Source organism: Williamsia sp. CHRR-6, assembly GCF_018474015.1.
Classification (GTDB): Bacteria; Actinomycetota; Actinomycetes; order Mycobacteriales; family Mycobacteriaceae; genus Williamsia_A.
This window is the reverse complement of the sequence record NZ_JAHCSG010000003.1, coordinates 115,344-346,029: the sequence shown is the minus strand read 5'-3', so window position 1 is coordinate 346,029 and position 230,686 is coordinate 115,344. Positions and strand designations below refer to the sequence as shown.

Sequence of the window (230,686 nt, the reverse complement as noted above, 5' to 3'; positions counted from 1 at the left end):
TCCCCGCGTTGCGTCCCGACGTCGCGGTTCTCGACGTGCGCCTGCCCGACGGCAACGGCATCGAGTTGTGTCGGGAGCTGCTCGACCGGGTGGACGGGTTGCGCTGCATGATGCTCACCTCCTTCACCGAAGATCAGGCGATGCTCGACGCGATCTTGGCCGGGGCCAGCGGGTACGTGGTCAAAGACATCACCGGTATGGAGCTGACCAAGGCCATCAAGGACGTCGGCGCGGGCCGCTCGTTGCTGGACAATCGGGCCGCCGACGCGTTGATGCGGCGGCTGCGGGCCGACGCCACACCCGTCGACGACCCGCTGCATGAGCTGACCGATCAGGAACGCGTCCTCCTCGAACTCATCGGCGAAGGCCTGACCAACCGTCAGATCGCCGAGCGAATGTTTTTGGCGGAGAAGACCGTCAAGAACTACGTGTCGCGGCTGCTGTCGAAACTGGGCCTCGAGCGCCGCACGCAGGCGGCGGTGATGGTGTCCAGGCTGCACGACAGATCCGGTCCCGACGCGCATCCGAACTGATCATGGCGACTGCCGGGGGGGAATCCGACTGTGACGCAGGGGGTGTCAGCACCCCCGGCCTCGACGTGGCCGACACACTGCGCTCGATCGTGCGCACGGCCATGGACCTCGTCGACGCCCGCTACGGGGCGATCGGGGTCCGCGGCGAAGACGGTGGGATCAGTGCGTTCATCTACGAGGGCATCGACGATGCGCAGCGTGAGCGGATCGGGTCGCTGCCCACGGGCGACGGGGTGTTGGGGTTGTTGCTGTCGCACCCCGAGGTGGTGCGGATCGACGACATCGAACACCATCCGGCCTCGGTCGGGTTCCCCGATCATCATCCGCCGATGGTTTCGTTTCTGGGTGCGCCGATCCTGTTGCGCGGGGACAACTTCGGCAACCTGTACCTCACCGAGAAGATGACCGGCACCGGGTTCACCCACGACGACGAGTCGGTGATCCGCGCGTTGGCCGCCGCGGCCGGGATCGCGTTGGAGAACGCTCGGCTCTACGAGCAGTCGCAAACCCGGCTGGCCTGGATCAGCGCCACCCGAGACATCGTCACCGAGTTGCTGGCCGGCACCGATCCCGACGACGTGTTGGCCATGGTGGCCCAGCGGGCCCGCGGACTGACCCGCGCCGACCTGACCTACATCGCGGTGCCCACCGAGGCCGCGGGCAGTGCGACCACCGAGCTGTTGGTGTCGGTGGCCGATGGTGGTGCCGCTGCCCAGGTGATGGGTCGGCAGATCCCAGTGGCCGGATCCACCACGGGGCGTGCGTTTGTCGAACGTAGGGCCGCGCGAGCCGACGCTCTCGACGTCAACCCGACGGCCGCTCCGATCAGCCCGTTCGGTCCGGTGCTGGTTTCACCGATGTCGCTGGCCGACCGGGTGATCGGGGTGCTGGTGTGCGTTCGGGCCGCCGACGCGCCGTCCTTTGCCGATGAGATGGTCACGCTGGCAGCGAGTTTCGCCGAGCAGGCCGCATTGGCCATGTCGATGGCCGACTCGGCTGCGCGGCTACGTGAGCTCGATGTGCTCTCCGACCGTGACCGCATCGCCCGCGACCTGCACGACCACGTGATCCAGCGGATCTTCGCCGCGGGACTGTCGTTGCAGAGCACCGCGCAGCGCACCATCGAACCCGCCATCGAGGCCCGCCTCACCGCCACCATCAACGATCTGCAAGAGGTGATCCAAGACATCCGAGCGGCCATCTTCGACCTACACGGATCGGCGGCCGGGCCGGATGTGTTGCGGCAGAGGATCCGGCACGCCATCGAGGAGCTCACCCGTGGCGGTTCGATGCGATTCGCGCTGCGCATCGTGGGGCCACTGTCGGTGGTACACCCCGCCTTGGCCGAGCACATCGTGGCCGTGGTGCGGGAATCGGTCAGCAACGCCATCCGGCACTCCGGTGGTACCCAGGGCACCGCGGTGGTGTCGGTGTCAGATCAGGTGTCGGTCGTCGTCACCGACGACGGAAGCGGACTGCCCACCTCGGTCACCCGGCGTGGCCTGGCCAACCTGGCCTCACGGGCCGAGGAGTTCGGCGGCAGCGTTTCGGTCGACGCCGGCCCGGATGGCCGCGGCACCACCGTCACCTGGCAGGTGCCGCTGTAGGCGATGGCGCCGCGGGGACTTTCGTCCCTTGCCGCAGGTGCCTAGGTCCACCTACACCGGTGGCCTTGCACACTGGGGACGCGCGGTGGGCGATCCCTAGCGTTGGCGCCATGGTCACCACGATCGCTCGCGAAATGCACCTGTGGCGGTTACTACACGCCGGGCGCAACCCGCTGGTGCGTGGCATCGATCGACTCGAGTCGCTGGTGGTGCTCGCCATGGTGGCGCTGGCCCTGGTGGTCTCGCCGATGGTGTTCGTGGTGGGTGGTTGGGTCCACGAGAACGCCACGGTCGTGTCGGATCGCCAACACGCCCAGCGTCATCAGACAGAGGCGACCCTGCTCGACAACCCGGCCCGCAGCTCCGACACCGTCTCGGCCACGTGGCGATCGGCCGACGGCACCGTCCACACCGCGCCGATCGTCGCCGAGCTGGGCGACCGCCGCGGGGTGCACCGCACCATCTGGATCGACGCGGACGGTGGGGCCACCCAACCCCCGTTGTCGCATTCGGCGGCACTTGTCCAGGCGGGCCTGGCGGGCCTGAGCGTGGCGGTCGTACTCATCACCGCGACCGTCCTCGTGCTGCGGCTGATCCGAATCACGTTCGACCGCAGACGGTATCGCGACTGGGCCATCCAATGGGCCACCGCCGACCTCGATGCCGCCACCTGATCCCACCCACCCGAGGAGCTCGATGATGACCACGCAACTGCTGTCTGCCGCTGATTCCGGTCACGTCGACCGCGAGGTGGTGACCCGTAGTGTCGAGATGGCCTGCCACGCACCGTCGGTGCACAACTCGCAGCCGTGGAAGTGGCGGCTGCGCGATGACCGGCTGGACCTCTACCCCGATGCCACCCGGCTGTTGCGCACCGATCCCTACGGACGTCAGCTGATCATGAGTTGTGGTGCGGTCCTTCATCATCTGACGGTTGCGTTGGCGGTCGAGGGGATTGAGACCACCATCGGCCGGTTCCCGGCCGGGGCGCCGGGTTCATCGATCGCCACCGTGGGGATGACGTGGGGTGCGCGACCCGACGCGCGGACCACCGCGATGGCCCGCGCGATCACCGAACGCCACACCGACCGTCGGCCGTTTCGCCGAGCGCCGTTGGGGGATCTGTTGCCCTCGTCGTCGGCCGCGTCGGCCGCGCTCGGGGTGTCGGTCTACCGTCTCGGTGACGACGCACGGATGCTGGTGAGTGGGGCAGCCAGGGTCAGTGCGGCCATCCATCGCTACGACTCGGTGTATCAGAACGAGATCCACTGGTGGGCCGGCCATGACCGTCCCTACGAGGGCATCCCGCCGAGCCTGTTACCCGATGGTGTGACCGCGCGCGGGGTGATCGGCCGTGACTTCCCGCTGGGCACCCTGCAAGCCGGCGGTGCCACTCTCGACGAGAGCACCTGGCTGATGCTGTGCACCGCGGTCGATTCACCCGAGTTATGGCTTCGCACTGGTGAATTGATGTCGGAGGTGCTGTTGGCGGCCACGGCGGCCGGGCTGGCCAGCTGCACGGTGACCCATGTGATCCAGGATCCCGACAGCCGAAAGCTGTTACGCAAGGCCATACCTGCCGAACTCGGGCGGCGATTCCTGCACCCGCAGGTACTGATCCGGCTGGGTGCTCATCAGGTCCCTGGGTTGCCCGCCACCTCGTCGCGGCGCCCGGTCGACGAGGTTCTCGAGCTCGGGGACGACGATGACTGAGGCGAGCGAGATCGATGCCCTCGACCTCCCCACCCATGAAGTGATCATCGAGGCGGTGCGGGTGGCCGGTCTGGCGCCGTCACTGCACAACAGCCAACCCTGGCGGTGGGTGCGCTCGAATGCGGCGCTCCACTTGTTCGGGGTGCCTCAACGTCGACTGGCCTGCGCTGATCCGACCGGTCGGGAGTATCGCATCAGTCTCGGTGTCGCCCTGGACCATCTGCGCATGGCGCTCGATGCGGCCGGGTGGTCGGCGGCTATCACTGTGCTGCCCGATCCGTCGCAGCCCGATCACATCGCGAGGGTGCAGATGGCGAGGAGACAGGTGGTGAGTCCGTCGGCCGACCGGCGTGTACGCGCCATCACCGAGCGGTTCTCCCACCGGCTGCCGATGGACGCGCCGGTCGACTTCGACGAGTTCACCGCCGCGCTCTCGGAGCTGACCGACACAGGTCCGGTGGCGTTCTCGCAGGTTCAGGTGTCACACCTGGCGGCAGTGGCTGAGGCCTCGCGCCTCAACGATCTGGAGCGGTCCTCCGATTGGCGCTACCACAGCGAACTGAGTTGGTGGACAGGAACAACGGTGTCAAGTGTCGAGGGAGTACCGGCCACCTCCCTGCTCACCGACAACGAGTACGACGCGCTGCTGGTGGGCCGGAGCTTCCCCCGGGTCATCCGGGCCGGTGCGCCGGCCACCGAAGACGACGCGGCGCAGATACTCGTCCTGGACACCACCGGCGATGAGCCCGCCGACCACATCGCCTGTGGCGTAGCGCTGTCGGCGATCCTGGTGGAAGCACAGATGCGCGGACTGGCGACCTGTGTGGTCTCGGATGTGACGGAATTGCCTGCGTCTCGAGCCATGCTGTGCGCGGCGGGCGGAGACCCACACCGCGTGGGCCGCTTTCCGCAGGTCTTGGTGCGGGTGGGCACAGCGCGTGGTGAGGTCGTCCTGCCCCGCTCGAATCGGCGACCGGTCGACGACATCTACGACGAGGACCTCGACATGCAGCTCGGCCAACTCTTCGCCGCGCCGGTCCCGCTGTGGCCGTTGCTACGCGGGGTGTGAGCTGACGGATGAGCCCACCGGATCGCCGTGGCACCACTGCGTTGTCGTCACACCCGTACCGTCTGGATGCCGCGCCAGCAGCGTCCTACCAGGTGACCGGCATCTCGTGAACCCCGTAGATGGCTGCGTCGTTTTTGAACGGCAGTCGCTCGAGGTCGGTGGCCAGAGCCAGCGTGGGGATCCGCCGGTAGAGCGTGCTGTAGACGACGTCGAGTTCCAGGCGTGCCAGTGGCTGACCGAGGCACTGGTGGGGACCGAAGCCGAAGGCCACGTGGCGACGGGCGTCGCGACGTAGATCGAGATCGTCGGGGTTGTCGAAGATCTCGGGATCGCGGTTGGCGAGTTCGATCGGTGCCATCACTCCCTCACCGGCACGAACGGTGGTGTCGGCGAGCTCGAAGTCCTCGGTGGCGACCCGGCGCAAGCCATCGTGGACGATGGTCAAGTACCGAAGCAGTTCCTCGATCGCGGAGGGGATGATCGCGTGGTTGTCCTCGGCCTGCAGCAGGGCCAGCTGGTCGGGGTGCTGTAGGAGCACTGCGGTGCCCAAAGCCATCATGTTCGCGGTGGTCTCGTGACCGGCGAGCAGCAGCAACACACCCATCATGGCGGCGTCATTCGGGGTGAGTTCACCGCTGGTCACCCGCCCCCCGAGCATCGACAACACGTCGTCGTGAGCGTCGTTTTCCTTCGACTTCATCAGCGTGGTCAGGTAGTCGAAGATGGCCCCGCGGGCTGCGGCGCGCTCGTCCGGCGTGGCCGTACGACGCAGGATGGTACTGCTGTTCTTTTGAAAGTCCTCGTGATCCTCGTAAGGCACGCCGAGCAGTTCACTGATGACCAGAGACGGGACGGGAAGCGCGAATGCCTGCACGAAGTCGACAGGATTGGGCCCGGCAAGCATCTGGTCGATTTGGTGGTCGACGATGCGTTGCACCGCGGGCCGCATCGCCTGGACCCGCTTGACGGTGAAGGTCGAGGTGAGCATTCGCCGCAGGCGCGCGTGTTCGGGGTCGTCCTTGAACAGAAAACTCAACGGCGTGATCGACCCCCCGACATGGTTGGGGTGCAGCGGGTTGCTCACGTCAGCCGAGACCCGCGGATCACCGAGCAAAGCACGCTGGTCGTCGTAGCGGGTGAACATGTGCACCTTCTGACCGAGCGGCAGCGTCGCCTCGGCGACGCGCTGCTCGGCCTGAAGGTCACGCAGTTCCTGCGCTGGATGAAATGGGCACCTCGCGTCCTTGTCCAGCGGGTAGCGGACGCCGTTCAACTGGCCGGTGTTCGATGCTGCGGCCTGAGTTTCGGTGCTCATCACGAAGCCTTTCGTGTTGGAGGTACGGCTGGGTCATTCGCCTTCGGCGATGCGGATGGCCAGTGCCGGGCAGACGGAGGCGGCTTGCTCGACGTTGGGTCGTTCGCTCTCGTCGAAGTCGTCGCCGAGGAGTACGGCGATGCCGTCCTCGTCTCGCTGGTCGAACACCTCGGGGGCGGCCATGACGCACTGGCCAGAGGCGACGCACTTGTCTTGGTCGAGGATGACCTTCATTTCGTATCTACCTTTCGTGTCGTGACATCGTTCTCGGGGCTTCGAGTCGATGACGGATATGAGTGGTGCCGGTCACCAGGTGACGGGTAGCTCGTAGACGCCGTATACGGCGCCGTCGTGCTTGAACGGCAGTTTCTCGACATCGGTGGCGAGTTTCAGGGTGGGGATTCGCCGGTAGAGGGTGCCGTAGACGACCTCGAGTTCCAGACGTGCGAGGGGCTGTCCGAGGCATTGGTGGGGGCCGAATCCAAAGGCCACGTGACCACGGGCGTCGCGGCGCAGGTCGAGGGTGTCGGCGTTGTCGAACACCTCGGGATCACGGTTGGCAATGTCGGCGGGCATCAGTACGCCTTCACCCTCGCGGATGGTGGTGTCGGCGATGTCGATGTCCTCGGTCGCCACGCGGCGCCGGGCGTTGTGGGTGATGGTCAGGTAACGAAGGAGTTCTTCGACAGCACTGGGGACGACGTCGGCGTTGTCCTCGGCTTGGAGCAGGGCCAACTGGTCGGGGTGCTGCAGCAGCACAGCGGTGCCCAAAGCCATCATGTTCGCGGTGGTCTCGTGACCCGCGAGCAGCAGCAGGACGCCGACTTCGGCGGCATTCTTCGTGGTCAGCTCACCGGAGGTAACGCGTTTGCCGAGCTGCGAGATCACATCGTCAGCAGGTTCGGCAATCTTGGCCTCCACAAGCGACGTCAGGTACTCCAGGAGGGCGTGCTGTGCCTGCCGACGCTGCTCTGGCGTCGACGTGCGCTTGATGATGGTCTGGCTGTTGTGCTGGAACAGCTCGTGGTCGTTGTAGGGAACGCCCAGCAAATCGCTGATGACCAGTGATGGGACGGGCAGGGTGAACGCCTGCACGAGATCCACCGGCTTGGGTCCGGCGAGCAGAGAATCGATCTGCTCGTCGACGATACGTTGCACCGCCGGCCGCATCGCCCGGATGCGCTTGATCATGAAGGGTGCGGTGACCATGCGCCGCATGCGGGCGTGCTCGGGGTCGTCCATGAACAAGAAGCTCAGCGGCGCATTGCCGGTCGGCACGTGGTTCGGGTGACCGACCATGGTCACGTCGGACGACACGCGAGGGTCGTTGAGAATCGCGCGCTGATCGTCGTATCGGGTCAGCAACCGGGCCTGACGGCCGTCGGGAAGCTCCACCGCGGCTACTCGGGTTTCATCCTGCAGCGCTTGCAGCTCGGGCGGCGGATCGAACGGGCACTTGGTGGCGCGCTTCATCGGGAAGGGATGAACCGTCTCGGCATTGGTGGACGCGGTCATGTGAGGCTCCTTACTAGGGTCCGGGGTGGTACTGGGGTCCGGGGACAATCGCCGGCTATGTGCCTTCGGCGATGCGGATGGCCAGTGCCGGGCAGACGGAGGCGGCTTGCTCGACGTTGGGTCGTTCGCTCTCGTCGAAGTCGTCGCCGAGGAGTACGGCGATGCCGTCCTCGTCTCGCTGGTCGAACACCTCGGGGGCGGCCATGACGCACTGGCCAGAGGCGACGCACTTGTCTTGGTCGAGGATGACCTTCATCTCGTATCTACCTTTCGTGTCGTGACATCGTTCTCGGGGCTTCGAGTCGATGACGGATGTGGATGGCTCTGGTCAGCTGCGCTTCATCGGCAATGGCGAACCGCGTCGACGGTGACGCAAACACTGACCGCAGGGCTTGGGGGTGGCCAGAGCGTCAGGCCCTTCAGGCGCGGGCGTTGGTCGCGACGCTGAGGTTGGCGCGGCGCTGGCGGGCCTGCTTGGCCATGTTCCAGCCGATGACCGCGTGCAGGGCGCCGTCGTCGTGGTGCTCGGCGACAAAGCGCCCAGAGGCGGTATCTCCATCGACGATCTTCGTGTCACCGGTGGGCGTGACGGTTCCATGCACCTGGATGGTGGCGTCGAACTGCGTGGTCCAGAAGTAGGGGATGGGTGCGTACTCGACCTCGTCGCCGAGGATGTTCGCGGCCACCACCTGGGCCTGTTCGGTGGCGTTGGTCCGATTCTCCAAGCGCATCAGCGCGCCCCGGCCGGGATGGAACCAACGAGCGACGTCGCCTACTGCGTATACGCCATCGGCCGCCCGGCACTGCGAATCGCAGACCACGCCGTTGTCAACCTCTAGTCCACTTCCGGCGAGCCAGTCGGTGGCCGGGGTGGAGCCGACAGCGGACACCACGACGTCGGCGTTGAGGTCAGAGTCGTCGGCGAGGGTGACCGTGTGTCCGCCGTCGACGTTGACCACACCTACTCCACACCGCAGATCGACTCCGTGGGCGCGGTGCATCTCCGACAACTCGTTGCCGACGGTGGCGCCCAAGGGGCCGGCCATCAGCACGGGCTCTGGTCCCACGATGCTCACGTCGGCACCGAGCTTGTGCAGGGTGGCGCCGATCTCGGATCCGAGCACTCCACACCCGACGACGACAGCACGCGAACCCTGCGTCACCGCCGAACGCAACCGTCGGGAGTCGTCGACGGTGCGCACGCTGTACACGTCAGACCAACCCAAGTCGCGGGCGGTGACGCCGGTCGCGATGACGATGGCGTCTGCTGACAGCTGTGCACCTGAGCGGGTGGTGACGGTTCGGTTGGCGGCGTCGAGGGAGACGGCGGGATCACCTTCGCGAATGTCGAGATCGAGCTCGGCAAGACGATCAGGGCTGCGGAGAGCGATCTTGTCGAGATCCCATTCGCCGGCCAGGAACTGCTTGGACAGCGGCGGACGATCGTACGGTGCGTGCGTTTCGTCCCCGAGCAATGTGATCTGCCCGGTGAAGCCCTTGCGGCGCAGAGCTTCTGCAGTGGTGGTGCCAGACGCGGATGCTCCGATGATCAAAACTTGCTGTACGCCAATAGAATTCATCTTGGTCTCCAGTCCAGTTGGCCGATTCGTATCGGGAAAACTTGCGCTATACAACAAACACCCTACGTAGTTACCGGGGCTAATGAACTACAAAAAGGTCACAAGGCCGCCTCGACCCGGTATCGCCCGTTATGTCGTGATCACCCCGGCGCTGGCACTTTCGTGCCGAAAGTGCCATTACCCCAGTAAGTCTGGGCACGTGCTGTCGGCCAACGCGTCAGCGAACTGGTCGCGAGCGACGACGGGGGAGTGAGTCCCTCCGCTGGTAGGGCCAGCGGCGGTGCCGACCGTCGACTGAACGCTGCGTAAGCGGGCACCGGGCGAAACGAGGAGGCCCTGACCAGGTTTCCCTGGCCAGGGCCTCTGCTGTGTCTCAACCAACACATCCATGGTCGGATCAGGGCGTCGCCCATCTCCTCTGTGTCGGGGTGGCGGGATTCGAACCCACGACCTCTTCGTCCCGAACGAAGCACGCTACCAAGCTGCGCCACACCCCGTGGTTGTCCTCGCGAACAGCCGAACCCAGCCTACCGCTCAGGTCGGGATCGAACTAAATCGGCAGGTCACGACCCGATCAGCCGCGCTGCAGCCCGGCGGTCAGCGGCGGCAACGACTGCTCCTCCTCGACGTCGGCATCACCGTGGCTCACCGGGGTGAGCGTGAGCAGCGTGGCCTCAGGTCGGCAGCAGAACCGGGCCGGTGCATACGGCGAGGTACCCAGGCCCGCGCTCACGTGCAGCTTCATCGACGCGCCCCAGGTCGAGGGCCCCTTCACCCGCGACCGGTCGATGTCGCAGTTGGTCACCAACGCCCCGTAGAACGGCAGACACAGCTGCCCACCGTGAGTGTGTCCGGCCACCACCAGGTCGTAGCCGTCGGCGGCGAACTGGTCGAGCACCCGCGGCTCGGGTGAATGGGTGAGCCCCAACCGCAGGTGCGCCAACGGGTTCGGACGCCCGGCCACCGTCTCATACCGATCCCGTTTGAGGTGCGGGTCGTCCACACCCGCCGCGGCGATGCGCACCCCGGCCACCTCCAGCTCACGGATGGTGTGGGTGGCGTCCAACCAGCCACGCTCGGTGAACGCCGCGCGCAGGTCTTGCCACGGCAGCGGATCGCCGTGCACCCGCTTGTGGTTCTTGTCGAAGTACTTCAGCGGGTTCTTCTTGGTGGGCCCGAAATAGTCGTTGGAGCCGAACACGAACAGCCCCGGTCGCGACAACAACCCGTCCAACGCCTGGATGACCGACGGGACCGCCTGCGGATGGGCCAGGTTGTCCCCGGTGTTGACGACCAGGTCGGGTTCCAGTGAGGCCAGCTCGGCCACCCACGCCTGCTTCAACCGCTGCCCGGGCAGCATGTGCAGGTCGCTGATGTGCAGCACCCGCAGAGTCGCCGACCCCGGCTCCAGCACCGACATCGTGCGGTGGCGCAGGGTGAAGGCGTTGCGTTCGATCAGCGTCGCGTAGGCCAGCCCGGCCGCGGCCGTCGCCGCACCCGCCACCACCACCCGCGCAGATCCGGTGAGGCCGACCCCGGACGCGGCGGCACGAGCAGAGCGGAATTTGTCGACCTGAAGCATCTGCTCAGGATAGCGGCCCGCCCCAGGTGTGGGGCGGGCTCAGTTGACTGCGATCAGCCGCCGCTGCCGGGGATCACGATCGGACCCACCCCGGGCACCTGGATGGTGACCGGAGGCAGCCGTGGACCGCGCGGCTTGGCTTTGCCGTCGCTGAGGTACAGCGTGATGGTGCTCCCCGGGATGGCCGAGGTCGACGGGGCCGTCCCGGTGACCGTCCCGGCGGCTGCGCTGCTGGTGGTGTACTGCGGGTCCACCTTGAAGCCTGCGTCCTGGAGACGTTGGGTGGCCTCGGACTCGCTCAGTCCGATAACGCTGGGGACCCGACCGGCGTCGCTGCCGTTCTGGAAGCGATCGTCGATCGGCGGAAGCGCGGTGGGTCCGAACTTGTCGACCACCGGCAGGATGGCGCTGTACCAGGTGCGTGCCGGCTCGTACCCGCCGTAGAGGTCGCCGCCGTTGCACTGGCGCAACGGAGACGAGCAGATGTCGCCGGGGCTGGTCGAGTCGCCGTAGATGTAGGTGGCTCCGGCGTAGTTGTTGGTGAAGCCGAGGAACGCCGAGGACCGGTGGGCCTCAGTGGTTCCCGTCTTGGCCGCCACCGGCAGCGACCATCCGGTGGAGCGGGCGGCGCCCGCGGAGGTGCCCCCGCCACGGTCGTCGGCGGACATGGCGTTGGCCAGCGTGTCGGCCAGACCGGGCTCCACAACCTGCTCACACTTGGGTGGGGTGAAGGGCACCGGGGCCATCTCGGGCTTGCCATCGGCGCCGATGACGTTGTTGCCGTTGCGATCCCGCTTCTTGGCGGTGATCGACGCGATCGGGTTGGGTGGGCACCACATGCCGTGCGAGGCCAGGGTGGCCGCCACGTTGGACAACTCCAACGGGTTGACTGCGTTGGGCCCCAACGTGAATGACCCGAAGTTGCCCGCCTTGACGTAGTCGGCCAGGCTCTGATCACCCTGTCCCGAGGTGCCGGGCTGGGTGTAGGACCGCATGCCCAGCTTCACGGCCATGTCCACGGTCGCCGACACGCCCACTTCCTGGATCAGCTTGACGAACGCCGTGTTCGGTGACTGCGCAAGGGCATTGGTGATCGACATGGTGCGCGGGTACTTGCCGTCGTTCTTCACGCAGTAGGTGTTGGCCGGGCATCCGTTGACGCCGCCGCTGCTACCGAGGCCTTGAGCCTGGTACGTGGCGGGCACGTCCAAGGTGGCCGACGCTCCGAGGCCCTTCTCCATCGCTGCGGCCACGGTGAAGATCTTGAAGATCGAGCCCGCCCCATCACCGACCATCGAATACGGCTGCGGCTGAACGGTTTGCTGTCGACCCTGATCCAAGCCGTACTCCCGGTTGGACGTCATCGCCAGGATGTCGTGAGAGTTGGTGCCCGGCCGGATCACGTTCATCACGTTGGCGATCCCGGTCAGATCCGGCGGGGCCACCGCCTGCACCGCGGCCTTGGTCGACGCCTGGACCTGAGGGTCGAGCGTGGTGCGGATCGTGTACCCACCACGCAGCACGGCGTCACGGTTGATGCCGTTCTCGGCCAGGAACTGCAGTGCGTAGTCACAGAAGAATCCGTTGTCGCCGGCCGAGATGCACCCCTGCGGCAGCGACTGCGGTTGCGGCAACACACCCAGCGGCTTGGCCTTGTCTGCCTCGAACTCTGCCGCCCGCGTCGGGAAGTTCTCTTTCATGGTGTCCAGCACGATGTCTCGGCGTTCCCGGACCCCGGCCTCGTTGGTGTAGGGGTTCAGCGCCGAGGACGACTGCACCATGCCGGCCAGCATCGCCGACTCGGGCACGGTCAGCTCCTTGGCCGACTTGTTGAAGTACGTCCGGGCCGCAGCCTCGATACCGTAGGCGCCGTTGCCGAACGGGACGATGTTGAGGTAGCGGGTGACGATCTCCTTCTTGGCCTCCTGCTTGGCGGCTGAGCGGCTGATGTTCTTGTCCCGCATGATCTGATCGGTCAGCGTCTGCTCGAGGTTGAGCGCCATGCGCACCTCACGCAGCTTGCGCGCGGGCGTGGTGGCCACGGCGGCCTCGCGGTCGGACTCGGTGCGCGCCAGCACCAGCAGCTGGTAGTTCTTGATGTACTGCTGATCCAGCGTGGACGCACCCTGTTGCACCTCGCCCGATGACGAGTTCTTCAGGAACGCGCGGATTGTGCCCTTCCAGTCCACGCCGTCATGTTCGAGGAAACGCTTGTCCTCGATGGAGATGATCGCGCGGATCATGTCCGGGGAGATGTCGTCGTACCCGACCTGCACGCGCCGCTGGTCATAGAGGTAAGCGATCGGGGCGCCGGTCGAGTCGGTCATGGTGGAGACCTCGGGAACGGTGCCGTCGAGCAACTCGGTCGACGAGTTCTCCACGGTGGTCGCGGCACGATTGGTCACCAGACCCAGGCCACCGGCCACCGGGAACAGCAGTGCGGCCACCAGCACGCCCGCCAGCACGCAGCAGCCCGCCAGGATCGCGATGGACCGGGGGCGCGGGAAGCGTGGGGTTTGTTCTGACACGCCCACAGGATACGGGTCGCCGGGACCGCAACACATGTCCCAGTTTTTCCGTTCTGTCGACTTGACTCCCGATCCCGTGCATACCTAGATTGATGTACCGAATGTGACTCACATAACATTCCAGGGTGAAAGTGGCGGAGAGCGCTCCGCGGCTTGTTGCGATGAACTGAGCAGGACGGGGAATCCCATGGCAAACGCTGCAGTGACCACCGGAGAAACGGATATGCGACTGGCCTGGGTGTCCCAGGCCCGATGCCGGGGTACCGACCCCGACGAGTTGTTCGTCCGCGGAGCCGCTCAGCGCAAGGCCGCCACCATCTGTCGCCACTGCCCGGTTCAGCTCGAATGCGGTGCCGATGCCCTGGACAACCGCGTCGAGTTCGGAGTGTGGGGTGGACTGACCGAACGTCAGCGCCGCGCGTTGCTGCGCCAGCACCCCGAGGTCACCTCGTGGGGCGAGTTCTTCGAGAACCAGCGCCGCCGCCACGCCGACGCCGTCTGAGACGAACGCGACCGGGTCCGAAAGGGCCCGGTCGCGTCAATTCTGCCCACCGACGAGTTGCTCACCCACGGCTTTGAGCGCAGTCATGTCGGCCACCTCGAACGGCAGCGACGGCACACCGACGATCTTCACCGCCGGGTGCGAGGCGGTGAAACGCTTGAGCAGTTGCAGCTGGCGTTGACCGGTGGTGGTGCGTTCGGCGTGAATCTGTAGCGCCGCGGCAGCCAGCTCGTCGGTCACCTTCGGCAGCGCGGTACGGGCGGCATCAGCCGAGATCGACGTCAGGTTGGGGCGAGTGCGGTTGAGCACCAACCCGGCCAACGGCATCTTCTCCTCGGACAACCGGTCGACGAAGAACGCGGCTTCCCGCAGCGCATCGGGTTCGGCCGAGGCCACCACCACGAACTGCGTTCCCGGCCGTTTGAGCATGTCGTAGGTCTTCTCGGCGCGCTCCTGGAAGCCGCCGAACATCGCATCCAAGGACTGCACAAACGTCGACACGTCCCGCAGGGTGTCGCTGCCGACGATGGTCGACACCCCACGCATGGCCAACCCGACCACCCCGGTGACCACTCGACCCACGCCGCGGCCGCCGCCCATCAGCAGCTTCATCAGGCGGCCACCCATGAACGATCCCAGGCGAGACGGGGCATCGAGGAAGTCCAGCGCGTTCCGCGACGGCGGGGTGTCGACGATGATCAGATCCCAGGTGTCGAGCTCGAGCAGCTGGCCCAGCTTCTCCATCGCCATGTACTCCTGCGTGCCGGAGAACGATGTCGCCACGGTTTGGTAGAACGAGTTGGCCATCACCGCCTCGGCCGCTGCGGGCGTGGACGAGTACTGCATAACCATCTCGTCGAAGGTGCGGCGCATGTCCAGCATCATCGCGTGCAGCGACCCCGAACCCTCGATGGCCACCGGCTGCGGGGTGTTGGTCAGCTCGCTCATCCCCAACGACTGCGCGAGTCGACGCGCCGGGTCGATGGTCAACACCACCACCGTGCGACCCTGCTCGGCGGCGTACACCGCCATCGCCGCCGCCGTGGTCGTCTTGCCCACGCCGCCTGCGCCGCAGCAGATGACGACCTTCGTCTCCGCCGAGGCCAACACTTCGGCCATCTTCAGCACTGCAGCCATCAGGCACCCGCCCGTTCGAGCTGGTCGGCGATCTCATAGATGGCACCGAGGTCGATGCCGGAATCGAAGGCGGGGATCTCCAGACCGGCCACCTCCACCTCGTCGAGTTCGGATTTGGCCACCTGCTGGGCCTGCACGCGGGTGGCGTGCTCGATGACCTCGGTCAACAGTCCCTCCAGGTCGGGTTCGGACAGGGGGAGTCCGGCGGCGGCGATGCCTTCGGCGATGCGGGCCGCGTCCACCACGCCCTCGGCGATCGCGTCGACCGCATCGTCGGGCAGCCGAGTGGGGGCCACCCGGTTGACGATCAGCGCCCCGACCGGAAGCTTCTTCGCGCGCAGCTCGGCGATGGCCTCGATGGTCTCCTGGATGGGCATGGCCTCCAGGAGGGTCACCAGGTGCACCGCCGTCTGCGACGAGTGCAGCAGGTTGGCCACGCCGTCACTCTGGTTGCGGATGGGCCCGGTCTTGGTCAGATCACTCATCGCGGTGGTGACGTCGAGGAAGTTGCCGATGCGGCCCGTCGGTGGGGCATCGACGACCACTGCGTCGTAGACCGGGGTGCCCGAGGAATCGGTGCGCACCACGCATTCCTTGATCTTGCCGGTCACCAACACGTCCCGTAGGCCGGGCGCCACCGTCGTCACGAAGTCGATGGCACCGATGCGGCGCATCGCCCGCCCCGCGAAGCCCAGGTTGTAGAACATGTCGAGGTATTCCAGCAGCGCGTGCTCGATGTCGAGGGCCAGCGCGTTGACCGACCCGCCGCCCTCGGCGGTGGCCACCTTGGTCTCGGTGGGCGGCAGCGGCGGGATGTCGAACAGCTGGGCGATGCCCTGGCGCCCTTCGCATTCGACCAGGAGCACCTTGTTGCCCGACCCGGCCAGCGCCAGGGCCAGGGCTGCGGCCATCGTGGTCTTTCCGGTCCCGCCCTTGCCGGACACGAAATGCAGACGCGCTGACCGAGCCGAGTCGGGCCAGCCGACCGAGCTCGCCTCGGCAGGGGATTCAGGGGTGGACACCCACCAACCATATCCATCGCCGCGTTTGCGACCGGCCGATCGCGTCGAAGCTCACCTCCACCGGCGATAGGGTGAAGCCATGACTGAACTGACCGCGTGGGAGTACGCCACGGTGCCGCTGCTGACCCACGCCACCAAACAGATCCTCGACACCTGGGGTGTCGACGGATGGGAACTGGTCAGTGTGTTGCCCGGCCCTACCGGCGAGCAGCACGTCGCCTATCTCAAGCGGCCGAAGGGCTGATCGGTCGTGTCCTGGTCGCAGCGGTTGGCCGAGCTGGGCATCGAACTGCCGAAGGTGGTGGCCCCGCTCGGGGTGTATCTGCCTGCGGTGCAGTCGGGCAACCTGGTCTTCACCTCCGGGCAGCTACCGATGTCGAACGGTGAGCTGACCGTGCACGGCAAAGTGCACGAGGGTGCCGAGGGCATCGTCAAACCCGAACAGGCGCACGATGCGGCCCGGCTGTGCGCGCTCAACGCACTCGCCGCCGTGCATGCGCTGGTCGACATCGACTCGGTGACCCGCGTGGTCAAACTGGTCGGGTTCGTGGCCTCGGCACCAGGTTTCACCGGTCAGCCCGGGGTCATCAACGGTGCGTCCAACCTGATCGGAGAGATCTTCGGACCCGCCGGGCAGCATGCCCGCTCGGCGGCCGGCGTGGCCGAGCTGCCGATGGGTTCCCCGGTCGAGGTCGAGCTGATCGTCGAGATCGCCTGATCGGCACGCGTTCACAGCCGCGACTGGGGAGTTCACGCGTCGGCGAGGTACTCCAGCTGTGCCTTCACCGACATCCGCGCCGCCGGCCACAGTTTCTTGTCCACGTCGGCATAGACCCGACGGACGATCTTCATCGGTTTCGCTTGGGCCGCGGTGATGTCCAGTTCGTCGAGCACCGCGCGGATCTGGTCGATGCGGTCCTCGCGGTGCTTCTTGTAGTACCGGGCCACCGGTCCCAGGTCGGGGTGATCGGGTCCGTGTCCAGGCAGCACCACCGCGCCGTCAGCCTCCACGATCAGCCGGTTGATCGAGTTCAGGTAGTCGCGCAGGGTCCCGTCCTTGGGATCGAGAACCGTTGTGCCGCTACCTAATATCGTGTCGCCGGTGACCACGGCGCGGTGGGTGATGCCGTCGTCGGCGACGTGTTCGACCAAGAAACTCACCGAATCCAGCGTGTGGCCGGGAGTGTGCAGCACGGTGATGCGCAGACCAGCGGCCTCGATCACCTCACGATCGACCAGGCGTCCCCCGTCTCGGCAATGGGTGCGCTCGCGGGCGCGCACCGGTGCGCCGGAGCGCTTGTGGAACCGTCCGATGGCGTCGGTGTGGTCGCGGTGGCGGTGGGTGATCAACACCAGGGCCACCGGCCCGGCCACCTCCAGCACCGCGTCGAGGTGTTCGCGATGTTTACGCGGCCCGGGATCGACCACCACGCTGTGGTCGGCACCAGGCGCGCGCAGGATCCAGGTGTTGGTGCCTTCGAGTTCCATCACACCCGGGTTGCGGCACAACACCACCGTGGCGAACGGGGTGACCGCGCGCGGTGTCTCGTAGGCGGGATGTAGCGGGACGGCCATGGACACGAGGATACGTCTGGCTCAGCGGACGCGGTCGCGCACCGACTCGATGATCTGCTGGATGTGAAGTCCCCGTTGCACGTTCAGCTCGTGCTCGGTGCCGGTGGCCACGGCGGCGAGGAACTCGTCGATCAACACCGCAAAACACGCCGGTGACTCGGTCACGCGGCCGGTCAGCGACACCACGCCGTCCACCCCGTGGACGGAGAACTCGTTGACCGTCGGCCGGGCCGGGACCTTCAGAGCCATCTGCGCCACCGAGGTGGCACCGGTCTGGTGATCGAGGGTGACCTGCCACAGATCTCCGTCACCGACGTGGCAGGCGTCGACCACCGCGGTGATCGGACCCAGGGCAGCGTCGAGCAGATCGAACACGTGGGGTCCGATGTCGAGGATGGCGCCGTGATCGTGACGCCACTGCGACCCGGCGTACTTCTCGGCCAGCAGCGCCCCGGAGATCCAGCGGGCCATCCCGCCCCCGTACCGCCCGGCTCGGGCTGCAGCCACGAATTGCTTTGTCTCCGGGGCGAATCGACGCGTGAAAGTGACAACGGATCGCACGTCGGCCTCGGCGATGGCCGTTGCGAGTGCGCGGGCGGTGTCCAGGTCCCCGGCGATCGGCTTGTCGAGGATGACGTGTTTGCCGGCCCGGGCCGCCGCGATGGCCACCTGCGCCTGCACCTGCGGCGGCACCGCGAACGACACCGCGTCGCACGCCTCGAACAAGGCTTCCACCGAGTCGAATCGGGGCGTGGGGAGTTCAGCGGCGGCCGCTGGTCGGCGGGTCCACACCCCGGTCAGGGTGACGCCGGGATGCGCGGCGAGAGCCGGGATGTGGGTTTCGCGGGCCCACGGCCCGCCGCCGATCACCCCGATGCGCAGCGGGGGCGAGGATGTCGGCGGGGCGGGATCGGTCGGATCGGTCACCCCGGCCACGCTACTGCCGCGCCGCGACCGCGTGCGGTGGAACCCACCCGCCGAACGCCTTCTCCAGTTCCAGTGCGACGGCAATGGTGACGTGGTCGTTCCCGGGTTGTGAAGCGACCTGCACACCGACCGGAAGGTTGCGCGGGCTGAACCCGATCGGGACCTGCGTGACCGCCATCCCCAGCATGTTGAAGACCGCGGCACCGCCGAACAGCCATGGTCGGGCCAGGGTTCGGTTGTGCAGCGGTGCGGGTTGCGGTGGCGGCGGGTGCAGCATCACGCCACCCTCGCCGATGGCGGCGGCCACCTCCTCGGCGAGCTCGCGTGCGTACCGGTCGATCAGTGATCGCGCCGGGCCGGGCAACAGCTCGGGCAGTCGATCGCCGATCATCGCCAGCTGCAGTTGAACGCTGTTGGCGCGCAACAGCGCCGGGGTTCGATGCCGCGGGCGGTCGCCGAACGAGTCGAACAGGCTCATCACCGAGGTACCCGCGTGGCGGCGCAGCTCCATCAGATAGCTCGCGATCACCGTGCGCATCGCCGGCAGGGGCTGCCACACCACGTCGGCACCGCGGTCGGCGAGTGCTCGTCCGGCGGCGTCACGGGCGTCACGCACCGACCGGTCCATCGGACGTAGATAGCTCGACTTCGTGGGAATGACCACCCGCAGGCCCTCAAGTGCCACCGATTCGACCGTGCCACAACGACGTCCGTCGGGATCGGCGGCCAGCACCTGCAGCAGGGGCATCAGGTCGGAGCCTCGTCGCGCCATCGGCCCGAGCGTCTCGAGGAGGTCGACCTCGTCGCCTCTGGCCAGTGACGGGATCGACTCGTTGGCAGGCACCAGACCAGGAGAAGGCTTGTGCCCGAACACGCCGCAGTAGAACGACGGGATGCGGATGGAACCGCCGGTGTCGCCGCCGAGACCGAACGGGATGCCGCCGGCGCCGATGGCGCAACCCTCACCGCCGGACGAACCGCCCGAGACCCGGTTCTTGTCATAGGGATTGGAGGTTCGGCCGTACACGCGGTTGGTGCTCTCGATGCCCAGACACAGCTCGGCGGTGTTGGTGACACCCACGATGATGGCACCGGCGTCGCGAAGACGTTGCACGGCAAGCGCATCGGAGTCGGCGATGACCCCGATGCGGCTGGACAATCCGGCGGTGTGCGGCATTCCGGCAACCGGGATCGACTCTTTGATGGTGCAGGGCACCCCGAGCAGCGGCCGGTCGGCCGACTTCGGGCCCGCATCGACAGCGTCGGCCTCGGCAAGCGCGACGTCGAACCGGTCACGCGCCATCGCCCCGAAATCCGACCGCGCCCGCAGGATGTCGATGTGGAACTCGACGACGCGACGCGAGCTGACGCGTCCGTCGCCGATGGCCGAACCCAGCTCGAATGCCGATGCGTCACCGATCCACGAGTCATCGGCGGTGCCGGAGACAGACGTGGCCGGTCGGGCATGGGGTTGTGTCACATCACGACCATGGCACAGGTCGAGGTTGCAATGTCGTCTGCACCCGGCCGGACGGACGACCACCGTTTTCGCGGCAGCGAGCCGACCTGCTGACCTGACCAGGTGGGACCGGAAAAATCAGGGTCAGCGGGCGCGACGAGCCAGCCGCTCGGAGTCGGCGATCAGCACGCTCTTGCCCTCCAGGCGCAGCCAGCCACGCTGAGCGAAGTCGGCCAAAGCCTTGTTGACCGTCTCACGGGAGGCGCCGACCAGCTGGGCGATTTCCTCCTGGGTGAGGTCATGGGTGACGCGCAGCGCGCCGCCCTCCTGGGTGCCGAACCGTTGGGCCAGCTGCAGCAGCTGCTTGGCCACGCGACCGGGGACATCGGTGAAGATGAGGTCGGCGAGGGTGTTGTTGGTGCGGCGCAGGCGACGGGCCAACACTCGGAGCAGCTGATCGGCGATCTCGGGCCGATCAGCGATCCACGCCTTGAGGGCGTCGCGGTCCATCGACACCGCGCGCACCTCGGTCACCGTGGTGGCCGACGACGTGCGTGGGCCCGGATCGAAGATGGACAGCTCGCCGAACATGTCCGACGGGCCCATGATGGTCAGCAGGTTCTCGCGGCCATCCGGCGAGCGGCGGCCGAGCTTCACCTTGCCGTTGAGGATGATGTAGAGCCGGTCTCCGGGTTCGCCCTCGTTGAAGATGACGTGACCGCGCGGGAAATCCACAGGCTGGAGCTGCTTGGTCAGTGCGGCAACGGCACTCGGCTCGACTCCTTGAAAGATGCCGGCCCTGGCCAGTACTTCCTCCACGTACGCCCCTTTCCGAGGGTGCTGGCGGGCAACGCTCACCCGCTCCACGAGAACGTGACCGCGGCGCTGTCGATTTCCTCAGCCAGCGTGGATCACACCACACACGATCCTACGGCCAAGATCACCGTGGTCGAGGGTGAACCCGCAAGCGACGCGCGGGTTTTGTCAGCTGGCGCGGCTGGGCCGTTCGTCGGATTCATCGCTGGGGTGGTTCAGGGCGTCGCGGCGGTGGCGGAACTCTTCGAGAGCAGCGGGAAAACCGTCGACCGCCAGCGTGGTCATCTCATCGGGTTCGGCGCGGTCGAGGAACTCCTCGACCTGGTCGCGGTGGACGCTCACCTGATCGACCTCGTTTTCCATGCGCTCCATCACCAGTGCGAAGAGCATCAGCACTGCCGGGAAGAGCAATACTGCAAGTCCGTGCATGATCCTGGAGTCAACACCACCATTGTCTCGGCTTCGTCTCGAACGGCGGCGCCGTGACCAAGTGTTATCGGACCGAAGCTTTTCGGTGTGGTGCTCGACTTCTGCGGCGATGCTTCCCGGCGGTCCTCAGTAGTCTGAGGGGGTGAAAACGGACAAGACCCGCACCGGTCTGGTGCGTCGGGCCCGGCGGATGAACCGCACGCTGGCCACGGCGTTCCCCGAGGTGTACTGCGAGCTCGACTTCACCACCCCCCTCGAGCTGTCGGTGGCGACGATCCTGTCGGCGCAGTGCACCGACGTGCGGGTCAACATGGTCACCCCGGCGCTGTTCGCCCGCTACCCCGACGCGGCGGCCTACGCCGGCGCCGACCGCACCGAACTCGAGGAGCTGATCCGTTCGACCGGCTTCTACCGCAACAAGGCGACCTCGATCATCGGGCTGGGACAGGCGCTGCTGGAACGGTTCGACGGTGAGGTGCCAGGTCGTATCGAGGATCTGGTGACGCTGCCGGGGTTCGGCCGCAAGACAGCGAACGTGGTGCTGGGCAATGCTTTCGGGGTCCCGGGCATCACGGTCGACACCCATTTCGGCCGGCTGGTGCGCCGCTGGAACTGGACCACCGAGACCGACCCGGTGAAGGTCGAACATGCGGTCGGCGAGCTGATCGAACGCACACAGTGGACCGAGCTGTCGCATCGGGTGATCTTCCACGGCCGCCGGGTCTGCCACGCCAAGAAGCCCGCCTGCGGGGTGTGCGTGCTGGCCACCGACTGTCCCTCGTTCGGGGAGGGTCCCACCGACAAGGAGGCCGCGGCGAAGCTGGTGAAGGGTCCGGAGACGCCACACCTGCTGGCCCTGGCCGGGATGTGAGATGTGATCACTCGACTGTCGTCCATCCCGTCGTCGGTGCGCTGGTCGATCGCGGCCCTGGTGGTGGTGATCGCCTTGATCGTGGCCATCTGGCCCCGCGACGAGGGCACTGACAGCGGGCTGTCGGCCGGTCCGCCGTCCGCGGTGGACGGTGCCCCCACCCCGATCGACGCCGGTGCACTGGCCGCGGCACGGACCCGCGCCGCCCTGGCACCGTGCCCGAGCGCGACCGCGGCGCCACCGGCGACTGCAGCGCTGAGAGGGGTCAGTGCCCCGTGCCTGGGGTTCCCCGGGACGGTGGATCTCGGTGCGGCGCTGGCCGGTACCCCCACGCTGATCAATTTCTGGGCGCCGTGGTGTCTGCCGTGTCGACGTGAGCTGCCCACCATCGCCGCCTACGCCGCACGCGCGGGTACCGATGTGCGGGTGTTGGCGGTGCAGGCGCGTGAGGGATCGGAGAACCCGGTCCTTGCGCTGGACATGCTGTCCGACCTCGGGGTGCGGTTGCCGTCGGTGGTGGACACCGAGTCGCGTATCGCGGCTGCTCTGCAGGCTCCCCGGGCCTACCCGGTGAGCATCCTGCTGCGAGCGGATGGCAGTGTCGCCAAGGTGCTGCCCACGGTGTTCTCCGACGAACAAGCGGTGTCGAATGCCGTCTCGACCTACCTCGGCGTTGCGCGGTGACCGCCGACGACCTGGCCACCACCGCGCCGGGGCCGCTGGTGCCGGTCGAGGACATCCCGATCTGGTTGCGGCCGTTGGCGACTGGCGTGCACGGGGTGACCGAGTCGGTCGATGCTCGCCCTCACAACCGCGCTGCGGCCCTGCAGACCGCACTGATGCGTAACGGCCGACCGGCCGCGGTGCTGGTGCTGTTCGCCGGCTCGACCGACGTCGGTGACGCGGCGGGGCCGCCCGCCGACGCCGATCTGTTGTTGACCGCACGTGCCCGCACGCTGCGCAATCATGCCGGTCAGGTCGCGTTCCCCGGCGGCGCCCGCGATCCTGGCGATGTGTTCCCGGTGGGCACCGCGCTGCGGGAGGCGCAGGAGGAGACCGCTCTCGACCCCGCCGAGGTGCGTCCGGTGGCCCAGTTGCCCTCGTTTCCGGTGCCACCGTCGGGGTTCGACGTCATCCCGGTCGTGGCGCACTGGCCGGTGCCCGGGCCGGTGCGTGCGGTCGATCCGGGTGAGACGGCCACCGTCGCGCGCATCCCGGTGGCCGATCTGTTGAACCCGGACAACCGATTTCAGGTGCAGCGGTCGGTCATGGGGGGCCGACTTTATCGAGGCCCGGCGTTCTGGGTGAACGACATGCTGGTGTGGGGTTTCACCGGTGGGTTGCTCGACGCCATCTTCACCACCGCCGGCTGGACGCAACCCTGGGACACCGAGGACATTCGCGACCTCGGGGAGATGTTGGAACGGGCGGGTCAACGATGAGCGGATCCACCTGGCTCGACATCGGGGTGATCTTCGTGGCCCTGGTCGCCGCGTCGTCGGGCTACCGCCAGGGCGCGGTGGCCTCAGGTCTGGCGTTCTTCGGCGTCATCCTCGGCGCACTTGCGGGAATCCTGTTGGCGCCGCACGTGATCGACCACATCGGTGACCGGCGGTGGCGGCTGGTGGTGGGGGTGACGCTGCTGGTGTTGCTGGTGGTCATCGGTGAGGCCGCGGGCATGGTGCTCGGACGTGCGGCGCGCAGCGGCATCCGGTCGGTCGGGGCGCGTCGCACCGACAGCGCCATCGGGTCGCTGCTGCAGGCGGTGGCGGTGCTGGTGGCGGGCTGGCTGCTGGCCATCCCGGTGTCCAGCTCCGCCGAGCCGGCGGTGGCCGAGGCGGTCAGCGGGTCGACGGTGTTCAAGGGTGTCGACTCGGTGGCCCCAGAATGGCTGCGCAAGATCCCCGCCGACTTCGGGTCGCTGCTCGACGACTCCGGGTTGCCGCAGGTCATCGGCCCGTTCGGGCGCACCCCCATCACCAATGTCGACCCGCCCGACATGGCGTTGGCCGACAACCCGGTGGTCGCCTCGGTGCGCCGGAGCGTCGTCAAGATCGAGGGCGTCGCACCGAGTTGCAACCAGGCTCTGGAAGGCAGCGGATTCGTGGTCGCTGCCGAACGGGTGATGACCAACGCCCACGTGGTGGCCGGTACGCGGTCGCTGAAGGTGACCGCGGGCACTCGGGTGTTGCCCGCCCGCGTCATCTACTTCGACAGCGACGTCGATGTCGCCGTGCTGGCCGTTCCCGGGCTCGCGGTGCCGGCGCTGTCGTTCGTGGGTCGCGCCGCCCCCACCGGCACCGACGCCATCGCACTGGGCTACCCCGAGGCCGGTCCGTTCACGGCCAGCCCGCAACGGGTGCGTGAGGTGGTCAACCTGTCGGGTCCCAACATCTACCGTGATGCTCAGGTGCGTCGCGAGGTGTACACCGTGCGAGGTCTCATCCGGCAGGGCAATTCTGGTGGGCCACTCATCAATTCCGCGGGCGAGGTCCTCGGCGTGGTGTTCGGTGCGGCCGAGGACACCAGCAGTGAGACCGGGTTCGTGCTGACTGCCGCACAGGTGGCACCGGCGTTGCGGTCGGCGCAGACCAGCGACGCCGCGGTGGGGACCGACAACTGCATCCGGTCCTGACGCGGTCAGACCTGTTCAGCTGGAGAGCATCGTGTCCAGGTGGCGTTGCAGGTGCTGCTGCACCAGCCCCGGATTCTCCTGGTGCGCATAGTGTCCGGCGTCGTCGATCTGGGCATATCTGAAGTTGGCGGCGTACGGGCGGCTGTCGGTGACCGTCTCGGCGAGCATGTAGCGGTCCAGTGCTCCGCGCAGGGCCAGCGTCGGGATGGTCAACCGCTGGTCCATCAGCTTCATGAACTTGTAGCCGTCGGGTCGCAGCTGCGACCGGAACGCCCAGCGGCGGTACTCCAGGCTGCAGTAGGCCACACCGGGGATCTGTACCGCCGATCGGTTGTGTTCGACGGTGATCGCGTAGTCGTCGGTTCGTCGCCACGGCGGCGCGGTCTGGCGGGCGAACATGTCGGCGATGAACGCGCCGTCGTCGCGGGTGAGGGTCCGCTCGGCTGAGCGTGGCAGCTGGTTGCCCAGGAATCCGCCCATGAACGCCTTGCGTTGGGCGGTGTTGCGCGACACTCCTTTTCGCAGTGCGCGGGGGTGTGGGGAGCCGATCACCGTGATGGAGGCGACCGCCCGGGTGTGCAAGGTGGCGGTAGCCCAACACACCAGACCGCCGTCGGCGTGGCCCACCAGGTGGGCACGGGTGTGTCCCAGTGAGCGGATCAATGCGTTGGTGTCGCCGGCCAGGGTCCAGCCGTCGTACCCGCGTGGCGGCTTGTCGGAGTCGCCGTAGCCGCGTAGGTCCAGCGCCACCGCGCGGTATCCGGCCGCCTCCAGCAGCGGCATCTGATGCCGCCAACTCCACCAGAACTCGCCGAATCCGTGCAGCAGCAACACCAGCGGACGGTCGGCGATGCCGGTACCGCATTCGACGGCGTGAAATCGGATCCCGTTGGCGCGAACGTCGAGATGGGTCCAGTCACCCTCGAAGCGCACCGATGACGGATCGGGGGCGGTCATCGCAGGGTTGGGTGGCGTTCGGTCAGCGGCCGCGGTCGGCTTTGGTCAGCGTGACGTCGAGGGCACCGTCCTTGTCGCCCGGCAGCACCGAGGTCAGTGAGCTGACCGAGGCGATGGTCTTCTTGGGTCCGGTGAGCTTCTTGAAAAAGCGGTAGCCCAGCAGCCCGGCGACGATCACCACGACCAGCAGGATGAGGAAGACGATGCCGAAGGCAGCCCACCGGGGCAGCCACACGTCCAGCAGCTCACCGAGGAAGAAGAAGAAGAAAAAGCTGGCGTACAGGGCCAGGGTGAGCGCGACGACGATCAGCCCGGTACCGATCCCGGCCTTCTTGGCCTCGCCGACCAGCTCGGTCTTGGCCAGCTCCACCTCGGCGCGCAGCAGCGTCGACATCTGGGCGGTCGCATCTTTGACCAGGCCACCGATGGACTGCTCGGCCGGGTTGTGCGGGTCGCTCAGTGGGATCGAGGTGACGTCGCGGCTCACGCCGGCGGGTCCACGGTCGTCCAGGCTCACTGCGGTTCCTCCATCGAAGATCATTCCTCGCTTGTGTCGGCCTTCATGGTGCCACGTGCAGTGGTGGGCGACTGCCCGGGCGGTCGTGAAGTGTTCACGGCGTTGCGCGCGGCGACCTCAGCGTCTCGAGTTCGGTGGTGAGCCGGTCGATCGTGGCCTGCAGGTCGGCGGACTGTTCGGCGTGGGCGACATTGAGCGCTCGGACGTAGTCGGCGTCGTACAGCGGGATCATGCTGCGTGAGCAGTTCCAGTCGACGGCTTCGACGTCGATGACGATGGACCGCTCGGTGCGCGCGGCGATGCGGCCACCGTGGGGCAGGATGCCCAGCCGATCCAGGAGGGCGGGATCGGCGGCGGCGTCGATCACGGTGGCGCGACCGAACATCTTCACCCGGATGCGTCGGGGGTGATCGGCAAGGAACAGTGCCACTCGACCGCCGGTGATCTCGGGGTGGGCGGCGGCGTCGGATTCGATGTTGCCGATCGTGGCGAACTGATCGTTGCCGTGGTGATCGGCGAACCCGAATCGGTTGCCGCCCAGGTGGTGGACGAACCCGGCCGGTCCGGTGCGGTATTGGATGTAGGGCCACCCGGCCGGGCTGACGGTGGCCATGTGGAACGCGAAAGCTGCTGTGAACATCGCGATCTCACGGTCACCGACTGCATCGGGTCCGTCGTCGGGGCGTTCGGTCGCCGCGCCGTAGGCGGCGTAGCTTCCGGTGTCGCGTTGGCGGGCCAGTGCGTGGTCACCGAATATCAAGTGGTGATAGTGGTTGCCGCGCATGCACTCTCACTCCTCCAGAAGTCGTTTGTGAACCCGCCCTCGACGCACCAGCGCGGCCGAGCCGACCAGCGAGGCCGCCAGTGAGGCCACCAGCACCGCGGCCTTGGCCTGTTCGGCTTGGTCCACCGGCAGGGCCAGCTCTGCGATCAGCAGGCTGACGGTGAAGCCGATACCGCCGAGGATGGCCACCGCTGCCAGATCTCGGGTGAAAAAGCCCTCAGGTTTGTCCGCCAACCCCATCTTTAGCAGCGCGTAACTGGTCCCGAAAATGCCGAGTGGTTTGCCCACCACCAACCCGACCATCACACCCAGCGCGATGGGGTCGGAGAAGACGGCGCCCATCACCTCGCTGGTCACCGGCACGCCGGCGGCGAACAGCGCGAACAGTGGTACGCAGACCGCGGCCGAGATGGGCTGGATGCGGTGCTCCAGTCGAGCGCCCGGGCTGTCGTTCTCGCCCGGATCGGCACGTACCCGAGTCAGCAGGCCCAGTGCCACACCGGCGACGGTCGCGTGGATCCCCGCGTTGTAGGTGGCGACCCAGGCCACCACCGCGAGCGGCACGTAGATCAGTGACGAGCGGACCCGTGCTCGCTGCAGCCACCAGTAGAGAAGGAAGGAAGCGCCGGCTGCCAGCAATGCCCACAGGTTGAGGGTGTCGGTGAACACGACGGCGATGATGGCGATGGCGATGAGGTCGTCGACCACCGCCAGCGCCAACAGAAACACTCGCGCGCTGGATGGAATTCGAGACCCGACCAGCGCCAGCACGCCGAGGGCGAACGCGATGTCGGTGGCCGCCGGGATGGCCCACGCCTTCTCGATCCCGGGGGTGCCCCAACCGATTCCCAGACAGATCAGTACCGGTATCACCACCCCGCCGATCGCGGCCGCTGCGGGGAGCAGAGCCTGTTTGCGCTCGGACAACTCGCCCAACACGATCTCGCGCTTGAGTTCCAGGCCGGCAACGAAGAAGAACACCGCCAGCAGCGCCTCTTGCGCCCAGTGCCCGACAGTCAGGTCGAGTTTGAACACATCGACGCCGATGTGACTGTCCCGCAACGAGATGTAGGCATGCGACCACGGCGAGTTGGCCCACACCAGCGCTACTGCGGCGGCGGCGAGCAGCACGATCCCACCGAACGTCTCGGTGCGCAGGTAGCGCGCGAACTCACTCGGGTTGGGTGGGGTCAGTCGAGAGAACGTGATGGCGGCGGCCTCCTGGTCGGTGCCACGCACTTACGGCATGACAAAGGTGTTGCCGACCAGACTTCCCGGCGCACCGCCGATGATCTTAACGCGTTCTCAACGCCTCACGGTTTGTCGAGGACGAGCCCAGCCGCCGCTACTTCTGCTTGCGGATGTTCTCGAAGACCGTGGGATCGACCAGCGTGGAGGTGTCGCCCAGTTCGCGGCCCTCGGCGACGTCTTTGAGTAGGCGCCGCATGATTTTCCCGCTGCGGGTCTTGGGGAGCTCTGGGACGACGTAGATCTCGCGCGGCTTGGCGATCGGCGAGATGTCGACGGCCACCTGATCACGCAGCTCTTTGATCAGTGCGTCGCCGGTGTCGGTGGCGTTGCCGCGCAGGATGACGAATGCGACGATGCCTTGTCCGGTGGTCTCATCGGATGCGCCGATCACCGCGGCCTCGGCCACCGAGGGGTGGTTGACCAGCGCGGATTCCACCTCGGAGGTGGAGATGCGGTGCCCGGACACGTTCATCACGTCATCGATGCGGCCCAGCACCCACAACGCACCGTCGGCGTCGTAGCGTGCGCCGTCGCCGGCGAAGTACCAGCCCTGCTCGGCGAACCGCGACCAGTAGGTGTCCACGTAGCGGTCGTTGTCGCCCCAGATGCCGCGCAGCATCGACGGCCACGGCTTGTCGATCACCAGGAAGCCCTGCTCGCCCGTGGGGACCGGATTGCCCTGGTCGTCAACGATTTTCGCGCTGATCCCGGGCAACGGCCGCATGGCCGAGCCGGGTTTGGTGGCGGTCACCCCGGGGAGCGGGGACACCATCATGCCGCCGGTCTCGGTCTGCCACCACGTGTCGACGATGGGGCAGCGGTCGGCGCCGATCACGTTGCGATACCACCGCCACGCTTCGGGGTTGATCGGTTCGCCCACGCTGCCCAGCAGTCGCAGCGAGCTCAGATCGTGGGCGTCGGGGATCTCCCGGCCCCACTTCATGAAGGTGCGGATCAGCGTAGGCGCGATGTAATACGTTGTGACCTCGTATTTTTCGATGATCTCGAAGTGCCGGTGCTCGTTGGGCGAGTTGGGGGTGCCCTCGTAGACGATCTCGGTGGCCCCGTTCGACAGCGGCCCGTAGACCAGGTAGCTGTGCCCGGTCACCCAGCCGATGTCGGCGCCGCACCAGAACACGTCGGTCTCGGGGCGGTGGTCGAACACGTTGTGGAAGCTGTAGCTGACCTGGGTGAGGTATCCGCCGGAGGTGTGCAGGATGCCTTTGGGCTTGCCGGTGGTGCCCGAGGTGTAGAGCAGAAACAGTGGGTGCTCGGAGTCGAATGCGGTGTAGGCGTGGGTGTCTGCGGCCTTGTCGACCGTGTCGTGCCACCACAGGTCACGCCCGTCCACCCAGTTCAGGTCGGGGTCGTGGCCGGTGCGCTTGACCACCAGCACGTGCTCGACCGATGCGGCCGCGGTGTCACCGGTGCCCAGCGCCTCGTCGACGGCGGCCTTCAGTGGAGCCGGCTGACCCCGCCGGAACTGCCCGTCGGTGGTGACGACCAGCTTGGCCTGCGCATCGTCCACGCGCGAGCGCAAGGCACCTGCGGAGAACCCGGCGAAGACGACGGAGTGCGGCAGGCCCAGTCGCGCGCACGCCAGGATGGTGACGATGGCCTCGGGGACCATCGGCATGTAGACGGCCACCCGATCGCCGGCCTGCAAGCCGAGCTCGGTGAAGAGGTTGGCGGCTTTGCTCACCTCGCCCAGCAGCTGGGAGTAGGTGATGTCGCGGCTGTCGCCGGGCTCGCCGATCCAGTGGATGGCCACCCGGTCGCCGTTGCCTGCCTCGACGTGACGGTCCAGGCAGTTGGCGGCCACGTTCAGCTTGCCGCCGACGAACCATTTCGCGAACGGCGCACCCGACCAGTCGAGGGTGTCGGTGAAGTCGGTGTCCCACTGCAGCCGGTGCGCCTGCTTGGCCCAGAACGCCAGTCGGTCCGCGTCGGCCTCGTCGTAGAGATCGGCCGTGGCAATGGCCGCGGCCGCGAACTCCGCCGGCGGCGGGTAGGCCTGGGCCGGGCTCGGCTGGTCGGTCGCACTGGACATCGCGGGAACACCTTTCGACGAAGCGGCTCTGCTCTCCATGGTGAGGGTAGTCACGTTGGAAGACGGTTGCAGTCAGGTCGCCAGGCCGTGGGCCCGGCACATGTGAGTGTCGCGGGCGCTTCGGCACCAGTCGCAAGGGTGTGCGGCCGGGTTAGGATTTCTTCGACTTCCGGTGAGGTGGAACCACGGGTGGACTGGGGACGTCTGAGCAGGAGAAGACGAAGGAGTGTCGATGGCGTCGGGTGAACCGTTGGCAAGCGTTGCCGGTGGCGGGTCGGAGTCGGTGGATCGCACCCTGGCTGCCCTCATCGCGGGCCCGTCGGTGCAGGCTGGCGAAGGTGTGCGTCGTCTGGTCGTGAATTCTTCGGCTCTGGCCTCTCTGCGTGGTGTGCACTCCTTGCCGAGGGGCGCTGAATTTTCGGCTGAGATTTCACGTCGGGGGGGGGTCGCGCTATCTGCGCTGACCGAGCTGTCGACGGTGTTGGCGGCCACGGATGTGGTCGGGTGGAGTCAGTGGCCCAGCGGTGAGCAGTTCCCGAGCGAGGTTGTCGCTGCGCTTCCCAAATTCTTCCTGCCGTCGCAGACGTTCGAGGGGTTGCGGGAATGTTTCGCCGGGGTCGACGCCGGTGCGGTTCGGGTCTGTGCGGCCGCCTGGGTTGCCGCGTCGGTGGAACTGCTCGACATCGGTACCCGCTGGCGTATCGAGACGGTCGAATCGTGGGATGCTTTGGAGCCCAACGCATCTGCCGCAGTCGACATCGCCGAGGCGGTGCACCGACTCGATGCTGCGATCACAGCGTATGCGGGGGCGCTGCGTGAGGTGGGTGAACTCCTCGAGGCGCTGGCGCGTGGTGTTCGCGCCGCAGCGACGGGGCTCGATGACCTCGCGGTCGAACGCACGACCACCATTGCCCAGCTGCGCCGATCGGTTCCCGAGGCACTTGTCGGCTACATCGATGGCTGCGAACGCCGATCGCGCGAGATCGTCGACAACCTCTACCATTCCGCCCTTCCCGCCGCAGGTGTGCAGTGATGGCCGATGCGAACAGCTGGGTGCTGTCCACGCGGGAGTTTCGGCTGCTGTGGGAGCAGCGTGATGCCGCACCATACCCGGCATTCGCTTATGACGGTCCCGAGCACTTCGACAACGGTGATCTGGCGCGGTTGGCCGACAAGCGACTGTTGGCCCAGTTGGCGGCCGAGTCCACCGCGTTGAAGGAAGCGGCATTCACCGCATTCACCAAGCCGCGGTACAGCTTTGAGATTCTGGGTGCAGAATCGTCAGACACTGAACGTGAGCCGACGCTGTCGAGGATCTACTCGGCATGGGATGGGGTGTCGCAGTCGGCGTTCATCGCTCGCCAGGCTCCGGGATTGGTGGTTTCTGTCGGTGGCGATGTGACGGTGACCCGCGTGGATTTCGAGGCGTGGACGTCGCGGCTGGTGGCATCGCTCCCGTTGTCTGGTTTCGCTGGGCGCCTACCCCAGGACCTAGATGTTGCGATGGACGTCGAGAATTGGCTGAATACGACGGAGTTGTCCGTGTCGCCTCGTGCTCGGCGCGACACCGCGGGCGCGGCGTTTGTTCATCTGCCGCAGGCGTATGCCGCATATGTAACGGTGCAGGTCGGATCCATAGCTGATGGGCGTCGGCCCCATAAACAGGAAATCCAGATCGCCGATGTGGCTGGTGACGGGTGCTACGCACTTGTGGTGGACACCCCGGCCCTCGCGGTCGGCGTGGACGGGAAGAAGCTCGCAACCTTGTTGAACAAGGCGATCAACGCGACCAAGAAACGACACGATGCCGCAGTGGTGTCGGCATGAACAGAGGAGACATGATGGCCCGGTGCGGGCGCGGGTTCAGGGCGGCATATGCCGCTGTGTCGGTGACAGCCGTGCTGGTGGTGGCAGGCTGCTCAGATGGGTCACCCAGCGTTGAGAAACTCCCGACCTCGGCCGGTGTGGTGAAGGACTCCATCGAGGACGTCAACTCCAACAAGGATATGACCGGTGTTGTCACGACTATAGCCGGAGATCGAAATCCATACGTCAGGCTAATTCCTTACGTTTGTAAGTTCCTGCCCGACTCTGTTACCAAGGCCCTCGGAATGGTAAGGAAGCAAAATGCCTTCGGAGGGCAACACAAATTCCTGCAGGCATGCAGTATGCAGAGTGAGGAATTCCAGACCGGCGGGTCGATTGGTCTGACGATTAGTGTCCAGGCATCTACTCTTGCGGAGGTGACCGGCGGCGAGAGAAGAAAGATTCTGAAAAATAATATTGAACTGGGATCGAATGTCTTGGGAACAAGCTATAAACTCGACGGTGACGATGGTGAAAATTTCTCCACCTGCAATGTCGTCTGGGGAACCTTCTACGGAACGGCTGTTTCGACTGTAATTGCTTATCGGCAAGGAGACCTCGACTCGTGCTCGAAAGCTATCGGAGCAGCGCGCGCGGTGTTACCGTACTTGCCCAGAAAGCCCATTCAGATGCGCGCAAATTAAACAGAGGTAGATTTTGATGACCGAGCACAATATTTTTCAGCAGATAATCTCCGATTCGGCCATGAAGTTTGATCCCGAGACTGCACGGGCGATTTGTCGGCAATGCAACGAGGCGTCGGTCTTGCTCCTTGAAATCCTAAACAGCGCACAGAGGCTGAAGGACACCGGCTCTGCTGGAGACTTCGTTTCTGCAAGAAATATTCAGACAGCGCTAGCCGATCTAGCCGATGTGTTTATTTCTGCGCTTCAGCGACTGTCGGACGCAATGACCGAGATGCGCGATGCTGTCCGCCAGGCTGGTTTGCGAATTACTGATCAAGATGAGGAGAACGCTCGGCACCTCGCTTCTAATAGCGATACAGCGCGCGGATATCCGAAAGTCGGATCCGGGAGTACGTCGCCGTCAGTCAAGTCGAGTGATCCAAAGACTATGAGGGCGCCTGTCGCGGGAAGATTCCCCTGTGACGTCACCATCGAGGCAGCTGCGGGCGCGCTCACTGACTGGGGTTACGCTATGTCGCAGCCGGCAGAAACGGATAAAGTTCGGGCCCTTGGCGAGAACTGGCTGCAGGTGACGAGAGATCTCGACGCCGTGATGGGTAAGTTTCACACTGAGATCGACAAACTGTTTCAGGACGGATCCTGGACGGGAACAGCCAAGGATGCGATACGGTCCGGTATGCAAGGTTTTGTTGACACATCCGACAAAGTCGTGGAGCAGGCCTTCACAAACGGTCGAGTAATTGACGGCTGGTCCCGGACCGTGGAAAACAATAAGCTGCGTTTCGCCGAGCTGAAAAAGATGCTCGATGACGCGAAGGAGTCTTCGGTAAACGCGGGATCTACGATTGCTTTCGCGGCGTTCGCCAAGAAGAATGCCGACATCGAGCAGTGGGCACGATCCCAAATCACTGCCAGTTACAACCCTGGGGTCGCAGCAGCAGGGACAAGGTTGGGCAATATCCCTGATCCGCAGTCCCCGGTCGGCGCGCTGGTGCCGATGGGGTTGCCCGGACAACCGGTGGGCAACAAAGGTGCGGCATCTATCCCTAAGACGTTGCAGTCGACTTCGCCCGGGCCGTCTGGTCCGTCGGGCCCCGGTTCAACGGGCACTGGTGGCACGCCCACTTCTGCCGCTGGGAAGAACGCAGCGCAGTTGACGCGCGCTGCGAATGCCGATGCGGTGGCGAAGGAGGCTGCGGCGAAGACGGCGGCGGCTCAGCAGGCGGCGGCGAAGGCTGCGGCGGGGAACCCGGCGGGTGCTGCGCAGTCGGCGGCGTCTCAGGCAGGTAACGCGGCGAAGGGATTGAACGGCGCAGGCAAGGGGGCAGGGTCGGCCGCCACCCGGTCTGCGAGTGCGTTGGCCAATGCCGAGAAAGCTGCCGCCGAGCGCGCCGCGAAAGCAGCCGCCGCGATGGGCAAGGGAGGCGGCGGGGGCGGCGGTGCTGGTGGTGGCCTCGGTGGTGCCGCGGCGGCAGAGAAGGCGTTACAGGCGCGCGCCGGTGCGATGGGTGCGGCGGAGAAGATGGTGGCTGCTGAGCAGGCTGCATTGCAGAACGGTCGCCCTGGCGCGCCGGGGGCGATGGGTGGTGCGCCCATGGGCGGTGCCCGGCCGGGCGGAGAGGGCGGTGAAGGTAAGGGCCACAAGACCGCCCGCTACCTGAACTCCAAGGCCAACGGCGAGGAGATCGTGGGCGGAGAGCAGGAGGTGGCACCGACGGTGATCGGTGGCCTCAACCTCGACACCACCGACGACCGCCCCGTTCGGGGTGGCGGCACGGGTGCGCCCCTCCGCTGAACTTGTCGTGGTTTCGCACGGCGCATGCCGTTTCGCACGGCGCATGCGGCGTGCGAACGGAACCCGACTGTGCGAACGAACCCAGACCGTGCGAACCGGGGCGGCCCGTGCAAGTGAATCCGACTGCTTCGCAGACCGGTGGAACCACGGGCCGGGTGTTTGCGTCTGAGAAGTAGATTGGCGCGTAGCCGCCACGTCGATCTCGAGAGAGGAACAGCAACGTGAGCAACGAGTTCCCTGACATCGAACCCACCCAGGATGGCCTCGATGCGCTGGGCGGGCAGGTGACCGCGATGCTGCAACGGGTGACGGCGCTGCGGGCGCAGGCGTTGGCGCTGACGGCCAGCGCCCGGTCGTACGACCGCCTGGTGGAGGTGTGGGTGAATGCGAACGGTGTGGTCATCCAGGTCGACATCGACCGCGACGCCTACAGCGAGCTGAGCCCCGAAGCGTTGGGTTCACGCATCGCCGAAACCGCGCAGCAGGCGGCGCGCGAAGTGCAGGCCCAGGTGAACGAGAAGCTCGCCGCCATCGAAGAGGCCACCGGTATGGCGAATATTCGGCAGAAGCTGGCAGGAATTCCTGAACTCGCCGGTCTGGCCGGGCAGGCTGTGGCATCGATGGCGGGCCCGCAGTCAGAGGAACGGCGGTTTATGCCTGGCGACGGCGACTCCGAGAGGAACTATCGATGAGCGACGTGTTGCGGGTCGCGATCGAGGGACTGCACCGGTCGGGCAACAGGTTTGAAGACTCGGCAGCCACCGCGGGTGAGGCAATGAGCGGATTGCACGCCGATGTCGGCGGCAGGGGCAGCGAGGTGTGGGGCCACGACGAACCGGGCTCGGCGTTCGGTCCCGGCTATGAGGCACTGCGTGAGCAGACGATGGCGAACCTCACCGAGGTACATCAGGCGCTGGTCGACGCCGCCGCCATGGTGCACCGGTCGGCCGAGATGATCCAGTCGCAAGATCAGGACATCGCCGGATCATTCGGGGGCGGCGCCTGATGGGCATGCAGCTGCCGGCACCACTGCAATGGGTGATCGGGTTTCTGGGTCTCGATGCCTGGCCGGAGGCAGATGAGGATGCCCTGCGCGACATGGCGAAGGCGTATTCGAAGGCTGCCAAAGGTGTCTCGCAGAGTGCGCAGGAAACGTTGGATGCCGCTGGAGCGTTGGGGTCGGTCATCGAGGGCGATGTCCACGACGCGATGAAGGCCTACTTCGACGCGATTGCGGGCGAAGGCGGCCTGGCCGGAATCGTCAAGAACCTCGAAGCGTGCGGCGACGCGTGCGACCAAGCCGCCGATGCAACGCTGGAAGGCAAGATCGCCTACGCAGCCAACGTGGCGATGCTTGCCGCCACCGTGGCCTCGGCTCTGGGGGCCGGCCCGTTTACATTCGGCGGATCTACCGCGGCGATTCCGGCGGCCGCAGCAGCCACTCGAATGTCGTTGTGGGCAGTCCTCAAGAGGCTGGTGGCCAAAAATCTTGCCGCAGTCGCGAAGGATGTCGCGGAAAAAGCTGCCAAGAAGGTTGCTGAAAGTGGCGCGACAAAGGTTGCGAAAGACCTTGCAGTCAAAGCTGGTGGACAGCTCAACAAGACGTTTATCCAGCTTGCGGAGAAGCAGGGCGGCACGGGCATTCGCGCGAAGATTATGGACAGCGTGGTGATGCGCCAACCCATGGTAAAGGGTGCTCTGATCGGCGGATCGGTGGAAGCTGGCAAAGAGGGCGCGCTGACCGTGGCAACAGGCGAAAACCACTTCGATCCCTCAAAGATCGTCGCGCAGAGCGCGCTCGGCGCGGTCGCGTCTCCGATCGCGACCAGAAGAGTTCAAGAAAAAATTCTCAAGAAAGCAAAGCCCGACGAGGTGCCAAGAACACCCAAATTTTACGAGGCAATGCCGGGCAATGTTGTGATAAAGGGCGCGATTCAACACGGCGTCGACTTTGTCGCACCACAGGCCGGAGAGACCATGCGCGCGACATCGGTAGATGAACTCGCCAGTGCAGTTCCTGGACCCATCGGTGAAACCTACGCGGAGGTACGTGAAGACGTGGTTTCCAAGATCGATGGTGTCGTGCACGACGTGACGTCCAGCGTCGGCGGGCTCAATCTCGATACCAGCGGCGGGCCCGCCAAATGATACGTCTGTCACGATCGAACATCGACTACACCAAGCCCTTCGACGTGGATGCGGCTTTCTATCGGCCCGCCAAGTTCCCATGCCGATTGTTCGGGTCTACGGTTGTGTTCGATGTGGATTCCTCAGGCCAGCGAACACAACGCTATTCCGTGTCAACAAACCGTGAGACCCCCGAGGGGCGACAGGTGGGTGGTTGGGTATATCGCGTCGGAGACGCTACTGGCACCATCGCGTACTCCTACGATCTGCCCAGTAATCCCTTCGGGCGTAACTGGCTGGTGAAGTCTGCGGATGACCAACCCGTCGCAACTGCTCGCTGGAATCGCCCCCTGTTGCTGCTGAACACGCGCTTTCGAATGTACGACCCTGCTGGTGGGGTGGTCCTGTCTTTCCGAGAGCACGTCCTCTCGGGACTCTTCCGGCGGGGTCCCGGGCTTGTCGTGACGTTTCTGAACTTTGTGCTGTCGACACTGTATATCCCGGTGGAGATCAAACGCGGCTACGTGCGCTTCAGGATCCGTGACAAGAGTGGTCGGGTCTGTGGAGAAGCCCGCTACCTGCGCGCCAGCGTTTATGTGCGCACCGTCGTGTACCTCGATTCGACGGCGACGCGGCAGCTCAGTTTCGAGCAGGTGATGCTGGCCGCATACCTGCCCTGGTACCGCGCCGAGGCCCCGTTCATCCGTCGACAGCTGATGGAGTTGTTCGCTTAGCGACCACAACGCAATCAGGAGTTGGCGGCGAGCCATTCCTTGCGGCGTTCCTGTTGTGCGACCGGGTCGGGGACTGGGACAGCGGCCAGTAGGCGCTTGGTGTAGTCGGCGCGGGGTGCGTTCAACACCTGATCGGTGGTCCCGATCTCCATCAGCGTGCCGTTCTGAAGCACCGCGATCCGATCAGACACCTGCTCCACCACCGCAAGGTCGTGGCTGATGAACAAGCACGCGAATCCGTACTCGCGCTGCAACTGCGCAAACAGATCCAACACCGTCGCCTGCACCGACACGTCCAGCGCCGAGGTCGGCTCGTCGGCCACCAGCAGCTTGGGACCCAACGCCAACGCCCGGGCGATGCCGATGCGTTGGCGCTGCCCGCCGGAGAGCTCATGGGGGTAGCGGTTGCGCATCGACGACGACAGACTCACCTGGTCGAGCAACTCCTCCACCCGCTTGTCCAACGCGGCACCCTTCAGATTCCGCTTCAGCCGCAACGGTTCTCCGATGGACTCACCCACTGGGAACCGCGGGTTCAGCGAAGAACCCGGATCCTGGAACACGATCGCCACGTCGTCGCGCACACGGGCCACGGTGGCGCGATCAGCGTCGACCATGTTCTGTCCCACCACGTTCATCACGCCACCGGTGGGTGGTAGCAGACCCACCACCGCGCGCCCGATGGTCGATTTGCCCGAACCGGACTCGCCGACCAGACCCACCACCTCGGAACGTTCGATGTGGAACGACACCCCGTCGATGGCGCGGAACGCCGGCGCCGACCCGCGACCGGGATATTCGATGATGGTGTCGCGCAACTCCAACACCGGGTCCACCGGAGCAGCGACGTCGCTCGACTCGGCAACCGGGGCGTCGGAGTGATTACCTAGATGCGGAACCGATTCCAGCAGCGAGATGGTGTACGGCTGGGTCGGCGTCTGATAGACGTCCACCGCAGTGCCCGACTCCACCACCACACCGTCTTTCATCACGATCATCCGGTCGGCGATGTCGGCCACCACGCCCATGTCGTGGGTGATCAGCAGGATGCCCGCGTCGATGCGGTCCCGCAGATCACGCATCAGCTCCAGGATCTCGGCCTGCACGGTCACGTCCAGCGCGGTGGTCGGCTCGTCGGCGATCAACAGTCCGGGATCGTTGGCCAGGGCCATCGCGATCATCGCGCGCTGTCGCTGCCCGCCGGAGAGCTGATGCGGGTAAGAGTCCACGCGCCGCCCCGGCTCGGGGATCTCCACCATCTCCAACAGTTCGATGGCCCGGGCGCGGGCCGCCTTCGGCGTCATCTGCCGGTGGCTGCGGATCACCTCGGCGATCTGAAAACCGATGGTGTACACCGGGTTCATCGCGGTCATGGGTTCCTGAAAGATCACCGCGATGTCGTTGCCGCGGATGGCACGGATGGTGGATGCCTTGGCGCCCACCAGTTCCTCGCCACGCAGGTTGATGCTGCCGCCGATGCGGGCGTTGGGCGGCAGCAGGCCCAGCAGGGCCATCGCGGTGGTCGACTTACCTGAGCCCGATTCGCCGACGATCGCCAGCACCTCACGCCGATCGAGGGTGAAGTCGATACCGGCCACCGCGGGTAGCCAGTCCTTCTGGGTCCAGAAGTCGACGGTCAGCCCTCGCACATCGAGGATGCGGTCAGGTGCGGCACCCGACGGTGCGTCGGTGCCGACTGCGGTCAGTGACAAGTCGGCAGTCGGTGTGCCGCGCAGCAGCGTCTTCAGATCGAACATGTCGGTTCCCCAAAGGTGTCGTGCGGTCGCCGGTGGTGACAGCATGGCGTGGTGGACAGTGTGACGTTGCGCCCGCGTTCGGCGTTGATCGCTGCCGGGCTGGTGGGGTTGATGGCCGTTGTGGCCACGGTCCTCGGGTTCGCCTCCGGCGTGCGACTCGGCGTCTCGGTGCTCACCGCGATGCTGCTGGTCTGCGCCGTGGTGTGGATGCTGTTGGCCAATCCCTGTGTGCAGATCGATGATCGGCGGGTCACGGTGGTCAACCCGTTGCGCACCTTCGTCATCGACCTGCAGTCGATTGTCACGGTGGAGACCCGGTTTGCGTTGACCATCCGCACCGCCGACGAGACGGTGGTGGCGTGGTCGGCCTCAGCCCCCAGTGGGCGTGATCGGGTGCTCGGCGGATCCACGTCGACGCCGGATGCGAAATCGGTGCCACGGTCGGCGATTCGCGCTGACGGCACAGTGTCACCCGGCGACCTGCCCGGCTCGGCCTCGGGTGATGCCGCCACCGAGCTGCGCCGCCGATGGGAATCTGCCCGCGGCTCAGGCGCTCTCGACGGGCTGCCGATCACCCCGGTGGCCGCGCACTGGAACGTCGCGTCGCTGGCGGCGGTGGTGTTCGCTGCGATCATGATGACGGCGGTGGCGTGGGCGTGACATCGGTCGACCCGGACTGATCGGCCCCGCGTTCGTTGGCGGTGCGTCCCAACAGCTTCTGCCACCAGGTCACCTTCGGGATGGAGCGTTGGCGTGGATCGTAGGCGTCGCGCAGGCCGTCGCCGATGAAGTTGACGGTCAGGGCGATGATCACGATGAACAGGCCTGGCCACCAGAACAGCCACGGCCGGGTGGCGAACGCGGCCTGGTTCTCGGTGATCAACAGACCCAGCGAGGTGTCGGGATCGCGCACGCCCACACCGAGATACGACAGCGACGTTTCCAACAGGATGGCCACCGCGGTGGTCAGCGTGGCCGAGACCACGATCACGCCGATGGTGTTGGGCAGGATGTGGCGGAAGATGATCCGCGCCGACGACGCGCCACCCACCCGGGCAGCGTCGACGAACTCACGTTCGCGCAGCAGCAGGAACTCCCCGCGCACCACCCGCGCCAGCGACGTCCAGCCGACGAACCCGATGATCAGGCCGATTCCCACCACGCCGCCGGACTTGCCGAACTTGGTGCCCAGCGTGGCTGCGATGGCGATCAGCGGAATGGTGATGACAACGTCGGTCAGACGCATCAACACCGCTTCCACCCAGCCGCGGAAGTAGCCGGCCACCGCCCCGATGACCGTGCCCACCACCGTCGACACTGCACCGGCGACGAACGCCACGATGATCGACTGCTGGGCTCCGCGCATGGTGAGCGCGAAGTAGTCGATGCCAACGGTGTTCTGCCCGAACGGATGCGAACCCAGGTGGAACGGAAACCGGTAGGTGGGGTGGCCGCCATTGACGATGGGCGACTGCTCCTTGTAGTCCCAGCGCCACCAGCCGGGCAGTCCGCCCCAGCCGATGGATGTGTAGACCAGGATGATCGTGAGGATCAGGAATCCGACGCCTGCCATCGCACCGCGATGGCGGATGAAGCGCCGAAAAACCAACTGCCCCTGCGATTGTGCGGCGGTGGTGGGCTCGGTCTCGGCGACGGCCACCGTGCCGGTGGATGCGGGCACCGACGGATCGAACGGGATCTGAGAGTTCGTCATTGCAACCGGATCCTCGGGTCGAGTGCGGTGTAGAGCAGGTCGGCGATCAGGTTGAACAGGACGGCCGCGGTGGCGGTCACCAGGAAGAACGCCATCACCACGTTGGGGTTCACGTCCTTGAGGCCGGTGATGAACAAGGTGCCCATGCCTTTCCAGCCGAACACGTTCTCGGTGATCACCGCACCACCCAACACGGCGGCGAAGTCGTAGGCCACCACGGTGGTCAACGGGATCAGGGCGTTGCGGAAGGCGTGGCGCATCACCACGGTGCGTTCGGTGAGGCCCTTGGCGCGGGCGGTGCGGATGTAGTCCTGGTTCATCACCTCCAACATCGACGCCCGCGTGTAGCGGGTGTAGCTGGCGAAGCTGATGAGGATCAGGGCGATGGTGGGCAGCAGCAGCGACGTGGTGGTGTCGAGGAAGTGCTGCCAGATGTTGCCCCGGAAGTTGGGCGTGGAGTCGCCGACGGTGGGGATGGGGCGGCCGAACTTCTTGTCCGAGAAGCGCGCGAAGTTGCTCAAGATGCGGTCCAGCAGCACGAATCCGCCGGTGAAAAGCCCGGTGAGGATGGCCGCCCGGATGGACTGGGAGCGGTATTCCTCGCCGCCGACGAACCATCCGATGGCGAACGACACCGCGACGGTGATCAGGGCGAGGACGAACAGGAAACTGACCGCCGGGTTCTTGAGCACCGGGGCCAGCAGCACACCGATGACGGTGCCGACCACCGCTGTGATCAGCGACGACGAGAGCACCGGGCGGGCGGCGAGCCCCGAGATCAGGGTGGTGAACATCAGGCCCGACAGCACCGACAGCAGCAGGATGAGGCCCACGCCGAGCGCTGGTCTGGCAAACCAGTTGACGGCCGAGAAGTACTGCAGCACAGCGATGACCGCGAGCAGTGACACCCCGAAGACGATGGCCCGGCGTTTGAGGTTGCCGCCGATGACCGTCGAGAGGAACAGGGCCACCGCCAGCCCCACCACCACGCTGACCCAGATCGGGATGCTGGGGCTGGACAGCCAGTTGTTGAACTTGATGGCGCCGAACTCTTTGAGCAGCACGGCAACCCAGAAAATCGGCAGCGAGAAGAACAGGAACGACGCGAACGTCACGGTGTAGTCGAAGCCGCTGTACTGGCGCAGCGCCGAGAGGATTCCAACGATCACCCCGAGGATGACCGCCAGCGCCAGCGCCACCAGCACCAGGCGCAGCGTGGTGGTGATCGCGTTGCCCAGCAGCGCGGTCACGGCGGTGTTGTCCAACGACTTGCCCAGGTCGCATTTGAGGCCGGGGACCACACAGCCACTCACCCCGCCCAACCAGCGGAAGTAGCGCACCAACACGAAGTCGTCGAGATGCAGGATCTTGGTGACCGCGGCGATCTTCGACTCACGGACGTCGGGTGGGAAGCTCTCGAAGTTCTGGCGAGGATCGCCCGACCATGCGGTCAGCAGATACATCAGCAGGGTGGCACCCAGCAGCACGAAGAATCCGGTGACCACCCGCCGCAGGATGAAGAACACGGCGGGGTTTCGGGTCAGCGATGCCAGAGCGCGCCGCGGCGAGCCCTCACTCGTCGGCGTGGGTGTGGGCGTCGATGTCGACATGACGACTCTCCATGTTTGCAACGGATCTCACGACACGAGCCGGGCAGGACGACCACGTGGTGGCCCTCCTGCCCGGCTCGAGCGTACTGCTAGTTCTTCACCCAGGTCGCGGCGTTGAACACAGCCTGGGTCTGGGTGGTGTTGAGCACCACGCCGCTGACCCGCGGGCTGTAGGCGTTCAGCAGCGGCCACGCGAAGATCGGGATCGTCGCGAGGTCCTTCCACAGGATGGTCTCGATCTGCTTGGTCAGGTCGAGCTGGGTGGGACGATCGCTGGTCTCGGCCAGCTTGGCCAGCAACTGATCCACCTGCGGGTTGGAGTACTTGCCGTAGTTCTGGTCGCTGGTGGAGGTGAACAGCGGCGGGTTCTCCGACACCAATCCGCTTCCGCTCCAGGCGAACTGAGCCACGTCGTAGGCGCCCTTGGTGGTGGTCTCGCCCCACTCCTTGGGGGTCAGTGCCTTGACGTTGAACTTGAACCCGGCTTTGCCGCAGGACTCGGCGATGATCTGCTGGGTCTGCTGGCGACGCTGGTTGGGGTTGCCCAGGTAGATGGCGTTGACGGTCAGGTCGGTCACGCCCGACTTGGCGATGTCAGCCTTGGCGCCCTCGATGTCCACCTTGTCGTAGGTCTCGCCACCGGAAGCCTTGGCGATGTCGGCGTAGCCCTCCTGGAACGGGTAGAAGATGCGCGTCTGCAGCAATGCGGCCTTCGGCTCCACGGGCTTGATCAGCTTGTCCAAGATCTCCTGACGCGGCAGGCACTTGGCGATCGCCGAGCGCAGCAGCGGGTTGGAGAACTTGCTCTTGAAGTTGAAATCGAGGTGGTCGTAGCTGAACCCGGCCCCGGTGTTGCGCTTGGCGGCATCGCCGAGCTTGTTCAGCGACGAGATGAGGTCGATGTTCGGCTGCGGCTCGATGACGTCGGCATCACCGTTTTGCAGAGCCTGCACCTGCTGCTCTTGCGGGATGAACTTGATGACGATGCCGCCGTTTTTCGGCTTGGTGCCCCAGTACTTGTCGTTGGGCACGATGGTGATCGACTGACCGGCCTGCCAGCTGCCGATCTTGTACGGGCCCGAAGCCGGGATCTGATCGGCCGGGGGCAGCTGACCGGGGGAGAAACCGGTCCACTTGTTGTTCCAGAAGTCGGCGATCTTGTCGATGGACGCCTTGTCGCCGGTCTTGACCGCGTCGGCGATCTTGACGCCGGTGGCCTTCTCGATCACGTGCGCGGGCAGCAGCGGCTGGTTCTGGGTACCCAGCGCCACCTGCCAGTCACCGAAGGGCTTGGCGTAGGTGACGGTGAACGTCTTGCCGGCCGGATCATCGGTGGGGGTGTTGATGTCGGAGATGCCGGTAGTGCTGGCGGGCTGGAACTGGTCGTACTTGCCCTTGTGGGAGAGCCAGAACAGATACCAGTCGTTGGCGGTCACCGGCACGCCATCCGACCACACGGCCTTGGGGTCGATTGTGTACTTCACCGTCAGCGGGTTGTCCGAGGTCTTCTCGAAGGTGCCGAACTCGGTGTTGCGCTGGATGTTGCCCTTGGGGTCGACGTAGGAGAAGTAGCCGAAGACCTGGTTGAGCACGACGGTGTTGGCCACCGCGTTGGCGTTGGCGTTGTCGTTGTTGTAACCGGAAAACTCTTGCTCGTAGGCGTAAGTGATCTGGTTGGAGTTGCCGGCGCCGGAGCTGGCCGAGCCGCTCGACGTGTCCGACGAATCGTCGTCTGAGCTGGTGCAGGCGGACAGGACCATGCTGGCCACGGCCACGCCGACGGTGGCGGCCATGAGTCTTCTGGACTTCATCGATTCCCTCTGGTGTGTGGACGTAAGCGGCCCATGGGTCGTTACGTGTGGACGAACACGGGCCGAACGTTAGCGAACCACATCCGCATGCGTTGGCAATAGCGCAGGATTGAGAGTCAACGTGGTGGAAACAATTGTGTCCGAATTGCCCGACTTGGGTTGGGCGGTGAAACCTCCGGTTGTGTGCGGTGACACAGTGGGCGGATGAGTGCCATCTGTCCAGCGGGGGGTTGGTGATGAGTCGCGACCCCCTCGCGGGCCTGCTGCATCTGCCCGGGGTGGCGGCTGCCGCTGCGTCGGCGACCGATGCGATCGCCGCCGTGCATCGGCACCCGGTGAACCTGCGTGGTTGGTTGGAGTCGTCCACCGAGGCCTCGTGGCGGGCGGCGCATTCGTCGGCGGCCATCGACGGGGTGACCGGGGCGCTGCGCCGCGACGAGCAGGTCGACGATCCGGTGTTGGCCGGGGCGCTGCGGGTGTCGTTGGCGTTGACCGGCGACTCGTTGGACCAGTTGGTGGGGGTGTGGACTCGCGCGCCGCTGCAGGCACTGGCCAAGCTGCATCTGCTGGCCGCGACCGATCTGACCGATGACCCCGATGTGATCGGACGGCCCCGCGCCGACGACGAGGTGTCGGAACGGTTGGATCTGTTGGCGCAGTTGGTGACTGGGGGTACGCGGGTGCCGGCGGCGGTGGTGGCCGGGGTGGTGCACGGCGAGTTGCTGGCGTTGGCGCCGTTCGCGGTGGCCAACGGCGTGGTGGCTCGCGCAGCGGCGCGTCTGGTGTCGGCTGCCACCGGTTTGGATCCGCACACTCTTGCCGTCCCCGAGGTGACCTGGCTTCGGCGCATCGACGACTACCGTTTTGCGGCGGAAGGTTTCGCATCCGGTTCTCCCGATGCGGTCGCGGCATGGCTGATTCTGCACTGTGAGGGTTTGGTGGCCGGCGCAACCGAAGCCCGCTCGATTGCCGACGCCCGCCGCTGAGAAGTAATCGTGCTTTGCACCTTCTGGTGCTGTCAAACCATTGTCGGACACGAATATAGACAAATTGGACAATGGGTGGACGTGGGTATCGGTCGGATGTACGTTGCTCAACGCAATCAAATTCCATCCCCCAAGAAAGTTGGCAATGTCTCGTTCTCGTGGAATCATCCGCTGTGCAGTCGGGCTTGCGGTCACGACCGCAGCACTGTCTTCGGTGCCGTTCGCGCACGCTTCACCCCCCCTGGCGGTCGCTCCATAGTTGGCCCGTTTGAGTCGATAACCACTGGCGTACCTAAGGCCCCGGTTGGAAGCGCACCGTCGCTACTTCAGTCACTTTCCGTGACAGATACGTCATGTACCGCCGACCGGATCACCGTATGCGCGAACAGTTTTTTGCCGGTCAGGCTGCTCGACAAGGATGGAGCTGTGATAGCTCAGGCGACCTACCTGATCGGAGTCGATCAAACCTTGAATCCCAAGAGCTTGACCCGGACGGTTCGGGTCACCGCCACCCGCTTCTTGATCGATCCCAATTTTCCGGCCTCAGAGTTGATCTTCACCGCTAAGAGTGGTCAGACGACCACAGTCGCGATATCGCCAGGAACGTTTCAGGCGCAAGGATCGATGGAAGTGCCTGCGCCACTGGGAAACAGCACATTCAGCATGACGGCAACCCTCCTCGTCCCGGACGCCGAACCAATCACGACCCCCGCCTACAACGATCCAAACACCCTCCGGTGTGACAACAATCCAGGCCTGAAAAGGTACTATGAGCAAGGATGCATAAATCCTGCAGTTACGCCGGTGCTCACCACAATGTCTGGCCTACCTTACATTGCAAATAACATTCGCAACGCGTTCTGGAATCTTCGGCCATCAACTTTGACCCGTAACAAGGGTGCCACTGGTGCGAACCGCCAGGCCGCTTGCAGTGCTGCCCGAATGAAGGCTCTGCCACCAGCTGATCCAGCGATTGTCGACAAGTCTTGCGACGAGTACCCGTTTGCTGGGACCAGTGAGGGTGGAGCGAATGCAATCATCGCGTGGGTCCCGCTGGCGGAGCAAAATTCGCAAGGTGGTCTGCTGCAGTCCTTTTACAGCGACAACCGAGTGTTCGATGGCGATAAGTTCCAGGTGACGCTTCCTTGACTGTCTTCAAGGGCGAAATATTCGTCTACTACTTTCAATTCTATCTCTGGTCCAAGAATGGCGATAACAGCGAATTGACTCACGACCCGTTCGCTCAGTTCGCGAAGGAGGTGCTCAAAGTTTCTGTGTCGACAGATATCAACTACGTCAACCTGGCGATCCACATCGACGAGCCGCCCGCACCCGACGACACTGTCGTCTGGGACGAAATCGTGGAGCTTGCGGTCGCCTATACCGCCGATGCGACCCTCGGTTGTCCGAATGGTGGGGTTGCGGAAGTGATCGGCGGGTTGGAGAACGCGGTCGTCCCACCCGGTTCGTATGACTTGACTGCGCGTATCCGGGGCCGCGCCGATGTACGCGTCGGTGGCGAGGTATCCGTCCCGTCTCCGAGAGGTGCTGAGCATGTGGAGTTGATCTTCACCTCGGTGCGGCCGGGCTGACAATCTGGCACACAGCACTGCGGGCGGTCGGTGATCCACCGGGGATCATCGGCCGCCCGCCAAGCACGGATCCGAGTTACCAAGCGTGCTCGGTGGGTTGCGTGGGTGGCCTCGGCGATGAATCGGGGGCCCTGGTTCTCATCGCCTACCCAAAGGCTGATCAGGATCAGAACTACCTCGATGTCGCAGGCCCGCAACACTTGTGCCTTGCGCGGCGCGCTCCGCGTGGGTGCTTGGTATCCGTGCTGGGAAGCGCGGAACGGGGGTCCAATCCTTCTCTTCCGGAGTGGGCTTTGCCGTCCGTTCTTCCGTGATTCAGTTCTACACCGTGACGGCCGTCACATCAAGGGTTCTTGCGTGTGCTCATCGTCCGCGGCGTTGGATCAGCGCATAGGTGATGCCGCCGGCCACCGCTGCCCCCACACTTACCGCTGCACCGGCCAGCGCTCCGCGCGAAGGATTGCCCGGGATGCGCTCGCGCAGCGAGACCGCTCGACTGAACGATGCCACGGGCCAGTCGTGAGCAGTTGCCACCTTGCGCAGGGCGCGGTCGGGGTTGACCACGGTCGGGCGGCCAACGGCCTCGAGCATCGGCAGATCGGTGATCGAATCGGAGTACGCGAAGCAGCGATCGAGGTCGTAGCCGCGCGCGGCGGCCAGCTCGCGCATAGCGATCGCCTTGTTCTCGCCGTAGCAGTAGAAATCCAGCTCGCCGGTGTAGGTGCCGTCGACGATCTTCATCTGACTTGCCAGGGCGATGTCGACTCCCAACAGCTGCCCGATCGGGGTCACGATCTCGCTGCCCGACGCCGACACGATCACCACCTCGTGACCTCGGGCCCGGTGGCTGTCGATGAGGTCGGCGGCCTCTGAGAACACCAGCGGGTCGACCACGTCGTGGAGGGTCTCGGCCACGATGCCGCTGACCTGCTCCACGTTCCAGCCGGTACACATCTGCGTGACGTGCTTACGGAGGCGTTCCACCTGGTCCTCGTCGGCGGCGGTCAGCAGGAACAGGAAGTGGGCGTAACTGGACTTCAACACCGTGCGCCGGTTGATGAGACCTTCGTCATAGAAGGGCTTGGAGAACGCCAACATGCTGGACTTGGCGATGATCGTCTTGTCCAGGTCGAAGAACGCGGCGATTTGTCCGTTTACGCTGGCACCCTGCGGGGATGGCGTCACGGCGAGAAGCGTACGTGGGCGATCGCGGCCTCGGAGGTGCTTTGGCTGGTCATCTGACCAGTCAACATCCAGGTCAGCGCGCCAAAACTACTGGGCAGTAAGTAGTGCTCAAGACTTGCGGTCGTCCAGGGTTGCGTGTGTATAGTTCCAGTTACCCGGTTCATCCGGGGCTTTCAGCCCGACCCCCCGGGGCTGAAACGCGACGACCCTGGCCTCCTCCCCCCCTGGCCGGGGTCGTCCTCTATTCAAGGGTCTTCGTTCCTGGCACGCGCTGTTGTCCACAGTTGCCGGCCTGTCCACAGATTCCCCTGATCTGGCCTGTTCTCACCGGAGTTGCGTCGTCGGCTCGGGTCACCATTCCCCCATGAACGACTTGCTGCTGTCCGTGGTGGGCGACGACCTGACCGACGATGTGGCTCGATGTGCCGCCGCCGCGGGCTATCAGCTCATCGCAGCCACCGCCGAGAATGCGCGACGCGCCTGGACCGACGCGCGCGCCGTGGTGATCGATGCTGCGATCGCGGCCCAGGTGGTGGAGCTGGGGTGGCCTCGTCGCGACGCGGTGCTGGTCGTGGCGGGCGGAACGATGGACCCGGTGGTCTGGCGTTCGGCAGTCACGCTCGGCGCCGTCGACGGATACGTGTTGCCCGCCGACGAACACGATGTGGTGGCTGCGCTCACCCGGTTGCGGGCACCCCGCCGTCGGGCTGGAGCCGCCATCGCCTGTATCGGCGGTCACGGGGGAGCCGGCGCATCGCTGCTGTCGGCGGCGATCGGGCTCCGTGGGGCCGCTGAACTGGGCCGCACCGTGTTGCTACTCGACGCCGACCCCCTCGGCGGCGGGCTCGACCTGGTGCTGGGTGCCGAGGAGACACCCGGCCTGCGTTGGTCGGATCTGACGCTGGAACGCGGACGTGTCTTCGCCGACAGCCTGCATGCCGCCCTGCCGTACGCCGCACGTGACCTGGCCGTTCTTGCACCTCGACGCGGTGATCGCCGTCCGGTGGGCGTCGAGACCGTGCTCGGTGTCCTCGACGCCGGGCGGACGGCCGGCGATCTGGTGGTCATCGACCTCCCCCGCGGTGCCGACGACGTGGTGACTGCGGTGGCCGAGGCGGTGGATCTGTTGGTCGTGCTCTCCTGTGCGACGGTGACCGGCTGCGCGTCGTCACGGGAGCTGGTCACTGCTCTGCGCCGCAGCACCGACCGACTGGAGCTGGTGGTTCGCGGACCGTCGCCGGGCGGACTGCGCCCCTCGGCGATGGCCCGGACCATCGGCATCGACCTGTTGACCACGATGCGCCCACAGCGGGGGATACCCGAGCAGGTGGAGAACGGGCGTCTGCAGGTCACCGCACGCAGCCAGCTGGGCCGCGCGGCCGACCTCGTCATCGACCGCGCGGTGGCGGCCTCCGGGATGGCGGCATGAGCGGCGGCGACCGGGCTGCGTTGCTGTTCCGGGTTCGAGAACGGCTGGCTGCCGAGTCCGCCGACCCCACCCCACAGGTGATGGCCGATGCGATCCGCTCCGAATCCGGAGGTGTCCTCGGCGATGCAGATCTGTTGGAGGCGTTGCGGTTTCTGCAGACCGAACTGGTGGGGGCCGGCCTGCTGGAAGAACTGTTGGCCGATCCCGACGTCGCCGACATCCTGGTCGTGGGTCCGCAGCAGGTGTGGGTGGATCGGGGGGCGGGTCTGTCGCTCAGCGACATCGGATTCGACGACGATGCTGCGGTGCGCCGGTTGGCGGCGCGCTTGGCATTGGCCGCAGGCAAGCGACTCGACGACGCAGCTCCCTGGGTGGACGGGCAGCTGTCGGGCGTCGGCCGACGCGGCTACAGCGTGCGCCTGCATGCGGTCATCCCGCCGATCAGCGTGGACGGAACGTGCCTGTCGCTGAGGGTGTTACGTCCCGCCACGCAACATCTCGGTGCTCTCGTCGACCGCGGGGCCATCCCATCGGAGGTGGCCGGGCACATCACCGCCATCGTCGATGCGCGGCTGTCCTTCCTGGTGGTCGGGGGTACCGGGGCGGGCAAGACCACGTTGCTCTCGGCCATGTTGGGCCGGGTCGATCGCGGCGAACGCATCCTGTGCGTGGAGGACGCCGTCGAGTTGGCACCCGCCCACCCGCACGTGGTGCGTCTGGTGGCGCGCACCGCCAACGTGGAAGGTGCTGGGGCGGTGGCGGTTCGCGACCTGGTGCGCCAAGCGCTGCGGATGCGGCCTGACCGCATCGTGGTCGGTGAGGTGCGCGGCGCTGAGGTGGTGGACCTGTTGACGGCCCTCAACACCGGACACGAAGGATGCGCCGGCACGCTGCACGCCAACTCCACCGCCGAAGTTCCCGCGCGGATGGAGGCGCTGGCCGCCCTCGGCGGCATGGACCGCGCCGCACTGCACAGTCAGCTGGCGGCGGCGGTACACGTGGTGGTCGGAGTCAACCGGGATGCTCACGGCGCGCGGGGGATCAGCGAGATCGCGATGGTGCGCCGCGGTCTCGACGGCTGGGTGCAGATGGTGCCGATCTGGTTGCGTCACAGCGGCTTCACCCAGGACCGTGGCTTGCTTGACGACCTGATCGCGGCTCGAGGGGTGTCGCGATGAGCACGGTCGGAATGAGTCTGGTCGGGATTGCGGTGGCTGCGCTGCTCCTACTGTGGCCACGTGGGCGCGCGGAGAACCGGTGCCTGCACCTGGACGAGGGCGCTGTGCCCCGAGCCGGATCGTTCCCGGCGCTGCTGGTGGCTGCGCTGGTCGGCGCTGGTCTGCTGCTGTGGTCCGGGGTTGCCGCCCTCATCGCCGGAGGTGTTGTGGCCCTGTCGATTCGACATCGGCTCAACGTGCGGCGTCGGGAGCGTGATGACGCCGAAGCCATCGACCTGCTGCTCGATTCGCTGGGGGTGATGGTGGCCGAGCTCGCGGTGGGGGCGCATCCCGCCCACGCCTGTCGGCAGGCCGCCGACGATGTGGTCGCGGGCCGGGGCGAGTCGTCGGTCCACGGCGCAGTGGCGCAGATGCTGACCCGCATGGCTGGACGGGCCGAGCTCGGTGGCGATGTCGCCGAGGGCATCGAGTCTGCTCAGGCGCCTCAGCAGTCGTCGTGGAACCGGGTGGCCGTCGCGTGGCGCACCGCTGAGCAACATGGCCTGCCGATGGCGGACCTGCTGGATGCGGTGCGCGCAGACCTGTTGGCGCGGAGACGATTCAGTGATCGCACCCGGGCGGCGTTGGCCGGCGCGCGGGCCACGGCCGCAGTGTTGGCGGCGTTGCCGTTGCTAGGGGTTGGCCTGGGGCAGGCGATGGGAGCGGCGCCGGTGTCGGTGCTCGTCTCGCCGGGACTCGGCGGCATCCTGCTGGTCATCGGTACCGCGCTGGTGGCGACCGGGTTGTGGTGGACCGAGCGGATCACCGCGAAGGTAGCCACCCCGTGAACCCGTTGTGGTTGGCGGCCGGGGCCTCGGGTTCTGTCGCGCTGCTGCTGGTTCCGCCCCCCGGCTGGGTGCAGTGTCGGATCGATCCGCCACCGCCGCGAACACCGGGTGAAGCCCGGTGGCTCGGCGTCCGGCGCGGCGGAGACGACCCGTTCGCCACGGCCGCCAGCTACGACTTGCTCGCGGTGTGTCTACGAGCCGGGATGCCGGTGGCTGCCGCAGCCGAAGTCGTCTCACGTTCGGCCCCAGCGGGTTTGGCCGACACTCTGCATCGCGCCGCGGAGCTGCTGGAACTGGGGGCCGACCCGGCTCAGGCGTGGGAGGTCGACGATGACGCCTCCCCGGCGGCGGTGTCGCTGAGTGCGATGGCTCGCCGATCGGCGCGCGCCGGATCGTCGCCGGTGCGTGGTCTCACAGAGTTGTCCGAGGCCGAGCGGGCGGGCGCGGCCGATCGCGCTGCCGCCGCCGCCGAGCGTGCCGGTGTGGCTGTGGCGGGTCCTCTGGGCCTGTGTTTCCTGCCGGCGTTCGTGTGTCTGGGCATCGTGCCGGTGGTCATCGGGCTGGCCGGGCGGGTGCTGGGTGGGGGCGTGCTGTGAACGCCGTCGCGGTGGTGGCCGACCAAGAACTTACAGCGGACCGTCCGCTGGAGAGAGGGGAAGATGATGATGCGCAACTGGATTCACGGGATGCAAGCGCGGATGCTGATCGTCGTCGCAGACGACGAGGGCATGTCGACGGCAGAATATGCCATCGGCACTATTGCGGCTGCGGCCTTCGGGGCGATTCTGTACACGGTTGTCACCGGCGACAACATCGTGTCGGCGCTGACGGGGATCATCACGAAGGCGCTGAACACCACGGTGGGCTGAGTCCCAACGGATCAGCCGTGGGCTGGTGGCGGTGGTTGCTGGCCGATGAGCGCGGCATGGTCACGGTGGAGGCGGCGTTCGCGATCGCCGCCATCGTGGCGGTGCTGGTGTTGGGTGTCGGTTCGGTGCTGGCGGTGGGTACTCACATTCGCTGCATCGACGCTGCGCGGGAGGCGGCGCGGATTGCGGCACAGGGGGATTCGGCCGGAGCGTCCAATGCTGGTCGTTCGGTGGCACCGGCGGGGGCGGGGGTGGACATCAGTGTCCGGGGTGATCGGGCGGTGGTGTCGGTGCGGGCGTCGTCGCCGATGTTGCCGGGTGTCGACCTGGGGGCCACCGCCACTGCGGTCATCGAGCCGGTTGCGCAGCAGTCGCCGTGAATCGTTGGGTTCGAGGGGTTCTCGACGATGATCGTGGGGTGGCGACGCTGCTCGGTGCGGCTGTGGTCGCGGTGGTGGTGATCCTGGTCGGTGTGGTCACGTTCCTCGGTGCGGCCGCGTCCGCGCGCCACCGCGCCCAGTCCGCGGCCGATCTCGCTGCGCTGGCCGCAGCGCAGCGGGTGTTGTTCGGGGAGGCTGATCCGTGCGGGGCGGCACGGTCGTTGGCCGCCGAATCCGGGGCGGTGGTGGCGCGGTGTCGTCGTGATGTCGACGATGTGGTGGTGACCGTCAAGATCCGGGTTGCTCTGGGTCCGTTCGGTATCCGTGACGCGGTGGCGATCGCCCGAGCCGGCCCCACGGAGTGAGCCGATCGCGTCTCGTACGTATGTGCTAGACTCGATCACATGTTCGACAAGGGTTGGCCGGAGATCGATCCGGCAGGGATGGGGGTGTCGGCGCAGCCTGCTGCCCTCGACGCGGCCGGGATCCTTGGCGAACTCCGTCATGTCACCGCTGGCCTCTCGTTCCTGGAGTGGCAGCGCTACCGTTTGGCGGCCGAAATGTCTGCGCAAACCGTCGACCCGGTTGCCGAATCCGATGTTCGCGTGTTCGATGCGATGGCGCTGTGCGCCACCTCGATCGCCACGGTCCTCAACATCTCCCCGGGAGCGGGGGCCGGTCTGCTCGACCGGGCGGTCACGCTGCGCGACCGATTGCCGCGCGTTCTGGAGTGTCTGCGTGACGGAGCGGTCGCCCCTAAACACATATACGCCATCGTTTCTCGCACCGACCTCGTGTCGGGGACCGACTATGCCCATCAGGTGGACGCCGAGATCGCCGATCAGCTGCGGCGTCGCGGATCGTGGTCAGATCGGCGGCTGCGGGACATGGTCGATCGCATCATCTACCGCCACGACCCATACGCCGTGCGCGCTCGTCGTGACGAGGCGCGTAGCAACCGCAGCTTCTGGACCAGCCGCGACGAGGACGGGATGGGCGGCGTGCACGCCACCATGAGTGCCGAGAATGTGGCACTGCTGGCCAAGCGCGTCGAACAGCTCGGCGACTCGGTGTGCGCCGACGACGGGCGGTCGCGGACCGCACGGCGCTCCGATGCCCTGTTCTGCATCACCACCGGAACCGAGTGGGAATGCCAGTGCGGCAACGACTCCTGCGACGCGGCCACCAGCGATGCCGCGCCAGCCCCGATGTCTGATGGCGCCGTAGCCACCCCGGCCCGTCTGAACGTACACGTGGTGGCCCAGGCCGACACCGTCGCCGGAACGAGCCAAGCACCAGGCTTCATCGACGGCTACGGGGTGATCAGCGCCGATCAGGTGCGCGACCTCGTCGCCCGCCCAGACGTGAAGCTCACCCCGATGCACGCCGCCGTATCCGGTGCGCCCGTCCCCACGTTCCTGCCGTCGGACCCCTATCGCCCGTCGGCCGCACTCGATCGCTTCGTACGCATCCGCGACCTGTACTGCACCTGGCCTGGATGTGATCAGCCCGCATTCGGTTGCGACCTCGACCACGTGGACGAGTTCGATCACGACGACCCAGCAGCCGGCGGCGACACCACCCCGGACGGTCTCGGTGCGAAATGCCGATTCCACCACCTGATCAAGACCTTCACCGGCTTTGTCGACGACCAGTTCCGCGACCCGAACACCGGACACCTGACGTCCACGGTCACCACGCCCGAAGGTGTCACCGTGGATGGTCCCGTGCACACCGGGATCGACATCTTCCCGGGTCTCGACGACATCGAATTCGAGCCGCCGACGGCTACTTTCACCCGCATGAGCGACAGCGGAGACGAACCGACCCGCCGCAGAACCCGCCTCGCCGACAAACACGCCCGCCGCCGCGCCGAGCGCAACCGCAACCGGATGCGACGCGAACAAGCCGACGCCGACCACGATGACGGCTCAGCTCCACCGTTCTGAGGTGACCGTCAAGCGTTTAGCATCACAATCCGATCCGCCCGCTCACGCGTGGCGGCGATCACCGCTGCGTTGCGTTCGTCGACCTCTGCCACCCACGCCCGAGCGGCGTCCGGCGACCGACCGAACATTTCATGCCGCCGGATCAGCCGGTCACGCCGCACATCGTCGTCCAGATCGAGATACCAGACCTCGTCAAGTCGCGCACGGACCCGATACCAGCCGCCCGATTCGAGCAGCAGATAGTTGCCCTCGGTGATCACCAGCGGCATCGACGCGGACACGCGCACAGCCGATCCGATCGATTCCTCCAGAGATCGATCGAAAACCGGGGCATAGACGACGTCGTCTGTCTGCGAACGCAATCGGTCCAACAGTGCGACGTAGCCGCCGACGTCGAACGTCTCCGGTGCCCCCTTGCGATCAGCCAGACCGAGTCGCTGCAACTCAGCACCAGCCAGATGAAAACCGTCCATCCCCACCACCACGGCGTCATCACCGAGCGCGCCGCACAACCCAGCGCACAGGGTGGACTTGCCCACCCCCGGCGGACCCGTGACACCCAACAGGTTCCGAGCACCCACCCGCGCGAGTTCACGCGCGGCGGCCACGAGGTCTGCCGACACCATCACTCCTCCTCACCTGGTCGGTCCTCCCGGGGTCTACGTTGGACCACGACGGTCATCCGGTCGGGATGCTCGCGCGAACCGGGTCGCTCTCATGACCCGTGGAAGGCGAGGACCAACCGTGGCCCGCTTCTCGGAGTACCCGCGCCCCAGTCATCGCATCCTGCACCTGAGCGACCTTCACCTCACCGATCAGGGATCGCTTTACGGCGACATCGACAGCGAAGCACGTCTGCGTTCGGTCATCGACGACATCATCTCCTCCCGCGTGCGCGCCGACGCCATCGTGCTCAGCGGTGACCTCGCCGACCGCGGCGAGGCCGCCGCCTACCAGACCCTGCGCTCGATGATCGATCCGCTGGCGCGGGAGGTGGGCGGCCAGATCATCTGGGCGATGGGCAATCACGACGACCGCGCCCAGTTCCGTACGCACCTGCTCGACACCACCGGATCGACCGAGCCGGTCGACGCCGTGCACGATCTGCGCGGGTTGCGCGTGATCACCCTCGACACCACCGTTCCCGGATGTCATCACGGCGAGGTGACCGACGAGCAACTGGCCTGGCTGGCCGACGTGGTGGCTGTCCCGGCCGCACTCGGCAGCATCCTGGTGATGCACCACCCGCCCATGCCGTCGGTTCTCGACCTGTCGGTACTGGTGGAACTGCGTGAACAGCATCGGCTGGCCGAGGTGTTGCGCGGCAGTGACGTTCGGATGATCCTGGCCGGGCACCTGCACTACTCGACCTTCGCGACCTTCGCTGGGATCCCGGTATCTGTCAGTGCAGCAACCTGTTACACCCAAGACCTGACCGTTGTCCGCGGGACCACCCGTGGCCGTGACGCCGCGCAGGGCTACAACGTGGTGCACGTCCACGCCGACACCGTCGTCACCTCGGTTGTGCCTCCCGGCGGCGGTGCGCTGGTGGGCGAACTGGTGACGCCGGATCAGACCGCGGTGCGACTGGCCCACGGCGGCGTGGACATCGCTCCTGCCCCGGTCACGATCGCTCCCAGGGTGCGGGAATCGGGAAGTAGCGCTTGAGGAATGCGGTCACCGCGCGCGCCCGCTCGTCGAGGTCGACCTCAGGGAAGCTGCCGTCGTTGAGGCAGAAGAAGTCGACCGCGCGTTTGGGCAGCAGCTTGTCCATCGATCGCAGGCCCGCCACGGTGGTGGTGTCGATGTACCGGGCCTTCGCGTTGCGTTGCACCACGGCGGCGCCGGTGCCCAGCGCGTGGTAGTGGTAGAGCGAGTTGGTCACCGAGATGTTCGCGCGGCTGCGAAACGTGCTTGCCGCGGTGGCGCTGAACTCTGCGCCGAACTCCCGTTCCATCGCCGAGAGCACACTACGCCGCAGTGGGGTGGCGACATGTTCGAGGTGACGTGTGGTCTGCGTGTGCAACCGGGTCTGCAGCAGCTGCCGGTTCACCCGCGCCGCGTTCTCGAACCCGCTGCGTTCAGAGTTGCTGGCACCCAGACCGATTCGCTCATCGGCCTCGATGAACATGCTCACCCCGCCGGGGGAGAAGAACATCTGCGGGTCCACCGCTCGAGCGAAGAACATGTCGTCGTTGGAGTACAGGAAATGCTCACTCAGCCCCGGGATGTGGTGGATCTGGGCTTCCACGGCCTGCGAGTTGTGGGTGGGCAGATCGGCGGCGTCGGCGAAGAACTCGGAACTGCGCACCACCGTCACCCCGGCGTGTTCGTCGAGCCAGTCTGGGACCGGTGAATCGGTGGCGATGAAGATCCGCCGGATCCACGGCGCATACATGTGCACCGAACGCAGCGCGTACCTCAGCTCGTCGATCTGTCGGTATCGAGCCGCCGAATCATCGCCGTAGCCGACGACATAACTCTGCATCCTCGTGGCACGTTGCGCCTGGAAGGCCGCCGAGGTGCCGTCCACCCAGGAGAAGACGATGTCGATGTCGAAGTCGATGTCGTGTGACTGTGGGTCGAACATCGACTCGATCGTCGAGAAGTCCACCCCGTACCGTCGCACCGTGCCGAAAACCACCTCGTCGGCGGCCATTGTCCGCCGAGTCAACGAATTCTCCACCGGCGCAACGATCTCGGTGCTGCCACACGTCCACAGCTCGATCTGTACCGCCCCATCGGCGCCGTAGCGCAGCCCGCTGGCGACATCCACCCGCGGTCGGAACACGCGCAGGATCGTCGGTGCCTCGGCCTGCGACAGCACCCCGTCGGCGATCAGCACTGTCTTGGCCGCCTTGTCGTCGACGGTCTTGGCATAGAACGGTTCCTGCCGACACCCGGCGACCAGAGCCTGCTGCAACTCCGGATACAGACGACGATCGACGGCCAGCACCGGCCGTCGATCGTTGCCACGAACCAACATATGCGCCACCCCCGCCGCATCGAGCACGGCGTGCACCAGCAGGAGGTCAGCCACCGTCGCCGCATCTGGTGTCAGCAGACCGATCGGCAGCGCCAACCGTCCGGCGTCGGCGATCAGGTCGCCACGATCGCGTACATCGGTGACCGCCCCCGGCGTCGGGGGAACCAGATAGAGAGACCCAGGGGCGGGCGACGAGATTTTCTTCGACATCGGGCCGACCTTCCGCCGAGGTGACGCACAACCCGGATGTCAGCCAATGCGTATGAGCGCAGTCTACGCCGCTAGCTGGTCGCCACCAGCCGTCCCACCACGCCGCCGGCGCTGAGTCGCTTGAGGCCGGCGGGGATCTCGTCGAAACCGATCTCCTCGATGGTCATCTCGATCTTGCCCTGATCGATGAGGTCGTAGACCTGCGTGATCTCGTCCTTACCGGTGCCCAGGGAGGTGAGCAGCGACTTGTAGCCCAAGATCATCGCGTGGGCGTCGAGGGTGACCGTCAGGTTGGACAATCCGATCAGCACCACCTTGCCGCCCACGCCGACGGCCTTGATGGCATCGGCCGTGGTGTCACCCACCCCGGCGAAGTCGAAGATCACCTCGGGCTGATGCACGGCCAGCTCGGCTGCCGACGCGTAGGTGCCGTCGGCGCCGAGCTCTTCAGCACGGGCGCATGCCTTTTCGTTGATATCGGCCCCGTAGACCCGTGCTCCCAACAACTTTGCGATCTGCACAGCGCTCATGCCGAGTCCACCCAGGCCGACGATCCCGACCACGGACCCGGGACCGACCTGCCCTTCGACCTTCACGGCGTGGTAGGCGGTGGCCACCGAATCGGTTGCCGACGCTCCCTCAGCAAAGCTCACGCCGTCGGGGAGTTTGATGATCTCGGAGGCAGGAACGATCGCCTGCTGCTGATATCCGCCGTCCCGGGTGGTGCCCGGGGCGCCGGTCGTGTTGGCCCCGATCGGGTGAGCGATCAAGCCGTTGCCGATGCGATCACCCACCTCCACGCCGGTCACGTTGGCTCCGACTTCCCTTACGACACCTGCGATCTCGTGCCCCAAGACGATGGGGCTGTAGGCGGTGAACTGGCCCGGGGTCTCGATCACGCCTACGTCCGAGTGGCACAGTCCGACAGCCTTGACGTCGATGACCACCTCATCCGGACCGGCGGTGAGATCGGGACCTTCGACCAGTTCGAGGTCCTCGCCCGCACTGTGGAACAGCCACTTCTTGTTCATGGCGTCTCCGTTTCTGTTGATCGCCGTCGGCGTCGGATCCGTCGGCCTGTGACAGTGTCAGCGCTGGCGCGGGCGTCGACGATTCCGGGTGGTACGGTTTGTGACTCAACCGAGACAGCGAAGGATCAGATCCAGCACCGCGATCGCCCCCGCCTTGTCCAGGGGCTCATTTCCGTTGCCGCACTTGGGTGATTGCACACAGGACGGACAGCCGGATTCACATCGACAGGCGCGCAACGCATCTCGCGTTGCCGTAATCCAGGTGTCGAACGCATCGAACCCGCGCGCGGCGAAACCGGCGCCGCCGGGATAGCCGTCGTAGACGAACACCGTCGGCAGTCCGGTGTCGGGGTGCAGGTTGGTCGACAGCCCGCCGATGTCCCAGCGATCGCAGGTGGCGATCAACGGCAGCAGCCCGATCGCGCCGTGCTCGGCGGCATGCAGCGCACCGGGGAATCGTCCGGCGCTCACGCCCACGGCCTCCAGCGATTCTGGGGTCAGCGTGTACATCACCGCTCGTGTGTGCAACGTCGTCGGCGGCATGTCGAGCTCCACCACGTCGAGGACCTCGCCGGTGTGCAGGGTGCGCAGGTAGCCCACCACCTGATGGGTGACGTCGACATCGACCAGGGCCACGCCCAGCGGCCCGCTCTGCCACTGGGCCGCTACATCGGTGATGTCCATCGACGTGGTCTCGCGCGCCGACGTGGTCCAGTCGGGGTCCTCCGGATGAGTCAGGGCCAGACCGTCGTCGAGATCGAGCTCGTCCACCACGAACGATCGCCCCTGGTGCAGATGTACCGCACCAGGATGGACGGTGGAGAAGGCGCGGCCGGTGTCCACCGTGCCGAGCAGTTGCGAGGTGGTGGCGTCGACGATCATCACCTGTCCACCGATGCCGCCCCGGATGTCGATGTCACCGTGCGGCGCCAGGCCGGCCGCCGGATACCAGCCCGCGGGCCGACGTCGCAACAGACCTTGCGCGGTGAGCTCAGCCACCACCTCGGCCGCGCCGAAGGCCGCCACGTCGGCGTCGGTGAGCGGCAGTTCGGTTGCTGCACAGAGCATGTGCGGACCCAGGACATATGGGTTGGTGGGGTCGGTGACACTCTTCTCCACCGGGCGCTCCAGCAGGGCTTCGGGGTGGTGCACCAGATAGGTGTCCAGTGGGTCGTCGCGGGCCACCATCACCACCAGCGATCCCGCCCCGCGCCTCCCGGCTCGTCCGGCCTGCTGCCAGAACGACGCCACGGTGCCCGGATACCCGGCCACCACCACGGCGTCGAGGCCCGCGATGTCCACGCCCAACTCCAGCGCGTTGGTGGTCGCCACCCCGAGCAGGGTGCCGTCGCTCAACGCCGCCTCGAGTTCACGTCGATCGTCGGCCAGATAGCCCGCGCGGTAGGCCGCCACGCGCTGCACCAACTCGGGGTCGGCGGCGGCCAACAGTTGGCGTGCGGACAGCGCGGTGATCTCCGCGCCGCGGCGGCTGCGCACGAAGCACAGGGTCCGCGCCCCCTCGATCACCAGGTCGGCGAGAATGCGGGCGGCCTCCGCGCCGGCCGAACGACGCACGGGCGCGCCGTTCTCCCCGCCCGAGCCCACGCTGAACCCGGGCTCCCACAGGGCCACCGTCCGCTCTCCGTGTGGCGACCCGTCCTCGGTGACCGCCACGCACGGTGCGCCGATGAGCGTGGACAACGCCGCCGCGGGATCGCCTGCGGTGGCACTGGCTGCGATCACGGTCGGGGTGGCACCCGCCGCGCGCGCCACCCGCAGGATCCGTTGCACGACGAGAGCCGTGTGGGAGCCGAAAACGCCTCGGTAGTGGTGACATTCGTCGATCACGAGGTATCGCAGATGTCGCAGGAAGTGACGCCACCGCCCCGGTGATCCAAGGAAACCGATGTGGAGCATGTCGGGGTTGGTGAAGATCCACCGCGAGTGTTCCCGCGCCCATCGACGAACATCGGGTTCGGTGTCGCCGTCATAGGCACACGCGGCGATGTGTGCGAACTCGCGTCGTCCCCCGACAAGCGCTGTGAGTGAACGGATCTGGTCGGCACCCAGTGCCTTTGTCGGAGCCAGGTACAACGCGGTGGCGTGGTTGTCCGCACGCAGATCCGACAGGATGGGCACCTGGTAGGCCAGCGACTTGCCCGAGGCGGTACCGGTGGCCACCACCACGTGCTCGCCGGCGTGCGCATGCTGGGCCGCGACCACCTGGTGTGACCACGGTCGACGCACCCCCACGTCGGCGAATGCGGCGCGCACCGGATCGTCCACCCAGTCCGGCCAATCGGCGAACTGTGCTGCCTGCGAGGCGATCACACGTTCATATGTGACAGGGGAGCGTTCCGGATCCACCCCGGCCAGCGTGCGGTCGAGCAACCCGCGCCCGAACGACTGGTCTGGGCTCACGATCGACTTCCGGAGGCGTCCGAACAGTCACGGATCGGTATCGAAACGACGAATTCGGGCGGCATGCTGATCAATCTGATTACTCGACTGTCGTCGGTGGCGTCCGCATGATTGACTGTCCGCGGTCGCAGCTTTCGGGGAGCTCCCATTCGTTTGTCAGCCCCCCGAGATCGTTGTTGCGAGCGTGGTACTGAAGGTTAGTGCGCGGCCTGTCCGCAAACGTCGCCAGTCGGTATGGCGGTCGGAACGGGCCCGGCACGGTGACACTTCCGCGCCGCACCAGTTGAGTAAAGGAAAGCAAGAATGGCACAGGGAACTGTGAAGTGGTTCAACGCGGAGAAGGGCTTCGGCTTCATCGCTCCTGACGACGGTCCGGACGACGTGTTCGTCCACTACTCCGAGATCCAGGGATCCGGTTTCCGTACCCTCGAGGAAAACCAGCGCGTGGAGTTCGAGGTCGGACAGGGCACCAAGGGCCCGCAGGCCACCGGCGTCCGCGGCCTGTAGGTCTCCAGCCTGTAGATCTCCACTCCTCGCACGCGCCAACGCGCGTGACCCAGGCGACCACCGCCCCCGGCCCCGCATCAGCGGGATCACCGGGGGCGGTGTGTTTGAGGCGTTTCGATCACACGTTCTACAGTAGGGTTTTCAGCGTGGGTCAGCTGTCGTTCTTCTCGGCCGAGACCGACGATCCCGTACTCGAGGATCTGTCGGGACTCTTTGCCGCGCACGGACAGTCGATGACCTCGCCGGCCGGCAGCCGCGTATCCATCGTGGTCGACGAGCAGTGGCGCGCCGATGCGTTGGTGGTGGAGATCGTGCGGTGCGGGGTGCGCGCACACGTCGCGCGGTCCGACGAGGGGTCGCCGATGGCCCGCACCGAAACCAGCAAGCAGCTCGACGCGTTCGCCCGGTCGTGGATCAAGGGTGCGGTCAAGACGATGCCCGCCGACTGGGTGCCGTCGCCGCGGGCTCTGCGCATCTGGGCCATCGCGGCTGGACGTCGTGAAGAAGACCGTTACCTGCTGGGACTCGACCCCCACGCCCCCGACACCCACGCCCCGCTGGCCACTGCCCTGATGCGTGCGGGAATCGCCCCCACCCTGGTGGGCACCCGTGGACCCCATCCGGCGCTGCGAATCGCCGGTCGTCGGCGGATGAACCGACTGATGGAATCGATCGGCGCGCCGCCCGACGGCGAGCGCAGCCACCAATACTGGCCGGTCAACTGACCCGGCGCAACTGGCTGTGAGCTGCAGCTATGCCTCTTGTGCGCTGGTCGTCGGAGAGTGGGTGGCGACGTCTGTCACGATGAGTAACCCGTTCAATTGGCGATGAAGGCTGTTATATGGAGTACTACAGGCCGCGAATTCCTCGGCCGTGACGACCGAGGTACGACCCGTACAGCCCATCTCCGCTCTCCGGGCTGATCGAGAAAGGTGCAGGCACAGACAGTGGCTGATAGCGACACAGCGTCCGCGTCGGACGGTGATGTGCGCCGCCTGGTGATCGTCGAGTCCCCGACCAAAGCGCGCAAGATCGCCGGATACCTGGGATCCAACTACGTCGTGGAGTCCTCGCGGGGACACATTCGTGACCTCCCGCGCGGCGCCGCCGACGTACCCGCCAAGTACAAGGGACAGCCGTGGGCACGCCTGGGCGTCGACGTCGACCACGACTTCGAGCCGCTGTACGTGGTCTCCCCAGACAAGAAGTCGACGGTCACCGAGCTCAAGTCGCTGCTCAAGGATGTCGACGAGCTGTACCTGGCCACCGACGGTGACCGTGAGGGCGAGGCCATCGCCTGGCACCTGCTGGAAACTCTGCGCCCCACCGTCCCGGTGAAGCGGATGGTGTTCCACGAGATCACCCAGTCGGCCATCCAGGCCGCCGCGGCCAACCCGCGCGACCTCGACGAAGACCTCGTCGACGCGCAGGAGACCCGCCGCATCCTCGACCGCCTCTACGGCTACGAGGTGTCACCGGTGCTGTGGAAGAAGGTGATGCCCAAGCTGTCTGCCGGTCGCGTGCAGTCGGTGGCCACCCGCATCATCGTCGAGCGTGAACGTGAGCGGATGGCGTTCGTGTCCGCCTCCTACTGGGACATCGACGCCACCCTCGACGCCGGCGCCGAGGTCACCCCGCGGACTTTCGGGGCCAAGCTGGTCGCCGTCGACGATGCGCGGGTCGCCTCGGGCCGTGACTTCGACGCCACCGGCGCGTTGAAGAAGTCCGACAGCGTGACCGTGCTCGACGAGGCCCGCGCCGCAGCGTTGGCCAGCGGCCTGCAGGGTGCCGATCTCACCGTCACCTCGGTGGAGGAAAAGCCCTACACGCGCCGACCCTATGCGCCGTTCATGACCTCGACCCTGCAGCAGGAGGCCGGACGCAAGCTGCGCTTCACCTCTGATCGCACCATGCGAATCGCGCAGCGGCTCTACGAGAACGGCTACATCACCTACATGCGTACCGACTCCACGACCCTGTCGGAGTCAGCCATCACCGCCGCACGCAACCAGGCCCGTGACCTCTACGGCGCCGACTTCGTCCATCCCACGCCCCGGCAGTACACCCGCAAGGTGAAAAACGCGCAGGAGGCCCACGAGGCCATCCGTCCGGCGGGCGAGAGTTTCCGCACCCCGGGCCAGGTGGCCTCGGCGCTGCAGCCCGACGAGTTCCGGCTCTACGAACTGATCTGGCAGCGCACCGTCGCCTCGCAGATGGCCGATGCGCGCGGCACCACCATGAGCCTGCGCATCGCAGGTACCTCGGCGATGGCCGACAACACAACCGCCACATGCACTTTCGCCGCATCCGGGCGCACCATCACGTTCCCTGGGTTCCTGTCGGCCTACGTCGAGACCGTCGACGAGCAGGCCGGCGGACAAGCCGACAACGAGGAGGTGCGCCTGCCGACGCTGGTCGAGGGTCAGCACCTCACCGCCGCCGAGCTCGCCGCAGCCGGCCACTCCACCAACCCGCCGGCCCGCTACACCGAGGCGTCGTTGGTGAAGACGTTGGAGGAGTTGGGGATCGGGCGCCCGTCGACCTACGCCTCGATCATCGGAACCATCCAGGACCGCGGGTACGTGCACAAGAAGGGCAGCGCCCTGGTGCCGTCCTGGGTGGCGTTCGCGGTGGTCGGGTTGCTGGAGGCCTACTTCCGCAGGCTCGTCGACTACGACTTCACCGCCTCGCTGGAGGACGACCTCGATCAGATCGCATCGGGTCGCGAGAACCGGGTGGATTGGTTGACCCGCTTCTACTTCGGTGGCGACAGCGCCGGCGCGGCCGACACCGCCGACGCCGAGATCGTCAACGAGGGCGGGCTCAAGAAGCTGGTCGGGATGAATCTCGAGGAGATCGACGCTCGAGAAGTCAACTCCATCAAGCTGTTCGACGACTCGCAGGGTCGCCCCGTGTACGTGCGGGTGGGTCGCTTCGGCCCGTATCTGGAACGCAACGTGGCCCCGCCCGGTGCCGAACCCGAGTCGCAGCGCGCCAACCTGCCCGCCGAGAGCACCCCGGATGAGCTGACCCTCGAGCTGGTGGAGAAGCTGTTCAGCACACCGCAAGAGGGTCGCAGTCTGGGTGTCGACCCGGTGACCGGGCACGAGATCGTCGCCAAGGAAGGACGTTTCGGTCCGTACGTGACCGAGATCCTGCCCGAGCCCGACGATGAGACCGGCGCCGACGACGACAGTGAGGGCGGGAGTTCGGTTCCGGCCCTGACGGTTCCGCCGGGACCCACCCCGCTCGACGGCAACGGTGGCGCCGCCGCATCCGGTGGCGGTACCGCGGTGGCCACCAAGACCGAGACGGCCACCACGGCAGGCGCGACCACGAAAGCTGCGGCCAAGAAGGCGACCAAGAAGGCCGCCGCCAAGAAGGCCGGGCCCAAACCGCGCACCGGCTCGTTGTTCAAGTCGATGGACATTGCCACGGTCACCCTCGACGAGGCACTCAAGCTGCTGTCGTTACCGCGCGTGGTGGGTGCCGACCCCGGCAGCGGCGAGGAGATCACCGCCCAGAACGGGCGCTACGGCCCGTATCTGAAGAAGGGCACCGACTCTCGTTCCCTGGCCACCGAGGACCAGATCTTCAGCGTCACCCTCGAGGAGGCGTTGAAGATCTACGCCGAGCCCAAGCGGCGCGGTCGGCAGGCCGCAGCACCACCGTTGCGCGAGCTCGGTGTGGACTCGGTGTCGGGTAAACCGATGGTCATCAAGGACGGTCGCTTCGGCCCCTACGTCACCGACGGTGAGACCAACGCCAGCCTGCGCAAGGACGACGACGTCGCCTCGATCACCGACGAGCGGGCGATGGAGTTGCTGTCCGACCGCCGAGCCCGGGGACCGGTGAAGAAGGCCGCGAAGAAGACCGCCGCGAAGCAGGCGCCGGCCAAGAAGGCAGCCGCGAAGAAGACTGCCGCCAAGAAGGCACCGGCCAAGAAGACTGCCGCGAAGAAGACTGCGGCCAAAAAAGCACCGGCCAAAAAGGCTGCGGCCAAGAAAGCACCGGCCAAGAAGGCCGCTGCCAAGAAGGCGCCGCCGGCTACGGATTGATCGCGTCGATCGCCTGCGGGGTGTCGCGGGGTCGGGCCAGCGTGGTCTCGATGCCGCGTCCCCGCAGCTCGATGCCTTCGCCGATGTCCCAGAACTGGGCCTCGGTCTGCGACGCCAGATAAACCGCACGTGCCGAGGCCAACACTCGGGTCGGTTCGTCTTTGGCCATCTCGGTCAGGCGCGCCGCCTCGTTCACCGGGTCCCCGATGACGGTGTACTCCAGCCGACTCTGTGACCCGATGTGCCCGGCGATCGCCTTACCCGCCGACACCCCGATACCGATGTCGGTCTCACCGAGTCGGCGATCGAGTTCCAGCCGTAGCTCGCGGGCCGCCGCCAACGCCTGCCCGGCGAAATCAGGGGTGTCGATGGGCGCGCCGAAGATGGCCAGAGCCGCATCGCCCTGGAACTTGTTGATGAACCCGCCGTGCCGGCCCACGGTCTCGACCACCACCTCGAAGAACTCGTTGAGCAGGTCCACCACCTGCTGCGGGGGCAGCGTGACGGCCAACCGGGTGGAGCCGACGATGTCGACGAACAAGACCCCCACATAGCGCTCCTCGCCGCCGAGTTCGGTGCCGCTCTCGATGGCGCGCCGCGCGACGTCCTGGCCCACATACCGGCCGAAGAGATTGCGTAGTTGGCGGCGTTCGCGCAGGTCGTTGACCATCTCGTTGAAGCCGGCCTGCAACAGGCCCAGGTCGCTGCCGTCGTAGATGCGCACCAGGGTGTCGTAGTCGCCTGCGCTCACCCGGCGTTGGGCGCGCCGCAGCTCGGTGATGGGGTCGGCGATGGCGTTGACGATGCGGATCAGTCCCAGCAGTCCGAACGCCAGCGCCGCCACCGACAGCCACAACAGTGGTCGACGCAGCCCCTCTGCACTGGTCATCACCAGGCCGGCCTGCTGCCCGATCACCAGCGCGAGGATGGCCAGCAACGGCACCGCGGTGCTGACGATCCAGAACAGGATGATGCGCTGGGTGACGCTGGGAGCCACCGCGCTGCTGGGATCGTTGGCCATCGCCGAGACGGTGATGGGGCGCAGCACCTTCTCGGCCTGCAGATAGCCCAGGACGCAGGACACGAAGCCACCGATGATCGAGGCCACCCACACGATGAGCGCCGTGGTCCCCGACGCGGACAGGTTGACCAGCGCGAACACCGTTCCACCCACCGCCCACAGCCCGAGGTTGACCGCCGTCAGCAGCGCGGGCAGCCGCAGGGCGCGTTCCCTGGCGGCTATGTCGTCGCCGGTCAGATCGCGTGCGGAGAGGTCGTCGGCGCGGATGCGCGTGCGGCGGCGATGCCACACCAGCACCGGCAGGGTGAGGCGAATGCTGATGTATCCGCCGGTGAAGAACGCGAACGCCAGGTAGGCGCCGAACACGGCCTGCTGGGTGAGCCCGATCGAGTCGAGTCTGACCGTGTACTCGATGGGCATGCCGAACCGCAGGAACGCGAACGTGAACAGCGCGCCGATGATGTTCGACCGCAGCAGATCCAGCGCCAGGATGGGCCAAGGGGTGTGCACCAGCCAACGCAGAGTGCGCGCTGTCTGGTGGATCAACCTCCGGCTTGCGACCACCGGAACACGGTAGCGGTCGGGGCCGACCGATAACATCGGCCCGGTGAGCGTCCCCCTGCCTCCGGTGTTCGACCGGCTGGTCGGTCAGCACGCGGTGATCGACGAACTCGTCGACGCCGCGACGTCGGCGCGCTCGGTGGACGGCGATCGCAGTTCGATGACGCACGCCTGGTTGTTCACCGGACCGCCCGGAAGTGGTCGATCGGTGGCGGCGGCCTGCTTCGCGGCGGCGCTGCAATGTGCCGATGACGATGTCATCGGGTGCGGTCGCTGTCATTCGTGCACCACGGTCATGGCCGGCACCCACGCCGACGTGCGGCGCATCGTGCCCGAAGGTCTCAGCATCGGGGTCAAGACCATCCGGGACACCGTGCAGATCGCTTCGCGGCGCCCGAGTGTGGGTCGGTGGCAGATCGTGCTGATCGAGGACGCCGACCGGTTGACCGAGCAGGCCGCCAACGCGCTGCTGAAGGTGGTCGAGGAACCACCCGCGCAGACGGTCATCCTGCTGTGTGCGCCCTCGATCGATCCCGAGGACATCTCGGTGACGTTGAAGTCGCGGTGTCGCCACATCCCGTTGGTGATGCCGTCGGTCGATGCGATCGCCGGCGTTCTGCGCGACAGCGGGGTGGCCGCGGACACCGCGACGTGGGCGGCGTCAGTGTGTGGCGGGCACGTGGGCCGGGCACGACGGTTGGCCACCGATCCCTCGGCCCGCGACCAACGCGCTCAGGCGTTGGGTCTGGCGCGCGCGGCCACCCGCGATGCCACCGCATACGCCTCGGCCGAGGATCTGGTGAAGACCGCCGAGGCGGTGGCCAAGGCGATGAGCGCCGAACTGGACGCGGCCGAGACCGAGACGCTGCGCACCGCGTTGGGCGCCGGTGGCACCGGCAAGGGGTCGGCGGGCGCGTTGCGCGGGTCGGCTGGTGTGCTCAAAGATCTTGAACGGCAGCAGAAGTCGCGCTTCACCCGGATGCAGCGTGACGTGTTGGACCGGGCCCTGGTGGATCTGGCCGCGCTGTTCCGCGATGCGCTGGTGGCCGCATACGGTGCGCCGGTGGTCGCGATGCATCCCGACATGACCGACCAGACCGTGAGGATGGCGCAGTTCGCACGGCCCGATCAGCTGTTGCGCTGCACCGAGGCCGTCCTGGCGTGCCGGCAGGTGCTGGACTTCAACGTCAAACCCCGCTTCGCCCTCGATGCGATGGTCGCCGAGATCGCCACCGCGCTGCGTCCGCCGAGCCGCTGAGACGCGGTTTGTCGTGGCCTGCGCACGGTCGATAGACTGGTCGGCGCTGCCCACGGGCGGCACGCCGCCTTAGCTCAGTCGGTAGAGCGCTTCACTCGTAATGAAAAGGTCAGGGGTTCGATTCCCCTAGGCGGCTCCACGCAGCAGATCTCGACCATCTCGCTAGGCTCATCCGATGAGCGTTCTCGTGTGTTTCCACGCCCACCCCGACGACGAGGTGTTCGGTACCGGTGGGGTGATCCGGCTGGCTGCCGACGCCGGGCATCGGGTGGTGTTGGTGACCGCCACCGACGGGGCTCTGGGCGAAGACCCCGATGGTGTGGTGCCACCGGGGGAGAGCCTGGTGGCGCACCGGCGGGCGGAGCTGGAGGCCTCCGCACAGGCACTGGGCGTGCACCGGCTGGTGATGCTGGACTATCCCGACTCCGGGATGGCCGGAACGCCCGAGAACGCCAATCCGGCCGCATTCGCGAACCTCCCGGTGGCGCAGCCGGCGCGCCGGCTGGCCGACATCCTCATCGAGGAGTCCGCCGACGTCGTCACCTTCTACGACAGCAACGGTGGCTACGGTCACCCCGACCACGTCGCTGTGCACCACGTGGGCCGCGCCGCGGCCGAATTGGCCTCCACCCCACACCGATTCGAGAGTGTGGCCAATCGTGACCGGGTGCGGGCGATGATGGCCGCCAACCCGGCGTGGGACGAGGAGCAGACCGGTCTGGACATGGACTCGTTCGGGGTACCCGACTCCGAGATCACCGTTGAGGTGGACGTGAGCGCGGTGATGGAGGCCAAGCGGGCGGCCATGGTCGCCCATGCCACCCAGATCGGCGACTTCGGTCCGTTCCTACAGATGCCGATCGACATGCTGCGCACCGTGTTCGGGGTCGAGTCGTTCCGCCATGCCGACGGGGCGCCACGGCCGCGGATGACATCGCTACCGCTGTGAGTTGGTCCGGGCCAGTCGAACACCGCCGAGGGTGGCGGCCACCAGGGTGATCAACGCTCCCAGGATGATCGCAGGTGCCTCGCCCGGGGAGAACAGGTCCAGCTGGGTGCCCAGGGTGGACGCCGAGATGGGCACCCCCAACTGGGCGGCAGCCAGCGCTCCGACCGCGACGGGTTGACCGAACGCGCGCATGGCCACATGCGCCAGCACGCCACCAAGCCCCAATGCCACCCCCACGGCGATCATGTTCGGGTGTCGGACGAGGTCGCGCAGGTCCAGCGATGCACCCAACCACACGAAATACAGCGGTCCCAAGAAGCCGTCGGCGACGGCGAAGATCTGTTTGGCCAATCGGCGGGGTTCGCCGATGGCGGCCACGGCCAACCCGAAACCGAAGCCGGCCAACAGGACCGACACGTGACTCCACGTGGCCAGTGCGGCCAGGGCGAACAGGATGGCCAGGTTGACCCGCAACTCGACGGCGAACTTTCGCTGCTGCGACACGTCGTGCAGACGTTGCCGTATCCCGTTGGCGTCGAAGTAGCGCAGCACCACGAACACCGCGATGGTCGCCGCGATCACGACCACCGACCCCAGCGCCGCGCGCGGTGCGTGCGCGCGGTCGATGACCAGCGGGACGGCCACGATGCAGATGGCGTCGGCGATCGCGATCTGCGGCAACAGTTGCAGGACCGCCGGTCCGGCCACCTTCTCCGATTCGATGATCGGCAGGGCGACCGCAGCCGAGGACGACGCCATCACCACTGCGTACAGCCCGATGTGGTCGCTGTTCACCGTCGCCGCCAGCGCCCAGCCCAGACCGGTGGCCACCACCCCCACCGCCACCGCCCGCAACGCCCCGATCCTGATGCCCGACAACAGATTCGGGTCCCGTACGGGGACGTGACTACCGGCGACGAACATGACCAACGCGAATCCCACGGTCGCCAGGAACTCCAGGGTGGGCTCGGTGGGGTCGATGAGGTCGAAAGCGCTGCGGCCGAACACCGCGCCCGCTGCCAGCTGGCCGATGATGACCGGGACACGTAGCCGCGACGGCGCGGCCAGCAGCGGACCGGCCAGCCCGATCAGCCCGATCAGAGCCAGCGTGGCAAAGCTCATCGCGGCGGACCGAGACCTGCGTGCATCTCCCAGACGATGACCTCGGCGCCGACGTCGGTACTCAGCCGCGGTCCGCCGACGTCGGTCAGGCGAACCGCGTCGCCGGTGTGCAACCGACCCACCCCCTCCATGTCCACCTCGCCGTCGGCGACGAACAGATGGGCAAAGGGGCTGTCGGGCAGGATGATCGGGGCCTGCCCTGCGCGCATCCGTGCCACATGCATGGCCGCGTGGCGATTGGCGATCCGGATGGCCGAATGGTCGGCGTGGGTGGGCATACCCGAGGCGATGGTGACCAGCCCACCGCCGTCGAGCTCGTCGTGCACCTCGAGTTGTTCATAGCTCGGGGCGATACCGGATTCGTCTGGCACCAGCCACATCTGGATGAACCGCACCGGCTCGACGGGCAGATCCCGCGTCGCCCCGGCTGGTTCGCGCACGCGCCACGAGTCGTTCCTCTCCGAGTGCAGGATCCCGGTGCCTGCGCTCATCCGTTGGGCCAGGCCCGGATAGATGACGCCGGAATGGCCCATCGAATCCTGGTGCACCAGCGCGCCCTGCAGCACCCAGGTGATGATCTCGGAGTCGCGGTGGGGGTGGGTGTCGAACCCGGCGCCGGGGGTGACCACGTCGTCGTTGTTGACCAACAGCAGCCCGTGGTGGGTGTTGCCGGGGTCGTAGTGGTCGGCGAAGGAGAACGAATGCTTCGAGTCCAGCCAGTCGATGCGGGTGGTGAAGCGTTCGTCGGCGCGCCGTACGTCGATGCCGGGCAGCTCAGCGGTGGTCATCCACGAGAGTCTACGAGCGGTCGACCCACCCGCCGGCGGGTTGCGCGCACCAGCAGCTACCGGTGTCGAGCCGGTGGGGCAGGCCCGCCATCAACTCGATTCCGGGACGTGGGGTGGCTGTGGTGGCACTGGCCATCGTCATGGTGCTCGGGTTCGTGTTCGTACCCACCTCCGGCAACCCCGACAACCTGCGCAACGTGGCGTTGGCGACGTCGATCATCGGCATCATCGCCGCCGGCAGGCGAGTTTGTGTCGGTCGGCCCAGCGGCTCAGCGCCTGGCGGTGGACTGTCGCAGCACCAGGTGGGCGGGCACCAGCACGCTGTCTTGCCCCGTGTCGTCGCCGTCGGCCTGACGGCGCAGCAGCTCCAATGCCGCGCGACCGGTCGCATCGAAGTCCTGGTGCACGGTGGTCAGCGGCGGGAAGTAGTAGCCGGACTCGGGAACGTCGTCGAAGCCCACGAGGCTCACGTCCTCGGGGATGCGGCGGCCTGCCTCGAACAGCGCTCGCGCGATGCCCAGAGCCATGTGGTCGTTGGCGGCGAACACGGCGGTGCAGTCGGTCACGCGGGCGAGCATCCGGCCGGCCTCATAGCCCGATGCGGGTGACCAATCCCCGCGCAGCAGTGGGGGTTCCTCCACGCCTGCACGCGTCAACGTGTCGCGCCAGCCCTTTTCCCGAGCACGCGAATCGTTCCAGTCGAGCGGCCCGGCGATGTGCCACACCGTCCGGTGACCCAGGGCCAGCAGGTGTTCGGTCGCCTGCACGGCTCCGCTGTACTGATCGATCGACACGTGTGAGGACGTCGGGCCCACGTCGCTGTCCCCGGTCACCATCGGGGTGCCCGCGGGAACGAAGGACGACACGGTCTCCACCGCAGCATCGACGGGCAGGATGAGAACCAGCCCCATGACGCCCTGGCCGAGGAGCCGATCGGCTGCAGCGCGTACCTGGGTTGGCCCGAGATCGAGGACCTGATCGGCGGTGACCGTGAGCCCAGATGCCAAGGCCGCCTGCCCGATTGCTGTCACCGTCGCCGAGGGCCCATACAGCGTGGAGCTGGGTGAGATGACGCCGACCACGTTGGACCGGCCGGTGACCAACACGCGCGCGCTGAGGTTGCGGCGGTACCCCAGCTCGGAGATCGCGACCTCCACCTTGCGGCGGGTGTCGGGTGAGACGTGGGGATGATCGTTGAGAACGCGGGACACGGTCTGGTGGCTGACCCCGGCCAGCGCGGCGACATCGTGCAGCGCTGGTCGACGGGTCATGGGGGTCACAGTAGTGGGGTGGGTGCGTCCACGGGCGGACGGTCCACCCACGGTCAAGACCTGCCTCGACATGGCCGAACAGACCGGCGCCAAGCCTCTTCTGGTCCGCTACGCCGGGTACTCGCTGAATCAGCAGACCGTGCCGACGCGCTCGACGAGATGTATGGCCAACCCGATACCCACCACGACGACACCACGGGTGAACACAGGTTCGGCAGGCTCACGTGGTGTCGTCGGCGAGAATGGCGAGTAGCGCTGACAACTGGGCGATCTGGGTGTCGTCCAACGCGTCGAAGTTCGGTGGGGCCGGGTCGTCGGTGCGCATCGCCTCGTCGACCAACTCGTGCCCGGCGTCGGTGAGCGACACCACCTTGCGCCGACGGTTGGTCGGGTCCACGCTGCGCTGCACCAGGCCGTCGCGCTGCAGGGCGGTGACGGCCACGGTGGCTGCGGGTGGGTCGATGGCTGCGGCCTCGGCGAGGTCGCTGATCGAGAGGGGACCGCCGCGTAGGCGGCGTAACAGCCGAACGTGGGTGAACGGCAGCCCGGTTCGCGCCATCAGCGCTCGACGCCACGGTCCGCGGTGGTCGATCACGAAGTGCGCCATGGTCTGCCAGGCGCGGTCGGCGTCGGGTCGCCGACTCATCGCTGGGTTGTTCATCGCTGGGCGGCCGGCACCGCGGTGGTGGTGAACAGTGCTGCGGTGTCCTGCGCGGTGCGTCGCGCCCGCGCGCTGGTGCTGAGGTAGCCCAGCACGGTGATGAGCGCCGAGGTGGCCACCACCACCCACCACAGCGGGACCATCGCGTCGGTGAAGGCCGACCCGCCCGCGGCCACGGTGGTGCCCACCACCGAGCCGCTGATGGCGACGCCGAGGCTGATCCCCAGCTGGCGGCTGGTCGAGGCGACCGCGGAGGCGGCGCCCGCCCGGTCGCGGGGCATGCCGCTGACCGCAGAGGTGGTGACCGGCGCATTGACCAGCGCGAAACCGATCCCGAAGATCGCGAACATCACGATGAGCTGCCAGACGGGGGTGCGCGGCCCCAGCGTCGTCATGAATCCCGCCGCCAACGCCAGCAACACGCCGGAGCTGACCAGCGAGGGCCGCGATCCGTAGCGGGCCACCAGACGCCCAGAGATCGGCGAGAACACCAGCGTCGCAACGGCGATCGGCAGGTAGATCACGCCGGTGTGCAGGGCACTGTAGCCGCGCACCTGCTGAAGGTAGATCGACATCAGGAACAGGAAGGCGCCGTAGGCGGCGAAGGCCAGCACCGCGATCACCGTCGCGGTGGAGAACGGCACCGACCGGAAGAACCGGATGTCGATGAACGGGGAAGCGTGGCGGCCCTCGAACCGCACAAACGCCACCAACGCCAGCGCGGTGATGGTGAAGATGCCCAGCGTGCGCGGATCGGTCCAACCCATCGATGGTCCCTCGATCAGCCCGAACACCAGCGACGCCATGAACGTCACCCCCAGCAGCTGGCCGATCGGATCGAATCGTCGCGCCGTGCCGCGTGATTCGGGGACGTATCGGGCGGTCAACGCGATGGCGGCCAGGCACACCGGGATGTTGATCCAGAACACCGACTGCCAGGAGACCGAATCGATCAGCACCCCACCCACCATCGGTCCCACAGCCATCGAGACACCGACCACGGCACCCCAGACGCCCACGGCGCGTGCCCGTTCGGTGCGCTCGGTGAACACCTGGGTGATGATCGACATCGCGACCGGGTTGAGCATCGATCCGCCGATGGCCTGGACGAAGCGCGCCGCGACCAGCATCCCGACACTGTCGGACAGGCTGCACAGCAGCGACCCGACGGCGAAGGCGGCCAGACCGACCTGGAACACCCGGCGGCGTCCGAGACGGTCGGCCGCAGCCCCCGACAACAGCAGCAGGCTGGCCAACACCAGGGTGTAGACGTCGATCACCCACTGCAGACCCGACACCGAGGCGCCCAGGTCGGACCGGATGGCCGGGATGGCCACGTTCACGATGGTCGCGTCCATGGACACGATGAACAGGCTGAGGCAGCAGGTGGCCAGGATGATCACCTTGCGACGGGGGCTCAGCGTGGACGCGTCGACCGTAGTTTCGTTGCTCACTCAAACAATTGTGTTCCTACAACTGTTGCTGATGCAAGTCAGCCCGGTCGGTCGGTGCGCAGAACGGCGTGTCGCACCAGGTCATGGCGCACGCCACCGTTGCCCAGTCGGGCGCCCCGCATGACGCCCTCCTCGGTCAGGCCGCAGGCTTTGGCCACCGCGCGCGAACCGACGTTGTCGGCGAAGGCGTCGAGTTCAAACCGGAACGCGCCGATGGCAAAGGCGTAGTCGATGAGCAGCCGGGTGGCTGCGGTGGCCACCCCTCGCCGACGTGCCCACGGAGCCACCAGATAGCCGATGCCCACCACTGCGGCCTCGTCGTCCAGCTCACGCAGGCTGCAGTTGCCCAGCACGGCGTCGGTGTCATCGCTGATGACGAGATGAACCTCGGGCCAACAGTTCTCGCGTGAGCGCGAGATGTAGTCGACGGCGTTGGCCGTGGTGTAGCCCGGCGGCACGGCGGTGAAGCGCACCGATTCGAGGTCGGTGCACATCGCCACGATGCCTTCGGCATCATCGGCTTGGGCGGGGCGCAACGTGATGGTCCCGTCGGTGAGTGTGGGGGTGTGGCGTGGCCAATCCATGCGGGTCATGCAATCACCTCAGGTGGGCTGGTGGCCAAGCGATTTCATGAGTTCGGCGATGACGGCCGCGCGCTCAGGCGTTGCGTCGCTCGACGCCCTGGTCAACGCCGACACCGGAACCGACAACCGACCCCGGTCCTCGCGAATCTGTGCCAACGCCACCACCGGGGTTTCGTCGTAGAGGACCGACCACGAATCGGGACGGTTGAGCAGATCCAGCGGTGCGGTGTGGTCCGGGGCGATCGGTGGTCCGAATCGGATGGTCAGTCCGGCCGCGGTGAAGGCGGTGTTGATCACCTCGTGCAGCAGGATCTGTCGTTTACGCGGCGGCAGGATGAGCGGGAACTCGGCCAACTCCTCCAGCGACACCGTCGTGCGGCCGGCCAGCGGATGCTTGTCTGACATCGCGACCATCAGCTCCTCCACCCACAGCCGGTGCACGCGCAGCCGCTTGTCGGTGACCGAACCGCGGATCAGCGCGATGTCGACATCGCCGGTGATCACGGCCTCCACCCGCTGGTCGAAGTTCTTGATGACGAACTCGATCTCGACGTCGGGGTGGTCGTCGCGCACCGCCGACACCGCAGTCAGCGACCGACGTGCGAAAGACATGTTGGCCGCCAGGCGGATTCGCGAGCCGGGGTCGGCCACCGCGGCGAAAGCCCGGGTGCGCAGATCCAGCATCTGTCGGGCGATCGGCAGCAGTCGTTCGCCTGCGGCGGTCACCGACACCGCGCGGGTGGACCGCTCCAGCAGAGTCACCCCCAGCTCGCGCTCCAATCGCGCGATCTGATGACTGATGGCGGACTGAGATATGTAGTTGCGCTCGGCGGCGCGGCTGAAACTGAGCTCATCGGCTACTGCCACCAGGTAGGCCAGTTGACGGAGTTCCATGTCAGATTCGCCTCTCGATGCACGGGAGAACCGGCAGGCACCGGCATTGATTAGCTTTCACGATAAGTGACATCTGATCTACACGCTTGTTCCCAGGACGTGATCACCGCACCATTGACGTTGTCACTCATGAAACCGCTGTCGTGGGACACAACGACGTCTCGCAGGGCAGCTCACACCGGCTACCGACCACACAACGGTCATCGCCTCCAGCGCAAGGGGTACGACATGCCTGATCACGCCATTGACCTGGCCACCACCACCGATGTCGTCATCGTCGGATCGGGGTTCGGAGGGCTGGCCGCCGCCAAGCGATTAGGCCGATCGGGTCTGTCGGTGACGCTCATCACGGCCAATGCGCAGTACCTCTTCCAGCCGCTGCTCTACCAGGTGGCCACCGGCATCCTCGACAGCGCGACCGTGGCCCCCAAGGCCGCCGACCTGCTGGCGCGCCACCAGAACATCACCGTCGTGGAGGGCACGGTGGTCGATGTGGACGCAGAGGCCTCCACGGTCACCTACGTAGGCGCGGACGGCGAGCACACACTGGCCTTCTCCTCGCTGATTGCTGCCACCGGCGCGTCACAGTCGTACTTCGGTCGAGATGACTACGCCGATCGCACCTTCGCGCTCAAGTCGCTCGAGGACGCGACGGCATTGCGCGCACAGATCCTCGACCGGCTCGAGCTGGCCCGCACCACCACCGATCCCGAGGTGCGAGCGGCCGCGTCGAGCTTCGTGATCGTCGGTGCGGGAGCCACCGGTGTGGAGGTGGCGGGTCAGATCGCCGAGGTGGCTCGGCGGCACTTCAAGCAGGAGGTGTCGATCACGCTGGTCGACGGACTGCCAAAAGTGCTGCCCGCCTTCGGTGGTTCGCTCAGCGACTACGCGGCGCGCACCCTGCGTAAGCACGGCGTCGAGGTGGTGCTCAACTCGTTGGTCACCGACATCTCCGACGGAGTGGTCACCGTCGCCGTCGACAAGGGCGCACAGACCCGCTCGTTCCGGGCCGACACCATCGTGTGGTCGGCGGGGGTACGGGCCGCCGACTTCGCCGAGATCTTGGCCAAGGCCACCGGCTGCGAGACCGATCGCGCCGGGCGCCTGCTGATCAACCCCGACCTCACGGTCGGTGGAGTGGCCACCATCTACGCCATCGGCGACATGACCTCGCTCAAGGGATACCCGGGTCAGAGCCCGGTCGCCATGCAGCAGGGTCGCCACGCGGCCGACATCGTCGCCCGCAAGAAGTTGCCCGGCACGGAGTTCAAGTACTTCGACAAGGGCTCGATGGCCATCATCAACACCGGCAGCGCCGTGGTGAACGTACGCGACCTGATCAAGATGAACGGGCTGCCCGCGTTCGGGGCGTGGCTCGCGGTGCACGTCTACTACCTGGCCGGGTTCTCCAACCAGCTGACCGCGATCGCCCGGTGGCTCGGGTCGTTCATCGGCCGCGACCGGCGCGGATTCGACGAGGCGCAGGCCCCGAAGGTCGAAGCCACCCGCTGACCCGTCGAGCGTGCCGAAATGACCCGTCGAGCGTGCCGAAATGATCCGTCGAGCGTGCCGAAATGACCCGTCGAGCGTGCGGTCACAGGCGTGTCACCGTCACCCGATGACGGTTTCGGTACGCGCGTAGGTGCTCTCCACGGCGTCTTTGAACGGACGCCACCAGGCCTCGTGCTCGCGATACCAGTCGACCGTGGCTGACAGGCCGCTGCGGAAGTCCACATACCGTGGCTGCCAACCCAACTCGGTGCGTAAACGAGTGGAGTCGATCGCGTAGCGAAGGTCGTGGCCGGGTCGATCTGTCACCCGATCGAACGCATCGGTGGGTTGACCGAGCAGCTCCAGGATGGTCTGCACCACGGTGGTGTTGTCGCACTCGCCGTCGGCGCCGATGAGATAGGTCTCGCCTGCGGTGCCCCTGTCGATGATGGTCCACACCGCGTCGTTGTGGTCGTCGACGTGGATCCAGTCGCGCACGTTGGTGCCCTCGCCGTAGAGCTTGGGCCGAACCCCGCTGAGCACGTTGGTGATCTGGCGTGGGATGAACTTCTCGACGTGCTGATACGGCCCGTAGTTGTTGGAGCAGTTCGACAGTGTGGCGTGAATCCCGAACGAGCGCACCCATGCTCGCACCAACAGGTCGCTGCCGGCTTTCGTGGAGCTGTAGGGACTCGACGGGTTGTACGGAGTCGCCTCGGTGAACCGCTCGTCGGTGTGCAGCGGCAGATCGCCGAACACCTCGTCGGTCGAGATGTGGTGCAGACGCACGCCATGGCGGCGCACCGCCTCGAGCAGGGTGTAGGTGCCGACGATGTTGGTCTGCACGAACGCCGACGGGTCGACCAACGAGTTGTCGTTGTGGGATTCGGCGGCGAAATGCACCACCAGATCGGTGCGGCTCACCAGATCGTCCATCAGTGCCGGATCGGCGATGTCACCCTTGATGAACTCGATGGCGTCACCGAACTCGGCCAACGTCTCGGGGTTGGCGGCATAGGTCATCGCGTCGACCACGGTGACGGCCACCTCGGGCCGTTCACGCAACGTCAACCGCACGAAGTTCGCGCCGATGAAACCGACACCCCCGGTCACCAGAACTCGCATGGACACCGCTTCCTCTCCCTGTGCCCAGCGACCTTACCGTCGAACGGTTGCTCGCCGCGCGGCGATGTTTGTGCTTAGGGTGAGGCCCATGCGGGGAATCATTCTGGCCGGGGGGACCGGATCGAGGCTGCATCCGATCACCCTGGGTGTGAGCAAACAGTTGGTGCCGGTCTACGACAAGCCGATGATCTACTACCCGTTGTCCACCTTGATGCTGGCAGGTATCCGGGATGTGCTGGTCATCACCACTCGCGCTGACGCCGAACACTTTTCGCACCTGCTGGGTACTGGTGAGCAATTCGGCATCTCGATCACCTACGCGGTGCAACCCGAGCCGAACGGACTGGCGCAGGCGTTTGTCATCGGGGCGCAGCACATCGGTGACGACTCGGTGGCGTTGGTGTTGGGCGACAACATCTTCTACGGCCCCGGTTTGGGCAGCCAGCTGATGCGATTCTCCGACGTCGACGGTGGTGCCATCTTCGCCTACTGGGTGGCGCAGCCCAGCGCCTACGGTGTGGTCGACTTCGACGCTGACGGCAAAGCGGTTGCCCTGCAGGAGAAGCCGGAGAACCCGCGGTCCAACTACGCGGTGCCCGGGCTCTATTTCTACGACAACGACGTGATCGAGATCGCCAAGGGACTGTCCCCCAGCGCCCGGGGTGAATACGAGATCACCGACGTCAACAACGCCTATCTGCAGCAGGGTCGCCTGGCGGTGCACGTGCTGCCGCGGGGCACCGCGTGGCTGGACACCGGCACGTTCGACTCGATGTTGGATGCGGGAAATTTCGTCCGAACGGTGGAACAACGACAGGGCCTCAAGATCGCCGTGCCCGAGGAGATCGCCTGGCGGCGCGGTTTCATCGACGACGACCAGTTGGCCGCCCGTGCGCAGACCCTGTTGAAGTCGGGCTACGGCGCCTATCTGCTCACCATCATCGAACAGGGGCGTTGACGTGCAGGTGCGGCCGCTGACCATTGCCGGGGCGTGGGAGCTGACCCCGGTGCAGCACGGCGACCCGCGGGGGGTGTTCCTCGAGGCGTTCAAGGCGCCGGTGCTGGCCGAGACCATCGGCCACGACTTCACGGTGGCCCAGGTGAACATGTCGGTGTCGGCGGCAGGAGTGCTGCGTGGGGTGCATTTCGCTGATGTGCCCCCCGGTCAGGCCAAGTATGTGATGTGCCCGGTGGGTGCGGTGCTCGATGTCATCGTCGACATCCGCATCGGCTCGCCCACGTTTGGGCAGTGGGATTCGGTGCTGCTCGACGACACCGATCGGCGCGCGGTGTACATCTGCGAGGGACTGGGGCACGCGTTCTGCTCATTGCAGGACGGCTCCACCCTGACCTACCTGTGTTCCACCGGCTACAACCCCGGCGGCGAACATGGCATCCATCCGCTGGACCCCGGAGTGGGCATCGAGTGGCCCACCGTCGGGCGCAACGGGCAACCGCTGACCTACTCGCTGTCCGACAAAGACTCTGCGGCACCAACTCTGGCGCAAGCCCAGACTCAGGGACTGTTGCCGAGCATCGGTGACGTCGAAGCGTTCCTCACCCCCTGACCCGTCGACCGTGCCGAAAACGGGCGTCGACCGTGCCGAAAACCAGCGTCGACCGTGCCGAAACACCGCATTGGCTGGGCGGAAGCCGAGATCCCGTGGGCGCGAATCCAGCGTGGAGTGTCAGTCGCCGGGGAACTCGGGGACCGCTTTCTGGCGCAGCCAACGCTGCCACAGTGCCGACAACGAGGTGTCGCTGTAGCGGGCGGCGAGGTCGGTGAAGTCGGCGGTGCTCACCGAGCTGTACCGGTAGTCACGCGTCCACTGCCTGAGCATGGCGAAAAATGCCTCATCGCCCACCGACAGCCGTAGCGCGTGCAGGGTGAGTGCTCCACGCTTGTAGACGCGGTCGTCGAACATCGAGGCCGGACCCGGATCGCCGATGATGATGTCCTTGCGCCCGGCCGCCAACGCCCGGTGGTGGCGGCGGGCCAGTGCGTCGGCGGTCTCCTCACCGGCGCGCTCGGACCACAACCATTCGCTGTAGCAGGCGAAACCCTCGTGCAACCAGATGTCGGTCCACCGGCTCAACGTCAGTGAGTTGCCGAACCACTGGTGTGCCAGTTCGTGGGCCACCAGCCGTTCGCTGCCGCGGGTGCCATCGCAGTGGTTGGCGCCGAAGGTCGACAAACCCTGTGCCTCGATGGGTATCTCGAGATTGTCGTCGGTGACCACCACCGTGTAGGCAGGAAACGGGTAGGGCCCGAACATGTCGCAGAACTCGTCCATGATCTGCTTCTGACGACCGAAGTCGTGAGCGAAGTTCGACGAGAGGCGTTCAGGCAGAACGGCACTGATGCGTACCGGCCGAGAGGACAGCGTCTTCTGCACGTACGGGCCGATCTGCAGGGTGGCCAGGTAGGTGGCCATCGGTTCGACCTGCTCGTACACCCAGGTGGTCTGGGCGGCCTTGGTTCGTTTGCGCGCTAGCGTGCCGTTGGCTATGGCCACGTACGGCGAGTCGGTGGTGATCGAGATCAGGTACGGCGCTTTGGAACTCGGATGGTCGTCACAGGGAAACCAGGAGGCGGCCCCGTTGGGCTGATTGGCGCACAGCGCCCCCTCGGTCAACTCCTCGAAGCCCACCTCACCCCACGGACCACGGATCGGACGCGGTGAACCGCCGTACTTGACGGTGATCGTCATCGCTGCGCCCGGCGGCAACGCATCGGTCATGGTGATGGCAATTTTGTTGTCCCGGTGGGAGTACCGCGCCGGGCGACGACCGTTGACCGACACCCGCGACACCGTCAGCGACGTCGCCAGATCCAGGGTGAACCTGGTCAACCGGGTCAGGGAGGTGGCGGTGATGATCGCGACCCCGGCCAGTCGGTTGCTGGCCACCTTGTACTCCAGGTCCAGCTCGTACCGGCTCACCCGGTAACCCAGGTTTCCGTTCTTGGGCAGGTAGGGATCGATGCCGTCGGTCGGATCGCCGAGCAGCGGGCCACCATTGGTCGGTGTCACGCGCTTGTCGGTCTTGCTCGGCACTGGAACCCTCCGGTCGAAAAGTCGTCGTGGCCTGAGGCTACCCGGCCCGCGACCTTCCTGTCAGATGGACCCAGTGATGCTGGGACACATGCACTTTCAGTCATCGGTCCGGCCCCACGGTGCGATGGGGTTGCCCTGCCAGCGGGTGAAGTCGGGCACCACGTCGCCGCGCATCACCAACGATGCGGGTCCCACGGTGGCCGCCACCCCCAATCCCGACGCCGGTAGTGCCACACAATGCGGACCCAGCGTGGCTCCGGCGGCCAGGGTCACCCGGTCCATCGCCATCACGCGGTCGTGGAACAGGTGGGTCTGCACCACACACCCGCGCTGGACGGTGGCGCCGTCGCCCAGGCTCACCAGGTCGGCCTCGGGCAGCCAGTACGTCTCGCACCACACCCCGCGCCCGATCTGCGCGCCCAGCAACCGCAGCCACACGTTGAGGATCGGGGTGCCGGTGGCGGCGTTGGCGAACCATGGCGCGGCAACGGTTTCGACGAACGCATCCGACAACTCGTTGCGCCACACGAACGAACTCCACAGCGGGTGTTCGCCCACCTCGATGCGCCCGACCACCAACCACTTGGCAGCGGCGGCGATACAGCAGGCCGCTGCCCCAGCCACCAGCAGCACCAGGCCGCTGACCAGTGCCGCGACCAGATAGTTCGAGTGCACGGCGATGTACTGCAGCCCGATCAACACGAACAGACCCAACCCGAACGTGATCATCATCGGGATCAGTCGCAGGGTTTCGATGAATGCCCGCGCCACCTTCAGCTTCGTGGGCGGGTCGAATGTGCGGGAGGTGTCGGTCTCGGCGACCGATCGCCGCAACCGCACCGGCGGGCTACCCAACCAACTCGACCCGGACTTGGCCTTGTTCGGTGTGGCCGACAGGACTGCCACCAGCGAGTTCTTGGGAACCTTGCGACCCGGGCCGGTCATCCCTGAGTTGCCGAGAAAGGCTCGCTTGCCCACTTTCGCCTCGTCGATGTGCATCCATCCGCCGCCCAGTTCGTAGCTGGCGACCATGGTGTCGTCGGCCAGGAACGCCCCGTCGCCCACCGAGGTGAACTTCGGGATGACCAACGCGGTGCTGATCTCGGTGCCCTTGCCGATGTCGGCGCCGAGCAGTCGGAACCACACCGGCGTCAGCAGGCTGGCGTACAGCGGGAACAGGAAGGTGCGGGCCGAATCCATCAACCGTTCGGTGGTCCACACCTGCCAGCCGACGCGCGAGCGCACCGGGTGATAGCCCTTCCTCATCCCGATCGAGAGCAGCCGCACGCCCACGAGGGTGATGATGGCGAACACCAGCAAGCTGGTCAGGGTGGCCGGCGGCAGCAGGATGGCCGCGCGTATCGCCACCGAGCGCAGTCGGGGCGCATCGGCTGCCCACGATCCGATGACCGCCAGTCCCGCACCCAGCGACACCAGCGGGATGCCCGCCAACACGATGGAGGTGACGCCGTAGACCGGTACCCACCAGCGCCGCCGCGGCGGCCGTTCCGGGGGCCACGGTGTCTTCGCCTTGCCGGTCTTGGCAGCCGGTGAACCCGACCAGTGTTGGCGCGCTTTGACTTTCCCGATCACCGCCGAGCCCGGGTCGACCACCGCATCGTTGCCGATGCGGGTGCCGGGCAGCAGGGTGGACCGTGAGCCGACAGTGGCGCCCTCGCCCACCTCGATGTCGCCGATGAGCACCCGGTCACCGTCGATCCACCAACCCGCCAGGTCCACCTCGGGTTCGATGGAGCAGCGTTCACCCAGGGTGATCAGGCCGGTGACCGGGGGTAGCGAGTGCAGGTCGACGCCCTCGCCGATGCGCGCGCCCAGCGCACGGGCGAAGTAGATCATCCAGGGGGCCCCGGCGAGGTTGGCTGCACCGCTGGCCTCAGTGAGTCGTTCGGCGATCCACAGCCGCAGGTGCACCGACCCGCCGCGCGGATACCCGCCAGGTGTGATGCCACGCAACAATATTCGGCATCCCACCGCGGCGATCGTCATCCGACCCACTGGCGTGACGATGACGAGGAACGCGAGAAGCAGCGCCCACCAGTTCGTGTGGATCATCCACGACCGGCGCACGTCATCGGGCAACACGTCGATGGCGACGTTGTTGGCCACGGCCAACCACACCACCCACTGCAGGCCGGTCAGAGTGGTCAACGGCACCGACAGCGCGATCTGGGCCCACCCGGCGGCCCGTGGTGTGGGCGCCACCTCGCGAGGCTCGGCGACGATCCCCGGATTCCGTTCGTCCAGCAGTTGCGCCAGCGCACCCAGACGTGGGTGGTCGTAAAGGTCGGCGACGGTCACCTCGGGATACCGCTCCCGTAGCGCGGTGACCAATTGTGCTGCGGCCAGCGAACTTCCGCCCTCGGTGAAGAAGTCGGCGTTCGCATCGGAGATGGTCACCCCCAGCACCGCGGTCCACCGATCGGCCACCCAGGCCTGGGTGCCGTGGAGGTCGCCTGCGGCATCTCCCGACGTGCCGGGCAGGGGCCAGGGCAACGCATCACGGTCCACCTTGCCCGAGGTGCGGGTGGGCAGTTCGTCGACCAGCGCCAAACGGGGGACCAGCGCGGCCGGAAGTTGTTCGGACAACGCGGCATGAGCGGCGTCGATGTCGAAGTCTGGGTCGGTGGAGGCCAGGTATCCGACCAGCACCGAGTTCCCGGCCGCGGTCTTGCGGACGGCGGCTGCTGCCCCGCTGACACCCGGAAGGTGTTGCAGCGCATTGTCGATCTCGCCCAGCTCGATGCGCCGCCCGCCCACCTTCACCTGATCGTCGGCGCGGCCCATGAACACCAGGCCCTCGGGTTCCAGACGTACCAGGTCCCCACTGCGGTACGCGCGGTCCCAGCCGAGAGTGGGCATGGCCGAATACTTCTCGGCGTCTTTGGCCGGGTCGAGGTAGCGGGCCAGGCCCACCCCGCCGATCACCAGCTCACCCACCTCACCCTCGGTCACCGGCTGGCCCTGGGCGTTCACCACCGCCAGATCCCAACCCAGCAATGGCAATCCGATGCGGACGGGTGATTGGCCGGTCAATGGGGCCGCGCACGCCACCACGGTGGCCTCGGTGGGTCCATAGGTGTTCCACACCTCGCGTCCACCCACGGCCAGTCGCTCCCCGAGTTCTGGCGGGCACGCCTCGCCGCCGAAGATCAACAGCCGCACCGCTTCCAACGCCTCGGCCGGCCACAGGGCGGCCAGTGTGGGCACAGTGGAGACGATGGAGATGTCACGGGAGACCAGCCACGGACCCAGGTCCATGCCGCTACGCACCAGCGAGCGTGGCGCAGGCACCAGGCAGGCACCGTGGCGCCAGGCCAGCCACATCTCCTCGCAGGAGGCGTCGAAGGCCACCGACAGCCCGGCCAACACCCGGTCGCCAGGGCCGATCGGCTCGTGCCGACAGAACAGTTGAGCCTCGGCGTCGACGAACGCCGCGGCATTGCGGTGTGTCACCGCAACACCTTTGGGGGTTCCGGTCGACCCGGAGGTGAAGATGATCCAGGCGTCGTCGTCGACGGTGGGGTCGGTGTGGGGGGTTTGTGAGACGGTGGCGGTTCGGTCCCGCAGCGCGCCGGCGCGATGCAGACCCGATGCGTTGATCACCGCGGCCACATCGGCCTCGCCGAACACCAGGTCGGCGCGTTCGTCGGGGTCGTCGACGTCGACCGGCACGTAGGCGGCGCCGGCGGCCATGGTCGACAGGATGGCCAGGTACAGCTCGCGTGAACCCGACGGCATCCGAATGCCGACGCGATCGCCGCGACCGATGTTCTGGGCGACCAGCCACCGGCCGCCCTCGACGACGAGGTCCATCAGTTCGGCATAGGTGAGAGCCAACTCACCGTCGTCGATGGCGGGGGCCTGGGGGTGTCGCGCAGCGGTGTCGCGCAGGATGTCGATGAGCGTTCGCGGTGCGCTGGCCTGCGACGACAGCAGGTATTGCGGCGGTATTGCGGTGGTCACCGTGATCCTTTCGGCGGTGGTGACAGCGAGCGGCGGACGCCTGCAAGTGTCTCAGCTTGGTCACCAACCTTCACGCGCGGGACTCTTCGCGCGCAGGCGGTGTCACAGTGGAAGCAGTGTGGGCGTCGCATCGACGCGATCGACCAGAAGCAAGGAGGTGTGTGCGATGCCGGTGATCGATCACCGTCGTCCCAGCCGAGGATCCATCGTGCTCTGGGTGTTGGTGCGGATTCTGGTCAAGCCGGTGCTCTCCATCTGGCCGCTGTCGCCGCTGGGTTTGCGGGCGGCTCGCGTGCTCGAACCGATCGCGCGCCGCGTCCTGCACCCTGCAGGTGTGGTGACCGAGACAATCGATGTGGCGGGGCGTCGCACCGAGTACACGGTGGCGGCGCGGCCCAGCCGACGCGCTGGCGACACCGCGATTCTCTACCTGCACGGTGGCGGTTTCGTGGCGGGTGGTCCGTGCACACATCGGACCGTGACCGCAGGCCTGGCGCGAACCACCGAGCTGCCGGTGTTCGCGCCGGACTATCGCCTGATCCCCGATGGCGGGGTGGGCACCTCGGTGCACGATGCGGTGGCCGCGTACCGGGAGTTGGTCACCGAGCGCGGTTTCCGATATGTGGTGGTGGCAGGCGACTCGGCGGGCGGGTTTCTGTGCGGCAAGATCGTGGAGGCGGCGGCCGAGACGGGATTGCCGTCGCCGCCGGCGTTTGTCGGCTACTCGCCGATGCTGGATCTCGACCTGGCCGCCAATCCCGACAGCGGCAGCCGCAGCGACGCCTACCTCCCGAAACGTCGGATCGCCCAGCTCGCCCCCCGCTTCGACGACGGGCCCATCCCGCTGCGGGGGGTCAGGCGCATCACCGAACTGGCACCGCAGCTGATGCCCCCGACGTTGGTGGTGTCGGCGAAAGACGAGTTTTTCGAGATCGAGATGGTGCGGCTGGTCGAGGGCCTCGACGCCGCCGGTGGTACCGCAGTGTTGCACCGGTTCGCCTGGCAGGTGCACGCCTTCCCGACGATGAGCGGCGCGCATCGGGAAACTGTCGAAACAATCGCTCTCACAGCTGAGTTCGTCGCTGATGCGCTGTCGTTGGCGCGCGCCGACGAGCAGGCTCGTAAGACGGGGTAGACCCTGGTTCAGCTCTCGGACTTGCGGCGCAGGCTGCGGGCCGCGCGGCGGCAGGCCTGTGAGCAGTAGCGCACCTCGTCCCACTGGCCGCGGCCTTCCCACCGTTTGCGGTTGTCGAACGGGCGCCCGCACACGACGCAGGTCTTCGACTCGCGCCAGTCGGCGCTGTCACCTCGCTGTCGCCCCATGCCGTCCAGTGTTCCAGGCTCGCGTGGGGCCGGGTGGTCAGCGCGCGGCTGGGTGGTCAGCGCGCGGCTGCCTGCAACGCCAAGGCGATGAGGTCTTCCCCGGTCAGACCCGGATAGCCGTGACACATCTCCCGCCACCCGGTGGGGACGGCGGATGCGCCGTAGCGGGCCCCGAGTAGACCGCCGGCGATGGCGGCGACGGTGTCGGTGTCGTTGCCGATCGCGATGGCTCTGGTCAACGCCTGCGACAAATGCTGTGGGTCGCCGTCGAAATCGGCGCGGGTGTGGTGGATGGACGACCAGGCCGCCTGCAGCGCGGTGACCACCCACCCGTTGGGTCGGAAACTCGACGAGCCTCTGGTCTCGGCCTCGTCGATGCGGTCGGTCCAGTACTGGGCGTCGGCATCGTCAAGGTGGGCCAGCCCGCCGCGCAGATCCAGCTCGCCGGAGATCACGGCGTGCCGAATTGCCAACGACCACAACGCACATGCGTTCTGGGCTTGCGGGTCGTAGTGGGTGAGCGCACTGACCTGGCGGGCTGCCTGCACCAGGCCGTCGGGGTCGTTGAGATAGGCCAACGCCACCGGCGCAGTGCGCATCAACGAGCCGTTACCTGCGGTGTGCCCGGTGCGGGCGTGGGTGTCGGCCGAGACGGCAGTCATCGCGGTGCCGGTGGGGTCGGGTCCGGCGCTGCGCAGGACCATCGAGGTCTGCGCGCCGATGTCGGGTGGCCCCGAGCGGTACCAGGTGTAGAAGTGTCGGGCGATCGCTGTCAGCGCGTCCTCGGAGCGCAGGTCGGCCCCGGTGGCGGCCACGTCGAGTACAGCCCACGCCAGGGTGGTGTCGTCGGTCCATTCGCCGGGGGCGAAGTCACCCAGGCCGCCGCCGATCATCTGCGGACCGTCGGGCCCAGGTATCGCCACCTCGAATTCGTAGGGGGCGCCCAACGCATCGCCCACCGCGGTGCCCAACACCACCCCGGCGACACGATCGAGCTGCTCCTCAGTGAGGGAGTTCATGGATCCGCCTTTCGTCGATCAGGTGCACGATCGTACGACGACGGTCTGACATTCTCGGCCGATGAACAGCTCGGGGTGCCGGATCTGGTTATTGCAGGGTCCAGTCGGGTTCGCCGGTGCGGCCTGTGGTGTAGCCGCCCCAGTCGGTTTCTCCGCGAAGTGTTGCGGTCAGGGAGTCGAGGAGTTCGGGTAGGCCGTCCCAGTGGCGGGTTCCGTCGTCGGCGTCGACTTTGTCGAATTCGATGATCTGACCGGTCGCTGGTCCGGGGCGTGAGTCGTATACCAGCATGGTTCCGTCCAGGTCGGCGATGGGGATGAACGCGGGGATGAAGTGGTAGACGGGCTGGTTCCCGTCGTTGCCGGCGGTCTCCTGTATCCAGTCGTAGGCCTGCAGTGTGGTGGCTCGGGTGGCGATGGATTCGTCGAGGTTGAGCAGATCGAAGTCGGGAAAGAGGTTCTCGCAGTGGGTGTTGATGGTGGTGAACCATGCCGCTAGGTCGGCGGGCCACGGTGTGCCGGTGGTGATGGCGGCGGCGTCGTCGATCTGCGCTGTGGTTGCTCCGCCGGCGGTGAGTGTGGAGACGAGGGTGTCGGCGCCGCGTTCGGTCAATTCGGCGATCAGGTTGTGCCAGCGTGACGTGGTTGCAGTCGCGGCCGACGCGCGGTCTCGGGTAGCTGGTGGGGTGGTGAGGGTGGCGGGCGGTGCTCGGTGGAGTTCGACGAGGCCATGCTCGCCGTCGGCGGGCCAGATCTGGATGGTCACGTTGCCACGCTCGGATGCGGCATCGATTCTACGGACGCAGACGCGTATGGTGTGCCAGCCGTTCAGGTTCTGCGTCAGGGTTTCCATGCGTGTCAGCTCGGCAGTCACCTGATCGTCGAATTGGCAGAAGATTGAATGGAATCTGGTGCCGGAACGGAACTCGATTCCGCTTTGTTCTATCAACTCCCATCCGTCGGTGATCAGCGCGGGTTCGCTGTCGAGGAACTGCATAGAAAAGCTCACTTTTCCAGTCGTTTCGCGCAGCCTGAGTATCACATCACCTGGAGCCAGTGGCCCAGCAGCAGGGGCGATGATGTCTCCCCTCGCATAGCGCTCTCTGTCGGGCATCATTGCCGGCTCACCCTGAATACGCACCTCAAACGGGGCGTCAAGTTCAAACTGGAATTCGTAGTTCATTGCATCCGTTCCTATGGCACGAAGTAGAATCCGTCGTTCGCGATCAGGGGATCTTTGCCTATGAGACAGACGTCAGGCGGTTTCCGGTCCGCTGGGGCGGGCACGCGGGACCCACAGGACACTCGTTCCCACGCTGGCGCTCATGGCGTCGGTGTCGAGCATGAACACCTCATCGCGGCTGATGTAGGGGGCACCAGAATGTCTATCGCGTGTCCATCGCGGTGCTCGCTGACGATCTTGAGCGCATCCGTGGCCATCGGCCACGTCACCCGAACATCGAAAGCGATTGCGCGCGCGCGGAGTTGGTCGTGGTCATCCGCGAGGGTGAGCCTGCGCAGGATCGTCGCCTCATCGGTGGAACCGAGCGAGGGGTCCAGCACCCGCATCGTGCGTTCGCCACCGATGCCGATGGCCAACGAGAACGGATTCAACGATTCGCCGCGGCCCAGCTTGTGCGCAGCCGCCTCTATACTGTTGTCCAGTAGCGAATCCAGATCGCGCTGGGTGGTACTTCGACATCGCGAATGCGATGCGCACGCTGTCGGTAGGGCTGAGTGAGTTAGTGAGCAAGCTCAGGCGTGACCTTCGTGACGTGCCGAACTCGGCTGGGCATCACATGTCAGCGGGTCACTCGTGGGCAACCGCCTACGACCAGGCCGCATCCGACGTTTTCGAAGCGATCTCACTGACGGCGGTCGCCGCCGACAATCTCGGAACGCTGGTCCACAGCGCGGGTAGTGAGAGGATGCGGGTCCAGAACCTGAACACGCCTGGACGCCCGGATGCCGCAGCCCCGGCTCTGGCTCAAGGAAGCGGGATCACCACCGCGATCCATCCCGAATTCCGTTCCACCGGTGGCCGCAACGACCCGCCGGACACCTGGCACCTCATCGAAGACCGGGTGACCAAGAAGTGGGCTGACTGTGATGTCGACAAAATCAGAACGGCTGGGGAGGCGTGGACGGCAGGCGCGGCTGGGGTCAGTCGACTCGTCCAGGCGGTACCTGGTCCAAATGGCGCGCCGGATCCGCCACCGGAGGTGCCGAAAATCGATGCGGCTGTCGATCGCGTGTGCCGCGTACTCGATGAAGTTGTCGTGTGGGGCAACGCAATCGCTACCGCGTGTGCCGAAACTCAGAGCAAATCCGATCTCGAACGCAGACAGATCACCGCGGTGTTGCAGGCCGCCAACATCGTCATCGCAGTTCTCGACTCACTACCGGGCGGCCCCTTGCCGCAGTTCGTCTCGATGTTTGCCGTCGACCGGTACAAAGAGCAGGCGGCTCGCGACGTGGCCACCCTGCTGACCGAGCTCGACGGGTTCGTCGGCACCGCAGTGAGCAGCCTCGAGGGAATCACCGGAGCGGGAAACGTTACCAACCTCATTCAACTGAATCTGTCGCCGATGCTCGGGCGTTACGCCAGACCCGACAAGCCCATTTCCGGAAACACGAACTTCGCGCGGCGAGGTGCCGAGGGTGAACGCAGAGCGGGAATTCCGCCGGGATACAAGAAGACACGAGTGTATCCGAAGAATCCGAGACGTAAAGGCGGATACCGATATCCTGACTTTATTGATCGAGATCAGGGTCAAGTCACGGAAGTGAAGAATGTCAACGACACGCGCGCCAGCGATGATCAAATTGCTGATGAGGCACAGTGGGCGGAGGAGCAGGGATACACCATGACATTGATCGTTGACCACCGAACGGTGCTGTCGCCCGATGTCGTACGGCTGGAATCAGAGGGAGACATCACGGTCGTGCGGATGGAACTCGACGACAATCTGGCCGGGCAGGCACCTACCCCGTTTGTTCCACGAAAGGACTGGACCCCGCCGGTATCGACGGATCCAGCCAACACAACTCAGACGGGAGTGCCCGCGCCATGATGTTTGTGTATCCGGGGATGCCGGAGGGTGATGACTGGTTGGCCGAGGAGATGTCGTCGCGGCCCATGTTGCGTGATGGGGTGGATGCGTTTGAGGTGCGGTTGGTGCGGGATTTGGAGGCGGTGGGGGTGCGGGCTGTGAAGGTGAGTGATTTGAATCGTGCGGTGCGGTCGGTGCCGCCGGCGATTCCGGTGTTTGTGGATTGGTTGAAGAATTTGGATGTGAAGGTGCCGGGTCCGGAGACGCGGCATCGGGCGGCGTTGCGGCGTGTGTTGTTGGAGGCGTTGGATGATCCGGCGTGTCGGGGTAATCGTGAGGTGGTGGATGTGTTGTTTGAGCAGTTGGAGCGGCGGTCGCCGCCGTTGGCGGCGCCAGATCAGATTTGGACGGCGGAAAATCTGGCTCATATTGCCCAAGCGCGTGATTTTGATCGTTTTGTGCGGTTGATTGAGCGTTCGGATGTTGAGGATGGGACGTTGGTGGCGATTGCCCGGTATGTGGGCCGGTACAAGCGGCCGCAGTCCCGGGAGATCGCGTTGCAGATTTTGGGCAATGATATTGCTCGCCCGGATGCGATTCGGGCGTTGGCGAAGGTCGGTGAGCCTGGTGATGTGGAGGTGATCGCTCAGTATGTGGATGATCCTAATCCTGATACTCGGCGAGCTGTGGTGAAGGCAGTGAAGAAGTTGACGCCGTGATCGACGATCATCTCGAACGGATGGCTGCCGACCTGCGACGAGAGAGCGAACGGATGCGCGCGTTGCAAGCCCAGATCGAGTCATTGACAGGTCTGGCGACAGCGGCAGACGGAACTGTCACCGTTGTTGTGAGCGGAACGGGAAACGTCGAGAGCATCACCATTCATGACAAGGGCCGTGACGTGCACCCGGACTTTGGTCACGTCATCGCCGAGACGATCAACGAAGCGCTTGCCACGGTTCGGGCCCAGATCACAGAGGCAGCGATTACTGTAGCGCAGGCGCGCACGGCAGTGACCGACGAGCTGGTCCGGCAAAGGAACCCGCTTGGTGATGCGCTCTCGGACCTGGCGGCGGCCATATCGTCCGAGATACCCGCCGAGCATGACAACACGCCGGACCGCTACAGCGATGACGACTACGAGTTTCAACGACGCAACGGATGGTTGGAGCGCGGCTGAACCTCAACGTCGGGCGCCGCTTCTCGATTCTCGGCCGATGAGGACTCGGGTCAGGGTTCGCCGGTGCGGCCAGGGTCTGCCAGATATTGTCCATGTGACGGGGTACCCCTGTCTATCGGGCATCATTGCCGGCGTACCCTGAATATGCGCCGCCGCATCTCCTGGGGCTTGCGCGCACAGGTCGACAGTTCGGCACCCAACATCACCGCGAGGAACCCTCACCGGGGCAACGCGCGTGCGCCAGGCAAAGACATGAGCCCAGGAAGCTGAAGGAAATCATTTGCTGCACATAGAGCGTAAGCTGATCAAGGTGAATCAGGTGGCTACGCAGAATCAAATTGATCGGCTCGCCAAAGCCGACATATTAGGGTTCTGCTTCGGAGATAATTACTTCAGTATGGAGGATTTCAAAAAGCTCAAAATGGGTAAACAGAAGGTCTCCTTCGCTGTCACTCCCCACGGCTCTGCGACACTCCTTGATCTGGCGGCTTATGTTGCTGATGGCGAGGCTGACTACTTTGAATTCACGCCATCCGAGCCGGAGAAGATTGCTGAATTAAATGAAGAACTGAAGGTGTTATCTGAAGTGGACAGGCCAAAGATTGCAAATGGATTCTTCGTCCTTGCTGACGATGACTCGTTCCTGAGGATGGAAGATTACTTTGATATTCTGTCAGGACATGGAGTTGAGTTTTTCCAATTTGAGATCGTTTCAGTTCTTGACGAACACTCGATGCTGCCGAAAAACTTCATGTCTCGTGCTGAGAAACTGTTCAGCTCTCATCGGGTTTTGGTTTCGGATAGCTTTTCGTCCATGTCGGAGTATCCGATAAAGAATATTGACGGGTTCTATTTCAATTTGGAGCGGGACTCGCAGGAAAATTACGACCTCTCAGAGCAGAAGTTTTCGTTGTCGAAAGTTTTGAGAGTGATTGGCAGCGCTTAAGTGGACCTTCTTCGGCTCATCCCTGACGGTTTGCTTGCGCAGGGTGCGCTCAGTGCGGACTGGGGCAGGTGGCTTGATCGGTTACCGCGGCTGGTGGCCGACCTGGTCGATGAATGGCAGCTGACCCCGGCCGGCGAAAGCCGGCACGGCTACTGCTCTCTCGTCGTCCCGGTCACCGACGCCGATGGGGTAGCCGGTGCCCTCAAGGTGACCTTCGATGGTGACGTCGAGTCGATGCATGAGGGGCTCGCGCTGCAACGGTGGGGTGGCGAGGGCGCGGTTCGTCTGCGGCGCGCCGACCCGCGACGCCGGGCGCTTCTTCTCGACTGGCTGGCCGGGCCCGACCTCGGTGACACCTGGGACGTGCAGGCGTGCGAGATCGTCGGCGGCCTCTATGCCGGTCTACATGTGCCGGCTGTGCCGCAGCTTGCGAGTGTGGCGTCCTATGTCGAGCGATGGCTGGATGATCTCGGTGTGCTCGGGCGCGATCTGCCGATTCCGCGGAGGTATGTGGAGCAGGCAATAGCGTTGGGCCGCAACCTGATCGCTGATCCGGGCGGTCAGGTCACCGTGCACGGCGATCTGCACTATGCCAACGTGATGGCCGACGCGAACGGCACCTGGCTGGCCATCGACCCCAAGCCGATGGCAGGCGACCCGCACTATGAACCCGCGCCCATGCTGTGGAACCGGATGGACGAGCTGACCGGACCGCTGGCCGTGGGCTCGGTCCGAGACGGGTTGCGGCGCCGGTTCCACACCCTCGTCGACACCGGGGGCCTCGACCACGACCGCGCCCGCGATTGGGTGGTGGTGCGCACGATCATCAACGCCGGATGGACGGTGCAGGGCGCTCGTCGCGCGGGCCGCGGCCTGCACCCAGCAGAACAGGACCGGATCACCCGGTGCGTCGCGATCACCAAGGCGGTCCAGGATTAGGTTCTGGCCTGCACCAGCCCGGGTCGTCCACAAACTGCGCTGTGCTGGGGGATCGAGGGCACATTCCCCTCGAAGGGTTCCCACAGCGCAGTTTTCCGCAGGCAACGGGGCGGTTAGCGCGCGGGGCTAGCCTGGGAGGTATGACTGCTCAGTCCGTCACCGAACTGTTCGCCCTCGATGACCTGCTCGACGACGAGGAACGTGCCATCCGTGACACCGTTCGCGCGTTCGCAGAGGCGAAGCTGCGTCCCCGAGTTGCAGGATGGTTCGAGGACGGCACCCTGCCGGTTCGCGAGCTCGCCGGCGAACTCGGTTCGATGGGCCTGTTCGGCATGCATCTGCACGGCTACGGCTGCGCCGGCATGTCGGCCACCAGCTACGGCCTGGCCTGCCAAGAACTCGAAGCCGTCGACAGCGGATTGCGCAGCTTCGTCTCCGTGCAGGGATCGCTGGCGATGTACGCCATCCACGCGTTCGGCAGCGACGAGCACAAAGACCAGTGGTTGCCATCGATGGCCGCAGGCGACGCCATCGGCTGCTTCGGGCTCACTGAAGCCGACTACGGATCGAATCCTGGCGGTATGCGCACCAACGCCAAACGGGACGGCGACGACTGGGTGCTCAACGGCTCGAAGATGTGGATCACCAACGGTTCGGTGGCCGATGTGGCGGTGGTGTGGGCGCGCACCGACCTCGACGAGGGTGCCCGCGGTATCCGTGGTTTCGTCATCCCCACGGACACAGACGGTTTCAGCGCCAACGAGATCACCCGCAAGATGTCGCTGCGCGCGTCGGTCACCGCCGAATTGGTGTTCGACGACCTGCGGCTGCCCGCCTCGGCGATGTTGCCCGGCGTCACCGGGCTCAAGGGGCCGCTGAGCTGCCTCAACGAGGCCCGGTTCGGCATCGTCTTCGGTGCCATGGGTGCCGCGCGGGACTGCCTGGAAACCGCGCTGGCCTACACCGCCGACCGGGAAGTGTTCGGCAAGTCGTTGTCGGGCTATCAGATCACGCAGGCCAAGCTTGCCGACATGGCCGTCGAACTGGGCAAGGGGCAACTACTTGCGCTTCACCTCGGTCGCCGCAAAGACGCGGGCACGTTGCGTCCCGAGCAGATCAGCATCGGCAAACTCAACAACGTCCGCGAAGCCATCGCCATCGCGCGTGAGGCGCGAACACTGTTGGGTGCCAATGGGATCACCCTGGAGTATCCGGTGATCCGGCACGCCAACAACCTCGAATCGGTCCTGACGTACGAGGGCACCAGCGAGATGCATCAATTGACCATCGGCAAGGCGCTGACCGATCGGGACGCATTCCGCTGATCACCGGCGGCGTCGATACACTCGTCGCCATGGATGACGGCCTTTCCGCAGCAACCGGCGCGGCCCGCGGACTCTCGAAGATCATGATCCTGCTGGGATCGTTGGTGATGTTGGGCTGCGTGGGCTACCTGATGATCGGGTGGTGGGACGATCGGCGCTGGTTCTGGATCGCCGTCGGCGTGGTGGTCATCCTCGCCAACATCGGCGTGCTTATCGCCCAGTTCCGGCCCACCCCCAAGCCCCGCGATTGGACGTTGGACGAGGTGCGTGAACTGATCGAACCCATCCACGGGGAGACCGCGCAGATCCGTACGCTGCGTCGCGCCGACAAGGGTCTCGGCTTGGTGCAGGCCGTCGAACTGGTGCGCGCCGCCAACACGCCTGAGGAGCCCACCGACCAATAGCGGGGTGTCCGATTCAGACACCGCAATGTGTGCATCTGATGCACAATCTGGCGCATGGTCAATCTGTCTCGCCGCAGCGTCATCAAAGCCTCGGGAGTGCTGGGAGTCGCCGCTACCGCCGGTGCGCTGCCCCGATGGTCTCCCACCGCCTTCGCTGACCCCGCCGTCGAGTCGCGTGCCGTGTCGACGGCGGGCACCACGCTGGAAGCGGTCGGCGTACCCAAGGCCACTGGCCCCCAGCGGTATCGGCGCATCGTGGCCGGACCCGCCTGGCCGCTGGTGGTGCGCACCGAGCTGGCCCCGGCCAAACCCGGTCGCGACGATCGTCGGGTGGGCGTGGCCTCCATCGTGCAAACCACCGACATCCACATCGTCGACGCCGAGAGCCCGGTACGCGCCGAGTTCATCCACCTGGACAACGGGTCGGCGTTTCGCCCGCACGAGAAGATGACCACCCACGGTGCGATCACCCTGGTGCAACGTATCAATTCGCTGCCGGGAGGACCGTTCTCGGGACGAGCATTCGACTGTCTGGTGTCCACCGGCGACAATACCGACAACCACGAGTTCGCCGAGTTGGACTGGATGTTGACGCTGCTGTCGGGGGGAACCCTACGGCCCTCGACCGGCGACCCGAATCGGTATGAGGGCGTGCAGGTCTGGGGTTCGGCCCTGTATTGGCAGGCCGAGTCGCCGATGGCAGACATCTACAAGCGCCGTGGCTTCCCGCAGATCCCCGGACTGCTGGCCTCGACCATCACACCCATCACCAGTCCGGGCCTGAAGATGCGCTGGTACAGCGTGTTCGGCAACCACGACGACAGCGTGCAGGGCACCGCACCCAGTGGCATCGGGTTCATCGACGAGTTCTACGTGGGTGGCACCAAGATCGACGTGCCCAGCGGTCAAGCGCAGATCGATCGGATCTCGGCGGCGTTTCGCACCGACCCCGCCGCGGTGCCCCGCCTGTTCGGCGAGCTGATGACCAAGGGACCGGTGCGCGCGGTGACACCGGATGCCCGTCGGCGCCCATTCACCACGCGGCAGTACATGGCCGAACATCTCAAGCCGCGCTACACCGGGCCCGGCCCAGTGGGCCACGGGTTCGCCTCAGACGCACCGACATCGGGCATCACGTACTACTCGTTCCCCATTGCGCCTGGCGTGGTGGGTATCTCGATGGACACCACCAATCATGCAGGCTTCGTGGACGGTTCGATAGGGGACGTGCAACTGCGGTGGATCGAGCGGCTGCTCACCCGGGGGTCGCGCACCTACTACGATGCCACTGGCCGCAAGGTGACCCACGCCGCCGACGACACGCTGTTCGTCATGTTCAGCCACCACACCTCGACCACCATGGAACTGCCCATCCCCGACCCTGAGCATCCGCTGGAAGCGCGGTTCACCGGCAAGTATCTGGTCGAGTTCTTCAAGCGGTTCCCCAACGTGGTGGCCTGGGTGAACGGGCACACCCATCAGAACAAGATTACCCCACACCGGGGAAGGACTGCAGCGCAGAGCTTCTGGGAGATCAACACCGCGTCCCACATCGACTTCCCTCAGAACGCTCGCATCGTGGAGGTGTGTGACAACAAGGACGGGACGCTGTCGCTCTTCGCCACGCTGATCGAGTCGGCGGCCCCGTATTCGGTTGATTACAGCGATCATTCGGTCACTGGGCTGGCGTCGATGTACCGGGAGTTCTCCTACAACGACATCGGCCGTGAACCCAGCCGACTCGGTGGTCCGCTCGACCACAACGTGGAGCTGCTGCTCACCTCACCGCGCTGACCCGCCCGCACCCGACCCGTCGAGTGGGCGGTAATCCTCGTCGGTTGGGCGGTAGTCCCCGTCGACTGGGCGGAAGTTGCGCGAATCGACGGTTCAGGCTGCGGCGCGTTCAACGGTGAGCAGGCTGTTGGCATGATGCTCTCCCTGGTATGCCTTCGAACCCCCGTTGGCGCCGAAAAGCCTTTTGCTCCAGACCAACCAGGCCACGGCCGCGATGTTCACCGCCAGCAGCAGGATGCGCAGCACCGTCACCTTTTCGGTCAGTTCGTAGATTTCGAGGGGGAGGAAGATGCTGGTGGCGACGACGGCGAAGTACTCGCCCCACCGCTTCATCAGCCACAGCCCGGTGGCTTCGATCAGCTGCAGCGCGGCATAAACGATGATGCCGACGCCGATCCAGACCAGTGTGGTGGAGCTGAGAGTGAAACTCGACTCGATGAGCCGGACGATCTTGGAATCGTCGATGTTCCAACCGAGTTGATCGGCTAGCGGCCGCAGCAGCGGAAGTTCTTTGTCGACGACGTGGCGTGCCGACTCGCGCTTGTTTCGGAACTGGATGACCGCGAACGCAGCGAGAAGCAGAACCACGCCACGCAATCCTCGCTCGACCGCCAGCAGCCGCAACACCACGCGGTCACGCGCAGCGTTACCACCGGCGATGTCGGGTGCCTCGTCGGCGGGTCCGCGCCCGCGTGGCTCTCCGACCGCGAACACCCCGCAGCGCAGGCAACGCCACGCCTCGCCGGCGGCCGTGGTCACGTGCAGACGGTCGCGCAGTCCTGGATGGTCGGTAGGGTCGTAAGTCGCGTGACCCCGTCGGCTGCACGCGCGCAGAGACCAGTCCATGAACCCCTCGTCTTCTCGTCCGTACGAATGTCACAACCCTAGCGATCGCGCCAGTGGCACCGCTACGTTGCGTGTGCGGGGCTGGTCTCTTTGTCGGCGAACTGAGTTCGGTACAGCTCGGAGTAGCGTCCACCCGACGCCAAGAGCGTGGGGTGGGTACCGCGCTCGATGACCCGCCCGTCCTCGAGGACCAGTATCTCGGTGGCCGCCCGCACCGTGGACAGTCGGTGCGCGATGACGATCGATGTTCGACCCGCCAACGCCTCTGAAAGCGCTTCCTGCACAGCGGCTTCCGAGGTGGAATCCAGGTGGGCGGTGGCCTCGTCGAGGATCACCACCGACGGTGCCGCCAGCAGCAGCCGGGCGATGGTCAACCGTTGGCGTTCGCCACCGGACAGTCGGTAGCCGCGTTCACCGACAACGGTGTCGAGCTGATCGGGTAGCGATCGGACGAGGTCGTCGAGGCGGGCGCGGCGAAGCGCAGCCCAGATGTCGTCGTCGGTGGCCTGTGGAGCGGCGAGCATCAGGTTGGAGCGCACCGTGTCGTGGAACAGGTGCCCGTCCTGGGTGACCAGACCAACCGACCGATGCAGGGACGCCTGGGTGATGTCGCGGACGTCGAGTCCGTTGACCGTCACCGCCCCGGAGTCGACGTCGTAGAGCCGCGTGGCCAGTTGCGCCAGCGTCGACTTGCCTGCGCCCGAGCTGCCGACCAGTGCGATCATCGAACCGGTGGGCACCTCGAAGGACACGTCGTGGATCACCTCGACGCCGCCCCGGTTATCAAGTTGCGCAACCTCTTCCAGTGACGCCAGGGACACCTTGTCGGCCGACGGATAGCCGAACGACACGTTGCGGAAAGCCATCGTCACCGGTCCCGTAGGCAGGTCCACCGCATCGGGCTTGTCGACGATGAGGGGGATGAGGTCGGTCACCTCGAAGACGCGCTCGAAACTGACCATGGCGCTCATGATCTCGACCCGCGCATTGGCCAGCGCCGTCAGCGGCGCATACATCCGAGTCAACAGCAGCGCCAACGACACCACCTGTCCGGCATCGAGATGTCCACGTACAGCGAGGAATCCGCCCAGTCCGTAGACCAGGGCCAGCGCCAACGCCGACACCAGAGTCAGCGCGGTGACGAAAACCGCCTGCACCATCGCACGTTCCACGCCGATGGCCCGTACATTGCGTGCCCGTGCCGCGAATTCGCGCGACTCCTCATCGGGCCGTCCGAACAACTTCACCAGCGTGGCGCCGGGTGCAGAGAACCGTTCGGTCATCTGGGTGGACATCTCGGCGTTGTACTGCGCGGCTTGACGCGACAGGTCTGCCATCCGTGCACCCATCCGTCGTGCGGGAATCACGAAGATGGGCAACAAGATCAGGGCCAGTAGCGTGATCTGCCACGAGATGATCAGCATCACCGTCATGGTCAACGCCAGGGTGACCACGTTGGACACCACCCCTGACAGGGTGTCGCTGAACGCGCGTTGCGCGCCGATCACATCGTTGTTGAGCCGACTGACCAATGCCCCGGTGCGGGTGCGGGTGAAGAACGCGATGGGCATCTGCTGCACGTGATCGAACACGGTGCGTCGCAGATCCAGGATCAGGCCTTCGCCGATGGTGGCCGACAGCCACCGCACCACCAGACCCACGGCGGCGTCGACCACCGCCACCACCGCGATGAGCACGGCCAGCCAGATGACCGTCGATGACGAGCCGCGGCCGGTGATCTCGTTGACCACCCGTCCAGCCAGGATGGGAGTTGCCACCGTCAGCACCGCCACGAACACCGACAGCACCAAGAACACCGCGATCCGCCTTCGATGCGGCGCAGCGAACGCCAGGATGCGACGCAGAGTGGTGCGGTTGACGCCGCGGGGCGTCCGGTTGTTGCGTCCCGCCGAACTCATCGTGCGGTAGAGCGAGTTGTACGCAACAGATTCCATGGACATCAGGTGAGCGTATGCCCTGCACACAGGGTGCGGTCAATGCGAGAACGCCGCTGTTCGCCGACAGATGAATCCCGGCAAATCCGACCGTGTCAGAGGAATCCGACCGGCCGCCGACCCGACCCGACCACCGGTGTCGGATCAGCACCCAGCGCCGTGCCCAGCAATTCGGCGTACACGTCGCGAAAGTCGGTGGTCACCTTCAGGTCTCCGTTGTCCAGGTCGGTGAGGCTGGGCTCGTCGCCGTAGAACCCGCCCTTCACGCCTGCGCCGGCGACGAACAGTGGGCCTGAGGTGCCGTGATCGGTGCCCTGTGAGGCGTTGGCGTGGACGCGGCGCCCGAATTCCGAGTACGCCATCACCACCACGTCGCGTCCGTGCGGATCGTCGGCCATGGTGGTGACGAAACCGGCCAGCGCGTGATCGAGCTCGGCCAGCAGCGTCTCCTGGGTGCCACGTTCGTCGGCGTGGGTGTCGAAACCGCCGAGGCTCACCGAGTACATCCTGGTCGGAGCGCCGGCCTGGATGCAGCGGGCCACCAGGTCGAGTTGCTCACTCAGCGACGAGCCTTTCGCTGCTTTGACGCCCTTGGTCGGCGTGGTGGGGCGAGAGATGTCGGGATCGGTTGTGGCGCGACCTGATCCGGCAACCGGCCCGAATGTGGCGGCGGCGCGCTGTTGAGCCGCATACGATTCGCACACCAGACGCGCTGCGGATGAGTCGGTGGGGTCGCTTCGGCTCAATGCGGCCAGCGTGGTGACCGACGCGGCCGGTGGTGCACCCGCTCCGGGGAGAAGTGCTGCTGCAGTTGATCTCTCGCCGATCGCCAATGTCGGCAGCGTCGATCCGACGCTCACCGCGCGCAGTGGATCGGCGCCGGTGGAGTCGAGCCAGCGCCCCATCCAGCCCGTGTTCACCGGCTGATCCGGTGACGCGGTCTGCCAGATGTCCATCGACCGGAAGTGGCTGCGATCAGGCTTCGGGTAACCGACTCCCCGCACGATGGCCAGCTCACCTTTGCCCCACAGACCGTGCAGGCCACCCAGCGCCGGGTTGAGGCCGAGATCGGAATCCAGATGCAGCACATCGGATTCGGCGTACGCGAGCTCGGGGCGCGCGTCGTGGTAGGCGCTGTTGGCGTACGGGATGACGGTGTTGATGCCATCGTTGCCGCCGTAGAGCGTCACCACCACCACGATGCCCTCGCCCTGGATGTGGGGGCGTTCGCGGCCGTGGGCCATCAGTTGATCGACGGTGACAGCGGTGACTCCACCGAGGACCCCCAGCGCGCCGACCGCGGCGGAGCCGGTGAGGAACGTGCGACGATCGATGTCTCGCATGATGTCTGGCCTTTCGGGACGCAATGGTGTTCAGGCGGTGAGGTATTCAGGACTGACCAGCGCCGTTGCAATCAATGACGGCGGACGTGAGATCAAGGGCCGCAACACTGCAGCAGTGCGATCAGTGAAGCCGGCCAGCCCCAGGACCTCGGCGATCGCGTCGATCCGATCGCCAGGTGCGGCGTCGACGACGGTGGTGTTCTGTGGTGTACTCGCCAGTCGGGTGGCTGCGCGCAGCCGCGTTTGGGCTGCTGCGGTTGACAGCCAGCCCTGTCCGGCGGGCCATCCGCCGACGTTGGGCGGGTAGAACGGCAGCTGCCCAAGCTGACGCAGTGTGAAGGCCATGGCGGTCAGGTCAGCGGTCTGGACCTGTGGGGACAGCGCGCGGGTAGCGCCGACCAGCCATTCCACCGGGCTTCGAACCCGTGATGTGGCAATGAATTCAGGGTCGCCGACGATCGCATTGACCAGCGCGGAAATGTCGCGGCGTGACCCGTAGGCGTCGGTCAGTCGGCGCAGTGTTGCTGCTGACGGATCGGTGTCGGAGGCGATCTGACGCCACATCCGGGTGGCCACGTGGGCGGCCGAGCCCGGATGGTCGAGTACCGCGTCACAGAACCCGGCCGCGTCGAGGTCGCCGCGCACTCCAAGCACGGACTTGATCCCGTTGTCGTGCAGACGCGCCCGCACCTGGGCTGTTCCGGCGGGCGTGATGTGCCACCCGGTGAGCGCGCGCGCCCCGTCGCGAACATCACTCTCGGTGTACCCGGCACCGTGACCGAGTGCGAACAGCTCCATGAACTCGCGAGAGAGGTTCTCGTTGGGGGCGCGTCGCGTGTTCTTGCCGCCGTCCAGCCACTTCAACATCGCCGGGTCGGTCAGCATCGCATACGCCAGCGGGCGAAACTGCCCCCGCCCCAATGCCCGCAACGTCTGGTTCTGCGCCAGCATCGCGTGCGGGTCTCGAACCTTCTGAGCAGAAGTGGCAAAATGGTTGTGCCACAGCAGGGTCAGCTTCTCGATGGTCGGGTTCTGGGTAGTCACCATTCGATGCAGCCACCACCGTGTCAGCTCCACGGTGTGCTCGGCAGCCGTGCGCTTGGCTGCCGAACGGCTGGCCCTGTCCGGTGACTTGCCCAGTGGTGCCATCGGCGTGAAGGTGGGTGGCGGCGTGGCTTGTGCCCCGGGATCGGATGCTGTTGATGCGCGAAGGCGTTGGACAACCACGGTGTTCAGGCCCGCGCTGAGGGTGGCGTCCACTTCGGCGGCAGTGGTGCCGAAACCCAGCCGGGTGAGCGTACGTGCGGCGGCGATCCAGTCGGCAGAACGGTTCATACCGACCAGTGTGGACAGAGCGTGAGGTGGCGGGCCAGGGCTGCGATCCGACCTTCAGAAGGCCTTCAGGTTCAGCGCCTCGACGCGGATTAGCTTTGCTGTCATGACACATCCAGAACAACCCGACGACACCCGCCGCATCGATCGCCCGATCGAGGAGCCAGTGCGTGCCTACCCCGATGAACAGGGCGGATCCACCGCAGCGTTGCCCGAGACACCGGTCGCAGGCGATCCTGCGCCACCGGCCGATCCCCGCGCCGGCGCACCTCAGTCAGCCGGTGACAGATCGTCTCGACGGCCGCTCGTCCTGGTGGGCGTCATCGCCCTGTTGGTGGGTGGACTGATCGGCGGTGGCATCGCGTGGGCGGCCGCCCCCGACGACCACCACGACCGGGTGCGCCCCACTGCCATGGACTCGCATTTCGGCGGGCCGCCGATGGCCGAGGGCAAGCATGGCAAGGCCGGCAAACACGGAAAGAATCGTGCAGCCCGGGGTGCGGTCGGCCAGATCAGCGCGATCACAGGTGACACCTGGACCATCAAGGCCCGTTCTGGGGAGACCCTCACTGTCGACATCACCGATCAGACCGCATTCGGGACTGCGCGTAAACCGCAGCAGCGCAGCGAATTCGCGGTGGGCGATCGGATCGTGGTGCTCGGTAAGCGTGAGGGGACCACGGTGATGGCGATGCGAGTGGTCAAGCGGACCCCCAAGCCGACAGCCCCGGCCGGGCAGGCCCCGCCGTCGACTCCCACCCAACCGAGCTGATCGCCCTGGCAGAATCCGCGTCATGAGCACGTCGGTTTTGGTGGTGGAGGACGCCACCCCCATCCGGGTGGCCATCGCAGCCGCGTTGACCGACGCCGGACACCGCGTGCTTGCGCGCGAGGACGGGGCGCGGCTGGAGCGCGACATCGACGAGTTCCGGCCCGATGCAGTGCTGTTGGACGTGATGCTGCCCGGATCGGATGGTTTTGACCTGCTGAAGATCGTGCGGCGGCGCTGCGATGCGGGGATCGTGATGGTCACTGCACGCGACGCCGTCGCCGATCGTCTACGTGGCCTCGACGACGGTGCCGACGACTACGTGGTGAAACCGTTCGAGATGGCTGAACTGGTGGCTCGGGTGGCGGCGGTGCTGCGGCGGCGAGGTCGCTTGGCCACCGCGATCCACATCGACGACCTGACGATCGACCCCGAGTCGGCGACGGTGACGCGAGCCGGTGAACCGATCACGTTGACCGCCACCGAGTTCCGAATGCTGCATCATCTCGCACAGCGCCGCGACCGGGTGCTGAGCAAGACCCAGATCCTCACCGCGGTATGGGGTTACGAGCACTACGACCCGAATCTGGTGGAGGTGCACATCAGCGCGCTGCGCAAGAAATTGGAGGCGCACGGTGGGCGGCTGCTGCACACCGAGCGAGGGCTGGGATATCGGCTTGGCGTGACTCGCGATTCGGAATCATGATGATCGGCCGTGAAAAGATTGGGCTGCAGACACATTCGCTGCGCCTTCGGGTCACGGTGATCGGTAGTGTCATCATCACCGCTGTGATCGCCGTGGTGATCGTGACTGCGGGCACGCTGTTCACCGTCGCAGCCAAACGCGATGTGAACAGCTTGCTGAACGAGCGGGCCACATATTCCCGCCAGCTGGCTCGCACGGTGGCCCGCCCGGAGGCATTCATCGCGCGTATCGACGGGCAGTCGGTGCGGGCTCAGCTGGTGCTGTCGGATGGGTCGGTGGTGGGGAAGGCGTTGCCACCCAATGCCACCGAGTCACGACGCACCATCACCCTGCGAGGTGGCAGGGCCTGGGCACGCGGTGCCCAGCTCACCCTCGCCGTGGACAACCGCCTGTTGGACCGGGTGCGCGGTCGTCTGCTGTGGGGGCTGGTGATCGCCGGGGCGATAGCCGTGTTGGTCGCGGCCGGTCTGTTGTGGATCGCAGTGCGCTATGCGTTGGCGCCGCTGGATGCGATGACGGCGTTGGCCCGCTCGATTGCGACCGGTCGGCGTGGCGCACGGTTGACCCCGCAGCGCCGCGACACCGAATTGGGCCGTACCGCAGCAGCTTTCGACGCGATGTTGGATTCCCTGGAGGGAGCTGAACACAACGAGCGGGCAGCCCAACAGGCGGTGCGCCGGTTTGTCGCTGATGCCGGCCACGAGTTGCGGACGCCGATCAGTGGTGTGCAGGCCATCGCCGAGACTCTGCTGCAGGCGCCGCCGGACATGCCGGCGCAGGAGCGGGAACAGTTGTGTCTATTGCTGGTTCAGGAGACCCGCCGGGCGGGTCGGTTGGTGGACGACATGGTCGACATGGCCCGGATCGATTCGGGCATCGCCATCACCCCGGCGCCGACGGATGTGGGTGCATTGGCCGCCGAACAGGTGGCACGGGTGCGACTTCTGTACCCGCAGTTGACGATCGAGGTACACGGGGCTGCTGCACCGATTGCGGTGGACGCCAGCCGGATCAGTCAGATCGTGGCCAACCTGGTGGACAACGCGTGTCAGGCCACCCCGCCGGGCGGGTCGGTGCGGGTGTCGGTGGTCGACGAACCGCACGCGGTGAGCCTGCTGGTGTCCGACACCGGCCCGGGTGTCGCCCCGGCCGATCGTGAACGCATCTTCGAACGCCTGGTGCGCTTGGACGATGCCCGCGATCGTCGCACCGGCGGAAGCGGATTGGGGCTGGCGGTGGCTCGTGGACTGGCGCGAGCCCACGGCGGTGACCTCACCTGCCTGGACTCCACCGGCCCCAGCAGCGGTGCGGTGTTCTGTCTGTGGCTACCGCGCTGACGGGTCGATCGATCCTGGTGGCACTTGGGTCGTGAGGTGGGATCCCTATGCGGCCAGCTCGCGGTGCGGGAGGGGCGCATCGAATTCGTCTGGGATGGCCAAGTCCCGGACGCTGCCCGAACGCGCGCTTCTTCGGCACAGCCAGCGATGACCGCCACCGCCCGACCGTGCGAAGTGGCCCAGTGGTCACCTTGATCGGGTGAACGTATCGGGCCAACTCATCGAATTGTTGACCTGGGATTTTTCAGAAGCACGGTGACCCGACCGAAATTGATGGCTGCCCTTGGGCGCTCTCGTAAATGACCATTACCCAATCGTCGGGCGTACTCGCCACCACATCTCCATTTGTGCGACTGACCCGACGGGGAGGGCATCCGCGATGGCGAACCGTTCCCTGCTGAGACGGCCACCGGGCCGGTTCGGTTCCTCGGCATAGTATCCAGTCCGAACGCCTGTGCGGGAGTTCGGTCGCATGCGTCATACCGCCATCGCGTCCACGGGCTGGTCGTGGCTGCGAAGGTCTGTGATGGGATCTCGGATGTTGAGGCGGTCGGGGTTTCTGCGCACAGCCGAAAAGTGGCGCGATGTCGTCGAAACTTCGCCGCACGTGGCGCGCGGGAGGCTGCGTGCGAGTGGTCGCTCGACCAGCGACGATGATGGAGATCTCCCCGCGCGACTCGACATCGCGAATCAGTTCGGATGCGTTCTGGCGCAGCTTGCGGAGTCCGACGCCCTTCACGGCGATTCGCAAGCGCCGGTGCTGGCCCCGTACGGTTCACCCTGTGGACCGAGCGGGCGCTCGGTCGCTAGATTGGATGTCAACGTCCGGTCCACAGGGCGACGGCTCGCGGTTGAGGAGAGACGCAATGACGCAGGAACTCAGGCTGGGGTACAAGGCTTCGGCCGAGCAGTTCGATCCCCGTGAGCTGGTGGAGATCTCGGTGGCCGCCGAGGAAGCCGGCATGGACTCGGTGGCCGTCAGCGACCACTTTCAGCCGTGGCGCCACGAGGGCGGGCACGCTCCCTTCTCGCTGACCTGGATGGCGGCAGTGGGTGAGCGCACCCAACGCGTCCAGATCGGCACCTCGGTCATGACGCCCACGTTCCGCTACAACCCCGCCGTGCTGGCGCAGGCGTTCGGGTCGATGGCGTGCATGTACCCGGGGCGCATCATGCTGGGCGTGGGCACCGGTGAGGCACTCAACGAATACGCCACCGGTTTCACCGGCGAATGGCCCGAGTTCAAGGAGCGTTTCGCGCGTCTGCGCGAAGCGATCGCCCTGATGCGCGAGCTGTGGACCGGCGATCACATCGACTTCGCGGGCGACTACTACACGACCAAAGATGCCTTCCTCTATGACATCCCCGAACAACCCGTTCCCGTGTACGTGGCCGCGGGTGGTCCGGTGGTGGCGCGATACGCCGGGCGTGCAGGCGACGGCTTCATCTGTACCTCAGGCAAAGGCATGGACCTCTACACCGAGAAGCTGATCCCCGCGGTCAAGGAGGGCGCGGCGAAGGCTGAACGCAGCTTCGAGGCGATTGACCGGATGATCGAGATCAAGATCTCGTACGACCCGGATCCGCAACTGGCCCTGGAGAACACACGGTTCTGGGCGCCGTTGTCACTGACTGCCGAGCAGAAACACACTGTGTCCAGCCCCACCGAGATGGAACGCCTGGCCGACGAGCTTCCCATCGAGCAGGTAGCCAAACGCTGGATTGTCACCTCCGACCCCGATGAGGCAGTCGAACAGGTCAAGCAGTACACCGACGCCGGACTCAATCACCTGGTGTTTCACGCCCCCGGGCACGATCAGCGTCGTTTCCTCACCCACTTCGAGAAGGACCTCGCTCCGCGGTTACGCGGCCTCAGCGTCGCCGTGTGAGGGTGGGATTGTCGCCGCGCAGGCATCAAGGCGGGCAACGGATCTCCGGGGTCGCGCAGCGGCTCAGCTGCCGAAGAACCGCTTCTCCAGCCAGACCGCCAGGCGCGGGTAGGACGAGGGGAACAGCCTGACCATCGGATCAACCCAGCGCGTCTGGGCAAAACAGATGCGCCCCTTTCCGCGGGCCACATCGGTCAGGATCCGCTCGGCTGCCTGTGCAGGTGTCCACGTGTAGAGCTGCTCTTCGTAGATCTTGGCGCGGCGAGCCTCTTCGGCGCTGACACCTTCGACGTGAGATTCGCGGGAGATGTTGGTCTTGACCCCGCCAGGATGAACGATGCTGACCTTCACCGGCAGCTTGTCTTTGAGCATCTCCACGCGCAGTGTCTCGGTGAAGCCTCGGACCGCGAACTTGGTTGTGGCGTATGGACCAATTCCGCTCTCGGCCATGATGCCGTTGAGGCTGGAGATGTTCACGACGTGGCCGTCGCCGGACTCGATGAGGTGTGGCAGGAACTCCTTGGTGCCGTGGATGGTGCCCCACAGGTTGACCGCGAATGTGCGTTCGTAATCGCGGTAATCCTGTTCCAGCACAGTCTGATAGATCGGCGCGATACCCGCGTTGTTGTACACCTGGTGGACCACACCGAACCGTTGCTTCACCTCGCGTGCGAAGTCTGCCACCGAATGCCGATCGGAGACGTCGACTTTCGCGGTCATCACCTCGGTGTGCGGGAGTGCCTTGACGGTCTCGGTCAGGCCCGCCTCGTCGACGTCGGCCAGGGCCAGTCGGGCGCCACGCTGGGCCAGGCCCACCGCGAGTGCGCGCCCGATGCCTGAGCCGGCCCCGGTGACGACGGCGACTTTCCCGGTGAACTTGTTCATGAGGAGTTCCTCTCTGATGACGCGCGGATTCAATGAGAGTGATCCCCTGACCCCCGCGGCGACGATGTCGCTTCGCACCACGTTCAGGTCACTTGCGTGGCACAGTGCACCAGCGCCCCGGCCAATCGCCGTATATCGGTCATCCGATCGCTGCGCGGTTGCTGTGCTTTCGTCGAGGTTGCCCACGTGATGGGGCGCAGTGCACCACTCTCAGCCTCGAAACGAGGCAAAGTGACGTGGCGAGAGTGACCTGAGTCATTGAGAGTGGAGGGCACGCATCCCGATCCCCCCACGTCGTCAACACTGAGGAGCACCGATGTCTGCAACCACCACCTCGTCGGAGACACCCGCCGCCGCACACGCTGTCGAGCACCACGATGTGGTTGTGGTCGGTGCTGGATTCGGCGGCATCGGGGCCGGCTACTACCTCAAGAAGGACCTTCCTGGTAAGTCCTTCGTCATCCTCGAGGGGCGTGCCGCCTCGGGTGGAACCTGGGACCTGTTCAAGTATCCGGGTATTCGGTCGGATTCCGATCACCACTGCTTCGGCTACGAGTTCGAACCCTGGCTCGAGGACACCGTCCTCGTCGACGGCCAGCAGATCCTCACCTACATGCGCGGGGTGTCACACAAGTACGGCATCGAGCCGCACATCCGGTATCAGCGCAAGGTCGTCGCGGTCAACTGGTCCAGCGCGAATGCGCTGTGGGTCGTCGACGTGGAAGAGGTCGACACCGGCCGACGCGTGCAGATGACGGCGACGTTCGTGCTCAACGCGACCGGGTACTACAACTACGACCAGGGCTACACCCCCGACTTCCCCGGCCGGGATCGGTTCCGCGGCCAGGTGATCCATCCACAGCACTGGCCCGAAGACCTCGACTACCGAGGCAAGCGAATCGTGGTGATCGGTAGCGGCGCCACTGCGGTCACCCTCATCCCGAACCTGCAGGGCGCCGCCCACGTGGTCCAGTTGCAACGCACCCCCACCTACGTGATGCCCGTCCCCAAGCGGGACCGTATCTCCGACACCCTGCGCGCGGTGCTGCCCAGGGACAAGGCTTACGCCGCCATCCGAGCGTTCCAGGTGTGGTTCGAGTCGGCCAATGTTCAACTCGGGCAGAAGTTTCCCAAGACCATGCGTCGCTACATCCGGCGGGTCAACCGGCGCGCGCTGCCGGACCAGTACCCGGTGGACACCCACTTCAACCCGCCGTATGACCCATGGGATCAGCGGCTGTGTGCCAGCCCCGGTGGCGACTACTTTGAGGCCATCACCAGTGGTCTCGCCTCGGTGGTCACCGACACCATCGAGACCTTCGACGAGACCGGCATCCAGCTGTCTTCAGGCCAGCACCTCGACGCCGACATCATCATCACCGCAACCGGTCTCAACGTGCGACTGTTCGGCGGCATGCAGATCAGCGTCGACGACAAGCCCATCACGCTGTCGGAGACCGTTGCCTTCAAAGGCAACATGCTCTCGGGGATTCCCAACCTGGCGTTCCTGATCGGCTACACGCACGGATCGTGGACCCTGAAAGTGGGTCTGCTGTCGCAATACTTCGTGCGTCTGCTGTCCTACATGGACGACTTGGGTTACACCACAGTTGTTCCCGAGCTACCGGAGGGGATGAAGACGCGTCCGCTCATGGATTTCAGCGCGGGCTACGTGCAGCGAGTACTCGACCAGCAGCCGCGGCAGGGCGACGCATATCCGTGGGTGATGTCGATGAGTTATCCCGGCGACGCCGACATCTACAAGCGTGGCGACGTGACCGACCCCGACCTCACCTTCGGTACCGGCCCTGCACGGTCCGGCTCTGACACCGATGCGGCTGACTCGTTTGCCGACGTCGGTCGCGGGATCACGCTGTGCTATCGCACCGACGGCGATCCGTCGGGCGAGCCGGTGCTGCTGGTGCCGGGCCTCGGGCTCGACCTCACGTCGTGGCCGGAGAGCTTTGTCGGCGACCTCGTCGACCGCGGCTATCACGTTGTGCGGTTCGACAATCGGGACAGCGGGCGCTCCACGCACCTGAACGACAGCCCGATGCCCAACCCGTTGCACATGTTGCGCGGCACCGCTCCTGACGGTGCGTACAGCCTTGAGGACATGTCCGACGACGCAGCTGGCCTGCTGCGCGCAATCGGTGTCGACCGCGCGCATGTCATCGGGATATCTATGGGAGGCATGATCGCTCAGACCCTGGCTGTGCGGCACCCGGATCTGGTGAGCTCGCTGACCTCCATCGCGTCGACCACCGGCGCTCGGGACGTGGGGCAGCCCGCGAAGTCGACGTTGCCGCGCCTGTTGGCGCCGGTTCCAAGCAACATCTCCGAGTTCGCCAAGGCGCAGGTGTCGTTGCTCAAGCACATCGGGTCGCGCAGCGCCTACCCCATCGTCGAGGAGACCGAGACCGCCTGGGCGAGAAGGGCGTGGAATCGAGGTGCCGGTGAACTTCGAGGTCGCGGCGACGCCCGCCAGATCGGGGCGATCGGTGCGTCGGGCGATCGCACCAGGCAACTGGGTCGAATCACCGCGCCTACGTTGGTGATCAACGCCGACAAGGATCGAATGGTCGCGGCCAGCGGCGGCGCGGCCACCGCCCGGGCGATTCCCGGCGCCCGCCACGAGGTGATCGAGGACATGGGCCACCACCTCAACGCAGCGGTCGCCGCGCGGATCATCGGCTTGCTCGACGGCCATCTGCGCTCCGCGGCGACAACGACACCGACGAAAGAATCGGTGACGGCCTGAGTTCATCCGGCGACCGGGTTGGATCCAAGAGATGAGCGTGGACGAATCCGAGGTGCATACTGCACCGGTGAGCCTGTCGTGGCCGGAGGTGTCAGACGCGGCCCGCCGCGTGATCCGGCGCGTCGCTGAACGGTTGCTGACCCGCGAGCAGGAGTTCGTCGACGCGCTCTTCGAAGCGTCGCAGTCGGCCTCGCCCGATGGGCTGCGATCAGATCCGGCGCTGTCCACCGCAGACCGTTCGGTGAGCGAAGCCAATGCGCTGCAATGGTTGTCGTCGAACGTCAGCGCGCCCGGTGAACGGGTGGTGCCCTACCTCGGGGCCGAATCCCTTGATCTGGCCCGCGACCTGGTGCGACGCGGACTCGATGACGCCGATCGAGCCAGCTGGCGGGCCGGGCAGCAGATCGCCTGGCAGGAGTGGGTGCGTGAATGTGTCGATGTCGCACCAGATCCGGCGACCCTGGTCGAGGTGCTCTCGGTGACCAGCCTGTCGCTGAACTGCTTCATCGACGACACCGTGCACTCGGTGGAAGTGGCGATCGAGGCCGAACGGGAGGAGCTGACCCGCGGTTCGGCCAGCACGCGCTTGGAGACGGCGAGCCTGCTGGTCTCCGGTGCGCCCGTCCCGGCCGACCGCGCCGAGTACGCCCTGGGGTACGCGTTGACCGGACCTCATCTGGCTGCCGTGCTGTGGGTGCCGTCGAATGATCTGTCAGCCGAACTCGATGTGGCGGCTGAGGACCTGATGCGGTCGTTCGGGTGTCGGCGGCGGCTGACGGTGGTGGCGGGGGCGGCCATTGTGTGGACGTGGTTTCCCACCGCCTCGCACCCCGACGGTGATGCGGTGCGGGAAGCCGTTGCCGCCCATCCCGACGTCCGGGTGACCGTGGGCCGCGCGGGGCGCGGCGTGGAGGGGTTCCGTACCAGCCATCTCGAAGCGCTCACGGCGCAGCAGGTGCTGGCCGCGTTGGCCTCGCCTCGTCGGGTGGCCACCTACGACGAGGTACGGTTGGTTTCGCTGATGTCGGCCGATCCGGTGCGGATGTCTTCGTTTGTCCGAGATACGTTGGGCGCCTTCGAGACCGCCGATCCGATGTTGCGTTCCACCGTCGTCACGGTGGTGCAGGAACGTTTCAACACCACCCGCGCCGCCCAACGGCTCTACACCCACCGCAACACTGTGGAGCGTCGACTGCGTCGGGCCGACGAACTGCTGCCCCGACCGCTGTCGGAGCGACCCATCGACGTCGCTGCCGCGCTGCTGGTCGTGCAACTCAGGACGGTGCGTGACTGACCGTGTGAACCGGACATCGCCGCCGACGAACGGTAGTGTGCCGGTGGTGGCCTACCTCACCCGCGACGACTCTGTGTTCGTGCTGCATCTCGGCGCAGTGGAGGTGACCGACGACGAACACGTCTTCGGCCCCGATCAAGTCGCCGAGATCAACGCCTTGCTCGATGAGGTGGAGGCCGGGCAGGGTCCGGCCGCACTGGTGACCACATCGGCAGGCAAGTTCTACTCCACCGGTCTGGACACCGCATGGGTGCTGTCGCATGTCGACGAGGTGGATCCCTATGTGGAATCGGTGCAGCGCTTGCTCGCCCGCATCCTCACCTTCCCGATGCCCACGGTGGCGGCGGTGCCTGGACACGCCTTCGGTGCGGGTGCGCTGTTCGCGATAGCCCACGACCATGCGGTGATGCGAGCCGATCGCGGCTACCTTTGCATGCCGGGCGTCACCATCGGAGCCAGCTATGCCCCTGGCAGCGTGATGCTCGTCGCCGACCGGGTGCCCGTGCGCGTGGGCCACGAACTGCTGATGACCGGCCGACGCTACGGCGGCACCGAGGCGGCCGCGCGTGGAATCGTCGACGCAGCAACGCCTCTGGATCAGGTGCTACCGGCCGCACTGGATCATGCCCGGGCCCACCAGAACACGCGGGGACGCACGCTGGGCGAGATCAAGGCGTCTCGGTACGCCGCCACCGCGGCCGCCCTGCGATCGGCGGTCCGTGGGGTGGACGGTCAAGCCGCGATCGCCGGCTCGTAGCTCAGGTGCTCCGGTGTCGCGGTCGTGTCCGACGTTGACCACATTGGGCATCACCGTGCTCGACGAGTCAGCGCTGTTCGAGGTGACCTATAGCGGTGTCCCCAATGTCGCATCTTTCCAACGTGATTCGCTGGTGACCGCGGGTGGTCATCAATACACCGCCTGGTACGGCAGCGATCGTGGGGTTCGGTTGTCCAGGCGTGCGGTCGAGGGTTACGCGGTCGGCCCATGGCAGACCTTTGCGTTCGATCATGATCTCTCGGCGGTGGACTCACACAACACCATCTCCCTGGGGGTCTCCCGCGGTGACGGACGCCTGCACGTGGCGATGGACACCCATGACACGCCCGTCTACTACACGGTGTCGCATCCACATCTCGTCGACGGTGCTGCGCCGTGGGGTCGGGAATCCTTTGCGGTGGTGCAACGCACGCTCGGTGGCGTCGATCTCGGGGGCATCAGTTATCCGCAGTTCGTGGGCACGCCTGCCGGTGGACTGTTGCTGTCCTACCGCACCGGGCACTCCGGCGGCGGCGTGTGTGAGCTCGCCGAATACGATCCGACACAGTCGAAGTGGACTACTCGAGGCGCCTGGACCGGTTCCACCGGTCGCTACGTGGCTCCCAACGGGCGGACCAACCACACCCGTAACGCCTACCTGCACGGGTTGGATCTCGACCGAAACGGGCGACTACACGCCGCCTTCACCTGGCGCGAATCAGCACGTGGCGGAACGGTTCTGAGTGATCCAGGTGGCCTGGCCAATCACGACACCGGATACGTGTACTCCGATGATCTGGGGTCCACCTGGTACACCGACGGTGGTGAGCTCGCGGCGCGGACCGGAGGTGATCTTGTGGTGAGTTGGGGCACCCCAGGTCATGTCGTCGATGCGTTGGGCCCGGATCACGCGCTGATCAACCAGGAGTCTCAAGCCGTCGACTCCGCCGGTCGACCCCATGTCATGATCAGCTACGTGCCGCCGCAGACACGTCCGGTGGTGAGCGACTTCGTGACCCAGCGCCGTGACCACGCGCGTCCGGTGCACCTCGTGCGCGTCGCACACACCTGGCAACGAACCGAACTGGGTGTGCAGTCCGGACGGTTCGGGCGCACCCAGCTGGTGATCGCCGAGGACGACACCGCCTACGCGGTGCTCCCGGACGGACGTGTCGCGGCGGCGTCGGCCGCAGCGAACTGGCTGGACTGGTCGATCGTGTTCGACGGCGCCGGTGTCGACTCGTTCACCGAATGCACCGTCGACAGGTCCCGGCTGCGTTCGGGCGTGCTGTCGGTGATGTTCCAGGAGCCTGGACAAGAAGCCGGCCGTTCTCCGTTACGGGTGATCGATCTCGCGGTCGGGGCGTGATCGCCGATGCCGCAGCTCAGGCGAGCAGATGCGGGGCGACGAGTTCGACGTAGCGCCGGATGATGGTTTCCAGTGCGTCCGATCCCGCCGCCGCCCACAGATCCCCGTTGAAGATCTCCACCTCGACATCGCCGCGATAGCCCGCATCGACGACCATGCCGGTGATGGCGGCGAAATCGATGTGTCCGTCGCCGGGGACCCCACGCGACAGCAACGCATCCGGGGGCAGCGGGGTGATCCAGTCGGCCAGCTGAAATGATGCGATCCGCGGACCCGCGCGCCGGATCATCGCGGGTAGCACAGGATCCCACCACAGGTGGAAGGTGTCGACCACCACGCCGACCTCGTCGACCGCGAACCGCTCGGCCACGTCCAGGGACTGGGCCAGTGTGGAGAACACTCCACGATCGGCGGCGTACAGCGGATGCATCGGCTCCAGCGCCAGGCGCACTCCGCGTGCCCGCGCGTACGGGACCAACTCGGCGATCGCATCCTCCGCGCGCCGACGCGCCCCGACCAGATCTCGCGACCCGGCCGGCAACCCGCCGACCACCATCACCAGGGTGTCGGTGCCCAGGGTGACCGCCTCATCGATGGCGCGTCGATTGTCCGACAACGCATCCCGCTGTCGCTCGGGTTCTGCGGCGGTGAGGAATCCGCCGCGACACAACGAGGACACCCGTAGCCCGGCGTCAGCCACCATCCGCGCAGACACCGCCAGCCCGGCCGCGGCCACCGGTTCACGCCACAGTCCGACCGACGGGACCCCGGCGGCCACGCAGCCCGCCACCGTCTGCGCCACCGACCACGATGCGATGCTGCGCTGGTTCAACGACAGTCGCCCCAATCGCCGATCGCCTGGTCGCGGGGTCGCCACGCGCGCAGGGGTCCCCGAGGGGACATCGAGCACCGTCGTGCTCATCGCTCCACCCCGTTCAACTCCAGGAACAGCGACATGCGGTGCGCAGCAAGGTCGGGATCGATCAACAGACCTGCCTCGTCGGCCAGCCGGAACAGATCCACCAGGTGCGACACCGATCGGGCCGTGGCCATCCCACCCACCATGGAGAAGCGTGGTTGATGTCCGCACAGCCACGCCATGAACGCGATACCCGTCTTGTAGTACGGGGTGGGGGCGCTGAAGATGTGCCGTGACAGCGGCAGGGTGGACGCCATCTCACGGTCGTAGCCGGCCACGTCGCCCGCGGCCAAGGCGTCCAGCGCCGCCGACGCGGCGGGGGCCACCGCAGCGAATGCGCCCAGCAGCGCGTGGGAGACATGGGTGCCGTCGCCGCGGATCAATTCCGGATAGTGGAAATCGTCGCCGGTGTACAGACGCACCGAATCGGGTAAAGCTGCGCGCACACGGATCTCGTGGTCGGCGTCGAGTAACGACACCTTCACCCCGTCGATCCGGTCGGCGTGATCGTGACACAGGCCCAGGAAGGTCTGGGTTGCGACATCGACATCATCAGAGCCCCAGTAGCCGTGCAGCTGTGGATCGAACACCGTACCCAGCCAGTGCAGGATCACCGGGCGATCTGCCGTGGCCAGCACGTCACGGTAGACCTGAACGTAATCGGTTGCGCACGTGGCAGTTGCGGCCAGCTGGCGCGACGCCATCACCACCACGGCGGCGCCAGTGGCCTGCACGGTCTGCACCTGCTCGACGTAGGCTGCGGTCACATCACGCAGGGTGCGGGCCTCGGGGGCGTGGTCGGTTCCCGCCCCCGCGACCACCCGGGCCTCGTGCTCCTGTGCCAGTTGCGCTGTCTGCGAGATCAATTCGGCGGCGCAGGCCCAGTCGAGTCCCATGTTACGTTGCGCGGTGTCCATGGCCTCGGCCACGCCCATGCCGTGGGAGAACAGGTGTCGACGGAAGGCGAGCGTGGCGTCCCAGTCCAGCACTGCGGGAGCGCCGGGAGCTGTGTCGGACAACGGATCGGGTACCACATGGGCGGCGGCGAACACCGTGCGAACCGTGTGCGGGTTCCGATGGCGGGGAAACTCGCGCGGCGTCGTCATCTGATGTTCCACGAGATCGCCGTCTGGACCGGGCAGAACCAGCCGGGGCGGCGCGGCGGTGGTCATGCTCGGGCCGCCGCAGCGACCGGCGTGGTGCGTACGTCCACGCGCCGACCGGTGGTCGATGACTCGATCCCGGCCTCGGCCAGGCGCAGCCCGCGAGCCCCGGCGTGGAAGTCGTAGGCATGCGGTCGTCCGGCCAGAACGTCGCCGAGAAAGTCGCGCCACTGCTCGGCGAACCCGTTGCCGAACTCGGCGTTGTCGGGCACCGGTGCCCATTGGTCGCGGAACCGGATGTCGGTGGGCAGGTCGGGGTTCCACACCGGCTTGGGGGTGGACACCCGCGATTGAGCCTGACAGGCGAACAAGCCGGCCACCGCGCTGCCGTGGGTGCCGTCCACCTGGAACTCCACCAGTTCATCGCGGTGTACCCGGACTGCCCACGACGAGTTGATCTGGGCGATCACCCCGCCGTCGAGTTCGAAGATCGCGTAGGCGGCATCGTCGGCCGTCGCCTGATAAGGGTGGCCGTCCTCGTCAACCCGATGCGGGATGTGGGTGGCCAACCGCGCTGTCACTGCCTGCACCGGCGCGATGATGTTCTCCAACACGTAGTTCCAGTGGGGGAACATGTCGACGGCGATCCCGCCGCCGTCGGCGGCCCGGTAGTTCCAGCTCGGCCGCTGGGCTGGCTGCCAGTCGCCCTCGAACACCCAGTAGCCGAATTCGCCACGTACCGACAGGATTCGGCCGAAGAATCCGCTGTCGACCAGTCGCTTCAACTTGCGCAGGCCGGGCAGGTACAGCTTGTCGTGCACCACGCCATGAATCACCCCGGCCTGATCGGCGGCCGCGGCGAGTTCGAGGGCAGCCGCATATGACTCGGCGGTCGGCTTCTCGGTGTAGACGTGCTTGCCGGCGGCCAGTGCGGCCAGGATCGCCTCCCGGCGAACATTGGTGGTCTGCGCGTCGAAGTAGACGGTGGCACTCGGGTCGGCCAGTGTTGCTTCCAGATCGGTTGTCCACGAATCGATGTGGTGCCGCGCGGCGATCTCGGCCAGCTTGGTGGCGTTGCGGCCCACCAGGATCGGCTCGATCTGCACGCGTTGTCCGTCCGCGGTCACCAGGCCGCCCGCATCGCGGATGGCCAGCACCGACCGCACCAGGTGCTGGCGATAGCCCATTCGGCCGGTGACGCCGTTCATGATGATCCGCACGGTGGACATGTGACTCCTCGAGGCTCGGGTCGAGATCGCGATCGATCCGATGGGAAAGCGCTTTCCCATAGGGTGCCCGATGACCCCGGGATCGCGCAAGACCTGGGTAGGCTCAGCTCGGACATCACCGATGTCCGTCGGACGGCAGACAGGACCGATGTGACGACCTTGGCTGAGGTGGCGCGCCGCGCCGGGGTGTCTGCGGCCACCGCCTCGCGCGCGCTCAACGGCAGCGCCGGACGCACGGTGGCCCCCGAGCTGCGAGATCGGGTGCTGGCCGCGGCAGCCGAGTTGGACTACGCCCCCAACGCCCAGGCCCAGGCGATGGCCCGCGGTCGGACCGCGACCGTCGGGTTGGTGGTTCGCGACATCACCGATCCGTACTTCTCCACCATCGCCGCCGGTGTGATGGCGGCGGCCACCGCGCGCGAGCTGCTGGTCACCATCGCCAGCTCCGAGGGTGACCCGCGACGCGAACTCGACCTGGTCGCCATGCTGCGCCGTCAGCGGCTGCAGGCGGTGGTGATCGCCGGATCCCGGACCGCCGACGCTGAGATGACCGCGGCGATGCGCACCGAACTCGCGGCCATCCGGCGCGATGGGGGTGCTGTGGCCGCCATCGGGCAAGAGGTGTTGGATGTCCCGACAGTGGTGGTGGACAACCGATTCGGGGCGGGCGCGTTGGCGCGAGCCCTGTACTCGCAGGGTCATCGCGAGGTGGGTGTGCTGGCCGGCCCATCGGATCTGCTCACCGCGCGCGATCGCGCCGAGGGCTTCGTGTTGGCCCTCGCCGAACTCGGCGTGGCGCCCCGGCCCGCCGACATCGTCGGATGCGATTTCGACCGCGACGGTGGATACCGGGCCATGGCCACCCTTGTGGACCGCCCCCGCCGCCCGCGCTGCGTGTTCGCAGTCAACGACCTCGTCGCTCTCGGTGCGCTGTCGGCGGTCCTCGACGCAGGGTTGCGGGTGCCCGAGGACATCGCGGTGGCCGGCTTCGACGACATCCCGGTGCTACGCGACATCCGCCCGGCGCTGACCACCGTCGCCCTTCCACTCGCCGATCTCGGTCGCCGGGCCCTGGAGCTGGCGCTCGAATCGGCGTCATCGACCGATTCGCTCGCGACGCCGGAGTCGGGGCGGGGACGGGTCGTGGTGGGCGGTCGGGTGCAGCTGCGAGCAAGCACGAGGTTGTGACCGTGATACCCCGAACGCGGCGTCTGGGAATGCGCATTCCAGTAGGGTGACCCTGTGTCTGATCTGAGACCGGGATTGTGCTCGGTGACGCTGCGCGCCCAGCCGGTGGACGCGGTGATCGCGCAGGCGGCGGCCGCCGGCTTGGCGGCCATCGAGTGGGGCGGTGACGTTCACGTCCCCCCGCACGACCTGCCCCTGGCCCGGTCGGTGGCCGCACGCACGCTCGATGCTGGACTCGCGGTGGCCGCCTACGGCAGCTATCTACGGCTCGGTCACAGTAGCGATCCCACCCCGGTGATCGACACCGCGGTCGCGCTCGGGGCCCCGCGAATACGGGTGTGGGCGGGCTCGCTCGGATCAGCCGACACCGACGCGGACACGCGCGCTGAGGTGGTGCGCGACGCCCGGGTGCTGGCCGACCGCGCGGCCGCACACGGAGTGACCATTGGTCTGGAGTTTCACGGCGACACCCTCACCGACACAGTCGATTCCACCCTCGAACTGCTCGCCGAGATCGACCGGCCCGCCACCCTGGGCACCTACTGGCAGCCGCCCCGGTCGGTGTCCGACGCCCAGGCACTCGACGGGCTGCGTGCGGTGCTCGGACACACGGTGGCGATCCACGCCTTCTCCTGGTGGCCGGCCGACGTCCGGCATCCGTTGGCCCGACGCGTCGAGCTGTGGACTGCGGTGATCACCCTCGCGCGCGCTGCCGGGCGCCCCCTGGACGTGTTGTTGGAGTTCGTGATCGACGATCGCATCGATCAGCTGGCCACCGATGCGGACGTGTTGATCGGCTGGCTGGAATCGGGCTGATCCACCGTCGGCCACCGCACCGACACCACGTCGTCGGCCGTCCAGCGCACCTCGATGCCCTCGGGGTGCACGGCCGCGGTGGGCATTGCGTCGATCGGACTGCGTCGCAACGCGATCAACGCCGCCACCACTGTCCCCGGCTCGGCGTTCGAACCGGTCGCAAGCCACGGCGTGGCGGTGGCGGCCCCCAGCGGGGTCACATCGGTCTCGTGGTGTACCCCGCCCTCGTCGAGTCCGTGCAGTCCGACGATCGTCGAACACAGATCGCCCACCGACACCCGCTGGTCGCGGCTCAGTGCATCGGTGCTGACGACGAGCGCATCAGACGCTCCCGACACCGGCCAGCCGCCGACGCGTATCCGACCGGTGCATCCCCGGTCGGTGGATTCCACGCGGGCCACCCGGATCTCCACCCCGGGCCGCACCACCGACATCACCGTCACCACGGGTCCGTCGACCACCGATCCCGTTCGACCCGACCCGTGGTCGGGGGAGTCGTCAGCGGTGGCGTCCACCCAGTGCAGGCGTGCCCGCGACACCCCGATCGCTGTGTGTCCAAGGACTTCGCACCGCAGGGTCGCGAACCCGGTCCGGTGGGTGGATGACCCGCGAGTGTCGACGACGGTGACCGAATTGTCCAGGGGCGCAGCCACGGTGGCGCCCACCAACGGGGGGATGGTGGCGGTCGAGTAGCCCAGTCGCGCGTACAGCGGGGCATCGCCCGCGCGCGAGCCGACTGCAGCGTGATCGGTGCCGTGGTTGTGTACGCAGGTGAGGCCGTCATGGATGCTGATGAGCCAGCCCGGCGCGGTGGCGACGCGTAGCTGATCCCCGCGCTCGGACGGCACCAGCGACTCGCTGGTCTGCCAGATCGGGTGCTCAGGACCCAGAGCCAACCCGAGAAACCCCTGTGCGGCCCAATACGGTGACCCTGGACCCGAATACGCCTGTCGCATGGCCGGCCACTGATGATGCAGGCCCAGGGTCAGCGGGTGGGTGATCCGATCGTCGAAGTGCCGCACGATGAGACCGGCTGCCCGACGTGCGACCGCCGGATCCAGGGTGCCCGTCCACCCGCCCAACCAGAACTGAGCTGCGGCGGCAAACCGATAGATCAGTGAACGTCCCTGCAGCAGTGGCGATCCGTCCGCGCCCACCAGGTGCACGGCGTCGGTGAGGTAGTCGCGCAGGTCTGCGCGCCAGGTGTCGACCAGCGTTGCCGGGCACAGGGGCGCGGGGCCGTCGGTGACGTCGAACAGTTCCACCCACAGCTGTGGGAACAGGTGCAATGCCCAACCGACGTAGTGGTCGTAGCTGCGTTCGCCGTCGCGATCGGTGCGCCAGCCGTCGGGGCGTCGCAACGTGGCGTGTACGGCCAGGCCGGCGTCGATGTCAGCGCGCGACCACTCTCCGCCCACCTCACGCAGGAACGACTCGACCACCACCTGGAACCAGACCCAGTTGATCGGTGGATATGGCTGTCCCACAACAGAGCTCAGCCAGTCGATGGTGCGGGCGCGGACCCCGCCGTCGAGTCGGTCCCACAACCACGGTCGCGTCAACTGCAGACCCAACGCGATGGAGGCCGCTTCCACCTTCGCCTGATCGAGCTGATCGGGTCGCGGCCACGCCTCGGGATGACCAGGATCGGTGCCGGCGGCCAAGCCGCGGGCGTAACGCTCCAGCACTCCGCCTGGATCGGCCCCCTGCTCGCCGCGTGTTCTCAGTGCTGCGGCGAGGAAGGTGCGTGAGAAGCCCTCCAGTCCATCGGAATCCGGGCCGTAACAACTGGCCGGTCCAGGAAGGTCGATGCGGGCACCACCCGGTGACCGGTACGGTTCGACGGCGGCGAGCAGCCGGTCCACGCAGCCGATCCAGTCGGCGCGTGTCCAGGTGGTCATGCCTGTACGGCCAGACTCGGCGCGGTGACCGGTGCTCGCGGTGGATCCCCGCGGGCGAACCGCTCGAGTTCATCGAGTGCGGCCGCGCTCATGCGCCGGGCCTCGCCACCGAGTGATCCCGCCACATGCGGGGTGAGCATCACGTTCGGTAGGTCGTAGAGCGGACTGTCCGGAGGCAGCGGTTCGGGGTCGGTGACATCGAGCACTGCGTGCAGTCGTCCGGTGCCACAGGCGTGTTCGAGGGCGGCGGTGTCGATCAACGCCCCGCGCGCCGTGTTGATGACGGTGGCGAACCGGGGGAGCGCGGCCAGCTCGGCGGCTCCGATCATGTGTCGGGTCTCCGGCAGCGACGGCGCGTGCAGGCTCAGCACGTCGGCGCGCGGTAGGGCGTTCGCCAGCGTGGCGGGTTGCGCACCGGCGCGCCGGATCTCGTCGGGGTCGGTGATCGGATCAACCACCACGACCTCGGCGCTGTCGGTGATGCGCAGCAGCTCGGTCACCCGTCGACCCACTCGGGAGAACCCCACCACCACGACCACCCGATCGCGCCCGGACAGCTCGCCGCGAGCTTCTCGATAGCTCCAGTCGGCGCGGTGGACTCGGGCGTCGGCGGCGAGGAACGGGGCCTTCTTGAACGACCACAGCACCGCGGCCAGGGTGTACTGGGCCACCGGCTCTGCGTTGGCATCGGCGGCGGTGGTCACCACGATGCCCCGGTCGAACACGGCCGAGGAGACGTGCCCCCGAACTGAACCGGCCGCGTGGAACACCGCCTGCAACCGGGGTGCCGAGCCGAGGACCTCGGCGTCCAGAGGTGGACAGCCCCACGAGGTGAGCAGCACCTCGGTGTGGGCCAGACGTGCGCGTGCAGTCGGTGATCTCAACTCGCCCAACCGGATCGGGTCGGACACGGTGGCGACCGCCCGCAACCGCGCCAGCTCCGCCGGCCCGAACTGCAATCGGAAGGTGTCGTCGTCCATCACCAGCAGCGTGTTCGGAGCCTTCACTTGACCGCCCCGGCGGCCAACCCGGGCCGCCACTGCCGCTGCAACACGATGAAGGCCACGATGAGTGGGATGACCGCGAGCAGTGACCCGGTTACCACCAGCGAATTGTATTGCGGGAACTGGACTGTACGGTTGCTCCACTGGAACAGCCCCAGGCTCATCGGGAACAGGTGCTGGTCGGTCAGCATCACCAGCGGCAGGAAGAAGTTGTTCCAGATGGCCACGAATTGGAAGAGGAACACCGTCACGATCCCGGGCCGCATCATGGGCATAGCGATTCGGACGAAGGTGCGCAGTTCACTGGAGCCGTCGATGCGGGCGGCCTCGATGATCTCATCGGGAACCGAGGCCTCGGCATAGACCCGGGCCAGGTACACGCCGAACGGGTTGGTCAGCAGGGGGATGAACACGGCCCAGAAGGTGTTGACCATCCGTAGCTCCGAGGCCAGCAGGTACAGCGGCATGGCCAGAGCGGTGGTGGGGACCAGCACTCCGGTCAGGGTGAGACCGAACAGCAGCGAGCGCCCCGGAAACGGGATCTTGGCCAGCGCGTAGCCGCACGCGGCGCAGATCAGCGACCCCACTGCGGCACCGAGACCGGCGTAGAGCAGCGAGTTGCGAATCCACTCCCAGAAGATCCCGTCCTCCTCGGTGAACAAGGCCCCGATGTTGTGTCCGAGGTTCCATTCGCCGAACTCGAACGCCGAGGTGGTGGAGAAGTCCTGGGTCGATTTCGTTGCCGCAGTGGCCAACCAGACCAGCGGCAGCACGCTGTAGAGCGCACCGATGATCAAGATGGTGTGTACCGCAGTGCGCGAGGTCCAGCGTGAGCTGGTGACTGATCCCCGTGGGGTGTCGGGGATCGCGGTGGGTCGATCCTGCAGGGTGGTCATCACCGACTCCTTCGTGTCGACAGTTGCATCACCAGCGCCGAGAGCAGCGCCGACGCCAGCGCCAGGATGACCGAGGCCGCGGCAGCTCTCCCGTAATCGTTTGCCACAAAGGCGGATTCGTACACATACAGGCTGGGGGTCCAGGTGGAGGAGATGGCTCCGGTGAAGGTGCGCAGGATCAGCGGTTCGGTGAACAGCTGCATGGATCCGATGATGGTGAAGACCAGGGCCACGAATGCGGTGGGTCGGATGAGAGGGACCTTCACCTGCAGGGCCGTCCTGATCTCACCCGCTCCGTCGACGCGGGCGGCCTCCAACAGTTCCTTGGGTACCGTCTGCAATGCGGTGTAGAAGATGATCATGTTGTAGCCCATCCACTGCCACTGGGAGATGTTCACGATCGAGCCCAGGATCCCGTGACCCGAGAGCGGGTCGACCGGCGAGATGGCGTTGATCGGGCCGATACCAGGCGAATACAGGTAGGCCCAGATGAGTCCGGTGATCACGCCTGGCACCGCGTACGGCAGGAACATCGCCAACGACCACACCTGTCGAAATCGGGTGACCGCCGAGTCGAGCAGCAACGCCAGCAGCAGTGCTGATCCCATCATCAGCGGCACGTGGATCAGTGCGTAGAGGCAGACGTTGCCGACCGAGCGCAGGAAGTCGTGGTCGGTGAGCACGGTCGCGTAGTTGCCAAGGGCGACGAAGACCTGTCGAGGACCACCGAATCCCAATCCGGAGAGCCGATCGGTGAAGGCGCTCAGGTAGATCGCATAGCCCACCGGAACCAGGACGGTGCCGATCAACAGCAGGATGAAGGGTGCGGCCAACAACAGTCCCGCGAGGCTGCCGGTGCGCCGACGGCGCGTGCGCGCGGTGCGGTCCGGGGCAGGTCGAGGTCGCGCCGTGGGCGTGGTGTCCCGGGCCGGTGACACGGTGATCATGAGCGGGTCCCTTCGACGACGGCGAGACCGCGCTTGCGCATGTCTGCCACGGTGGCTGACTGGATCTGTTGCACCGCGCCCGGCAGATCGCCTGCGGTGGCGCCGATCTTGTCCACCACGGTGGAGAAGACGGCCAGTGCGTTGGGTCCCCACGTCCAGTCCGGCACCCGCTCGGCGGCGGTGTCGAGGACGTCGTACACCGGGTCGCCGATGAAGAATCCGCCCTTGTAGGCCGCGCGCGCGATGGTCCGGTTGGGGATGTAGGCCGAGAACGGGGAGGTGAAGGTGGCCCCGATCGCAGGCACTTTCGGATTGGTGGACAGCCATCGCAGGAACGTCAGTGCGGCTTGGTGATTGCGCGATTCGCGGGAAATCCCGAAGGCGGTTCCTCCCTGCACGCCGTTGGTGGGGGTGGCGCGGTCGAACACCGGCATCGGCGCCACCGCCCATCGGCCTTTGTCGTCGGGGACGGTCTTTTTGAACGTGCCCACACTCCACGCCGCCCCGAGCAGCCCCCACAACCGACCCTCGTGCATGGCCGCGCTCCACTCCTGCCCGCTGGTAGCGATGGTGCGCACCAGATCGTCGGAGATCATCTGCTGCCAGAAGCGGGCGGTGCGCATCGACCCGTCTGAGGCGATGTTCACCTGCCAGCGGGAGTCGGCCACGCGCCACCAGGGATCACCTGCGCCCCAGCACATCCCGGCGAAGAACGAGCCATCGTTGAGCGGGAACGAGGCGATGCGAGCGTCGGGTGCGGCGGTGCGCACCGCGCGGGCGGCGACACCGAACTGGTCCCAGGTGGTGGGTACCTCGATGCCGTGTTTGTCGAAGAGATCCTTGCGGTAGTAGAACGCCTGGGGTGCGAGGTCCATCGGGATGGCCCAGGTGCGACCGTCGGGCCGCACCCCGCGCCACGCGGCCGGGCTGTAACCCGACTCCAGGTCGGCCACCTCGGCGGTGATGTCGCGCAGCCCGCCACTGGTCAAGATCTGAGGCAGCCCTTGATATTCCACGTGCAGGATGTCGGGGGCGTTGTGGGCCCGGATGGCGTTGGTCTGTTGGGCGTATCCGCCCGACAGACCCGATGCGATCACCGACAGCTCCACGTGGACCTCGGTCTGCGAGGCGTTGAAGGCTGCGACGTACTTGTTCATCCCGGTCAGCCACGACCACAACGTGACCGTCCTCGCCCCGCCCGGAGCTGAGGTGGATGCACACCCCGACAGGGCGTTTCCGGCGATCAGTGCGCCGCCGATCATCGCGCCGCCCCGCAGAAAACTGCGCCGGTCCAGTCTGGGTGCGACGGGTGCCTGGTGAGTGGGATGAAGCGGCATTGCTTCTCCATTTCGTCGTTTGTTCCCGACAGCGTCGAGGGTGCGGGTAGCGTCGTCAATCGAATCGATCAGAAACGATCAGAATCGTTCAGGAGCAAAGATGTTGGCCGCCGAACGGGAAGACCTGATCCTGGCTGCGGTGCGTGAACACGGGACCGTCCGGCTGCAGGATCTGGTTGTGCGACTTGGTGTCACGGCAGTCACCGTCCGTCGAGACGTCACCCGGCTGGCCGATCGTGGACTGTTGACGCGGGTGCACGGTGGGGTGGCGTTGCCGCGCCGGCTCGATCGCCCACCCACCACCACGACGTCGCGGCCCGGGGCGCGGACCTCCCGGACGTTCATCGGGATGGTGGTGCCCTCGATGGAGTACTACTGGCCGGCTGTGGTCCGGGGCGCCCAGATGGCGGTGGCCGACAGTGGTGATCGGCTGGCACTGCGTGGCTCCAGTTACGACCCCGACGACAATCGACGACAACTCACCCGTCTGGTCGACCAGGGTGTGCAGGCGCTGCTGGCCGTTCCGACGCTGGGGTGTCGGACTTCAATCGATCTGCTGCGATGGTTGGGCACCCTGCCCATTCCGGTGGTGCTCCTCGAGCGCACTCCACCTGCCGAGTTGCCCACGCTGGCCGTGGATGCGGTGGTCACCGACCACGCGCTGGGTGCCGGGCTGGCCGTGCGGCATCTCGCCGCGTTGGGGCACCGTCGGATCGGGCTGCTCACCGCGCGGCCCAGCCCCACCACCAGCCGTGTGCGCGCGGGGTGGTCGCAGACCGTCGCTGAACTCGGTATCGACACCGGCGCAGCCGATCTCGACATTCCGCCGTACGGCGCCGCGGGCTGGCGGGAGGCCTATGACGAGGTGATCGAGACCCTGGTGCGGGGACATACGCGCGCGGTGGTGGTGCACTCGGACACCGAGGGGATCGGGATCATCGAACGCGCTCGCGATCTCGGACTGTCTGTCCCCACCGATCTCGCCGTGGTGTCCTACGACGACGAGGTGGCCTCGGCGGCCGATCCGCCGCTGACCGCGGTGCGCCCGGACAAGTTCCGGCTGGGCGCGGTGGCCGCGGAGCTGGCGTTGACCCGAGCCGCCGCGGCCACCGATCGTCCGGTGCACCGGATCACGCTGTGGCCGCAGGTGATGGTGCGTGGATCATGCGGGGCCGCAGGCGATCAGCTCTGCCCGTGATGAGGAGTCGGTGCCGGCGGCCGCGGGAGTTCGGGTGCCGCGATCAGCTGCCCAGCCGCTGACCGGTGTCGGCTGCGAAAAAGTGCAGGCGGTCTGCCTCAGGCAACACCGAGACCACGTCCCCCTTGCTGATCGCGCTGTTCTCGGGCACCCGCACCGCGATCTGGGCCTCCTCACCCGGGCCGCCGGAGGAGATGCGACCGTAGATGTAGCCGTCGGAGCCCAACTCCTCGACCACGTCGACGTTCACCTTCACCCCGTCTTCGGCCAGCCGCCAGTGCTCCGGGCGTGCTCCGACGGTGACTGCACTTCCGGTCAACCCCGCCAGCGCATCTCGCGGCACCGGCAGCGTCAAGGACCCGAACACGGCGTGATCGTCGGCGACGGTCGCCTCGAAGAAGTTCATGGCCGGGGAGCCGATGAATCCTGCGACGAAACGGTTGATCGGCCTGGCGTACAGGGCCTTCGGGGTGTCGCACTGTTGCAGCACGCCAGCCTTGAGGATCGCGACCCGATCGCCCATGGTCATCGCCTCCACCTGATCGTGGGTGACGTAGACCGTGGTGGTGCCCAGCCGCCGCTGCAGCTGGGAGATCTGGGTGCGGGTCTGTACCCGCAACTTGGCGTCGAGGTTGCTCAACGGCTCGTCCATGAGGAACACCCGGGGGTTGCGAACGATGGCTCGGCCCATGGCGACTCGCTGTCGCTGGCCACCGGAGAGCGCCTTGGGTTTGCGGTCCAGGTAGTCACCGAGGTCGAGGATCTTGGCGGCCTCGGCCACCCGCGTGGCGATCTCAGCCTTCGCCATACCGGCGATCTCCAGCGCGAAGCCCATGTTCTTGGCCACGGTCATGTGCGGGTAGAGCGCGTAGTTCTGGAACACCATCGCGATGTCACGCTCTTTCGGCGGCAGCGCGGTCACGTCGGTGCCGCCGATACGGATCCGCCCGTAATCGACGTCTTCGAGGCCGGCAAGCATGCGCAGCGACGTGGACTTGCCGCAGCCAGACGGTCCGACCAGCACCAGGAACTCGCCGTCGGCGATCTCCAGGTCCAGCGAGTCGACTGCGGGTACATCGGTGCCCGGGTACAGCTTGGTGGCCGAATCGAAACTCACTGCAGCCATTGTGTTCTCCTCAGGTTGTGAATGGGTCTGTTGTTGGGGTGTTCTACTGCAAACGGCGGGCCGGTGGGCCGGGACTGGCCACATAGACACTGGGCGTGGGGTGTTCGGCGGCAGCGAGCGTCTGAGCCACGGCAGCGGCGATGATCTCCTCGCGGTCAGCGGCACAGAGCACCAGTGCGCAGCCACCGAATCCGCCACCGATCATCCGGGCACCCCAGGCGCCCCCGTCGAGCGCGGCGGCGACGATGGCGTCGAGCGCCGAGGTGGAGACCTCGTAGTCGTCGCGCAGGGATGCGTGTGAAGCACTGAGCAATTCGCCTACCAACCGCAGGTTGTCGGTCTGCATCGCCTCGACGGCCAGCTCGACTCGGCGCATCTCCGACAGCACATGCCGCGCGCGCCGCGCCAGGCGTTCACCGCCGTCCGCGGCGAGTCGGGCGAGTGCGGCGTCGACGTCGCGCACCGAACGCAGCGACGCGACCCCCAGCCGTTCGGCGGCGGTGTCGATGTCGGCGCGGCGATCGGTGTAGGCGCTGCCGACCAGCTGATGCGGCGTGTTGGAGTCGATGAGCATCAGCGCAGCCCCCGATCTAGCCGGATCCAGCGGAATGTGCGAATGCGCAAACGTCCGGCAGTCCAGCAGCAACGCCGAGCCTGACCGGGCCAGCATCGACACCGACTGATCCATCCCGCCGGTGGACGCACCGGCGATCTCGTTCTCCGCGCGGATGGCGGCGGTCACCAACTGAAGCCGGTCTTCAGGTTCGGTGGTGGGCAACCCGGTCAACTCCGCCACCGCCAACGCCACCGAGCACTCCAGCGCCGCCGAACTCGACAGACCCGATCCGATGGGTACCGACGAGGCGATCGCGATGTCGAAACCCACTCCTGCGCTGAGCAATCCACGGGTGGCCAGCACCCAGAGCACTCCGGCCACATACGACGCCCACCCGGTGGGATGACCTGGGGCGACCTGGTCGACCGGCCCCTCCCAGCCCTGCTCTTCATGCGTCGACACACAGCGCACGACGCCGTCGGCCCGCACCGAGACCGCCGCTGCAGTCACATACGGCAGCGCGAACGGCAGCACCGTCCCGCCGGCGTAATCGATGTGTTCGCCGATCAGGTTGGCCCGTCCCGGTGCCGACCACACCCCGGTCGGGCGGTACCCGAACGCCTGCACGAACGCCTCGGTCGCAGAATTCCCCACGGCATCAGCGGCAATCGGATCGACGCGACGTGCACTGGTGACGGTCACCGTGCCACCTCCCGGAACCGATCGGCGATGCGCTCGGGTGTGGTGTCGTTGACCCACGCGCCCATCGCCGACTCCGACCCGGCCAAGAACTTCATCCGACCGGGCGAGCGCATCATCGAGAACAGTTGCAGATGCAGCCGTCCCAGGGGCCGGTCGGTACCGATGGGTGCCTGATGCCAGGCCGCGATGTAGGGCAGTGCGTCCACGCCCTCGAAGAAGCGGTCCATCCGTCCCAGGAGATCGAGATACACCACCGCCAGCTCATCGCGCTCGACATCATCGAGCTCACTGAGATCGGCCACGTCGCGGTGCGGCGCCAGATGGATCTCCACCGGCCACCGTGCCGCCGCAGGAACGTATGCACTCCAATGGATTCCGTCGATGACCAGGCGTCGCCTGGACCGGCGTTCGGCGGCCAACACGTCGGCCAGCAGCGACCTGCCGGTGCGCTCGTGATGAGCGCGGGCCTGACGGATCAGGGCCGCCCCGCGGGGCGGCAGGTAGGGGTAGGCGTAGATCTGACCGTGGGGATGGGTGAGTGTCACCCCGATCTCCTTGCCGCGGTTCTCGAACGGGAAGACCTGCGCCACCCCGGCCACGGTGGACAGTTCGGCGGTCCGGTCGGCCCACACGTCGATCACAGTGCGCACCCGCGACACCGGCAGCGAACCGAAGGCGGCCTCGGCGTCGGAGGTGAAGCACACCACCTCGCACCGTCCGGTCCCGGGAGCCAATGGCCACAACGACTCTGCATCGACCGAATCCGGTAGCTGCTGCTCGGCGGCGGTGGTGGCCAGTGCGGGGAACCGGTTCTCGAACACCACCACGTCGTAGTCGTCGGCGGGAATCTCGGTGGGTGCTTTGCCCGCTCGGGTGGGGGACAGTGGTGACTCGTCCGGCGGCGGCAGGAAAGTGCGATCCATGCGTTGGGCGGCGATCACGATCCATTCACCGGTCAACACGTCCAACCGCATCTGCGACTGCGACACCGACCGAGGCATGTCGCGGGTGTCCACGAGATCCCTGGTAGCCGAACCCGATCGGTACGGTTCAGAGTCGTCGTAGTAGATCAGCTCGCGACCGTCGGACAGGGTGGTGCGGGTCTTACGTACCCGTCCCGAGCCGATGAGCTCGACCTCGCCACGACCCGGCGTGATGGGCTGTGCGGTCATCCCGACACCACCGAGGACGTCGACGGGCGGGCCAGGATGACCTCGTCGATGTGTGCAGACAGCTCGTCGCGGGCGGCGGCACCGATGCCGACATCGGTGATCAGCACATCCACCTCACGCAGCGGGATGATGGAACTCAAGGCAGTGACTCCCCATTTGGTGTGATCGGCCAGCACCACCACACGTCGCGCCGCGCGGATCAACGCCAGGTTGGTCTGGGCCTCCATGAGATTCGGGCTGGTGAGCCCGGACTCCACGTCGAAGCCATGAGTGCCCAGGAACAGCATGTCGAGGTGCAACGAGGTGATGGTGTTGACCGCGATCGGGCCCACCAGGGCGAACGAGCGAGTGCGCTGCCCACCGGTGAGCAGCACGGTCTGATCGCTGCGGCCGTTCTCGTAGAGGGTGTCGGCGACCGGCACCGAGTTGGTGATGACGGTCAGATCGGCCACCGGCGCGAGTAGTCGGGCCAAAGCGTGGGTGGTGGTGCCCGCGGAGATGCCGATGGAGGTGCCAGGACGGACCAATTCCGCTGCGGCGACGGCGATGGCGCGTTTGGCCTCACTCTCCATCGTCGACTTGGCGGTGAAGCCTGGTTCGTGCACGCTGGCCGTGCCGGGCATGGTCACACCGCCGTGCACTCGTTCCACCAGTCCGCGCTGCGCGAGTTCGGTGATGTCACGCCGGATGGTCATGTCCGAGACACCCAGCTGGGCAACGAGATCGACGACTCGGACGGTGCCGGTGACCGACACCGCGTCGAGGATGGCCTGGTGGCGTTGGTGGGCGAGCATCAGTGGGCTTGTGTCTCGGCGATGACCGCGCAGCCACCGGCGGCCACGTGCACCTCGCCGCTCACCGCAGCGCCGGTGAGCAGGTCGGTTCCGGTGGCCGCGACCGTCGCCTTGTCCTGGGAGTGGTTGATCACGAACAGCCATGAGCCGGTGTCCGAGCGGCGCCGCACTACCTCGAGTCCCGGGGCCGCAGTGGTGGTCAGACCTGCTGCTCTGCAGACAGATTCGACGATGTCGCGCAGGGTGTCGACATCCGGGAGGGTGGCCAGGTACCAGCCTGCGCCCGACCCGACCGACCGGTGGGTGAGCACCGGGACGGATCGGGCGGCGCCGGGTGCGTCGACGACGGCCTCGGCCAGCACCTCGACATCGTCGGCGACGCTGAGCGTCTCGGTCCACAGTCGTCCAGTGCGCCGGGTGTCCTGATAGGTGAGTTCGACCTGCGTCTGCGCGTCCAGGGGGAAGAACTCCTCCACGCGCACGCCCAGCAGATCGCGGAAGGCGCCGGGATAGCCGTCGAGGTAGACGTGGTCGTCGCGATCGGCGATGCCCGAGAAGAAGGTGATCAGCACCTGGGCGCCGGCCGCAGCGGCCGCAGCGATCCGATCCGCCTGCTCGCGGTCACACAGGTACAGAGCGGGGACGATGATGACGCGGTGTCGCGACAGGTCGGCGGTGGGTCCCACGACGTCGGCGGTCAGCCCCAACGAGGTGACCGCACCGTGGAGGCGTTCGGCCATCTCCTGGTGTTGCACCAACGTCGAAGGGTGCCCGTCGATCTCACCGGTCCACTGCGATTCCCAGTCGAACAGTATGGCCACGTCGGCCTGCACCCGGCTGCCTCGAACGGCCGAGACCGCGTGCAGGATGCGGCCGAGTTCCACCACCTCGCGCCAGCGAGCCGAGTCGGGGCCCGCATGCGGGACCATCGCAGAGTGGAACTTCTCGGCGCCACTGGCGGAGGCGCGGAACTGGAAGAAACAGATCCCGTCCGCGCCACGAGCCAGGTGAGACAGGCTGTTGCGCAGCATCTCTCCGGGCGCCTTGGCCCGGTTCACCGGCTGCCAGTTGACCGCACTGGTGGAGTGCTCCATCAGCAACCACGGGTCGCCGGTACCGATCCCGCGGGTGAGGTCGGCGGAGAACGCCAACCGTTCGTGCCCGCTGCGGTCTGCGGTGTCGACGAGATAGTGGTCGGTGGACACGATGTCCTGGGTGGGTGCCCACGCCGCATAGTCCATGTCGCCCGCGGGTGAGAGCGGATTGCCCAGTCCCACCATGAAATTGGTGGTCACCGGAACGTCGGGGCACAGTCGGTGCAGGATGTCGCGCTCGGCGAGGTACTGCTCGAGTAGTCGGTCTGAGCAGAATCGTCGCCAGTCCAAGAAGTGGGTGGGGTTGGGGGCGGCGGTCGACCTCGACGGCACCACCACCTCGTCGAAGTCGCTGTAACGCTGACTCCAGAAGGCGGTGCCCCACGCGGTGTTCAGCGCATCGATGTCGGTGTACCGGGCGCGCAGCCACCTCCGGAAACCGTCCGCCGACTCCGCGGAGTAGCAGCGCGAGTTGTGGCACCCCAACTCGTTGGACACATGCCACATGGCCAACGCGGGGTGGTCGCGATAACGCAGCGCCATCGCCTCCACCAGTCGCAGTGAATACTGCCGGTACACAGCCGAACTCGGGCTCCAGGTCTGACGGCTTCCGATGGCGTATGTGGTGCCGTTGGCGTCGACGGGCCGGATCTCTGGGTGCGCAATGGCCAACCACGGCGGGGGCGAGGCGGTGGCGGTGGCCAGATCGACTCGGATGCCACCGGCGTGCAGCAGATCCATGATGCGGTCCAGCCAGCCGAAGTCCCACGCGTCGGGGCGTGGTTGCAGCAACGCCCACGAGAACACCCCGACGGTGACGAGGTTGATCCCGGCCTCGCGCATCAACTCGATGTCGGCGGGCCAGGTCTCCTCGGGCCACTGCTCGGGGTTGTAGTCCCCGCCGTAGGACAGCTGGTCGCCGGTGGGCCAGCCCGTGCGTAGGCGGTCGGTGGGTGTGGTCACCATCACAATCTGAACCACGAGCTCGCGAATGTCAACAAAAACGAACAGGAATACACGGGACTTCCCCTGGTCGCCCGCGCATTGACATCGAGTAACGCGTGTGCTTGTGTAACCCACATCACTTTCACGGCCGATCACGTCTGTTGTCGGTGGTTGAAATTGTTTGTTTAGACCAGATCGGTGGTTCCGCGACGACGCGGAGCCGGCGAACGGCGGAGGACCACGATGACACGACAATCCCCACTCGACCTGCCGATTGATCGGCGTCGTTTCCTGCGGGGGTCGCTGACCGCGGCGGGCCTGCTGGCCGCCGGCGGAGCTCTGGCCGGCTGCAGCGGCACCGACTACTCCACCACCGTCACGATCGGTTCGCGATTGTCGGACAAGAACGCCAAGGCCGGTCTCGTCGACGTGGTCAACCTGTTCACCCAGGCGTCGTCGAAGAAGGTCAGCGTCAACACCGTCGACTCGACCTCGTTCCAGGAGAACCTGAACAACTATCTGCAGGGCACGCCCGACGACGTGATCACCTGGATGTCGGGATACCGTCTGCGCTACTTCGCCGACAAGGACCTCATCGACGATGTGAGCTCGGTGTGGCGGGCCAACCCCAACAGCTTCAACGCCAGCTTCAAGGACGCCTCCACCGCTGACGACGGAAAGCAGTACCTGATCCCGTTCTTCTACTATCCGTGGGGCATCTTCTATCGCAAGAGTCTGTGGGCGGCAAAGGGTTACGAGGTTCCGACCACCTTCGACCAGTTGATCGCACTGAGCAAGAAGATGAAGGCCGACGGCATCACGCCCATCGGGTTCGGAGCACGCGACGGATGGCCGCCGTTCGGCACCTTCGACTACCTGAACCTGCGGCTCAACGGGGTGGACTTCCACCGCGACCTGTTGGCCGGGCAGTACGCGTGGACCGACAAGCGGGTCACCCCGGTGTTCGACGCGTGGCGTGAGCTGATCACCTACCAGCAGCCACAGCCGTTGGGTCGCAAGATCTCCGAGTCGCAGCAGGCCCTGTTGAACAAGGAGGTGGGCATGATGGTGGTCGGACTGTTCGTGGCGCAGAGCTTCCCCGAGGGTCCAGATCGAGAGGATCTGGACTTCTTCCCGTTCCCCGAGATGGACTCAGCCATCGGCATGGGCGCGGTGGAGGCCCCCATGGACGGGCTGATGATGCGCAAGGGTCCCCGCAACCGGGCCGGTGCCGAGGCCTTCCTGAACTTCCTCACCACCGCCGCCCCCGCCGTGGCCTACGCCCGCAAGGACCCCCAGGCGGTGCCCGCACACAAGGACGCCGATCTCACCGAATTCCCGGCGCTGGTGCAGAAGTCGGCGCAGCTGGTGGCCAAGGCCACCGCGGTCACCCAGTATCTCGACCGCGACACCCGACCCGACTTCGCTTCGATCGTGATGATCCCGGCGATGCAACAGTTCCTGGGCAACCCCCGAGACGTCAAGGGTGTCCTGCGTGACATCGAGCGGCAGAAGAAGTCGGTGTTCGGGACCTGATCCCTCAGGTCGTTCGTCTCGCCGCCGTCCCGTCCGCTGTTTCGCACCCAAGAGATCAGGTGTTCTTCCGATGACTCTCATCGCCCCACGACCCACACCGTCCCCGCAATCGCCCGCCGCAGCGCCTGAACGCCAACGGGCGCCGCGTATCCGGCGTAGCCGTCGCGAGAAGATCACCGCCGCTGTGATGCTGGGTGTCCCAGCCGCATTGGTTCTCGGGTTCATTTGGATCCCAACGGTGTTCACCGTCATCCTGTCGTTCACCCGGTGGGATGGGATCGGCGGGTTGAAGACCATCACCTGGATCGGTACCCGCAACTACACCGACGCCGTGGACGCCTACCCGCCGTTCCAGCAGGCCGTCCAGAACAACCTGCTGTGGCTGGCGTTCTTGTTCGTGTTCCCCACTGTGCTGGGCATGTTGTTGGCGGTGCTGCTCGACCGGGGGATCCGCGGCACCCGCATCTACCAGAGCATCTTCTATGTGCCGGTGGTGCTGTCCATGGCGCTCATCGGATTCATCTGGCAGCTCATCTACTCCAGCGACACCGGCGTGTTGAACACGTTGTTGGGCACCAACGTCGACTGGCTGGGCGATCCAGACGTCAACATCTGGTCGGTGATGGTGGCCGCGGCGTGGCGCCACACCGGCTACATCATGCTGCTGTACTTGGCCGGCCTCAAGAGCATCGACCCGTCGGTGCGCGAGGCCGCGGTGATGGACGGCGCCGGGCCCGTTCGCACGTTCTTCCGCGTGGTGTTCCCGTTGATGAAGCCGACCAACCTACTGGTCATGGTCATCACCGTCATCGAAGCATTGCGCGCTTTCGACCTGGTGTGGGTGATCAACCGAGGACGCAACGGGCTCGAACTCATCTCCGCGCTGGTCACCTCCAACGTGGTCGGTGAGGCCAGTCGTATCGGCTTCGGATCGGCGTTGGCCACGATGATGCTGATCATCTCGCTGGTCTTCATCGCCATCTACCTCACCATCGTGCTGCGCGGTCGAGATGACTGAGCAGCGCAGCCCCGCAACCGTTCTGGGAGAAAACCGATGACCACACTGACCGCACCCAGAAGCACGCCCCCACCCCGGGGACCACGCAATGCCTCGGCGGTGGCCAACACACGCCGATCGAGCCTGGCCGCCAAGCTCACCTACCTCGTGTTGAGCGTGCTGGCGATCCTCTGGCTGTTCCCGATGGCCTGGGCGGTGTACAACTCGTTCCGCGACAACGACTACACGCTCAAACACGGCTACCTGTCCTTCGGCGGCTACACCTTCGACAACTACGTGCAGTCGTGGACCACCGGCGACATCCCGCGGTACTTCTGGAACTCGGTGATCATCACCGTGCCTGCGGTGGTGCTCATCCTGTTCCTCGGGTCGATGGCGGCGTTCATCCTGGTGCGCTATTCGTGGAAGTTCAACATCATCATGTTGGCGGTCTTCATCGCAGGCAACCTGCTGCCGCAGCAGACTTTGCTGACCCCGTTGTTCCGGCTGTACAACGCGATCCCGTTGCCGCTGTGGATGAGTTCGTCGGGCTCGCTGTACGACAGCTACTGGGGCCTGATCCTGGTGCATGTCGCATTCCAGACCGGTTTCTGTGTGTTCGTGCTGAGCAACTACATGAAAACCGTTCCGCCCGAACTGCTCGAGGCCGCCACGGTGGACGGTGCCGGGCTGTTCCGTCAGTACTGGCAGGTGGTGCTGCCGCTGTGCCGTCCGGCGCTCGCGGCGCTGGCCACCCTGATGGTCACCTGGATCTACAACGACTTCTTCTGGGCGCTGTCGCTGATGGTGAGCGGCAAGAAATTGCCGGTGACCACGGCCCTGCAGAACCTGCAGGGCGCGTTCTTCACCAACACCAACCTGCTGGCGGCGGGATCGGTGCTGGTGGCGCTACCCACCGTGATGGTGTTCATCGGACTGCAGAAGCATTTCGTCTCCGGATTGACCATGGGCGCCAACAAGTGAGCGCCCTGCATGGGTGAGGCTGTCATGGTCACCGCCAGCCACGTGGTGCTGCGCGGCGACGACGTGTCGGTGGTGCTCGCCGTCCCCGAACAAGGTCTGCCGTACGTGCTGCACTGGGGCGCTGACCTCGGCGACCTCACCGCGGCAGACCTGACTACTCTGCAGGCCGTGTCGGTTCCCGGGGTACCGCACTCGAGCACCGATGTGCCCCGGGTGTTCTCGCTGGCGCCCGGTCCCGACGACGGCTGGCAGGGAACCCCGGCGATGGAACTGCACCGCGGGCCTCGGGTGATCTACCCGCGGTTCGCCGACGTGCAGGTGCTCGCCACCGACTGTGGTGTCGCGGTCACCGCCTCCGACGACACCGCCGGGATCGCGTTGTCGATCGAGTTGGAGATCACCGGTTCGGTTCTGCGCATGCGTATCTCGGTGACGAATTGTGTCGACGGGGATGTGTGGGTCGGTGGGGTGCGGGCGTTGATGCCGCTCCCGGACACCGCCACCGAGCTGCTGGACCTGACCGGACGGCACTGCCGAGAACGCACCCCGCAGCGACGAGAGTTTCTTCACGGCAGTGTGGTGCGGGCGTCGCGGCGCGGACGGACCGGCCACGACGCCACACTGATCATGGCCGCGGGCAGCGCCGGGTTCGGCTTTCAGACCGGCCAGGTGTGGCAGACGCATGTCGCGTTCAGTGGCGATCACCTGCACCTGGCCGAGCGATTCCCCGAGCGCGCCGGACAGGCCGCGGGGGTGATCGGTGGCGGTGAACTGTTGGCTCCCGGGGAGATCTCGTTGGCCTGCGGCGAGACGTACTCCACGCCGTGGGTGCATTTCGTCTACTCCGCGCACGGTCTCGACGGCACCGCGCAGGCCACCCACCGATGGCTGCGGGCGCGCCGCAATCACCCGCGTACACCCCGACCGGTGGTGCTGAACACCTGGGAGGGTGTGTATTTCGATCATGACCTGACCCGGCTGCGAGCGCTGGCCGACACCGCAGCACAGGTCGGTGTGGAGCGTTTCGTTCTCGATGACGGCTGGTTTCGGCATCGCCGCGACGACACCGCCGGGCTCGGCGACTGGTTCGTCGATCCCGACGTCTGGCCGCACGGGCTGGCGCCGCTGTTCGATCATGTTCGAGCACTGGGGATGTCGCCCGGGTTGTGGGTGGAACCCGAGATGGTCAACCCGGACTCCGATCTGGCGCGCGCACACCCGGAGTGGATCCTGGGCTCTCCGGGGCGAACCCCACTGCCGTGGCGGCATCAACAGGTCCTGGATCTGACTCGCCCTGAGGTGTTCGACCACCTGCTGCACCGGCTCGACGCGATCGTGAGCACCGAGCGCCCCGACTATCTCAAGTGGGACCACAACCGCGACCTGCTGGCTGCGGTGGCGCACGACGGTCGCGCCGGGGTGCATCAACACACGCTGGCGGTGTACCGACTGCTCGATGAGTTGACCGCGCGTCATCCGGGCCTGGAGATCGAGTCGTGCGCCTCCGGTGGTGGCCGCATCGATTTGGAGATGCTCGATCACACTGCGCGGGTGTGGGGTTCAGACACCAACGATCCGCTGGAGCGGCAACAGGTCAACCGGTGGACCATGCAGCTGATCCCGCCGGAGCTGCTGGGGTCGCATGTGGGTCCTGCGGTGTCGCACACGACGGGTCGGCGGGCGACGCTACGGTTCCGTTGTCTCACCGCCTTGTTCGCACACGCCGGACTGGAACTCGATGTGACCGAGCTGGATTCATCCGAGCGGGATCTGATCCGAGCGTTCACGGCCGCCTATCGGGAGCTGCGGGCCATGCTGCACACCGGGCAGGTGGTCCGGGCCGATCACCCCGACCCGAGTGTCTGGGTGCACGGGGTGGTGGCCCAGGACTCGTCGTCGGCGGTGTTCGCGGTGATCAAGATCGACACCTGTGCCGAGGACCGCAGCGATCGGGTGCGGCTGCCGGGGTTGGACGCGGATCGGCGCTACCGGGTGCGGGTCGACCCCGACCTCAGCGACCCGGGCCACGGGATTGCGGCGCCGCCCTGGGTGGGCGACGGAGTGGAACTGACCGGGTCGATGCTGGCCAATGCCGGCGTGGCCGTACCCGTGCTGTTCCCCGAGACCGGGATCCTGCTCCGCGTCGACTCCGTTTGAGCACCCACCGTTTTTCACCCCGGCAGCGGTGGCGCTCACAGCGTTCTCCCAGGTGATCACCACCAGTCGCGGCAGGCCGATGACCCAGGGTGAGGACAACGAGATCGGTGACCGACCGATCTGCTGACTCCTCCTGGAGGGACTGCCCGTGAGCATCGTCATCGATCGACCACCCACATCGCCGAGAGTGCAACCCACCCCAGCGCCTCGACCACTGGCCGACCCGGGGCGGTGGGCCGGTCGCGCCGCCCTGCCTGCGCTGCTGGTGGTGACCGCAGTGCTGTACCTGTGGAACCTCTCGATCAACGGCTACGCCAACAGTTTCTACGCTGCGGCTGCGCAAGCGGGTGGAAGCAGCTGGAAGGCATGGTTTTTCGGATCGTTGGATGCGCAGAACTTCATCACCGTCGACAAGCCGCCGGCGTCGCTGTGGGTGACCGGGCTCTCGGTGCGACTGTTCGGTATGAACAGCTGGGCGGTGCTGGCCCCGCAGGCCCTGATGGGGGTGGCCGCAGTCGGCCTGCTCTACGCCACCGTGCGTCGCAGTGTCGGTGATCCCCGACAAGGTGTGGTGGCCGGGCTGATTGCGGGCAGCGTGCTGGCCTTCACCCCGGCCGCGGCCCTGATGTTCCGGTTCAACAATCCCGACGCCCTGCTGGTGCTGCTGATGGTGGCCGCCGCCTACGCGCTGGTTCGTGCGGTGGCCGTCTCATCCTGGACGTGGCTGGCGCTGGTGGGAACGGCCTTGGGGCTGGCGTTCCTCACCAAGATGCTCCAAGGCCTGCTGGTGCTTCCGGGTTTCGGTCTCACCTACCTGCTGATGGCGAAGACCGGCTGGCTGCGCCGCTGCCTACACCTGGCGGTGGCGACGATGTCGCTGATCATCTCCGCCGGGTGGTGGGTACTGGTGGTTGCGTTGTGGCCGGCGGGATCTCGGCCCTACATCGGTGGCTCCACCGACAACACCGTGATGGACCTGGTGCTCGGTTACAACGGCCTCGGCCGCATCTTCGGCGCGTCCGCCGGCGGTGGCGGCGGGAACACGGGTGGGCAGGGTGCGGCCGGCTCGAGTTTCGGTGGTGTCACCGGACTCAACCGCCTGTTCGGCTCTGAGATGGGCTACGAGATCTCCTGGCTGCTTCCGGTGGCCCTCTTCGTCATCGCCTATGCGGTGTATCAAACAGGTGCACAACGCTTCTCGCGTCGTACCGACAGTCGGATCGGTCGGCCCGAACTCACCGGTGTGCTGATGTGGGGCGGCTGGTTGATCGTCACCGGCGTCATCTTCAGCTACATGAGCGGCACCATTCACCCGTACTACACGGTGGCCCTGGCGCCTGCGATCGGCGCTCTGGTCGGTCTGGGTGGCGTACTCGCGTGGCAGCGGCGTGATCGGCCAGACGGAGCAATCGCGTTGTCGACCATGATCATTCTGGCCGCAGGCTGGTCGTATGTGCTGCTGGATCGGGCCGAGTTCGGTCCGGCGTGGACGCACATCGCGCTGGTGGGCCTGTCGGCGGTGTCGGCGATCGCGATCGCGATCGGCAACCGGGTCGGAGCTCGGAAGCTGATCGCGGCGGCAGTGATCGTCGGCGCGATGAGCGGGTTCTCGGCCACCGCGGCGTTCGGTGTGGCCACCTCGGCCACCGCGCACAGCGGATCGATCCCGACCGCGGTGGAGACCGCCGACGGTGACAGCGGGATGGGCGGCGGCATGGGCGGACCGGGCGGTGATCGTTCCGGCGTCGCAGCACCGTCGGCAGCTGCCCCCGGTGCCGCGGCCTCGTCGGGTGCCCGGCCGACTGCGCCTGCCGGCATCGGTGGGCAGGGGACCGACTCCGCATTGGCCGCGCTGTTGAAGGCGACGACCGCGACGTGGGCGGCGGCCACCAACGGCTCACAGTCGGCCGCCGGCTACGAGATCGCCAGCGGCACATCGGTGATGGCCATCGGTGGCTGGAGTGGTGATCCCACCCCCACGCTGGCGCAGTTCATCGCGTACGTGGAGGCGGGCAAGATCGGCTACTACATCGGCGGGTCCCAGGGCGGGTCCCCGGGCGGGTCGAACTCGAGTGCCGCTGAGATCGCCGCCTGGGTGGCCGACAACTACACCGCACAGACGGTCGGCGGGCAGACCGTCTACCGCTTGACCTGACCGGAATGGCGCTGTCGGCCGACCACCACCTGACTCAGCTGAAGAAGCGACGCAGATCCGGGTACCCGGTCGTCTGCCAGGCACCGTCGACCACCAGGTTCTCGCCGCTGATGTAGGCCGCGTCCTCGGAGGCCAGGAACGCTGCGACACCTGCGATCTCCTCGGGTCGGGCCGGTCGGCCCGCGGGGATGCGGGACAGTGCCGTCTCCTCATATCCGGGGATTTTGAACAGATCGGCGGTCAGCGGGGTGGCCACCAGACCCGGAGAGATGGCGTTCACCCGGATTCCCACCTCGCCGAACTCCAGTGCCGCGTTCTTGGTGAGCATCGCGACCCCCGCTTTGGCGGTGGCGTAGGCGGCACCGCCGAACATCGGGGTGAACGAGTTGAGTGACGCCATGTTGGTGATCGACCCGGTCTTGCCCAGTTCGCCGAACGTGCGCGCCGCCGCTTGAACTCCCAGGAACGTGCCGTGCAGGTTCAACGCGATGTTGAATTTCCACGTTTCGAAGTCGAGGTCGGCGATGAGCCCTGGTTTCTGGCCGCCCGCCACGTTGAACACCGCGTCGATGGTCTCGAACCTCTCGACCGCCTCGGCAAACAGGGCCGTCACCGATGTGGGGTCGGTGACGTCGGTGCGGACACCGGCCACCGAGGGCCCGAACGTCTCGGTCGCCGACGTCGCCACGTCCGCGCTGATGTCGGCGACCACGACCGAGGCACCCTCGTCGAGTAGCCGCCGGGTGACTGCCGCTCCGATGCCCGATACGCCGCCGGTCACCACGGCCACCTTGTTCTCGAAACGTTTCACCTGGGTTCCTCTCGACATGATTTGTTGGTGGCATATCGCCGCCGGAAGTCACCGGCGCGGCCGCTCGCGAGAGTACTGATCGACCTGCCGTCGACAGGCTCGCCGACGCGGCGCGGGGCGGCGCAGGTGGGCAACCGCCGGTGAGTCCAATGTCGCTGGGCCGCAGGGCAACGCCGTCACCAGCTGTTGTCGGTCAGGTGTCACGGACCGATCACAGTTGAGACACCATCTGGGGAGAACGCTCCGATGCCGTCCCGGCGTCAGGGTTTGGGCTCTGCTCCCGACCGGGTGCCGGCCCGAACACCTGGCTAGGTTGAACCCATGGCCTTCGCACCCGCACCGCCGACCGACCGCGGCGAACAGAAGTCGAAATGTGTCTACATCGCCTCGCCGGAGGGGGACACCGGTAAGTCGACCATCGCCTTGGGCGCCCTGCACCTGCTGGCCGCCACCGGTGGTCGCGTCGGTGTCTTCCGGCCCATCTCGCGGGCCGTCGACTCAGAACGCGACTACATCCTCGACCTGCTGGTCGAACACGATTCGGCTGATCTCAGCTACGAGGAGTGCATCGGGGTCACCTACGAGCAGGTCCACGCCGATCCCGAAGGGGCGCTGGGCGAGATCGTCGACCGGTTCCACCGCGTGCAGGAACAGTGTGACTCGGTGCTGATCATCGGTTCGGACTACACCGATGTGGCCAGCCCGTCTGAACTGAGCTTCAACGCTCGGGTGGCGGCCAACCTCGGTGCCCCCATCCTGTTGGCGCTGCGCGCATCCGGTCGTAGCCCGGAATCGATGCGGGCGTTGGCCGATGTGTGTCTGTCCGAGGTGCGGTCCATGCACGCCCAGGCGGTGGCTCTGGTGGCCAACCGATGTGACCCCGCCGAACTCGACGCCATCCGGATCGCGTTGGAGGGCACCGGACTTCCCGCTTGGGCGCTACCGGAGGACCCGGTGCTGGTGGCGCCGACCATGTCAGAGCTGATGACTGCGCTCGACGGGGAGCTCTACAGCGGGGACCCCGAACTGCTCTCGCGTGAGGCGATGCGGGTGATGGTGGGCGGCATGACAGCTGAACACATCCTGGAGCGACTCACTGACGGCGTGGCCGTGATCACCCCGGCCGACCGGTCAGATGTGTTGCTGGCGTTGGTGATGGCCAATGCGGCGCAAGGCTTTCCGAAGTTGGCCGGCCTCATCCTCAACGGTGGGCTGCGACCGCATCCGATGATCGAGTCGCTGGTGGCCGGTCTCAAACCGTCGCTGCCGATCATCACCTGCGGGCACGGCACCTACGACACCGCCCGGATCGCGGCGCAGGCGCGTGGCCGGGTGGGGGTGGAGTCGGTGCGCAAGGTGGATGCCGCGCTGGCCCTGATGGAACACCACGTCGACTCCGAGTCGCTGCTGGAGAAGCTGCAGCTGCCCACCCCGTCGGTGGTCACGCCCCAGATGTTCGAATACCAGTTGATCGCACGGGCGAAGTCGGATCGTCGCCGGATCGTGTTGCCCGAGGGGGACGACGACCGGATCTTGCGTGCGGCAGGACGATTGCTGCGACGCAAGGTGGCCGAGCTGACCTTGCTGGGCAACGAGGAGGCGGTGCGCTCGCGCGCAGCCGAACTCGGGGTGGACCTCGGCGACACACAGGTCATCGACCCGGCCACCTCCGAACACCTCGACCGCTTTGCCGAGGCCTACACCGAGTTGCGCAAGCACAGGGGCATGAAATTGGCGCGCGCCCACCAGGTGATGACCGACGTCTCCTACTTCGGCACCATGATGGTGCAGGAAGGCATCGTCGACGGCATGGTCTCGGGCGCCAAACACACCACCGCACACACCATTCGGCCGGCGTTCGAGATCATCAAGACGCTGCCCGGGGTGTCGACGGTGTCGAGTGTGTTCTTCATGTGCCTGGCCGACAAGGTGCTGGCCTACGGTGACTGCGCCATCGTCCCCGACCCCTCGGCGCAACAGCTCGCCGACATCGCGATCTCCTCGGCGGCCACCGCCGAACAGTTCGGCATCACCGCGCGGGTCGCGATGCTGTCCTATTCGACCGGGGAGTCCGGGTCGGGGGTGGATGTGGACAAGGTGCGCGCCGCGACCAGCCTGGTGCGCGAACGCGCCCCGAAGGTGTTGGTGGAAGGACCGATCCAATACGACGCCGCCGTGGAGCCGTCGGTGGCCGCATCGAAGATGCCCGGCTCGCCGGTGGCCGGGCAGGCCACGGTTCTGGTGTTCCCCGACCTCAACACCGGCAACAACACCTACAAGGCGGTGCAGCGCAGTGCCGGGGCCGTGGCGGTCGGGCCGGTGCTGCAGGGTCTGCGCAAACCCATCAACGATCTCTCGCGTGGGGCGACGGTCTCTGACATCGTCAACACCGTCGCGATCACCGCCATCCAGGCGCAGGCGCTGTCGTGAGCGCCGACGGTGCGGTCCTGGTCCTCAACTCCGGATCGTCTTCACTGAAGTATCAACTGCTCCATCCTGATTCGGGTGACAAGATCGCTGTGGGGATGGTCGATCAGATCGGGTCGGTCGGCGCGAGCGCCGAGCATCAGCAGGCCGGGCGGACGTGGCGTCACGTCGGTGATCTGCCTGATCATCACGCCGCACTGACCCAGGCGTTGGCGTTTTTCACCGACGCCGGAACACATCTGGCCGACAGTGACATGCTCGCGGTGGGGCATCGGACGGTGCACGGTGGGCAGAGCTTCAGTGCACCCACCCTCGTCGACGACACCGTGATCGGTGAGATCGATCGGCTCGCCAGCCTGGCCCCGCTGCACAATCCGGTGAATCTCATGGGTATTCGGGCGATGCGGGAGCTGCTGCCGGACGTGCCCGCGGTGTGCGTGTTCGACACCGCCTTCTTCCACGACCTGCCCGCTCGTGCAGCCACCTACGCCATCGACCGCAGCGTCGCGGCCACCCATCACATCCGGCGCTACGGATTCCACGGCACCTCACATGAGTACGTCAGCGGTGCCGCGGCCGACTTCCTCGGTGTCTCGACCGGACAGATCAATCAGATCGTGCTGCACCTGGGCAACGGGGCGTCGGCCTCAGCCATCCGCGGTGGTCGTCCTGTCGACACCACGATGGGACTCACCCCGCTGGAGGGCCTGGTGATGGGAACCCGAAGCGGCGACATCGATCCCGCGATCGTGATGTACCTGCGCCGGGTGTCGGGGATGGACATCGATGACATCGACCGGATGCTCAACTCGGCCTCTGGGCTGAAGGGATTGTGTGGGGAGAACGACTTTCGGGCGATCACCGACCTGGTCGAAGCAGGCGACCCGGATGCCCGACTGGCCTACGACGTCTACATCCACCGGTTACGCCGCTACCTCGGGGCGTACCTGATCGAGCTGGGTCGGGTCGATGCCATCGTGTTCACCGCCGGTGTCGGCGAGAACGCCGCCGCTGTGCGCCGAGATGCGTTGGCCGACCTGCAGAGGTTCGGGATCGTGCTCGACGACGAACGCAACACCACCCGCATCCCAGGAGCCCGCCGCATCTCCAGCGACGACAGCGAGGTGTCGGTGCTGGTGGTGCCCACCAACGAGGAACTGGCCATCGCGCGGCAGGCGGCCGCACTGGTGCGGGCCGGTTAGTCGGGGAGTGCCCGTGGTGCGGCTCTCGGCCCGTGACGCCGCGTATCTGCTGCTCGATCGCGCCCAGCGTGACGCGCACGTCGTGTCGTGCACCGTGCTGTCCACCCCGGACGGTGTGGACGACGAGCTGCGTGGAGACCTGCTCGCCCGGCTGGCTGGTTGGGTGCGCAGCACCGACGAATTGTTTCAGGTTCCGATCCGGGTACCGGCCGATCTGGATCTGCCGGTATGGCACCGGGTCGACGCGATCGATCTCGACGCCCACATCAGCGTTCACACCGGCCTCGACACCTGGGCTGCCGCAGGTGAATTGCTGACCACCATCGCCGATCGGCCGCTCGAGGTGAATCGACCACCCTGGCGACTCGACGTGCTGGCTGACGTGACCGGTCTCCCCGGGATCGAGGGCCGGGTGAGCATCCTGGCCTTCTCCTACCATCACGCGGTGATGGACGGCCGACGGTTCCACCACCTGATGTTCGACCACGACTGGGATACCCCGCCGGCCTCGGATCCCACCGATACCCAACAGATCTCGACCGATCGTGCCCCGAGCACACCGCGGCTGGCGGTGGCCGCAGTGCTGCGTCAACCCGCCATCTGGGGCCGGTTCCTTTGGGCGGCACTGTGTGTGGCCGCCCGCATCCGTCCGGGGCGCTCCCGCCCGGTGACCGCATTGACCGGGGTGAGTCCACGACGCTCGCGCCTGGCTGGCGCCACCGAAGGGCCACGGGCGGTCGGATTCACCGTGATCTCCGCCGCCGACGTGGCCGCCATGCGGGCTCAGGTGCATGATGCGACCGCCAACGATCTGATGGTGTCGATCATCGGGCAGGCAGTGCGCAGCCACCTGGCCGCGGCCGGAGAAGGGTTGACCGGCGAGGTGTTCGCGGCCATGCCGGTGCATCTCGTTCGCCGCGGGACGGCAGATGCGCCCACGACCGCGGCTGCCGGTGGCGCGAATCCGAACCCCGACCTACGCAACCTGTTCACCACCGTGGCGGTGAACACCCGCAGTGCCATCGACGACCCACGCGTGCGGCTGGCCACCATCCACTCCGAGATCGTGCGACACAAGAACCGGGTGCGCGCCGCAGCCGGAGCGACGGGACGCGCACCCGGGCTGATCCACGCGATGCCCGCGCCGGTGCTCGCGCTGATCGGTTGCGTACTGCGCCGCCGTGGTGTGCCGCCGAGCCCGGTCGACATCGTCATCTCCAACCTCGCCGACACGTCGGTGTCGGATCAGGTTGCGGGATTGAAGGTGGTCGGCCGCTTCTCGGCCACGTCCCTGTCCAGTCCACGACTGGCGCACGTGATCTACCGGGGCAACGATCGGTTGTTCATCAGTGTGACCGCCGATTCGGTGGCGATCCCTGTCCTCGATGACTATCTGTCCCGTCTTGACGAGTCCATCGATGCCCACCGCAACTCGCTCATCGGTGACCACCCCGACTCCGACGTACCCTGACTGCGATGATCCCTTCCATCTCCGTGCTCACCGCACTCGGACCGCACGTCGCCCACCACCTGGCCGACACAGCGCAATCGGTGCTCGGGCAAACGCTTTCGGGATCGCAGACGTGGCAGTGGGTGATCTGCATCGACGGACCCCCGATGCCGCTGGACGTCCCCGACGACCCCCGAATCGTGGTCATCGCAGCGGGTCGGCCCGGTGGTCCCGGCCTGTGCCGCAACCTCGCCGCCGCCCACGCTGATGCCCCGTTGTTGCGCAACCTCGACGCCGACGACCTGCTGTTGCCCGGTGCCCTGGCCTCCGACATCGCTGCCCTTGCCGATCCCACGATCGGCTGGACCACGTCTGCGGCGCGAGATCTGTTGCCCGACGGATCTGTTCGCGATGTCGCTGGGGCATCGCCCGGTCGCATGGTTCCCGTCGGCGACATCGCCCGGCAGTGGGCGGGCGGACCCATCATCGACGTGCACGTGACGACCGTGGCGATGCGGGCCGAGACATTGTGGGCTGCAGGCGGATACACCGCGCTGCCCCGAAGTGAAGACGTGTCGCTGCTGGCGCGGATCAACCTCACCAGCCGCGGCCGTCACCGCAGTAGCGTAAGCCTGCTGTACCGGAAGTGGTCGCAGCAGTTGACCGAGCAACCGCGCGACGAGACCAACCGCCGTGTGCGGGAGAGGATGTCGGCGGCGATGCTCGCTGCGTTGGACCGGCCCTGAGGCGTCGACCGTGCCGAAGTAAGGCGTTGAGCGTGCCGAAATACCGCGTCGACCGTGCCGAAGTAAGGCGTTGAGCGTGCCGAAATACCGCGTCGACCGTGCCGAAATGTCACCCTAAGGCACGGATGCCGCACGGTCGACGGGTGATATCGGCACGGTCGACGGGTGATTGCGGCAGCCTCAGAACAGGGTGTGTGGCCGGATCAGGTTGGCCAGGTCGATGAGGTTGTAGCGCTGTTTGCGGTCCACCGTCGAGCGGGCCAGCGAGCGCAGCGAGCGCTCCAGGCCGGCACGTAGACCCAGTTCGGTGAACGGGAAACCCAACAGGCTGATGTCGGGTGACTCGCGCTCGGGATTGGCGTGCAGCCATCCGAGCGCAGCGCCGAGCACCATGATCGACAGGCGCGGCTTGCGTGGTTCGGTGTCGGGCATCGCGGCCAATCGGCTTGCGGCCTGCCGTAATTGGTCGTCGGTCACCTCCGACGGTGGCCGACCGTGTACCAACACCAGCACCGCGGTGCACGACGCGGTGTTGAAGTGACGGCTGGTGGCGGGCACGTCGTCGAGGGTGGTGACCGCAGTGGCGATGTCGCCCTGGGCCGAAAGCATCCGGGCCATGCCGAACGCGGAGGTGACGATGCCCCGGTCGGTCTGCCACACCGTCCGATACTCGCGCAGAGCCACCTGTTCCCACCGGGCGATGGCGGCATCGCGGGCATCGTTGCGGCCCGGTTCGCGGCGCAGCCACCGGCTCAACAGTTCCGCGGTGGCCGCGACCGCCAGCTTGGGCCCTACCTCGCCGGGCATCGCGGCGAGCACCGAGGCGAAACGTTCATGTGCCAGTTCGGGTTCGGCGTTGATCAAGGCACAGATACCCAGATACCACTCGATTCGCCACGAGTGCGGGTGATAGCGCGAGGTGACATCGAGCAGGCCCAGTGCGGTGTCGATGTCACCGAGTTCGATGTAGGCGCGCGCCTCGGCGATGTCGACCTCCAGCGACGGGTGGTCGTTGTCCGGGTCGGTGCCGATGAGCGCGGACAGACCTTCCTCGCGGGCGGTACGGATGGTGTCGAGGGTCTGCGTCGGCTCGGACAACACCGCCGAGCGCAGCAGTTGCGCAGCCGGATCGGACTGGTCGATCAACGGGATGGGCAGGGCCGCAGCGATGTCGGCGGGGTTGAGGAACGACTCGGAGTTGACCGGGTCGAAGAAGCCGTCCACGGGGCCGAGCAGCAGCTCGGTACCAAAGGTGGTGCGCTGCGGGGTGAACACCGGCGACAGACCCGGCCTGGGGATGCCGGTTGCTCGCGCCACGCTCTCGCGGAGCACCGCCAACATCTGGTCGGCCATCTCTTCGGCCGATGAGAACCGTTGCGCCGGATCAGGATCGGTGGCGCGCTGCAGCAATCGGTGAAACGAGGTGTTCTCCGCCAACACCGGCGCGTCCTGCGGCGAAGGTAACCCGTCTACGTAGCGTCCGCCTTCCATCGGCATCGGCAAGGTGAGCACGGCCAAGGTGCGGCCGATGCTGTAGATGTCGGTGGCCACCTGTGGACCGGTGGTGATGATCTCCGGCGCTTGATATCCGGGGGTGCCGTAGAGGTGGCCGTAACCGTTGATCGGCGACACCGCCCCGAGGTCGATCAGCTTCACCTCGTCGTCGCCGATCATGATGTTTTCGGGCTTGATGTCGTTGAACACCAAGCCGATCGAATGCAGGTAACCCACCGCAGGCACGATCTCCAGCAGGTAGGCGATGGCCTGTTCGATGCCGAGGTTGCTGCGCTGGGCGGCGTCGTCGTCGACTGTGGTGAGGCTCTTGAGCGTGGCACCGCCGACGTACTCCATCACGATGTAGCCGTAGGTACGCCCGCCTGCGTCGGTGTGTTCGACGAAGTTGAAGATCTTGACGATGTTGGGGTGCGACACCGATGCCAGGAACTGTCGTTCGGCGAAGGCCACCGCCTGGGCTTCGGCGTCGGTGGAGTTGAGCAGCCCCTTGAGCACCACCGCGCGGCCCGACACGTTGCGGTCGATGGCCAGATAGATCCATCCCAGTCCTCCGTGGGCGATGGCGCCGGAGATCTCGTACTGGTCGGCGACGATGGTGCCCGGCGCCAGTCCCGGCACAAACGAGTACTGCGATCCGCAGTGCGGGCACAGCCCCGTCAGCGGCCCGGCGTGGGGACCCTCGGACCGGCCGATGGCTATCCCGCAGTGCCAGCAGTCCCGCTTGGCCTCAGCGATCACTGGGTCGTCCATCACGGCCTCGGACGGATCGACGTCACGTACCCAGGTCACGTCGACCAGACCCGCCCCGAGCCGGCGAAGCTGACGTTGCACGCTGGGGGCCACCTTGTGCAGAGCAGGCGCCACCCGGGTCCCGGTCCGATCGGTGGCATCGTCGGTCGACCGGGACTGGATGGGCGCAGCCGCCTGAGTGGCCGGCTCCGGCGCTACGGCCTGGGTGGCGATCTCCGGCGCGGCGGCCTGGGTCACCACCTCCGGCGCGGCGGCCTGGGTCACCACCTCCGGGGTGGCGGCCTGGGTGTCCACCTCGACCGGACGGGCGGCCGCCTGGGTGACCACCCCGCCTTCATCGCGGTCGTGCATGGTCACCTCCGTTCAGTCCCGATAGGTCGGTTGCGGCGGGTAGTAGCGAGGTCCGAGGACCGAGAGCCACCTGTTGTATATCTCCGCCCAGGTCCCGTCGTTACGGATCTGTTCGAGCACCCCGTTGACGAAGCGCACCAGATCCTCGGATTGCTTGTTGATGCCGATGCCATAGGGCTCGTCGCCGAGGCTGGCCCCCACCACGTGGACGTAGGGGTCCTGGGTGGCCAGACCGGCCAGGATCGCGTCGTCGGTCGACACCGCGTCCACCCCGCCCTGCTGCAACACCACCAGGCAATCGGCCCACGTCGACACCGTCGACACCCGCACGCTGGGCACCCGCTGCTGCAGACGGCCGATCGACGTGGTGCCGCGCGCCGCGCACACCCGCCGGTTGCGCAGATCGGTCGCGTCGTTGATACGCGAACTCCGCAACGCCAGAATCCGTTGTGAGGCTTCGTAGTACACCGTCGAGAAGGCGATGTCGCGCAGGCGGTCACAGGTGATGCTCAAGGTCTTGACCACCAGGTCGACCTGGTTGGTCTGCAACGCGCTGATCCGCTCGTCGGAGGACAGGATGCGGAACTCGATGCGGTCGGGCTCGCCGAAGATCGCCGTGGAGATGGTCCTGGCGATGTCGACGTCGAAACCCTGGATGTTGCCGCTGATGGGGTCGCGGAAACTGAACAGGTTGGACCCGACGTCCACCCCCACGATCAGTCGGCCGCGCGCGAAGATGGTGGCCATCGTCGACCCCGGCGGCATCCTGCCCACCTGCGGCATGGGCCCAGGGCGCAGGCTGCCCGTCTCGCATGACTCCTCGTTGGGCACCGGTTCGCGCGGAGCGTCGGCCTGCAATCCCGGCGGCGTCGGCATCGTCGCGCTGGCCGACGGCGGGTTGTCCGGCGGGGCCGGGACGCGCAGGCAGCCGGATACGCCCACCGCGAGCACGGCCAGCAGCAGCACGAACACCGTCCGACGACTCATCGGTACTCCCGGATGCGCGGGACCAGCCCGACCACGCTGGCCGTTGCGGCCAGCACTCCGAGTGCCAACACGCCCGAGCCCGCGAACCCGATGACCACCCGCGCGGTGTTGATCTCGTCGCGGAATCGGGTGCGGGTGGCGGTGATCGCCTTGGTCAGAGCGGTGTCGAGGGTGGCGTAGGCCCGTGCTGATCCGTCGGGGGTGTTGCCCACGGCCAGCGCGGTGGCCCCGGAGTAGTCGCCGGCGTCGGACCGCTCGACGGTCGCCGCATGCGCGTCGTCCCAGGCGTTGAGAGCGCCGATGGCCGCCTGCACCGGGCGCTGGGCGTCACGTGGTCCCGAGTCGTTGCCTGCCGCCCGGTCGTAGGCCTCCAAGATGGCGCGCACCTGCCGACTGGCGTCGACGAACTGCTGCTGCAACTTGTCCTGATCGCCGCGGCGGGCGATCGACAGGGTCTCCACCGACCGCGCCTGCTGGACGAGGATGCGCGCCGAGGTGAGCTCACGCAGCGGGCGTGCCCCCTGCGTCTCGGCACTTTTGGTGGCCGACACCGACAACAGGCTGCCCACCAGCACCCACACCAGCGCCACGACGATGGCCACCGATCCGAGCAGCAGCCCCAGGTTGATCTTGCGGTTGGTGCGCCGGGCCACGTAGAAGTCGGCACCCAGCAGCGCCGCCAACAGCACCCCGAGCGCGGCGTAGACGCCCCACGGCGGGTTGGTGAACCTGTTCTGTGGGTCGCTGATGGCTGATGACCGCGCAGTGTAAAGACGTTGAGCCGCAGGCAGAATGGTGGTCTGCATCAGATCAGACGCCTCGCCGAGATACGCCGACCCCACCGGGTTGCCCAGGCGGTTGTTGGTGCGTGCGGACTCGATCAGCCCGGTGTAGACCGGCAGCCGTTCGGCCAGTGCGTTGAGGTCGGTGCGCACCACCACGTTCTCCTTGGTGGTGCCCGCAGCCGCCTGGATCAGCGCCTGTGAGGCCGTGGCGATGGCCGAGGCATAACGCTCGCGCAGACTGGCCGGTTCCAGCCCGCCGGAGATGAACGCGGCGTTGGCTGAGGCGTCGGCGATGGAGAGGTTGGCGTAGAGGATCTGCGACGACTCGGCGATCGGCTCGGTGTCGGAGATGGTCTGCCGTAACGCGCTGGTGCGGTTGTCCAGTGCGGTGGCCGAGTACCATCCGGCGCCGATGCCCCCGATCAACAGGACGGCAGCGATGATGAACAACCGCCCCGGGCTGGTCCCGGCCAGCTCGCGCAACGACTTGAACGGTGACGGCGACTGAGAGGACTGGTTCTGTTCGCGGTAGAGCTCCAGCAGTTCGCGGCGCGCACCGCGGGCGGAGAGACCTCGTCGATCCCCGACGGACGACTGCTCGGCCAGGGGCGTGGTGCCACGAGTGAGCCGGGACCGCAGAGTCGCTGCATCGCCGGTCACACTGGATCCTTCCCGCTCGTCGAGCGTGGGTGTTGTGAGGTGCCCCTCGACTCTAATCCCGCACATGTGGTCTGTCCGGTTCGCCCGCACATCATCACAACCGGACACGCCCGGGTGGGGCCGCCGTGGCAGGGTGGAGTGGAGACCAGAACAGGAGGGCCCGGCAATGCGTGGAGACGGTGACGGCTGGGTCTTCGACCCCGACGGGTCGCGGTACTGGGGGTTGCACGGCGCAGCGGGGTTGCTCCTGTACGCGCCGATGGGCGACGGATCGCGTGGGGTGCTGTTGCAGCATCGGGCCGCGTGGAGCCACCAGGGTGGAACCTGGGGGATCCCTGGCGGCGCGCGCGATTCCCACGAGACCCCCGAGGACACCGCACTGCGGGAGGCCGACGAGGAGACCGGGATCTCCTCCGAAGAAGTGCAGGTACGCGCGGCGGTGGAGACTCATCGAGCGGTCAGCGGGTGGACGTATCACACGGTGATCGCCGAGGCGGACGATCTCCTGGACACCGTGGCCAACAATGAGTCGGCCGAATTACGTTGGGTACCAGAGCATCAGGTGGACGATCTGCCGCTGCATCCGGCCTTCGCCAAGGCGTGGCCGACGCTCCGCGACCATCTCGACAGGTGACCGCCTGCGGCGAGTGAGGGTCGGGAAGCGATCAGAGCAGCTTGTCGGTGGCAGCGACCAGTGCGGCGACCCCGGCCCTGTGTGGATCGGCGTCGATGCCCATGCCCCAGTGACGTCGACGGTCTCGCTCGGCTTCGACCAGCGCAACCGTCTGACCATCCAGTCGGGTCTGGAAGACGCGGATGATCTCGGTCGATGCACCCAGGTCGTGCAGCATCGCGGTGGCCGCAGCCAGCGGGCCCAACGCCGAGGCCTGCATCGACACGATGCGGGCACCCAGCCCGATGGTGGCGCGGTAGTCGAAATGGTCGCTGCGGGCGACGCTGGCATCCCAACTGCCAAGTCGCAGTGTGCGGGTGTCGCCGTAGTGGGCGGTGAACGCCGCCCAGCCCATGCGTTGGGCGTCCCTGCGCAGGTCACGCGGCAGGGAGATGGGGCAATCGCCGGCGGCAGCGCGCGGCGGTGCGGATTCGAGCAGGGTGTTCATGATGGATGGTTCTTCCGGCCAAAAAGGGGGACCAACAGCGCCAGCGCGCGCGACGACCCGCAGCGGGGGGTCGGTCGGTTCAGACCCCGCTGCGGCGGCGTACTACGAGAATGCGCTTCATGATGCGTCGACGATACGACGTGCCCGGGCCTGCGGGCAAGGAGTCGCCCGTCACGTCTGATGTCGGCAGGTGGTCGTCGCACTGTGAGGTGTTGTTCGCACGGTTGGGTGCCGTTCGCACGGTTGCGCGTCTGTCGCACGGTGAGGTGTTGTTCGCACGGTTGGGTGCCGTTCGCACGCCGCATGCGCCGTGCGAACGGGGCCTGGCCGTGCGAACGGGGTCGGGCCGTGCGAACTTGGCCTGGCCGTGCGAACGGGGCCTGGCCGTGCGAGCGAGGTCAGGCCGTGCGAACCGCGCTGACGACCGCCCTCCGCAGGGCGGCGGCTGCAGATTCGGGGTCGGCGGCCGCGGTGATCGCGCGGACCACCACGATCCGCCGCGCACCGGCGGCGAGAACCTCGGGCAGCCGCTGGTCGTCGATCCCTCCGATCGCAAACCAGGGCAGTCGGTTCGGGCGTGCTGAGCTGCTCCGCACCAACTCCAGACCTGCTGCGGGGCGACCCGGTTTGGTCGGGGTGGCCCACACCGGTCCGGTACAGAAGTAGTCCAGATCCGGGTCGGCGTCGGCGGCGTGGGCCTGGTCGGGATCGTGGGTGGAGCGCCCGATGACCACGCCGGGGCCAACGATCGTGCGCGCAGCGGCGGGGGGCAGGTCGTCCTGCCCCAGATGCAGCACGTCGGCACCGGACGCCGCGGCGATGTCGGCGCGGTCGTTGACCGCAAGCAACGCCCCGTGACGTCTGGTCACCTCACCGATCGCCGCCAGCAGATCCAGCTCGGCGGCCGCCTCCAACACGCCGAACTGCTGCTCGCCAACCGATCCCTTGTCGCGCAGCTGCACGATGTCCACCCCGCCGCGCACGGCGGCGTCGATGAAATCGATCAGATCGCCCCGCTCGCGGCGCGCATCGGTGCACAGATAAAGGCGGGCATCGGTCAGGCGTTCACGGGGCTCCACTCCGCCGACCGTAGCGAACACACACGCCGTAGGCTTGAAACCAACCACACGGGAGCCCGAGGGACGAGTCGGGCTGAGATCGCGGCCGACTGCCGCTGACCGTCGAACCTGATCCGGGTAATGCCGGTGCAGGAAGGAGGTGTTCGATGACCACCGATGCTGCCCCTGGCACGCTCGCGGTGATCGGCGCCGGTGTGGTGGGTCTGATGGTCGCGTGGCGCGCGGCTGCGCTCGGCTGGACGACAACGGTCTACCGCGATCCTGACACCGACCCCGCCTCGGCTGTGGCGGGCGGGATGCTGGGTTGTCTGGCTGAAGCTCGCCCAGGCGAAGATCAGTTGTTGGCCTTCTCCCGTGCTGCTGCCCAACGTTGGCCACAGGTCATCGTCGACCTCGGCGATCCGTCGGTGATGGTGGCCACCGACACCCTGCTGGTGGCTGCCGACAGCGCAGACGCCGGCTACCTCACCGGCGTCGAGACCTATTTGAACACCCAGGGCTGCGGACTGAAACCGTTGAGCAGCAGAGAGATCCGATCGATCGCTCCCGGTCTGGGCAGTTCGGTGCGGCGGGGACGACTGGCCGTCGGTGAAGGCGCAGTGGACAATCGGGCACTGCTGCGGGCATTGACCGTTGCCGTCGCCGCCGCAGGTGTGCAGACGCGGACTGGACGTGTCACCGACATTCGGCGACTGCCGGTCGACCAAGTGGTCGTCGCGGCGGGTGCGGCTACCCCAGAGATGCTGCCGCACAACCGTGTTCGGGCCGACAAGGGTGAGATACTCCGGTTGCGGCGACCGAAGACGGCTCCCGCCCCGTTGCCGTTGGTGGTGCGCGCGCGCTGGCGTTCCCGTCTGGTCTACATCGTGCCCCGACCGGATGCGGTGGTGGTGGGTGCCACCCAGTACGAAGTAGGCGACCGCCGCAACATCGGACCCCGTGCAGGTGGTGTGGCCGATCTGCTGCGTGACGCAATCGATCTGCTGCCCGCTCTGGCGGAGTATCAGGTGGCTGAGGTGGGTGGCGGGGTGCGCCCGGTGACGCCCGACGCCCTGCCGCTGATCGGCCGCATCGACCACCGCACGATCATCGCGGCCGGCCACGGCCGCAACGGGATCATGTTGTCCCCCATCACCGCCGAGATCGTCGGCGACCTGCTGTCCGGCCGCCCCGACAACCGCTGGGCGTCCGTCCTGGACCCGAGGAGATTCACATGACCATCACCCTCACCGTCAACGGCGAGGAACGCGAGTTCGCCGAGTCCACCACGGCCACCGAGTTGTTGATCCTGTTGGGGCTGCCCGACAAGGGTGTCGCCATCGCCGTCGACGGCTCGGTGCACCCGCGGTCACGGTGGGGTGAGGTGTTGCACGACGGTTCCCGGGTCGAGGTGCTGACGGCGGTCCAAGGTGGCTGAGACCAGCAGTGGCGCTCGCGACTTCACCGTGGGGGAGCGGGAGTTCCGATCCCGGCTGATCATGGGGACCGGAGGGGCATCGAATCTCGAGGTCCTGGAACGCTCCCTGGTGGCCTCGGGAACCGAGTTGACCACCGTGGCGATGCGCCGCGCCGATGCTGCCGGCTCCGGAGCTGGGGTGCTGGACATGCTGCGCCGCTTGAACATCGAGGTCCTGCCCAACACTGCGGGTTGTCGGACCGCCGCCGAGGCGACCCTGACCGCTCGGTTGGCCCGCGAGGCGTTGGGAACTGATCTGGTGAAGCTGGAGATCGCCGGCGACGATCGGACTCTTCTCCCGGATCCCATCGAACTCCTCGATGCGGCAGAGGTTTTGGTCGACGAGGGCTTCGCGGTGTTCGCCTATACCAACGACGACCCCATCCTGGCGTCGCGGCTACAGGACATCGGGGTGGCTGCGGTGATGCCGCTGGGGTCACCGATCGGCACGGGCTTGGGTATCGCCAATCCGCACAACCTGGAGATGATCGTCGCCGACGCCCAGGTGCCGATCATCCTCGACGCCGGCATCGGCACCGCGAGCGATGCTGCGCTGGCAATGGAGTTGGGTTGCAGCGCAGTGTTGTTGGCCACGGCGGTGAATCGGGCCGACGATCCACCGATGATGGCACAGGCGATGGCCGCCGCGGTCCAAGCCGGACACCTGGCCCGACGCGCAGGCCGGATCCCCCGCCGATTCTGGGCCCACGCGTCGTCGCCGCCCCGAGACTGAACCGGGTTTCAGCCCAGTCGACGCCGGTTTCCGCCCAGTCGGCGCCGGTTTCCGCCCAGTCGACGCGGGTTTCCGCCCAATCGACGTCAGAGGCCGGGGCGGTCGCGGCCGTGTTTGGCCAGGTACATGGTGCGATCGGCTTCACGCAGCAGGTCCTCGGCCGGGCGGGTGGCCCCCAGCGCCTCGCCCACACTCACCGTGACGGCCAGGTCGGTGCCGGATTCGGAGATGAACGGGCGGCTCATGGCGCGGCGCACGGCACCGAACGCGGCGGTCACCGCATCGATCCGGCCCTGGCACACGACCACGAATTCGTCACCGCCGAAACGGATCACCGAACCACGTCCCATCACCGAGGTGGTCAGCCGGTCGGCCACGGTGCGCAACACCTCATCACCCACCGAGTGGCCCCAGGTGTCGTTGACCGACTTGAACCGATCGACGTCGATGAACAACACTCCCACCTTCTCGCCGGTGGACCGAGCGTTCTCCAGAGCGGCTTCGAGATCGTGCAGCAGCCGGGCGCGGTTCGGCAGGCCGGTCAGCGGATCGGACGTGGCACGACGTTCCAACTCGGCGTGTGCGTTGCGGCGCGCCGACACGTCGGTGACCTGCTCCAACACGCCGCTGGGCGTCCCGTCGGCGTCGCGCAACACCACCACCGTCGACTCACCCCAGAAGACGTGCGAACCGAACCGGAACCGGGCTTCGTACCGGGCGTTGGCGGTGCGTCCGGTGACGATGGCGTGGCGCTGTTCGGCCACTCGCTCGCGCTGCTCGGTGTCGATCTGGTCGACGAGGGTGTGTCCGATGAGATCGCCTGCGCTGCAACGGAGGATCTCGTGCAGCGCATTGTTGGTGGTGCGAACGGTGCCGTCGAGATCGCACAACGCCATCCCGATCGGAGAGCTGGCCATCACCGACTCGAACACCCCCAGGGCGGCGTCACGCGCGCGCTCGGCGTCCACCCGGCCGGTGATGTCGCGGAATGAGGACTGCAGCTGGTAAGGGTCGCCGTTCTGGTCGCGGATGAGTTGCCCGATCACCTCGGCCCACAGCGTGCTGCCGTCGGGGCGAACCATACGGATACCCACGGTGAGAGGTCCACTGCCCCTCATCAAGTCGGCCAGTCGCGCTTGCGCCATCGCGACATCCTCGGGATGGATGATGTCGAAGACGTTGGTGCTGAACAGATCAGCGGGATCGTGACCCAACACCGACGCGCTGGCCGGGGAGGCCCACAGCCAGGTGCCGTCGAGTGAGTGCAGTCCCATCGCCTCCTGCGCACGGTCGGCGATGCCGCGGAACATGCGCTCGGACTGCGTGAGCCGTAGTCGATCCGCCTCGGGCCCGGCCAGTTCGGTGGCGCAGGTGATGACCGCGCCACCGCGCTCGCGCAAGGGCTCGGGCAGGGGAAAGCTGTCGATCCTGAGCCAGATGTAACCGCCGACATCAGCTACCCGGCCGAAGATTCCGATCACCTCATCGGTGACGGGCTCGCCTGCACGGACCGCTCGCATCGGAGGGTGATCGGCCCCGCGCAACGACTGTCCGTCGGTGTCGATCGCCGCCCACAGCGGCTCATGGGCGTTTCGCCCCAACAGTTCCTCGTAACTGAGGCCCAGCAGTTGCTTGACCGTGTGCGAGCTGGCCACGATGGTCCCGGCTTCGTCCTGGACGGTGATCACATGGTCGTCATCGGGCAACGAACCGCGGACGTCGATGAGTGCGGCGACCAGCGCGTCCTGGCTCCACCGTGCGCTCATCTCATCCCCTCGGTTCGACGGAAAAATGAAGATCTGGTTCCCCGAACCTGGCCTGACTGTACTCGATGAGCTCGAAGCCCCACGTCGGAGCACCCCGCATACGCAGGCGCGACTCATCCTCTCGGAGGTGGGTCAGTTCAATCCTTCGGTCGATCCGCCCGACGTGCGTCGCTGGCATAGTCGGCAATCGTGATCAGTGTCGAAGGATTGACCAAGACGTACGGCCCGACGAGGGCCGTGGACAACCTCACCTTCACGGTGAAACCGGGCATGGTGACCGGATTCCTGGGGCCCAACGGCGCCGGGAAGTCGACCACCATGCGGATGATGCTGGGCTTGGACCGCCCCACGGCGGGCAAGGCCACCATCAACGGGCGCCCCTACTCCGAGCTGCGCGACCCGCTGCGGCAGGTGGGTGCGCTGCTCGACGCCAAATGGGTGCACCCCAACCGTTCTGCGCGTTCGCATCTGCGGTGGATGGCTGCCTCCAACGGGATTCCCGCCTCGCGCGTCGACGAAGTGCTCGCCGACGTGGGCCTGTCGGCCGTGGCGGGCAAACGAGCCGGGGGATTCTCCCTGGGTATGTCCCAACGCCTCGGCCTGGCCGGTGCCCTGCTCGGCGATCCGGGTGTGCTGCTGTTCGACGAGCCGGTCAACGGCCTCGATCCCGAGGGCATCGTCTGGATCCGAAAGTTCATCCGGGCGTTGGCCCAACAGGGCCGCACCGTGCTGGTGTCGAGCCACCTGCTGACGGAGATGTCGCTCACCGCAGATCATCTCGTCGTCATCGGACAGGGTCGGCTGATCGCGGACTGCTCGGTCAAGGAGTTCACCAGCCGAGCCACCCAGACGGTGCGGGTCCGCAGCCCGCAGCTCGAGCAGCTGCGCGCGGCACTGGCGGGAGCCGGACTCACCTCGGCGGACGCCGCCAACGGCGAGGCTGCGCTGACCCTGGACGACGTGACCACCGATCAGGTGGGTGAGATCGCCGCCGCCAACGCCATCACGCTGCACGAGTTGTCCTCCAGCACAGCATCGTTGGAGGAGGTCTTCATGAGTATGACGGCCGGCACCGTGCAGTACCACGGCAACACCGGACCAGGCGGAGCTCCCGCGCCGATCGGGCTGACCAAGCCGCAGGCGGGCGCACCCGGTCTGGTGTCGCCGCCGCCGGGCCAGCAGGGTCCGCCTGCGTTCGCGCCGCCGCCACCCGGTGGTCCCGCCACCGGCCCCAACCCGTACGAGTACAAGCCCCTCGGAGGCGCACGATGATCACCCACGCACTCAACGCCGAGCGGATCAAGCTGCTCAGCACCAGATCTCCGTACTGGTGTGTGGCCCTGGTCATCGTGTTCGGGCTGTTGTTCAGCCTGTTGATCAGTCTCACCTCCAACGCGAACGGCAACTCCAGCGACGGCACCATCGTCAGTGCAGGTGACTTGTCCGGCGGCGTAACCAATTTCGGCATCATCGTGCTGATGATCATGGCCGTGCTGGCCATCACCAGCGAGTTCCGCTTCGGGACCATTCGCACCACCTTCCAGGCCGTGCCGCGCCGCGAGGTGGTGATGGGGGCCAAGGCCACCGTCTACGGTGGGCTCGGATTCGTGGTCACGTTGATCCTGGGGGTGCTGACCATCGTGGTCGGCAAATTGCTCTCCGGCGACGCGGGTTCGGCGATCGACCTGACCGGTTCGACCGCCACGCGTCTGTACTGGGGCATCCCGGTGTACGCCCTGCTGTGCGTCATGATCGGTCTCGGGGTCGGTGCGTTGATCCGCCAGACCGCCGGTGCCATCGTCGCGTTGATGCTGTGGTCGCTGGTGGTCGAGTCGCTGCTCTCGGCGATACCGAAAGTCAGAGAATCGGCACCGTATCTGCCGTTCAACAACGCCAGCCACTTCCTCGATCAACGTGGGTTCGAGATCGACTACCCGTGGGGCCCCTACGTCTCGCTGCTGTACTTCGCCGCATGGGCGTTGGCCATCTTCGGTCTCGGCGTCTGGGCGGTCAGAAGACGCGACGCCTGAACGAACACCACCACCGACGCCCGCCGCTGCACACGCAGCCGGCGGGCGTCAGTCGTGGTCGCTGTCAGAGGTGGTCGCTGTCAGAGGTGGTCGCGGTCAGTCCTGGGCCACCCGCCACAGGGGATTGACCGGTCCATGGCCCGCGCCCAGCGGGTAGGACCACCGAACTGCTTCGCTCACCCAGCTTTTCGCGAACCGTGCAGCATCGGGAACCGAGAACCCATGGGCCAGAGCGCTCGCCAGTGCTGCGGCCAAGGTGTCGCCGGCGCCGTGATCGTGCGGGGTGTCGAACCGCTGGTGATCGAGTTCGAACAGATCAGTTCCGTCGTAGAGCAGGTCGGTGCTGCGGGGACTGTCGCGACGGTGCCCGCCCTTGACGATGGCCCACTGGGCGCCGAGGTCCACCAGGGCCTTGGCCGCGTCGCGTTGGGTGGCGTCGTCGACCACCGTGATCCCGGTGATCAGTGCCACCTCGTCGAGGTTGGGGGTGACCACGGTGGCGATCGGGATCAGCCGCTCCCGCATGGCGGTCATCGCCTCCACTGCGAGCAGCCGATCCCCATGCATCGACGCGCACACCGGGTCGATGACGAACGGGATGGCCCGCCCGCGGCCCAACCCGATGTCGGCGGCCACCTCGACGATGGCGTCGATGATCTCCCCGGTCGCCAACATCCCCGTCTTGGCCGCTCCGAAACCGATGTCAGTGGCCACCGTGCGGATCTGATCGGCCACGATCTGCGGCGGGATGGTGTGCACCGCCTGCACCCCGAGTGAGTTCTGCACCGTCACCGCGGTAACCGCCAGACAGCCGTGCACCCCCAACAACGCCATGGTTCGCAGGTCGGTCGACATCCCGGCCCCGCCGCCGGAATCGGTACCTGCGATGGTCATGGCACGGACCGGGGTCTCACCGAGGGGTGCGGTGGGCAGCAGTTGCATGTGGTTCAACCTACGACCGATCGCCCGCCGGTTCGATGGGCAGGTAAACCTGCTTGCCTGCGGCGACGAACTCGGCTGACTTCTCGGCCATCTCGCGGGCCAGCATGGCGTCGATGTCGGCCTGGGTCTGCAGGTTGTTCGCTTCGGCGTACTCGCGGACATCGGCGGAGATCCGCATCGAGCAGAACTTCGGTCCACACATCGAGCAGAAGTGGGCGGTCTTGGCCGGTTCGGCCGGCATCGTCTCGTCGTGATACTCCACCGCGGTGTCCGGGTCGAGGGAGAGATTGAACTGGTCGTTCCACCGGAACTCGAAGCGTGCCTTGCTCAACGCGTCGTCGCGGCGCTGTGCGTGCGGGTGCCCCTTGGCCAGGTCGGCGGCGTGGGCGGCGATCTTGTAGGCGATCACCCCCACCTTCACGTCATCGCGATTCGGTAGTCCCAGATGCTCTTTCGGGGTGACGTAGCAGAGCATGGCGGTACCGGCCTGGGCGATGATGGCCGCCCCGATCGCCGAGGTGATGTGGTCATAGGCGGGCGCGATGTCGGTGGCCAGCGGACCCAGGGTGTAGAACGGTGCCTCCTCGCACAGCTCCTCCTCCAGGCGCACGTTCTCGACGATCTTGTGCATCGGCACGTGACCCGGACCCTCGATCATCACCTGCACGCCATGGGATTTCGCGATCGTGGTCAGCTCGCCGAGGGTGCGTAGTTCGGCGAACTGGGCTTCGTCGTTGGCGTCGGCGATCGAGCCGGGCCGCAGGCCGTCGCCGAGGGAGAAGGTGATGTCGTAGCGGGCGAAGATCTCACACAGTTCCTCGAAGTGCGTGTACAGGAACGACTCCTGGTGATGGGCCAGACACCAGGCGGCCATGATCGATCCGCCGCGCGAGACGATGCCGGTGACCCGCTTGGCGGTCAGCGGGATGTAGCGCAGCAGCACCCCCGCGTGCACGGTCATGTAGTCCACACCCTGCTCAGCCTGCTCGATCACGGTGTCGCGGTAGGCCTCCCAGGTCAGCTTGGTCGCATCGCCCTTCACCTTCTCCAGTGCCTGATAGATGGGCACCGTGCCCACCGGCACCGGGGAGTTGCGCATGATCCACTCGCGAGTGAGGTGGATGTCGTCGCCGGTCGAGAGGTCCATGATCGTGTCGGCGCCCCAGCGGGTGGCCCACACCATCTTCTCCACCTCGTCGGCCACCGACGAGGTGACAGCTGAATTACCGATGTTGGCATTGACTTTCACCGAGAACGCCTTACCGATGATCATCGGTTCGGACTCAGGGTGATTGTGATTGGCGGGGATCACCGCGCGACCGCGAGCCACCTCCGAGCGCACCAACTCCACGTCGACACCCTCGCGAGCGGCGATGAAGCGCATCTCCGGTGTCACCAGACCTGCTCGGGCCCAGGCCAACTGAGTACTCGCACCGTCCACCGCATCGGGGTGGGTCCATCCCGCCCGGGTGCGTGGCAAACCGGCCTGCTGATCGATCACCGGCGTGTGCTCGGTGTAGGGGCCCGAGGTGTCGTACAGGTCGAGGTGTTCGCCATTGCTCAGGTTCACCCGACGCATCGGCACAGCCATCCCGTCGACATCGAGGTACCGCTTCTCGCTCCCTCGGATGGGCCCGGTCGTGACCTCGGCGCCCGCGCCGGTGGTGTGTGCGGCGCCCGCGCCGGTGGTGTGTGCGGCGCCCGCGCCGGTGGTGTGTGCGGCGCCCGCGCCGGTGGTGTGTGCGGCGCCCGCGCCGGTGGTGACAGAGGCAGAATCGTTCATCAGATCAACTCCCTACGCCGGCATTACCCGGTCAGGTTCAGTCGGTCGACGGGCCGCCTGCCGTCATCTCAGCCCTCGGATCGTGAGAGCCCCCGCGCAGTGTTCGGTTGTCGGTGGCCTGCGCCACCGTGCCCGACGGTACCCGGTGTGGCAGGTGCCGCGAGGCCTGGGACAGGCAGTGACCTGTTCGTGACCCGTCCCAGCGCAGGACACCCCTTGGTCACAACGTGCTGAACTTCTCGCCGTAACCGCACCTATGCCACGGAAATCGGCTTTACTATGTGATGCGCCTCACATATCGAGGCGGTGAAGAAAGTTCGGGAGAGAAGGGAGTTCGTCATGTTGCGCAAGAAGAAGCCGCCACCGCAGTCGGCGCAGACGATCCTGCACCAGATCTCCGAGGTGGTGCACAACCCGGCTCGGGATCGCTTCGAGCTGTACGTCGCCGGCGATCTGGTGGGCGTGTTGGGCTACTCGGTAGAAGAAGTCCGAGGTCAACGCATTCTCACGATCCTGCACACGGTGCTCTACGACGAGTACACCGGTCACGGGCTGGCCACGCGGCTCACCCGTGGCGCCCTGCAGTACGTGAGCGACACAGGCGCAAAGGTGCGTCCCATCTGCACGTTCACTCGTCGCTACCTCGACACCCACCCCGGGTACGCGCCGCTGCTGGCGGCCTGACCCGCAAGCAGGAGTGCTCTGGTCCGGGTCGGCTCGACGCGGCGCCCCCGGACCACCACTGCACCATCCAGCGGGCGGCGATCACGGGTCCACCAGGTCGACGATGACCGGTGCGTGATCGCTGGCGCCTTTGCCCTTGCGTTCCTGGCGGTCGATCTCGGCCGCGTTCACCCGTGCCGCGAGCGCCGGGGAGCACAGCGCGAAGTCGATGCGCAGTCCTTCCCGGCGGGCAAATCGCAACTGGGTGTAGTCCCAATACGTGTAGACGCCCGGTCCCGGAGCGTGCGGGCGAACCACGTCGGCGTATCCGGTGTCGATCATGGCGGCGAACGCGGCCCGCTCACGTTGCGAGGTGTGAGTCTTGTCGATGAACAACTGCGGGTCCCACACGTCCTCGTCGGTGGGCGCGATGTTCCAGTCACCGGCCAGCGCGATCTGGGCCTGCGGCTCGGCGGTCAGCCACGCCGCCCCGGCACTGCGCAACGCGGTCAGCCACGCGAGCTTGTACTCGTAGTGCGGATCGGTGAGCGACCGGCCGTTGGGCACGTACAGACTCCACACGCGTACGCCGCCGCAGGTGGCGCCGATCGCGCGGGCCTCGACCTTCGGCTCATCGTCGGGGTTCTTGGCGAAGCCGGGTTGGCCCGGAAAGCCGATCTCGACGTCCTCCAGACCTACCCGGGAGGCGATGGCCACACCGTTCCACTGGTCGTAACCGACGAACGCCAGCTCGTAACCGGCTGCAGCGAAGGGCATCTCGGGGAACTTGTCGTCGGCGCACTTGGTCTCCTGAATGGCCACCACGTCCACCTCGCAGCGGTGCAACCAGTCGACCACCCGCTCGGCCCTGGCCCGGATCGAGTTGACGTTCCACGTTGCGATGCGCACTCCTGCGACCCTACGGGCGCGAGCGGTGGACACCGCAGCGCGGCCGCCTTAGCGTCGTCGCCACGCGAGAACACTGTTTCGGCGGGAGGACCTCACATGGCGCCACGCGCACCGAGTCACGTCGAACGCGCGCTCGGATGACCGTCTACCGGCAGTCGTTGGGTGGCCACACCTTCGAGTTCTCCGGGCTGGTCGATCTGATGGCGCGCGCCACCCCCGCCCGCAGCGGAGACGAGTTGGCCGGATGCGCGGCCCACAACGACACCGAGCGGGCCGCGGCGCGGTGGGCGTTGGCGGAGGTACCCCTGACCACGTTCCTCACCGACCTGGTGGTGCCGTACGACACCGACGAGGTGACCCGGCTGATCATCGACGGCCACGATGCAGCGGCGTTCGCGCCCATCGCGCATCTGACCGTGGGAGGGCTACGCGATTGGTTGCTGGCCACCGTCGCCGAGCCCGACGCTGGCACCGTGCTGGCATCGGTGGCCCGGGGTCTCACCCCGGAGATGGTTGCCGCGGTGAGCAAGGTGATGCGCAACCAAGACCTCATCGCAGTCGCTGCCGCCACCCGCGTGACCACCGCGTTTCGCACCACCATCGGGCTGCCGGGCACCCTGTGCACCCGGCTGCAACCCAACCACCCCACCGACGACCCGCTGGGTATCGCCGCCGCCACCCTCGACGGACTGCTGTTGGGCTGCGGCGATGCGGTGATCGGGGTGAACCCGGCGACCGATTCTCCGCAGGCCACCTCCGACCTGCTACACCTGCTCGACGACATTCGCCTGCGCTACGACATCCCGGTGCAGTCATGCGTGCTGTCACACATCACCACCACCATCGGGCTCATCGAGGCCGGTGCCCCCGTCGACCTGGTGTTCCAGTCGGTGGCAGGCACCGAGGGCGCCAACCGCGGGTTCGGGGTGGACTTGGCGCTGCTGCGCGAAGGTCGTGACGCGGGGCGCTCGCTGCAGCGGGGGACCGTCGGTGACAACGTCATGTATCTGGAGACCGGGCAGGGTTCGGCGCTGTCGGCCGATGCCCACATCGGTACCGGTGGGCGTCCGGTGGATCAACAGACGTTGGAGGCGCGCGCGTATGCCGTTGCCCGCGAACTGGATCCGCTGTTGATCAACACTGTGGTCGGGTTCATCGGGCCGGAATACCTCTACGACGGCAAGCAGATCATCCGGGCCGGTCTGGAAGATCACTTCTGCGGCACCCTGCTGGGCCTGCCGATGGGTGTCGACGTCTGCTACACCAATCATGCCGACGCCGACCAAGACGACATGGACACCCTGCTGACGTTGCTGTGTGCGGCCGGGGTGTCGTTTGTGATCACCGTGCCCGGCGCCGACGATGTGATGCTGGGCTACCAGAGCTTGTCGTTCCACGATGCGCTGTACGCCCGGCGGGTGTCGGGACTGACGCCGGCGCCGGAGTTCGCGGCGTGGCTGGCCCGGGTCGGCATGCTCGATGACACCGGGCGCATCCTTGCGATGGCCCCGGAGGCGTCGCCGCTGCGAGCCCTCACCGACCGGATGACACCGTGAGCGACATGTGGGAGTTGTTGCGTCGCAACACCACCGCGCGTATCGGGTTGGGGCGCGCCGGTGACTCGCTGCCCACCAGCCGGGTGTTGGAGTTCGCCGCCGCCCACGCTGCGGCTCGCGACGCGGTGCATCAGCACCTCGACGTCGCAACGTTTCTCGACGGTCTGCGCGGGGTGGGGCTCGGTGAACCGGTGGTGGTGCGCAGCCAGGCTGCCGATCGCGGCGAATACCTGCGCCGCCCCGATCTGGGTCGGGTGCCCGCCGACCTCGCACTCGAGCCGGTGGATGCCGACATCGGGATCGTGCTGGCCGACGGGTTGTCGCCCACCGCGGTGTCCCGGCACGGGGTAGGCGTGGTGTCCGCGTTGAAAGAGGTTCTGGCACTAACGTTTTCCATCGCCCCGCCGGTGGTGGCGATCGGTGCCCGGGTGGCGCTCGGGGATCACGTCGGCGCTGCGCAACGTGTGCAGACCGTCGTGGTCGTCATCGGTGAACGGCCGGGACTGTCGGTGGCTGACAGCGTCGGGATCTACTTGACGCATCGGCCGCGGCCGGGCCGGGCCGATTCCGAACGCAATTGCGTCTCCAACATCCACGCCGCCGGGCAGTCCTACGCGGGGGCGGCGCGGGTGGTGGCGTCGTTGGTGGCCGGAGCTCGCGTCTTGGGTCGCAGCGGGGTGGATCTGAAAGACACCAGCAGGGCGCTCACCGACTGAGACCGGCGAGCGTTACCGTGGTCGCCATGACGAGCATCGCGATGCGTGTGGTCCGGTTCGGCCTCCGACTCAAAGGCGACAAGCGAACGGCACGTTCGGCGGAGGCAGTGTTCGCACACGCCGCCAAGGTGCAGGCGAAGGGGCCGGCCCAGCCGCCGAGCTCGCTCTACAAAGACGCCTACATCAGTTCCACCGAGGTCGACGGCGTGGCCTACTGGACGGTGGCCCCGCGCGCCAATGTGGCGGCGCGAGCCAAAGCCTCGATCTTCTATATCCACGGCAGCGGATACACCGCCCCCATGGTCAGCTTCCACTGGCAGCTGGTGCGCGACCTGTTGCGTCGCACGGGCGCGGTGATCCACGTGCCGCAGTACCCGATGGCACCCGATCACACCATCGACGATGTGCTGCCCACCCTGGTCGAGCTGTATCTGCGTCAGGACGAAAACCTGCCGCGGTTGCTGATGGGCGACTCGGCCGGCGGGGCGTTGGCACTGGCCGTCGCCCAGCAACTCGCCGAACGTCAACTGCCTCAACCGAAGCGGCTGATCCTCATCGCCCCCTGGCTGGATGCGAGCCTCACCAACCCGAAGGTGGCCGAGGTGGACAAGCGTGACCCGATGCTGGGGTCGGTGGGGCTCAAGGCAGCCGCACAGGCGTGGTCGGGGTCGCGGTCGATCGACGACCCGCTGGTCTCGCCGCTGCACGCCGACTATGCGCAGCTGGCGCCGGTCGACATCGTGGTGGGTACCGCCGATCTGTTGCATCCCGACGCCGAGGTGTTGGCGGAGACGGCGAAGGCGAAGGGCTGGCCGGTGACGGTGCACACCTACGACGGCGGCTTCCACGTGTTTCCCGCGCTGCCATGGTTGCCCGAGTCGAAGGAGGCGCTGAGCCTGATGGCCGACCTGATCAAGCGAACGCCGGCCTGAGCGTCATCCGGCTGGCACGTCAGCGACGAATTTCCGCCCACTCGACGGGGATTGCCGCCCACTCGACGGGGATTACCGCCCACTCGACGGGGTTCTCCGCCCACTCGACGGGGTTTTCCGCCCACTCGACGGGTGGGGCCGGGGTCAGAGCGTGTGGTAACCGTAGGTGTGATGCCGGGTGAAACCGAGGCGCCGATAGAGGCGGATCGCGTCGGTGTTGGCCAACTCCACCTGCAGGTATGCACTTTCGGCACCCTGGCCACGACCCCAGGCCAGCAGCCGGTCGGTGACCGCGGAGCCGATACCGGTGCCGCGCCGGGACGCGGCCGTCCACAACGCCGTGATGCCCAACCGTGACACCCCGTCGCCGTCTGCGGTCACCGCGGCCCGACCGCATGCGATCAGCTCACCGTCGGCCTCGACGCTCGCGAAACCGACCACCCCGTCGCGCACCGCGCACAGCACCGACCGCCACCCGTCGACGTCGATGGCGCAATCGCGGCTGCCCGCATAGGTTCTCACCCACGCATCCGATGGCTGATCTGCCAGCGTGATCGGGAGACCGACCCCAGCGCCGGGGATGGGGTCGAGTGAGCGCACCATCACCGCTGTCGGCATCTCCAGGGTGGTGGGGTCGATGTGCGCGGCCGGGATCACCCGCTCGACCACGGTGATCATCGCCGGGAGTCGGCGTTCGCGGTACCAGGCGCCGATAGCGGCAACCGAAGCGGCGTTCAGCGTGGCGTGGCGATCAACGGGCACAGCGGAATTGGCGCGACGGGAGTGCCCGAGCCCGGCCCGCAACAGCCACCCGTCTGCGGTGTGCTGTTCCAGCCCCGGCCACGCCCGCCCGGCCGCCCACTCCAGCGATCGGATGGCGCTGATGCGAACCGGGGTGTCGGAGAGGACCCGCATCGACACGACCAGTTCGCCTGGTATCGAGAGTGTTTCGCCGTCCCGGCGCACGGTCACCACGGTGTCGTCGTGGTGCTCGAGCACCCCGGTCACGTCGCTCATGGTGGCCGTGGGATCGCGCCGCCAGTCCGCGGGTGCCCCGTTCCCTTTGCGAAACCGGACCACCACCCGATCGCCGGGTGCCGCTGGTGCGGTCACTCAGTCGTCGTCTTCGTCGTCGTGGCCGAACGGATCGGGTCCCTCGCCGGGGACCCAGCTCAGACCGGGTGTGCCCCAACCGTTGCGCTTGATGGCCTTCTTGGCCGCTCGGGCGTTGCGACCCACCAACACGTCGACGTAGAGGAATCCGTCGAGATGCCCGGTCTCGTGCTGCAGCATGCGGGCGAAGAAACCTGAACCCTCCAGTGCCACCGGCGCTCCGGTGCGATCGACGCCAGTCACCCGAGCCCAGTCGGCGCGTCCGGTGGGAAACTGCTCGCCCGGAACCGACAGGCATCCTTCGTCGTTGTCGTCGGGATCGGGCATGGTCTCGGGGATCTCGGAGGTCTGCAGGACCGGGTTGATCACCTCGCCGCGCATCCGCGCAGAGGCGCGCGACTCGCCGGAGGGGCAGTCGTAGACGAACATCCGCTTGCTCACGCCCACCTGGTTGGCCGCAAGTCCCACGCCATGAGCGGCATCCATGGTGTCGTACATGTCGTCGAGCAGCGCCACGTCATCGGTCGACGGACGGCCGTCGGAGTCGAGTTCGACCGGGGCAGTGGGGTTGTGCAGCACCGGGTCCCCGACGATGCGGATCGGAAGAATCGCCATGGCGCACAGATTACTCGGCATGGCCAACCCGAAATCGGCGCCGACCCGTGGTTAGATGATCCACGAAACACACGCATGTAAGTAGCCACGTGCCTCGCGCAGAACACCGGCGAGAAACGTGGCCACGAGCGGGTGTGTAGTTGTAAGTCACCTCAAGGGAGCGAGATGGACGGCGCAACCGCGCGAAGCCGTAAGGGGTCGGGGCCCTCAGGCGACCCGACCGACGGCTCGGACGCCCACAGCACCGACAGTCACGAGACGATCATCCACCCATCCACTGACATCGATCCGAACACGGTGGGTTCGGACGGGTTGACCCGTCGCGAGCACGACATCCTCGCCTTCGAACGGCAGTGGTGGAAATATGCGGGCGCCAAAGAAGAGGCCATCAAGGAGCTGTTCGGGCTCTCGGCCACCCGGTACTACCAGGTGCTCAACGCGCTCGTCGACCGTCCCGAGTCGCTGGCGGCCGACCCGATGCTGGTGAAACGCCTGCGGCGGCTACGCGCCAGCCGACAGAAGGCTCGTGCTGCGCGCCGCCTCGGATTCGATATCACCTGATCGCGTCCGTAAGGTTGCGGCCGTGACGACCGAACGCACATCCAGTCGGCTACCGCTGCGAGCAGGGGCGATGGTGCTCCTGTCGATAGCTGTGGTGTTCATCGGACTGGGCTGGCACTCCGCGGTCACCACCACCCGCAGCCCCGAGGCCGACCTCGCCGCCGCCGCCAAGAGCTCCAGCGCGACCGCCTCATCCACCCCGGTACCCGCCGGCGCCGGGGCGAATCAGCCCGTGACCACCGCCGAGGCCTCGCCCACCACCACCACCACCTCCGGCACCAAGCCGCTGGTGTGTGTGTTCAACGCCGGGTCGGTGAAGGGTCTGGCCACCGAGGTGAACTCCACGCTCAAGGCCAAGGGCTGGCGAGTGGCACCACCGGGAAACCTCACCTCGTCGAGCATCACCGAGAACACCGTGTTCTACACCCCCACGCAGAAGGCGGCGGCCACCGAGCTCGCCGCCGACCTGGGCGAGGCCAGTCTCGACGCGCGGCCGGCCTCGTTCACGCGCTGTCCCACCGGGATCGCGGTCGTCGTCGTCACCCGCTGATCGGGCGGGCGGGTCCGTCGGTGACACCGGCCTGCGGGCACCCCGATATGATCTCGACGAAGGCGCAACCTCCATCGGATGTGTCCGATGGATGCATGACTGCCACACCACACCGGCCGCGTCACCTGGCGCCGGTCGGCCACACCCAAGGGAGACCTCAGCGATGACCAACCTGTCGACCCCCAGCCCCGAGCGTCGTCGCACCGTACGCCGCGCTGCAGCCGCCGTCGCCTCGCTGGTGGTCGCGGGGACGGTGTTGGCTGCGTGCAGCAACGGTGAGGAGCCCAGCTCGGCGAAGGGCACCACCCCGCCGGTGATCAGCGGTCAGCAGGCCCCCGAAGGGTTGGGTATCGGTGAGGGCGGCGCCTCAGCGACGGGCGAATCCGGTTCCGGGGAGAGCGCCGGGGGTGAGAGCGCCAAGGCAACGTTGATCACCGCGACCGGCGCGCAGGCCGGCACCGCCGAGTTCAGCACCACGGGCAGCGGCGTGAAGGTGGACGTGAAGGTGACCGCGGGCGTGACCCCCGGATTCCACGGTCTGCACATCCACGCGGTGGGCACCTGCGAGAACAACTCGGTTGCCCCCACCGGCGGCGCGCCGGGCGCGTTCCTGTCCGCCGGTGGACACCTGCAGGTGGGCGGCCGCACTGGTCATCCGGCCAGCGGTGACCTGATCTCGATGTTCGTCGCCGAGGACGGCAAGGGCGAAACCGTCACCGTCACCGACTCTTTCAAGGTTTCCGACATCGAGGGCAAGTCGATCCTGATCCACTCGGGCCCCGACAACTTCGGCAACATCCCCACCCGATACCAGGTGGACGGCAAGCCGGGACCGGACGAGGAGACCCTCAAGACCGGCGACGCCGGCACGCGGGTGGCCTGCGGAGTGATCGAGAAGGAGTGACCCCGTCGATCGGGTTCGACGGATCACCCACCCCCTCCCTGGGGGTCGAGTGGGAGTTCGCCCTGGTCGACAAGACCACCGGTGCGCTGCGCAACTGCGCCGCAGAACTGTTCGAGCGCGTGGTGGCGCGCGAGGATCCCGACCTCACTCGTCGGGTGCATCGAGAGTTGTTGCGCAACACCGTCGAAGTGGTGACCGGTGTCTGCACGACGGTGGGTGAAGCGGTCGACGACCTGCGCCACACGTTGGCCGTCGTCCGGCCGATGGCCGAGGCGATCGGTGTCGATCTCTACGGCGCGGCCACCCATCCCTACGGTGAGTGGTCCACCGCGCAGCTCACCGAGGGACCCCGGTACGCCGAGCTGATCGAACGCACACAGTGGTGGGGCCGGCAGATGTTGATCTGGGGTGTGCATGTGCACGTGGGGATCAGCAAGCGCGACAAGGTGTTACCCGTGATGAACGCGCTACTGGCCTACTACCCGCACCTGCTGGCACTGTCGGCGTCGTCACCGATGTGGGGCGGCCAGGACACTGGGTACGCCAGCAACCGCGCCATGATGTTTCAGCAGCTTCCCACGGCCGGCCTACCGTTCCAGTTCTCGCAGTGGGCGGACTTCGAGGGGTTCGTCGCCGACCAGAAGATGACCGGCATCATCGACCACATGAACGAGATCCGGTGGGACATCCGGCCGTCGCCGCATCTGGGCACCATCGAGGTGCGGGTGTGTGACGGGGTGTCCACCGTTGCCGAGTTGCAGGCGCTGGTGGCGCTGATCCACTGTCTGGTGGTCGATCTCGACGACCATTTCACCGCGGGCACTCTGCCGCGGGAGCTGGCGCCGTGGCTGGTGCAGGAGAACAAGTGGCGCGCAGCGCGTTACGGACTCGACGCGGTGATCATCACCGACGCCGACTGTGCCGAGCGCCTGGTCACCGACGACCTCGCCGACCTGCTGGACCGGTTGGCACCGGTGGCGCGCCGACTGGCCTGCGTGGACGAACTCGCCTCGGTGGCCCGCATCGTCGAGGGTCGTGCCTCCTACCAGCGACAACGTGAGGTGTTCAGCCGCACCGGCGACATGCGGGATGTGGTGTCGGCCGTGGTCGCCGAACTCGACTGCTGAGCCGGGCCCAAGACGCCGTCAGGTCACGGCGCGGCTCGGGTTCGGTTCAGCGCCGTGCGTCGGCCTTCTCCTGCAGCTCCAGCGCCAACAGCGCGATGTGGGCGCGCGAGATGCCTTCGGGCAGTGTGAGATCGATCCCGGTGGTCTGCGCGATGCGGCGCAGTCGGTAGTCGACCGTGTTGGGGTGGATGTGCATCCGGCGACCGGTGCTCTTGCGGTTCAACCCGGTCTCCAGATGCACCCGCAGAGTCTCCAGCAGCTCAGGGTGACCCGCGAGCGGATCGAGGGTGGAGGCGAGGTGGTCGCGCGCCGGGCCGGGACGAGTGATCTGGTACTCGATCAGCAGGTCCTGCATCCGGTACAGCCCAGCCGGGCGACGGATGGCGCGAACCAGTTCCATCAACTCGTGGGTCTCGTCGGCCAGCGCCGGGATGTCGGCGGTGGCCCCGGTGGCATGGGTGGCCAGGATCGGCGCCTCGGCTTGGGTCGACAGCTCGGCGAGGAGTTCGTCGGTGAGCACCGGACGGATGTCGTCGGACGGGATGAGCACGGTGCCGCCACTGTCGCTGAGCAGAGTCAGTGCCTGACCGTCGAACAGCGTCGCGATACCCGACTGCAGCCGACGCAGCTTGCGGCGTGCGGCGATCTTGGTGTTGACCCGGTTGTCGAGCTCGTCGGGATGCGGGGCCACGGCGAGGGTGACCACCTGGTACCGCGGGGCCACCGGGATGCCGGTCTGGCGCGCGACGACCGAGGCGGTGTGCCCGGAGAGCAACGCCGAGATCAGCGTTTGCGACGCCGACTGGTGTTGGCTGGCCACCAGCCGCTGCTCGTCGACGTAGGCAGTCGACACCGCGACGGTGAAGGTGTCCAGCAGCTGCATGGTCAGCCGGAACGCGTGCAGAAGGTCCTCGAGGTCGGTTTCCTCGGCCTTGGAGGTGACCAGGTCGAAGCCGACCCGGATGCCCTCGTGATAGGTGTGGATGATCGTGTCCAGCGGCACGCCCTCGCGTGCCCACTGGGCGGCCGCCTCGCGCAGCTGCGCCAGTTGAGCGTCATCAGGCAAGCTCTGGCCGTCGAGGACCTTGATGGCCAGCCGCAGGCAGGTCTGAGTCACTGCGGTCACGTCGCCGTGCAGCTGTTCACCGGGCAGGGTGCCGCAGGGGACCACGTTGTCGGCGAAGTGTCCGACCATCTGGCGGGCCAGCGCCGAGATGTCGGCCAGGGTGCGCGAGGCCGGTCGACCCGCAACGCGGATCGGGGAGTCGGTGCTCGCCGGCGTCACGGTGCGTACCTCCACCGCTGACGACGGTGGTGCGTCGGCCGACGGTGTGGCCGTCGCGATGGCCCGTTCGATGTTCGGCATCAAAGGTGTTGCTCCCCGATCTTGTGTCCCCGCCCCCCGGCGGAGAGTGCCGGCACCCGGCGAGGGTCCTCACCCCCCGGTGAGGCTTCCAGCGTGGTGAACGATAACCCAAGGTACGGCGCCCTGGGAACTGTGCAGGTGCACGGTCTGCCGGCGATCGGTTCGCGCGGTCGCCAATCAGGTCAGGTCATCGGGGTCGAGCAGGCGGATGGGTGTGTCCCGGGCGCGTTGTTCGTGGTAAGCGAGCCGACCGATGCGGTGGGCCACGACCGGCGCGGTGGCCAGGGCGAACAGTCCGGCGAGCACCAACATCCCGAAGTCGACGCTTCCGGTCAGCCGGATCATGGCCGCGACGAGGATGAGCAGCAGTCCGAACGTCTGCGGTTTGGTGGTGGCGTGCATCCGGGTCATGGTGTCGGGAAACCGCAACACACCGATCGCGGCCGTCAGCGCCAGCGTCGAACCGGTGAGCATCAGCACCGCCACCACGATGTCGGTGATCACGCGCCACGCTCGGGGGCCGGACCGTCGGATTGCTCGGCGGTCATCTCGTCGGTCACGCGGGGGGCGGCCTCGTGGGGTAGCCGGTCGTCAGGCACCCGGAAGCGAGCCACCGCCACCGGGCCCAGGAATCCCAGCAGGGTCAACGCGACCACGGCCGGCACCACGGTGGAGTCGAGGCTGTAGGCGGCCCAACCCGACAGGCCGCAGATGGCCACGGCGACCAGGGTGTCCAACGCGACCAGCCGATCGAGGGTGTTGGGTCCGATCAGCACGCGCACCATCGTGACCAACGACGCTGCCGCCAGCAGCACCCCCGAGATCGCCCACACCACGTTCATCGGGTCGTCCTCTCTCTCGTTCGGTCCGGTTCTGTGGCCGGCGCCCGATGCACCCGGGCCGGGGGCGCCACATCGTCGTCGATGCCGTGATACGGACTCCGATGCCACTCGCTGTCCCGCTCGAACGCCCGAATGAACATTCGTTCCACCCGGGCCATCTCGGCGTAAAACGCCTTCACCTTCTTCTCGGTACCCACGTCGATCACGTGGACGTAGAGCAGCCGACGACGATGGTCGATCTCCACCACCATCGTCCCGGGCACCAGGTTGATGTAGTCGACCACCAGGGTGAGGACCATGTCGGACTTGATGGCCAGCCGGGTACGCAGCACCGCGCTCAACGGCGGACGTCCCGGCCGCACCGCCAGATATGCCACCTGGGCACTGGAGATCACGAAGTCGCGGATCAAGGTGAGCAGCAGGACGGCCACCGTGGCGGGGTGGACACGGCCCTCCACCGGCACCCGCGGCAACGGCAGCAGGTAGACCACCCCCAGCCCCACCGCGATGCCACCGAGGATGTTGGCCCAGGAGATGGTGCCCCACAACAACACCCAGACGAACGTCAGCCATCCCAACACCCACAGCCGCACCGCAATCTCGCGACTGTCCGAGCCCAGCCAGGCCAGTGGCCGGTAGCGGGTGCGGACCCACACGATCGAACGCGTCAGGTTCCAAGCCATCGTGATGAAGCCGACGCGCCAGACGTGTTGCAGCCAGCCACGAATCGGGCCCTTGGTCGGTGCTGGGCCGATGTCGTCGAAATCGGGATCGGCACTCATCGGTTCGCTCCCAGGACGGCGGTCAGATAGTTGTTGCGGTCGGTCAGCGTCGCCGCCGCGGTCTCGGTGAGCGAGAAGATGGGTCCGGCCCACAGCGTCAACGCCAGACCTGCGGCGACCAGCGCGGCCGTGGGCACCACCATCGCCACCGGCATCCGGCCCACGTCCACGCGGTTGTCGAAGGACACGTCGCCCTCCTCGACCACCAGTGCCGACGGTCGCGCATCGGCCAGATCACCCTCGGGTGCATCCGCCCGGGGGCGCCAGAACGCCTTGGTCCACACCCGTGCCATCACGTAGAGGGTCAGCAGGCTGGTCACCACCGACCCGCCGATCAACACCCAGGCCAGTACGCTCCCGTCGCGGGTACCGGCCTCGATCAACGCCACCTTGCCGATGAAACCCGAGAACGGTGGGATACCACCAAGATTGAGCGCCGGGATGAGGAACAGCGCCGCCAGCACCGGGCTGGCCACCAGGCCACCCAGGCGTCGTAGCGAGGCCGACCCGGCCTGCCGCTCGATCAGCCCGACCACCAGGAACAGCGTGGTCTGCACCAGGATGTGGTGGGCCACATAGTAGATCGCGCCGGCCAACCCGAACCGTGACGACAGCGCGATGCCGAAGATCATGTAACCGATGTGGCTGACCAGGGTGAACGACAGCAATCGCTTGATGTCGGACTGGGCGATGGCACCGCCGATGCCGACCACCATCGTCAACAGCCCGGCCACCAGCAACACGGTGTCCATCGAGCCGCCCGGGAACAACAGCGTGTGGGCCCGGATGATCGCGTACACACCGACTTTCGTCAGCAGCCCGGCGAACACCGCGGTCACCGGGGCCGGCGCGGTGGGGTAGGAGTCGGGCAGCCAGGTGGACAAGGGGAACACCGCCGCCTTGATGCCGAAGGCCACCAGCAGCAACGCGAACAGCGCGGCCTGGGTGCCCGAGGGCACATCAGCCAACCGCACCGCCATCTGCGCCATGTTCAACGTGCCGGTGGCGGCGTAGACACAACCCATGCCCAGCAGGAAGATCAGCGACGACACGATGGAGACCATCACGTAGGACACCCCGGCGCGCACCCGGTCGGCGCTGGCGCCCAGGGTCAGCAGCACGAAGCTGGCGGCCAGCAGCACCTCGAAGGACACGTACAGGTTGAACAGGTCACCGGCGACGAACGCGTTGCACACGCCGGCACACAGGGCCAGGTAGGTGGGTAAGAAGATCGACACCGGCTGTTCGCTGGTGCCATCGCGGATACCCTGGCCCACCGCGTAGAGCACCACGCACAGCAGGACCACCGTCGACACCACCAGCATCAGCGCCGAGAGCTGATCGACCACCAGCGTGATGCCCAACGGACCTGCTGCATAACCGTTTTCGTCCCAGCCGCCGACGTGCAGCGCATACGTACCGTGTCGATCGGTGAGGTAGAGCAGCAGACACGACGCCACGAACGCTGACCCGATGGCCGCGACGGTGATAGGTCGCTGGACTGATGGCTTGCGACCGAAGAGCATCGTCAGCGCCGCCCCGCCGAGCGGAGCCAGCATCGGGATCACGATGAGAACGGGGAACCAGCCCGTGCCGATGGTCATCGGCCGGCCCCGACAGGTTCGTCTGGGTCTGGGTCGTCCGGATCTGGGTCGTCGATGAAATCGTCGGAGTCGTCGTGGTCGGACACCTCGGGCATCCGGTCGGCTTCGATCAGGGTGCGGCGCCGTTGCTGGGCTTCGGCAAGTGTCAACGGATTCCCGTCGTCGTCGAACAGGTCGCCGAACGGAGTGTCGTCGCCGGTGGTGGGGTCGTCGCTGCGGTCGCGGTCGGGTGCGGTGGCGATCGAGCGGGTGGACAGGGCCCGGTCCTCGTCGTCGTCGTCCACGTCGTCGTCGGTGTTGATGACGAACAGCCGGTAGGCCATCGACAGCACGAACGCCGCCATCCCCATCGCGATGACCACGGCGGTGAGCACCATCGCCTGGGCCAGCGGATCTGCGGTGGTGGTGCGGTCGGCGGCGGTACGGCCGGAGATGGGTGGATTTCCCGACTTGCCGCTGACCACGACGATCGTCAGGTTGATCGCGTTGCCCACCAACAGCATGCCCAGCAGCATCCGGATCAGGCTGCGTTCGAGCAGCATGTAGACACCGCACGCGGCCACCGCGCCCGCCACGATCAGCAACCCGAGGTTGGGGCTCATCGACCCACCTCCGTCGGGTGTGCGGCCGGTTGCGCTCCTGGCATCTCCTCGGCGTCGAGCCGGGCGCCGAGGCTGCGCAGCACGTCGAGCACCAGGCCCACCACGATGAGGTAGACGCCGAGATCGAAGAACAGAGCGGTCACCAACTTGATGTCGCCCAGGACCGGTAGGTGCACGCTGAGCACGGCCGAGGACAACGCCGGTGCCCCCAGGAACAGTGACACGACCGCGGTCCCCACCGACAGCGCCAGACCCGCACCCAACACCTTGCCTGCGTCCACCGGCAGGGCTTCGCCCAACTCGTATCGCCCGCCGGCCAGGTACCGCAACACCAGCGCCATACCCATCGTCAGGCCGCCGGCGAATCCGCCGCCGGGGGCGTTGTGTCCGGCGAAGAAGAAGTAGATCGACAGCACCACCATGGTGGGGAAGATGAGTCGGGTGGTGGCCTCCAAGACCATCGACCGATGCCGCGGGTCACGTAGTTCGCTGCCCCGCAGCCAGGTGGTGCGTGCGGTGGGCATGGGCTCGTCGTCGGTGTCGGGGGCCACGTCGGCAACCCTGGGCGCGGTACCGAATCGCTTGTGCCGGAATATCATCGATGCCACTCCGGTGGCCGCCACCAACAGCACCGAGATCTCGCCGAGGGTGTCCCAGGCGCGGATGTCGACCAGGATTACGTTGACGGTGTTGGCGCCGTTGCCGATCTCTTTCGCCGCGGCGGGCAGGTCGACCGCGACGCCGACGGTCGAACGGGCAGCCGCGGCGAACAGCCCGATGATCACCAGCATCACGCCGAAACCGATGCCGATCAGTGCGCGTATCCCACGATGGCCGGTGCTGTGTCCTGGTCCCACCTCGGCCGGCAGCCGCCGTAACACCAGCACGAACACCACCAGCGACAGTGTCTCGACGAGGAACTGGGTCAAGGCCAGGTCGGGTGCGCCGTACAGGGCGAAGATGACACCGCAGCCGTAGCCGGTCACCCCGACCACCACCGTGGCGGCCAACCGGTTGCGCAACACCGGCGCGGTGAGCGCGGCGGCCACCATGCAGATCCCGATGGTCACCTGCGAGAAGGACTCGAAACCGTTGATCCGCAACGTGTCCCGCGATCCCACCAGCAGTGCCACCGAGGGGAACAGCACCGCGGTGCTGAGCACCAGACCCTGGGTGATGGGCAGCGAACCGGTCTGGGTGGTTCGGGTCACCAGCAGCGACATGGTGTCGGCGCCGCGCAGCACGGCATCGTAGATGCGGTCGGCGTTGCCCAATGCCGGTGCGATGAAGCCCAGGCGACGACGCCGGTTGCGCAGGAACGCGAACAGTGACACGCCACCGACGATCACCAGGGCGGTGAGCCCGAGCGCCGGGGTGAACCCGTGCCACAACGAGAGGTGTTCGAGTTCGCGCCCGTGCGCGGGCAGCGTCTGGGCGTAGGGCTCGACGAGATGGCCGAAGGGTCCGGCGAGTGCGGCGGCCAGCACGCCCAGCACCGCGGGAATGGCGGCGGGCAGACAGAACAGCAGCGACGGCGCCTGCATCCGGGCCACCGCCGAGCTGGGCTCGGTGCGTACCTTGCGTCCGAATGCACCCCACAGGAACCGCACGGTGTAGGCGACCGTCAGCGTGGACCCCACCACCACCCCGGCAACCACTGCCGCGCGTGGCGCGGGGTCGAGGGCGCCGGTGTCGAGCAGCGCAGCCAACGCGCCTTCTTTGCCGACAAACCCCAGGGTGATGGGCAATCCGGCCATGCTGGCTCCGGCCACCACCGCGATGGTGGCCAAGCCGGGGGCCGTGACACCGAGGCGGGCCAGGCGGCGGATGTCGCGCGTGCCGGTGGAGGAGTCGATGATGCCGACCACCATGAACAGTGCCGCCTTGAACAGCGCGTGCGCCACCAGCATGGTGATGCCGGCCAGCGCCAGGTTGGCGTCTCCCACCCCCACGAGCAGCATCAACAGGCCCAGCTGCGACACGGTGCCGAATGCGAGGATCAGTTTGAGGTCCAGTTCGCGCAGCGACCGCCAGCCCCCCAGCACCATGGTCGCCACCCCCAGGGCGACCAGGGTGAAGCGCCATTCGGTCAGCCCGGCATACCCCGGCGCCAACCGCGCCACCAGGAAGATGCCTGCCTTCACCATGGCCGCAGCGTGCAGATACGCGCTGACCGGGGTGGGAGCGGCCATCGCGCCGGGCAGCCAGAAGTGGAACGGGACGATGGCCGATTTGCTCAGCGCACCGATGAGGATGAGCACGATGGCCACGCTGACCGCGCTCGACTGTGGGGGATCGGCGATCACGTCGGAGAGTCGGTAGGTGCCCGCGCGTTCGCCGACGATGACGATGCCGACCAGCATCGCCAGCCCACCTGCGGTGGTGACCAGCAGGGCCTGGGTGGCGGCGCGACGAGAGGTGGCGCGCACCGCGTAGAACCCGACCAGCAGGAACGACAGCACCGAGGTGGCTTCCCAGAAGACGTAGAGCACGATCATGTTGTCGCTGACCACCAGCCCGAACATGGCCGCGGTGAACGCCACCATCTCCCCGGCGAACCCCGCCACCCGGCGACGCACGATGTTCGACCGCCCCTCGGCGGGAACGAAATACTCGGCGCAGTAGCAGAGCACCAGCGCGCCCACCCCCAACACCAGCACCGACATCACCGCCGCGAGGGTGTCCATCCGCAGATCGATGTCCATGCCCAGGGCAGGCACCCAGGAGACGCGCTGGGTGTGCGCGGAATCGCCGGCAGGCCAGTCGGCGATCACCGCGACGGTGCACCCGGCCGGGGCCAACGCCAGCAGGTAGAAGCCGCGCGGTCCGACGGCGGTGACGATCGCCGGCGCGGCGGCCGCGGCGATGGTCAGCACGATCAGGATGGCGAACACTTCAGCACTCCGTCGTCGGATGGGCGGGGTGGCGGTGGGGCGCGCGGAGCATCAGACGCGTTCAGCGTCGGAAAACGTTGCGAAACGGGCGTGCGCTGATAGTAGCGGCCGATCGGGGTACGGTTCGCGGCGGGGAATCCGCAGACGCCGCCGGGCGTCACCCACATCGCTGAGAGGAACGACGACGACCATGGCTGTGCACCCGGGACCCACGACCCACGGCGAGCGCCATCGCACCGCAACGGTGATGGCAGTGGTTGTGGTCGCGTTGTGCGCGATGGGGCTGCTCGCAGGTTGCGGTTCGGACTCGTCGTCGTCGTCGGCGTCCCCGTCGTCCAGCGGGGTCGGGGTGCCGCTGCCCAAGGATTTCCCGGCCGAGCGTGTCCCGGTGCTACGCGGCACCGTGCTCTCGGCCGGCGGCACCGCAGCCGAGGGCTGGAATCTGACCGTGCAGGCGACGGCCACCGTTGCCGCGGCACTCGATTCGGCCGTCAAGACGCTGACCGACGCCGGCTACACCCAGCAGCAGAAGACCGCCGTCGGCGGTGATCAGGTGGTGATCCTGATGGGTAAAAAGGAAGGCAAGACCTACACGGTGCAGGTGGGCAGTGTGCCCGGTGCCGCAGGCGGCCCCAACTCGGTGTTCTACCAGGTCGCTGTCAACTGACAGATGCCACGTTGCGGGGCTGCGGGCCCCTAGCGGCTCGATCGCCCGGGGCGTCGAAGTCCCAGTCGCGCTTCGGATTTACGCGGACGTTTGCGCACCCCCGCGCGCATCGCCCGGCGTTCGGCCCGGCGCTGCCGCGGTGGGGTGTCCCAGGCGTCGGGCCGTGCGGCCACCCAGCGCTGGGCTCGCCACGCGAACGGGATGTGGATCAGGTAGGCCACGATCAACGCGATCATCAGCACGTACGGATAGGTGACCAGTAGTGCTGCGCACACCGCGACGACGATCAGCAGCCCCGCCACCAGGCGCGGCGGGATGGCGAAGGTCTTCAGCGACGCAGTCGGGATGCGACTGACCGCCAGCGCCGCCGACACCAGCAGCCACACTCCCACCGTCCACACCGACGTCCACCAACCCATACCGAACTGTTGCTCGGCGGCCACCGGTAGCATCGCGATCAGTGCGGCCGCAGGCGCGGGCACCCCCACGAAATAGTCGCGGGTGTAGCTCGGGGCGGTGTCGTCGTCGAGCAGCGTGTTGAAACGCGCGAGCCGTAACACGATGGCGCACACGAAGATCAGGGCCAGCACCCAGCCGAGGTCCTCGCCGCGGAGCAGCAGCAGGTAGATCGTCAACGCCGGTGACACCCCGAAGTTGATGGCGTCGGCCAGCGAGTCGAGTTCGGCTCCGATGCGCGTGGTGGCACCCAGCAGCCGGGCCACGCGGCCGTCGATGCCGTCGAGCAGGGCGGCCGCGGCGATCATCGCCACCGACAGGTCCACCCGTCCGTCGAGAGCGAACTTCGCCGCCGAGAGTCCTGCGCAGATCGCCAGGATGGTCAACGCCGAGGGCAGCAGTAGCCGGATTCCGGCTATGTCGGTGACGCGGGGCCGACTGTCGGCCACCGACTGTCGGATGGATCGGCGCCGCCTGGGGGTACCGGCCTCCCCGGCGCGTCGGCGTCGGCGTCGCGCGGTTCGGGCCGGCGCGGTGGCGGGGTCGATCACGGCAGGGTGGCCAGGATGGTCTCGGCGCCCACCGCGCGCTGACCGACCGCCACCGCCGGGATGCTGCCGGCGGGCAGATAGATGTCGACCCGTGAGCCGAAGCGGATCAGACCGTAGGTCTCACCGACGGTGAGCGTGTCGCCGACCGCGGCGTCGCACACGATGCGTCGCGCGATGAGGCCGGCGATCTGCACGACGCCCACCTGCTGGTCGTTCGTGGTGCGCAGCCGCATGCTGGTGCGCTCGTTACGGCTGCTGGCCTCGGGGAGGTCGGCGGAGAGGAAGGCGCCGGGAGTGTGGACCACCGACTCGACGTGACCGGTCACCGGCGCCCGCTGCACGTGGACGTCGAACACCGACAGGAAGGTGGAGACGCGCGGCAGCGGTGCGTCGCCGAGACCGAGATCGGTCGGCGGTACTGCGGTGTCGACCAGGGCTATCTCACCGTCGGCGGCCGCGACCACCACGCCGGTGGCCACCGGGGGTACACGCGTGGGGTGCCGGAAGAAGGTGGCCGAGGCGGCGGCCACCAGCAGCGCCGGGGTGCGGATCCAGCGCCGACGTCCGGCCACGAGGGCCACCACCGCCGGTCCGGCCACGAACGGGATGCCGGCCGGGTGGATGGGCGGCACCGTGTGTTTGATCAGGTCGACCAGGTGCGCGAGACCGCTGGCCTCGGTCACCACCCCGTCCTCGCCGGTACTGGGCCGTCTCGCCACGTGATCTGCCTCTCCACCCCGTCCGCGCGGCGCGGTCGCCGCAGCGCCCAGGATAGTGGGTTCAGGGTTGGTCGAGCACGATGACCTCGACCTCGTCGCCTGCGGCAAGGTCGACGACGTCGGCCGGGATGTCGATCAAGGCGTTCGACGAGGCCAGATACCGCAGGTGATGCGAGGACGGCGGTCCGATGGGCACCACGGTGGCGGTGTGGTTGTCGGGGTCGCTGTGCTGGCCGGGGCGGCCCGGGTTCGCGGGGCCGGCGCGAAGGACCCCACGGCGGAACTGCCGAGTGCCTGCGGGCGAGTGCAGTGCGTCGGTGAGTGTCGCGAGGGTGCGCCGACGCCGCGCCGGCAGACCCATCGTCGCGCGCAGCGGGCCGCGCACGAAGACCTCGAACGACACCTGCGCGCTCACCGGGTTACCCGGCAGCGTGACGATGGGCAGCGATGTTCCCGACACGGTGGTGTAGTGGCCGCTTCCCTGCGGTTTGCCCGGCTGCATGGCCACCTTCACGAAGTCCACGCCGTGTCCGGTCAGGGCGTCCTTGACCACCTCGTAGGCGCCGGCACTCACCCCGCCGGAGGTGATGATCAGGTCGACGGGGGTGCTCGCGGCGTGGCCGTCGATGATCGCGTCCAGTCGCGTACGGAACTGCTCGACGTCGTCGGGCACGAAATGCACCAGGCTGGCCATCGCGCCGGCCGACTGCAGCGCCGCGCACAGCATGGCGCCGTTGGATTCGTGGATCTGCCCGTGCGCCAACGGTTGTCCCGGGGCCACCAGTTCGGAGCCGGTGGAGAGCACCACCGCGTGCAGCGGCGCGATCACCTCCACCTGTGCGTGACCGAGAGCGGCCAGCAGTCCGATGGCCGGTGGGGTCACCACGGTGCCTGCGGGCAGAGCCGGCTCGCCGACCTCGATGTCTGATCCGGCCCGGCGCACACTGGCCCCGGCCGGAACCGATTCCCTGATCGTCACGGTGTCGGTGCCCGCGTCGGTGGCCTCCACCGGGACCACCGCGTCGGCGCCAAGGGGCAGCGGCGCGCCGGTCATGATGCGGTGCGCGGTGCCGGGCAGCAGGGTCAGCACATCGGTGCGGCCCGCCGGGATGTCTTGGGCCACAGGCAGTCTCACCGACGTGGCCGCGGTTGCCTGCACCACGTCGACCGATCGCACCGCGTAGCCATCCATGGCCGAGTTGTCGAAACCCGGAAGCGCAACGGCAGCAATGACATCGATGGCCAGGGCGCGACCCAGCGCATCAGCGATCGGGACCGTTATCACTCGCGGCGGACCGAACAATGCTGCGACGGTGGCGATGTGGTCGTCGACCGACCGAAAACCGGGACCGGCGTGGGTGTGTCGGTGGGCGCTCATCGGCCGAAATCGCTGAGGAACAACGCCTCGGCCAGTGCCGTACGTTCCAGCTCGGCCGGGTCGACGCTCTCGTCGGGGGCATGGATACGGCACCGCGGCTCCTCCACGCCCAGCAGCGCGATCTCGGCCTGCGGGTTGAGTTCTTGCAACACGGTGCACAGCGGGATGGAGCCGCCCTGCCCGGAGTGGACCACCTCGGTGCCGTAGGCCTGGTGCAGGGCGGCGGTCAGGCTGCGGTAGCCGGGGCCGGTGGTGTCGGCGAAGAACGGCGCGCCGGTGGCCTCGGGTTGGATGTCGACGTGCGCGCCCCACGGCACCGCGCGACGCAGGTGCGCCGCGAGCGCGTCGCGCGCGTTGGTCGGGTCCATCCCGGGCGGCACGCGCAGGTTCAACACCGCGCTGGCCTGTGGTGTCACGGCTGCGGCGGCCGAGTCGCTGCGCGGGGCGTCCAACGCGATCACGGTCACTGCCGGTCGGGCCCACACCATGTCGGCGGGGGTCCCTGACCCGATCACCTGTACTCCGTCGAGAACCGTTGCGTCCGAGGCAAACACGGCCGGATCATAGGGTGCGCCGGCCCAGGTCTGGTCGGTGTCGAGTCCGTCGACGGTGGTGTTGCCCGCCGCGTCGCGCAGCGTGGCCAGCGCCGCGATCAGGGCCGCCAACGCGTCGGGGGCGGCGCCGCCGAACTGCCCGGAGTGCACACCCGAGGCCAGGGTGGAGACGGTGATCTTCACATTTGCCACCCCGCGCAGGCTGGTGGTCAGGGTGGGGCGCCCGACGGCCACGTTGCCGGTGTCGCCGATGAGGATCATGTCGGCAGTGAAGAGTTCGGGACGCTCGCGGGTCAGGTCGTCTAGGCCCTGCCCGCCACTTTCCTCGGACCCCTCGATGACCACCCTTACGCCGCAACCGATCTCGGTGTCAGGTGACTCGAATCCGATGGCTCGCAGTGCCGTGAGGTGGGCCACCAGGTTGCCCTTGCAGTCGGCGGCGCCGCGCCCATACCAGCGGCCGTCACGTTCGGTGAGGGTGAACGGATCTGAGTGCCACTGGGTCTGCTCACCTGCGGGCTGAACGTCGTGGTGGCTGTAGAGCAGCACGGTGGGTGATCCGGGTGGGCCGGGGCGGTGGCCGATGACGGAGTGGCTGCCGTCGGAGGTGGTGATGGTCTGTGGCTGCAGGTGCAACTCGTGCAACCGGTCGGCCACCCAGTCGGCCGATGCACGGCTCGCCTCGGCGCGGGCAGGGTCCTCCTGCACCGAGGCGAAGGCCACCGCGGCGGTCAGGTCGGTGCGGGCGCGGTCCATCAGGGCGGTGACGCGGGCGGGGAGTGTCGTTGGAGCGGCCATGTCGCCAGCATGCCAGAGCTGGGCGAACCGACTAGATTCGGTGATTATGGTTTCGGGGTTGCTGCTGGACATCGACGGGGTGCTGGTCACCTCGTGGCGTCCCATCCCCGGTGCGGTGCAGGCTGTCGAGCAGTTGGCGCAACGGGCCATCCCGCGGATGTTCCTCACCAACACCACCTCCAAGTCGCGTACGCAGTTGGCCGAGGTGCTCACCGAGCTGGGGTTCGCGGTGGCGCCGGACGAGATCTTCTCGGCGGCCCGGCTCACGGCCGAGTACTTGCGCGCGCAACATCCCGGCGCGACGGTGTGGGTGCTCAACCGTGGCCCGGTCGTCGAGGACATGTCGGGGGTGGAGGTGGTCACCGATGCGCGGGTGACGCCTGACGTGGTGGTGCTCGGCGGGGCCGGGCCGGAGTTCTCCCATGACGCGTTGTCGCGGGTGTTCGAGCTGATGGTGGCCGGGGTGCCGGTGATCGCGATGCATCGGTCCATGACGTGGTCGACGACCGAGGGCATCCGCATCGACACCGGCGTGTACCTGGAGGGTCTGGAAAAGGCTGCGGGACGCACGATCCGGGCCATCGGCAAGCCGTCGCCGTGGGGGTTTCGGGCGGCGGTCGACATGCTGGGCCTCGATCCGACATCGGTGGTGATGGTCGGCGATGACCTGCACAGCGACGTGTTGGGTGCGCAGGCCTCGGCGTTGGTCGGAGTCTTGGTGCGTACCGGCAAGTTTCGCACCGAAACGTTGGCGGCGTTGGAATCCGACGAGTTCGCGCCCGTCCCCGATCACATCATCGACTCCATCGTCGACCTGCCTGCGTTGATGGATCGGTTGATGACCAGCGCATGATGGACTGGTTGTCGCCGCGAGTTCACCAGAACCCCGGCGTCCCCCCGATATTCGCTCGTAAGGTGATTCGCACGTGTCGGCCTGTTGGGGGCGGACAGGGACGAGGGAGTGTCAGATGGCCGGATTCAAGGACAAGTTCGACAAGGCATTCGAGGACAAGCCGATCGACGAGCTGGCCGGTGCGCCGGTGGACGCGTTGCAGGGACTGAGCCCACGTCATGCGGAGCTGCTCAAGGAGACTTTCAACATCACGACGGTCAAGGACCTGGGCACCAACAAGTACTTTCTGTGGGCTCAGGCGGTGGCCAAGCTGGCCGAGTGACGCCCCCGCCAGCGCGAGTCGGTGGGGGAGCGCAGCGGTCAGCTCTTCTCGGCGGCGGCCTTGATCTTGACCAGCGTCTCGCGCATGCCCTCCTGGAGTTCTGCCTCGAAGGAGTCGTTGCCGCCGAGCGCTTTTGACACCAGGAACGACGACAGTGCGGTGGTCTTGCCCCCGGCGGCCTCGCGGCGTTCGGTCAGACGCACGCCGGTGGGGGTCGGGGTGATCTCGTAGCTCCACACCGTGCGGTTCTCGGTGATGCGGAACGCTATTGCCTTCTCGGGGGCAAACGTGACCACCGTGGCCGTGGTGGGCCAAGTGAGCAGTCCACGTCGGTTGACGTTGATGGTGCGAGCACCCTGTTTCACCTCGCCGCCCACCACGATCACCTTGCGGCACTGGGGGCTCCACTCGCCCATCCGCTTGAGGTCGGAGATGATCGCCCACACCTGGGCGGGGCCGGCGTTGATGTCGGTCGATGCTTCCAGCAGGGGAGTAGCCATGCGGTCAGCATGACACACGTTCGCGCTCCACCTTTTGCCGTTTGCTCCAGACATACCTGGAGCGCAAGTCAACAAGTGGAGCGCGAACGGGGTGGGTGTGGGTCAGATCAGGGTGAGCATGTCGTGATCGGCCACCGACTTGGTCAACGACCGCAGATGTTCGTCGGCGCCGCCCAGGGTCTTGGAGATGGCCGACAGGCGGCTCACCACGTGACCCACCGGGTACTCGGCGGTCAGGCCGATCCCGCCGTGCAACTGGATGGCTTCCTGACCCACCAGCCGCGACGACTGCGCGATCTGCACCTTGGCCTGCGACAGGGTGGCCGCGTCGGCGGCGCCCTCGGCCAAGCGCAACGTGGCGTACAGGCTGAGGCTGCGAGCCAACTCCACCTCCACGTACATGTCGGCGGCGCGATGGGTCAGCGTCTGGAAGGTCTTGAGCGGCACCCCGAACTGCTTGCGCTGCTTGAGGTAATCGGTGGTCTGCGCCAATGCTGTCTCCAGCGCACCCACGGCCTCGGCGCACAGCGCCACCTGGGTGACAGCTTCCACGTGGGCGATGACCTGCTCGGCGTCGGCGACCGGGATCAGCCGGGCCGGGGTGGCGTCCAGCGCCAGCTGTGCGCCGCGACGACGATCGTTGGTGCGATACGGAGTCCGGGTGAGACCGGCGGCGTCGGCGTCGACGAGGAACAGCGCCGGTGCCCCGTCGAGGCGGGCGGTGACCACGAACTTGTCTGCAGTGTTGCCCGCCAGCACCGGGTTCTTGACGCCGGTGATGGTGTGACCGTCGCCGGAAACCGTTGCGGTGGCGGCGATGGCCGCCCGCGGCCACCGGTCGCCGGGCTCGTGGTGGGCGTAGGCCAACAGCAGGTCGCCCTCGGCCACCGCACCGAGCACCTGCGCCCGCAGCGCGTCGTCGGTGCTGGCCGCGATCGCGGTGCCGGGTGCCAACACGGCGTTGAGGTAGGGCTCGGGTGCCTGGGCGCGACCGATCTCGGTCATCACCACCGACGTCTCCGCCGGGCCGGCCCCGGCGCCGCCGTCGGCCTCGGCGAACGGCAGGCCCAGCAGCCCGATCTCGGCCAGCGACTGCCACACCTGTCGGTTGAAGCCGTCGTCGGTGGCGGCCACGTCGCGCAACTTCTCCACGTCGTAGGCCTTGGTCAGTACGTCACGCGCGGTGTCGCGCAGCAGCGTCTGCTCTTCGGTCAGTTCGAAATCCATTGGGGTACTCCAATTATGAGATCACAAGCAGGTGTGAGATCGACCGAGGAACTACAGGCCGAGGATGGACGATGCGATGATGCCGCGCTGGACCTCCGACGAGCCGCCGTAGATCGACACCTTGCGGGTGTTGAGGTAGCGGGGCAGTGCGCGTTGCGCCCACTCCGGCGAGGCGATCGAGTCGCCGGCGTCGGTGGGCAGGGCGTCGGTTCCGGCGATGTCGGCGAGCAGTTCGGTGGCGGCCTGCTGCAGCTGGCTGCCGCGCAGCTTGAGCACCGACGAGACGGGGCTGGGCTTGCCTTCCTGCGACGCCGCTACCGATCGCAGCGCGGTGAGTTCCAGTGCCAGCAGGTCGTTTTCGAGTTGCACGAAGCGACGCGAGTAGTCCGGGTCGTCCAAGAGGGTGCCGTCGACCGTCGGGATGCCTGCGGCGATCTCCTTGGCGCGGGCCACCACGGTCTTGGTCCACGAGGTGCGGGCCACGCCGCTGCGCTCGTTGCCCAGTAGGTACTTGGCCATGGTCCAGCCGTTCTTCTCGTCGCCGACCATGTTCTCCACGGGCACGCGAACGTTGTCGAAGAAGACCTCGTTGACCTCGTAGCTGCCGTCGATCAGCTGGATGCCGCGGCGACTGATGCCCTCGGACTTCATGTCGATGAGCAAGAAGCCGATACCGGCCTGCTTCTTGACGTCGGGGTCGGTGCGCACAAGGGCGAAGATCCAGTCGGCGAACTGGGCCAACGTGGTCCAGGTCTTCTGGCCGTTGACGATGTAGTGGTCGCCGTCGCGCACCGCGCGGGTCTTCAGCGACGCGAGGTCGGAGCCGGCCTCGGGCTCGGAGAATCCCTGGCACCACCAGATGTCCAGCGCGGCGGTGGCCGGCAGGAAGCGTTCTTTCAGTTCCTGAGAACCGAACTCGGCGATCACCGGGCCCACCATCGAGGAGTTGAAGGCCAGCGGGTCGGGCACGTTGTTCAATGCCAGCTGGTCGGTGAAGATCTGGCGTTGCACGGGGGTCCAGTCCTTGCCGCCCCACTCCACCGGCCAGTTGGTGACGGCCAAACCCTCCTCATGCAGGATCTTGTGGGCGGTGATCTGGTCGTCGGGGTAGTTCATCGCCCCCGCGGCGTATCGCTCGCGAAGATCCTTGGGAATCTTCGTCGTCAGGATTTTCCGGATGTCGTCACGGAAAGCGGCTTCGTCGACGCTCAGTGATATGTGCATAACCCATCTATACCCTCGGTGTGATCGGGCCCGCAGCCAGCCCTGCGTAGAAGGCGTCGTCTGCGGCTGCGAGTGGATCAACTCGATGCAGACGAATCCTCTGTCGGATGGTGAGGACTGCCGCGAGTGCGACCAGGGCGATGACGAAGATGCCATAGCCGAGCGTGGTCTCGCGGAGTCCCACGTGGATGGTCAGGTAACCCGCCACCACGGCGGGCACGCTGAATGCGATGTAGCTGACGGCGTAGACGGCCGCGAACACGCGGCCACGTTCGGCGGGATCGGCGGTCTCGGCCAGCCCCGACATCACCAGGTGCATGCTGACCCCGAAACCGGCCCCGGCCACCACCGATCCGGCCAGATACAAAGCGGTCGAGGAGGTCTCGGTGCCGAGCAGGCTGAGACACACCCCCACACCCAGCGCGCTGAAGCCGATCAGTCGACGCAGTCCGGCGGCGGTGTCCGACGATCGGGTGCACAGCGACGAAATGGTGGCGCAGATCGCGGCGGCACCGAAGAAGGCGCCGATCACCGCACCTGCGGTGGCGTGGTTGGTGACGCCGAGAAGCCGTGCCACCACCGAGGAACCGAGCGACAGATACAGTCCGGCCAGCGACCAGGTGGCGGCCAGGATCGGCAGCCCCACCCAGAAGACCGTCCGGACCGAGGCTGGTACCGCGGCCCGTGGCGCGACCGTCTGCCAGAAGTGCCGTCGTGACGAGAACCCCTGTGACGGTGCGGATTCTTCGAGCACGCAGACCAGTGCGAGCAGTGCGGCCAGGGTGATGATCAGCAGCACGAAGATCAGTTGACGCGGGTGCGGCGCGTATTGCACCAGGGCGCCGGACACCACGCCCCCCAGGGCCAGACCCAGCGGCGGGCTGGCGGTGCTCACCAGTCCGCCCAGACGTGGGGTGGGTGCCAGGTCGACCATGTAGGCGCTGATGGTGCCGGTGAGTGCGCCCGTGGCGATCCCCTGCAGGAACCGGGCCGCCAGCAGTGAGGTGACACCGTCGGCGGTGAGAAACAGGGCCATGCTGGCGATCAGCAACACGATGGACACTGCGAGCACGGGACGGCGACCAACTTGGTCGGAGATCGATCCGACGGTGAGCAGCGTGCCCACCAACGCCAGCACATAGACGGCGAAGATGGCGGTGAGGGTGAGCGCGGAGAATCCGAATACCCGCTGGTAGACCGGGTATAGCGGAGACGGCGCGGCCGAGGCGAGCAGCGCGACGGTCGACGTGCCAGCCACCGACCAGAAGGCGGTCGTGCGGGTCAGCCGGATGCGGTTCACACGTCCTCCTGGTCAGAAAGCAAACCCCTTTGCTTTAAGAAAGGTTAGCAAACGCCAGCATCTAAAAGCCATAGCGTTTGCAATAATCGTCGGCATGACTGCTGAGCGACGTCGCGCAGCCCGCCCCGGTGGGCGCAGCGCCCGGGTGCAATCCGATGTCCACGCGGCAGTGGGCGCACTGGTCAGTGAGGGTCACCGCTATTCGATGACCATCCCGCAGGTGGCCGAGCGTGCCGGCGTGAACCCGACCAGCATCTACCGCCGCTGGGGCACCATCGACGTGCTGCTGGGTGAGGTGGCGGTCGCTGCTCTCACCGGTGGGGCCGCGCTGCCCGACACCGGCGGCCTGCGCGGTGATCTCCAGCAGTGGGCGCGGGCCATCGCCGCCGACATCACCCGCCCCGAACGCACCACCTACCTACGCGCGGTGGTGGGTGCCCGCGACGGGGCCCCCGACCGCAACATCTGTTTCGACGAGCGGGCCGAGCAGGTGCAGTCGATGCTCTCGCGGGCCGCCGAGCGCGGTGAGTCGGGGCCGACGGTGGACCAGGTACTCGATCACGCGATGGCGCCGCTGTATCACCGGGTGTTGTTCGGGTTGCCGGTGAACGACGAGGTGGTGCGACGTCTGGTGTCCGACGTGATGGCGCTGGCCCCGGTGCGCGCGTGAACACCCAGCCTGCGGTGGAGGTGTTGACCGCGCGTGAGGTGCCGTTGGGTGGGCCGCGCGCCATGCTGGTGCGGCGCACCCTGCCGCAGCGACACCGGTCGCTGATCGGCGCCTGGTGTTTCATCGATCACTATGGGCCGCAGGATGTCTCGGTCTCGGCGGGGATGGATGTGGCCCCGCACCCGCATACCGGGCTGGCCACCGTGAGTTGGTTGTTCGCCGGGGAGATCGAACACCGCGACAGCGATGGCGTGCACGCGATGGTGCGTCCGGGGGAGCTGAACCTGATGACGGCGGGCGCAGGCATCTGCCACTCTGAGGTGTCCACGGGCACGACCACCATCCTGCATGGGGCGCAGCTGTGGCTGGCGCTGCCCGATGCGGTGCGCAACGGCCCGCGCCGGTTCGATCATCATGTCCCACAACCGGTGTCGGTGCGCGGGGCATCGCTGCGGGTGTTCCTGGGTGAGTTGGCCGGGTCGGTGTCGCCGGTACCCACCGTCACCCCGCTGCTGGGGGCCGAGGTCGTCATCGACCCGCAGGCCACGGTCAGCCTGCCGGTGGACCCGGGCTTCGAACACGGCGTGCTGGTCGACAAGGGTGCGGCGACGATCGGCGAAACGATGCTCAGCGCAGGCGATCTGGCGTATCAGGGTGTTGGGGCCACAGCGGTGTCGATCGCCAACACGGGGAGTACGCCGTTGCGGTGCCTGTTGCTCGGTGGCACCCCGTTCGCTGAACCGATCATCATGTGGTGGAACTTCATCGGCCGCACCCACGAGGAGATCGTCGAGTATCGAGCTCAGTGGCAGGACCGCACCGAGCGGTTCGGGACGGTCAACGGATATGTGGGTGAACGTGCTTGGATTCCCGCACCCACCCTGCCCGGTACCCGTCTGCGACCCCGCCACCACCCCTGACCCACCCGTCGACCGTGCCGAAATATGGCGTCGAGCGTGCCGAAATATGGCGTCGAGCGTGCCGAAACGAGGCGTCGATCGTGCCGACATGAGGCGTCGAGCGTGCCGTGAGTGTCAGGCGGATCGACGAGTCGTGATGGCCCGAAACGCCCACCGCCAGATCTGTTCCATCGGACCGCGGTCGAAAAAGCGCAGCCACACCGCGCAGAAGGCGATGAGGATCACGCAGATACCCGCCCACAGCGACACGGTGGTGACCAAACGGTTGGCGTAGAAGAACATCTGCGAGCGTAGGAAAGTCTGTTCTGCGATCAGGGCCAGGATGTTCTGCAGCAGATAGCAACTCAGGGCCATCCGGCCCACCAGCGCCAAGGCCCGGCCCACACGGCCCACGCGACGAGTGCGCAGATGGACCTCGGCGATAGTCGCGAGCAGGGCCAACGCCACCCCGGCGGCGAACCCGTATCGGCCAAACGGGCTCCACCCCTCGCCCAGCACGATGGCCACCACGAAATCGGCGGGCAGACAGACGCCGAACCCCACGGCCATCGACCAATAACGCAGCACCCGGCCGCGAGGTTCGAAGATCCCGCGCCGATAAAGCAGCCCACCCAGCAGGAACAGCGCCGCGACGAAGAAGGGCAGCGTCTGGAACTCTGTGGTGATGTCGAAGCCCCAGTGGAAATCGCGGAGATTGAGTCGCACCGTGTCGAGCCATGACGGTGGACCCACCGGGCCGGAATCGACCGGGGCGTAGCCGATCTCGGGCGCCGGTGCCTCGCGAACGGCCGGAGTGGTGGCCACATGCCACAGATACCAGCCGTGGACCCCGGCGAACACGCTGAGCCACAACCACTGCAGCCGATCGCTGAACAACACCAGAAACGCCACCACGAACGCGACCACGGCATACACCCGCAGCACATCGAAGGTGATGACGAAGTAGTAGTTGATCAGTCCGTCGAGGAACAGGATCACGCACCGCACCAGATACGTTCCGGGCCAGGCGCGTTCGGCCTGTCGCGCCGCCTGCTGCTGGATGGTGATCCCGACCCCGAAGAGGATAGTCAACAGTGCCAGGAACTTGCCGTTGGGCAGCCAGGTGACGAGACTCTCGACATCCCAGCGGCTGGTGGGAAATGTGGATCCCACCGAGATGGTGAAGAACCATATGTTGGAGGCCAGCGTGCCCAGGATGGCCAGGCCGCGCAACACGTCCAGCGTCGGCAGCCGAGTGGATGGCGCTGTGGTGGCGGCGGTGGCGGGATCGGTGCGAGTCACCCGTTCACTGTGACGGCGACCGCTGTGGGACAGAACCGGTGAAAGGTGGAACCGATGCGCCGAAGGGATGAGATCCAGGTCGGGACCGGTACCCAGATCAGTAGGCGGCCCACTCCGACTGCTGGTACTGCAGGATACGCGGATTCATCAGCGTCGACACCGGCATCGATCGGTAGCCGCGGTCGAGGGGAAAGGTTGCGGCCGAGGCCAACTCGGTGGCGCTGAGGAACCGCAAGCCGGGCGGCGCAGCCAGTCGCAACGCGGGGGAGGAGTCGGTGGCGGCGAGGAAGAAGCCCCAATCGCCAAAGCTTGGAACATCCACGTGATACGGCATGGTGCGCAGGCCGGCGGCCTGCAGCGTTGCATCGATGCACCAGTACGACTTTGGTGCGAAATACGGCGATCCGGACTGCACCACCATCCGCGCGCCGGGCGCGAGATGGGCCCGAACCAACGTGTAGAACTCTGCGGAATACAGCTTGGCGGTGGCCGTTTCGTCCGGATCGGGCATGTCGACGATGATCGCGTCGAACTGCTCACCGTTGTTGCGCAGCCAGGCGAACGCATCTGCGGCGATCACCCGCGCCCGCCGATCGTTCATCGAGTTCTTGTTCAGCGCCCGCAGCCGATGGTCGGTGCGCGCCAGTTGCACCATCGTCGGATCCAGCTCCACCAACGTGGCCGAGTCGACATCGTTGTAGCGCAACACCTCTCGCATCGCCAGGCCGTCGCCACCGCCGAGGATGAGTACCCGTCGGTGCGGGCCGGCGAGCACCGGATGCACCAGCGCCTCGTGGTAGCGGTACTCGTCGATGGACGAGAACTGCAGGTCTCCGTTGAGGTAGAGCCGCGTGTCGGGACCCAGGCCCGGCAGGGTGCGCTGGGTGATGACGATGTCCTGATACGGCGTTTGGCGGGAGTAGACGATCGGGTCGCGGTAGAGCGCTTGGCGCGCAGTCGTCTCGAAGGTGGTGGAGTAGGCAAACGCCCCCAGGAGCAGGCTGATCACGACGATGGCGCCCAACCCGAACCCGACCTGCTCGCGGCGGCGCAACTCGTGACCGAACAGCACGAACACCAGGAACACCCCGGCCACAGCGTTGACGATCCCGACCGCGATGGCCCCCCGGATCTGACCGAGCAACGGCAACAGCAGGAATGGGAACGCCAGCCCACCCAGCAGCGCACCGATGTAGTCGGCGGCGAACATGTCGGCCACCGCAGAACCAGGTGACTGGGCCCGAATGCGCTGCAGCAGAACCATCAACAGCGGGATCTCGGCGCCGATCAGTACGCCCAGCACGAACGCCACCACCACCAGGCCCGGCGTGTAGAGCTCGAGGTAGGCGAACGCGCCGTAGAGCAGCAGCACCGACAGCCCACCGATCGCTGCCAGCAGCAGCTCGATGAGCGCGAACGCCATGGTGGCGTGGCGCTGCAGGGGTTTGGCGGCCAGCGACCCGATGCCCATGGCGAACACCATCACCGCCAACACGATGGATGCCTGGGTGGCTGTGTTGCCGATCAGGTATGAACCCAGGGTGACCAGCGCCAGCTCGTACACCAAACCGCATGCGGCGCAGATGAACACCACCGCCAGCAGTGCGGTGCGCGCCCAGCGCGGTCGGGTGGCCGCCGCCGCCGGCTCTGATGGCGGTGAGTCGACCGGGGTGGAAACGTCGGTCACAGGATGGCGGCGGCGATCACGAACCCGAAGCCCAGGTGCATCGCCGAGGTGACCCACACGGCCGGGTGTCCCTCGTCGGCCATCAACGTCGCGCCCAGATCACCGGGGGTGAGCAGGTCGACGATGTAGAAGGACAGCGCCATCAACACGATCCCGATCAGCGAGTACACCAGGGTGTAGATCAGCCCGGTGGCCAGGTTCCCTTCGCTGGCTCGGATGGACGCCACGATGATCACCGCGACGGTGAGAAGGCTGGAGGCGACCAAGGTGGATGCGTTGCGGCTGCGGTCCTCCCACACCTGCTTGCGCAGATTGCCGGGCGTCACGGCGTCTACGGCGGCGAAACCGATGATCATCAATACCAGCCCCAGCGCGCCGTAGGCGGCTGCGTCGCGGGCGTTCTCGGCGAGGTTGTCCAGGTCGACCATGATGTGCTCCTGTCGAAGTCGAGTGAAAAAGGTTGAGGCAGAGCTATTTACCGGTACCGCTGCCGCCGCCGCGGAAATCTGAACCGGTGGATGAGAAGTTGGGCCGCGACACCCAGAACCCGCCCACATACGAGTTGTAGTGGCGGTAGCCACTGTCGTAATCGCGGCTGATGGTCACCTGGCTGCCGCTGCCCCGGGGGAAGACGGCCACGATGTAGCGGTTGTACTGCAGGAAGTCGCCAGTCTGCCCCGCCGATGAGGCGCGGCGCGAATCGATGGGCCGCTCGGCTTTTCGTACCGCCTTGAGTACCGAGCTGGTGGACTTGCCGGTGGTGTAGGCGGTGATGCCGGGAGCATCCAGCGACGACGCGCGGCTGTAGTTCTTGGAGATGTAGGCGCGCGCGTCGCTACCCGACGACGAGCGGGAACACGAGAAGGCAAGCGCGACAACGGCCACCAGGGTGATGGCGATGATGATCAGGTTTCGGATCTTCTTCAGCCGCCGTGCACGGTCGTCATCCGATCCGTCGGTCCCGTCGAACCCGCCGCCGGGTGGCGGGCCAGGCGGTGGTGGGGGGAGTGGCGGGGGTGGGAACGGGGGTGGGTTGTTCGGTGGTGGTGGGAACGGGGGTGGGTTGTTCGGCGGGGGTGGGAACGGGGGTGGATTGTTCGGCGGTGGTGGGAACGGGGGTGGCGTGGTCATCGGTTGCCTCCCGTGAAGTCTGGCGCGATGGTGAATTGGCTTCGGGTGACCACGATCTGGTGGTGTTGGGGGTAGGTGTGCCAGCTGTCCCAGGCGATCCCGGCGTCGGTGGCCTCGGCGATCACGGCGGTTACCGCATCGGGTCTGCCCGGGTAGTGACCCACGATCCCGTGGGGTGCGTCGGAGGCGTCGGAGAGGATCCGCGCGACCGCCTCGGCGAAACCGCGCCCGTCGTGGGTGTCCACCCGGGAGATGAAACTGTGCTGCGAATGATCCTGCCGGGCAGGGAGATAGGGCTCGCGGCCCGGCAGGCAGGCCAGGGTTTCGGTCAGCACGTGCGCGGTGTCGGCGGTGCTGACACGCACCTGGTGGCTGGCGCCGAGCAACGCCAGGGTCACCGTCATCCCACCGAGCTGTGCTGTGAGCTGGGAGAGTGCGGGCAGTTGCCCGGTGTCCAGGCTCAGCGCAAGGCGGCGGGGGTCGGTGTCGACGAACGGGATGTCGAGGTGGGCCAGCATCAGACGCTGCCCTCGGGTGTGCTGCCGGCCGGGAAGATGCGGTACTCGGCTCGGCTCAGGACCTGCCCGCGAGCGCATTCCCAGCCAGATCCGTAGTCTTCGAACGAGAGTCGGTCGTTGCCGGCCTCATAGTCCTGATACGCCATCACACCGGTGGTCAAACCGGTGGTTCCCATCGAGGTGAACCGGGCGTTACCGGATTCGTCGAAGCGGTATGAGCGGCCCTCCAGTTCGATGGTGGGGGCGCCTGGGGTGATGGTCACTCCTTGCAGTTCCGACCACAGGACCACCTCCAAATCGGGGTCCTCTTCCACCGAGATCCAACCCTTGACGCCCACTCCGGTGTCGAGGAAGTTCTCGGTCCAGCGAAAGCCGCTTTGTTCCAACATCAACGTGCCACGCACGAAGTAGCTCTGACCTCGGATCTCCACGAGGTCGCCGGGCTTGAGGGTGCGCGGGTTGCCGCGCACTGCGTCGTCGTCGGCGGTGGAGAACGGGTCGCGCGGCGCGTAGGCGCGATCGCGCAGCGCTGCCTCCTTGTCCTCCTTTTTGTTGCCCAGCACCCGGAACAGCAGGAAGACCAGGGCGATGAGCAGTACCGCGACGATGATGATCAGCAAGGCGTTCACGAGCGCAGACGGTACTCGGACGGACCGGCCCGCGTGCAGGCAGTCGTACAGATTGCCGGTGCCAACCCCACGACCTTGCACTCACCCCAGGCGAGTGCTAAAAATGCTGTTGGCACTCTCGAACCGGGAGTGCCAGGTCGGGACGGTGAGATCGGGTCCTAACTGACACCCCGGTCGTCCGTCGCGGGCACCGAGTCCGGCCATGAACTTCAGTGTCACCCCCTATCGGAGGATCACTTCGCAATGGCCAAGCAAATCGCGTTCGACGAAGAGGCCCGTCGCGGCCTCGAGCGGGGCCTCAACAGCCTCGCGGATGCTGTCAAGGTGACGTTGGGACCCAAGGGTCGCAACGTCGTGCTCGAGAAGAAGTGGGGCGCTCCCACGATCACCAACGATGGCGTGTCCATCGCCAAGGAGATCGAGCTGGAGGACCCGTACGAGAAGATCGGCGCCGAGCTGGTCAAGGAAGTCGCCAAGAAGACCGACGACGTCGCCGGCGACGGCACCACCACCGCCACCGTGCTCGCCCAGGCGCTCGTGCGTGAGGGCCTGCGCAACGTCGCGGCCGGCGCCAACCCGCTGGGCCTCAAGCGCGGCATCGAGAAGGCCGTCGAGGCCGTCACCGAGTCGCTGCTCAAGAGCGCCAAAGAGGTCGAGACCAAAGAGCAGATCGCCCAGACCGCAGGCATCTCCGCCGGCGACCCGTCCATCGGTGAGCTGATCGCCGAGGCCATGGACAAGGTCGGCAAGGAAGGCGTCATCACGGTCGAGGAGTCCAACACCTTCGGCCTTCAGCTGGAGCTGACCGAGGGTATGCGCTTCGACAAGGGCTACATCTCGGGCTACTTCGTCACCGACGCCGATCGTCAGGAAGCGGTCCTCGAGGACCCCTACATCCTGCTGGTCTCGGGCAAGGTCTCCACCGTCAAGGACCTGCTGCCGCTGCTGGAGAAGGTCATCCAGGCCGGTAAGCCGCTGCTGATCATCGCCGAGGACGTCGAAGGTGAAGCCCTGTCGACCCTGGTGGTCAACAAGATCCGTGGCACCTTCAAGTCGGTTGCCGTCAAGGCTCCCGGCTTCGGTGACCGCCGTAAGGCCATGCTGGCCGACATCGCCATTCTCACCGGTGGCGAGGTCATCAGCGAAGAGGTCGGTCTGTCGCTGGAGAGCGCCGACGTCGCGCTGCTCGGCACCGCCCGCAAGGTGGTCGTGACCAAGGACGAGACCACCATCGTCGAGGGTGCCGGTGACTCCGACGCCATCGCCGGTCGTGTGGCCCAGATCCGCGGCGAGATCGAGAACAGCGATTCCGACTACGACCGCGAGAAGCTGCAGGAGCGCCTGGCCAAGCTGGCCGGTGGCGTGGCCGTCATCAAGGCGGGCGCGGCCACCGAGGTGGAGCTCAAGGAGCGCAAGCACCGCATCGAGGATGCTGTGCGCAACGCCAAGGCTGCGGTCGAAGAGGGCATCGTCGCCGGTGGTGGCGTGGCCCTGCTGCAGTCCGAGGCGGCCATCGATGCGCTCACCCTCGAGGGTGACGAGGCCACCGGTGCCAACATCGTGCGCGTCGCGCTGGAGGCCCCGGCCAAGCAGATCGCGTTCAACGCGGGCCTCGAGCCCGGCGTGGTCGCCGACAAGGTCCGCAACTCGCCCATCGGAACCGGCCTCAACGCCGCCACCGGTGTGTACGAGGACCTGCTGGCCGCCGGCATCAACGACCCGGTGAAGGTGACCCGCTCGGCGCTGCAGAACGCAGCCTCGATCGCGGCTCTGTTCCTCACCACCGAGGCCGTCGTCGCCGACAAGCCGGAGAAGAACCCGGCCCCGGCCATGCCCGGTGGCGACGAGATGGGCGGGATGGGATTCTGATCCCCCCAGTCTGACTCGACAGACAGTCTGACTCATCAGACACAACCGAAAGCCGGTCACCGTTCGCGGTGGCCGGCTTTCGGCGTCAGTTGGGCCGTCGCGAACGCTGTCGCCCGGGATGGGGTCGATGGCCGGCCGCGACGCCGCTGGCCATGCGTAGCCAAAGGGGCAGGACCCCGGGTGTGCGCACCGCCCCCTGCCGCGCCAGCCCACGGCGCGCCGAGTGCCAGGACAGTCTGGAAGGCGGCGGGGCCTGCGCACCACGCGGCGAGGAATGGGCTGATGTCTGCGTTCCACGCCACGTTTATTGCCGAATTGTCGCGAACGACCGAATTGATCGGGTGGGAATACCTACGCCGGTGGAGCGCGGCGGGAACAAATTCCGTGAGTTGGGTGAACAAAAAGTTCGAAGTGTTCGCGTAATTCTCCTGCGGTGCTAACTTGAGCGCACCGGCCCGGCAAAACCCCTCCCCATCGTTCGTTCCGAGAAAGTACGGCGCATGACAACAGAGAGAAACTATTCGCACCATGCGAATATCGCTATATCCCCCAATTCGGGCAAATCCCGGCGGAATCGCTTTCGTCGCGCCAGTGTGCCCATTGCCCTGACCGGGGCCGCGCTGGCGGTGGCAACACTCGCCGGACCCGGAACCGCCAGTGCACTCAGTAATCGCGACCTCATCGAGCTGTGCAACGAGAAGACCGATTCGTGCACATTTCACCGGGACGGCGCTCCCCGCGTCTTTCTCGGCGCTGAGCACCAGGTCGGCGGAACGTTGTTCAACTGCGGCCCCGGCACGTCTACCAAGACCATCACCTGGACCGACACCGTAGGCGAGAGCAACAGCGTGGGCCTGTCGGTGATCCTGACGACCGAGGGCGGTATTCCCGGCGGCTGGTTGGCGGTGTTCAAGACCGAAACCGAGATCACCTACGGGCACCGCTGGGGTTCGTCGTCGACCGTCACCCGCGCCAACAGTGTGGTGATCGGCGCTGGTGAAAAGGGCTGGATCACCCGACGCCCGGCCATGCAGACCGTCAGCGGCACCTACGAGATGTACTTCGGGTCCCGCGTGGACGGCTCATTCGTGCACTACGTGCCCTTCTCGATGACTGGTCCTGCCGACGACCAGTCCGAGGTGACCACGGCGCGCACGGCCAAGATGACTGCAGCCGAGCTGTCCGGGTGCCGGCGATGAGGGCGCGCAAGGTTCTCGCCGCCGTGATCGGCGCGGCCAGCGCCGTCGGTATCAGCATCGTGGCACCCACCGGGGTTGCCCACGCTGCGGGGCCGACCAACACCGAGCTGCTGGACGCGTGCGATTGGGCCGACTACTGCGTCTTCCACCCCGACGGTGCGCCACGGCTGAGCGTGCAGCCGAGCACGTCTGTCGCAACCTCCAACAACTGCACGGGACGTAATCAGACGAATTCGATCGGGTGGAGCCACACCACCTTCTCCTCGAACTCACTCGGCTACTCGTTCAAGTTCAGCTCGGGTGCGGTTAAGGAGTTCATGATCGGCTACAAGGTCACGTATCAGCACGAGTGGAATCAGCAGTCGACTGTCAGCGACACCACGGCCATCAGCGTACCGGCGTATTCCGTTGGAAACATCTACTTCGGCAAGCAGATGGAAACCATCAGAGGAACGTACGAGATTCATTTCGAGAAGCCGTTTTACGGACACTACATTCACTACCTCACCATGGAGGTGACCTCGCCCCGAGCCAATGGGCAGGACGTGATCTACACACAGAGCCGAGCCATGGGCGGCGACCGCGCGCGCCTGTGTGGTTGAGACCAGAGGAGACACAACAGATGAAAATGTCACGATTTGCGATTGCATCGATGCTTGCGCTCGGTGTGGTCGCGGGATTCCAGCAGGACAACGTCGCGCACGCCGCGACCAAGCACTGCGTCGCCAACGCCGACACCGGCACGCAGACCTGCTACGGATCGTTCCGCGAGGCCATCTCGGCGGCGTCGGGCGGCAAGGTGACCACCGACCCGTCCGATCCCGCGTACAACGTGCAGCGCAACGCGTACAACTCCGCCGTTGCGATCGCGTCCGACCCCCTGGCTGGAAGCAACGTTGTCTTTCCCGGCGGCGGCGGCGAGGTGGTGGTGGGCGTGCAGTTCGACGGTCCCAACTACACCGGCAATTCGATCACCTCGCTCAGCGACCGGCTGTGCAGCTCGAAGAGCCACGACATCGGGACCCCCATCAAAGTGCGGGGCGGCAACGGCTTCCTGTTCGGAATCGGCTCGCTGCAGACCTGGGGCCGGTGTTGGTTGTGGATCGGTGACTTCGACGGGGCGCGTGAGGGTCCGTACAAGACCGACACCCCCGACCTGGGTGCCGCCACCGACCGGTACCTGTTCGCCTACCCACGCAACTGGCCGTTCTGACGCACCGAGGTGAGGGCCGCGGTCCACACCTCATGACATGACGGTTCATGCCGCCGACTCCCACGGGGGTCGGCGGCATGACTGCTCGTTGACTCCGCTGCCGGACCGTCACCCAGGTGCGACCACGGTCAGAACGCCACCGCGCGCAGCGTCGGCCACTCTGCATTCGTAGCAGCAGAAATCGGTCATCACGCGGGTCTGGGGCATCGCAGGTCGCCGCCAGGTTGAGCGCGTCGAGTGGTCGCAAACAGGGTTCGGTGTAGGCAGCTCACGTGGTGTTGCGGCTGCGAGCCTGCGGAGTGTCTGCCCCGCATCCTCTATGTCGTTCGTTCGTACTACATCTCCCCTGCTTGCCGCGTGATTGTCAGTGCTGCGCGCTTGAATGTGACGCAAGGTGTCCGGTTCGGGAGGAGATGCGGTGTTGAGTCGTCAGGTGTTGTCCGCGTGGGCCAAGTCCGACCGGGACTCCGACGGGTGGCTCTCTCTGGTCCGCCATTCCGAAGACACTGTCGAGGTTGCGGGTTTTCTGTGGGATGACTGGCTTCCACCTGCGACGAGACGCACGCTGTCGGGATCGATGTCGGCCGAGCAGGGCCGGGCACTGGCTCAGTTCCTCGCGGGGGTGCACGACGTCGGGAAACTCAGTCCTGCGTTTGCCATGCAGGTCGATGCGTTGTGCGGGCCGATGCGAGACGCCGGGCTGGACTTTCCGGCGCTGTCCGTTCGGCGCGGAGTCGTTCCGCATGCTGCAGTGAGTTTCCTTGCCGTGCAGACGTATCTGACCGATATCGGTGCGTCCCAAGATGTCGCACAGTCATATGCCTGCGTGGTCGGGGGCCACCACGGGGTCGCCCCGGCCCGCGCCGTCGTCGGCATGTCGGCGGTCTCGCAGTACGAACGCCACCACGGAACCGGGACGTGGGCGCGAGCACGGGCGGAGTTGATCGACCACGTTGTCGACCGGATCGAAGCGCGCGAGGCTCTCGCCACGGTCTGGGCGTTCACCCCGTTGACCGTTGAGCAGCAGATCTTGTGGACCGGGTTCGTCATCATGGCCGACTGGATCGCCAGCAACACCGACCTCTTCCCGCTGTCAGGGGAGGGGAGCGTCGAGGGACGCGGTGACGCAGGATGGGAGAAACTCGACCTGCCTGCCCCTTGGCAGGCCGATCCGCCTGCCAACCTCGCTGACCTCCTCCGGCAGCGATTCGGGCTACCCACAGACGCCGTCCCAAACGCCATGCAGTCGGCGGTCGTCGAGGCCGCAACCGCGATGACCGAACCCGGCCTCATCGTGGTGGAAGCGACCATGGGTTCTGGCAAGACCGAGGCGGCGCTCGCCGCAGCGGAACACCTGGCGACGAAGTTCGGCCTTGGCGGAGTGATGATCGCTCTCCCGACGATGGCCACGTCGAACGCCATGTTCGCGCGGGTGCGCACCTGGTTGACGCATCAAGCTGCTGAGTCCACCCTCTCCTTGCGGCTCGCGCATGGGAAAGCCCATCTCAACAACGATTTTCGTGCTCTGGGTTCGCGCAGCGGCATCGCACATGTGGAGGTGGACGGTCGCGAAGCTGCGCAAGATGACTGTCGTGCGGAAGTGATTGCGCACCAATGGTTTCAGGGACGTAAGCGATCGATGCTGTCGAGTTTCGTCGTCGGGACCATTGATCAGCTCCTGTTCGCCGGTCTCAAGGCGAAGCACGTCGTCCTGCGCCACCTCGCGCTGGCGAACAAGGTCGTCATCGTCGACGAGGTTCACGCCGCCGACGACTACATGCGGACGTACCTGCTCCAGGTTCTCGAGTGGCTGGGTGCTTACCGTGTTCCCGTCATCATGCTGTCCGCCACTCTCCCAGGCGAACAGCGCTCGCAACTGGTCAAGGCGTACGAGCGCGGTCGCGGCATCGGATCGTCGGATGGTGTCGAGATCAGCGGTGACATCGGATATCCCGTCGTCACCACAGTGTCGACGCAGCGCACGGTGACCCCTGTCGCGTCTGGCATCGGTTCAAGGGTCTCGATCGAGCGAATCGGTGATGAGTTCGACGAACTCGTCCACCTGCTCCAGGAGGCTCTGACCGAAGGCGGTTGCGTGGCAGTCGTCCGCAACACTGTGCGCCGAGCGCAAGAGTGCGCACGCGTCCTTCGCTCGGAGTTCGGCGACGACGTCGTGCTCTTGCACTCGCGATTCGTGGCGAAGCACCGCGCCGACCTCGAGCGTCACCTCGTCGACCGGCTTGGCCGTGGTGGCGATCGCCCCGAACGCCTGATTGTGGTGGCTACGCAGGTCATCGAGCAGTCCCTCGACGTCGATTTCGATCTCCTCGTCACCGACCTCGCACCCATAGATCTGCTGTTTCAGCGCGTGGGGCGCCTTCACCGACACCAGCGGGAGCGCCCTCCGGCGCTGCGCAAACCTCGAATTGTTCTGACGGGTGTCATCGACTGGGCCGCGGCGCCACCCGACATCGGGGCCGGCCACGCCAACGTGTACGGCGCTGCGCTGCTCTTGCGTGCGGCAGCAGTCCTTGAGGGCCGCACCTCGTTGGCGCTACCGACCGACATCCCCGTGCTCGTCCAGTCCGCCTACGCCCCGGAATTCCCTAAACCAGAGGGCTGGGAGACGGAAATGACGCTGGCGGATTCCGCCTACGGGAGGAGGGTAAGCAATCAGCGAGAGCGGGCCAGCACGTGGACGTTGAGGAGACCGTCCTTCGAGCCAGTCCTCATCGACTGGCTCGATGCGAACGTGGTCGACGCGGACACGCCGCGCGGATACGCGCGCGTCCGCGATTCCGACGAAGGCATCGAGGTGCTCATCACCCGTCGCGTCGGCGACGAGGTCTACCTCCTACCGCAGTGCGGCGGCGAACGCATCGAGGTCTTCAGTGAGCCAAGCTCAGCCCAGGCGCGTCGAATTCTGAACTCATCCGTCCCGCTACCGCGGCAGATGTGCAGCCCGGGCCGGCCTGGTGAGCGGGCCGTCATCGACAAGACCATCGAAGAATTGGAGCAGAAGATGTATCCGGGATGGGAGGGATCCCGTTGGCTAGCAGGAGAACTCGTCGTCCAACTCGACGAGAACAATCGAGCGACTGTCGGTGATTTCGAGCTGAGATACGACGACCTCGAAGGCCTCGTCGTAACGAAAGGAGGGTAGACGATGACAACGTTCAACCTGATCGACGAACCATGGATCATCGTGTTCGCGCGCGACGGGAGCATCGCTGAGCGCTCCATCCGCGATGTGTTGCTCGGCGCTGACGAGGTGGCGTCCATCGGGGGCGATATCCCCACGCAGCAGTTCGCCATCGCGCGACTGCTGCTGGCCATCGTCCGGCGCGCCGTCGATTGGACTCCTGATCCGCTGCAGAGATGGTCGGAGCTGTGGACCGATGGAGCGTTGCCGCACAACGAGATCAACGCCTACCTCGACCGCGTGCACGACCGTTTCGACATCTGTGACCCCAAACGGCCTTTCTATCAGGTCGCCGATTTCCATACTGCGAAAGGAGAAGTGAAGCCGGTGACGCTGGTGGTCAGCGACGTGCCGGCGGGCTATCCGTACTTCACGACTCGCGCCGGCTCCGGCGCGGCGCGTTTGCCTCTCGCGGAGGCAGCTCGGTGGATCGTCCACACCCAGGCCTACGACACATCCGGGATCAAGACCGGAGATCCCCGAGATCCACGCACCAAAGGGGGAAAGGGCTATCCGATCGGAATCGCTTGGTGCGGACAGCTCGGCGGGATCTTGGCCGAGACAACCGACCTGGCAAGAACGCTTCTCCTCAATACACCATTGCGGACATCCACCACGCCATTGACCATCGAGGGAGACAGTCCTTGCTGGGAGCGCGACCACCTCGGAATCTGGCCGCGCGACAACGTGACTCCCTCTGGGCCGATCGATTTGCTGACGTGGCAGAGTAGGCGGATCAAAGTTGTTTTCGACGAGGATCAGGCTGTTGGAGTGCTGGTCGGCAACGGGGATCCGCTCGAGCCGTTCGCGCAGTTGGGGATTGAGCACCTCTCCGGCTGGCGGTTCAGTGATCAGCAATCCAAGAAGCGCGGAGGCGACACGTACTACCCACGCACCTTCGACGCTGATAGGTCAGTGTGGGAGGGATTTGAGAACCTTCTTCTTCAGACGAGTGAGGACGGCAACCGGGGGAAGTGCGCAGCCTTGTTCGATTGGCTTGATCTACTGGTCGACAAGCGAGTCCTGAACACCTCTTTTGTTGTCACCCCTCACATTTTTGGGCTGCGGTACGACACACAGTCGAGCATCATCGGAGCATCAATTGACGACCGAATTGCGATGCGGGTCGCCAACTTCGGTAGTGACGGCTGCCGACGCGTTGCGGTGGAGGCTGCCGCCGCCGCAGGGCGCGTCGCCCGTGTGATCGGCCAACTGGCGAAGAACCTGGCTCAGGCGGCGGGCGGTGTCGGTGACACCGATGAGAAGGCTGCCCGCATGCAGTTCCTGTCGCGTCTAGACGTGTCCTACCGGGCGTGGCTCCTGGACTTGGGAGTGGGCGATGTCGACGAGCATCTGATCGCATGGCATCGGATGCTTCATCGGTCTGCTCTCGCCGACGGCGCATTGCTGGTGATGAGCGCAGGACGCCCGGCATTCGTCGGCCGCGTGGTGACCAGCTCCAGCCGCAAACCGCTCTGGCTGGACGCGGCCCGATCTGAACTTTTTTTCCGCACCGCACTGAACCGTGAAGTGCCTGGCGCGTTCATCGAGGACAAGGAGAAGACAGATGCCCGCTGACGTGGTGTCCCGGAGGTGGGACTACTCAGAACTCGGGAAGGCGGTGAGCGGAACCGTCGCAGAATTACAGCGTGGATACCTCTCGGATGCGAAGCAACCGTGGGCTACGACCGCACTGGCCCGCCTGCGGCAGGCGACGAACAGAGCTCCAGGATCCGTACCGAACGTGTGGGATCAGACAATCGGCATCGTCCCAGCGCATCTGCAGGGCGGATCCGACGAGCCATCCGCGCATGAATGGGCAGCCCACATCGCGATTACGTTTTTTGCGCTGCACCAGCAGGGACGGCTCTCGGACAGAATGGCGCAGTCCGGCGGAAGTCTTGGATCGGCCGCGCGACGCCTTGTCACTGATCCCGACCTCGAGGACTCGATCCGTCGCCGCTTCCAGGCGGTGGCGCTCGCGGAGACGCGACAGGGAGTCGCTCACCATCTGCGCGCGTTGATCGGTCTATTGCGCGGCGCTGGTGTTCCGCTCGACTACGGCAGGCTTGCTGACGATCTCGTCGACATGTTCTCCGGTCGTGACGACGGTGTTCGTCTTCGGTGGGGCCGAGACTTCCGCCGCATCGACAAGACCCCCGATTTATCCGACCCCGACAGCAAGGAGTAATTGCCATGTTCATCGATATCCACATTCTGCAATCGGTACCGCCGAGCAACATCAATCGTGACGACACCGGGAGCCCGAAGACAGCGATCTACGGGGGCGTGCGCCGCGCGCGGGTCTCGAGCCAGTCGTGGAAGCGTGCGACTCGTAAGCGGTTCAACGACACCCTCGACAAGTCCGAGATAGGATTTCGGACCAAGCGTCTGTCCGAATTGCTGGGTGAGCGTATCCGCGAGCGTGTCGATGGGCTCGAGCCCGAGTCCGCCTACGCTCTTGCGTCATCCATCTTCAAGGCGGCAGGTAAGACCGGCATCAAGATGGTGGCTCCCAAAGTGGCGAAGAACGCTCCCGCGAAACCGGATGAGTCGCAGTACCTCGTATTCCTTAGCGCAGCGCAACTGAAGTCTCTGGCAGACCTGGCCGCTACAGCACACCGCGACGGTGCCGAGGTCGACAAGAAGCGCGTGAAAGAGATCTTCACCGCCGACAACAGCATCGACGTCGCGCTGTTCGGCCGGATGATCGCCGACGACGCTGAACTCAACGTTGACGCAAGCGTGCAGGTCGCCCACGCGATCAGCGTGCACGCCGTCGAGCAGGAGTTCGACTACTTCACCGCCGTCGATGATTTCGGTCAGGCGAACCAGGAGCCGGGCGCCGGGATGATCGGGACCATCGAGTTCGCGTCATCGACTCTGTACCGCTTCGCGACCATCAACATCGCGGGCCTCGAGAAGAATCTCGGTGACCGCGCAGCGACCGCGCGAGCCGCCGCCGCGTTCGTCGAGTCTTTTGCCCGGTCGATGCCGTCAGGCAAGGTCAACACGTTCGCGAACTACACCCTCCCCGAAGTTGTCCTGATCAATATCCGTAACGACCAACCGGTCAGCTTGGTCGGTGCCTTCGAGGACCCCATCGCAACAGGCGCAGAGCACGGCGGTATCCCGGCGCGCGCGACTGCTGAGTTGGTCCGGCGCGATGCCGACATCGCGAAGGCGTACGGATCGCCCGCGGCGAGCTTCTTCACCGCGGCGGGAGTCCCCACAGATCTTTTGGCAACGCGCGGGGAGGATTTGGAGTTCGCGAGCCTTGTCCAGCGCGTGAGCGACGCGGTGACTGCGTGGACACCTGCGAGATGAGCACACTGGTGGTCTGTCTCGCCGGACCAATGCAGGCGTGGGGAGCGTCGTCGCGCTTCACCAAGCGGGATACCAGGCGGGAGCCGACAAAGAGCGGTGTCATTGGACTGCTGGCCGCAGCACAGGGGCTCAGGCGCGCCGATTCCATCGAACATCTGTTGGGGCTGCGATTCGGTGTTCGCGTGGATCGTGAGGGGACGCTGATGCGGGATTTTCAGACCGCTCGCTCGCTGGACGAGAAGAAGACGATGCCCTTGTCGACCAGGTATTACCTGGCAGACGCGATCTTTGTCGCTGGGGTCGAAGGGCCGGCCGATCTGATCGGCACATTGGCCGATGCATTGCGGCGGCCGGTGTTCCCGCTCTTCCTCGGGCGGCGGTCGTGTCCGCCGAGCCGGCCGCCGCTAATGACCGTGGCCGATGACGGTCTCGACGCCGTACTAACCTCCACCCCTTGGCAAGCGCCGTCGGCCTACACGCGGCGACAAGCGCGCGAGGTGCGCCTGCGGATCGTTGTCGACGGAGTGCCCGGAGTCGGTGTCACAGTCCGCGACCAACCCATCAGTTTCGACCCACGTCGGCGCGAGTATGGCTGGCGGACAACGGAGGAGTCGTACGTGACGATGCTGAACCCAGATGGCCGGGGCAGCACTTCACACGATCCGATGTCACTGCTCGGAGGTGCATGACATGCCGTTCCTCACGCGAATGCCGATCAACCGCCGTCGCCGCGGCGGAGCGAAACTGCTCGCGTCTCCACAAGCAATGCACGCCGCCGTGGCTGCAGCGTTCCCGCCCGGCGCGCCGACGCCGGCTGGACACGGGCGCGTGCTGTGGAGAGTCGACAGTCCTACCGCTGACACCCATCACCTGTATGTCGTCAGCTCGATCGAGCCCGACCTCAGCCACATCGTCGAGCAGGCGGGCTGGCAAACCGGTGAAATGTGGCAGACGCGTGACTACGCGCCCGTGATCGACGCCATTGATGCCGGACAGAGGTATCGGTTCAGACTGCGGGCGAATCCGGTCTACAGCGGGCGGTCGACGCCCAACGAGCAAACGTCATTGCGCGCGCATCGCTCGGTCAAACACCAGGAGTCATGGCTCGAGTCACGCGCACAGCGCGGCGGTTTTCTCATCCCGGACGGGAGTCGTGACGATGCGCTCCTCCGTGTGGTCGATCGGGGCGTGATGCGGTTCGGAAGGCGCGGCACCGCCGTCACCATCGCTTACGCGACGTTCGACGGCGTGCTGGAGGTGGTGGACCCAGACGCGCTGAGACACACCCTCGTCGCGGGACTCGGGCGAGCCAAGGCGTACGGCTGTGGCCTCCTGACCCTTGCTCCGTTGGTGTCTCCGGCGTCGTGAATGTCCCGGGCCCGCCGCCTGTTCGGCCGACTGAGCTTGTCCGAGCGTCTGAAAGGCTGTCGTTCATCTACTTGGAGCGATGCACGGTTCACCGGGACGGTAATGCCCTCACCGCGACGGATGAGCGTGGGGTCGTCCACATTCCTACGGCGACCATTGGTGCTTTGTTGCTGGGGCCGGGGACACGGGTGACTCATCAAGCGATGGTCCTCATGGCCGAGTCGGGGTCATCAACGGTGTGGGTTGGTGAGCAGGGTGTGCGCTACTACGCCCATGGCCGACCGCTTGGGCGGACAAGCCGCCTTCTCGACGCGCAAGCAAGAGCAGTATCCAACCGTGACCTCCGGATCGGCGTGGCGCGTGCAATGTATTCGATGCGTTTCCCTGATGAGGACACCAGCGGGTTGACTATGCAGCAGTTGCGCGGCAAAGAAGGTGCACGCGTGCGGAAGATCTACCGTGCGCATGCGCAGCGAACTGGAGTCGAGTGGAATCGACGGGACTACGATCCCAACGATTTCGCCGCGGGCGATGATGTGAACAGGGCACTGTCTGCGGCGACAACATGTCTTTACGGAGCAGCGCACGCGATGATCGTTGCACTAGGTTGTTCGCCCGGTCTTGGCTTTGTTCATACAGGCCACGATCGCTCTTTTGTCTACGACATTGCTGATCTGTACAAAGCTGAGATCGCCATCCCCGTGGCCTTCGACGTGGCGGCCGAGGAAGTCGACGATATTCCGGCGGTTGTTCGTCGCCGAGTTCGTGATCTGATCTACCAGTCCAAGCTGTTGCCAAGGTGTGCTGAGGACATCAAAGCGCTACTGCTCCCCGAGGGCGAAGATCTAGAAAGCTACGACGCAGATGTCGTGTACCTCTGGGACGATCGTGGCCCAGCAGTTGCCAGCGGCCAAAGCCACTTCGCCAGCGAGGACTTTGACGGGCCGTGGTAGTTCTCATCGTGACGGCTTGCCCAGTTGGCCTGCGCGGGCATCTGACCCGGTGGTTACTGGAGATCAGCCCTGGTGTTTTCGTTGGGGTGTTGTCAAAGCGCGTGCGCGATCTGCTGTGGGAACGGGTGCAGGAACTCGTCAAGGACGGCCGCGCCATCATGGTGTCGCCGGCCCGGAACGAGCAGCGGCTCGACTTCAGGATTCATCGCTTTGACTGGGAGCCCGTCGATATCGATGGAGTGAAGTTGGTGCGGCGTCCCCACACCGGAGAGGCCTTGCCGTCAGCCGCCAGACCGCGGGCCGGACGAAGTAAAGCTAGTCGCTACCGCGCAGCGCGACGCAACCAAGGGGGTGGTTGACGAGCAAGTCCAATGATTTTATGAGACGGCGAGCAGGAAAGTCCCAGCTCACCAAGTGTGCTCCCCGCGAACGCGGGGATGAGCCCTCTGGTGGTCCGGAGTCCAGCTCGTGTTCAACGTGCTCCCCGCGAACGCGGGGATGAGCCCTCGGATTATGGCGCTAATTTACGGACTATTGTGTGCTCCCCGCGAACGCGGGGATGAGCCCTTCGCGGCCGACGATCGACTACGCGAGTACTAGTGCTCCCCGCGAACGCGGGGATGAGCCCCGTCGCCTAGCGCGGCGCGAGGATGCGCACGGGTGCTCCCCGCGAACGCGGGGATGAGCCCGCGTGTCGGGGGCGCCGGGCCGGGAACGGTTCGTGCTCCCCGCGAACGCGGGGATGAGCCCAGCGGCAGCACGCGCGGGAACTGGAACACGGGGTGCTCCCCGCGAACGCGGGGATGAGCCCTGGAACACGGGGATCGGTAGCAGCGGGTTAGGGTGCTCCCCGCGAACGCGGGGATGAGCCCGTCCTTCTCGGGCGCAACCCGTACGACTCGCGGTGCTCCCCGCGAACGCGGGGATGAGCCCGCGACCTCGACTGCCGTCGCTTCTGCGTTGACGTGCTCCCCGCGAACGCGGGGATGAGCCCTTGACCGTTGACGATGGGGCTGCTGCTCATGTGTGCTCCCCGCGAACGCGGGGATGAGCCCAAGTGATTCCATCCTCGGCATCGGCGCAGACGGTGCTCCCCGCGAACGCGGGGATGAGCCCCGGATTCGGGGTCCGACTTCGCGGCCGACGAAGTGCTCCCCGCGAACGCGGGGATGAGCCCACCATCGCGATCAGTTTTCGCGCTAAGCGAAGGTGCTCCCCGCGAACGCGGGGATGAGCCCCCGAGGAGAAACAATGTTCAACGATGGCAGCTGTGCTCCCCGCGAACGCGGGGATGAGCCCTCCCTCGCCAACGCGCCCAAAGTGTCCGCGCGGTGCTCCCCGCGAACGCGGGGATGAGCCCGACTCCGACCCTGGTGTCAGCCCCGACGGTGCGTGCTCCCCGCGAACGCGGGGATGAGCCCGCTTGGGCAAAGCGATCGCCCGAGGCATCACCGTGCTCCCCGCGAACGCGGGGATGAGCCCCGGAGCCTTTGCCCGCGCCGTGGGTGGTGAGAGTGCTCCCCGCGAACGCGGGGATGAGCCCAAGAGGAGCCTTGCTCGCGTCCGCGCCATTGCGTGCTCCCCGCGAACGCGGGGATGAGCCCCACCGTATCCACGCTCTCGCTCTCCCACGACGGTGCTCCCCGCGAACGCGGGGATGAGCCCCCAATCCGATCGCGGAGTTTGAAGACCGGCTAGTGCTCCCCGCGAACGCGGGGATGAGCCCATGTTGTTTTGCGTCATGCATCTGATGAGTTGGTGCTCCCCGCGAACGCGGGGATGAGCCCAGGGCGAAAAACAAAGTTTTCCGACTCGTGGCGTGCTCCCCGCGAACGCGGGGATGAGCCCTTGGGCAGCTAGTGGGCGACCCTAACCTGTGGGTGCTCCCCGCGAACGCGGGGATGAGCCCTGCGCGGCAGTGAACTCGACTTCTACCGGTGCGTGCTCCCCGCGAACGCGGGGATGAGCCCTCGCCGAGCTGATCGGAGCGGTCCGCGAAGGCGTGCTCCCCGCGAACGCGGGGATGAGCCCCAGTAGCACGTCCAAAGTCAGCCACAGCGCAGGTGCTCCCCGCGAACGCGGGGATGAGCCCTGGTGGTCGGTGACGGACAAGGCCGGGGTCGAGTGCTCCCCGCGAACGCGGGGATGAGCCCTGGCACGCTGCTGCAGAATGCCGGCGTTGTCAGTGCTCCCCGCGAACGCGGGGATGAGCCCTCGGAGATCTCCACTCCGGGTACCCGGCTCGCGTGCTCCCCGCGAACGCGGGGATGAGCCCACCCTGCAGGCGATTGCCCCACTCGTCGAGCTGTGCTCCCCGCGAACGCGGGGATGAGCCCGGCTCGATGATGCCGAGCTGCTCCTCGCCGTCGTGCTCCCCGCGAACGCGGGGATGAGCCCAAGGGCACCGAGCGCGACACGTCATCACGATCGTGCTCCCCGCGAACGCGGCGATGAGCCCACCAGCGCAGGTGACGCAGATGGCGCAACGCAGTGCTCCCCGCGAACGCGGGGATGAGCCCACGATCGGGAACGCCGAATCCGGGAAAAGCGCGTGCTCCCCGCGAACGCGGGGATGAGCCCCATGGGCACAGCGATATCGGGGCTGACGGTGTGTGCTCCCCGCGAACGCGGGGATGAGCCCCGTGGCAGGTCCGCCCCACCCCGCACCTACCCGTGCTCCCCGCGAACGCGGGGATGAGCCCCCAATCCGATCGCGGAGTTTGAAGACCGGCTAGTGCTCCCCGCGAACGCGGGGATGAGCCCAACGCCGCACAGCTCAACGCGATGATCGCGCAGTGCTCCCCGCGAACGCGGGGATGAGCCCTACATGCGTGTCATTACCGCCTACCGGCCGTAGTGCTCCCCGCGAACGCGGGGATGAGCCCCTGACGCGATCTTCGAGGACGGCTTCACGCCCGTGCTCCCCGCGAACGCGGGGATGAGCCCTCGACTGGCCAACCAACCTATGGATGGGTGTCGTGCTCCCCGCGAACGCGGGGATGAGCCCGCACCGCCGCGCGCAAGATGGACGATTCGTTGGTGCTCCCCGCGAACGCGGGGATGAGCCCAGTGTCCAGCCGACTTCGGTGGCGATGCGTTCGTGCTCCCCGCGAACGCGGGGATGAGCCCTCGGTGTCGTAGGTGCACCCGCTGTGGCACCAGTGCTCCCCGCGAACGCGGGGATGAGCCCTGGTACAACGTCAAGCGCAACCAGGTCGGCACGTGCTCCCCGCGAACGCGGGGATGAGCCCTAGGGCCTGCGCACGTGATTGCGCAAGGGTTAGTGCTCCCCGCGAACGCGGGGATGAGCCCTGCCATCACGTCCTCCTAGTCCGTGGGGGCAGGTGCTCCCCGCGAACGCGGGGATGAGCCCACGGCGTCGGAAGTCATCAGGGGTTGACCCGAGTGCTCCCCGCGAACGCGGGGATGAGCCCGTCGTTATGTGGTTGTGGAACAACGCAATTGTGTGCTCCCCGCGAACGCGGGGATGAGCCCAGCAACTTGCGACTGGCGCAGATCAGTGCCCTGTGCTCCCCGCGAACGCGGGGATGAGCCCGACAGTGAACGCGGTTCGATTGCGCTCAACGAGTGCTCCCCGCGAACGCGGGGATGAGCCCTAGGGCCTGCGCACGTGATTGCGCAAGGTTAGGTGCTCCCCGCGAACGCGGGGATGAGCCCTTCCTGCACGGCATGCGCGACCAGCTGGCACAGTGCTCCCCGCGAACGCGGGGATGAGCCCCGCCTGCGGGTGTGGTGGGGCTGATGCGCATGGTGCTCCCCGCGAACGCGGGGATGAGCCCCCGTTGATTCCGAAGAAGACGCGAAGCACGTCGTGCTCCCCGCGAACGCGGGGATGAGCCCGGCACGTTGGTGATCGACATTGTCGACAAGTCGTGCTCCCCGCGAACGCGGGGATGAGCCCTGCGACCCCGACAAGCCGGAGGAGGCTTTCCTGTGCTCCCCGCGAACGCGGGGATGAGCCCGAGCCTGTGCCGGATCGCGATCCACCGAATCGGTGCTCCCCGCGAACGCGGGGATGAGCCCTATTCTTCGACGCGGCGTCCAGCTCGCGATTCGTGCTCCCCGCGAACGCGGGGATGAGCCCTTTTGCATGGCGTCGCGCAGCTCGGTGAAGCCGTGCTCCCCGCGAACGCGGGGATGAGCCCATCGGCCGGTAGGACTGCGGCAGTTGGATCGTGTGCTCCCCGCGAACGCGGGGATGAGCCCGGTGTTCTGTCTCGGGGTGGCGCAGTGGATGAGTGCTCCCCGCGAACGCGGGGATGAGCCCACCCCAGTCGCAGCGCCATCGGCTGCCGAAGCGTGCTCCCCGCGAACGCGGGGATGAGCCCCACCAGTCCGCGTTGATGTCGAGGGCGAGGTGGTGCTCCCCGCGAACGCGGGGATGAGCCCTGGCCGCCGCTGATCTCGCTCGAGGAGCATCAGTGCTCCCCGCGAACGCGGGGATGAGCCCGGTGCGGCGAATGGACCCTCGAATAGGTCCCAGTGCTCCCCGCGAACGCGGGGATGAGCCCATGACGGCCAGCGTCAGGCTCGGAGGTGCTTTGTGCTCCCCGCGAACGCGGGGATGAGCCCTCGTACAGGTTGTTTCCGTCCTGGTAGAGCTTGTGCTCCCCGCGAACGCGGGGATGAGCCCGATGCCCAGTCACGCCGCCCTGACAGCCACTCGTGCTCCCCGCGAACGCGGGGATGAGCCCGATGCTTCGACACGTCACCCCGTTGCGCCGCAGTGCTCCCCGCGAACGCGGGGATGAGCCCGCCTCCGCAGCCACCACATACCCAGCCCACGCGTGCTCCCCGCGAACGCGGGGATGAGCCCAACACTCGCGCCAATCAGCTTGGCTGGGTGCAGTGCTCCCCGCGAACGCGGGGATGAGCCCGGGCTCGCCACCGTCCCAGCGCTCAGAAGGCAGTGCTCCCCGCGAACGCGGGGATGAGCCCCGCCTGCGGGTGTGGTGGGGCTGATGCGCATGGTGCTCCCCGCGAACGCGGGGATGAGCCCATGTCCGAACCGGGCAACTACGACGCGACACTGTGCTCCCCGCGAACGCGGGGATGAGCCCGGGTCCGCTCTGCAGACAACCCTTCTCGACATGTGCTCCCCGCGAACGCGGGGATGAGCCCAGGTCCGCACGTTGCGCCGGGTCGGTGACCCCGTGCTCCCCGCGAACGCGGGGATGAGCCCACGACACACGACAAGCACCAAGCAATGATTCGGTGCTCCCCGCGAACGCGGGGAGGAGCCCGACCCCCAGCGTCGTACGCCGTGACGCCCAGCGTGCTCCCCGCGAACGCGGGGATGAGCCCTCGCGCTGCCTTTGCTTGGCCAAGAAAGTCAGGTGCTCCCCGCGAACGCGGGGATGAGCCCACCTACAACGGAGATAGCCGGCTTTCGTCGGTGTGCTCCCCGCGAACGCGGGGATGAGCCCAACGCGCACCGTGAAAGACGGGCACGGTCACGGTGCTCCCCGCGAACGCGGGGATGAGCCCAGGTCAAACATCATCGCGTTGTGGCACAATCTGTGCTCCCCGCGAACGCGGGGATGAGCCCAGCGCTATCGATTGCGGCTTTTGCGGACTCACGTGCTCCCCGCGAACGCGGGGATGAGCCCGCGACCCTCGGCCGCTGTGTCAGTTTCGATCAGTGCTCCCCGCGAACGCGGGGATGAGCCCCTCGACACCGCACACATGCTCATCGGCGACATGTGCTCCCCGCGAACGCGGGGATGAGCCCCGGTGAAATCGTCATCGTCGGCCGCACACGAGGTGCTCCCCGCGAACGCGGGGATGAGCCCCCTGGCACGTCATCACCGCGCCGTGGGCACACGTGCTCCCCGCGAACGCGGGGATGAGCCCTGGATGTCGTTGTGGATCTCGACTGCAAGTTTGTGCTCCCCGCGAACGCGGGGATGAGCCCTCACAGCGCTTCGTCCACCAGCACAGGCACGTGTGCTCCCCGCGAACGCGGGGATGAGCCCGCGGCCGCGCGCGCGCGCCTTGAGGAGCTGACGTGCTCCCCGCGAACGCGGGGATGAGCCCGTCGCCGGTGTCGGCGCGGTGCAGTTGGGCAGGTGCTCCCCGCGAACGCGGGGATGAGCCCCTCAAGTGGTATCAGGTCTGGTCGAACCCTTTGTGCTCCCCGCGAACGCGGGGATGAGCCCATGGACGGGTTCGCACGCGATCTGCGCGCCCGGTGCTCCCCGCGAACGCGGGGATGAGCCCAGGTTCTCCTGGACCGCTTTGCGAAACTCGGTGTGCTCCCCGCGAACGCGGGGATGAGCCCCATATGCGAGGGAATTGGACCGCCGCAGGCAGGTGCTCCCCGCGAACGCGGGGATGAGCCCGTGGTAGACCCCTGCGTGCAGACACCGTCGAAGTGCTCCCCGCGAACGCGGGGATGAGCCCCGATCTGCGCCAGCGCCGGACCAAGGTTGCGTGTGCTCCCCGCGAACGCGGGGATGAGCCCTTCGTCGGCTGCACCGCGACGAACACGCTGACGTGCTCCCCGCGAACGCGGGGATGAGCCCTGCCGCAACGCTCGCATGTCTGCGTAACACTCGTGCTCCCCGCGAACGCGGGGATGAGCCCTACCCCGGAGTATGCCGACACCGTGATCGGAGGTGCTCCCCGCGAACGCGGGGATGAGCCCTCGTACAGGTTGTTTCCGTCCTGGTAGAGCTTGTGCTCCCCGCGAACGCGGGGATGAGCCCAGGCTCCAGTACTTCGGCGGGGATCCGGCCAGGTGCTCCCCGCGAACGCGGGGATGAGCCCCTGTTGAACTCGCGCACGATTCGGTTGAACCCGTGCTCCCCGCGAACGCGGGGATGAGCCCGTCGTCATTAGCCGCACCGCGCGACGCGAAAAGTGCTCCCCGCGAACGCGGGGATGAGCCCCACGACTTAGGGAAGTAGGCGAAGTCAGTATTGTGCTCCCCGCGAACGCGGGGATGAGCCCTCACCGTCATCACCGGAGGCGACGCCATCGCCGTGCTCCCCGCGAACGCGGGGATGAGCCCCGCTGGCATCGGTCAGCCCGGAGCTGAACACGGTGCTCCCCGCGAACGCGGGGATGAGCCCATCAAGGTGCCTGACTGGGTGCCCTCCGTCGGGTGCTCCCCGCGAACGCGGGGATGAGCCCGTGTCCGACGTGCTGACAGGCATCACCGAGCTGTGCTCCCCGCGAACGCGGGGATGAGCCCGGCTCGATGATGCCGAGCTGCTCCTCGCCGTCGTGCTCCCCGCGAACGCGGGGATGAGCCCGCATCGACGCATTTCCCGCGCAGGCCGGTGCGGTGCTCCCCGCGAACGCGGGGATGAGCCCAGCTGGAGGAACGTCTGCACCAGCGGCATCATGTGCTCCCCGCGAACGCGGGGATGAGCCCCGGGGTCCGGGTGGTGGGCACACCACGGGCACGTGCTCCCCGCGAACGCGGGGATGAGCCCTTCTGCATGGCGTCGCGCAGCTCGGTGAAGCCGTGCTCCCCGCGAACGCGGGGATGAGCCCAGTGACGTACGACTGGCGCAGATCAGTGCCCTGTGCTCCCCGCGAACGCGGGGATGAGCCCTGCGGGCGAGCCGGTGCAGGTGGCACGTAAGTGTGCTCCCCGCGAACGCGGGGATGAGCCCTGCTTATTTGCTAGTAAGCAGGGTCTCAGTGGGTGCTCCCCGCGAACGCGGGGATGAGCCCGTCATCATTAGCCGCACCGCGCGACGCGAAAAGTGCTCCCCGCGAACGCGGGGATGAGCCCCATCCGTGACCGCAGTGCTGGTGAAGGGCGCTGTGCTCCCCGCGAACGCGGGGATGAGCCCACGGACGTGGTGGCTGCGCAGCTCCCGGCCGCGTGCTCCCCGCGAACGCGGGGATGAGCCCGGTGTGGTCGACGTGCTCAAGACCCCCATCCAGTGCTCCCCGCGAACGCGGGGATGAGCCCAGTGCCAAGACCGAAAGCACGGTCACCTCCACGTGCTCCCCGCGAACGCGGGGATGAGCCCCTCCGCAACGGCACGCTGGTGATCGACATCGTGTGCTCCCCGCGAACGCGGGGATGAGCCCTGCACGACGGATTGATGCTCCATTGACCTGGAGTGCTCCCCGCGAACGCGGGGATGAGCCCAGAATTCAACGCCGCATGGGACGCACTGCGGAGTGCTCCCCGCGAACGCGGGGATGAGCCCCGGTGCGCGTTGGCGACGATCCCGGTGAACTGGTGCTCCCCGCGAACGCGGGGATGAGCCCTCCATGTAGGACCGGAGCGCTTCGCGGCTGATGTGCTCCCCGCGAACGCGGGGATGAGCCCAGGCAGTTCCGCACGGCGATCAACTACAACCAGTGCTCCCCGCGAACGCGGGGATGAGCCCCGTCACTGGATTCTTGAGCGGCTTTGTCGAGGGTGCTCCCCGCGAACGCGGGGATGAGCCCGCGGGAAAGTCCACCCCGTCACCCGAGAATGTGTGCTCCCCGCGAACGCGGGGATGAGCCCCGAGTGCAGCACTTCGAAAAGAAGACAGCGAAGTGCTCCCCGCGAACGCGGGGATGAGCCCTTGGGCAGCTAGCGGGCAACCCCAACCTATGGGTGCTCCCCGCGAACGCGGGGATTAGCCCATCGTCTCGCGGCCTGCGGTCATGACACGCTTGTGCTTCCCGCGAACGCGGGGATGAGCCCTACACGGCCGACCTCGCGTGGGATCAGTCGTCGTGCTCCCCGCGAACGCGGGGATGAGCCCGACCTCATCGCGCCCGATCAGCCACCGACCGCGTGCTCCCCGCGAACGCGGGGATGAGCCCATCCGGGTCCAGTGATGGCGAAAGTCACTGCCGTGCTCCCCGCGAACGCGGGGATGAGCCCCAACAATTCTCGCTCAACGAGACGTTCCGCTAGTGCTCCCCGCGAACGCGGGGATGAGCCAATCTCCGACGACCTTCTCGACACACTCAACGAGTGCTCCCCGCGAACGCGGGGATGAGCTCAAGGCGGCCGGCGGCACCGACCACATCAGCAAGTGCTCCCCGCGGACGCGGGGATGAGCCCGCCCAGCTGACGTGCGATCTGCTTCTCGGGCAATGCTTCCCGCGAACGCTGTGATGAGCCCGTCCGGCCACCGCCAGTGCCAGAGCGATCATCGTGCTCCCCGTGAACGTGGGGAACCTTCCAGCCCGCGCTGCCCCCGCTGAGGGTGCCGGGTCGTACCGTCAGGCCACCCGCGCTGCGGAGGGTGTGGTGATGCCGCGGCGATCGAGGATGGGGCGCACGCCCTCGCCGAAGTGATACGCCTCCTCCAGATGGGGGTAGCCCGAAAGGATGAACTCACTGAACCCGGCGTCGTGATACTCGCCGATGAGGTTCGCCACCTCGTCATGCGACCCGACCAGCGCAGTGCCCGCGCCACCACGGATGAGGCCCACACCCGCCCACAGGTTCGGATAGATCTCCAGTGAGTCGGTTCGACCGCCGTGCAGCGCGGCCATCCGTCGCTGTCCCTCGGACTGCGACGTCGAATGTAGTTGGTGCGCTTGGGCTATGGCCTCAGGCGGGAGGTCGTCGAGGAAGCGCTGAGCTACCGCCCAGGCCTCAGCGGAGGTGTCGCGGGTGATGGTGTGCAACCGGATGCCATACCGCAGCGTGCGTCCCTGCGCGGCGGCCAACGCCGCGACGCGCTCGATCTTGGCGCGGGCGTCGGCGGGTGGCTCACCCCAGGTGAGGTAGGTCTGCACCCGCCGCGCGGCGACCTCGAGCGCCGGATCGGAGGAGCCGCCGAACCAGAACTCCGGCAACGGGTCTGGCGCTTGGGACACCCGGGCGTCGGCGACGTGGAAGAACTCGCCCTCGTGGTCCACCGATGGTTCGGTCCAGATCCGTTGCACCAGCTTCAGGAACTCGTCGGTTCGTGCGTAGCGGCGGTCATGGTCCACCCAGTCACCGAACCGACGCTGCTCGGAATCATCACCGCCGGTGACCACGTTGAGTAACAGCCGACCCTCCGACATACGTTGCAGCGTCGCGGCCTGCTGCGCGGCCAGCGTCGGTGGGGTGAGGCCAGGCCGGAATGCCACCAGGAACTTCAATCGACGGGTGGACTGGACCAGCGCCGCGGTGGTCAACCATGCGTCCTCGCACCAGGTTCCGGTGGGGGTCAGCACTCCCTATAGTCCAGGCGGTCAGCGGCCTGAGCCACCTCGGTGAGATAACGCAACGTAGGCGGGCGAAAACCGGCCGGCTCCACGCGATGGCTAGAGGCGTGCGACGCCCCGACGATCGAGCGGCCGTCTCCGGCGGTAGGGAGAAACCAGAACACCCGTGCGGTCACGTTTCGCCTCCGTCGTCTGGATGCCGCAGCGGTGACAGCGCGCTACGTGCGTTCCGGCGGGACGCGATCTGATCGCTGTGGTCCCAGCCCGCACACGACCGTACGCGCGGCCAACCAGGGCGTCGACGATGGTGGGGGGTGTCGGCCGGTTGCGATCACGGAGGTTCAAAGCCGACATCAACCTCCGTAGATGAACGCCGCCCATTTCGGCTGCCTGGTCACCTTCGCGATCGAGGCGCTGAAGTCGGCGCAGTTGGTGCGCTGTGGGTAGCTCAGTGGCTTCAACTCTCCGAGCCGGTAGATCAGGCCCGCATCGGTGTAGACGCGGTTGCCCGTGTACTCCTGCAGTGTGGCCTCGTAGAAGAAGCTCAATTTGTCTGTGTAGTCCGAGATCGTGCCTTCGTAACGGATGCGGAGCTTGTTGTCCACGCCGGGCTGGTCGGAGTTGAATTGATAACAGTAACCGGTGAATGGCGTTCTGGCCGAGGCGGTTCCGCTGCCCATGGCCAGCGGGGCCATCACGCCGACGGCAACTACGGCAGTCATCACGATGCGCTTGGTGAATGAAATATGCATAACAGGGCCCCTTGATGGTGATGCGGTGATCCCCGGCCACGCCGGGTCACTGACGACTGCGTTTCGGGAGACGTTAAAGCACTGAAATCCATTGCGCAAACGCATATTTCAGTCAATCACCCCAAATCACTCCCGCGTCCTACAGAATCACCAGGCCCACATGCTGCTGCGCCGCGCGCATCACCGCAGGGTGTGTGGCCGGTCGTCGGGTTCATCCGGTTTGTGTCCGGAGAATGTGAGAGATACTGGCTGCTGTGCACACCAGGCTGATCCGCTCGCACGAACGCCGCCGCTGGAGCGACGGGGCCATCACATCGTGGCAGTCGTTTCCCGCAACCGGCAGTTTCGATCTGGCCGCCAACGCTTTCGGTGTGTTGATGGTCCACAACGACGACCTGGTCGACGCAGGCGCGGGCTTCGACACCCATCAGCATCGCAACGCCGAGATCGTCACCTGGGTGCTGGCCGGTGCCATCGAGCACCGGGATTCACAGGGCAATTGCGGTCTCATCACCCCCGGTGTGGTGCAACGGATGACAGCCGGACGCGGCATCACCCACTCCGAACGCAACGCGTCCCCACGTGCTGAGCACCTCACCGCTCACGTCATCCAGATGTGGCTACCGCCCGACGTCGACGAACTGGACCCGGGGTACGCCGAGGCCGACGTGACCGCGCGGCTGGTCGGGGGAGATCTGGTGCCGGTGGTGTCTGGTCGAGCTGTGCACCATGGCTCTGGCGCCATCGCGATTGCCAATCGCTTTGTGGCCCTCCATATCGCGCGGTTGCAGCCCGGTCGGCCGGTCACCCTCACGCCCGCTCCGTTCGGGCATCTGTTCGTCGCACAGGGCTCCGCGACCGTCATCGGAACCGAATTCGACGCGCCGCTGGACCTCAGCGTCGGTGACGCCGTCCGCTTCACCGACCTCGACGACCACGTCGCGGTGTCCACGTCTGAGCAGGCGGAGATCCTCTTCTGGGAGATGCACGCGTCGTTTGACCTGTGATAACCCGGAATGTTCGATCGTTGTTCACCCGTTCGTAGCTAGCGTCACTAAGGTGACCGAAATGCGTATCCGCTCGGTTTTGCCGACCGCCCTCCCCGTCCTGATGTCGGCCGCGATCCTGCCCGCAGTCGCCCACGCCGCACCCACCCCCACCGGCACCGCCATCTCTGCCATCCAGGGCGCCGGGTTCAGCTCGCCGCTGGTGGGCCAGCAGGTCACCGACGTCCCGGGCATCGTCACCGCGGTGAAGACCACCGGTTCGCGCGGGTTCTGGATGCAGTCGGCCACCCCCGACCGCGACCCGGCCACCTCCGACGGCATCTTCGTGTTCACCGGTTCGGCCACCACGGTCACCGCCGGTGATTCGGTGACCGTGTCGGGCACCGTGGCCGAGTTCCGGGCCCTGGCCTCTGGTGAAACCGCAGACACCACAAGCAACCTCAGCGTCACCGAGATCACCAAACCGACTGTCGTCAGGGTGTCGGGTGGCAACCCGCTGCCAGCAGCGCAGCGCATCACCCCGGCCACCGTGCCCAACCTTTTCGCGCCGCGGGTGGCCGGCGGCAATGTCGAAACCATCAATCGGGTCAACCCGCTGCGTTCGGCTCAGGAGTTCTGGGAGTCACGCGAGGGTGTCCGGGTGCAGGTTGACAACGCGCGAATCATCGCCCCCAGCAACAGCTTCGGCGACATCTACGTGACCACCAAGCCCGCCACCTCGCCCAGCATCCGCGGCGGCGTGGTGCTGCGCGACTACAACCTGCCCACCGGCCGCGTGCACGTGGCCACCCTTGACGGCACCAAACCCAAGCTGTTCGTGGGCGACCGGTTCAACGGCTCGCTGATCGGGCCGGTCGGCTGGTCGCAGTTCGGCGGCTACACCGTCACCGCCACCACGCTGCCGCCCGTCACCTCGGGCGGGCTCAACGCGACGGTCGCCTCGCCCGCGCGGACCGGTGAGCTCTCGGTGGCCACCTACAACGTGGAAAACCTTGCCCCCAAGGACTCTCCGGCCAAGTACGCAGCACTGGCCAAGGGCATCGTCACCAACCTCGCCAGCCCGGACATCATCGCCGTCGAAGAGGTGCAGGACAATTCCGGCGCCGCCGACGACGGCACCGTGGCCTCCGACGCCACCGTCGCCACCCTGACCGCGGCAGTCAAGGCGGCCGGCGGCCCGGCGTATGAAAGTCGCAGCATCGATCCGGTCAACGATGCTGATGGCGGACAGCCCGGCGGCAACATCCGCATCGTGTTCCTGTTCAACCCGGCCCGGGTCAGCTTCGTCGATCGCGGTACCCCGTCGCCCACGGTGGGCACCCAGCCGGTCAAAGGCGCCAACGGTGCTGCCGCGCTGAGTATCTCGCCAGGTCGCATCGACCCCACCAACCCGGCGTGGCAGACCAGCCGCAAGCCGCTGGTGGGAGAGTTCACCTTCAACGGCAAGACCGTGTTCGTGGTGGGCAACCACTTCAACTCCAAGGGCGGCGATCAATCGGCCGACGGGCGCTTCCAGCCGCCCACCCGCTCGTCGGAGACCCAACGCGTGGCCCAGGCCACCGTGGAGAACAACTGGATCAAGTCGCTGCAGGCCATCGATCCGCGCGCCAAGGTGGTCATCGCAGGCGATCTCAACGACTACCAGTTCAGCCCGGCCCTGAAGACGTTGACGGGCAACGGAACCGGGCTCACCGACATGATCACCACCGTGCCGGGGGCCGCGCAGTACACCTATGTGTTCAGTGGGGTGTCACAGGTGCTCGACCACATCGTCCTGTCGCAGTCGCTGCGGCTGTTCGCCCGCTACGAGGTGATCCACCTCAACGCAGAGTTCGCCGATCAGACCTCCGACCACGACCCGCAGGTGGTGCGCGTCCGACCCTGACTTTGTGGGGCCACGCGCCGCTACCATCGGGGCCATGTCCAGAGCACTGTTGATCGTCGACGTCCAGAACGACTTCACCGAGGGCGGTGCCCTGGGGGTGGACGGCGGGGCCGCAGTCGCCCGCGACGTCACCGCGTTCCTCGCCGAGCGCGCGGGCGACTACGCGCTGGTGGTCGCCTCACGCGACTGGCATCTGCCGATGAGCGACAACGGCGGTCACTTCGCCACCGGGTCGCCGCCCGACTTCGTCAACACGTGGCCGGTGCACTGTGTGTCGGGTACCCCCGGCGCGGAGTACCACCCCGACCTCGACGTCTCGGGCGTACATGTGCATGTGAAGAAAGGCCAAGGGGTACCGGCCTATTCGATGTTCGAAGGCATCACCGACTCCGGGTCGGGGCTGGCTGCGGTGCTGACCGAACAGGGCATCACCGATGTGGATGTGGTGGGTATCGCCACCGACTACTGCGTACGCGCATCGGCCCTCGATGCGCTGGGGACAGGCGTGGCGGTCCGGGTCCTCACCCCGCTGGTCGCCGGGGTGGCGGCAGAGTCGTCGCAGGCTGCACTGGTCGAGATGAAGGACGCCGGGATCGAGCTGGTCGACTCGATCTGACCCCGTCGACCGTGCCGAAGTGAGGCGTCGAGCGTGCCGAAGTGAGGCGTCGAGCGTGCCGAAGTAGGGCGTCGAGCGTGCCGAACGGTCGCGGACAGCCAGGAACGGCACGGTGGACTGGGGTTTTCGGCACGCTCGACGCATGTTTTCGGCCCGCTCGACGGGGTGAACGGGTCACCTCACCTGGGCGACCGCGAACACGCGCCGGAACGGGAAGTGGGTTCGGCCATCGATCGCGGGTGGGTACGCGGCTCGCAGTCGGGGCGCCAGGTCGCGGCGAAATCGGTCCCAGTCGTCGTCGTCGAGGACATCACGCACAGGGGTCAAGGCGGTTCCGGTCACCCACTCCAACACCGGATCGGGTCCGGTCAGCGACTGCAGATATGTTGTCTCCCAGGCATCTACGACACAACCCACAGCCTCCAGGAGGCGCGCATATCCGGTCGGGTCGTCGACGGTCTCTGGTCCTCGTAACAGTCCACCGAGCTGCGGGCGCCACATGGGCGACTCGGCCAGCGCTCGGATGATCCGGTGTGACGGTGCATCGAAGTTGCCAGGTACCTGTATCGCCATCCACGAGCCCACGTGAAGTTCGGTGGGCCAACGCGTCAACAGGTCCCGATGGTCCGATACCCACTGCAGGGTGGCGTTGGAAATGACGATGTCGGTGCCGGGCGTCGGATGCCAGTCGCGCACATCCTGCACCTGCGCGTGTACCCCACGAGCCCGCGCGGCGGTCACCATCTCTGCCGACGAATCGATCGCCTCGATTATCGCGTTGGGCCAGCGTGAAGCGAGGTGCTCGGTGAGATTGCCTGGGCCGCAACCGAGATCGACGATCCGGCGGGGGTCATCGCAGCCGATCCGGGAGAGTAGTTCCCAATACGGACGCCCACGGAGAGCGGCGTAGGTCAGGTATTGATCCGGGCTCCACATAGAGACACCTCCGCTAGCAGTACGCGTGTACTGAAAGAAAACCGTACGCGCGTACTGAGAGAAGCGCAATGTCTCGTCTTCCGCCCACTCGACGGGGATTAGCGCCCACTCGACGGGGATTAGCGCCCACTCGACGGGGACTTCCGCCCACTCGACGTGGACTTCCGCCCACTCGACGGGGATTAGCGCCCACTCGACGGGTCAGGGGATGGTGGTGAGGATCGCGTGGGTGCGGGGGTCTCCGTCGACGGTCATCCAGAACCGCAGGCCATCGCGGCCGTCAGCACTCTGCTCGGGCGCGGTGGCGATGCGGACGTCTTCGCCGAAGGTGATCGGCTTGTTGTATTCGATCACCAGCCGAAACGGCCCGTCGACCAGGTCGCTGACCTGAGGGAACACCTCGCGCATCGCTTGGAGGTAGATCGAGTTGTTCACGTGGTCGAGACGGTCGGTGTCGCTGCGCCGCAATGCGAACGGCTGCTCGTGGACCGCATTCACCGGCTCGGTCAGCCACGGCCGCCACCGCAACCGGTGTTCGTCGGTGGTGGTGGCCAGCCGATCGAAGAAGTGATCTTCCATCCGCGAGGGCCCCTTGGTCTCCATGTTCATGTTGATCCAAAAGCCTTCGGTCTCGATCAGCCCGCCGCCCTCGCTGGTGACCCGCACCCGCATGTTGCACCAGCGCGGCGAGATGCCGGAACACCATCGGGCCAGATGGATCTTGTCGGGCCAGGCGATCGGTTGATGCACGTCCATGACGGTGCGCCGGACGATCCAGAACGGGTGGGCGTCGAAGGCCTCTGCGTGGACGAGGTGTTGGGCGCCGGCCTCCTGGAGGTAGCGGGCCACGCCGTCGACGCTGAGCCGCTCGAACTGGTCGATGTCGCCGCTGGCCAACGGCCACGAGGTCTCGAACACGTAGCCGGCGTCTGGTCGTTGCGCCAGTGGTTGATCCAGGGTCATCGCGGTTCTCCCCGCGGTTCGTCGATCACATCGACGAACCTACGTCACCGTGGCCTTGTGGGGTGGGGCGGCTGTGGCGGTAGTAGATTCAGCGTCCATGGTCGCCATCGGTTCGATCCCGCGTGTGGGTGACGCCGTGTCTGGTCGCGGTCACATGTCCCGTGGTCCGGTGCAATGAGCCCGATCTTCCGCGACGCCATGGGTGCGGATTTCGATCGTCTGCACCCCAACATCGCGTGGCGCTACTCCATCGACTCGACATCGGACGTGGCGCAGACGGCCACCGGGATGATCGACTCGGTGCGATCGACGTCGTTGCTCACCCCGCCGGTTGCGCGACTGTTCCGCAAGCGCAACGTCATGCCCACCACCACCAGTCGGTTGGTGCCGTTCACCCAGGAGACCTACTGCTACCGCGACGAGAGGGGTCGGGAGAACCTGGCGATGCTGTATCGGTTCGCCTACTCGCAGGGCGATCAGGGTTTGCATTCGTTGCTGGTCAACGGGCAGTCGGGGATGGTGAACTACCTCGGCGACGGGCCTGATGTGCTGTTTGTGCTGCACACTCGGGTGGGCCCGCGGGGTTCACTGATCCAGGAGACCGAGCCGATGCAGTTCCTGGGCAAGGCGGCGAAGGTGGGTATGCGTGGCCTGCTCGCGTCGACCATGCGGTACGTGGAGGAGTGGGACGACGAGCACCAACGCTTCCGGGTCGATGTGACGGTGCGCAATCGGATCCTCGGCGACGTGTTGCAGTTCAGCGGGTGGTTCACCGCGGTGGACCGGCCGTGTCGATTGCAGGACATTCCGGACGAGGCCTGGCCCCTGCGTCTCGAAGAGCGCGAGTAGGCACTGCGTCTCGAAGAGCGCGAGTGGTTGCAGTCTCCAAGAGCACGAACGTGGCGGGTGCGGTCGGGTAGATTCTGCGACCATGCCTGTGAAAGCAACCACCGAGTTCGATGTCGACGCTCCGCCCTCGGTGATCATGGAGATCCTGCTGGATGTGGACGCGTTGCCGGAGTGGTCGGGCCCGCACAAGAGCGCCTCGGTCCTGGAGTCGCACCCTGACGGCAAGCCGTTCAAGGTGGCGCTCGAGGTGAACATGGCCGGCATCAACGACAGGGAGGTCCTGGAGTACCAGTGGACCGACACCGGATGCTCGTGGAATCTGCTGGAGAGCAGTCAGCTCAACTCGCAGGTGGGTAGCTACACCATCTCCGAGACGTCCAAGGGTTCGCGGGTGGTGTTCGAGCTCGAGGCCGATCTGAAGATCAAGCTGCCCGGTCTGATCGTC

At 66.6% G+C, this 230,686-nt stretch carries 204 protein-coding genes, 2 tRNA genes, 1 pseudogene, 1 CRISPR repeat array and 2 riboswitches (2 of these 210 only partly in view); of the genes and pseudogenes, 108 read left to right on the top strand and 99 right to left on the bottom strand.

Annotated elements, in window-relative coordinates; genetic code table 11:
- The 5 genes from KIK15_RS10425 to KIK15_RS10405 form a co-directional block, all read left to right on the top strand.
- Positions 1-533, top strand: the 3' portion of a protein-coding gene (locus KIK15_RS10425; RefSeq protein WP_214244145.1) for a response regulator transcription factor. 127 nt of this gene lie to the left of the window's left edge; the window shows 533 of its 660 coding nt (coding positions 128-660); its start codon lies beyond the left edge, outside the window; it ends in the stop codon at positions 531-533.
- A 2-nt stretch (positions 534-535) separates the two neighbouring features.
- Positions 536-2,140, top strand: a complete 1,605-nt coding sequence (locus tag KIK15_RS10420) for a GAF domain-containing sensor histidine kinase (RefSeq protein WP_214244143.1) — start codon at positions 536-538, stop codon at positions 2,138-2,140.
- A 110-nt stretch (positions 2,141-2,250) separates the two neighbouring features.
- Positions 2,251-2,814 carry a hypothetical protein gene (locus KIK15_RS10415; protein WP_214244142.1) on the top strand — a complete coding sequence of 188 codons (564 nt, stop codon included), beginning with the start codon at positions 2,251-2,253 and terminating at the stop codon, positions 2,812-2,814.
- A gap of 25 nt (positions 2,815-2,839) precedes the next feature.
- Positions 2,840-3,853: a hypothetical protein gene (locus KIK15_RS10410; RefSeq protein ID WP_214244140.1), complete on the top strand. Its 1,014-nt coding sequence runs from the start codon at positions 2,840-2,842 to the stop codon at positions 3,851-3,853.
- Positions 3,846-4,922 (top strand): NAD(P)H nitroreductase, encoded by a 1,077-nt coding sequence (locus KIK15_RS10405; protein ID WP_214244138.1) that lies wholly within the window; start codon positions 3,846-3,848, stop codon positions 4,920-4,922. Before KIK15_RS10410 ends, KIK15_RS10405 begins: the two co-directional genes overlap by 8 nt.
- Positions 4,923-5,007: 85 nt before the next feature.
- On the opposite strand, the gene KIK15_RS10400 is transcribed toward KIK15_RS10405, so the two are convergent.
- The 8 genes from KIK15_RS10400 to KIK15_RS10365 form a co-directional block, all read right to left on the bottom strand.
- Positions 5,008-6,237 (bottom strand): cytochrome P450, encoded by a 1,230-nt coding sequence (locus KIK15_RS10400; protein ID WP_214244136.1) that lies wholly within the window; start codon positions 6,235-6,237, stop codon positions 5,008-5,010.
- A 33-nt stretch (positions 6,238-6,270) separates the two neighbouring features.
- Positions 6,271-6,471, bottom strand: a complete 201-nt coding sequence (locus KIK15_RS10395; RefSeq protein ID WP_214244134.1) for a ferredoxin — start codon at positions 6,469-6,471, stop codon at positions 6,271-6,273.
- Between the two features lie 72 nt (positions 6,472-6,543).
- A complete protein-coding gene (locus KIK15_RS10390) occupies positions 6,544-7,752 on the bottom strand; it encodes a cytochrome P450 (protein ID WP_250324434.1) in 1,209 nt (402 codons plus the stop codon).
- A 55-nt stretch (positions 7,753-7,807) separates the two neighbouring features.
- Complete coding sequence (locus KIK15_RS10385; protein ID WP_214244132.1) at positions 7,808-8,008, bottom strand: ferredoxin; 201 nt, start codon at positions 8,006-8,008, stop codon at positions 7,808-7,810.
- Between the two features lie 163 nt (positions 8,009-8,171).
- Positions 8,172-9,332 (bottom strand): NAD(P)/FAD-dependent oxidoreductase, encoded by a 1,161-nt coding sequence (locus tag KIK15_RS10380; protein ID WP_214244131.1) that lies wholly within the window; start codon positions 9,330-9,332, stop codon positions 8,172-8,174.
- A gap of 423 nt (positions 9,333-9,755) precedes the next feature.
- Positions 9,756-9,829 (bottom strand) — tRNA-Pro (locus tag KIK15_RS10375).
- Positions 9,830-9,906: 77 nt separating this feature from the next.
- Positions 9,907-10,914, bottom strand: coding sequence for a metallophosphoesterase (locus KIK15_RS10370; protein ID WP_214244130.1), 1,008 nt, complete (start codon positions 10,912-10,914; stop codon positions 9,907-9,909).
- 53 nt (positions 10,915-10,967) lie between these two features.
- Complete coding sequence (locus KIK15_RS10365; protein WP_214244129.1) at positions 10,968-13,478, bottom strand: transglycosylase domain-containing protein; 2,511 nt, start codon at positions 13,476-13,478, stop codon at positions 10,968-10,970.
- Between the two features lie 151 nt (positions 13,479-13,629).
- Between KIK15_RS10365 and KIK15_RS10360 the strand changes: the two genes are divergently transcribed.
- Positions 13,630-13,944: a WhiB family transcriptional regulator gene (locus tag KIK15_RS10360; RefSeq protein ID WP_214244128.1), complete on the top strand. Its 315-nt coding sequence runs from the start codon at positions 13,630-13,632 to the stop codon at positions 13,942-13,944.
- A gap of 36 nt (positions 13,945-13,980) precedes the next feature.
- Here the strand turns inward: KIK15_RS10360 and KIK15_RS10355 are convergent, their stop codons facing one another.
- On the bottom strand, positions 13,981-15,081 hold the full coding sequence (locus KIK15_RS10355; protein ID WP_214244127.1) for an ArsA family ATPase: 1,101 nt from the start codon (positions 15,079-15,081) through the stop codon (positions 13,981-13,983).
- A complete protein-coding gene (locus KIK15_RS10350; protein ID WP_307851828.1) occupies positions 15,081-16,103 on the bottom strand; it encodes an ArsA-related P-loop ATPase in 1,023 nt (340 codons plus the stop codon). Before KIK15_RS10350 ends, KIK15_RS10355 begins: the two co-directional genes overlap by 1 nt.
- Before the next feature lie 79 nt (positions 16,104-16,182).
- Between KIK15_RS10350 and KIK15_RS10345 the strand changes: the two genes are divergently transcribed.
- Together KIK15_RS10345 and KIK15_RS10340 are read left to right on the top strand one after the other, a co-directional pair.
- Positions 16,183-16,347: a hypothetical protein gene (locus tag KIK15_RS10345; RefSeq protein WP_214244126.1), complete on the top strand. Its 165-nt coding sequence runs from the start codon at positions 16,183-16,185 to the stop codon at positions 16,345-16,347.
- 6 nt (positions 16,348-16,353) lie between these two features.
- Positions 16,354-16,821, top strand: coding sequence for a RidA family protein (locus tag KIK15_RS10340; RefSeq protein WP_214244125.1), 468 nt, complete (start codon positions 16,354-16,356; stop codon positions 16,819-16,821).
- A gap of 32 nt (positions 16,822-16,853) precedes the next feature.
- Here KIK15_RS10340 and KIK15_RS10335 read toward each other — a convergent pair whose 3' ends face one another.
- The 4 genes from KIK15_RS10335 to KIK15_RS10320 all read right to left on the bottom strand — a co-directional run bounded on the left by KIK15_RS10335 (position 16,854) and on the right by KIK15_RS10320 (position 20,883).
- Complete coding sequence (locus KIK15_RS10335; protein ID WP_214244124.1) at positions 16,854-17,678, bottom strand: MBL fold metallo-hydrolase; 825 nt, start codon at positions 17,676-17,678, stop codon at positions 16,854-16,856.
- Between the two features lie 21 nt (positions 17,679-17,699).
- The gene (locus tag KIK15_RS10330; RefSeq protein WP_307851827.1) at positions 17,700-18,605 is read right to left on the bottom strand and encodes a Gfo/Idh/MocA family oxidoreductase; all 906 of its coding nucleotides are present in this window, start codon (positions 18,603-18,605) and stop codon (positions 17,700-17,702) included.
- A gap of 10 nt (positions 18,606-18,615) precedes the next feature.
- Positions 18,616-20,085 (bottom strand): amidase, encoded by a 1,470-nt coding sequence (locus KIK15_RS10325; RefSeq protein ID WP_214244123.1) that lies wholly within the window; start codon positions 20,083-20,085, stop codon positions 18,616-18,618.
- A gap of 123 nt (positions 20,086-20,208) precedes the next feature.
- Entirely contained in the window at positions 20,209-20,883 is a 675-nt protein-coding gene (locus KIK15_RS10320; protein WP_214244122.1) for a Crp/Fnr family transcriptional regulator, read from the bottom strand.
- Positions 20,884-20,937: 54 nt separating this feature from the next.
- Here KIK15_RS10320 and KIK15_RS10315 point away from each other — a divergent pair, with 54 nt between their 5' ends.
- From KIK15_RS10315 to KIK15_RS10295, 5 genes are all read left to right on the top strand, one after another.
- Positions 20,938-21,366 (top strand): hypothetical protein, encoded by a 429-nt coding sequence (locus KIK15_RS10315; RefSeq protein WP_214244121.1) that lies wholly within the window; start codon positions 20,938-20,940, stop codon positions 21,364-21,366.
- Positions 21,367-21,499: 133 nt separating this feature from the next.
- Entirely contained in the window at positions 21,500-22,180 is a 681-nt protein-coding gene (nth, locus tag KIK15_RS10310) for an endonuclease III (protein WP_214244573.1), read from the top strand.
- A 3-nt stretch (positions 22,181-22,183) separates the two neighbouring features.
- Positions 22,184-22,864: a TlpA disulfide reductase family protein gene (locus KIK15_RS10305; RefSeq protein WP_307851826.1), complete on the top strand. Its 681-nt coding sequence runs from the start codon at positions 22,184-22,186 to the stop codon at positions 22,862-22,864.
- Positions 22,861-23,622 carry a CoA pyrophosphatase gene (locus KIK15_RS10300; RefSeq protein ID WP_307851825.1) on the top strand — a complete coding sequence of 254 codons (762 nt, stop codon included), beginning with the start codon at positions 22,861-22,863 and terminating at the stop codon, positions 23,620-23,622. The genes KIK15_RS10305 and KIK15_RS10300 overlap by 4 nt, the downstream gene beginning before the upstream one ends.
- Positions 23,619-24,815 (top strand): MarP family serine protease, encoded by a 1,197-nt coding sequence (locus KIK15_RS10295; protein WP_214244120.1) that lies wholly within the window; start codon positions 23,619-23,621, stop codon positions 24,813-24,815. The genes KIK15_RS10300 and KIK15_RS10295 overlap by 4 nt, the downstream gene beginning before the upstream one ends.
- Positions 24,816-24,830: 15 nt before the next feature.
- On the opposite strand, the gene KIK15_RS10290 is transcribed toward KIK15_RS10295, so the two are convergent.
- The 5 genes from KIK15_RS10290 to acs all read right to left on the bottom strand — a co-directional run bounded on the left by KIK15_RS10290 (position 24,831) and on the right by acs (position 30,374).
- Positions 24,831-25,772, bottom strand: coding sequence for an alpha/beta fold hydrolase (locus KIK15_RS10290; protein ID WP_214244119.1), 942 nt, complete (start codon positions 25,770-25,772; stop codon positions 24,831-24,833).
- Positions 25,773-25,794: 22 nt separating this feature from the next.
- A complete protein-coding gene (locus KIK15_RS10285) occupies positions 25,795-26,313 on the bottom strand; it encodes a phage holin family protein (RefSeq protein WP_214244118.1) in 519 nt (172 codons plus the stop codon).
- A gap of 70 nt (positions 26,314-26,383) precedes the next feature.
- The gene (locus KIK15_RS10280; protein ID WP_214244117.1) at positions 26,384-27,073 is read right to left on the bottom strand and encodes a pyridoxamine 5'-phosphate oxidase family protein; all 690 of its coding nucleotides are present in this window, start codon (positions 27,071-27,073) and stop codon (positions 26,384-26,386) included.
- Between the two features lie 6 nt (positions 27,074-27,079).
- Positions 27,080-28,267, bottom strand: coding sequence for a Na+/H+ antiporter NhaA (gene nhaA, locus KIK15_RS10275; protein WP_214244568.1), 1,188 nt, complete (start codon positions 28,265-28,267; stop codon positions 27,080-27,082).
- Between the two features lie 151 nt (positions 28,268-28,418).
- Positions 28,419-30,374 (bottom strand): acetate--CoA ligase, encoded by a 1,956-nt coding sequence (gene acs / locus KIK15_RS10270; RefSeq protein ID WP_214244116.1) that lies wholly within the window; start codon positions 30,372-30,374, stop codon positions 28,419-28,421.
- Positions 30,375-30,852: 478 nt separating this feature from the next.
- Here acs and KIK15_RS10265 point away from each other — a divergent pair, with 478 nt between their 5' ends.
- The 8 genes from KIK15_RS10265 to KIK15_RS10230 all read left to right on the top strand — a co-directional run bounded on the left by KIK15_RS10265 (position 30,853) and on the right by KIK15_RS10230 (position 37,543).
- Positions 30,853-31,407 (top strand): hypothetical protein, encoded by a 555-nt coding sequence (locus KIK15_RS10265; protein ID WP_214244115.1) that lies wholly within the window; start codon positions 30,853-30,855, stop codon positions 31,405-31,407.
- Positions 31,407-32,201 carry a hypothetical protein gene (locus KIK15_RS10260; protein WP_214244114.1) on the top strand — a complete coding sequence of 265 codons (795 nt, stop codon included), beginning with the start codon at positions 31,407-31,409 and terminating at the stop codon, positions 32,199-32,201. The genes KIK15_RS10265 and KIK15_RS10260 overlap by 1 nt, the downstream gene beginning before the upstream one ends.
- The gene (locus KIK15_RS10255; protein ID WP_214244113.1) at positions 32,198-32,884 is read left to right on the top strand and encodes a hypothetical protein; all 687 of its coding nucleotides are present in this window, start codon (positions 32,198-32,200) and stop codon (positions 32,882-32,884) included. Before KIK15_RS10260 ends, KIK15_RS10255 begins: the two co-directional genes overlap by 4 nt.
- Before the next feature lie 16 nt (positions 32,885-32,900).
- Positions 32,901-34,682 (top strand): hypothetical protein, encoded by a 1,782-nt coding sequence (locus tag KIK15_RS10250; protein WP_214244112.1) that lies wholly within the window; start codon positions 32,901-32,903, stop codon positions 34,680-34,682.
- Positions 34,683-34,903: 221 nt separating this feature from the next.
- Positions 34,904-35,374, top strand: a complete 471-nt coding sequence (locus KIK15_RS10245) for a YbaB/EbfC family nucleoid-associated protein (RefSeq protein WP_214244111.1) — start codon at positions 34,904-34,906, stop codon at positions 35,372-35,374.
- Positions 35,371-35,688 (top strand): hypothetical protein, encoded by a 318-nt coding sequence (locus KIK15_RS10240; RefSeq protein WP_214244110.1) that lies wholly within the window; start codon positions 35,371-35,373, stop codon positions 35,686-35,688. Before KIK15_RS10245 ends, KIK15_RS10240 begins: the two co-directional genes overlap by 4 nt.
- On the top strand, positions 35,688-36,830 hold the full coding sequence (locus tag KIK15_RS10235) for a hypothetical protein (RefSeq protein WP_214244109.1): 1,143 nt from the start codon (positions 35,688-35,690) through the stop codon (positions 36,828-36,830). The genes KIK15_RS10240 and KIK15_RS10235 overlap by 1 nt, the downstream gene beginning before the upstream one ends.
- Before the next feature lie 482 nt (positions 36,831-37,312).
- Positions 37,313-37,543, top strand: a complete 231-nt coding sequence (locus KIK15_RS10230) for a hypothetical protein (protein ID WP_214244108.1) — start codon at positions 37,313-37,315, stop codon at positions 37,541-37,543.
- Positions 37,544-37,557: 14 nt separating this feature from the next.
- On the opposite strand, the gene KIK15_RS10225 is transcribed toward KIK15_RS10230, so the two are convergent.
- Complete coding sequence (locus KIK15_RS10225) at positions 37,558-39,201, bottom strand: ABC transporter ATP-binding protein (RefSeq protein WP_214244566.1); 1,644 nt, start codon at positions 39,199-39,201, stop codon at positions 37,558-37,560.
- Positions 39,202-39,351: 150 nt separating this feature from the next.
- Between KIK15_RS10225 and KIK15_RS10220 the strand changes: the two genes are divergently transcribed.
- Positions 39,352-39,960: a hypothetical protein gene (locus KIK15_RS10220; RefSeq protein WP_214244107.1), complete on the top strand. Its 609-nt coding sequence runs from the start codon at positions 39,352-39,354 to the stop codon at positions 39,958-39,960.
- Here KIK15_RS10220 and KIK15_RS10215 read toward each other — a convergent pair.
- The 3 genes from KIK15_RS10215 to KIK15_RS10205 all read right to left on the bottom strand — a co-directional run bounded on the left by KIK15_RS10215 (position 39,932) and on the right by KIK15_RS10205 (position 44,435).
- On the bottom strand, positions 39,932-41,014 hold the full coding sequence (locus tag KIK15_RS10215) for an ABC transporter permease (RefSeq protein WP_250324432.1): 1,083 nt from the start codon (positions 41,012-41,014) through the stop codon (positions 39,932-39,934). The genes KIK15_RS10220 and KIK15_RS10215 overlap by 29 nt on opposite strands.
- On the bottom strand, positions 41,011-42,624 hold the full coding sequence (locus tag KIK15_RS10210; RefSeq protein ID WP_214244106.1) for an ABC transporter permease subunit: 1,614 nt from the start codon (positions 42,622-42,624) through the stop codon (positions 41,011-41,013). Before KIK15_RS10210 ends, KIK15_RS10215 begins: the two co-directional genes overlap by 4 nt.
- A gap of 89 nt (positions 42,625-42,713) precedes the next feature.
- Entirely contained in the window at positions 42,714-44,435 is a 1,722-nt protein-coding gene (locus tag KIK15_RS10205) for an ABC transporter family substrate-binding protein (protein WP_214244105.1), read from the bottom strand.
- Between the two features lie 236 nt (positions 44,436-44,671).
- Here KIK15_RS10205 and KIK15_RS10200 point away from each other — a divergent pair, with 236 nt between their 5' ends.
- From KIK15_RS10200 to KIK15_RS10190, 3 genes are all read left to right on the top strand, one after another.
- The gene (locus tag KIK15_RS10200; protein ID WP_214244104.1) at positions 44,672-45,421 is read left to right on the top strand and encodes an oxidoreductase; all 750 of its coding nucleotides are present in this window, start codon (positions 44,672-44,674) and stop codon (positions 45,419-45,421) included.
- A gap of 339 nt (positions 45,422-45,760) precedes the next feature.
- The gene (locus KIK15_RS18760) at positions 45,761-46,570 is read left to right on the top strand and encodes a NucA/NucB deoxyribonuclease domain-containing protein (protein WP_214244103.1); all 810 of its coding nucleotides are present in this window, start codon (positions 45,761-45,763) and stop codon (positions 46,568-46,570) included.
- A complete protein-coding gene (locus KIK15_RS10190; RefSeq protein ID WP_214244102.1) occupies positions 46,567-47,013 on the top strand; it encodes a hypothetical protein in 447 nt (148 codons plus the stop codon). Before KIK15_RS18760 ends, KIK15_RS10190 begins: the two co-directional genes overlap by 4 nt.
- A 363-nt stretch (positions 47,014-47,376) precedes the next feature.
- On the opposite strand, the gene KIK15_RS10185 is transcribed toward KIK15_RS10190, so the two are convergent.
- Positions 47,377-48,198, bottom strand: a complete 822-nt coding sequence (locus KIK15_RS10185) for an HAD family hydrolase (RefSeq protein WP_307851824.1) — start codon at positions 48,196-48,198, stop codon at positions 47,377-47,379.
- Positions 48,199-48,562: 364 nt separating this feature from the next.
- Between KIK15_RS10185 and ssd the strand changes: the two genes are divergently transcribed.
- From ssd to KIK15_RS10145, 8 genes are all read left to right on the top strand, one after another.
- Positions 48,563-49,627: a septum site-determining protein Ssd gene (ssd, locus tag KIK15_RS10180; RefSeq protein ID WP_214244101.1), complete on the top strand. Its 1,065-nt coding sequence runs from the start codon at positions 48,563-48,565 to the stop codon at positions 49,625-49,627.
- Complete coding sequence (locus KIK15_RS10175; RefSeq protein WP_214244100.1) at positions 49,624-50,805, top strand: TadA family conjugal transfer-associated ATPase; 1,182 nt, start codon at positions 49,624-49,626, stop codon at positions 50,803-50,805. The genes ssd and KIK15_RS10175 overlap by 4 nt, the downstream gene beginning before the upstream one ends.
- Positions 50,802-51,632, top strand: coding sequence for a type II secretion system F family protein (locus KIK15_RS10170; protein ID WP_250324431.1), 831 nt, complete (start codon positions 50,802-50,804; stop codon positions 51,630-51,632). The genes KIK15_RS10175 and KIK15_RS10170 overlap by 4 nt, the downstream gene beginning before the upstream one ends.
- Positions 51,629-52,228, top strand: coding sequence for a type II secretion system F family protein (locus tag KIK15_RS10165; RefSeq protein ID WP_214244099.1), 600 nt, complete (start codon positions 51,629-51,631; stop codon positions 52,226-52,228). The genes KIK15_RS10170 and KIK15_RS10165 overlap by 4 nt, the downstream gene beginning before the upstream one ends.
- A gap of 66 nt (positions 52,229-52,294) precedes the next feature.
- Positions 52,295-52,501 carry a DUF4244 domain-containing protein gene (locus KIK15_RS10160; protein WP_214244557.1) on the top strand — a complete coding sequence of 69 codons (207 nt, stop codon included), beginning with the start codon at positions 52,295-52,297 and terminating at the stop codon, positions 52,499-52,501.
- Positions 52,502-52,518: 17 nt separating this feature from the next.
- Positions 52,519-52,881, top strand: coding sequence for a TadE family type IV pilus minor pilin (locus tag KIK15_RS10155; RefSeq protein WP_307851823.1), 363 nt, complete (start codon positions 52,519-52,521; stop codon positions 52,879-52,881).
- A 38-nt stretch (positions 52,882-52,919) separates the two neighbouring features.
- A complete protein-coding gene (locus KIK15_RS10150; protein ID WP_307851822.1) occupies positions 52,920-53,246 on the top strand; it encodes an Rv3654c family TadE-like protein in 327 nt (108 codons plus the stop codon).
- A gap of 39 nt (positions 53,247-53,285) precedes the next feature.
- Positions 53,286-54,830 (top strand): HNH endonuclease signature motif containing protein, encoded by a 1,545-nt coding sequence (locus KIK15_RS10145; RefSeq protein ID WP_214244097.1) that lies wholly within the window; start codon positions 53,286-53,288, stop codon positions 54,828-54,830.
- Between the two features lie 8 nt (positions 54,831-54,838).
- Here the strand turns inward: KIK15_RS10145 and KIK15_RS10140 are convergent, their stop codons facing one another.
- Positions 54,839-55,456 carry a nucleoside/nucleotide kinase family protein gene (locus KIK15_RS10140; protein WP_214244096.1) on the bottom strand — a complete coding sequence of 206 codons (618 nt, stop codon included), beginning with the start codon at positions 55,454-55,456 and terminating at the stop codon, positions 54,839-54,841.
- 91 nt (positions 55,457-55,547) lie between these two features.
- On the opposite strand from KIK15_RS10140, the gene KIK15_RS10135 reads away from it, so the two are divergent.
- A complete protein-coding gene (locus KIK15_RS10135) occupies positions 55,548-56,498 on the top strand; it encodes a phosphodiesterase (RefSeq protein WP_214244095.1) in 951 nt (316 codons plus the stop codon).
- On the opposite strand, the gene KIK15_RS10130 is transcribed toward KIK15_RS10135, so the two are convergent.
- The 3 genes from KIK15_RS10130 to KIK15_RS10120 all read right to left on the bottom strand — a co-directional run bounded on the left by KIK15_RS10130 (position 56,455) and on the right by KIK15_RS10120 (position 61,478).
- Entirely contained in the window at positions 56,455-58,026 is a 1,572-nt protein-coding gene (locus tag KIK15_RS10130; RefSeq protein ID WP_214244094.1) for a stealth family protein, read from the bottom strand. The two genes, KIK15_RS10135 and KIK15_RS10130, sit on opposite strands and share 44 nt — an antisense overlap.
- Before the next feature lie 71 nt (positions 58,027-58,097).
- Positions 58,098-59,057, bottom strand: coding sequence for a zinc-binding dehydrogenase (locus tag KIK15_RS10125; protein ID WP_214244093.1), 960 nt, complete (start codon positions 59,055-59,057; stop codon positions 58,098-58,100).
- Between the two features lie 105 nt (positions 59,058-59,162).
- Positions 59,163-61,478, bottom strand: coding sequence for a DEAD/DEAH box helicase (locus KIK15_RS10120; RefSeq protein WP_214244092.1), 2,316 nt, complete (start codon positions 61,476-61,478; stop codon positions 59,163-59,165).
- A gap of 303 nt (positions 61,479-61,781) precedes the next feature.
- Here KIK15_RS10120 and KIK15_RS10115 point away from each other — a divergent pair, with 303 nt between their 5' ends.
- The 3 genes from KIK15_RS10115 (at position 61,782) to topA (ending at position 66,043) form a co-directional block, all read left to right on the top strand.
- Positions 61,782-61,985, top strand: coding sequence for a cold-shock protein (locus KIK15_RS10115; RefSeq protein ID WP_020109852.1), 204 nt, complete (start codon positions 61,782-61,784; stop codon positions 61,983-61,985).
- A 146-nt stretch (positions 61,986-62,131) separates the two neighbouring features.
- On the top strand, positions 62,132-62,710 hold the full coding sequence (locus KIK15_RS10110) for a hypothetical protein (protein WP_214244091.1): 579 nt from the start codon (positions 62,132-62,134) through the stop codon (positions 62,708-62,710).
- Positions 62,711-62,932: 222 nt separating this feature from the next.
- Positions 62,933-66,043 carry a type I DNA topoisomerase gene (gene topA / locus KIK15_RS10105; RefSeq protein WP_214244090.1) on the top strand — a complete coding sequence of 1,037 codons (3,111 nt, stop codon included), beginning with the start codon at positions 62,933-62,935 and terminating at the stop codon, positions 66,041-66,043.
- Here the strand turns inward: topA and KIK15_RS10100 are convergent.
- A complete protein-coding gene (locus tag KIK15_RS10100; protein ID WP_214244089.1) occupies positions 66,033-67,664 on the bottom strand; it encodes an adenylate/guanylate cyclase domain-containing protein in 1,632 nt (543 codons plus the stop codon). The two genes, topA and KIK15_RS10100, sit on opposite strands and share 11 nt — an antisense overlap.
- A gap of 19 nt (positions 67,665-67,683) precedes the next feature.
- Here KIK15_RS10100 and KIK15_RS10095 point away from each other — a divergent pair, with 19 nt between their 5' ends.
- The 3 genes from KIK15_RS10095 to KIK15_RS10085 all read left to right on the top strand — a co-directional run bounded on the left by KIK15_RS10095 (position 67,684) and on the right by KIK15_RS10085 (position 69,832).
- Positions 67,684-68,883: a DNA polymerase III subunit delta' gene (locus tag KIK15_RS10095; protein ID WP_214244553.1), complete on the top strand. Its 1,200-nt coding sequence runs from the start codon at positions 67,684-67,686 to the stop codon at positions 68,881-68,883.
- A 63-nt stretch (positions 68,884-68,946) separates the two neighbouring features.
- Positions 68,947-69,022: transfer RNA gene (locus tag KIK15_RS10090), tRNA-Thr, on the top strand.
- A 36-nt stretch (positions 69,023-69,058) separates the two neighbouring features.
- Positions 69,059-69,832 carry a PIG-L deacetylase family protein gene (locus KIK15_RS10085; protein WP_214244088.1) on the top strand — a complete coding sequence of 258 codons (774 nt, stop codon included), beginning with the start codon at positions 69,059-69,061 and terminating at the stop codon, positions 69,830-69,832.
- On the opposite strand, the gene KIK15_RS10080 is transcribed toward KIK15_RS10085, so the two are convergent.
- The 8 genes from KIK15_RS10080 to KIK15_RS10045 all read right to left on the bottom strand — a co-directional run bounded on the left by KIK15_RS10080 (position 69,821) and on the right by KIK15_RS10045 (position 76,606).
- Positions 69,821-70,954, bottom strand: a complete 1,134-nt coding sequence (locus KIK15_RS10080) for a cation:proton antiporter (RefSeq protein WP_214244087.1) — start codon at positions 70,952-70,954, stop codon at positions 69,821-69,823. The genes KIK15_RS10085 and KIK15_RS10080 overlap by 12 nt on opposite strands.
- Positions 70,951-71,742, bottom strand: a complete 792-nt coding sequence (locus tag KIK15_RS10075) for a pirin-like bicupin family protein (RefSeq protein WP_214244086.1) — start codon at positions 71,740-71,742, stop codon at positions 70,951-70,953. Before KIK15_RS10075 ends, KIK15_RS10080 begins: the two co-directional genes overlap by 4 nt.
- 10 nt (positions 71,743-71,752) lie before the next feature.
- Positions 71,753-71,962 (bottom strand): hypothetical protein, encoded by a 210-nt coding sequence (locus KIK15_RS10070; protein ID WP_214244085.1) that lies wholly within the window; start codon positions 71,960-71,962, stop codon positions 71,753-71,755.
- A 49-nt stretch (positions 71,963-72,011) separates the two neighbouring features.
- Positions 72,012-73,013 (bottom strand): LacI family DNA-binding transcriptional regulator, encoded by a 1,002-nt coding sequence (locus KIK15_RS10065; protein WP_214244084.1) that lies wholly within the window; start codon positions 73,011-73,013, stop codon positions 72,012-72,014.
- 220 nt (positions 73,014-73,233) lie between these two features.
- Complete coding sequence (locus KIK15_RS10060) at positions 73,234-73,659, bottom strand: MarR family winged helix-turn-helix transcriptional regulator (RefSeq protein WP_214244083.1); 426 nt, start codon at positions 73,657-73,659, stop codon at positions 73,234-73,236.
- An 11-nt stretch (positions 73,660-73,670) separates the two neighbouring features.
- Positions 73,671-75,128: a DHA2 family efflux MFS transporter permease subunit gene (locus tag KIK15_RS10055; RefSeq protein ID WP_307851819.1), complete on the bottom strand. Its 1,458-nt coding sequence runs from the start codon at positions 75,126-75,128 to the stop codon at positions 73,671-73,673.
- Between the two features lie 38 nt (positions 75,129-75,166).
- Entirely contained in the window at positions 75,167-75,721 is a 555-nt protein-coding gene (locus KIK15_RS10050; protein WP_214244082.1) for a GNAT family N-acetyltransferase, read from the bottom strand.
- A gap of 9 nt (positions 75,722-75,730) precedes the next feature.
- Entirely contained in the window at positions 75,731-76,606 is an 876-nt protein-coding gene (locus KIK15_RS10045) for a LysR family transcriptional regulator (protein WP_214244081.1), read from the bottom strand.
- 228 nt (positions 76,607-76,834) lie between these two features.
- On the opposite strand from KIK15_RS10045, the gene KIK15_RS10040 reads away from it, so the two are divergent.
- On the top strand, positions 76,835-78,118 hold the full coding sequence (locus tag KIK15_RS10040; protein WP_214244080.1) for an NAD(P)/FAD-dependent oxidoreductase: 1,284 nt from the start codon (positions 76,835-76,837) through the stop codon (positions 78,116-78,118).
- Between the two features lie 99 nt (positions 78,119-78,217).
- Here the strand turns inward: KIK15_RS10040 and rfbB are convergent, their stop codons facing one another.
- Complete coding sequence (gene rfbB / locus KIK15_RS10035; RefSeq protein ID WP_214244079.1) at positions 78,218-79,222, bottom strand: dTDP-glucose 4,6-dehydratase; 1,005 nt, start codon at positions 79,220-79,222, stop codon at positions 78,218-78,220.
- Between the two features lie 88 nt (positions 79,223-79,310).
- Between rfbB and rfbA the strand changes: the two genes are divergently transcribed.
- Positions 79,311-80,180 (top strand): glucose-1-phosphate thymidylyltransferase RfbA, encoded by an 870-nt coding sequence (gene rfbA, locus KIK15_RS10030; RefSeq protein ID WP_214244078.1) that lies wholly within the window; start codon positions 79,311-79,313, stop codon positions 80,178-80,180.
- A gap of 1 nt (position 80,181) precedes the next feature.
- Entirely contained in the window at positions 80,182-80,790 is a 609-nt protein-coding gene (locus KIK15_RS10025; RefSeq protein WP_214244077.1) for a dTDP-4-dehydrorhamnose 3,5-epimerase family protein, read from the top strand.
- 120 nt (positions 80,791-80,910) lie between these two features.
- Here KIK15_RS10025 and KIK15_RS10020 read toward each other — a convergent pair whose 3' ends face one another.
- Both KIK15_RS10020 and KIK15_RS10015 read right to left on the bottom strand, forming a co-directional pair.
- Entirely contained in the window at positions 80,911-82,278 is a 1,368-nt protein-coding gene (locus KIK15_RS10020; protein ID WP_374222842.1) for a M1 family metallopeptidase, read from the bottom strand.
- A 96-nt stretch (positions 82,279-82,374) separates the two neighbouring features.
- Positions 82,375-86,262: a Pls/PosA family non-ribosomal peptide synthetase gene (locus KIK15_RS10015; protein WP_307851817.1), complete on the bottom strand. Its 3,888-nt coding sequence runs from the start codon at positions 86,260-86,262 to the stop codon at positions 82,375-82,377.
- 166 nt (positions 86,263-86,428) lie between these two features.
- On the opposite strand from KIK15_RS10015, the gene KIK15_RS10010 reads away from it, so the two are divergent.
- A complete protein-coding gene (locus KIK15_RS10010; RefSeq protein WP_214244076.1) occupies positions 86,429-87,397 on the top strand; it encodes an alpha/beta hydrolase in 969 nt (322 codons plus the stop codon).
- 8 nt (positions 87,398-87,405) lie between these two features.
- Here KIK15_RS10010 and KIK15_RS10005 read toward each other — a convergent pair whose 3' ends face one another.
- The 4 genes from KIK15_RS10005 to KIK15_RS09990 all read right to left on the bottom strand — a co-directional run bounded on the left by KIK15_RS10005 (position 87,406) and on the right by KIK15_RS09990 (position 90,200).
- Entirely contained in the window at positions 87,406-87,585 is a 180-nt protein-coding gene (locus tag KIK15_RS10005) for a DUF2256 domain-containing protein (protein ID WP_214244075.1), read from the bottom strand.
- A gap of 56 nt (positions 87,586-87,641) precedes the next feature.
- Complete coding sequence (locus tag KIK15_RS10000) at positions 87,642-88,604, bottom strand: ADP-ribosylglycohydrolase family protein (RefSeq protein WP_214244074.1); 963 nt, start codon at positions 88,602-88,604, stop codon at positions 87,642-87,644.
- Between the two features lie 88 nt (positions 88,605-88,692).
- Positions 88,693-89,784: an SMI1/KNR4 family protein gene (locus KIK15_RS09995; RefSeq protein WP_214244073.1), complete on the bottom strand. Its 1,092-nt coding sequence runs from the start codon at positions 89,782-89,784 to the stop codon at positions 88,693-88,695.
- Positions 89,785-89,924: 140 nt separating this feature from the next.
- Positions 89,925-90,200, bottom strand: a complete 276-nt coding sequence (locus tag KIK15_RS09990) for a hypothetical protein (protein WP_214244072.1) — start codon at positions 90,198-90,200, stop codon at positions 89,925-89,927.
- 113 nt (positions 90,201-90,313) lie between these two features.
- Between KIK15_RS09990 and KIK15_RS09985 the strand changes: the two genes are divergently transcribed.
- From KIK15_RS09985 to KIK15_RS09950, 8 genes are all read left to right on the top strand, one after another.
- Positions 90,314-91,675: a putative toxin gene (locus tag KIK15_RS09985; protein WP_214244071.1), complete on the top strand. Its 1,362-nt coding sequence runs from the start codon at positions 90,314-90,316 to the stop codon at positions 91,673-91,675.
- Positions 91,672-92,373: a HEAT repeat domain-containing protein gene (locus KIK15_RS09980; RefSeq protein ID WP_214244070.1), complete on the top strand. Its 702-nt coding sequence runs from the start codon at positions 91,672-91,674 to the stop codon at positions 92,371-92,373. The genes KIK15_RS09985 and KIK15_RS09980 overlap by 4 nt, the downstream gene beginning before the upstream one ends.
- Positions 92,370-92,834: a YbaB/EbfC family nucleoid-associated protein gene (locus KIK15_RS09975; protein ID WP_214244069.1), complete on the top strand. Its 465-nt coding sequence runs from the start codon at positions 92,370-92,372 to the stop codon at positions 92,832-92,834. Before KIK15_RS09980 ends, KIK15_RS09975 begins: the two co-directional genes overlap by 4 nt.
- Before the next feature lie 310 nt (positions 92,835-93,144).
- Positions 93,145-93,780: a hypothetical protein gene (locus tag KIK15_RS09970; RefSeq protein ID WP_214244068.1), complete on the top strand. Its 636-nt coding sequence runs from the start codon at positions 93,145-93,147 to the stop codon at positions 93,778-93,780.
- Positions 93,781-94,719 carry an aminoglycoside phosphotransferase family protein gene (locus tag KIK15_RS09965; protein ID WP_214244067.1) on the top strand — a complete coding sequence of 313 codons (939 nt, stop codon included), beginning with the start codon at positions 93,781-93,783 and terminating at the stop codon, positions 94,717-94,719.
- 140 nt (positions 94,720-94,859) lie between these two features.
- Positions 94,860-96,044: an acyl-CoA dehydrogenase family protein gene (locus KIK15_RS09960; RefSeq protein ID WP_214244066.1), complete on the top strand. Its 1,185-nt coding sequence runs from the start codon at positions 94,860-94,862 to the stop codon at positions 96,042-96,044.
- Positions 96,045-96,073: 29 nt separating this feature from the next.
- Positions 96,074-96,448, top strand: coding sequence for a hypothetical protein (locus KIK15_RS09955; RefSeq protein ID WP_214244065.1), 375 nt, complete (start codon positions 96,074-96,076; stop codon positions 96,446-96,448).
- A gap of 54 nt (positions 96,449-96,502) precedes the next feature.
- Positions 96,503-98,242, top strand: coding sequence for a TIGR03767 family metallophosphoesterase (locus KIK15_RS09950; protein WP_214244064.1), 1,740 nt, complete (start codon positions 96,503-96,505; stop codon positions 98,240-98,242).
- Positions 98,243-98,335: 93 nt separating this feature from the next.
- On the opposite strand, the gene KIK15_RS09945 is transcribed toward KIK15_RS09950, so the two are convergent.
- The 4 genes from KIK15_RS09945 to KIK15_RS09930 form a co-directional block, all read right to left on the bottom strand.
- On the bottom strand, positions 98,336-99,088 hold the full coding sequence (locus KIK15_RS09945) for a DUF2127 domain-containing protein (protein WP_214244063.1): 753 nt from the start codon (positions 99,086-99,088) through the stop codon (positions 98,336-98,338).
- A 62-nt stretch (positions 99,089-99,150) separates the two neighbouring features.
- A complete protein-coding gene (locus KIK15_RS09940; protein WP_214244062.1) occupies positions 99,151-101,049 on the bottom strand; it encodes an ABC transporter ATP-binding protein in 1,899 nt (632 codons plus the stop codon).
- Between the two features lie 89 nt (positions 101,050-101,138).
- Positions 101,139-102,386: a DUF1501 domain-containing protein gene (locus KIK15_RS09935; RefSeq protein WP_214244061.1), complete on the bottom strand. Its 1,248-nt coding sequence runs from the start codon at positions 102,384-102,386 to the stop codon at positions 101,139-101,141.
- A 30-nt stretch (positions 102,387-102,416) separates the two neighbouring features.
- Positions 102,417-103,721, bottom strand: a complete 1,305-nt coding sequence (locus tag KIK15_RS09930; RefSeq protein WP_214244060.1) for a DUF1800 domain-containing protein — start codon at positions 103,719-103,721, stop codon at positions 102,417-102,419.
- 103 nt (positions 103,722-103,824) lie between these two features.
- On the opposite strand from KIK15_RS09930, the gene KIK15_RS09925 reads away from it, so the two are divergent.
- From KIK15_RS09925 to fgd, 4 genes are all read left to right on the top strand, one after another.
- Positions 103,825-104,490, top strand: coding sequence for a DUF5666 domain-containing protein (locus tag KIK15_RS09925; protein ID WP_214244059.1), 666 nt, complete (start codon positions 103,825-103,827; stop codon positions 104,488-104,490).
- Between the two features lie 22 nt (positions 104,491-104,512).
- Entirely contained in the window at positions 104,513-105,193 is a 681-nt protein-coding gene (locus tag KIK15_RS09920) for a response regulator transcription factor (protein ID WP_214244058.1), read from the top strand.
- Positions 105,193-106,530, top strand: coding sequence for a cell wall metabolism sensor histidine kinase WalK (locus tag KIK15_RS09915; RefSeq protein WP_214244057.1), 1,338 nt, complete (start codon positions 105,193-105,195; stop codon positions 106,528-106,530). Before KIK15_RS09920 ends, KIK15_RS09915 begins: the two co-directional genes overlap by 1 nt.
- Positions 106,531-107,396: 866 nt before the next feature.
- A complete protein-coding gene (gene fgd, locus KIK15_RS09910) occupies positions 107,397-108,419 on the top strand; it encodes a glucose-6-phosphate dehydrogenase (coenzyme-F420) (protein WP_214244056.1) in 1,023 nt (340 codons plus the stop codon).
- Positions 108,420-108,482: 63 nt separating this feature from the next.
- On the opposite strand, the gene KIK15_RS09905 is transcribed toward fgd, so the two are convergent.
- Complete coding sequence (locus KIK15_RS09905; protein WP_214244055.1) at positions 108,483-109,304, bottom strand: SDR family oxidoreductase; 822 nt, start codon at positions 109,302-109,304, stop codon at positions 108,483-108,485.
- Positions 109,305-109,620: 316 nt separating this feature from the next.
- Here KIK15_RS09905 and KIK15_RS18755 point away from each other — a divergent pair, with 316 nt between their 5' ends.
- Genes KIK15_RS18755 through KIK15_RS09885 form a run of 4 tightly spaced genes read left to right on the top strand, consistent with a single transcriptional unit; the run spans position 109,621 to position 115,485 of the window.
- Positions 109,621-112,065: an alpha/beta fold hydrolase gene (locus KIK15_RS18755; RefSeq protein ID WP_214244054.1), complete on the top strand. Its 2,445-nt coding sequence runs from the start codon at positions 109,621-109,623 to the stop codon at positions 112,063-112,065.
- Positions 112,066-112,096: 31 nt separating this feature from the next.
- Entirely contained in the window at positions 112,097-113,359 is a 1,263-nt protein-coding gene (locus KIK15_RS09895; RefSeq protein WP_214244053.1) for a CdaR family transcriptional regulator, read from the top strand.
- A complete protein-coding gene (locus KIK15_RS09890; RefSeq protein ID WP_307851816.1) occupies positions 113,352-114,116 on the top strand; it encodes an enoyl-CoA hydratase/isomerase family protein in 765 nt (254 codons plus the stop codon). Before KIK15_RS09895 ends, KIK15_RS09890 begins: the two co-directional genes overlap by 8 nt.
- Before the next feature lie 13 nt (positions 114,117-114,129).
- Positions 114,130-115,485: a BNR repeat-containing protein gene (locus KIK15_RS09885; protein WP_214244052.1), complete on the top strand. Its 1,356-nt coding sequence runs from the start codon at positions 114,130-114,132 to the stop codon at positions 115,483-115,485.
- A 16-nt stretch (positions 115,486-115,501) separates the two neighbouring features.
- On the opposite strand, the gene KIK15_RS09880 is transcribed toward KIK15_RS09885, so the two are convergent.
- From KIK15_RS09880 to KIK15_RS09870, 3 genes are read right to left on the bottom strand one after another with little or no spacing between them, the layout of a single operon-like run.
- Positions 115,502-116,407, bottom strand: coding sequence for a sugar phosphate isomerase/epimerase (locus tag KIK15_RS09880; RefSeq protein ID WP_214244051.1), 906 nt, complete (start codon positions 116,405-116,407; stop codon positions 115,502-115,504).
- Positions 116,404-117,576, bottom strand: coding sequence for a dihydrodipicolinate synthase family protein (locus KIK15_RS09875; RefSeq protein WP_214244050.1), 1,173 nt, complete (start codon positions 117,574-117,576; stop codon positions 116,404-116,406). The genes KIK15_RS09880 and KIK15_RS09875 overlap by 4 nt, the downstream gene beginning before the upstream one ends.
- Positions 117,573-118,736 (bottom strand): Gfo/Idh/MocA family protein, encoded by a 1,164-nt coding sequence (locus KIK15_RS09870; RefSeq protein ID WP_214244049.1) that lies wholly within the window; start codon positions 118,734-118,736, stop codon positions 117,573-117,575. The genes KIK15_RS09875 and KIK15_RS09870 overlap by 4 nt, the downstream gene beginning before the upstream one ends.
- 150 nt (positions 118,737-118,886) lie before the next feature.
- On the opposite strand from KIK15_RS09870, the gene KIK15_RS09865 reads away from it, so the two are divergent.
- Both KIK15_RS09865 and KIK15_RS09860 read left to right on the top strand, forming a co-directional pair.
- On the top strand, positions 118,887-119,924 hold the full coding sequence (locus KIK15_RS09865) for a LacI family DNA-binding transcriptional regulator (protein WP_214244048.1): 1,038 nt from the start codon (positions 118,887-118,889) through the stop codon (positions 119,922-119,924).
- Positions 119,925-119,978: 54 nt separating this feature from the next.
- Complete coding sequence (locus KIK15_RS09860; RefSeq protein WP_214244047.1) at positions 119,979-120,740, top strand: sugar phosphate isomerase/epimerase; 762 nt, start codon at positions 119,979-119,981, stop codon at positions 120,738-120,740.
- Here KIK15_RS09860 and KIK15_RS09855 read toward each other — a convergent pair.
- From KIK15_RS09855 to KIK15_RS09835, 5 genes are read right to left on the bottom strand one after another with little or no spacing between them, the layout of a single operon-like run.
- Positions 120,689-122,641, bottom strand: a complete 1,953-nt coding sequence (locus tag KIK15_RS09855) for a DUF2264 domain-containing protein (RefSeq protein WP_214244046.1) — start codon at positions 122,639-122,641, stop codon at positions 120,689-120,691. The genes KIK15_RS09860 and KIK15_RS09855 overlap by 52 nt on opposite strands.
- Entirely contained in the window at positions 122,638-123,621 is a 984-nt protein-coding gene (locus tag KIK15_RS09850; protein ID WP_214244045.1) for a hydroxyacid dehydrogenase, read from the bottom strand. The genes KIK15_RS09855 and KIK15_RS09850 overlap by 4 nt, the downstream gene beginning before the upstream one ends.
- A 23-nt stretch (positions 123,622-123,644) precedes the next feature.
- Positions 123,645-124,541 carry a carbohydrate ABC transporter permease gene (locus tag KIK15_RS09845; RefSeq protein ID WP_214244044.1) on the bottom strand — a complete coding sequence of 299 codons (897 nt, stop codon included), beginning with the start codon at positions 124,539-124,541 and terminating at the stop codon, positions 123,645-123,647.
- Complete coding sequence (locus tag KIK15_RS09840; RefSeq protein ID WP_214244043.1) at positions 124,541-125,488, bottom strand: carbohydrate ABC transporter permease; 948 nt, start codon at positions 125,486-125,488, stop codon at positions 124,541-124,543. Before KIK15_RS09840 ends, KIK15_RS09845 begins: the two co-directional genes overlap by 1 nt.
- Positions 125,485-126,825, bottom strand: coding sequence for an ABC transporter substrate-binding protein (locus KIK15_RS09835; protein WP_214244042.1), 1,341 nt, complete (start codon positions 126,823-126,825; stop codon positions 125,485-125,487). Before KIK15_RS09835 ends, KIK15_RS09840 begins: the two co-directional genes overlap by 4 nt.
- A gap of 100 nt (positions 126,826-126,925) precedes the next feature.
- Between KIK15_RS09835 and KIK15_RS09830 the strand changes: the two genes are divergently transcribed.
- A complete protein-coding gene (locus tag KIK15_RS09830) occupies positions 126,926-128,023 on the top strand; it encodes a substrate-binding domain-containing protein (RefSeq protein WP_214244041.1) in 1,098 nt (365 codons plus the stop codon).
- A 43-nt stretch (positions 128,024-128,066) separates the two neighbouring features.
- On the opposite strand, the gene KIK15_RS09825 is transcribed toward KIK15_RS09830, so the two are convergent.
- The 5 genes from KIK15_RS09825 to KIK15_RS09805 are packed head-to-tail and all read right to left on the bottom strand — an operon-like array spanning position 128,067 to position 134,430.
- Positions 128,067-129,149 carry an ABC transporter ATP-binding protein gene (locus KIK15_RS09825; protein WP_214244040.1) on the bottom strand — a complete coding sequence of 361 codons (1,083 nt, stop codon included), beginning with the start codon at positions 129,147-129,149 and terminating at the stop codon, positions 128,067-128,069.
- A gap of 43 nt (positions 129,150-129,192) precedes the next feature.
- On the bottom strand, positions 129,193-130,407 hold the full coding sequence (galK, locus tag KIK15_RS09820) for a galactokinase (protein WP_307851815.1): 1,215 nt from the start codon (positions 130,405-130,407) through the stop codon (positions 129,193-129,195).
- Entirely contained in the window at positions 130,404-131,579 is a 1,176-nt protein-coding gene (galT, locus tag KIK15_RS09815) for a galactose-1-phosphate uridylyltransferase (RefSeq protein WP_214244039.1), read from the bottom strand. The genes galK and galT overlap by 4 nt, the downstream gene beginning before the upstream one ends.
- Positions 131,576-132,373 (bottom strand): DeoR/GlpR family DNA-binding transcription regulator, encoded by a 798-nt coding sequence (locus KIK15_RS09810; protein WP_214244038.1) that lies wholly within the window; start codon positions 132,371-132,373, stop codon positions 131,576-131,578. Before KIK15_RS09810 ends, galT begins: the two co-directional genes overlap by 4 nt.
- Complete coding sequence (locus tag KIK15_RS09805; protein ID WP_307851814.1) at positions 132,373-134,430, bottom strand: beta-galactosidase; 2,058 nt, start codon at positions 134,428-134,430, stop codon at positions 132,373-132,375. The genes KIK15_RS09810 and KIK15_RS09805 overlap by 1 nt, the downstream gene beginning before the upstream one ends.
- A 225-nt stretch (positions 134,431-134,655) precedes the next feature.
- On the opposite strand from KIK15_RS09805, the gene KIK15_RS09800 reads away from it, so the two are divergent.
- From KIK15_RS09800 to KIK15_RS09780, 5 genes are all read left to right on the top strand, one after another.
- A complete protein-coding gene (locus KIK15_RS09800) occupies positions 134,656-135,948 on the top strand; it encodes an ABC transporter substrate-binding protein (protein ID WP_214244036.1) in 1,293 nt (430 codons plus the stop codon).
- Between the two features lie 70 nt (positions 135,949-136,018).
- A complete protein-coding gene (locus KIK15_RS09795) occupies positions 136,019-136,966 on the top strand; it encodes a carbohydrate ABC transporter permease (RefSeq protein WP_214244035.1) in 948 nt (315 codons plus the stop codon).
- Positions 136,967-137,002: 36 nt separating this feature from the next.
- Positions 137,003-137,929: a carbohydrate ABC transporter permease gene (locus KIK15_RS09790; protein WP_214244034.1), complete on the top strand. Its 927-nt coding sequence runs from the start codon at positions 137,003-137,005 to the stop codon at positions 137,927-137,929.
- 9 nt (positions 137,930-137,938) lie between these two features.
- Positions 137,939-140,086 carry an alpha-galactosidase gene (locus KIK15_RS09785; protein WP_250324429.1) on the top strand — a complete coding sequence of 716 codons (2,148 nt, stop codon included), beginning with the start codon at positions 137,939-137,941 and terminating at the stop codon, positions 140,084-140,086.
- A gap of 148 nt (positions 140,087-140,234) precedes the next feature.
- Complete coding sequence (locus tag KIK15_RS09780) at positions 140,235-142,241, top strand: glycosyltransferase family 39 protein (protein ID WP_214244033.1); 2,007 nt, start codon at positions 140,235-140,237, stop codon at positions 142,239-142,241.
- A gap of 34 nt (positions 142,242-142,275) precedes the next feature.
- Here the strand turns inward: KIK15_RS09780 and KIK15_RS09775 are convergent, their stop codons facing one another.
- On the bottom strand, positions 142,276-143,070 hold the full coding sequence (locus tag KIK15_RS09775; RefSeq protein ID WP_214244032.1) for an SDR family NAD(P)-dependent oxidoreductase: 795 nt from the start codon (positions 143,068-143,070) through the stop codon (positions 142,276-142,278).
- Between the two features lie 303 nt (positions 143,071-143,373).
- Here KIK15_RS09775 and pta point away from each other — a divergent pair, with 303 nt between their 5' ends.
- The 4 genes from pta to KIK15_RS09755 are packed head-to-tail and all read left to right on the top strand — an operon-like array spanning position 143,374 to position 148,877.
- Positions 143,374-145,482 (top strand): phosphate acetyltransferase, encoded by a 2,109-nt coding sequence (gene pta, locus KIK15_RS09770; RefSeq protein ID WP_214244031.1) that lies wholly within the window; start codon positions 143,374-143,376, stop codon positions 145,480-145,482.
- Positions 145,479-146,681, top strand: a complete 1,203-nt coding sequence (locus KIK15_RS09765; protein WP_214244030.1) for an acetate kinase — start codon at positions 145,479-145,481, stop codon at positions 146,679-146,681. Before pta ends, KIK15_RS09765 begins: the two co-directional genes overlap by 4 nt.
- Positions 146,682-146,694: 13 nt before the next feature.
- Positions 146,695-148,152, top strand: coding sequence for a wax ester/triacylglycerol synthase domain-containing protein (locus KIK15_RS18750; protein WP_214244029.1), 1,458 nt, complete (start codon positions 146,695-146,697; stop codon positions 148,150-148,152).
- A 5-nt stretch (positions 148,153-148,157) separates the two neighbouring features.
- Complete coding sequence (locus KIK15_RS09755) at positions 148,158-148,877, top strand: glycosyltransferase family A protein (RefSeq protein ID WP_214244028.1); 720 nt, start codon at positions 148,158-148,160, stop codon at positions 148,875-148,877.
- Between the two features lie 180 nt (positions 148,878-149,057).
- On the opposite strand, the gene KIK15_RS09750 is transcribed toward KIK15_RS09755, so the two are convergent.
- Genes KIK15_RS09750 through KIK15_RS09740 form a run of 3 tightly spaced genes read right to left on the bottom strand, consistent with a single transcriptional unit; the run spans position 149,058 to position 153,925 of the window.
- Positions 149,058-151,493 (bottom strand): serine/threonine-protein kinase, encoded by a 2,436-nt coding sequence (locus KIK15_RS09750; protein ID WP_214244027.1) that lies wholly within the window; start codon positions 151,491-151,493, stop codon positions 149,058-149,060.
- A gap of 12 nt (positions 151,494-151,505) precedes the next feature.
- Entirely contained in the window at positions 151,506-152,480 is a 975-nt protein-coding gene (locus KIK15_RS09745; protein ID WP_214244026.1) for a glutamate ABC transporter substrate-binding protein, read from the bottom strand.
- Positions 152,477-153,925, bottom strand: coding sequence for a hypothetical protein (locus KIK15_RS09740; RefSeq protein WP_214244025.1), 1,449 nt, complete (start codon positions 153,923-153,925; stop codon positions 152,477-152,479). The genes KIK15_RS09745 and KIK15_RS09740 overlap by 4 nt, the downstream gene beginning before the upstream one ends.
- Before the next feature lie 166 nt (positions 153,926-154,091).
- Here KIK15_RS09740 and KIK15_RS09735 point away from each other — a divergent pair, with 166 nt between their 5' ends.
- Positions 154,092-154,559 carry an NUDIX hydrolase gene (locus tag KIK15_RS09735; RefSeq protein ID WP_214244024.1) on the top strand — a complete coding sequence of 156 codons (468 nt, stop codon included), beginning with the start codon at positions 154,092-154,094 and terminating at the stop codon, positions 154,557-154,559.
- Positions 154,560-154,590: 31 nt separating this feature from the next.
- Here KIK15_RS09735 and KIK15_RS09730 read toward each other — a convergent pair whose 3' ends face one another.
- Together KIK15_RS09730 and thiE are read right to left on the bottom strand one after the other, a co-directional pair.
- Complete coding sequence (locus KIK15_RS09730; RefSeq protein ID WP_214244023.1) at positions 154,591-155,046, bottom strand: hypothetical protein; 456 nt, start codon at positions 155,044-155,046, stop codon at positions 154,591-154,593.
- Between the two features lie 398 nt (positions 155,047-155,444).
- Entirely contained in the window at positions 155,445-156,125 is a 681-nt protein-coding gene (gene thiE / locus KIK15_RS09725; RefSeq protein WP_214244022.1) for a thiamine phosphate synthase, read from the bottom strand.
- A gap of 38 nt (positions 156,126-156,163) precedes the next feature.
- Positions 156,164-156,278: riboswitch (TPP riboswitch) on the top strand.
- Between thiE and thiO the strand changes: the two genes are divergently transcribed.
- The 3 genes from thiO to KIK15_RS09710 all read left to right on the top strand — a co-directional run bounded on the left by thiO (position 156,272) and on the right by KIK15_RS09710 (position 158,314).
- The gene (thiO, locus tag KIK15_RS09720) at positions 156,272-157,342 is read left to right on the top strand and encodes a glycine oxidase ThiO (protein WP_214244021.1); all 1,071 of its coding nucleotides are present in this window, start codon (positions 156,272-156,274) and stop codon (positions 157,340-157,342) included. Its footprint overlaps the riboswitch before it by 7 nt.
- The gene (gene thiS / locus KIK15_RS09715; RefSeq protein ID WP_214244020.1) at positions 157,339-157,542 is read left to right on the top strand and encodes a sulfur carrier protein ThiS; all 204 of its coding nucleotides are present in this window, start codon (positions 157,339-157,341) and stop codon (positions 157,540-157,542) included. Before thiO ends, thiS begins: the two co-directional genes overlap by 4 nt.
- Positions 157,535-158,314 carry a thiazole synthase gene (locus KIK15_RS09710; RefSeq protein WP_307851813.1) on the top strand — a complete coding sequence of 260 codons (780 nt, stop codon included), beginning with the start codon at positions 157,535-157,537 and terminating at the stop codon, positions 158,312-158,314. The genes thiS and KIK15_RS09710 overlap by 8 nt, the downstream gene beginning before the upstream one ends.
- 86 nt (positions 158,315-158,400) lie before the next feature.
- Here the strand turns inward: KIK15_RS09710 and KIK15_RS09705 are convergent, their stop codons facing one another.
- Entirely contained in the window at positions 158,401-160,080 is a 1,680-nt protein-coding gene (locus tag KIK15_RS09705; protein ID WP_214244019.1) for a bifunctional diguanylate cyclase/phosphodiesterase, read from the bottom strand.
- Between the two features lie 189 nt (positions 160,081-160,269).
- Between KIK15_RS09705 and KIK15_RS09700 the strand changes: the two genes are divergently transcribed.
- Positions 160,270-161,352, top strand: coding sequence for an ABC transporter ATP-binding protein (locus KIK15_RS09700; RefSeq protein ID WP_214244018.1), 1,083 nt, complete (start codon positions 160,270-160,272; stop codon positions 161,350-161,352).
- Positions 161,349-162,110, top strand: a complete 762-nt coding sequence (locus tag KIK15_RS09695) for an ABC transporter permease (RefSeq protein ID WP_250324428.1) — start codon at positions 161,349-161,351, stop codon at positions 162,108-162,110. The genes KIK15_RS09700 and KIK15_RS09695 overlap by 4 nt, the downstream gene beginning before the upstream one ends.
- Before the next feature lie 96 nt (positions 162,111-162,206).
- On the opposite strand, the gene thiD is transcribed toward KIK15_RS09695, so the two are convergent.
- Both thiD and thiC read right to left on the bottom strand, forming a co-directional pair.
- Positions 162,207-163,052, bottom strand: a complete 846-nt coding sequence (gene thiD / locus KIK15_RS09690) for a bifunctional hydroxymethylpyrimidine kinase/phosphomethylpyrimidine kinase (RefSeq protein WP_214244017.1) — start codon at positions 163,050-163,052, stop codon at positions 162,207-162,209.
- Between the two features lie 10 nt (positions 163,053-163,062).
- Positions 163,063-164,835, bottom strand: coding sequence for a phosphomethylpyrimidine synthase ThiC (gene thiC / locus KIK15_RS09685; RefSeq protein ID WP_214244016.1), 1,773 nt, complete (start codon positions 164,833-164,835; stop codon positions 163,063-163,065).
- A riboswitch (TPP riboswitch) is annotated at positions 164,828-164,941 on the bottom strand. (Overlaps the previous gene by 8 nt.)
- A gap of 233 nt (positions 164,942-165,174) precedes the next feature.
- Here thiC and KIK15_RS09680 point away from each other — a divergent pair.
- On the top strand, positions 165,175-165,519 hold the full coding sequence (locus KIK15_RS09680) for a GNAT family N-acetyltransferase (RefSeq protein WP_214244015.1): 345 nt from the start codon (positions 165,175-165,177) through the stop codon (positions 165,517-165,519).
- A gap of 81 nt (positions 165,520-165,600) precedes the next feature.
- Here the strand turns inward: KIK15_RS09680 and KIK15_RS09675 are convergent, their stop codons facing one another.
- Positions 165,601-166,407 carry an exodeoxyribonuclease III gene (locus tag KIK15_RS09675; protein ID WP_214244014.1) on the bottom strand — a complete coding sequence of 269 codons (807 nt, stop codon included), beginning with the start codon at positions 166,405-166,407 and terminating at the stop codon, positions 165,601-165,603.
- Between the two features lie 137 nt (positions 166,408-166,544).
- On the opposite strand from KIK15_RS09675, the gene KIK15_RS09670 reads away from it, so the two are divergent.
- From KIK15_RS09670 to KIK15_RS09660, 3 genes are read left to right on the top strand one after another with little or no spacing between them, the layout of a single operon-like run.
- The gene (locus tag KIK15_RS09670; RefSeq protein WP_214244013.1) at positions 166,545-167,963 is read left to right on the top strand and encodes an ethanolamine ammonia-lyase subunit EutB; all 1,419 of its coding nucleotides are present in this window, start codon (positions 166,545-166,547) and stop codon (positions 167,961-167,963) included.
- A 5-nt stretch (positions 167,964-167,968) separates the two neighbouring features.
- Positions 167,969-168,679: an ethanolamine ammonia-lyase subunit EutC gene (gene eutC, locus KIK15_RS09665; protein WP_250324488.1), complete on the top strand. Its 711-nt coding sequence runs from the start codon at positions 167,969-167,971 to the stop codon at positions 168,677-168,679.
- Between the two features lie 26 nt (positions 168,680-168,705).
- A complete protein-coding gene (locus KIK15_RS09660; RefSeq protein ID WP_214244011.1) occupies positions 168,706-169,611 on the top strand; it encodes an alpha/beta hydrolase fold domain-containing protein in 906 nt (301 codons plus the stop codon).
- Positions 169,612-169,755: 144 nt separating this feature from the next.
- On the opposite strand, the gene KIK15_RS18745 is transcribed toward KIK15_RS09660, so the two are convergent.
- Both KIK15_RS18745 and KIK15_RS09650 read right to left on the bottom strand, forming a co-directional pair.
- Entirely contained in the window at positions 169,756-170,724 is a 969-nt protein-coding gene (locus KIK15_RS18745) for a GNAT family N-acetyltransferase (RefSeq protein ID WP_307851812.1), read from the bottom strand.
- Positions 170,725-171,339, bottom strand: a complete 615-nt coding sequence (locus KIK15_RS09650) for a peptide deformylase (RefSeq protein ID WP_214244010.1) — start codon at positions 171,337-171,339, stop codon at positions 170,725-170,727.
- Between the two features lie 165 nt (positions 171,340-171,504).
- On the opposite strand from KIK15_RS09650, the gene KIK15_RS09645 reads away from it, so the two are divergent.
- The 4 genes from KIK15_RS09645 (at position 171,505) to KIK15_RS09630 (ending at position 174,481) form a co-directional block, all read left to right on the top strand.
- Complete coding sequence (locus KIK15_RS09645) at positions 171,505-171,900, top strand: DUF3263 domain-containing protein (RefSeq protein WP_214244009.1); 396 nt, start codon at positions 171,505-171,507, stop codon at positions 171,898-171,900.
- Between the two features lie 22 nt (positions 171,901-171,922).
- Positions 171,923-172,450, top strand: coding sequence for a LytR C-terminal domain-containing protein (locus KIK15_RS09640; RefSeq protein ID WP_214244008.1), 528 nt, complete (start codon positions 171,923-171,925; stop codon positions 172,448-172,450).
- A gap of 163 nt (positions 172,451-172,613) precedes the next feature.
- A complete protein-coding gene (locus KIK15_RS09635; protein ID WP_214244007.1) occupies positions 172,614-173,354 on the top strand; it encodes a superoxide dismutase family protein in 741 nt (246 codons plus the stop codon).
- Positions 173,351-174,481, top strand: coding sequence for a glutamate--cysteine ligase (locus KIK15_RS09630; RefSeq protein ID WP_214244006.1), 1,131 nt, complete (start codon positions 173,351-173,353; stop codon positions 174,479-174,481). Before KIK15_RS09635 ends, KIK15_RS09630 begins: the two co-directional genes overlap by 4 nt.
- A 46-nt stretch (positions 174,482-174,527) precedes the next feature.
- Here KIK15_RS09630 and KIK15_RS09625 read toward each other — a convergent pair whose 3' ends face one another.
- From KIK15_RS09625 to KIK15_RS09595, 7 genes are all read right to left on the bottom strand, one after another.
- Positions 174,528-175,847, bottom strand: coding sequence for a CdaR family transcriptional regulator (locus KIK15_RS09625; protein ID WP_214244005.1), 1,320 nt, complete (start codon positions 175,845-175,847; stop codon positions 174,528-174,530).
- A gap of 177 nt (positions 175,848-176,024) precedes the next feature.
- Complete coding sequence (gene mnhG, locus KIK15_RS09620; RefSeq protein WP_214244004.1) at positions 176,025-176,351, bottom strand: monovalent cation/H(+) antiporter subunit G; 327 nt, start codon at positions 176,349-176,351, stop codon at positions 176,025-176,027.
- Complete coding sequence (locus tag KIK15_RS09615; RefSeq protein WP_214244003.1) at positions 176,348-176,689, bottom strand: monovalent cation/H+ antiporter complex subunit F; 342 nt, start codon at positions 176,687-176,689, stop codon at positions 176,348-176,350. The genes mnhG and KIK15_RS09615 overlap by 4 nt, the downstream gene beginning before the upstream one ends.
- The gene (locus KIK15_RS09610) at positions 176,686-177,471 is read right to left on the bottom strand and encodes a Na+/H+ antiporter subunit E (RefSeq protein WP_214244002.1); all 786 of its coding nucleotides are present in this window, start codon (positions 177,469-177,471) and stop codon (positions 176,686-176,688) included. The genes KIK15_RS09615 and KIK15_RS09610 overlap by 4 nt, the downstream gene beginning before the upstream one ends.
- On the bottom strand, positions 177,468-179,075 hold the full coding sequence (locus KIK15_RS09605) for a Na+/H+ antiporter subunit D (protein ID WP_214244001.1): 1,608 nt from the start codon (positions 179,073-179,075) through the stop codon (positions 177,468-177,470). Before KIK15_RS09605 ends, KIK15_RS09610 begins: the two co-directional genes overlap by 4 nt.
- A complete protein-coding gene (locus KIK15_RS09600; RefSeq protein WP_214244000.1) occupies positions 179,072-179,677 on the bottom strand; it encodes a Na(+)/H(+) antiporter subunit C in 606 nt (201 codons plus the stop codon). Before KIK15_RS09600 ends, KIK15_RS09605 begins: the two co-directional genes overlap by 4 nt.
- Positions 179,674-182,571, bottom strand: coding sequence for a Na+/H+ antiporter subunit A (locus KIK15_RS09595; RefSeq protein ID WP_214243999.1), 2,898 nt, complete (start codon positions 182,569-182,571; stop codon positions 179,674-179,676). Before KIK15_RS09595 ends, KIK15_RS09600 begins: the two co-directional genes overlap by 4 nt.
- A gap of 190 nt (positions 182,572-182,761) precedes the next feature.
- On the opposite strand from KIK15_RS09595, the gene KIK15_RS09590 reads away from it, so the two are divergent.
- Positions 182,762-183,238, top strand: a complete 477-nt coding sequence (locus KIK15_RS09590) for a hypothetical protein (RefSeq protein ID WP_250324427.1) — start codon at positions 182,762-182,764, stop codon at positions 183,236-183,238.
- 29 nt (positions 183,239-183,267) lie between these two features.
- Here the strand turns inward: KIK15_RS09590 and KIK15_RS09585 are convergent, their stop codons facing one another.
- From KIK15_RS09585 to KIK15_RS09570, 4 genes are all read right to left on the bottom strand, one after another.
- Positions 183,268-184,245 carry a phosphatidylcholine/phosphatidylserine synthase gene (locus tag KIK15_RS09585; RefSeq protein ID WP_214243998.1) on the bottom strand — a complete coding sequence of 326 codons (978 nt, stop codon included), beginning with the start codon at positions 184,243-184,245 and terminating at the stop codon, positions 183,268-183,270.
- On the bottom strand, positions 184,242-184,964 hold the full coding sequence (locus KIK15_RS09580; protein WP_214243997.1) for a phosphatidylserine decarboxylase: 723 nt from the start codon (positions 184,962-184,964) through the stop codon (positions 184,242-184,244). Before KIK15_RS09580 ends, KIK15_RS09585 begins: the two co-directional genes overlap by 4 nt.
- A gap of 61 nt (positions 184,965-185,025) precedes the next feature.
- Complete coding sequence (glp, locus tag KIK15_RS09575; protein WP_214243996.1) at positions 185,026-186,342, bottom strand: gephyrin-like molybdotransferase Glp; 1,317 nt, start codon at positions 186,340-186,342, stop codon at positions 185,026-185,028.
- Positions 186,339-187,694, bottom strand: a complete 1,356-nt coding sequence (locus tag KIK15_RS09570) for a dipeptidase (RefSeq protein WP_214243995.1) — start codon at positions 187,692-187,694, stop codon at positions 186,339-186,341. The genes glp and KIK15_RS09570 overlap by 4 nt, the downstream gene beginning before the upstream one ends.
- 46 nt (positions 187,695-187,740) lie before the next feature.
- Here KIK15_RS09570 and KIK15_RS09565 point away from each other — a divergent pair, with 46 nt between their 5' ends.
- Positions 187,741-188,547 (top strand): HAD-IIA family hydrolase, encoded by an 807-nt coding sequence (locus tag KIK15_RS09565; RefSeq protein ID WP_214243994.1) that lies wholly within the window; start codon positions 187,741-187,743, stop codon positions 188,545-188,547.
- 115 nt (positions 188,548-188,662) lie between these two features.
- Positions 188,663-188,869, top strand: a complete 207-nt coding sequence (locus KIK15_RS09560; protein WP_214243993.1) for a hypothetical protein — start codon at positions 188,663-188,665, stop codon at positions 188,867-188,869.
- Between the two features lie 38 nt (positions 188,870-188,907).
- On the opposite strand, the gene KIK15_RS09555 is transcribed toward KIK15_RS09560, so the two are convergent.
- The 4 genes from KIK15_RS09555 to KIK15_RS09540 form a co-directional block, all read right to left on the bottom strand.
- Entirely contained in the window at positions 188,908-189,369 is a 462-nt protein-coding gene (locus KIK15_RS09555; protein ID WP_214243992.1) for an SRPBCC family protein, read from the bottom strand.
- Positions 189,370-189,471: 102 nt separating this feature from the next.
- Complete coding sequence (locus tag KIK15_RS09550; RefSeq protein ID WP_214243991.1) at positions 189,472-190,596, bottom strand: acyl-CoA dehydrogenase family protein; 1,125 nt, start codon at positions 190,594-190,596, stop codon at positions 189,472-189,474.
- Positions 190,597-190,647: 51 nt separating this feature from the next.
- Positions 190,648-191,820 carry an acyl-CoA dehydrogenase family protein gene (locus KIK15_RS09545; RefSeq protein ID WP_214243990.1) on the bottom strand — a complete coding sequence of 391 codons (1,173 nt, stop codon included), beginning with the start codon at positions 191,818-191,820 and terminating at the stop codon, positions 190,648-190,650.
- A gap of 7 nt (positions 191,821-191,827) precedes the next feature.
- Entirely contained in the window at positions 191,828-193,120 is a 1,293-nt protein-coding gene (locus KIK15_RS09540) for an MFS transporter (RefSeq protein ID WP_214243988.1), read from the bottom strand.
- 94 nt (positions 193,121-193,214) lie between these two features.
- Between KIK15_RS09540 and KIK15_RS09535 the strand changes: the two genes are divergently transcribed.
- Positions 193,215-193,790, top strand: coding sequence for a TetR/AcrR family transcriptional regulator (locus tag KIK15_RS09535; protein ID WP_214243987.1), 576 nt, complete (start codon positions 193,215-193,217; stop codon positions 193,788-193,790).
- On the top strand, positions 193,787-194,710 hold the full coding sequence (locus tag KIK15_RS09530; protein WP_307851810.1) for a pirin family protein: 924 nt from the start codon (positions 193,787-193,789) through the stop codon (positions 194,708-194,710). Before KIK15_RS09535 ends, KIK15_RS09530 begins: the two co-directional genes overlap by 4 nt.
- A 114-nt stretch (positions 194,711-194,824) precedes the next feature.
- Here the strand turns inward: KIK15_RS09530 and KIK15_RS18740 are convergent, their stop codons facing one another.
- The 6 genes from KIK15_RS18740 to KIK15_RS09500 form a co-directional block, all read right to left on the bottom strand.
- A complete protein-coding gene (locus KIK15_RS18740) occupies positions 194,825-195,991 on the bottom strand; it encodes a DUF418 domain-containing protein (RefSeq protein ID WP_214243986.1) in 1,167 nt (388 codons plus the stop codon).
- 97 nt (positions 195,992-196,088) lie between these two features.
- The gene (locus tag KIK15_RS09520) at positions 196,089-197,678 is read right to left on the bottom strand and encodes a polyamine aminopropyltransferase (protein ID WP_214243985.1); all 1,590 of its coding nucleotides are present in this window, start codon (positions 197,676-197,678) and stop codon (positions 196,089-196,091) included.
- Positions 197,675-198,106, bottom strand: a complete 432-nt coding sequence (locus KIK15_RS09515; RefSeq protein WP_214243984.1) for a DUF350 domain-containing protein — start codon at positions 198,104-198,106, stop codon at positions 197,675-197,677. The genes KIK15_RS09520 and KIK15_RS09515 overlap by 4 nt, the downstream gene beginning before the upstream one ends.
- Before the next feature lie 43 nt (positions 198,107-198,149).
- A complete protein-coding gene (locus tag KIK15_RS09510; protein WP_214243983.1) occupies positions 198,150-198,809 on the bottom strand; it encodes a DUF4247 domain-containing protein in 660 nt (219 codons plus the stop codon).
- Positions 198,806-199,327 (bottom strand): DUF2617 family protein, encoded by a 522-nt coding sequence (locus KIK15_RS09505; protein ID WP_214243982.1) that lies wholly within the window; start codon positions 199,325-199,327, stop codon positions 198,806-198,808. The genes KIK15_RS09510 and KIK15_RS09505 overlap by 4 nt, the downstream gene beginning before the upstream one ends.
- Positions 199,327-199,956, bottom strand: a complete 630-nt coding sequence (locus KIK15_RS09500) for a DUF4178 domain-containing protein (protein WP_214243981.1) — start codon at positions 199,954-199,956, stop codon at positions 199,327-199,329. Before KIK15_RS09500 ends, KIK15_RS09505 begins: the two co-directional genes overlap by 1 nt.
- A gap of 243 nt (positions 199,957-200,199) precedes the next feature.
- Between KIK15_RS09500 and groL the strand changes: the two genes are divergently transcribed.
- The 12 genes from groL to cas2e all read left to right on the top strand — a co-directional run bounded on the left by groL (position 200,200) and on the right by cas2e (position 213,446).
- Positions 200,200-201,825: a chaperonin GroEL gene (groL, locus tag KIK15_RS09495; RefSeq protein WP_214243980.1), complete on the top strand. Its 1,626-nt coding sequence runs from the start codon at positions 200,200-200,202 to the stop codon at positions 201,823-201,825.
- Between the two features lie 593 nt (positions 201,826-202,418).
- Positions 202,419-203,024 (top strand): hypothetical protein, encoded by a 606-nt coding sequence (locus KIK15_RS09490; protein ID WP_214243979.1) that lies wholly within the window; start codon positions 202,419-202,421, stop codon positions 203,022-203,024.
- A gap of 23 nt (positions 203,025-203,047) precedes the next feature.
- Positions 203,048-203,626, top strand: a complete 579-nt coding sequence (locus tag KIK15_RS09485) for a hypothetical protein (protein WP_214243978.1) — start codon at positions 203,048-203,050, stop codon at positions 203,624-203,626.
- Positions 203,627-203,676: 50 nt separating this feature from the next.
- Positions 203,677-204,237 (top strand): hypothetical protein, encoded by a 561-nt coding sequence (locus KIK15_RS09480; protein ID WP_214243977.1) that lies wholly within the window; start codon positions 203,677-203,679, stop codon positions 204,235-204,237.
- A gap of 394 nt (positions 204,238-204,631) precedes the next feature.
- A complete protein-coding gene (gene cas3, locus KIK15_RS09475; protein WP_214243976.1) occupies positions 204,632-207,400 on the top strand; it encodes a CRISPR-associated helicase Cas3' in 2,769 nt (922 codons plus the stop codon).
- A 3-nt stretch (positions 207,401-207,403) separates the two neighbouring features.
- The gene (gene casA / locus KIK15_RS09470) at positions 207,404-209,017 is read left to right on the top strand and encodes a type I-E CRISPR-associated protein Cse1/CasA (protein ID WP_214243975.1); all 1,614 of its coding nucleotides are present in this window, start codon (positions 207,404-207,406) and stop codon (positions 209,015-209,017) included.
- On the top strand, positions 209,007-209,630 hold the full coding sequence (gene casB, locus KIK15_RS09465; RefSeq protein ID WP_214243974.1) for a type I-E CRISPR-associated protein Cse2/CasB: 624 nt from the start codon (positions 209,007-209,009) through the stop codon (positions 209,628-209,630). The genes casA and casB overlap by 11 nt, the downstream gene beginning before the upstream one ends.
- A gap of 5 nt (positions 209,631-209,635) precedes the next feature.
- Positions 209,636-210,766, top strand: a complete 1,131-nt coding sequence (cas7e, locus tag KIK15_RS09460; RefSeq protein ID WP_214243973.1) for a type I-E CRISPR-associated protein Cas7/Cse4/CasC — start codon at positions 209,636-209,638, stop codon at positions 210,764-210,766.
- On the top strand, positions 210,763-211,455 hold the full coding sequence (gene cas5e / locus KIK15_RS09455) for a type I-E CRISPR-associated protein Cas5/CasD (protein ID WP_214243972.1): 693 nt from the start codon (positions 210,763-210,765) through the stop codon (positions 211,453-211,455). The genes cas7e and cas5e overlap by 4 nt, the downstream gene beginning before the upstream one ends.
- A gap of 1 nt (position 211,456) precedes the next feature.
- A complete protein-coding gene (gene cas6e / locus KIK15_RS09450; protein WP_214243971.1) occupies positions 211,457-212,134 on the top strand; it encodes a type I-E CRISPR-associated protein Cas6/Cse3/CasE in 678 nt (225 codons plus the stop codon).
- Positions 212,131-213,087 (top strand): type I-E CRISPR-associated endonuclease Cas1e, encoded by a 957-nt coding sequence (cas1e, locus tag KIK15_RS09445; protein WP_214243970.1) that lies wholly within the window; start codon positions 212,131-212,133, stop codon positions 213,085-213,087. The genes cas6e and cas1e overlap by 4 nt, the downstream gene beginning before the upstream one ends.
- Positions 213,081-213,446 (top strand): type I-E CRISPR-associated endoribonuclease Cas2e, encoded by a 366-nt coding sequence (cas2e, locus tag KIK15_RS09440; RefSeq protein WP_214243969.1) that lies wholly within the window; start codon positions 213,081-213,083, stop codon positions 213,444-213,446. Before cas1e ends, cas2e begins: the two co-directional genes overlap by 7 nt.
- A 57-nt stretch (positions 213,447-213,503) precedes the next feature.
- Positions 213,504-222,194: a CRISPR direct-repeat array (repeat unit 29 nt; unit sequence GTGCTCCCCGCGAACGCGGGGATGAGCCC).
- A gap of 100 nt (positions 222,195-222,294) precedes the next feature.
- Here cas2e and KIK15_RS09435 read toward each other — a convergent pair.
- Together KIK15_RS09435 and KIK15_RS09430 are read right to left on the bottom strand one after the other, a co-directional pair.
- Positions 222,295-223,409: pseudogene (locus KIK15_RS09435) on the bottom strand (LLM class flavin-dependent oxidoreductase).
- 177 nt (positions 223,410-223,586) lie between these two features.
- Positions 223,587-223,985 carry a hypothetical protein gene (locus KIK15_RS09430; protein ID WP_214243968.1) on the bottom strand — a complete coding sequence of 133 codons (399 nt, stop codon included), beginning with the start codon at positions 223,983-223,985 and terminating at the stop codon, positions 223,587-223,589.
- Between the two features lie 254 nt (positions 223,986-224,239).
- On the opposite strand from KIK15_RS09430, the gene KIK15_RS09425 reads away from it, so the two are divergent.
- From KIK15_RS09425 to KIK15_RS09415, 3 genes are all read left to right on the top strand, one after another.
- The gene (locus KIK15_RS09425) at positions 224,240-224,992 is read left to right on the top strand and encodes a pirin family protein (protein WP_214243967.1); all 753 of its coding nucleotides are present in this window, start codon (positions 224,240-224,242) and stop codon (positions 224,990-224,992) included.
- A 61-nt stretch (positions 224,993-225,053) separates the two neighbouring features.
- Positions 225,054-226,877 carry an endonuclease/exonuclease/phosphatase family protein gene (locus KIK15_RS09420; RefSeq protein ID WP_250324472.1) on the top strand — a complete coding sequence of 608 codons (1,824 nt, stop codon included), beginning with the start codon at positions 225,054-225,056 and terminating at the stop codon, positions 226,875-226,877.
- Positions 226,878-226,911: 34 nt separating this feature from the next.
- Positions 226,912-227,493, top strand: a complete 582-nt coding sequence (locus tag KIK15_RS09415) for an isochorismatase family protein (RefSeq protein ID WP_214243965.1) — start codon at positions 226,912-226,914, stop codon at positions 227,491-227,493.
- 174 nt (positions 227,494-227,667) lie between these two features.
- Here KIK15_RS09415 and KIK15_RS09410 read toward each other — a convergent pair whose 3' ends face one another.
- Both KIK15_RS09410 and KIK15_RS09405 read right to left on the bottom strand, forming a co-directional pair.
- Entirely contained in the window at positions 227,668-228,429 is a 762-nt protein-coding gene (locus tag KIK15_RS09410) for a trans-aconitate 2-methyltransferase (protein ID WP_214243964.1), read from the bottom strand.
- A gap of 201 nt (positions 228,430-228,630) precedes the next feature.
- Positions 228,631-229,392: an acyl-[acyl-carrier-protein] thioesterase gene (locus KIK15_RS09405; protein WP_214243963.1), complete on the bottom strand. Its 762-nt coding sequence runs from the start codon at positions 229,390-229,392 to the stop codon at positions 228,631-228,633.
- Positions 229,393-229,566: 174 nt separating this feature from the next.
- On the opposite strand from KIK15_RS09405, the gene KIK15_RS09400 reads away from it, so the two are divergent.
- Complete coding sequence (locus KIK15_RS09400; protein ID WP_214243962.1) at positions 229,567-230,241, top strand: DUF4166 domain-containing protein; 675 nt, start codon at positions 229,567-229,569, stop codon at positions 230,239-230,241.
- An 82-nt stretch (positions 230,242-230,323) separates the two neighbouring features.
- A protein-coding gene (locus KIK15_RS09395; protein WP_214243961.1) for an SRPBCC family protein crosses the window boundary here: on the top strand, positions 230,324-230,686 show its 5' portion. 75 nt of this gene lie beyond the right edge of the window; the window shows 363 of its 438 coding nt (coding positions 1-363); it begins with the start codon at positions 230,324-230,326; its stop codon lies beyond the right edge, outside the window.

Bases quoted from the DNA above. Each gene is read 5' to 3' on its own strand.
- KIK15_RS10175 (WP_214244100.1), top strand. From the start codon at position 49,624: ATGAGCGGCGGCGACCGGGCTGCGTTGCTGTTCCGGGTTCGAGAACGG.
- KIK15_RS09550 (WP_214243991.1), bottom strand. From the start codon at position 190,596: ATGGATTTCGAACTGACCGAAGAGCAGACGCTGCTGCGCGACACCGCG.
- KIK15_RS09985 (WP_214244071.1), top strand. From the start codon at position 90,314: ATGCGCACGCTGTCGGTAGGGCTGAGTGAGTTAGTGAGCAAGCTCAGG.
- KIK15_RS09995 (WP_214244073.1), bottom strand. From the start codon at position 89,784: ATGAACTACGAATTCCAGTTTGAACTTGACGCCCCGTTTGAGGTGCGT.
- KIK15_RS09850 (WP_214244045.1), bottom strand. From the start codon at position 123,621: ATGGACGACGACACCTTCCGATTGCAGTTCGGGCCGGCGGAGCTGGCG.
- thiC (WP_214244016.1), bottom strand. From the start codon at position 164,835: ATGAACGATTCTGCCTCTGTCACCACCGGCGCGGGCGCCGCACACACC.
- KIK15_RS10075 (WP_214244086.1), bottom strand. From the start codon at position 71,742: ATGACCACCGCTGAGCTGCCCGGCATCGACGTACGGCGCGCCGACGAA.
- KIK15_RS10130 (WP_214244094.1), bottom strand. From the start codon at position 58,026: ATGTCGAAGAAAATCTCGTCGCCCGCCCCTGGGTCTCTCTATCTGGTT.
- KIK15_RS10000 (WP_214244074.1), bottom strand. From the start codon at position 88,604: ATGAACTCCCTCACTGAGGAGCAGCTCGATCGTGTCGCCGGGGTGGTG.
- KIK15_RS09660 (WP_214244011.1), top strand. From the start codon at position 168,706: ATGACGAGCATCGCGATGCGTGTGGTCCGGTTCGGCCTCCGACTCAAA.
- KIK15_RS09835 (WP_214244042.1), bottom strand. From the start codon at position 126,825: ATGCCGCTTCATCCCACTCACCAGGCACCCGTCGCACCCAGACTGGAC.
- KIK15_RS10070 (WP_214244085.1), bottom strand. From the start codon at position 71,962: ATGATCGACGTCGCCAACGCCACGTTGCGCAGGTTGTCGGGGTTGCCG.
- KIK15_RS09420 (WP_250324472.1), top strand. From the start codon at position 225,054: ATGCGTATCCGCTCGGTTTTGCCGACCGCCCTCCCCGTCCTGATGTCG.
- KIK15_RS10370 (WP_214244130.1), bottom strand. From the start codon at position 10,914: ATGCTTCAGGTCGACAAATTCCGCTCTGCTCGTGCCGCCGCGTCCGGG.
- thiD (WP_214244017.1), bottom strand. From the start codon at position 163,052: ATGCAACTGCTGCCCACCGCACCCCTCGGTGAGACCCCGGTCCGTGCC.
- KIK15_RS09785 (WP_250324429.1), top strand. From the start codon at position 137,939: ATGGGTGAGGCTGTCATGGTCACCGCCAGCCACGTGGTGCTGCGCGGC.
- KIK15_RS10250 (WP_214244112.1), top strand. From the start codon at position 32,901: ATGACCGAGCACAATATTTTTCAGCAGATAATCTCCGATTCGGCCATG.
- fgd (WP_214244056.1), top strand. From the start codon at position 107,397: ATGACGCAGGAACTCAGGCTGGGGTACAAGGCTTCGGCCGAGCAGTTC.
- KIK15_RS09920 (WP_214244058.1), top strand. From the start codon at position 104,513: ATGAGCACGTCGGTTTTGGTGGTGGAGGACGCCACCCCCATCCGGGTG.
- cas6e (WP_214243971.1), top strand. From the start codon at position 211,457: ATGCCGTTCCTCACGCGAATGCCGATCAACCGCCGTCGCCGCGGCGGA.
- KIK15_RS09755 (WP_214244028.1), top strand. From the start codon at position 148,158: ATGATCCCTTCCATCTCCGTGCTCACCGCACTCGGACCGCACGTCGCC.
- KIK15_RS10385 (WP_214244132.1), bottom strand. From the start codon at position 8,008: ATGAAGGTCATCCTCGACCAAGACAAGTGCGTCGCCTCTGGCCAGTGC.
- KIK15_RS09925 (WP_214244059.1), top strand. From the start codon at position 103,825: ATGACACATCCAGAACAACCCGACGACACCCGCCGCATCGATCGCCCG.
- KIK15_RS10040 (WP_214244080.1), top strand. From the start codon at position 76,835: ATGCCTGATCACGCCATTGACCTGGCCACCACCACCGATGTCGTCATC.
- KIK15_RS09830 (WP_214244041.1), top strand. From the start codon at position 126,926: ATGTTGGCCGCCGAACGGGAAGACCTGATCCTGGCTGCGGTGCGTGAA.
- KIK15_RS10160 (WP_214244557.1), top strand. From the start codon at position 52,295: ATGATGCGCAACTGGATTCACGGGATGCAAGCGCGGATGCTGATCGTC.
- acs (WP_214244116.1), bottom strand. From the start codon at position 30,374: ATGTCCAGTGCGACCGACCAGCCGAGCCCGGCCCAGGCCTACCCGCCG.
- ssd (WP_214244101.1), top strand. From the start codon at position 48,563: ATGAACGACTTGCTGCTGTCCGTGGTGGGCGACGACCTGACCGACGAT.
- KIK15_RS09535 (WP_214243987.1), top strand. From the start codon at position 193,215: ATGACTGCTGAGCGACGTCGCGCAGCCCGCCCCGGTGGGCGCAGCGCC.
- KIK15_RS10215 (WP_250324432.1), bottom strand. From the start codon at position 41,014: ATGACGAACTCTCAGATCCCGTTCGATCCGTCGGTGCCCGCATCCACC.
- KIK15_RS09510 (WP_214243983.1), bottom strand. From the start codon at position 198,809: ATGACCACGCCACCCCCGTTCCCACCACCGCCGAACAATCCACCCCCG.
- KIK15_RS09410 (WP_214243964.1), bottom strand. From the start codon at position 228,429: ATGTGGAGCCCGGATCAATACCTGACCTACGCCGCTCTCCGTGGGCGT.
- KIK15_RS10115 (WP_020109852.1), top strand. From the start codon at position 61,782: ATGGCACAGGGAACTGTGAAGTGGTTCAACGCGGAGAAGGGCTTCGGC.
- KIK15_RS10005 (WP_214244075.1), bottom strand. From the start codon at position 87,585: ATGGGGCGACAGCGAGGTGACAGCGCCGACTGGCGCGAGTCGAAGACC.
- rfbA (WP_214244078.1), top strand. From the start codon at position 79,311: ATGCGGGGAATCATTCTGGCCGGGGGGACCGGATCGAGGCTGCATCCG.
- KIK15_RS09670 (WP_214244013.1), top strand. From the start codon at position 166,545: ATGACCGTCTACCGGCAGTCGTTGGGTGGCCACACCTTCGAGTTCTCC.
- KIK15_RS09870 (WP_214244049.1), bottom strand. From the start codon at position 118,736: ATGTCCACCGTGCGGATCATCATGAACGGCGTCACCGGCCGAATGGGC.
- KIK15_RS09915 (WP_214244057.1), top strand. From the start codon at position 105,193: ATGATCGGCCGTGAAAAGATTGGGCTGCAGACACATTCGCTGCGCCTT.
- KIK15_RS09505 (WP_214243982.1), bottom strand. From the start codon at position 199,327: ATGCTGGCCCACCTCGACATCCCGTTCGTCGACACCGACCCCCGCCGC.
- KIK15_RS09790 (WP_214244034.1), top strand. From the start codon at position 137,003: ATGACCACACTGACCGCACCCAGAAGCACGCCCCCACCCCGGGGACCA.
- KIK15_RS09565 (WP_214243994.1), top strand. From the start codon at position 187,741: ATGGTTTCGGGGTTGCTGCTGGACATCGACGGGGTGCTGGTCACCTCG.
- KIK15_RS09405 (WP_214243963.1), bottom strand. From the start codon at position 229,392: ATGACCCTGGATCAACCACTGGCGCAACGACCAGACGCCGGCTACGTG.
- casA (WP_214243975.1), top strand. From the start codon at position 207,404: ATGACAACGTTCAACCTGATCGACGAACCATGGATCATCGTGTTCGCG.
- KIK15_RS10335 (WP_214244124.1), bottom strand. From the start codon at position 17,678: ATGGCCGTCCCGCTACATCCCGCCTACGAGACACCGCGCGCGGTCACC.
- KIK15_RS09415 (WP_214243965.1), top strand. From the start codon at position 226,912: ATGTCCAGAGCACTGTTGATCGTCGACGTCCAGAACGACTTCACCGAG.
- KIK15_RS10390 (WP_250324434.1), bottom strand. From the start codon at position 7,752: ATGACCGCGTCCACCAATGCCGAGACGGTTCATCCCTTCCCGATGAAG.
- KIK15_RS09775 (WP_214244032.1), bottom strand. From the start codon at position 143,070: ATGTCGAGAGGAACCCAGGTGAAACGTTTCGAGAACAAGGTGGCCGTG.
- KIK15_RS10235 (WP_214244109.1), top strand. From the start codon at position 35,688: ATGGGCATGCAGCTGCCGGCACCACTGCAATGGGTGATCGGGTTTCTG.
- KIK15_RS10205 (WP_214244105.1), bottom strand. From the start codon at position 44,435: ATGAAGTCCAGAAGACTCATGGCCGCCACCGTCGGCGTGGCCGTGGCC.
- KIK15_RS10060 (WP_214244083.1), bottom strand. From the start codon at position 73,659: ATGAGTCGGCGACCCGACGCCGACCGCGCCTGGCAGACCATGGCGCAC.
- KIK15_RS09750 (WP_214244027.1), bottom strand. From the start codon at position 151,493: ATGCACGACCGCGATGAAGGCGGGGTGGTCACCCAGGCGGCCGCCCGT.
- eutC (WP_250324488.1), top strand. From the start codon at position 167,969: ATGTGGGAGTTGTTGCGTCGCAACACCACCGCGCGTATCGGGTTGGGG.
- KIK15_RS10400 (WP_214244136.1), bottom strand. From the start codon at position 6,237: ATGAGCACCGAAACTCAGGCCGCAGCATCGAACACCGGCCAGTTGAAC.
- glp (WP_214243996.1), bottom strand. From the start codon at position 186,342: ATGAGCGCCCACCGACACACCCACGCCGGTCCCGGTTTTCGGTCGGTC.
- thiS (WP_214244020.1), top strand. From the start codon at position 157,339: ATGACCATCACCCTCACCGTCAACGGCGAGGAACGCGAGTTCGCCGAG.
- KIK15_RS10365 (WP_214244129.1), bottom strand. From the start codon at position 13,478: ATGTGTTGCGGTCCCGGCGACCCGTATCCTGTGGGCGTGTCAGAACAA.
- KIK15_RS09895 (WP_214244053.1), top strand. From the start codon at position 112,097: ATGAGCGTGGACGAATCCGAGGTGCATACTGCACCGGTGAGCCTGTCG.
- KIK15_RS10210 (WP_214244106.1), bottom strand. From the start codon at position 42,624: ATGTCGACATCGACGCCCACACCCACGCCGACGAGTGAGGGCTCGCCG.
- KIK15_RS09625 (WP_214244005.1), bottom strand. From the start codon at position 175,847: ATGCCGAACATCGAACGGGCCATCGCGACGGCCACACCGTCGGCCGAC.
- KIK15_RS09515 (WP_214243984.1), bottom strand. From the start codon at position 198,106: ATGGTCGACCTGGACAACCTCGCCGAGAACGCCCGCGACGCAGCCGCC.
- KIK15_RS09705 (WP_214244019.1), bottom strand. From the start codon at position 160,080: ATGAGCGCACGGTGGAGCCAGGACGCGCTGGTCGCCGCACTCATCGAC.
- KIK15_RS09600 (WP_214244000.1), bottom strand. From the start codon at position 179,677: ATGAGCCCCAACCTCGGGTTGCTGATCGTGGCGGGCGCGGTGGCCGCG.
- KIK15_RS10395 (WP_214244134.1), bottom strand. From the start codon at position 6,471: ATGAAGGTCATCCTCGACCAAGACAAGTGCGTCGCCTCTGGCCAGTGC.
- KIK15_RS09875 (WP_214244050.1), bottom strand. From the start codon at position 117,576: ATGACCACCGCCGCGCCGCCCCGGCTGGTTCTGCCCGGTCCAGACGGC.
- KIK15_RS09735 (WP_214244024.1), top strand. From the start codon at position 154,092: ATGCGTGGAGACGGTGACGGCTGGGTCTTCGACCCCGACGGGTCGCGG.
- KIK15_RS10085 (WP_214244088.1), top strand. From the start codon at position 69,059: ATGAGCGTTCTCGTGTGTTTCCACGCCCACCCCGACGACGAGGTGTTC.
- nth (WP_214244573.1), top strand. From the start codon at position 21,500: ATGAACCGCACGCTGGCCACGGCGTTCCCCGAGGTGTACTGCGAGCTC.
- KIK15_RS10260 (WP_214244114.1), top strand. From the start codon at position 31,407: ATGGCCGATGCGAACAGCTGGGTGCTGTCCACGCGGGAGTTTCGGCTG.
- KIK15_RS10135 (WP_214244095.1), top strand. From the start codon at position 55,548: ATGACCCGTGGAAGGCGAGGACCAACCGTGGCCCGCTTCTCGGAGTAC.
- KIK15_RS10050 (WP_214244082.1), bottom strand. From the start codon at position 75,721: ATGACCCGCATGGATTGGCCACGCCACACCCCCACACTCACCGACGGG.
- KIK15_RS09825 (WP_214244040.1), bottom strand. From the start codon at position 129,149: ATGGCTGCAGTGAGTTTCGATTCGGCCACCAAGCTGTACCCGGGCACC.
- KIK15_RS09560 (WP_214243993.1), top strand. From the start codon at position 188,663: ATGGCCGGATTCAAGGACAAGTTCGACAAGGCATTCGAGGACAAGCCG.
- KIK15_RS09980 (WP_214244070.1), top strand. From the start codon at position 91,672: ATGATGTTTGTGTATCCGGGGATGCCGGAGGGTGATGACTGGTTGGCC.
- KIK15_RS10355 (WP_214244127.1), bottom strand. From the start codon at position 15,081: ATGGCTGCAGTGCTGAAGATGGCCGAAGTGTTGGCCTCGGCGGAGACG.
- KIK15_RS10405 (WP_214244138.1), top strand. From the start codon at position 3,846: ATGACTGAGGCGAGCGAGATCGATGCCCTCGACCTCCCCACCCATGAA.
- KIK15_RS09400 (WP_214243962.1), top strand. From the start codon at position 229,567: ATGAGCCCGATCTTCCGCGACGCCATGGGTGCGGATTTCGATCGTCTG.
- KIK15_RS10010 (WP_214244076.1), top strand. From the start codon at position 86,429: ATGCCGGTGATCGATCACCGTCGTCCCAGCCGAGGATCCATCGTGCTC.
- KIK15_RS09795 (WP_214244035.1), top strand. From the start codon at position 136,019: ATGACTCTCATCGCCCCACGACCCACACCGTCCCCGCAATCGCCCGCC.
- KIK15_RS09745 (WP_214244026.1), bottom strand. From the start codon at position 152,480: ATGAGTCGTCGGACGGTGTTCGTGCTGCTGCTGGCCGTGCTCGCGGTG.
- casB (WP_214243974.1), top strand. From the start codon at position 209,007: ATGCCCGCTGACGTGGTGTCCCGGAGGTGGGACTACTCAGAACTCGGG.
- KIK15_RS09845 (WP_214244044.1), bottom strand. From the start codon at position 124,541: ATGACCACCCTGCAGGATCGACCCACCGCGATCCCCGACACCCCACGG.
- KIK15_RS09555 (WP_214243992.1), bottom strand. From the start codon at position 189,369: ATGGCTACTCCCCTGCTGGAAGCATCGACCGACATCAACGCCGGCCCC.
- KIK15_RS10280 (WP_214244117.1), bottom strand. From the start codon at position 27,073: ATGCGCGGCAACCACTATCACCACTTGATATTCGGTGACCACGCACTG.
- KIK15_RS09955 (WP_214244065.1), top strand. From the start codon at position 96,074: ATGGATGACGGCCTTTCCGCAGCAACCGGCGCGGCCCGCGGACTCTCG.
- KIK15_RS09800 (WP_214244036.1), top strand. From the start codon at position 134,656: ATGACACGACAATCCCCACTCGACCTGCCGATTGATCGGCGTCGTTTC.
- KIK15_RS09430 (WP_214243968.1), bottom strand. From the start codon at position 223,985: ATGCATATTTCATTCACCAAGCGCATCGTGATGACTGCCGTAGTTGCC.
- KIK15_RS09930 (WP_214244060.1), bottom strand. From the start codon at position 103,721: ATGAACCGTTCTGCCGACTGGATCGCCGCCGCACGTACGCTCACCCGG.
- KIK15_RS09645 (WP_214244009.1), top strand. From the start codon at position 171,505: ATGGACGGCGCAACCGCGCGAAGCCGTAAGGGGTCGGGGCCCTCAGGC.
- groL (WP_214243980.1), top strand. From the start codon at position 200,200: ATGGCCAAGCAAATCGCGTTCGACGAAGAGGCCCGTCGCGGCCTCGAG.
- KIK15_RS10415 (WP_214244142.1), top strand. From the start codon at position 2,251: ATGGTCACCACGATCGCTCGCGAAATGCACCTGTGGCGGTTACTACAC.
- KIK15_RS10420 (WP_214244143.1), top strand. From the start codon at position 536: ATGGCGACTGCCGGGGGGGAATCCGACTGTGACGCAGGGGGTGTCAGC.
- KIK15_RS10170 (WP_250324431.1), top strand. From the start codon at position 50,802: ATGAGCACGGTCGGAATGAGTCTGGTCGGGATTGCGGTGGCTGCGCTG.
- KIK15_RS09605 (WP_214244001.1), bottom strand. From the start codon at position 179,075: ATGACCATCGGCACGGGCTGGTTCCCCGTTCTCATCGTGATCCCGATG.
- KIK15_RS09545 (WP_214243990.1), bottom strand. From the start codon at position 191,820: ATGCACATATCACTGAGCGTCGACGAAGCCGCTTTCCGTGACGACATC.
- KIK15_RS10065 (WP_214244084.1), bottom strand. From the start codon at position 73,013: ATGACCCGTCGACCAGCGCTGCACGATGTCGCCGCGCTGGCCGGGGTC.
- KIK15_RS10100 (WP_214244089.1), bottom strand. From the start codon at position 67,664: ATGTTATCGGTCGGCCCCGACCGCTACCGTGTTCCGGTGGTCGCAAGC.
- KIK15_RS09945 (WP_214244063.1), bottom strand. From the start codon at position 99,088: ATGGACTGGTCTCTGCGCGCGTGCAGCCGACGGGGTCACGCGACTTAC.
- KIK15_RS10200 (WP_214244104.1), top strand. From the start codon at position 44,672: ATGAGTCGCGACCCCCTCGCGGGCCTGCTGCATCTGCCCGGGGTGGCG.
- KIK15_RS10080 (WP_214244087.1), bottom strand. From the start codon at position 70,954: ATGAGCTTTGCCACGCTGGCTCTGATCGGGCTGATCGGGCTGGCCGGT.
- KIK15_RS10345 (WP_214244126.1), top strand. From the start codon at position 16,183: ATGACTGAACTGACCGCGTGGGAGTACGCCACGGTGCCGCTGCTGACC.
- KIK15_RS09880 (WP_214244051.1), bottom strand. From the start codon at position 116,407: ATGAGCACGACGGTGCTCGATGTCCCCTCGGGGACCCCTGCGCGCGTG.
- KIK15_RS09905 (WP_214244055.1), bottom strand. From the start codon at position 109,304: ATGAACAAGTTCACCGGGAAAGTCGCCGTCGTCACCGGGGCCGGCTCA.
- KIK15_RS09695 (WP_250324428.1), top strand. From the start codon at position 161,349: ATGATCACCCACGCACTCAACGCCGAGCGGATCAAGCTGCTCAGCACC.
- KIK15_RS09610 (WP_214244002.1), bottom strand. From the start codon at position 177,471: ATGAGTGCCGATCCCGATTTCGACGACATCGGCCCAGCACCGACCAAG.
- KIK15_RS09590 (WP_250324427.1), top strand. From the start codon at position 182,762: ATGGCTGTGCACCCGGGACCCACGACCCACGGCGAGCGCCATCGCACC.
- KIK15_RS09730 (WP_214244023.1), bottom strand. From the start codon at position 155,046: ATGAACACCCTGCTCGAATCCGCACCGCCGCGCGCTGCCGCCGGCGAT.
- KIK15_RS10240 (WP_214244110.1), top strand. From the start codon at position 35,371: ATGAGCGACGTGTTGCGGGTCGCGATCGAGGGACTGCACCGGTCGGGC.
- KIK15_RS09615 (WP_214244003.1), bottom strand. From the start codon at position 176,689: ATGAACGTGGTGTGGGCGATCTCGGGGGTGCTGCTGGCGGCAGCGTCG.
- KIK15_RS09940 (WP_214244062.1), bottom strand. From the start codon at position 101,049: ATGTCCATGGAATCTGTTGCGTACAACTCGCTCTACCGCACGATGAGT.
- cas5e (WP_214243972.1), top strand. From the start codon at position 210,763: ATGAGCACACTGGTGGTCTGTCTCGCCGGACCAATGCAGGCGTGGGGA.
- KIK15_RS10290 (WP_214244119.1), bottom strand. From the start codon at position 25,772: ATGACCGCCCCCGATCCGTCATCGGTGCGCTTCGAGGGTGACTGGACC.
- KIK15_RS09635 (WP_214244007.1), top strand. From the start codon at position 172,614: ATGACCAACCTGTCGACCCCCAGCCCCGAGCGTCGTCGCACCGTACGC.
- rfbB (WP_214244079.1), bottom strand. From the start codon at position 79,222: ATGCGAGTTCTGGTGACCGGGGGTGTCGGTTTCATCGGCGCGAACTTC.
- thiO (WP_214244021.1), top strand. From the start codon at position 156,272: ATGACCACCGATGCTGCCCCTGGCACGCTCGCGGTGATCGGCGCCGGT.
- KIK15_RS10045 (WP_214244081.1), bottom strand. From the start codon at position 76,606: ATGGAACTCCGTCAACTGGCCTACCTGGTGGCAGTAGCCGATGAGCTC.
- KIK15_RS09680 (WP_214244015.1), top strand. From the start codon at position 165,175: ATGTTGCGCAAGAAGAAGCCGCCACCGCAGTCGGCGCAGACGATCCTG.
- KIK15_RS10125 (WP_214244093.1), bottom strand. From the start codon at position 59,057: ATGAACAAGAAGTGGCTGTTCCACAGTGCGGGCGAGGACCTCGAACTG.
- KIK15_RS09960 (WP_214244066.1), top strand. From the start codon at position 94,860: ATGACTGCTCAGTCCGTCACCGAACTGTTCGCCCTCGATGACCTGCTC.
- KIK15_RS09480 (WP_214243977.1), top strand. From the start codon at position 203,677: ATGCTTGCGCTCGGTGTGGTCGCGGGATTCCAGCAGGACAACGTCGCG.
- galT (WP_214244039.1), bottom strand. From the start codon at position 131,579: ATGACCGCACAGCCCATCACGCCGGGTCGTGGCGAGGTCGAGCTCATC.
- KIK15_RS10360 (WP_214244128.1), top strand. From the start codon at position 13,630: ATGGCAAACGCTGCAGTGACCACCGGAGAAACGGATATGCGACTGGCC.
- KIK15_RS09810 (WP_214244038.1), bottom strand. From the start codon at position 132,373: ATGCTCGCCCACCAACGCCACCAGGCCATCCTCGACGCGGTGTCGGTC.
- KIK15_RS10255 (WP_214244113.1), top strand. From the start codon at position 32,198: ATGAACAGAGGAGACATGATGGCCCGGTGCGGGCGCGGGTTCAGGGCG.
- KIK15_RS10380 (WP_214244131.1), bottom strand. From the start codon at position 9,332: ATGAATTCTATTGGCGTACAGCAAGTTTTGATCATCGGAGCATCCGCG.
- KIK15_RS09950 (WP_214244064.1), top strand. From the start codon at position 96,503: ATGGTCAATCTGTCTCGCCGCAGCGTCATCAAAGCCTCGGGAGTGCTG.
- pta (WP_214244031.1), top strand. From the start codon at position 143,374: ATGGCCTTCGCACCCGCACCGCCGACCGACCGCGGCGAACAGAAGTCG.
- KIK15_RS10295 (WP_214244120.1), top strand. From the start codon at position 23,619: ATGAGCGGATCCACCTGGCTCGACATCGGGGTGATCTTCGTGGCCCTG.
- KIK15_RS10145 (WP_214244097.1), top strand. From the start codon at position 53,286: ATGTTCGACAAGGGTTGGCCGGAGATCGATCCGGCAGGGATGGGGGTG.
- KIK15_RS09840 (WP_214244043.1), bottom strand. From the start codon at position 125,488: ATGATCACCGTGTCACCGGCCCGGGACACCACGCCCACGGCGCGACCT.
- KIK15_RS10140 (WP_214244096.1), bottom strand. From the start codon at position 55,456: ATGGTGTCGGCAGACCTCGTGGCCGCCGCGCGTGAACTCGCGCGGGTG.
- KIK15_RS09855 (WP_214244046.1), bottom strand. From the start codon at position 122,641: ATGACCACCTGGACACGCGCCGACTGGATCGGCTGCGTGGACCGGCTG.
- KIK15_RS09570 (WP_214243995.1), bottom strand. From the start codon at position 187,694: ATGGCCGCTCCAACGACACTCCCCGCCCGCGTCACCGCCCTGATGGAC.
- KIK15_RS09650 (WP_214244010.1), bottom strand. From the start codon at position 171,339: ATGGCGATTCTTCCGATCCGCATCGTCGGGGACCCGGTGCTGCACAAC.
- KIK15_RS09935 (WP_214244061.1), bottom strand. From the start codon at position 102,386: ATGCGAGACATCGATCGTCGCACGTTCCTCACCGGCTCCGCCGCGGTC.
- cas7e (WP_214243973.1), top strand. From the start codon at position 209,636: ATGTTCATCGATATCCACATTCTGCAATCGGTACCGCCGAGCAACATC.
- KIK15_RS18755 (WP_214244054.1), top strand. From the start codon at position 109,621: ATGTCTGCAACCACCACCTCGTCGGAGACACCCGCCGCCGCACACGCT.
- KIK15_RS10410 (WP_214244140.1), top strand. From the start codon at position 2,840: ATGACCACGCAACTGCTGTCTGCCGCTGATTCCGGTCACGTCGACCGC.
- KIK15_RS10285 (WP_214244118.1), bottom strand. From the start codon at position 26,313: ATGATCTTCGATGGAGGAACCGCAGTGAGCCTGGACGACCGTGGACCC.